This window comes from Dyella soli (genome assembly GCF_054482295.1).
On record NZ_JBTFFU010000002.1, the window covers coordinates 112,239 to 337,703 of the forward strand.

At 66.1% G+C, this 225,465-nt stretch carries 205 protein-coding genes, 1 tRNA gene, 1 other RNA gene and 2 pseudogenes (2 of these 209 running past the window's edge); 110 read left to right on the forward strand and 99 right to left on the reverse strand.

Features of this window, described 5'->3' with window-relative positions; genetic code table 11:
* On the reverse strand, positions 1-1,712 hold the 5' portion of the coding sequence (kdpA, locus tag ACXU4B_RS10905) for a potassium-transporting ATPase subunit KdpA (RefSeq protein WP_240734163.1). Its footprint begins 226 nt before the window's first position; the window shows 1,712 of its 1,938 coding nt (coding positions 1-1,712); it begins with the start codon at positions 1,710-1,712; its stop codon lies beyond the left edge, outside the window.
* Positions 1,713-2,075: 363 nt separating this feature from the next.
* On the opposite strand from kdpA, the gene ACXU4B_RS10910 reads away from it, so the two are divergent.
* Both ACXU4B_RS10910 and ACXU4B_RS10915 read left to right on the forward strand, forming a co-directional pair.
* The gene (locus ACXU4B_RS10910) at positions 2,076-2,651 is read left to right on the forward strand and encodes a hypothetical protein (RefSeq protein ID WP_165583237.1); all 576 of its coding nucleotides are present in this window, start codon (positions 2,076-2,078) and stop codon (positions 2,649-2,651) included.
* A 78-nt stretch (positions 2,652-2,729) separates the two neighbouring features.
* Positions 2,730-3,038: a hypothetical protein gene (locus ACXU4B_RS10915; protein WP_131412610.1), complete on the forward strand. Its 309-nt coding sequence runs from the start codon at positions 2,730-2,732 to the stop codon at positions 3,036-3,038.
* A gap of 265 nt (positions 3,039-3,303) precedes the next feature.
* Here the strand turns inward: ACXU4B_RS10915 and ACXU4B_RS10920 are convergent, their stop codons facing one another.
* The 3 genes from ACXU4B_RS10920 to ACXU4B_RS10930 all read right to left on the reverse strand — a co-directional run bounded on the left by ACXU4B_RS10920 (position 3,304) and on the right by ACXU4B_RS10930 (position 5,000).
* A complete protein-coding gene (locus ACXU4B_RS10920) occupies positions 3,304-3,576 on the reverse strand; it encodes a hypothetical protein (RefSeq protein ID WP_131412608.1) in 273 nt (90 codons plus the stop codon).
* A 143-nt stretch (positions 3,577-3,719) separates the two neighbouring features.
* Positions 3,720-4,226 carry a hypothetical protein gene (locus ACXU4B_RS10925; RefSeq protein ID WP_131412606.1) on the reverse strand — a complete coding sequence of 169 codons (507 nt, stop codon included), beginning with the start codon at positions 4,224-4,226 and terminating at the stop codon, positions 3,720-3,722.
* A gap of 129 nt (positions 4,227-4,355) precedes the next feature.
* Entirely contained in the window at positions 4,356-5,000 is a 645-nt protein-coding gene (locus tag ACXU4B_RS10930; RefSeq protein WP_131412604.1) for a hypothetical protein, read from the reverse strand.
* A gap of 721 nt (positions 5,001-5,721) precedes the next feature.
* Here ACXU4B_RS10930 and ACXU4B_RS10935 point away from each other — a divergent pair.
* The 4 genes from ACXU4B_RS10935 to ACXU4B_RS10950 all read left to right on the forward strand — a co-directional run bounded on the left by ACXU4B_RS10935 (position 5,722) and on the right by ACXU4B_RS10950 (position 9,646).
* Entirely contained in the window at positions 5,722-6,201 is a 480-nt protein-coding gene (locus ACXU4B_RS10935; RefSeq protein ID WP_458910878.1) for a DUF3251 domain-containing protein, read from the forward strand.
* 818 nt (positions 6,202-7,019) lie between these two features.
* Positions 7,020-7,490, forward strand: a complete 471-nt coding sequence (locus ACXU4B_RS10940) for a hypothetical protein (protein ID WP_131412600.1) — start codon at positions 7,020-7,022, stop codon at positions 7,488-7,490.
* 537 nt (positions 7,491-8,027) lie between these two features.
* On the forward strand, positions 8,028-8,447 hold the full coding sequence (locus ACXU4B_RS10945; RefSeq protein WP_131412598.1) for a hypothetical protein: 420 nt from the start codon (positions 8,028-8,030) through the stop codon (positions 8,445-8,447).
* Positions 8,448-8,689: 242 nt separating this feature from the next.
* Positions 8,690-9,646: a hypothetical protein gene (locus tag ACXU4B_RS10950; RefSeq protein ID WP_131412596.1), complete on the forward strand. Its 957-nt coding sequence runs from the start codon at positions 8,690-8,692 to the stop codon at positions 9,644-9,646.
* Positions 9,647-9,821: 175 nt separating this feature from the next.
* Here ACXU4B_RS10950 and ACXU4B_RS10955 read toward each other — a convergent pair whose 3' ends face one another.
* Positions 9,822-10,718 carry an AraC family transcriptional regulator gene (locus ACXU4B_RS10955; protein ID WP_131412594.1) on the reverse strand — a complete coding sequence of 299 codons (897 nt, stop codon included), beginning with the start codon at positions 10,716-10,718 and terminating at the stop codon, positions 9,822-9,824.
* 101 nt (positions 10,719-10,819) lie between these two features.
* On the opposite strand from ACXU4B_RS10955, the gene ACXU4B_RS10960 reads away from it, so the two are divergent.
* Entirely contained in the window at positions 10,820-11,611 is a 792-nt protein-coding gene (locus ACXU4B_RS10960) for an SDR family oxidoreductase (RefSeq protein ID WP_131412592.1), read from the forward strand.
* 112 nt (positions 11,612-11,723) lie between these two features.
* Here the strand turns inward: ACXU4B_RS10960 and ACXU4B_RS10965 are convergent, their stop codons facing one another.
* Positions 11,724-12,191: a nuclear transport factor 2 family protein gene (locus tag ACXU4B_RS10965; RefSeq protein ID WP_205746601.1), complete on the reverse strand. Its 468-nt coding sequence runs from the start codon at positions 12,189-12,191 to the stop codon at positions 11,724-11,726.
* Between the two features lie 114 nt (positions 12,192-12,305).
* Positions 12,306-13,343, reverse strand: coding sequence for an alpha/beta hydrolase (locus ACXU4B_RS10970; protein WP_131412590.1), 1,038 nt, complete (start codon positions 13,341-13,343; stop codon positions 12,306-12,308).
* A gap of 387 nt (positions 13,344-13,730) precedes the next feature.
* Between ACXU4B_RS10970 and ACXU4B_RS10975 the strand changes: the two genes are divergently transcribed.
* On the forward strand, positions 13,731-14,327 hold the full coding sequence (locus ACXU4B_RS10975; RefSeq protein WP_131412910.1) for a TetR/AcrR family transcriptional regulator: 597 nt from the start codon (positions 13,731-13,733) through the stop codon (positions 14,325-14,327).
* A gap of 446 nt (positions 14,328-14,773) precedes the next feature.
* The gene (locus ACXU4B_RS10980) at positions 14,774-15,268 is read left to right on the forward strand and encodes a hypothetical protein (protein WP_131412588.1); all 495 of its coding nucleotides are present in this window, start codon (positions 14,774-14,776) and stop codon (positions 15,266-15,268) included.
* A 182-nt stretch (positions 15,269-15,450) separates the two neighbouring features.
* On the opposite strand, the gene ACXU4B_RS10985 is transcribed toward ACXU4B_RS10980, so the two are convergent.
* Positions 15,451-16,224, reverse strand: coding sequence for an alpha/beta hydrolase (locus tag ACXU4B_RS10985; protein ID WP_205746599.1), 774 nt, complete (start codon positions 16,222-16,224; stop codon positions 15,451-15,453).
* A 160-nt stretch (positions 16,225-16,384) separates the two neighbouring features.
* Here ACXU4B_RS10985 and ACXU4B_RS10990 point away from each other — a divergent pair, with 160 nt between their 5' ends.
* Positions 16,385-17,875 carry an HD domain-containing phosphohydrolase gene (locus tag ACXU4B_RS10990; protein WP_131412586.1) on the forward strand — a complete coding sequence of 497 codons (1,491 nt, stop codon included), beginning with the start codon at positions 16,385-16,387 and terminating at the stop codon, positions 17,873-17,875.
* Positions 17,876-18,188: 313 nt separating this feature from the next.
* Here the strand turns inward: ACXU4B_RS10990 and ACXU4B_RS10995 are convergent, their stop codons facing one another.
* Together ACXU4B_RS10995 and ACXU4B_RS11000 are read right to left on the reverse strand one after the other, a co-directional pair.
* Entirely contained in the window at positions 18,189-18,515 is a 327-nt protein-coding gene (locus ACXU4B_RS10995) for an antibiotic biosynthesis monooxygenase family protein (RefSeq protein ID WP_131412584.1), read from the reverse strand.
* Between the two features lie 84 nt (positions 18,516-18,599).
* Positions 18,600-21,062 carry a TonB-dependent receptor gene (locus tag ACXU4B_RS11000; protein WP_131412582.1) on the reverse strand — a complete coding sequence of 821 codons (2,463 nt, stop codon included), beginning with the start codon at positions 21,060-21,062 and terminating at the stop codon, positions 18,600-18,602.
* A 267-nt stretch (positions 21,063-21,329) separates the two neighbouring features.
* Here ACXU4B_RS11000 and ACXU4B_RS11005 point away from each other — a divergent pair, with 267 nt between their 5' ends.
* From ACXU4B_RS11005 to ACXU4B_RS11030, 6 genes are all read left to right on the forward strand, one after another.
* Positions 21,330-22,127, forward strand: a complete 798-nt coding sequence (locus ACXU4B_RS11005; RefSeq protein ID WP_131412580.1) for a TOBE domain-containing protein — start codon at positions 21,330-21,332, stop codon at positions 22,125-22,127.
* Between the two features lie 37 nt (positions 22,128-22,164).
* Positions 22,165-23,082 (forward strand): alpha/beta fold hydrolase, encoded by a 918-nt coding sequence (locus ACXU4B_RS11010; RefSeq protein WP_131412578.1) that lies wholly within the window; start codon positions 22,165-22,167, stop codon positions 23,080-23,082.
* A 1,107-nt stretch (positions 23,083-24,189) separates the two neighbouring features.
* Positions 24,190-24,435: a hypothetical protein gene (locus tag ACXU4B_RS11015; RefSeq protein WP_131412576.1), complete on the forward strand. Its 246-nt coding sequence runs from the start codon at positions 24,190-24,192 to the stop codon at positions 24,433-24,435.
* Between the two features lie 672 nt (positions 24,436-25,107).
* Positions 25,108-25,473, forward strand: a complete 366-nt coding sequence (locus ACXU4B_RS11020) for a hypothetical protein (RefSeq protein ID WP_131412574.1) — start codon at positions 25,108-25,110, stop codon at positions 25,471-25,473.
* 203 nt (positions 25,474-25,676) lie between these two features.
* The gene (locus tag ACXU4B_RS11025) at positions 25,677-26,024 is read left to right on the forward strand and encodes a hypothetical protein (protein ID WP_131412572.1); all 348 of its coding nucleotides are present in this window, start codon (positions 25,677-25,679) and stop codon (positions 26,022-26,024) included.
* Positions 26,025-26,255: 231 nt separating this feature from the next.
* Positions 26,256-26,579, forward strand: a complete 324-nt coding sequence (locus ACXU4B_RS11030; protein ID WP_131412570.1) for a hypothetical protein — start codon at positions 26,256-26,258, stop codon at positions 26,577-26,579.
* 89 nt (positions 26,580-26,668) lie between these two features.
* Here ACXU4B_RS11030 and ACXU4B_RS11035 read toward each other — a convergent pair whose 3' ends face one another.
* Positions 26,669-27,070 (reverse strand): hypothetical protein, encoded by a 402-nt coding sequence (locus ACXU4B_RS11035; protein WP_131412568.1) that lies wholly within the window; start codon positions 27,068-27,070, stop codon positions 26,669-26,671.
* Positions 27,071-27,647: 577 nt separating this feature from the next.
* Here ACXU4B_RS11035 and ACXU4B_RS11040 point away from each other — a divergent pair.
* Positions 27,648-27,956, forward strand: a complete 309-nt coding sequence (locus ACXU4B_RS11040) for a hypothetical protein (protein WP_131412566.1) — start codon at positions 27,648-27,650, stop codon at positions 27,954-27,956.
* Positions 27,957-28,014: 58 nt separating this feature from the next.
* Positions 28,015-28,536 (forward strand): hypothetical protein, encoded by a 522-nt coding sequence (locus tag ACXU4B_RS11045; RefSeq protein WP_165583235.1) that lies wholly within the window; start codon positions 28,015-28,017, stop codon positions 28,534-28,536.
* Between the two features lie 214 nt (positions 28,537-28,750).
* On the opposite strand, the gene ACXU4B_RS11050 is transcribed toward ACXU4B_RS11045, so the two are convergent.
* On the reverse strand, positions 28,751-29,611 hold the full coding sequence (locus ACXU4B_RS11050; protein ID WP_131412562.1) for an SDR family NAD(P)-dependent oxidoreductase: 861 nt from the start codon (positions 29,609-29,611) through the stop codon (positions 28,751-28,753).
* A 57-nt stretch (positions 29,612-29,668) separates the two neighbouring features.
* A complete protein-coding gene (locus ACXU4B_RS11055; protein WP_131412560.1) occupies positions 29,669-30,232 on the reverse strand; it encodes a TetR/AcrR family transcriptional regulator in 564 nt (187 codons plus the stop codon).
* 622 nt (positions 30,233-30,854) lie between these two features.
* Here ACXU4B_RS11055 and ACXU4B_RS11060 point away from each other — a divergent pair.
* The 3 genes from ACXU4B_RS11060 (at position 30,855) to ACXU4B_RS11070 (ending at position 33,987) form a co-directional block, all read left to right on the forward strand.
* Complete coding sequence (locus ACXU4B_RS11060; protein ID WP_131412558.1) at positions 30,855-31,187, forward strand: hypothetical protein; 333 nt, start codon at positions 30,855-30,857, stop codon at positions 31,185-31,187.
* A 234-nt stretch (positions 31,188-31,421) separates the two neighbouring features.
* Positions 31,422-31,847 (forward strand): cell envelope integrity TolA family protein, encoded by a 426-nt coding sequence (locus ACXU4B_RS11065; RefSeq protein WP_165583234.1) that lies wholly within the window; start codon positions 31,422-31,424, stop codon positions 31,845-31,847.
* Positions 31,848-32,028: 181 nt separating this feature from the next.
* The gene (locus ACXU4B_RS11070; protein ID WP_131412554.1) at positions 32,029-33,987 is read left to right on the forward strand and encodes a M61 family metallopeptidase; all 1,959 of its coding nucleotides are present in this window, start codon (positions 32,029-32,031) and stop codon (positions 33,985-33,987) included.
* Positions 33,988-34,068: 81 nt separating this feature from the next.
* Here the strand turns inward: ACXU4B_RS11070 and ACXU4B_RS11075 are convergent, their stop codons facing one another.
* Positions 34,069-34,752: a hypothetical protein gene (locus ACXU4B_RS11075; protein ID WP_205746598.1), complete on the reverse strand. Its 684-nt coding sequence runs from the start codon at positions 34,750-34,752 to the stop codon at positions 34,069-34,071.
* A 404-nt stretch (positions 34,753-35,156) separates the two neighbouring features.
* On the opposite strand from ACXU4B_RS11075, the gene ACXU4B_RS11080 reads away from it, so the two are divergent.
* Complete coding sequence (locus tag ACXU4B_RS11080; protein WP_240734162.1) at positions 35,157-36,323, forward strand: alpha/beta fold hydrolase; 1,167 nt, start codon at positions 35,157-35,159, stop codon at positions 36,321-36,323.
* A 99-nt stretch (positions 36,324-36,422) separates the two neighbouring features.
* Here the strand turns inward: ACXU4B_RS11080 and ACXU4B_RS11085 are convergent, their stop codons facing one another.
* Positions 36,423-37,010 carry an outer membrane beta-barrel protein gene (locus tag ACXU4B_RS11085; RefSeq protein ID WP_165583233.1) on the reverse strand — a complete coding sequence of 196 codons (588 nt, stop codon included), beginning with the start codon at positions 37,008-37,010 and terminating at the stop codon, positions 36,423-36,425.
* A gap of 409 nt (positions 37,011-37,419) precedes the next feature.
* Here ACXU4B_RS11085 and ACXU4B_RS11090 point away from each other — a divergent pair, with 409 nt between their 5' ends.
* Positions 37,420-37,929, forward strand: a complete 510-nt coding sequence (locus tag ACXU4B_RS11090; RefSeq protein WP_131412550.1) for a molybdopterin-dependent oxidoreductase — start codon at positions 37,420-37,422, stop codon at positions 37,927-37,929.
* Positions 37,930-37,946: 17 nt separating this feature from the next.
* Here ACXU4B_RS11090 and ACXU4B_RS11095 read toward each other — a convergent pair whose 3' ends face one another.
* Together ACXU4B_RS11095 and ACXU4B_RS11100 are read right to left on the reverse strand one after the other, a co-directional pair.
* Complete coding sequence (locus tag ACXU4B_RS11095; protein ID WP_131412548.1) at positions 37,947-38,765, reverse strand: ribonuclease H-like domain-containing protein; 819 nt, start codon at positions 38,763-38,765, stop codon at positions 37,947-37,949.
* Positions 38,762-41,182, reverse strand: coding sequence for a DEAD/DEAH box helicase (locus ACXU4B_RS11100; RefSeq protein ID WP_131412546.1), 2,421 nt, complete (start codon positions 41,180-41,182; stop codon positions 38,762-38,764). The genes ACXU4B_RS11095 and ACXU4B_RS11100 overlap by 4 nt, the downstream gene beginning before the upstream one ends.
* A 237-nt stretch (positions 41,183-41,419) precedes the next feature.
* Here ACXU4B_RS11100 and ACXU4B_RS11105 point away from each other — a divergent pair, with 237 nt between their 5' ends.
* From ACXU4B_RS11105 to ACXU4B_RS11130, 6 genes are all read left to right on the forward strand, one after another.
* Positions 41,420-42,085, forward strand: a complete 666-nt coding sequence (locus ACXU4B_RS11105; protein ID WP_131412544.1) for a response regulator — start codon at positions 41,420-41,422, stop codon at positions 42,083-42,085.
* The gene (locus ACXU4B_RS11110; protein WP_131412542.1) at positions 42,082-43,497 is read left to right on the forward strand and encodes an ATP-binding protein; all 1,416 of its coding nucleotides are present in this window, start codon (positions 42,082-42,084) and stop codon (positions 43,495-43,497) included. The genes ACXU4B_RS11105 and ACXU4B_RS11110 overlap by 4 nt, the downstream gene beginning before the upstream one ends.
* A 168-nt stretch (positions 43,498-43,665) precedes the next feature.
* Positions 43,666-44,976 carry a TolC family protein gene (locus ACXU4B_RS11115; protein ID WP_165583232.1) on the forward strand — a complete coding sequence of 437 codons (1,311 nt, stop codon included), beginning with the start codon at positions 43,666-43,668 and terminating at the stop codon, positions 44,974-44,976.
* Positions 44,973-46,010, forward strand: a complete 1,038-nt coding sequence (locus tag ACXU4B_RS11120) for an efflux RND transporter periplasmic adaptor subunit (RefSeq protein ID WP_131412538.1) — start codon at positions 44,973-44,975, stop codon at positions 46,008-46,010. The genes ACXU4B_RS11115 and ACXU4B_RS11120 overlap by 4 nt, the downstream gene beginning before the upstream one ends.
* Positions 46,007-49,057 (forward strand): efflux RND transporter permease subunit, encoded by a 3,051-nt coding sequence (locus ACXU4B_RS11125; protein WP_131412536.1) that lies wholly within the window; start codon positions 46,007-46,009, stop codon positions 49,055-49,057. Before ACXU4B_RS11120 ends, ACXU4B_RS11125 begins: the two co-directional genes overlap by 4 nt.
* A gap of 65 nt (positions 49,058-49,122) precedes the next feature.
* The gene (locus ACXU4B_RS11130; protein WP_131412534.1) at positions 49,123-50,733 is read left to right on the forward strand and encodes an ArnT family glycosyltransferase; all 1,611 of its coding nucleotides are present in this window, start codon (positions 49,123-49,125) and stop codon (positions 50,731-50,733) included.
* On the opposite strand, the gene ACXU4B_RS11135 is transcribed toward ACXU4B_RS11130, so the two are convergent.
* From ACXU4B_RS11135 to ACXU4B_RS11145, 3 genes are all read right to left on the reverse strand, one after another.
* Entirely contained in the window at positions 50,730-52,499 is a 1,770-nt protein-coding gene (locus ACXU4B_RS11135; protein ID WP_131412532.1) for a GGDEF domain-containing protein, read from the reverse strand. The two genes, ACXU4B_RS11130 and ACXU4B_RS11135, sit on opposite strands and share 4 nt — an antisense overlap.
* A gap of 89 nt (positions 52,500-52,588) precedes the next feature.
* Positions 52,589-52,906, reverse strand: coding sequence for a hypothetical protein (locus ACXU4B_RS11140; protein WP_131412530.1), 318 nt, complete (start codon positions 52,904-52,906; stop codon positions 52,589-52,591).
* A 151-nt stretch (positions 52,907-53,057) separates the two neighbouring features.
* Positions 53,058-53,861 carry an SAM-dependent methyltransferase gene (locus ACXU4B_RS11145; protein WP_240734161.1) on the reverse strand — a complete coding sequence of 268 codons (804 nt, stop codon included), beginning with the start codon at positions 53,859-53,861 and terminating at the stop codon, positions 53,058-53,060.
* Positions 53,862-54,120: 259 nt separating this feature from the next.
* Between ACXU4B_RS11145 and ACXU4B_RS11150 the strand changes: the two genes are divergently transcribed.
* The gene (locus tag ACXU4B_RS11150; RefSeq protein WP_131412528.1) at positions 54,121-54,603 is read left to right on the forward strand and encodes a hypothetical protein; all 483 of its coding nucleotides are present in this window, start codon (positions 54,121-54,123) and stop codon (positions 54,601-54,603) included.
* Between the two features lie 98 nt (positions 54,604-54,701).
* Positions 54,702-55,559 carry a fumarylacetoacetate hydrolase family protein gene (locus tag ACXU4B_RS11155; RefSeq protein WP_131412526.1) on the forward strand — a complete coding sequence of 286 codons (858 nt, stop codon included), beginning with the start codon at positions 54,702-54,704 and terminating at the stop codon, positions 55,557-55,559.
* 44 nt (positions 55,560-55,603) lie between these two features.
* On the opposite strand, the gene ACXU4B_RS11160 is transcribed toward ACXU4B_RS11155, so the two are convergent.
* The gene (locus ACXU4B_RS11160; protein WP_131412524.1) at positions 55,604-57,175 is read right to left on the reverse strand and encodes a S53 family peptidase; all 1,572 of its coding nucleotides are present in this window, start codon (positions 57,173-57,175) and stop codon (positions 55,604-55,606) included.
* 167 nt (positions 57,176-57,342) lie between these two features.
* Here ACXU4B_RS11160 and hemB point away from each other — a divergent pair, with 167 nt between their 5' ends.
* Positions 57,343-58,335, forward strand: a complete 993-nt coding sequence (gene hemB / locus ACXU4B_RS11165; protein ID WP_131412522.1) for a porphobilinogen synthase — start codon at positions 57,343-57,345, stop codon at positions 58,333-58,335.
* A gap of 429 nt (positions 58,336-58,764) precedes the next feature.
* Here hemB and ACXU4B_RS11170 read toward each other — a convergent pair whose 3' ends face one another.
* On the reverse strand, positions 58,765-59,145 hold the full coding sequence (locus tag ACXU4B_RS11170; protein WP_131412520.1) for a tautomerase family protein: 381 nt from the start codon (positions 59,143-59,145) through the stop codon (positions 58,765-58,767).
* Positions 59,146-59,170: 25 nt separating this feature from the next.
* A complete protein-coding gene (locus ACXU4B_RS11175) occupies positions 59,171-59,734 on the reverse strand; it encodes a DUF4865 family protein (RefSeq protein ID WP_240734178.1) in 564 nt (187 codons plus the stop codon).
* Between the two features lie 119 nt (positions 59,735-59,853).
* Between ACXU4B_RS11175 and ACXU4B_RS11180 the strand changes: the two genes are divergently transcribed.
* Together ACXU4B_RS11180 and ACXU4B_RS11185 are read left to right on the forward strand one after the other, a co-directional pair.
* Positions 59,854-60,744, forward strand: a complete 891-nt coding sequence (locus ACXU4B_RS11180; RefSeq protein WP_131412516.1) for a LysR substrate-binding domain-containing protein — start codon at positions 59,854-59,856, stop codon at positions 60,742-60,744.
* Between the two features lie 102 nt (positions 60,745-60,846).
* Positions 60,847-62,688, forward strand: a complete 1,842-nt coding sequence (locus tag ACXU4B_RS11185) for a monovalent cation:proton antiporter-2 (CPA2) family protein (protein WP_131412514.1) — start codon at positions 60,847-60,849, stop codon at positions 62,686-62,688.
* Positions 62,689-62,764: 76 nt separating this feature from the next.
* On the opposite strand, the gene ACXU4B_RS11190 is transcribed toward ACXU4B_RS11185, so the two are convergent.
* The 3 genes and pseudogenes from ACXU4B_RS11190 to ACXU4B_RS11200 all read right to left on the reverse strand — a co-directional run bounded on the left by ACXU4B_RS11190 (position 62,765) and on the right by ACXU4B_RS11200 (position 66,600).
* Positions 62,765-64,957 carry an ankyrin repeat domain-containing protein gene (locus ACXU4B_RS11190; RefSeq protein ID WP_458910891.1) on the reverse strand — a complete coding sequence of 731 codons (2,193 nt, stop codon included), beginning with the start codon at positions 64,955-64,957 and terminating at the stop codon, positions 62,765-62,767.
* A pseudogene (locus tag ACXU4B_RS11195) lies at positions 64,940-65,473 on the reverse strand (ankyrin repeat domain-containing protein); the annotation flags it as partial. The pseudogene ACXU4B_RS11195 and the gene ACXU4B_RS11190, both read right to left, overlap by 18 nt.
* A gap of 830 nt (positions 65,474-66,303) precedes the next feature.
* Positions 66,304-66,600, reverse strand: a complete 297-nt coding sequence (locus ACXU4B_RS11200) for a YcgL domain-containing protein (RefSeq protein WP_131412510.1) — start codon at positions 66,598-66,600, stop codon at positions 66,304-66,306.
* A gap of 301 nt (positions 66,601-66,901) precedes the next feature.
* Between ACXU4B_RS11200 and ACXU4B_RS11205 the strand changes: the two genes are divergently transcribed.
* Complete coding sequence (locus ACXU4B_RS11205; protein ID WP_131412508.1) at positions 66,902-68,341, forward strand: OmpP1/FadL family transporter; 1,440 nt, start codon at positions 66,902-66,904, stop codon at positions 68,339-68,341.
* Between the two features lie 126 nt (positions 68,342-68,467).
* Here ACXU4B_RS11205 and ACXU4B_RS11210 read toward each other — a convergent pair whose 3' ends face one another.
* The 5 genes from ACXU4B_RS11210 to ACXU4B_RS11230 form a co-directional block, all read right to left on the reverse strand.
* Complete coding sequence (locus ACXU4B_RS11210) at positions 68,468-69,880, reverse strand: coniferyl aldehyde dehydrogenase (protein WP_131412506.1); 1,413 nt, start codon at positions 69,878-69,880, stop codon at positions 68,468-68,470.
* Positions 69,881-69,884: 4 nt separating this feature from the next.
* Positions 69,885-72,365 carry a TonB-dependent receptor gene (locus ACXU4B_RS11215; protein WP_131412504.1) on the reverse strand — a complete coding sequence of 827 codons (2,481 nt, stop codon included), beginning with the start codon at positions 72,363-72,365 and terminating at the stop codon, positions 69,885-69,887.
* 63 nt (positions 72,366-72,428) lie between these two features.
* Positions 72,429-73,571 carry an SO2930 family diheme c-type cytochrome gene (locus tag ACXU4B_RS11220; RefSeq protein ID WP_131412502.1) on the reverse strand — a complete coding sequence of 381 codons (1,143 nt, stop codon included), beginning with the start codon at positions 73,569-73,571 and terminating at the stop codon, positions 72,429-72,431.
* Between the two features lie 13 nt (positions 73,572-73,584).
* Positions 73,585-74,823: a parallel beta-helix domain-containing protein gene (locus tag ACXU4B_RS11225; RefSeq protein WP_131412500.1), complete on the reverse strand. Its 1,239-nt coding sequence runs from the start codon at positions 74,821-74,823 to the stop codon at positions 73,585-73,587.
* 143 nt (positions 74,824-74,966) lie between these two features.
* Positions 74,967-76,046, reverse strand: coding sequence for an AraC family transcriptional regulator (locus ACXU4B_RS11230; RefSeq protein ID WP_131412498.1), 1,080 nt, complete (start codon positions 76,044-76,046; stop codon positions 74,967-74,969).
* A gap of 167 nt (positions 76,047-76,213) precedes the next feature.
* Here ACXU4B_RS11230 and ACXU4B_RS11235 point away from each other — a divergent pair, with 167 nt between their 5' ends.
* A complete protein-coding gene (locus ACXU4B_RS11235) occupies positions 76,214-77,017 on the forward strand; it encodes a phosphatase PAP2 family protein (RefSeq protein WP_165583231.1) in 804 nt (267 codons plus the stop codon).
* Between the two features lie 33 nt (positions 77,018-77,050).
* Here ACXU4B_RS11235 and ACXU4B_RS11240 read toward each other — a convergent pair whose 3' ends face one another.
* Both ACXU4B_RS11240 and putA read right to left on the reverse strand, forming a co-directional pair.
* Positions 77,051-77,782, reverse strand: coding sequence for a TlpA family protein disulfide reductase (locus tag ACXU4B_RS11240; RefSeq protein ID WP_131412494.1), 732 nt, complete (start codon positions 77,780-77,782; stop codon positions 77,051-77,053).
* 55 nt (positions 77,783-77,837) lie between these two features.
* Positions 77,838-80,993, reverse strand: coding sequence for a bifunctional proline dehydrogenase/L-glutamate gamma-semialdehyde dehydrogenase PutA (gene putA / locus ACXU4B_RS11245; RefSeq protein ID WP_131412492.1), 3,156 nt, complete (start codon positions 80,991-80,993; stop codon positions 77,838-77,840).
* A 302-nt stretch (positions 80,994-81,295) separates the two neighbouring features.
* On the opposite strand from putA, the gene ACXU4B_RS11250 reads away from it, so the two are divergent.
* The 5 genes from ACXU4B_RS11250 to ACXU4B_RS11270 all read left to right on the forward strand — a co-directional run bounded on the left by ACXU4B_RS11250 (position 81,296) and on the right by ACXU4B_RS11270 (position 85,553).
* Positions 81,296-81,736: a DUF2244 domain-containing protein gene (locus ACXU4B_RS11250; RefSeq protein WP_131412900.1), complete on the forward strand. Its 441-nt coding sequence runs from the start codon at positions 81,296-81,298 to the stop codon at positions 81,734-81,736.
* A gap of 20 nt (positions 81,737-81,756) precedes the next feature.
* On the forward strand, positions 81,757-82,704 hold the full coding sequence (gene coxB, locus ACXU4B_RS11255; protein ID WP_131412490.1) for a cytochrome c oxidase subunit II: 948 nt from the start codon (positions 81,757-81,759) through the stop codon (positions 82,702-82,704).
* Positions 82,705-82,753: 49 nt separating this feature from the next.
* Positions 82,754-84,370 carry a cytochrome c oxidase subunit I gene (gene ctaD, locus ACXU4B_RS11260; RefSeq protein ID WP_131412488.1) on the forward strand — a complete coding sequence of 539 codons (1,617 nt, stop codon included), beginning with the start codon at positions 82,754-82,756 and terminating at the stop codon, positions 84,368-84,370.
* A 52-nt stretch (positions 84,371-84,422) separates the two neighbouring features.
* The gene (locus ACXU4B_RS11265) at positions 84,423-84,554 is read left to right on the forward strand and encodes a hypothetical protein (protein WP_276322580.1); all 132 of its coding nucleotides are present in this window, start codon (positions 84,423-84,425) and stop codon (positions 84,552-84,554) included.
* A gap of 111 nt (positions 84,555-84,665) precedes the next feature.
* Positions 84,666-85,553: a cytochrome c oxidase subunit 3 gene (locus tag ACXU4B_RS11270; protein ID WP_131412486.1), complete on the forward strand. Its 888-nt coding sequence runs from the start codon at positions 84,666-84,668 to the stop codon at positions 85,551-85,553.
* A 110-nt stretch (positions 85,554-85,663) separates the two neighbouring features.
* Here ACXU4B_RS11270 and ACXU4B_RS11275 read toward each other — a convergent pair whose 3' ends face one another.
* Positions 85,664-85,879: a twin transmembrane helix small protein gene (locus ACXU4B_RS11275; protein ID WP_131412485.1), complete on the reverse strand. Its 216-nt coding sequence runs from the start codon at positions 85,877-85,879 to the stop codon at positions 85,664-85,666.
* Positions 85,880-85,938: 59 nt separating this feature from the next.
* On the opposite strand from ACXU4B_RS11275, the gene ACXU4B_RS11280 reads away from it, so the two are divergent.
* From ACXU4B_RS11280 to mgtA, 6 genes are all read left to right on the forward strand, one after another.
* Entirely contained in the window at positions 85,939-86,688 is a 750-nt protein-coding gene (locus ACXU4B_RS11280; RefSeq protein WP_131412483.1) for an SURF1 family protein, read from the forward strand.
* Entirely contained in the window at positions 86,675-87,244 is a 570-nt protein-coding gene (locus ACXU4B_RS11285) for a hypothetical protein (protein ID WP_131412481.1), read from the forward strand. The genes ACXU4B_RS11280 and ACXU4B_RS11285 overlap by 14 nt, the downstream gene beginning before the upstream one ends.
* A complete protein-coding gene (locus tag ACXU4B_RS11290) occupies positions 87,244-88,410 on the forward strand; it encodes a COX15/CtaA family protein (RefSeq protein ID WP_131412479.1) in 1,167 nt (388 codons plus the stop codon). The genes ACXU4B_RS11285 and ACXU4B_RS11290 overlap by 1 nt, the downstream gene beginning before the upstream one ends.
* Positions 88,407-89,321 carry a heme o synthase gene (gene cyoE / locus ACXU4B_RS11295; RefSeq protein ID WP_425481440.1) on the forward strand — a complete coding sequence of 305 codons (915 nt, stop codon included), beginning with the start codon at positions 88,407-88,409 and terminating at the stop codon, positions 89,319-89,321. Before ACXU4B_RS11290 ends, cyoE begins: the two co-directional genes overlap by 4 nt.
* A gap of 1,620 nt (positions 89,322-90,941) precedes the next feature.
* A complete protein-coding gene (locus ACXU4B_RS11300) occupies positions 90,942-91,184 on the forward strand; it encodes a hypothetical protein (RefSeq protein ID WP_131412477.1) in 243 nt (80 codons plus the stop codon).
* A gap of 168 nt (positions 91,185-91,352) precedes the next feature.
* Positions 91,353-94,019 carry a magnesium-translocating P-type ATPase gene (gene mgtA / locus ACXU4B_RS11305; protein ID WP_131412475.1) on the forward strand — a complete coding sequence of 889 codons (2,667 nt, stop codon included), beginning with the start codon at positions 91,353-91,355 and terminating at the stop codon, positions 94,017-94,019.
* Between the two features lie 36 nt (positions 94,020-94,055).
* Here the strand turns inward: mgtA and ACXU4B_RS11310 are convergent, their stop codons facing one another.
* Together ACXU4B_RS11310 and dnaG are read right to left on the reverse strand one after the other, a co-directional pair.
* The gene (locus tag ACXU4B_RS11310) at positions 94,056-94,682 is read right to left on the reverse strand and encodes a DedA family protein (protein WP_131412473.1); all 627 of its coding nucleotides are present in this window, start codon (positions 94,680-94,682) and stop codon (positions 94,056-94,058) included.
* Between the two features lie 135 nt (positions 94,683-94,817).
* Positions 94,818-96,551: a DNA primase gene (gene dnaG, locus ACXU4B_RS11315; RefSeq protein ID WP_131412471.1), complete on the reverse strand. Its 1,734-nt coding sequence runs from the start codon at positions 96,549-96,551 to the stop codon at positions 94,818-94,820.
* Between the two features lie 138 nt (positions 96,552-96,689).
* On the opposite strand from dnaG, the gene ACXU4B_RS11320 reads away from it, so the two are divergent.
* Positions 96,690-97,346 (forward strand): GNAT family N-acetyltransferase, encoded by a 657-nt coding sequence (locus ACXU4B_RS11320; protein WP_131412469.1) that lies wholly within the window; start codon positions 96,690-96,692, stop codon positions 97,344-97,346.
* Positions 97,347-97,354: 8 nt separating this feature from the next.
* On the opposite strand, the gene ACXU4B_RS11325 is transcribed toward ACXU4B_RS11320, so the two are convergent.
* From ACXU4B_RS11325 to rpsU, 3 genes are all read right to left on the reverse strand, one after another.
* Positions 97,355-97,525, reverse strand: coding sequence for a DUF1328 domain-containing protein (locus tag ACXU4B_RS11325; protein ID WP_131412467.1), 171 nt, complete (start codon positions 97,523-97,525; stop codon positions 97,355-97,357).
* Between the two features lie 148 nt (positions 97,526-97,673).
* Entirely contained in the window at positions 97,674-98,120 is a 447-nt protein-coding gene (locus tag ACXU4B_RS11330) for a GatB/YqeY domain-containing protein (RefSeq protein ID WP_131412465.1), read from the reverse strand.
* Between the two features lie 165 nt (positions 98,121-98,285).
* On the reverse strand, positions 98,286-98,501 hold the full coding sequence (gene rpsU / locus ACXU4B_RS11335; protein ID WP_055999514.1) for a 30S ribosomal protein S21: 216 nt from the start codon (positions 98,499-98,501) through the stop codon (positions 98,286-98,288).
* Between the two features lie 70 nt (positions 98,502-98,571).
* Between rpsU and tsaD the strand changes: the two genes are divergently transcribed.
* The 4 genes from tsaD to ACXU4B_RS11355 all read left to right on the forward strand — a co-directional run bounded on the left by tsaD (position 98,572) and on the right by ACXU4B_RS11355 (position 101,475).
* Positions 98,572-99,639, forward strand: a complete 1,068-nt coding sequence (gene tsaD, locus ACXU4B_RS11340) for a tRNA (adenosine(37)-N6)-threonylcarbamoyltransferase complex transferase subunit TsaD (protein ID WP_131412463.1) — start codon at positions 98,572-98,574, stop codon at positions 99,637-99,639.
* Between the two features lie 43 nt (positions 99,640-99,682).
* A complete protein-coding gene (gene folB, locus ACXU4B_RS11345; protein WP_131412461.1) occupies positions 99,683-100,042 on the forward strand; it encodes a dihydroneopterin aldolase in 360 nt (119 codons plus the stop codon).
* Positions 100,043-100,044: 2 nt separating this feature from the next.
* Positions 100,045-100,527, forward strand: coding sequence for a 2-amino-4-hydroxy-6-hydroxymethyldihydropteridine diphosphokinase (gene folK / locus ACXU4B_RS11350; protein ID WP_131412459.1), 483 nt, complete (start codon positions 100,045-100,047; stop codon positions 100,525-100,527).
* Positions 100,528-100,617: 90 nt separating this feature from the next.
* Complete coding sequence (locus tag ACXU4B_RS11355) at positions 100,618-101,475, forward strand: DUF6159 family protein (RefSeq protein WP_131412457.1); 858 nt, start codon at positions 100,618-100,620, stop codon at positions 101,473-101,475.
* Positions 101,476-101,499: 24 nt separating this feature from the next.
* Here ACXU4B_RS11355 and ACXU4B_RS11360 read toward each other — a convergent pair whose 3' ends face one another.
* Together ACXU4B_RS11360 and ACXU4B_RS11365 are read right to left on the reverse strand one after the other, a co-directional pair.
* On the reverse strand, positions 101,500-102,246 hold the full coding sequence (locus ACXU4B_RS11360) for a pteridine reductase (RefSeq protein WP_131412455.1): 747 nt from the start codon (positions 102,244-102,246) through the stop codon (positions 101,500-101,502).
* 72 nt (positions 102,247-102,318) lie between these two features.
* A complete protein-coding gene (locus ACXU4B_RS11365) occupies positions 102,319-102,981 on the reverse strand; it encodes a hypothetical protein (protein ID WP_131412453.1) in 663 nt (220 codons plus the stop codon).
* A gap of 212 nt (positions 102,982-103,193) precedes the next feature.
* On the opposite strand from ACXU4B_RS11365, the gene ACXU4B_RS11370 reads away from it, so the two are divergent.
* Both ACXU4B_RS11370 and ACXU4B_RS11375 read left to right on the forward strand, forming a co-directional pair.
* Complete coding sequence (locus tag ACXU4B_RS11370; RefSeq protein WP_131412451.1) at positions 103,194-105,371, forward strand: TonB-dependent receptor; 2,178 nt, start codon at positions 103,194-103,196, stop codon at positions 105,369-105,371.
* Between the two features lie 88 nt (positions 105,372-105,459).
* A complete protein-coding gene (locus ACXU4B_RS11375; RefSeq protein ID WP_131412449.1) occupies positions 105,460-106,653 on the forward strand; it encodes a class I SAM-dependent methyltransferase in 1,194 nt (397 codons plus the stop codon).
* A 102-nt stretch (positions 106,654-106,755) separates the two neighbouring features.
* Here the strand turns inward: ACXU4B_RS11375 and ACXU4B_RS11380 are convergent, their stop codons facing one another.
* The 4 genes from ACXU4B_RS11380 to ACXU4B_RS11395 form a co-directional block, all read right to left on the reverse strand.
* Positions 106,756-108,756, reverse strand: coding sequence for an LTA synthase family protein (locus ACXU4B_RS11380; RefSeq protein ID WP_131412447.1), 2,001 nt, complete (start codon positions 108,754-108,756; stop codon positions 106,756-106,758).
* 164 nt (positions 108,757-108,920) lie between these two features.
* Complete coding sequence (locus ACXU4B_RS11385; RefSeq protein WP_131412445.1) at positions 108,921-110,150, reverse strand: multifunctional CCA addition/repair protein; 1,230 nt, start codon at positions 110,148-110,150, stop codon at positions 108,921-108,923.
* A gap of 69 nt (positions 110,151-110,219) precedes the next feature.
* On the reverse strand, positions 110,220-111,164 hold the full coding sequence (locus tag ACXU4B_RS11390; RefSeq protein ID WP_131412443.1) for a complex I NDUFA9 subunit family protein: 945 nt from the start codon (positions 111,162-111,164) through the stop codon (positions 110,220-110,222).
* A complete protein-coding gene (locus tag ACXU4B_RS11395) occupies positions 111,161-113,257 on the reverse strand; it encodes a transglycosylase SLT domain-containing protein (RefSeq protein ID WP_131412441.1) in 2,097 nt (698 codons plus the stop codon). Before ACXU4B_RS11395 ends, ACXU4B_RS11390 begins: the two co-directional genes overlap by 4 nt.
* Before the next feature lie 241 nt (positions 113,258-113,498).
* On the opposite strand from ACXU4B_RS11395, the gene ACXU4B_RS11400 reads away from it, so the two are divergent.
* Entirely contained in the window at positions 113,499-115,118 is a 1,620-nt protein-coding gene (locus ACXU4B_RS11400) for a glycoside hydrolase family 17 protein (protein ID WP_131412439.1), read from the forward strand.
* Here the strand turns inward: ACXU4B_RS11400 and ACXU4B_RS11405 are convergent.
* From ACXU4B_RS11405 to ACXU4B_RS11425, 5 genes are all read right to left on the reverse strand, one after another.
* Positions 115,017-115,451 (reverse strand): hypothetical protein, encoded by a 435-nt coding sequence (locus tag ACXU4B_RS11405; RefSeq protein ID WP_131412437.1) that lies wholly within the window; start codon positions 115,449-115,451, stop codon positions 115,017-115,019. The genes ACXU4B_RS11400 and ACXU4B_RS11405 overlap by 102 nt on opposite strands.
* The gene (locus tag ACXU4B_RS11410; RefSeq protein WP_131412896.1) at positions 115,448-116,257 is read right to left on the reverse strand and encodes an endonuclease/exonuclease/phosphatase family protein; all 810 of its coding nucleotides are present in this window, start codon (positions 116,255-116,257) and stop codon (positions 115,448-115,450) included. The genes ACXU4B_RS11405 and ACXU4B_RS11410 overlap by 4 nt, the downstream gene beginning before the upstream one ends.
* 119 nt (positions 116,258-116,376) lie before the next feature.
* On the reverse strand, positions 116,377-117,030 hold the full coding sequence (locus ACXU4B_RS11415; protein WP_131412435.1) for a thiol:disulfide interchange protein DsbA/DsbL: 654 nt from the start codon (positions 117,028-117,030) through the stop codon (positions 116,377-116,379).
* A 50-nt stretch (positions 117,031-117,080) separates the two neighbouring features.
* Entirely contained in the window at positions 117,081-117,935 is an 855-nt protein-coding gene (locus ACXU4B_RS11420; protein ID WP_131412433.1) for a thiol:disulfide interchange protein DsbA/DsbL, read from the reverse strand.
* A 67-nt stretch (positions 117,936-118,002) separates the two neighbouring features.
* Entirely contained in the window at positions 118,003-118,698 is a 696-nt protein-coding gene (locus ACXU4B_RS11425) for a c-type cytochrome (RefSeq protein WP_240734160.1), read from the reverse strand.
* A 198-nt stretch (positions 118,699-118,896) separates the two neighbouring features.
* Between ACXU4B_RS11425 and yihA the strand changes: the two genes are divergently transcribed.
* On the forward strand, positions 118,897-119,550 hold the full coding sequence (gene yihA, locus ACXU4B_RS11430; protein WP_131412429.1) for a ribosome biogenesis GTP-binding protein YihA/YsxC: 654 nt from the start codon (positions 118,897-118,899) through the stop codon (positions 119,548-119,550).
* Between the two features lie 3 nt (positions 119,551-119,553).
* Here yihA and ACXU4B_RS11435 read toward each other — a convergent pair whose 3' ends face one another.
* Entirely contained in the window at positions 119,554-120,045 is a 492-nt protein-coding gene (locus tag ACXU4B_RS11435; protein WP_131412894.1) for a GAF domain-containing protein, read from the reverse strand.
* Positions 120,046-120,148: 103 nt separating this feature from the next.
* On the opposite strand from ACXU4B_RS11435, the gene bioD reads away from it, so the two are divergent.
* The 3 genes from bioD to dcp all read left to right on the forward strand — a co-directional run bounded on the left by bioD (position 120,149) and on the right by dcp (position 123,524).
* The gene (gene bioD / locus ACXU4B_RS11440) at positions 120,149-120,820 is read left to right on the forward strand and encodes a dethiobiotin synthase (RefSeq protein WP_131412427.1); all 672 of its coding nucleotides are present in this window, start codon (positions 120,149-120,151) and stop codon (positions 120,818-120,820) included.
* Between the two features lie 55 nt (positions 120,821-120,875).
* On the forward strand, positions 120,876-121,226 hold the full coding sequence (locus tag ACXU4B_RS11445; RefSeq protein ID WP_131412425.1) for a hypothetical protein: 351 nt from the start codon (positions 120,876-120,878) through the stop codon (positions 121,224-121,226).
* A gap of 87 nt (positions 121,227-121,313) precedes the next feature.
* Positions 121,314-123,524 (forward strand): peptidyl-dipeptidase Dcp, encoded by a 2,211-nt coding sequence (gene dcp, locus ACXU4B_RS11450; RefSeq protein ID WP_131412423.1) that lies wholly within the window; start codon positions 121,314-121,316, stop codon positions 123,522-123,524.
* 97 nt (positions 123,525-123,621) lie between these two features.
* Here the strand turns inward: dcp and ACXU4B_RS11455 are convergent, their stop codons facing one another.
* From ACXU4B_RS11455 to ACXU4B_RS11485, 7 genes are all read right to left on the reverse strand, one after another.
* The gene (locus tag ACXU4B_RS11455) at positions 123,622-124,989 is read right to left on the reverse strand and encodes a glutamate--cysteine ligase (RefSeq protein WP_131412421.1); all 1,368 of its coding nucleotides are present in this window, start codon (positions 124,987-124,989) and stop codon (positions 123,622-123,624) included.
* Positions 124,990-125,070: 81 nt separating this feature from the next.
* A complete protein-coding gene (locus ACXU4B_RS11460) occupies positions 125,071-126,450 on the reverse strand; it encodes a sensor histidine kinase (RefSeq protein ID WP_240734176.1) in 1,380 nt (459 codons plus the stop codon).
* Entirely contained in the window at positions 126,443-127,108 is a 666-nt protein-coding gene (locus ACXU4B_RS11465; protein WP_131412417.1) for a response regulator, read from the reverse strand. Before ACXU4B_RS11465 ends, ACXU4B_RS11460 begins: the two co-directional genes overlap by 8 nt.
* Positions 127,109-127,272: 164 nt before the next feature.
* Positions 127,273-128,196 carry a Grx4 family monothiol glutaredoxin gene (gene grxD, locus ACXU4B_RS11470; RefSeq protein WP_131412415.1) on the reverse strand — a complete coding sequence of 308 codons (924 nt, stop codon included), beginning with the start codon at positions 128,194-128,196 and terminating at the stop codon, positions 127,273-127,275.
* Between the two features lie 62 nt (positions 128,197-128,258).
* Positions 128,259-129,116 carry a UDP-2,3-diacylglucosamine diphosphatase gene (locus ACXU4B_RS11475; RefSeq protein WP_131412413.1) on the reverse strand — a complete coding sequence of 286 codons (858 nt, stop codon included), beginning with the start codon at positions 129,114-129,116 and terminating at the stop codon, positions 128,259-128,261.
* 134 nt (positions 129,117-129,250) lie between these two features.
* Entirely contained in the window at positions 129,251-129,853 is a 603-nt protein-coding gene (locus tag ACXU4B_RS11480) for an SGNH/GDSL hydrolase family protein (protein WP_205746613.1), read from the reverse strand.
* Positions 129,854-129,864: 11 nt separating this feature from the next.
* Positions 129,865-131,109 carry an aminotransferase class I/II-fold pyridoxal phosphate-dependent enzyme gene (locus ACXU4B_RS11485; protein WP_131412409.1) on the reverse strand — a complete coding sequence of 415 codons (1,245 nt, stop codon included), beginning with the start codon at positions 131,107-131,109 and terminating at the stop codon, positions 129,865-129,867.
* Positions 131,110-131,259: 150 nt separating this feature from the next.
* Between ACXU4B_RS11485 and rsgA the strand changes: the two genes are divergently transcribed.
* The 5 genes from rsgA (at position 131,260) to aceE (ending at position 139,641) form a co-directional block, all read left to right on the forward strand.
* Positions 131,260-132,315: a ribosome small subunit-dependent GTPase A gene (gene rsgA, locus ACXU4B_RS11490; protein WP_131412407.1), complete on the forward strand. Its 1,056-nt coding sequence runs from the start codon at positions 131,260-131,262 to the stop codon at positions 132,313-132,315.
* A 73-nt stretch (positions 132,316-132,388) separates the two neighbouring features.
* Positions 132,389-132,868, forward strand: coding sequence for a hypothetical protein (locus tag ACXU4B_RS11495; RefSeq protein WP_131412405.1), 480 nt, complete (start codon positions 132,389-132,391; stop codon positions 132,866-132,868).
* Positions 132,865-134,139 carry a flavohemoglobin expression-modulating QEGLA motif protein gene (locus ACXU4B_RS11500; RefSeq protein ID WP_131412403.1) on the forward strand — a complete coding sequence of 425 codons (1,275 nt, stop codon included), beginning with the start codon at positions 132,865-132,867 and terminating at the stop codon, positions 134,137-134,139. The genes ACXU4B_RS11495 and ACXU4B_RS11500 overlap by 4 nt, the downstream gene beginning before the upstream one ends.
* A gap of 141 nt (positions 134,140-134,280) precedes the next feature.
* Positions 134,281-136,572 carry an NADP-dependent malic enzyme gene (locus ACXU4B_RS11505; RefSeq protein ID WP_131412401.1) on the forward strand — a complete coding sequence of 764 codons (2,292 nt, stop codon included), beginning with the start codon at positions 134,281-134,283 and terminating at the stop codon, positions 136,570-136,572.
* 375 nt (positions 136,573-136,947) lie between these two features.
* Positions 136,948-139,641 carry a pyruvate dehydrogenase (acetyl-transferring), homodimeric type gene (gene aceE / locus ACXU4B_RS11510; RefSeq protein WP_131412399.1) on the forward strand — a complete coding sequence of 898 codons (2,694 nt, stop codon included), beginning with the start codon at positions 136,948-136,950 and terminating at the stop codon, positions 139,639-139,641.
* 92 nt (positions 139,642-139,733) lie between these two features.
* Here the strand turns inward: aceE and ACXU4B_RS11515 are convergent, their stop codons facing one another.
* Together ACXU4B_RS11515 and ACXU4B_RS11520 are read right to left on the reverse strand one after the other, a co-directional pair.
* Positions 139,734-140,069 carry a hypothetical protein gene (locus ACXU4B_RS11515; protein WP_131412397.1) on the reverse strand — a complete coding sequence of 112 codons (336 nt, stop codon included), beginning with the start codon at positions 140,067-140,069 and terminating at the stop codon, positions 139,734-139,736.
* Between the two features lie 123 nt (positions 140,070-140,192).
* The gene (locus ACXU4B_RS11520) at positions 140,193-141,461 is read right to left on the reverse strand and encodes an MFS transporter (RefSeq protein WP_131412395.1); all 1,269 of its coding nucleotides are present in this window, start codon (positions 141,459-141,461) and stop codon (positions 140,193-140,195) included.
* A gap of 160 nt (positions 141,462-141,621) precedes the next feature.
* On the opposite strand from ACXU4B_RS11520, the gene ACXU4B_RS11525 reads away from it, so the two are divergent.
* The 3 genes from ACXU4B_RS11525 to ACXU4B_RS11535 all read left to right on the forward strand — a co-directional run bounded on the left by ACXU4B_RS11525 (position 141,622) and on the right by ACXU4B_RS11535 (position 143,862).
* Positions 141,622-142,509, forward strand: coding sequence for a LytTR family DNA-binding domain-containing protein (locus ACXU4B_RS11525; RefSeq protein WP_131412393.1), 888 nt, complete (start codon positions 141,622-141,624; stop codon positions 142,507-142,509).
* 117 nt (positions 142,510-142,626) lie between these two features.
* The gene (locus ACXU4B_RS11530; protein ID WP_131412391.1) at positions 142,627-143,355 is read left to right on the forward strand and encodes a hypothetical protein; all 729 of its coding nucleotides are present in this window, start codon (positions 142,627-142,629) and stop codon (positions 143,353-143,355) included.
* Positions 143,356-143,415: 60 nt separating this feature from the next.
* The gene (locus tag ACXU4B_RS11535; RefSeq protein WP_131412390.1) at positions 143,416-143,862 is read left to right on the forward strand and encodes a DUF6491 family protein; all 447 of its coding nucleotides are present in this window, start codon (positions 143,416-143,418) and stop codon (positions 143,860-143,862) included.
* Between the two features lie 51 nt (positions 143,863-143,913).
* Here the strand turns inward: ACXU4B_RS11535 and ACXU4B_RS11540 are convergent, their stop codons facing one another.
* From ACXU4B_RS11540 to ACXU4B_RS11550, 3 genes are all read right to left on the reverse strand, one after another.
* Positions 143,914-144,735 (reverse strand): ferritin-like domain-containing protein, encoded by an 822-nt coding sequence (locus ACXU4B_RS11540; protein ID WP_131412388.1) that lies wholly within the window; start codon positions 144,733-144,735, stop codon positions 143,914-143,916.
* Positions 144,736-144,895: 160 nt separating this feature from the next.
* Positions 144,896-145,312 (reverse strand): universal stress protein, encoded by a 417-nt coding sequence (locus ACXU4B_RS11545; RefSeq protein WP_131412386.1) that lies wholly within the window; start codon positions 145,310-145,312, stop codon positions 144,896-144,898.
* Positions 145,313-145,344: 32 nt separating this feature from the next.
* Positions 145,345-145,683 (reverse strand): glycine zipper 2TM domain-containing protein, encoded by a 339-nt coding sequence (locus tag ACXU4B_RS11550; RefSeq protein WP_131412384.1) that lies wholly within the window; start codon positions 145,681-145,683, stop codon positions 145,345-145,347.
* A gap of 198 nt (positions 145,684-145,881) precedes the next feature.
* Here ACXU4B_RS11550 and ACXU4B_RS11555 point away from each other — a divergent pair, with 198 nt between their 5' ends.
* The 9 genes from ACXU4B_RS11555 to ACXU4B_RS11595 all read left to right on the forward strand — a co-directional run bounded on the left by ACXU4B_RS11555 (position 145,882) and on the right by ACXU4B_RS11595 (position 151,555).
* The gene (locus ACXU4B_RS11555) at positions 145,882-146,340 is read left to right on the forward strand and encodes a hypothetical protein (protein ID WP_131412382.1); all 459 of its coding nucleotides are present in this window, start codon (positions 145,882-145,884) and stop codon (positions 146,338-146,340) included.
* A 93-nt stretch (positions 146,341-146,433) separates the two neighbouring features.
* Positions 146,434-146,976: a peroxiredoxin gene (locus tag ACXU4B_RS11560; RefSeq protein WP_131412380.1), complete on the forward strand. Its 543-nt coding sequence runs from the start codon at positions 146,434-146,436 to the stop codon at positions 146,974-146,976.
* Positions 146,976-147,536 carry a hypothetical protein gene (locus tag ACXU4B_RS11565; protein ID WP_131412378.1) on the forward strand — a complete coding sequence of 187 codons (561 nt, stop codon included), beginning with the start codon at positions 146,976-146,978 and terminating at the stop codon, positions 147,534-147,536. The genes ACXU4B_RS11560 and ACXU4B_RS11565 overlap by 1 nt, the downstream gene beginning before the upstream one ends.
* Before the next feature lie 64 nt (positions 147,537-147,600).
* Positions 147,601-148,350, forward strand: coding sequence for a DUF2884 family protein (locus tag ACXU4B_RS11570; protein WP_131412376.1), 750 nt, complete (start codon positions 147,601-147,603; stop codon positions 148,348-148,350).
* Positions 148,351-148,453: 103 nt separating this feature from the next.
* Complete coding sequence (locus ACXU4B_RS11575) at positions 148,454-148,894, forward strand: PA2169 family four-helix-bundle protein (RefSeq protein WP_131412374.1); 441 nt, start codon at positions 148,454-148,456, stop codon at positions 148,892-148,894.
* Between the two features lie 26 nt (positions 148,895-148,920).
* Positions 148,921-149,496, forward strand: a complete 576-nt coding sequence (locus tag ACXU4B_RS11580) for a DUF924 family protein (protein WP_131412372.1) — start codon at positions 148,921-148,923, stop codon at positions 149,494-149,496.
* A 49-nt stretch (positions 149,497-149,545) separates the two neighbouring features.
* Positions 149,546-149,794 carry a DUF2845 domain-containing protein gene (locus ACXU4B_RS11585; RefSeq protein WP_131412370.1) on the forward strand — a complete coding sequence of 83 codons (249 nt, stop codon included), beginning with the start codon at positions 149,546-149,548 and terminating at the stop codon, positions 149,792-149,794.
* Positions 149,795-149,988: 194 nt separating this feature from the next.
* Entirely contained in the window at positions 149,989-150,267 is a 279-nt protein-coding gene (locus tag ACXU4B_RS11590) for a DUF2845 domain-containing protein (protein WP_458910879.1), read from the forward strand.
* 67 nt (positions 150,268-150,334) lie between these two features.
* Positions 150,335-151,555: a low temperature requirement protein A gene (locus ACXU4B_RS11595; protein ID WP_131412366.1), complete on the forward strand. Its 1,221-nt coding sequence runs from the start codon at positions 150,335-150,337 to the stop codon at positions 151,553-151,555.
* Here ACXU4B_RS11595 and ACXU4B_RS11600 read toward each other — a convergent pair.
* Positions 151,549-152,568 carry a 2-dehydropantoate 2-reductase gene (locus ACXU4B_RS11600; protein WP_205746597.1) on the reverse strand — a complete coding sequence of 340 codons (1,020 nt, stop codon included), beginning with the start codon at positions 152,566-152,568 and terminating at the stop codon, positions 151,549-151,551. The genes ACXU4B_RS11595 and ACXU4B_RS11600 overlap by 7 nt on opposite strands.
* Positions 152,565-154,223, reverse strand: a complete 1,659-nt coding sequence (locus ACXU4B_RS11605; RefSeq protein WP_131412364.1) for an FAD-binding dehydrogenase — start codon at positions 154,221-154,223, stop codon at positions 152,565-152,567. The genes ACXU4B_RS11600 and ACXU4B_RS11605 overlap by 4 nt, the downstream gene beginning before the upstream one ends.
* A 202-nt stretch (positions 154,224-154,425) precedes the next feature.
* On the opposite strand from ACXU4B_RS11605, the gene ACXU4B_RS11610 reads away from it, so the two are divergent.
* From ACXU4B_RS11610 to lpdA, 4 genes are all read left to right on the forward strand, one after another.
* Entirely contained in the window at positions 154,426-155,244 is an 819-nt protein-coding gene (locus tag ACXU4B_RS11610) for a DUF2884 family protein (protein WP_165583229.1), read from the forward strand.
* Between the two features lie 94 nt (positions 155,245-155,338).
* The gene (locus tag ACXU4B_RS11615) at positions 155,339-156,172 is read left to right on the forward strand and encodes a mechanosensitive ion channel family protein (RefSeq protein ID WP_131412360.1); all 834 of its coding nucleotides are present in this window, start codon (positions 155,339-155,341) and stop codon (positions 156,170-156,172) included.
* A gap of 175 nt (positions 156,173-156,347) precedes the next feature.
* Complete coding sequence (gene aceF, locus ACXU4B_RS11620; protein ID WP_131412358.1) at positions 156,348-158,030, forward strand: dihydrolipoyllysine-residue acetyltransferase; 1,683 nt, start codon at positions 156,348-156,350, stop codon at positions 158,028-158,030.
* Between the two features lie 103 nt (positions 158,031-158,133).
* On the forward strand, positions 158,134-159,921 hold the full coding sequence (lpdA, locus tag ACXU4B_RS11625) for a dihydrolipoyl dehydrogenase (protein WP_131412356.1): 1,788 nt from the start codon (positions 158,134-158,136) through the stop codon (positions 159,919-159,921).
* A 41-nt stretch (positions 159,922-159,962) separates the two neighbouring features.
* Here the strand turns inward: lpdA and ACXU4B_RS11630 are convergent, their stop codons facing one another.
* The 5 genes from ACXU4B_RS11630 to ACXU4B_RS11650 all read right to left on the reverse strand — a co-directional run bounded on the left by ACXU4B_RS11630 (position 159,963) and on the right by ACXU4B_RS11650 (position 168,192).
* Positions 159,963-160,634, reverse strand: a complete 672-nt coding sequence (locus tag ACXU4B_RS11630) for a hypothetical protein (RefSeq protein ID WP_131412354.1) — start codon at positions 160,632-160,634, stop codon at positions 159,963-159,965.
* 58 nt (positions 160,635-160,692) lie between these two features.
* Complete coding sequence (locus ACXU4B_RS11635) at positions 160,693-162,543, reverse strand: tetratricopeptide repeat-containing sulfotransferase family protein (RefSeq protein ID WP_240734159.1); 1,851 nt, start codon at positions 162,541-162,543, stop codon at positions 160,693-160,695.
* A gap of 81 nt (positions 162,544-162,624) precedes the next feature.
* Entirely contained in the window at positions 162,625-165,312 is a 2,688-nt protein-coding gene (locus ACXU4B_RS11640; RefSeq protein WP_240734158.1) for a TonB-dependent receptor domain-containing protein, read from the reverse strand.
* A gap of 370 nt (positions 165,313-165,682) precedes the next feature.
* Complete coding sequence (dinB, locus tag ACXU4B_RS11645; protein ID WP_131412890.1) at positions 165,683-166,786, reverse strand: DNA polymerase IV; 1,104 nt, start codon at positions 166,784-166,786, stop codon at positions 165,683-165,685.
* An 80-nt stretch (positions 166,787-166,866) separates the two neighbouring features.
* Positions 166,867-168,192, reverse strand: a complete 1,326-nt coding sequence (locus ACXU4B_RS11650; protein ID WP_131412348.1) for a tyrosine/phenylalanine carboxypeptidase domain-containing protein — start codon at positions 168,190-168,192, stop codon at positions 166,867-166,869.
* Positions 168,193-168,414: 222 nt separating this feature from the next.
* On the opposite strand from ACXU4B_RS11650, the gene ACXU4B_RS11655 reads away from it, so the two are divergent.
* Positions 168,415-169,743, forward strand: a complete 1,329-nt coding sequence (locus tag ACXU4B_RS11655) for an APC family permease (protein WP_131412346.1) — start codon at positions 168,415-168,417, stop codon at positions 169,741-169,743.
* A 67-nt stretch (positions 169,744-169,810) separates the two neighbouring features.
* On the forward strand, positions 169,811-171,997 hold the full coding sequence (locus ACXU4B_RS11660) for an alpha-amylase family protein (protein ID WP_131412344.1): 2,187 nt from the start codon (positions 169,811-169,813) through the stop codon (positions 171,995-171,997).
* A gap of 42 nt (positions 171,998-172,039) precedes the next feature.
* Here the strand turns inward: ACXU4B_RS11660 and ACXU4B_RS11665 are convergent, their stop codons facing one another.
* The 3 genes from ACXU4B_RS11665 to ACXU4B_RS11675 all read right to left on the reverse strand — a co-directional run bounded on the left by ACXU4B_RS11665 (position 172,040) and on the right by ACXU4B_RS11675 (position 173,883).
* A complete protein-coding gene (locus ACXU4B_RS11665; RefSeq protein ID WP_131412342.1) occupies positions 172,040-172,450 on the reverse strand; it encodes a hypothetical protein in 411 nt (136 codons plus the stop codon).
* Positions 172,451-172,528: 78 nt separating this feature from the next.
* A complete protein-coding gene (locus tag ACXU4B_RS11670) occupies positions 172,529-172,987 on the reverse strand; it encodes an Mpo1 family 2-hydroxy fatty acid dioxygenase (protein ID WP_131412340.1) in 459 nt (152 codons plus the stop codon).
* Complete coding sequence (locus ACXU4B_RS11675) at positions 172,987-173,883, reverse strand: phosphoribosylaminoimidazolesuccinocarboxamide synthase (protein ID WP_165583228.1); 897 nt, start codon at positions 173,881-173,883, stop codon at positions 172,987-172,989. Before ACXU4B_RS11675 ends, ACXU4B_RS11670 begins: the two co-directional genes overlap by 1 nt.
* Positions 173,884-174,152: 269 nt before the next feature.
* Here ACXU4B_RS11675 and ACXU4B_RS11680 point away from each other — a divergent pair, with 269 nt between their 5' ends.
* The 3 genes from ACXU4B_RS11680 (at position 174,153) to rpe (ending at position 176,117) form a co-directional block, all read left to right on the forward strand.
* Positions 174,153-174,467, forward strand: a complete 315-nt coding sequence (locus ACXU4B_RS11680; protein WP_131412886.1) for a c-type cytochrome — start codon at positions 174,153-174,155, stop codon at positions 174,465-174,467.
* Positions 174,464-175,276: a co-chaperone DjlA gene (gene djlA / locus ACXU4B_RS11685; protein ID WP_131412338.1), complete on the forward strand. Its 813-nt coding sequence runs from the start codon at positions 174,464-174,466 to the stop codon at positions 175,274-175,276. Before ACXU4B_RS11680 ends, djlA begins: the two co-directional genes overlap by 4 nt.
* Positions 175,277-175,436: 160 nt before the next feature.
* On the forward strand, positions 175,437-176,117 hold the full coding sequence (rpe, locus tag ACXU4B_RS11690; RefSeq protein ID WP_131412336.1) for a ribulose-phosphate 3-epimerase: 681 nt from the start codon (positions 175,437-175,439) through the stop codon (positions 176,115-176,117).
* Between the two features lie 228 nt (positions 176,118-176,345).
* On the opposite strand, the gene ACXU4B_RS11695 is transcribed toward rpe, so the two are convergent.
* A complete protein-coding gene (locus ACXU4B_RS11695; protein WP_276322579.1) occupies positions 176,346-176,477 on the reverse strand; it encodes a hypothetical protein in 132 nt (43 codons plus the stop codon).
* Positions 176,478-176,858: 381 nt separating this feature from the next.
* Between ACXU4B_RS11695 and pdsR the strand changes: the two genes are divergently transcribed.
* The 3 genes from pdsR to ACXU4B_RS11710 are packed head-to-tail and all read left to right on the forward strand — an operon-like array spanning position 176,859 to position 180,179.
* Positions 176,859-177,548 carry a proteobacterial dedicated sortase system response regulator gene (gene pdsR / locus ACXU4B_RS11700; protein WP_131412334.1) on the forward strand — a complete coding sequence of 230 codons (690 nt, stop codon included), beginning with the start codon at positions 176,859-176,861 and terminating at the stop codon, positions 177,546-177,548.
* The gene (locus ACXU4B_RS11705) at positions 177,548-178,141 is read left to right on the forward strand and encodes a hypothetical protein (RefSeq protein ID WP_131412332.1); all 594 of its coding nucleotides are present in this window, start codon (positions 177,548-177,550) and stop codon (positions 178,139-178,141) included. The genes pdsR and ACXU4B_RS11705 overlap by 1 nt, the downstream gene beginning before the upstream one ends.
* 25 nt (positions 178,142-178,166) lie before the next feature.
* Positions 178,167-180,179, forward strand: coding sequence for an ATP-binding protein (locus ACXU4B_RS11710; RefSeq protein WP_131412330.1), 2,013 nt, complete (start codon positions 178,167-178,169; stop codon positions 180,177-180,179).
* A gap of 5 nt (positions 180,180-180,184) precedes the next feature.
* Here ACXU4B_RS11710 and ACXU4B_RS11715 read toward each other — a convergent pair whose 3' ends face one another.
* The gene (locus ACXU4B_RS11715; protein ID WP_131412328.1) at positions 180,185-181,345 is read right to left on the reverse strand and encodes a hypothetical protein; all 1,161 of its coding nucleotides are present in this window, start codon (positions 181,343-181,345) and stop codon (positions 180,185-180,187) included.
* A gap of 116 nt (positions 181,346-181,461) precedes the next feature.
* Between ACXU4B_RS11715 and trpE the strand changes: the two genes are divergently transcribed.
* The gene (trpE, locus tag ACXU4B_RS11720) at positions 181,462-182,970 is read left to right on the forward strand and encodes an anthranilate synthase component I (protein ID WP_425481428.1); all 1,509 of its coding nucleotides are present in this window, start codon (positions 181,462-181,464) and stop codon (positions 182,968-182,970) included.
* 38 nt (positions 182,971-183,008) lie between these two features.
* A complete protein-coding gene (locus tag ACXU4B_RS11725; protein WP_131412324.1) occupies positions 183,009-183,677 on the forward strand; it encodes a hypothetical protein in 669 nt (222 codons plus the stop codon).
* A gap of 49 nt (positions 183,678-183,726) precedes the next feature.
* Here the strand turns inward: ACXU4B_RS11725 and ACXU4B_RS11730 are convergent, their stop codons facing one another.
* Both ACXU4B_RS11730 and ACXU4B_RS11735 read right to left on the reverse strand, forming a co-directional pair.
* Positions 183,727-184,416 (reverse strand): M15 family metallopeptidase, encoded by a 690-nt coding sequence (locus ACXU4B_RS11730; protein WP_131412884.1) that lies wholly within the window; start codon positions 184,414-184,416, stop codon positions 183,727-183,729.
* A 129-nt stretch (positions 184,417-184,545) separates the two neighbouring features.
* The gene (locus ACXU4B_RS11735; RefSeq protein WP_131412322.1) at positions 184,546-185,784 is read right to left on the reverse strand and encodes a dipeptidase; all 1,239 of its coding nucleotides are present in this window, start codon (positions 185,782-185,784) and stop codon (positions 184,546-184,548) included.
* A 270-nt stretch (positions 185,785-186,054) separates the two neighbouring features.
* On the opposite strand from ACXU4B_RS11735, the gene ACXU4B_RS11740 reads away from it, so the two are divergent.
* From ACXU4B_RS11740 to ACXU4B_RS11755, 4 genes are read left to right on the forward strand one after another with little or no spacing between them, the layout of a single operon-like run.
* Positions 186,055-187,206: a DUF819 family protein gene (locus tag ACXU4B_RS11740; RefSeq protein ID WP_131412320.1), complete on the forward strand. Its 1,152-nt coding sequence runs from the start codon at positions 186,055-186,057 to the stop codon at positions 187,204-187,206.
* Between the two features lie 9 nt (positions 187,207-187,215).
* Entirely contained in the window at positions 187,216-188,628 is a 1,413-nt protein-coding gene (locus tag ACXU4B_RS11745; RefSeq protein ID WP_131412318.1) for a C40 family peptidase, read from the forward strand.
* Positions 188,629-188,668: 40 nt separating this feature from the next.
* Entirely contained in the window at positions 188,669-189,766 is a 1,098-nt protein-coding gene (locus tag ACXU4B_RS11750; protein WP_131412316.1) for a dipeptide epimerase, read from the forward strand.
* Between the two features lies 1 nt (position 189,767).
* Complete coding sequence (locus tag ACXU4B_RS11755; RefSeq protein WP_425481427.1) at positions 189,768-190,562, forward strand: L,D-transpeptidase family protein; 795 nt, start codon at positions 189,768-189,770, stop codon at positions 190,560-190,562.
* Between the two features lie 28 nt (positions 190,563-190,590).
* Here ACXU4B_RS11755 and ACXU4B_RS11760 read toward each other — a convergent pair whose 3' ends face one another.
* Entirely contained in the window at positions 190,591-191,178 is a 588-nt protein-coding gene (locus ACXU4B_RS11760; protein ID WP_131412314.1) for a hypothetical protein, read from the reverse strand.
* A gap of 242 nt (positions 191,179-191,420) precedes the next feature.
* Here ACXU4B_RS11760 and ACXU4B_RS11765 point away from each other — a divergent pair, with 242 nt between their 5' ends.
* The 5 genes from ACXU4B_RS11765 to ACXU4B_RS11785 all read left to right on the forward strand — a co-directional run bounded on the left by ACXU4B_RS11765 (position 191,421) and on the right by ACXU4B_RS11785 (position 195,711).
* Positions 191,421-192,017 carry an anthranilate synthase component II gene (locus ACXU4B_RS11765; protein WP_131412312.1) on the forward strand — a complete coding sequence of 199 codons (597 nt, stop codon included), beginning with the start codon at positions 191,421-191,423 and terminating at the stop codon, positions 192,015-192,017.
* Positions 192,014-193,090 (forward strand): anthranilate phosphoribosyltransferase, encoded by a 1,077-nt coding sequence (gene trpD, locus ACXU4B_RS11770; RefSeq protein WP_131412310.1) that lies wholly within the window; start codon positions 192,014-192,016, stop codon positions 193,088-193,090. Before ACXU4B_RS11765 ends, trpD begins: the two co-directional genes overlap by 4 nt.
* Positions 193,091-193,132: 42 nt before the next feature.
* Positions 193,133-193,927: an indole-3-glycerol phosphate synthase TrpC gene (trpC, locus tag ACXU4B_RS11775; RefSeq protein WP_131412308.1), complete on the forward strand. Its 795-nt coding sequence runs from the start codon at positions 193,133-193,135 to the stop codon at positions 193,925-193,927.
* Between the two features lie 3 nt (positions 193,928-193,930).
* A complete protein-coding gene (locus ACXU4B_RS11780) occupies positions 193,931-194,632 on the forward strand; it encodes an HAD family hydrolase (protein ID WP_131412306.1) in 702 nt (233 codons plus the stop codon).
* A gap of 83 nt (positions 194,633-194,715) precedes the next feature.
* Positions 194,716-195,711: a bifunctional helix-turn-helix transcriptional regulator/GNAT family N-acetyltransferase gene (locus ACXU4B_RS11785; RefSeq protein WP_131412304.1), complete on the forward strand. Its 996-nt coding sequence runs from the start codon at positions 194,716-194,718 to the stop codon at positions 195,709-195,711.
* Between the two features lie 60 nt (positions 195,712-195,771).
* Here the strand turns inward: ACXU4B_RS11785 and crp are convergent, their stop codons facing one another.
* On the reverse strand, positions 195,772-196,386 hold the full coding sequence (gene crp, locus ACXU4B_RS11790; protein ID WP_458910880.1) for a cAMP-activated global transcriptional regulator CRP: 615 nt from the start codon (positions 196,384-196,386) through the stop codon (positions 195,772-195,774).
* A gap of 360 nt (positions 196,387-196,746) precedes the next feature.
* Between crp and speD the strand changes: the two genes are divergently transcribed.
* On the forward strand, positions 196,747-197,532 hold the full coding sequence (gene speD / locus ACXU4B_RS11795) for an adenosylmethionine decarboxylase (protein ID WP_026633844.1): 786 nt from the start codon (positions 196,747-196,749) through the stop codon (positions 197,530-197,532).
* Positions 197,533-198,246: 714 nt separating this feature from the next.
* Here the strand turns inward: speD and coq7 are convergent.
* Together coq7 and ACXU4B_RS11805 are read right to left on the reverse strand one after the other, a co-directional pair.
* Entirely contained in the window at positions 198,247-198,888 is a 642-nt protein-coding gene (gene coq7, locus ACXU4B_RS11800) for a 2-polyprenyl-3-methyl-6-methoxy-1,4-benzoquinone monooxygenase (protein WP_131412300.1), read from the reverse strand.
* Positions 198,885-200,102, reverse strand: coding sequence for a (Fe-S)-binding protein (locus ACXU4B_RS11805; protein WP_131412298.1), 1,218 nt, complete (start codon positions 200,100-200,102; stop codon positions 198,885-198,887). Before ACXU4B_RS11805 ends, coq7 begins: the two co-directional genes overlap by 4 nt.
* 131 nt (positions 200,103-200,233) lie before the next feature.
* Between ACXU4B_RS11805 and rplM the strand changes: the two genes are divergently transcribed.
* The 5 genes and pseudogenes from rplM to ACXU4B_RS11830 all read left to right on the forward strand — a co-directional run bounded on the left by rplM (position 200,234) and on the right by ACXU4B_RS11830 (position 202,989).
* A complete protein-coding gene (gene rplM / locus ACXU4B_RS11810; RefSeq protein WP_130619814.1) occupies positions 200,234-200,662 on the forward strand; it encodes a 50S ribosomal protein L13 in 429 nt (142 codons plus the stop codon).
* A 9-nt stretch (positions 200,663-200,671) separates the two neighbouring features.
* Complete coding sequence (gene rpsI, locus ACXU4B_RS11815; protein WP_131412296.1) at positions 200,672-201,064, forward strand: 30S ribosomal protein S9; 393 nt, start codon at positions 200,672-200,674, stop codon at positions 201,062-201,064.
* A 66-nt stretch (positions 201,065-201,130) separates the two neighbouring features.
* A tRNA-Gln gene (locus tag ACXU4B_RS11820) sits at positions 201,131-201,204 on the forward strand.
* A 120-nt stretch (positions 201,205-201,324) separates the two neighbouring features.
* Positions 201,325-201,486: pseudogene (locus ACXU4B_RS11825) on the forward strand (DUF6538 domain-containing protein); the annotation flags it as partial.
* Positions 201,487-201,507: 21 nt separating this feature from the next.
* Positions 201,508-202,989, forward strand: a complete 1,482-nt coding sequence (locus tag ACXU4B_RS11830) for a site-specific integrase (RefSeq protein ID WP_165583227.1) — start codon at positions 201,508-201,510, stop codon at positions 202,987-202,989.
* A 109-nt stretch (positions 202,990-203,098) separates the two neighbouring features.
* Here the strand turns inward: ACXU4B_RS11830 and ACXU4B_RS11835 are convergent, their stop codons facing one another.
* Together ACXU4B_RS11835 and ACXU4B_RS11840 are read right to left on the reverse strand one after the other, a co-directional pair.
* Positions 203,099-203,578, reverse strand: a complete 480-nt coding sequence (locus ACXU4B_RS11835) for a DUF4411 family protein (RefSeq protein WP_131412292.1) — start codon at positions 203,576-203,578, stop codon at positions 203,099-203,101.
* The gene (locus ACXU4B_RS11840; RefSeq protein WP_131412290.1) at positions 203,565-204,710 is read right to left on the reverse strand and encodes an ImmA/IrrE family metallo-endopeptidase; all 1,146 of its coding nucleotides are present in this window, start codon (positions 204,708-204,710) and stop codon (positions 203,565-203,567) included. The genes ACXU4B_RS11835 and ACXU4B_RS11840 overlap by 14 nt, the downstream gene beginning before the upstream one ends.
* A gap of 341 nt (positions 204,711-205,051) precedes the next feature.
* Here ACXU4B_RS11840 and ACXU4B_RS11845 point away from each other — a divergent pair, with 341 nt between their 5' ends.
* Entirely contained in the window at positions 205,052-205,735 is a 684-nt protein-coding gene (locus ACXU4B_RS11845) for a recombinase family protein (RefSeq protein ID WP_131412288.1), read from the forward strand.
* 16 nt (positions 205,736-205,751) lie between these two features.
* On the opposite strand, the gene hsdR is transcribed toward ACXU4B_RS11845, so the two are convergent.
* The 3 genes from hsdR to ACXU4B_RS11860 all read right to left on the reverse strand — a co-directional run bounded on the left by hsdR (position 205,752) and on the right by ACXU4B_RS11860 (position 210,864).
* Entirely contained in the window at positions 205,752-208,088 is a 2,337-nt protein-coding gene (hsdR, locus tag ACXU4B_RS11850) for an EcoAI/FtnUII family type I restriction enzme subunit R (RefSeq protein WP_131412286.1), read from the reverse strand.
* 134 nt (positions 208,089-208,222) lie between these two features.
* Positions 208,223-209,413 carry a restriction endonuclease subunit S gene (locus ACXU4B_RS11855; protein ID WP_131412284.1) on the reverse strand — a complete coding sequence of 397 codons (1,191 nt, stop codon included), beginning with the start codon at positions 209,411-209,413 and terminating at the stop codon, positions 208,223-208,225.
* On the reverse strand, positions 209,410-210,864 hold the full coding sequence (locus tag ACXU4B_RS11860) for a class I SAM-dependent DNA methyltransferase (protein WP_131412282.1): 1,455 nt from the start codon (positions 210,862-210,864) through the stop codon (positions 209,410-209,412). The genes ACXU4B_RS11855 and ACXU4B_RS11860 overlap by 4 nt, the downstream gene beginning before the upstream one ends.
* Positions 210,865-211,078: 214 nt before the next feature.
* Between ACXU4B_RS11860 and ACXU4B_RS11865 the strand changes: the two genes are divergently transcribed.
* Both ACXU4B_RS11865 and ACXU4B_RS11870 read left to right on the forward strand, forming a co-directional pair.
* Positions 211,079-212,368 (forward strand): hypothetical protein, encoded by a 1,290-nt coding sequence (locus ACXU4B_RS11865; protein WP_131412280.1) that lies wholly within the window; start codon positions 211,079-211,081, stop codon positions 212,366-212,368.
* Positions 212,369-212,534: 166 nt separating this feature from the next.
* On the forward strand, positions 212,535-213,221 hold the full coding sequence (locus ACXU4B_RS11870) for a hypothetical protein (RefSeq protein ID WP_205746596.1): 687 nt from the start codon (positions 212,535-212,537) through the stop codon (positions 213,219-213,221).
* Positions 213,222-213,662: 441 nt separating this feature from the next.
* Here ACXU4B_RS11870 and rpiA read toward each other — a convergent pair whose 3' ends face one another.
* From rpiA to ACXU4B_RS11900, 6 genes are all read right to left on the reverse strand, one after another.
* On the reverse strand, positions 213,663-214,304 hold the full coding sequence (gene rpiA / locus ACXU4B_RS11875; protein WP_131412278.1) for a ribose-5-phosphate isomerase RpiA: 642 nt from the start codon (positions 214,302-214,304) through the stop codon (positions 213,663-213,665).
* Positions 214,305-214,331: 27 nt separating this feature from the next.
* The gene (locus ACXU4B_RS11880; protein WP_131412276.1) at positions 214,332-214,796 is read right to left on the reverse strand and encodes an EVE domain-containing protein; all 465 of its coding nucleotides are present in this window, start codon (positions 214,794-214,796) and stop codon (positions 214,332-214,334) included.
* Positions 214,793-215,413, reverse strand: a complete 621-nt coding sequence (locus tag ACXU4B_RS11885; protein ID WP_131412274.1) for a 5-formyltetrahydrofolate cyclo-ligase — start codon at positions 215,411-215,413, stop codon at positions 214,793-214,795. The genes ACXU4B_RS11880 and ACXU4B_RS11885 overlap by 4 nt, the downstream gene beginning before the upstream one ends.
* 95 nt (positions 215,414-215,508) lie before the next feature.
* A non-coding RNA gene (gene ssrS / locus ACXU4B_RS11890) (6S RNA) lies at positions 215,509-215,695 on the reverse strand.
* Positions 215,696-215,701: 6 nt separating this feature from the next.
* A complete protein-coding gene (locus ACXU4B_RS11895; protein ID WP_458910881.1) occupies positions 215,702-216,007 on the reverse strand; it encodes a cell division protein ZapA in 306 nt (101 codons plus the stop codon).
* Positions 216,008-216,014: 7 nt separating this feature from the next.
* Complete coding sequence (locus ACXU4B_RS11900; protein ID WP_131412270.1) at positions 216,015-216,254, reverse strand: TIGR02449 family protein; 240 nt, start codon at positions 216,252-216,254, stop codon at positions 216,015-216,017.
* A 102-nt stretch (positions 216,255-216,356) separates the two neighbouring features.
* Between ACXU4B_RS11900 and ACXU4B_RS11905 the strand changes: the two genes are divergently transcribed.
* Positions 216,357-216,917 (forward strand): UPF0149 family protein, encoded by a 561-nt coding sequence (locus ACXU4B_RS11905; protein ID WP_131412267.1) that lies wholly within the window; start codon positions 216,357-216,359, stop codon positions 216,915-216,917.
* Positions 216,875-218,224: an aminopeptidase P N-terminal domain-containing protein gene (locus tag ACXU4B_RS11910; RefSeq protein WP_131412266.1), complete on the forward strand. Its 1,350-nt coding sequence runs from the start codon at positions 216,875-216,877 to the stop codon at positions 218,222-218,224. Before ACXU4B_RS11905 ends, ACXU4B_RS11910 begins: the two co-directional genes overlap by 43 nt.
* A gap of 18 nt (positions 218,225-218,242) precedes the next feature.
* On the opposite strand, the gene cydX is transcribed toward ACXU4B_RS11910, so the two are convergent.
* The 7 genes from cydX to ACXU4B_RS11945 form a co-directional block, all read right to left on the reverse strand.
* Positions 218,243-218,380 carry a cytochrome bd-I oxidase subunit CydX gene (gene cydX / locus ACXU4B_RS11915; protein ID WP_131412264.1) on the reverse strand — a complete coding sequence of 46 codons (138 nt, stop codon included), beginning with the start codon at positions 218,378-218,380 and terminating at the stop codon, positions 218,243-218,245.
* A 15-nt stretch (positions 218,381-218,395) separates the two neighbouring features.
* Positions 218,396-219,526, reverse strand: coding sequence for a cytochrome d ubiquinol oxidase subunit II (gene cydB, locus ACXU4B_RS11920; RefSeq protein WP_131412262.1), 1,131 nt, complete (start codon positions 219,524-219,526; stop codon positions 218,396-218,398).
* Positions 219,527-219,536: 10 nt separating this feature from the next.
* A complete protein-coding gene (locus ACXU4B_RS11925) occupies positions 219,537-221,114 on the reverse strand; it encodes a cytochrome ubiquinol oxidase subunit I (protein WP_205746612.1) in 1,578 nt (525 codons plus the stop codon).
* Positions 221,114-221,356, reverse strand: a complete 243-nt coding sequence (locus ACXU4B_RS11930) for a hypothetical protein (RefSeq protein ID WP_240734154.1) — start codon at positions 221,354-221,356, stop codon at positions 221,114-221,116. The genes ACXU4B_RS11925 and ACXU4B_RS11930 overlap by 1 nt, the downstream gene beginning before the upstream one ends.
* Positions 221,357-221,540: 184 nt before the next feature.
* Positions 221,541-222,863, reverse strand: a complete 1,323-nt coding sequence (pepQ, locus tag ACXU4B_RS11935; RefSeq protein WP_131412258.1) for a Xaa-Pro dipeptidase — start codon at positions 222,861-222,863, stop codon at positions 221,541-221,543.
* Positions 222,864-223,003: 140 nt separating this feature from the next.
* Positions 223,004-223,363, reverse strand: coding sequence for a PilZ domain-containing protein (locus ACXU4B_RS11940; RefSeq protein ID WP_240734153.1), 360 nt, complete (start codon positions 223,361-223,363; stop codon positions 223,004-223,006).
* Positions 223,364-223,368: 5 nt separating this feature from the next.
* On the reverse strand, positions 223,369-225,465 hold the 3' portion of the coding sequence (locus ACXU4B_RS11945; protein WP_131412256.1) for a DUF1631 family protein. It continues 216 nt past the right edge of the window; only the last 2,097 of its 2,313 coding nucleotides appear in the window; its start codon lies beyond the right edge, outside the window — the gene reads right to left on this strand; it ends in the stop codon at positions 223,369-223,371.

Below are 225,465 nucleotides of genomic sequence, written 5' to 3' on the forward strand. Positions count from 1 at the left end.
CTCAGCATGACGTTCCAGAAGGGCGTGTTTGCTGACAAGCCGCCCAATGCGCTGCCGTTGTTGTTGGTGGCCGAGCTTACCGTGTAGAGGATCTCGCTGAAGCCGTGCGCACCGGGATTGCCGACAGTAGCCGTAGCAGCGGGCGTCATCACCGCAATAGCCGTGCAGACGACCGCGAGCGCCGAGGGAATAAGCACGGCAAGGCTGGCCATCTTCATCTCGTATGCTTCGATCTTCTTGCCGAGGTATTCCGGCGTGCGGCCCACCATCAGTCCGGCGATGAACACCGCCACGACCGCGAAGGCAAGCATGCCGTAAAGGCCCGAACCCACGCCGCCGAAGATGACTTCACCGAGTTGGATCAGCCACATCGGCACCAGGCCGCCCAGCGGAGTGAGCGAGTCCAGCTGGTTGTTCACTGCGCCGCAAGAGGTGGCGGTGCTGAGCGCGGTGAACAGGCTGCTGGCGGCGATGCCAAAGCGCGCCTCCTTGCCTTCCATATTGCCACCCGACTGCAGCCCAGAGGCGTGCTGGTCGATCGACAAGCTATGCAGCATCGGATTGCCGGCTTGCTCCGCCCCGGTTACGACCACGGTCAGCGGGATAAAGATCACCAGCATCGTGGCGAGAATGGCCCAGCCCTGGCGACGGTTGCCCACCATGTCGCCGAAGGTGATGCACAGGCCTGCGGGGATCATCAGGATCGCCAGCATCTCGAGGAAGTTTGAGAGTGGCGTGGGGTTCTCGTAGGGGTGAGCCGAGTTGGCGCCGAAGAAGCCACCACCATTGGTACCAAGCATCTTGATCGCGATCTGTGAGGCGGCGGGGCCCATCGGCAAGGTCTGCGTGGTCAGTGGCGTCGTCCTGGTTTCAGCGTTGCCCCCGGCATCCTTGACCGGATTCCCGGCCGCATCGGTCACCGGCTGGGCATACGAACTGGTCTGCACCACCGGTACTTCCACATACGGCTTGAAGTTTTGAATGACGCCTTGCGAAACCAGCAGCATCGCCAGGACGAACGAGATGGGGAGAAGCACGTAAAGCGTGGTGCGTGTCAGATCGACCCAGAAATTGCCGATGCCCTTGGTCGACTTGCGCGCAAAGCCGCGGACCACGGCGATCAGCACGGCAATGCTGGTCGATGCGGACAGGAAGTTCTGCACCGCCAACGCGGCCATCTGGGTCAGATAGCTCATCGTCGACTCGCCGGAATAAGCCTGCCAGTTGGTGGTGGTGACAAAGCTGATCGCCGTATTCATCGAGAGATCAGGGCTGAGCGCCGGAAAATGCTGGGGGTTCAACGGCAACCACTGTTGTGTGCGCTGGAAAATGTAGACAGCCAGCACGCCGCACAGATTGAACACCAGCAAGGTGATCGCATAGCGCCTCCAGCCCATGTCCTCATCGGACTTGATGCAGCAGGCACGATAAATGAACTTCTCAACGCCGCCACCAAGGCGAGTGATGCGGTTGGGCTCGTCGGCGTACACATGCGTCATGTAGCGGCCAAGCGGCTTGATGAGCAGCAGCATCACAACCAGATAGATGCCGATCTGGATAAAGTCGTTGGCAGTCATTTGCACCACTCCCGTTCCAACATCGCCACGCATAGATAAACCGACACCGAAGTCGCGGCGGCCAGTCCGCAAAGGAAGTTCATGGGGTGGGCTCCAATAGAAAGGCAAGTCGAACGTCGCCACGGCGACGCGCACGGTCGGTTGCGTCGCTCAAGGCGATCTCAAGGCAATAGGGGGCAAGCGTGGCCGCAGCCAGCACGGAATCGAAAACGCGGTCTATAACGTCGGCCAATCCACTCAATGCTGCAGAACTGCGCACTCTAGGCATTGGGGCATAAAAAGCGGATACCAAAAATGCACCGATGGCGTACACAACACGTAAAATCGGTGCCAGGCTATCCGTAAGGTCCGCTTTCGACCCATAGCGGACACTACGGAATTGGGGGGCTGATGCGGTTAGCTTTCTTTCTGGTTTTGTTGGCGCTTATGAGCCCATTACCCGGGCTTGTGGCGGCACAAAGTCTTCGCTGTGATCCCGATCGGGACGAAGCGCAATCCATGCGAGAGGCCCCGCGACGGGTTGTGCGGATCAATGGCCAACATACGCTTGTCGTCAACTACCGAGGAGGGGCAAAGCGATTTGTTGACGCGCCTCCCTATCACGAAGAGTTGAGCGGGCTTCATTGGTACTACTGCGGCTTTGTGCCAGGACTCAAGGCGCACTTGATTGGCATGTCGAAGGACGCTCTTTTTTCGGGCAAGCTTCTATTCGATGAAAGCGGGCGATTGATGGATGCCGGCCACTCCGTGTATCCATCGCCTCACGGAACGCAGTTTCTGGCGATCGAGCAAGAAGATGGTATGGACGGAGAGCTATGGGCCGTATACAACGCGGCCGGGAAAAAGCTTTGGTCGGGCTATGCCGGAACCTTGCGCATGGAGAAGCTCAACGCCGGCCCAGGCTCGAAGCCGTACGAGGCCGTTGAATCCACCTACGAATCACCGCATTGGACTGCGCAAGACCAGCTTCAAGCCACCCAGGTATGCGGGAGCGGATTGAACAAGGGCACCATCAATTTGGAGGCCAAGGGTGGACGTTGGCAGTGGGGACGCAGCTTGCAATGTGTCCATTGATGATTCCGGCAATGTCCGCTTTCGACTCGAAGCGGACCGTGATATGTAAGCGGAACTTCGCGGGGGAGAATTGCTGAGATGGAGTCTGCGGTGTTGGTGGCGCTATGGATCGGCGGTCTCGTTTCTTTGGTTGGCACTTGGGTCGCATGCACTGTGCTCATCGTCAAGCTGAGAGAGGGGCGTCCAGAGGTTTATGCCAAGGTCGGCTCGCCGAGCGCGTTGTCGCGCGGAGCGGAGCTCCTCTGGTCGCTAAAAGCCTATGAAGCTGACCTTGGGCCAGAGCTGCGCAAGTTGAGAAAGGTCAGCTTGATATTTCTCTTGTCGTTTGTGGCGTTTGGGCTGATTTTCGTTAGCATCATCATTAGAAGTGCCTTCACCGGAAACTGACAAAAGACCTACGATCTGACTGTCCGCTACCGACCCATAGCGGACATAAGAACTGGCTCCGGGTGGTAGAGCACATGAGGTAGGGGGATTGATGTACGCAGAGAGATGGCGGCGGTTACGAAACTGGACGTATGCATCTTGGGCAATGTTCATCGCAGGCATTCCTGTCTCGTTCCTGCTTTCGTTTCCCTCGTTCGGGAAGACGGACAACTACTTTCTGCCGTCTTGGTATGGTGCGTGGGTCATTTTGAGCGGCGTCGTCTCGTCATTTAGGTGTCCGCGATGTGACAAGCCGTTCTTCAAGCCCAATTTCCTCGCCATCAACCGAGGCGCGGAGAAATGTGTACATTGCGGATTGCCCAAGTGGGCAAATGACAATCATCGGCACGCAAGGACCTAGAGCATCTTTACGCGCTGGCTTCAATAGGTCCGCTTTCGACCCGAAGCGGACATTCGCAGCCAACATTCGATAGCTAACCACGGCATAGTCGAACCGGGGCATCGCTTGGGCTTCGGCCAGGTATTCATCGGTAGTCATGGCGGCGCTCTCTGAGTGATTGATGGCTCTACTGTCACTGTGAGAGGCAGGAATGCAGTTTGGGAGTCGTGGTACATGACGGTGCGCGCACCACAGGCCGCGCGGAGGGAGGCGCGGTCCAGGCCGGGTTACCATGGACTAGCCTAGGGAATCGGGTGCTTGAAGCCTAGATACACCCAGATACTGGCGACCATCGCAGCTAGCAAACCAGCCACCGGCACCAGCCACCTGACAAGAAATCGCTTTAGGTACTTCGCGTCGAGAGGCATTCCCTTTCCTCCTCGGAGGGCGCGATCACATGCCGCGGTGCTATTTCCTAGGGTTGCCACCACGCTGGCAAGTTGGTCGGCCCCTGCCTCGTCACCTGTCGCTGCTGCCTTGTATTGGGATCGCCGCACGCCGTAAATCGACGTCATCTTCCCGTCCTCGTCAACCCACTGCGAGCCCTTGGAAAAGTCATAAGGGTAAACTTCACGGTCTAATGCGGTTTTGACGCCCGGCCCATGATTGAGGCAGATCGTATTCAGATGTAGGTAAAAGGCCACTAAAGCCTGGTCGCGCTCGTTTGAGCGGTCTTTGAAGACTTGCCATCCACAGACGCCAGCCCAAATCCAGGTCAAGACCACGAATAGACGCCACATTCCGACCATGACACTCCCTCCGTACGTGCTGGCCAACTACCTGGCATCCAGCGTTGGCGAGAGCAAGGAAGAAACTCTGAGCGGCCTTCGGTTATGGTCGCCAATGCTGGTCGCGCCGCGACTCGGTATCAGGTATGGCTACTTTGATAAACGCCCCTTCGTATAAGGCTGATCGTGCATCTGGAAGCCTTTTTCGTTCAGCTCTACATAGATATGCCAGATTGCAATTTTGGGATAGGTATCGGCAGTTTTGGCGGATTGTGGCTTTACTGTTACTGCCGGGAAGTAACCTTTCAATCGCCTATTTATCGCATCACGCTGAGCGATTGTGATGGCTAGACGAGGGTCTTTGGTGGAATCAGGTGACTCAAATTCGCGTATCGCCATCACCGAGAGAAAGGCCACTTTTGAAATATTGCTCGAAGTCTGCTGGTAGGAAGTTGAAAGCTTGGCCATCCGAGTCGCCTTGTCGCCCGCCTTCTCATTGGTGAATTCGCCATTAAGTTCCGCAATAAAATATTGGCGAAACTTTCCGTTCAGCAGGAGCAATGTCTTGGCCGAAATCTGCAAAGTGTCTGCGGCGGCCTTGAATCCCTCATTGTGGCTACGGTCGTAACCTGTCATTGCCTCTGATGCACACCGCAATTGCTCGTCTGATAGGTCCAACGAACTAAGAAATTTCGGATGGGTACTTGCATCCTCCGGTTCCAGTGCATCCTCCGCTTCCAGCACAAAGTCATTGGCGATACCCAGGTCAATGACTGAGCTGACGACTGCGTTCATGAATTGCGCACTATCGTCTGGATTGCCCACTGAGGTGTTCGAGCAAGACGCCTTGGCTGCGATAGGGAGGCATAAGGCCAAGGCCAGAAGTGCGTTGCGTAATGGGCGCATGGCCGTCCTCCAATGTTCCGTTCCTCGCCGGCTGTATCTGCCTGACGCACGCAAGGGGGGCTATAACTGGCCGCACGGCGTCAGGAGACAAGTAAGATTTGCCGCTGCTTTCCCTTCGACCAACAGGCGTGATTCTCGTACCCGAGAACGTGAAGCCAACGTATCCCATGGCCAGTTGGCATAGAAAACCCCTTCGGTTGGCGGGGTCTTTTTCCTCCCAGTTTCCACCTGAGGAGCGCCTCTGATCGAAAAACGTGGGTAACTCATTGATTCGGTGCGGACGGTGCAGGGATGGAACCTGCTACACATGCCGTGTGAAAGGGTAACGCGCCGGCTGGCTGGCGGGCTTCGCGGGCATGGCAACGAAGGCTTGAGTCCGAGATCTATGCCGTTGAGAAGTTCGGCCTTTGACACCCTTCAATGGGCGCATTGACCCCCCTGCCATTTCAGCCGCAGACTGAATCCGGGATACCTCACTTAGGCACCAAGCGTACACGGGGGAATCATGAAAGCGTCCTTGCACCTTGCACCCTTCCTTGTAGTGGCCTGCGCTCTTGCTCTCTCCGGTTGCAATCCAGCACCCGCAGACAACGCGGCGATGGAGGCTCGAATGCAAGCTTTGGACAACAAGGTTGTCGCTATGCAATTGCAGATTGAAGCTCTTCAAAAAGACTTCACTGATGAGAAACAGCGAGTGAAGTTTGAGCAACTGTTGGCCAGCACCGACAAGATTGCGTATTTAACGCCTGGATCCGACGGGTATCAGGTAGTCCGTTACGACCTGGGATCACTGACAGTCCAGTTGGCAGACGTCGAACCCTACGCCAATGGATCACGCGTCATCCTCAAGTTCGGCAATACGATGGCCGCTACAGTTAATGGCCTGAAGTTGACTATTGACTGGGGTGCGGTCACAGATCAAGGGCCGGACAATCAGCACCAAAAATCGAAGGAAATGCAGTTTACGGAGCAGTTGCGTTCCGGGGCATGGACCTCGGTACCAATTGTGCTCGACGGCGTGCCACCGGCCCAGCTTGGCTTCGTCCGAATCCACGACGTCACGCACACGGGCATCCTTCTTTTTCGCTAACTGGCTTTGAAACGAAGGCTCCCTATTTGCTCAAGGTAGTCTGGAAGCCGACGGGACGCTAAGTTCGTTGTGTCCGCTCCCGACCCAAAGGGTGGCGCTCGCTTCAGGATCTGCTACTGCACGCATTGCGGCGCTCATCTGGATAAGAACGGTCTGTAGGCTAGGGTCCGCTTTCGACCCAAAGCGGACCTGACGATCGGAGCAAGAATCGCGCAATTTATGGCTCGTCTTCTCGGGGTACAAGGATGAAACTGTCTCACCATTTATTGTCAGTCGTAGCCATTGGGGCGGTATTCGTGAGTCACCAGGCCGTGGGCGGCGAAAAACCAAGCTGGAAAAGCTTGACTTACATGAGTGCCTGGGGCCCTTGCCCGCGAGATGAAAGCTGCGGATCCGTATGGCTTTTGGATCGGGCGGCGCAAAGCATCGAGCGGAAGGGCCTAAAGGCCGCTCCACCCCACAAGCTGTCGGGTGACGATTGGAGGCAACTGGAAGAGATGTTGAGACTGGTGACACAGCAGACCTCCACTTGCCCGGCTCCGCCCACTGACGTGTTCGAGACGTTGCAAATCGTCAATAGCGATGACACTCATCGCTCCTACGAGATAACCGGATGTGTATTCGATGACAGCCCCAGCCCGGCAAAGACGTTGGCCAGTTGGCTTCAAAAGCACTGATCAGGCGAGGAACTGTGGGGCCCGATCTGGCAAAGGCTAAGGTCCGCTTTCGACCCAAAGCGGACCTTTGTGTTGGTCATGACGGGTTCCTCCGAAATCGTGCCGATTCGTCACACAGCGGCAGAGGAAGCATAGGGAAGCATGCGCAGGCCAGTTTTCGACCCGGACGAGCTGTCATCCAATCCCGTCGCGTTTGTGGCGATGCTCGGCCTCATCTTCTGGAGTGGCCTGGTTGTTCTCATTTGCGCAAGCAGGATCGCAACCGTATTTTTTTCAGCCGAAGACTTTGTTGTCAGCTCGTCGCACCAGGTGTGCGAGCAGCCGCTAAATAATCGTTGTGAGACGCACTATTCGATCGTCAGGGCCGGCGGGAAGGTCGTTGATTTTGTTCCATTTGGCTATCAGTTCAATCATGGCCTGCTAGTCGAAGGAACTCACATCGCTAAAAGTGCCGAAAGTTTTGCCTACGTCATCGATGGTAGGACCGAGCAATGGCCATATCTTGGTAGTCATTTCCTTGCACTCTTCGGGGGCATCACCGGCGTACTGGCTTGGTTGTTCTTTATAAGGATGGGCATTCTGCCTCTGTGGTTCAGGACCAAGAGTGAGTAGCCTTGGCGCACTACTTATGTCCGCTTTCGACCCAAAGCGGACATGATCGAGTGCCAGTTCTTAGGAGTTAGTTTCTGAGCAACTACCCCAACGTCATTGTTCTGCAGCACCTAGAGCAGGCCCTTCGCAACTTGCTAGAGGGGCGCTGTTGCCTGACGGAAGGAGTCAGGAACGTGGTCCAATGGCGTCACTCAAACCATGGCCTGGAACGCGGACTCTTTATGATGTTCGTCGGCGTCGACTCGGAAACCGATAGATTTCCTATAGGGGCGGTGCGAGAGAAATGGGCTGAAAAGGCGCTTAAGGAGATCGACACTGAGCGCCTCGCGGCCGAGGAGCTCTTCCGGGATGATGTTTTGCGTAGCGGCCGAACTCTGCTTGAGGCCGTGGTAGCCATTCGTCCGCAAGCGGCATATACCGATCCACGCGCTGGTTAATGTCCGCTTTCGACCCACAGTGGACAGATTTTCGAGCTACCCGGGGCCCGGGGATCAAGTCAAGATTGATGAAGAGAGGGAGCCAGTGAGAAGCCTATGGTTGTTGCTTTACGCGCTGGTGTTCGCCATCAGCCTGCTGGTTGGTGCGGGTGTGTTTGGCAAGGAAGATCTCTCACATGCCAACATTGACTGGTACTTTGTTGCTATCTCCTTCGCGGGCTTCTTTGTATTTCCCTCTGCCGCCATGTGGCAGGCGCGTACAAGCCGACTAACGCCGGTTCTGAGCCCATCCTTTTTTCGCGGATTTCGTGGCGGGTGGTGGAGCGACCCTCTCCAGTGGCTCCGAATTTCCAGCTTGTCGATCGGCGCGGCGTTCATAGGTGCCCTAATCACCTCAAAAGGAGCCAATGGTCAAAGCGAGATGGCCATTTATTGGAAGGGATCTTTGGCCCTTGGCTATCTCTTGGGCGAAGTTTTAGCTCGCAAGGTGTTTCGGAAAGACATAGTGAACTGGTCGTAGGAGTGTCCGCTTTCGACCCGAAACGGACATTGCCGGGTGGCCCAGAGGCCGCTCTACGCAACTTCTATCGGGAGCGGCATGGTAAATCAGGGCTTCAACGCGGAAGACCTCTTGTCCGGCTCCGCCAGTCCCTTCAAATCGGTGCTCGTCGTAGTTCCACTGGTATGGTGTGGCTTTCTGGTGGCCATCGGCAGTCAGTAGATATTTCGTCGGCATACTCACCATTTCCTGCAGGGGGAAACGTGGCAGATTTTTCAATCAGCAAAGCGATCGGCTCGGGGTTTTCCCTCATCGCACGCCGACCGGGGTCGGTGATTGCCTGGAGCATGGCCTACCTGCTCGTTGCGGTCGTCCCGATGGCGTTGATGTTTGGCTATCTGCTGTCGGAGTTGCCATCGCTCTTCGCGAACCTCCGACACATGGACCCCAAAGTGGGGCTGTCGGCCGACGTGTTTCGCCTGCAAAGCAAGATGATGATGGCCAACCCGCTGGTGTTCGTGTCCAGCCTGGCCGGACGCGCACTTCTGGTAGGCGCCATCTATCGCAGCGTTCTGGAGCCCGGCAATCGCCGCTTCTTTGCCTTGCGCTTCAGCAAGCAAGAGCTCTGGCTGGCTCTGTCGTTGTTCGTCTACGGCCTGATCGTCGCGTTTGCGCTGTTGGGGGTGATGCTCGGCGGTGGGGTTCTGGGCGGCCTGGCATGGCTGGTCAGCAGCCTGATAACGGACCCGGTCGCGGCCACCCTCACCCGTGTCGTGCTCATCGGCGGCGTCGTCATCGCTGCTGTCGGCGTATGGGCCTGGGTGGCGATTCGGTTCTCTCTTGGCCCTGTGATGACGTTTGCCGAGCAGGAGTTCCGGTTGCCTGAGTCCTGGGCATTTACCAAGGGTCATGCCTGGAAACTGACCGGTCTGGGCGCCACACTGGCCATCATTGCCCTGGCCATCGGGTTGGCCGTGGAAGGCGTCATTCTTGCGATCGCCTATTCGCGACTTGGCGGCTTCGATCAGGCCCACCTGCAGGCGTTCTTCCCCCAGGGGCAAATTCCCAACGTCGTGCCCCTGTTGTTCACTCTGGCCCCGGCAATCGCGTTGGGCTTCGCGCTGGTTGGTCCCATGTCCGCCATCCTGGTGGCGCCGTTGGCGTCTGTGTATAGGGACCTGAAGGGGCAAGGAGTTGCTGACGGCGCAGGAAGGGCGTGAGAGCGCACCTTGCCTCGGGGTTCCGTTGCCAGGGCACGAACGGCTGGTGTCTGCTCCCGACCCGAAGCAGACATTACGTTCGGAGAGGGAGAAGGCGGGATGGCACGGAACTCGGCAAGCCCTTGGTGCCTGCTGGCCAGGCCGCGCAGGCTAGCGCCCGGTTCCGACAGCCTGGCTAAGCGGATCTCGCATATTTGCCGGGCGGCCGGCCGACGTGTCGGCTGAAAGCCACGCTGAAGGCGCTTGCTGAGGCGTAACCTACTCGCTCGGCAATCTCCGCCGACGTCAGTTCACTATCGCGGAGTAGTCTCTTGGCTATTTCCATGCGCCACGCGAGCAGGTATTCCATCGGTGCGGCTCCCACCATGCGGGTGAAACGTTCATAGAACGCGGAACGCGAAAGCGCCGCCGTCTTCGCCAGTTGTTCGACCGTCCACGAGTGATCGATGTGCGCGTGCATCTGTTTTAGTGCCGGTGCCAGTCGCTCGTCACTCAGTCCCAGCAGCAGTCCCCGAGGGGCACTTGCGGTCGAGACCGAGCGCATGGCCTCCACGAGCAACAGCTCGACAAGCCGGGAGAGCATGAAATCGGCGCCCGGTTTTTGATCAGCCACTTCTTCGCCGACCATTTGCACCAACTGCGACAGGCGTATCGAGCCTTGCACATGTACCACCCGTGGCAACAGCGAGACCAGCAGCGCCGGGTCGGCGTCGTCAAACATGAAGGAACCGCCCAGCGATCGCATGTCGGGGAGGCCCTGCTGTTCGCCGTAGCGAAGCTCGGAAACAGCACCCGCGACTTGTCGTGGATCCAGGTGCACCGGCGGTGCGGGCGTAAAACTCGAAAGGGTGAACGCTGGCGTGGTCGGCAGTAGCACGAAGTCGCCGGCGCTCAAGGTGACAGGTGCATGCCCGTCCACGGCCAGGAGGCAGCTGCCATCCAGCACGATGCAGAAACTCGGCTGGCCGAACTCGGCATAGCGGACGGCCCAATTCCCTTTGCCGGTAATGAGGTTGGCGAACACTGCGCGAGGGCGCAGCAGCCGCACTACTTCGGAAAGTGGATCACCCATGTCTGGACGATAACGAAAGAATAGCGGACGTACAATTATCGATCGTCCGGAGGTCTGGCCTTACTGTTCTCCCCGGGTCAACGGGATCCTCGGAGAAACTCATGAAAACCGCACTTATCACGGGCTGTTCTTCGGGCTACGGTCTCGAGACGGCACGCTACTTTCTGGCGCTGGGCTGGAAGGTCATTGCCACCATGCGCTTGCCTCGCGCGGATCTGCTTCCTGGCTCCGCCAACCTTCGCATCCTGCCTTTGGATGTGACCCGGCCCGACAGCGTGGCGCGTGCGATCGATGACGCAGGGCCGATTGACGTGCTTGTGAACAATGCGGGGATCGGGTTGTTCGGCGCGTTTGAAGCCACGCCAATGCAGACTGTTCGAGAGGTCTTCGAGACCAACACGTTTGGCGTCATGGCGATGTGCCAGGCGGTGATTCCACAGTTCCGCGGACGCAGAGCCGGCACCATCGTCAATGTCACCTCGAGTGCCACCCTGGCACCGTTCCCGCTGGTCGCCGCCTACACGGCCAGCAAGACAGCCATCGAGGGGTTCACGGCGTCTCTCGCGCACGAACTCAACGCCTTCGGCATTCGCGTCAAATTGGTGGAGCCCGGCTATGGTCCGTCGACCAGCTTCACCTCCAACGGCCAGAGCCGCATGCAAGGGCTGATCCCCGGGCCGTACGAGCCCTTCGCACAGAGCGTCATCTCGGGCTTTGGTGCGATCAAGGCGGTGACCCGAGAAACCGACGTGGCCCTTGAGGTATGGCGCGCAGCAAACGACCTGACTGGGCAACTTCACTTCCCAGCCGGGGCCGATGCCGTTGCTCTTACCCACGAGAAGAGGGCATGGGTTGAGAAGAATGCGCCGCACGCTCAAGTCATGGGCCAATGACGCACTTCCAGGTCATGCGCGTTGATGACAAGGAACTCCAGGTCAGATTCATCAGGAATCGGCGTCGACGCATGTGCTGACAACGAGGTGGCCAGCGTCGCCTGCGGCGCGCCTATAGCCCAAGCTCGCTCAGGCCGGGGTGGTTATCCGGCCGGCGACCGAGCGGCCAGTGGAACAGGCGCTCGCTCTCGGCAATGGGCTGGTCGTTGATGCTCGCGTGCCGCTTGATCATGAGGCCGTGTTCGTTGAATTCCCAGTTCTCGTTTCCGTGGCTGCGGTACCAGTTGCCGGAGTCGTCGCGGCACTCATAAACGAAACGTACGGCGATCCGGTTGCCGGTGAATGCCCATAGTTCCTTGATGAGGCGATAGTCCAACTCGCGGCTCCACTTGCGTTGAAGGAAGTCCCTTACCGCATCGCGGCCATCAACGAAGTCGGCGCGATTGCGCCAGTGGGTGGTGGGGGCATAGACCAGGGAAACTTTTTCGGGGTCGCGACTGTTCCAGGCATCTTCGGCCATGCGCACTTTCTGGATGGCGGTCTCGAGCACAAAGGGGGGCACGGGTTGGCGGGTTTCCATGGAGCACCTCAACATCTGTATGGGATCAGGTGCAGGTTCATTGTTCTCTGAACCTGCACCCGAGTGGCTACTGCTGCTTATTCAAAGGAAGGGAGTGCGTGTGGGCGCACCACTTCACCGCGACAGGTGTTCGCGAATGCCTTCGCTGGCCTGTTGGATGGCGGCTTCCGTCGACGGCACATGGCGCAGGGCATTGAGCAAGACGAAGTCGTGGATGGTTCCGTTGTAGCGAACGGCCGCCACGCTTACGCCGGCTTCCTTGAGCTTGCGGGCGTAGGCTTCACCTTCGTCCCGCAGCGGGTCATTCTCAGCCGTGATCACCAGCGCGGGCGGCAGGCCCTTGAGCTCCGATTCGCTGGCGCGCAGCGGCGATACATAAGGGTTGTTGCGCGTGGCTGCGTCCGGGGCGTAGAGATCCAATCCGTACTTCATGAAGTCGCGGCTCAGGAAGCGATCCTTGCCATAGGTGTGGTACGAGTCGGTGTCGACGCTGGCGTCGGTCGCGGGAATCAGCAGCACCTGGTAGCTGATCTTGGGGCCGTTGCGATCCTTGGCCATCAGCGTGAGCGCAGCGGTCATGTCGCCGCCCACGGAATTGCCGGCCACTGCGATGCGGCTGCCATCGGCCCCGATTTCATCGGCATGCTGCGAGACCCACTTCAGCGCGGCGTAGCTCTCGTCCAGCTGGGTCGGGAACTTGGCCTGCGGCAGCGGGCTGTATTCGACGAAGACACCGACCTGACCCGAGCCCACCACCAGGTCGCGCAGCAGGCGCTGATGGTTCTGGTAGTTGCCCACGATCCACACACCGCCGTGAATGAACAGCAGCACGCCCGGCTTGCCCTGCACGTGATCGGGCTTCATGACGTAGAGCTTCACCGTCTTGCCGTCCTGCGTGATGGTCTTCTCGGTGGTTGTCACGCCGGACATGTCGACTGGCGTCTGCGCCTGCAGGCCGGTCAGGATGTCTTGTGGCTTGGGCTGAGGAAGAGTCCAGAACGGACTGGCGTCCTTGTTGATCTGCAGCAGGAACGAGCGGACCTGGGGGTCGATGTTGGGATCGGTGGCGACTGGCGTTGCGGCGGCAGCGGCATGGCTCATGACAGAGGCGCCAAGGAGACAGGCGGCGGCAAGCAGGGAGTGGCGTTTCATGATGGAAGGCTCCAGAGAAGGGTGATTGACCCGAGGCCAGCTAAGTCGCTGTACCGGGTAGAGGTTTTCGAGAGTCGAGCGTGTGACGGCAGGCGAGTTTTCCAGCCACCCCGGCGCCGGAGGTGGGTAGACAGCTCTGTCTACAAAGCCAGATTAAATCATGTAGACAGACTTGTCTACATCGCCCAAGAAACGTTTATCTGGCGTTCATGTGTAGCCCGTTGGAAAAGGGCTACGTGCGCCCAGCCGACGCGCTGCGGTGATCTAGTGAAGCGGCTGGTCCGGTGTGGGCGGCGTGGCGCGCGAGGTTGCGCCCCGATCCGCGGCTTTGGGGCGTTCGAAGGTCGCCGGCTGGTGGATGTAGACAAATCTGTCTACAATCGACCCATGTCCAAGCCGTCCCTCCGCGAAGCACCAACGCCGCTACCTGCGCGTGAGCGCATCCTGCGAACCGCACACGACCTGTTCTATCAAGAGGGCATTCGCGCGACCGGCATCGATCGCGTCATCGCCGAGGCCGGCGTGACCAAGGTGACGTTCTATCGTCATTTCCCCAGCAAGAACGACCTCGTGCAGGCCTTCCTGGAATTTCGCCACGAGCGCTGGATGACCTGGTTCAGGAAGGCACTTGGGCGCCACGAGGACAAAGGCGTCGACGCGGTGGTCGAGGCAATGCGCGAGTGGTTCACGCAACCTGACTTTCGCGGCTGCGCCTTCATCAACACGGTCGTTGAGTTGGGCGGCACCGTGCCGGCTTTCGAAGAGACTTCGCGACACCACAAGGAAGAGATGACCGACGCTATCCGCGCACTGCTGCCGCCTGACCTGGACGGCGAATTGGATGCTTCGGCCATAGCGCTTGCCGTGGATGGCGCGATTGTCCGCATGCAGTACACGCACAACGCCGACGACGCGCTGAGGTTGCTGTCCCGCCTGCTTCACACGCTACAGGCGACAGCGGCCAGCCCGACAAGACAAGTCTGATGGCGGGGCGTGAGTGGTTTGAACTGCAGGGCGCCAGGCTTCCATTCCTGGATCCCAACGACAAGCTGGCGGTGTAAAGGGCGTCATGGGATTCGGAACTTCGCCCCGAAGCCCACTCGTTGGAAGTGCCCCTGAGCATTTCCCCACGGACATCGGAAATTCGGGCGAAGGCACTCGCGCTGAAGCAATTCCACGCCTTCACGGGTTTCGACATCTTCGGGAACGAAGGAACCTTCTCTATTGAAAAGGGGGGCGATGGCCTGGGAGTTGTAAGCCATCGCGGTTCATCCATCCGACGCATCAGGCTGTCGTCGGGCGCAGCCATGCGATGGCGTTCCGAGACCGGCTTTGCGATCACCAATGTGAGGTCCGGGAAAACTGCGTAGCAGGGTCCGCTTTCGACCCGAAGGGCACGTGCTGACCTGGTCTAGTCGGGATAAAGATCGATGAAGAAATGGTCACCTGCCTTGATGGTCGTTCTGGTCAGCAGTCTGTGCCACGGGGAGAGTTTTTGTGGCACGGCGCCGTATGTGCCCTTTGACCAGGTCGTGCAAGACAAAGCCCAGATGATTGGCCGGCGCGTCCGGACCCATGTGGTCGTTACGACTGACGCCAAGGAGTACACGCTCTACCGGGAGAACGAACGCTCGCTCTCTGGATTGCTGGAGACCACCGACGACGAAAGCCTCAGGTACGCCAGGGTCAACGCGCCATCGCAAAGCGCTGGTGTCAACGTGCGCGAGGATCTTCTTCGAAGGCTGCGAGAGGCGGAGGGAGACAACTTCAAGCCGGACCTGACGATGATCCGCTACTACAGGCAGGAAATGGTGCTGTGTGGTCGAGTGACAAAGGAAGACGGTGGGTTTCGGTTCGCGGTAGACGATGGGATTCTGGAGCGGACCTACCTTTTGCCCCTGCCGAAAAAACAGGCGGCTCGCTGATCCTTGCACAGGCGCTCGATCAATGTCCGCTTTCGATACGGAACTGCCGTCCAGCGTCGGGACGCATTAATCGACAGCGCCAACTGCAGGAGCACTGACGAGTGCTCCCACAGTCACCCGGCGCCCGACCGCAACGGCAAAAAGGAGCGGAGCGCACGGGGCGCCCCGCTCCACGGTCTCGATTACTTCTTACCCTGTGCCGCCTGCTCGATGATCTTGGCAACGACCTCGGGCTGCGAGACATAGATTGCATGGCTGCCAGGAACTTCGACTACCGTCGCGCCTGCGCGCTTGGCCATCATCTTCTGCGCCGGGGGCGGAATCATGTGGTCTTCGGTGGCGACCAGATACCAGCTCGGCTTCGACTTCCAGGCCGGGACCGTCACCTGGCCGCCCAACGCCTGGACACCCCACGGCACCTGCGAGTCCGCCATGAAGTTCGCTTCGTCGGCGGTGACGTCGCCCGCGAACGAGGCGGCGAACTTCGCGCGATCAAGAAAGAGGAAGCCATCCTGCGGCGGCAGGATCGGCGGCTGCGATGCACCCGGGGCCGGGTTGGCGATCAGCGACTGCACCGACTCGCCCTTGTCGGGCGCGAATGCGGCGATATACACCAGGCGCTGGACCTTGGGGTCGGTGCCGGCTTCGGAGACGACCACGCCGCCATACGAGTGGCCGACCAGGACGACGGGGCCCTGCTGACTGGCAATCGCCCGCCTGGTGACAGCGACGTCATCGGCGAGGGTGATCGTCGGATTCTGCACGATAGTGACGTTGTAGCCATCCTTCTTGAGGATGTTGTAGACCTTCTGCCAGCCGGAGCCATCGACGAAGCCGCCGTGCACGAGCACGACGTTCTTGATGGCTTCCTGGGCCTTGGGCGCCGCGGCGCTGGCAGTGGTGGAGGCAAGGGCGATGGCGGTGGCAGCGGCGATGCCTAGAGCTTTGATGTGCACGGGATTCTCCAGAGGTTAGTTGGCGAAGCGGAACGGGGACATTCATCGCGTGGGGGGCTTGCGATCGAGCTGTGACAAAGCTTGCCCGCCGCCGTCCACGCGTACCATCGGTCGAATGACCGAGGTTGGCGCGATGGCGGGGGCGCTAGACTTCCTGCCCATGAACGGCTCCCGCTCCTCCGTTGACCTTTCCCAGGTGGGCCTGCTCGACGTGATCCGGTCGATCGCGTTCGTGGGCGATCTCGCCATGGGGCAACCCATCGATCACTCCCCGCGCGTTGCCTGGATGGCGGGACAACTGGCCAGGGCATCGGGTGCGGATGACACCACCTGCACCGAGGCCACCGCCGTCGCGCTGCTGCGCTGGTCTGGCTGCACCGCCAATGCGCCGGAGTTCGCGCAGCTCTTCGGTGACGACGTGAGCGGCAGGAATGCCCTGCTTGCCATCCAGTCCTCCGGCAGCAGCTTTCAGTCCCACTCGGCCACCAGCGGCATCGGCTCGGCCTTCCTCTCGCTGTCGCGCATCCATTGCGAAGTATCCGGAGATATCGCCAAGGAGCTGGGCCTGGACGAGGCGACCCAGTTCGCGTTGCGTCACTTGTTTGAAAGCCACAATGGCAGCGGAGCGCCGGATGGCTTGCGGGGCGAACAGGTGCCGGCGTCGGTCTACATGGCATCGCTCGCCGGCGACCTCGATATCTTCCATCGCCTGTATGGCCTGGAGCAGGCGTGCCAACTGATTGGCCAGCGCGCCGACGTGCTGTACCCGCTCGGTCTGGCATCGCGGCTCATCGAAAACGCCTCGCACTGGCTGGCCGAGCTTGAAGTCGACCCGACACTGACCGGACAGTGCTCCATCGACATGGTGTTTGCCGGTCGCACGACCTCATTGGAAATCCTGGCCCACGTCATCGACCTGAAGCTGCCCTGGATGACCGGGCACTCGCGGCGGGTGGCGCAACTGGCCAGGAGCGCGGCGATCGCGCTTGGCCTGGACGCGGCTTCCCAGCAGAAGGTGTACCGCGCCGCCCTTATCCATGGCATGGGCCGCGCCTCGGTGCCGAACATGATCTGGGATACCCCGGGCAAACTCATGGAGTCGGCGTGGGAGCGCGTGCGCCTCGTTCCCTATTGGACGGCACGTGCCGCGCGTCAGATCGGCTCGCTCGCGGGCGAAGCGGAAGTCGCGTCATATGCCTATGAGCGGCCGGATGGATCCGGTTACTACCGCGAGGCCAGGGCCGGCAGCATACCCATCGAAGGACGCATCCTGGCGGCCGCCTCGGCGCTGGCAGCCCTGTGCGTCGCGCGTCCCTGGCGGGATGCACTGGATGAAAGTGCCGCAGGTTCGTTGATGATGGCCGAGGCCGCCGCCGGCCGCTATGACACCGACGTGGTCCGTGCACTCCTGAAAGTGCCGCGGGCGGGCAGGAGCAAGCCGGTCATGGTGCCGTTGAACGGTCTCCTCACGGCGCGCGAACGTGATGTGTTGCGCTGGATCAGCCTTGGTGCGAGCAACAAGGAAGTGGCGCAGAAGCTGTCCATCAGCCCAAGCACCGTGCGCACGCATGTCGAAAGCGTGTTCCGCAAACTGGATTGCTCCACGCGTGCGGCAGCCACCTTGAAAGCAACGCAACTGGGCTTGCTGTAAATGGCCCATGCCGGCGTCTGGCCGTTGATGGAAGCGCGGCCAGCACAGCCCATTGGCCATGACGGCAGGTCTGTCTTCGAACCGAAGCGAATATCTGTGGTGCGGATGCCTGGCCGGCGGAAAGCGATGAAGTGAGGTTCACTGAGGGAGCGGGGAGCCTTGGGATATGGCAAGGCGTGATATCGCCCATCCATCCGGATGGCCTGTGGTTCCATCGGCCACGTCGCACTCGCCGCAATACCTGATGTTGCCGTGGTCCGTCGGGCACGAGCCCGCGTACTAGCGAGAAGGCATTGCGCTTGCGTCTGTCCAGCTAGCCCGAGTTCGCGCCAGTCCCGGGCATTTCATCGAATCTCCCCAGGGGTGCTTCGGACGAGGCCAGACCTTCGAGCCGTCGGTCCAGCGCCTGGTATTCCTTCGCGAAATGGCTTTTGAAGTCCTCGAACGCCATGGCTGATTGCCACCGGTCGATGGTGAAGTAACGGCCCGAACGTTCGTGGCTACGCAGCAGCCTGACCTCGAGAAAGCCCGGTGCGCGTGCGAACAGCTGGGCCCAGAGGCCATGCGGTCCATAGGCTGCTTCAAAGTCTGTCCGGTGTGCCTCGGGCACCAGGAACTCCCAGACGATGGCGTAGCTCATGTCGTGCCTCTCGGTTTCGCGTTCAGGCCCGAAGCGGACTTTGCCCTGATTCGGATCCAGAGGCCAAGCTTTCCTCCATCCAGCTCAGAAACTGGCACGCAGCGTGACGCCCACCATCCTCGGATCACTGGGCTGGCCCAGGATCAGGCCGGAGTTGCCGGTCTGGATGGTGAGTGCGGTGATGTAGTCCCGGTCGAACAGGTTGCGCGCGAAGACATCGACCTCCCAACGCTCGTTGAAACGGTAACCGACGCTTGCGTTGGTCACGGCATAGCCTGCGATCGTCGTATAGATGGAATGGGTCGTATCGCTGTTGTAGCCGCTACGCCCACTCACGTCGGCATGGAAGAGGAAGGCGCCGCTACCGGCGGGCACTTCGTAGTCGAAGCCCAGTGAACCGGCCCACCGGGACAGGCCGGCGAGAGACAGCCCGGTGAGCACGTAAGCGCCGGGCACGTTCGGGTTGCCGCGCGGATTGGACGTCTTGTTGGCCAGCGAGGCCGGCGGCCTGAGCGGCTGGCAGCCTCCGGCGGCGTTCGGGTTCTGCCATTCGAGCGGGCAGGGGCCAAGCGGATAGTCGGCGTACTTGCCATCGGCATAGGCGAGCGATGCATGCACGACGAAGCCCTTGGACACCTGCGCTGCGAAGTCCGCCTCCAGGCCCTTGACGGTGACTTCGGGGATGTTGGCCGGATACGTGCGCAGCGCCGCTGTCTCGATGCTGGAAGTGATATTGGCCTGGTAGTTATTCACCACCGTCCGGTAAGCGGCGAGGTTCAGCGTCGCGCGGCCTCCCCACCACGCGGACTTCAGGCCCGCTTCCCAGGTCTTGTTGGTTTCGTCCTTGATCACGGCCGTGCCCAGCGCCGGATTGTTCGCCGCATCCAGCGGCAGGCCGGACATGTTGAGGCCGCCGGATTTGTAGCCGCGCGCGTAGCTCAGATAAGCCATCAGGGCGTCGGTGAACTGATAGGCCAGGTTGGTGCGCCCCGACACGTTGCCGCCGCTGTCCGCTGCCGAATAGCTCTGCGGGCGAAACAGCGAGAGCTTGGCGTTGTCCTGCAGCGTGCCCGGCGTGGTCGGCAAGCCGCCCGACACCGTGGTCGCATAGTCGCCGTTCTTGTCTTCATAGGTGTAACGCAGGCCCAGCGTGCCGGTCAGGCGATCGGTGATGCGGTAATTGGCTTCGCCAAAGGCCGCATAGCTCTTCACCTCGAAGTGCGAATGGCCGTACTGCCCATAGCCGTCCGCGAGGTTGTCCGGCATGCCCGGGAAACTCGTCGTGCTGACCAACCAGTACGTGGCAGCCGGACCGTAGACGCTGATCGGGCTGCCGTTGATCTCCTGCGTGAAGAAGTAGAGCCCGGCGACGTAACTGAAAGGTCCTTCGGTGTTCGAAGCTGCACGGAACTCCTGGCTGTACTGGTCCTGGCGCGAGGGTATGCGCTGGACCGTCTGGATCGGCACGCCGATGTAGTCGCGGTCGTTGGCGACATCCCAGGTCCAGTAGCGCCAGGCGGTGATCGAGGTCAGGGTGACGGCGCCCAGGTTCCAGTCCGCATTGAGTGACACGCCGCCATCCTGCGTATCGATGTGCAAGGGCGCATCGATGTCGGTGAGCCGGTCGTAGACGTTGCGGCTCGGCGGCACATAGGCCGGAAAGCCATGGGCAGGCAGGTTCGCGGAGAGCCCAGCGAACTGACGCGCCGCACTCTTCAGGCTCTTGCCGACACGCAGGTAGCCCTGCGTGCAGCAATCCGAATCCAGATTGGACACATCGGCGATCAGACGCACATCGAGATCGTCGCTCGGCTTGAACAGCAGCTGGCCGCGCAAGGCGTAGTTGTCGAGTGCGTTCTCATCCTTGCCGGTGGTCACGTTGTGCAGCACGCCGTCACGCTCGGTGAACTGCGCGGCGAAGCGGCCGGCAATCGTGTCGCTCAGGGGGCCGGAAACGTTCGCCTTGGCCTGCAGGTATCCGTTCTCTCCCACCGAAAGCTCACCATTCCCCTCCGGCGTGAACGTAGGAGCACGGCTGGTGATGTTGATCGCGCCCGCCGTGGTGTTCTTGCCGAACAGCGTGCCCTGCGGGCCGCGCAGCACTTCTATGCGTTCGATGTCGGTGAAGTCGAACGCCGCCGTCGCCGGGCGACCGTGATAGACCCCATCCACATAGAAACCCACGCCCGGCTCGATGCCATCGTTTGCCGCGCTTACCGACAAGGTGTTCGAACCCAGTCCGCGGATCGTATAAGCCGTGTTGCGCGGGTTGGCGGAGTTGTAATAGAGCGATGGCACCAGCAGGCTGAGCTGCTGCGTATTGACCGTGTAGGAGCGGTCGAGCCAGTCACCGCTCACCACCGATACGGCGACGGGAACCTTTTGCAGTTCCTCTTCGCGCTGGCGGGCGGTGACGGTGACCTTGTCGAGCGTGGTGACGTCGCTCTTGTCGGCGGCCGCCACTGGCGCGTCGGACGCCTGCACGGCGACAGGGCCAGTGGTGAAGCACGCAAGCATGACCGCAAACAACTGAAATGATCGACGCATGGGTTCCCCTCAGGTCCTTTGGTCGTCACGGCGATGTCTTGCGCGCGGATCGAGCAAGGGGTGACCTTGCCTCACCGCTATGTATCTAACTATATAGCGAAAGGCTGGCCTGCATCGTCCAATTGGGCCTGCCGGGGGCGATGCGAGCGGGCCGGGCCGGATGGGCTCCCGACCCCTGGCGCGCCAGATGTACGCTAGCCGCGTCGGGGCCCGGCGCCGGCGGCGTCAGGGGTGCATCTGCCAGGCGTGAACAAGGAGCCAAGCCGCATGCTAGCCATCAAGGGAACGCTCGGCCTGGAGGCCGACGGGCGCAACTTCGGCGGGGCCGAGCGCATTGCCTTGCTGATGAAGATCGGCGAATCGGGCTCCATCGCCGCCGCCGCTCGCGAAGTGGGCATGAGCTACAAGGGCGCCTGGGAGGCCGTCGACGCCATGAACAACCTGGCGGAAGAGCCGCTCGTGATCCGGGCGGTGGGTGGACGCGCCGGCGGCGGCGCCGTGTTGACCGCACGTGCGCGGCGACTCATCGACGTCTTCCAGCGCATGGAGGCGATCCACCAGCAGTTCCTCAGGCACCTTGGCACGATCGCAGACAACCCTCTTTCCGATATCGACCTGGTGAGGCGCTTCATGATGAAGACAAGTGCACGGAATCAGTTGGCGGGCACCGTTGCCGCCGTGGAGCCCGGCGCAGTCAACGACGTCATCCAGCTCGACATACAGGGTGGACAGCGCCTGGTTGCCACCGTCACGCAGGAGAGCACCCGCAGCCTCGGCCTTGCGCCGGGCAAGACGGCCTTCGTGTTGATCAAGGCATCCTCCGTGATCATCGGCCTGCCCGATGCATCGTCCCGGCTGTCCGCGCGCAATCAGTTGCAGGGGCAGGTGTCCTACGTCAAGCGCGGCGCCGTGAACGCCGAGGTCGGTGTCCAGCTGGATGGCGGCAATGCCATCGTCTCCGTCATTACCACGGCAAGCCTCGATGCCCTTGGCTTGCGCGAAGGCGTACCCGTCGTGGCGATCATCAAGGCATCGAGCATCATTGTCGGCACGTTCGACAACTAAGGCTTCGAGCAGAAGCCCGGACCGGGAGTCGCCAGTCATGCACGAAGCCTGCGCCGCTTCCTGTCATCGCGTGTCGCTGGGCGATTGGGCCAGGGCCGGGCGCACGATGGACTATCGGGGGCATGCCATCTTCGTGCGGGATGGCGGTGCCCCGGGGGCCGAGCCACTCCTGTTGATTCATGGCTTCCCCACCGCCTCGTGGGATTGGGAGGCGCTGTGGCCGGCGCTGGCCAGTCGCTTTCGGGTCTACACGCTGGACATGATCGGCTTCGGCCTCTCCGCCAAGCCCGTCGACTATGCGTACTCCGTAATGGATCAGGCCACGCTGCTCGAGTCGTTCCTGTCCAGCGAAGGCGTGGAGACCTACCACGTGCTGGCCCACGACTATGGCGACACCGTGGCGCAGGAACTGTTGGCGCGCCAGCAGGAGCCGGGCCCCCGGCCCCGGCTGCTCAGTGCGGCCTTCTTGAACGGGGGGTTGTTCCCCGAGACCCATCGGCCGGTGCCCGTCCAGAAACTGCTGCTTTCCCCGCTGGGCTCGCTGGTCGCGCGGCTGACCACGCGTGCCACGGTGGCCAAGAGCATGCGCAGGATCTTCGGGCCCGCGACCCAACCGGACCAGGCACTCCTGGATACCTTCTGGTGCCTGATGACACGCAACCACGGCCTCGCCGTTGCGCCCAGGCTGATTCGCTACATCACCGAGCGCCGCGAGCACCGCGAGCGCTGGGTCGGCGCCCTGCAGCATGCCCGCATGCCGCTCAAGCTCATCAACGGCACCGCGGATCCGGTGTCCGGCCGCCATATGGCGACTCGCTATGCGGAGTTGATTCCCCAGCCCGACATCACCCTATTGGAAAACATCGGGCACTACCCTCAAATCGAAGCACCCGACGCTGTGTTGGCTGCGTATATGGACTTCCGTCATCGCATGGCCGGCCATGCAGTCACCTGAGGTGGTGCGGGTTAGTGCGCGTGGTCATCAGGCGAACTCTCCGGGCCGTGGCTTTCCATAACTGCGCTGATGGGGCAGGCTAATCATTAGATTGCCGATGTGGAAAGGTCCGCTTTCGACCCATAGCGGACACTTTCAATGGAATGCCACGCAGGCGATAGGAGCGTTTATGCGGCGTGAAATCTTGATCGGGTTGTTCGCAGTCTTGGTCACGGGTTGCGGAAGGCATCCGGCGGACTCGGTGGCTATTGCGCGTGACCCCTATCCCGACGGTAAAGCATTCCTTAGTGGTATCAAGCACTACCCCTATGTGGCGTCAGCGGATCGCGTGGCACGCATTACTAACGGAGCTAAGGAACTTCATCGATGCATGACCAAGGATGAAGTTAGCGCTGTGCTTGGATCGCCTGACTATAGCGAAATCGAATATGGGCCAAAGGGACCAAACGAGCATTGGCTGGGGTCGTTTTGGATGTACTACGTTTCAATGCGAAGCGATATGAGCAACACGAAAGACCCTAGTATGGCGGTCTTTTTTGACACCACCGACAGAGCGCATTGGATAGTCCCCACTGGCATAGAGGGTGCCAATGAGATCGGCTCGGCAGGGAGCGTTTGCACCGAGATTAGGCTTACATCACCGCCCGCACGCGAAGAATAGTGTCTTCTTCCGACCCGAAGCGGACACAATTGGCAGCAAAGGGGATAGATAAGATGTCCGGGAGGCGTCGCTTCATCGTCTTGTTAGTCGTTGTCGTATCGACGGCGATCGTTCTCTCGTTGATATTCGCCGTTCCGTACATCTTTACCGTGACTGGGTTTGCCGGCTGGGCCTTTCTCGGCCACGTTGTGACCGCAGATGACGATGCTCCTGGCGGGTGGAGTAACCCAGATGGAGCACTTCCATTCCCCTGGGGAGAGCTAGCGTTGAAGACGGCCGTCTTCTTTGGGCTCTGTTGGGTCATAGCAGAATTCCCTTGGCTCAGGACCTTCGGCGGTGCAAGCTAAAAATGTCCGCTTCCGACCCAAAGCGGCCATAAAAATGCAAAGCCGGATTCAAAGTGCGTGAGCTAGGGCTTGGGTCGTCCAATGCAAGGGAATTGAGCGATGCGCGCGGATATATGCGACTCCGATGATGAAGCGGCAGTGAGCCGGTTCAAGAGCACGTTGAAAAAAATGGGGGCTAAGTCTCTCGGCAAGACGTGGGCCATCGGAGTTGATGTACTGGACTTGCAGATCGGCGATGAGACCCTAAGAGTCTTTTCAGATGCGTGGTCAGTTGATATCGAAGGGACCGATCAATTGGTTCGACAAGTACTTCGCGTATTCAATGAGGTTGGTTCGAAGAGTTGACGGCAATGTCCGTTTCCGACCCAGAGCGGACATGACCGAGGGGCGTAACAAGGGAGGGGGAATGTTCCGCAGGTCACTTGGATTTGTTTGGCTCGTTGCGCTTGGCCTTCACGCTTCGGCAGCCTTTGCGCAGTCCGCTTCCTCCAACGAGGTGACGCAGCCATGTGACAAGGCCTGCCAACAAGAAAGGCTGGACGCCCAGTTCAAGGCCATGGATGACGTGGAAGTTTCACGACACCCAAAGCCAAGCAATTCGGCAGACTGCGCTGCTTACGGTGGGCACGACCAACCTGACGTCCTATTAGACGTCTGCGCCAAACTCAAATACGTCCGTTCGCTGCCTATCGGGACAGATACCCACTTCGCATGTCCTGGTGACACCAGTCAGCTTGTGGGCCTGTCGGCTGAGCGAGTCCGTTCAATCTTGGGTGTGCCCGACTACGAAGAACGAGAGACATGGCACGATGAGTCAAGCCAAATTCTTAGATGGACATATTTCATCGGCAGCCCGAAGCCAAGAACCAAAGGTGGCGGATTCCCAGAGCTTTCACTTCATTTCAAGGGCATGTCAAAGGTCGACGGCGTGACTTGCGCTCTTTCAAAATAATGTCCGCTTACGACCCGAAGCGGACATTTCAATCTTGGTGAAGTTCGAGACCGTCGGGGGCGGCCATGTCAAAGATACTGTTAATTTCCTTCCTCGTGATAGGAATCGTCGGGCCTTGTGTCGCGGTGGTCGCCTTAGGTCGATGGTTTCAACGTCGGTTATCCAAGAAGTCTCCCGATTCCTTGTACGTGCGGAAGATGACGCCGACAGGAATCATCTTGAATATGGTTTTCGTGTTGTTTCTGGCTTCTGGTACAGCCATCGGAAAACTGGCTCCCCAGAGCAAGATCGGTGCATTTCTATCTACGCCAACGCATATGCTTCTAGCGCTATTCGCGCTGTGGCTGCTGTTTACGGTGACGGCTGCCGTCGCTTCCAAATTCGGTCATCCGATGGCGAAAAAAAAAGATCGGAATATGCCCAAACCCTAACGTCCGCTTCCGACCCAAAGCGGACACTTTCGTAGCGAGCCAAATCCACTCGCGGCAAACATCATCACGACGACAATGACGATTACCGATCAGGCGCAAAGATCACTTATCCAAGGGCCGTGGCCCATACGCTTCGGTCCGTCAGTTGAAACGCCGGTTACCTACTACGAAAAGTTGGTCGTTACGCCATGAGAGGAGCGCACATGTCGCCAAGTGTGAAAGGTGGATCAATTGCCATTTTTCTGATCGCGGTCGCGTTGGTTGTGGCAGTTCAATGTGCTTACACATTTGGTCAGCTCTATCACGTTGCGATCATGGTGTATAAGTCAGGAGGTTGGCAGCGTCGTCTGGTCAGCTTCGGCCAGTCCGGCGTTTATCTATATATTTCATTGGCGATTGTTATCGTTCTCGCAATGCTTTCCTTCATAAAGTCCGCAGGAGGCGTTAGTCGGGCAAAGGTAGCTACCGCCGTCCTAATAATCTCTCTGATTAATTCCGCTGTCTTCGCGGCGCTGGTCCTGCTCCCGGTCTCTGAAGTGGTCGTCAGGTAGTTGCGAAGCTCTTCCGAATCGTCCGCCCAGCCGGCAAGCTAGGAAGGTCCGCTTTCGACCCAAAGCGGACATTGCAAGATGGGATGAATGGGCGCGTCGCGGGAGACGGGAAGCCCCGCTGCTGGACCCAGGAGCCGATCCGGCAGGGCGCCCAGTGTCCTTGCCAGGCAGGCTGTCTACACACACGAATAGCTTTTGTAATCTCACTGCAGTGACAACAGGAGGGGATCCATGCTGCCGTTCCAGATCATCTATATATGGGGTCCGCAAATCATCGGATTTGGGTGCTTCCTTCTCATGTTCATGTTCATGCTCAGGGCATGGCGGAGAACGGGAAACATGGGATTTCTGATGCTGGCCATCATTGCCGCAATCAGCGAAATCCATTTCTTCACGCTGAAGTTTGGAGTCTGGTTGTTCCCGGCTCTCAGCACCACCATTCGCGCCGCGAACCATGCCTGGATTTCCTCGTTGCTCGGGCTTGCTGGCGTCGCAGCGTGGTGGTTGCTCAATAAACATCTAAGCGCGGAAAGAAACAATCAGGGCCTCGGCTAATAGGTCACAGTTGATCTCCGGTGTCCGCTTTCGACCCAAAGCGGACCTCGACCACGAAGGAGATATCTTCCTCAGGTTAGCGGTGAGCGTTAGGCCTTGCGCCTCACATGGCGGTACTTGCGCTCGATGAACAGGATGAGGCCGCCGAAGATGACGATGGTCGACATGATGAAATGGCCGTACCACATCAACCAAACAGGCACCGCGACAAAGGCCGCGATGGCTGCCGCCCATTTGGCCGTGATGGCCAGGGCTTTGGCGGTCCAGCGACAGGCGCGAATGATGCCTTGCTGAAGCGTGTGGGCCCATGTGAAGCGTTGGGCGAGCCATGCCAGAACGTGTACAGGGATCATGGCGATGGCTTTGATGGCTGCGGCCAAGCCCGTGATGAGGGCGGCGCAAAGCGTGACGATGGCTTCGAAGATGCTGCCCAAAAGAGCGAGCACAAAACCCGCGATGACAAGGAAAGCCAGGACGTTAAGAAAAAACATGAACATAGGTCGTGGTCAATTGGATGTTTAGCCGTTTTGAGCGGCTAGGTGGCCTGCGTGGTCGACGTCACTCGCGGCGCACTTACCCTTCAACAGATCATCCAGGGTGGCTTGAATCGTCAAAGGGGTGGTATGGGTCGCCAGTGCGCTCGACGTAGGTGCGTCGTCGCCACGGGCTTGGATCGGCACGCGGTGGGCGCGCTGTTCAAGCGGCGTACGTCGCCAACTCACCGCATGGGTGGTCCTTGCGCGGGCCTGGGAAGCGCATCAAGTGTGCCTTGGCGCTATCGAAGCTGTCGTACGGGTACGGGCCGGGATCGGAGGGCCATGGTAAAAGGGCACCGCCCACTCGCCGCCTTTCCGGGCCAGTTGGCATATCGGCGTTCGGCAAGACGTGGAGCGGAAGTAGTACACCTCGTCCGACTCCAAGAGGTTTCGCTCATAGATAATCATGTGGACGACCCTACGCCGCTCGCATCTCAATTCTTGCGATGCAAATGGGGGCGGCACTGGCAGGCTGGAAAGGTCCGCTTCCGACCCTGGGCAGTCACTAGCGAGCAACTGAGGGGAATGACCCGTGACGTTTAATCAAGCCACATGGATTCTCGTGTCTTGGGTATTCGCCTACTACATGTTGGCGCGCTCTGTGCTGGCCAAGATCAACAGAGATGATCCCGACAACTTCGACCTTGGTACAAATGGAAAGCTTCCATTTGGAATAGCCACATCGTTTGCCATATGGGACATGGTTTGGGACACGGATCTGCCTGGCACAGAGTTCGGCAATTTCGTGAGGCGCGGGCTTTATGCCGTCCGCGTCCTTGCAGGCCTTTACATTCCTGCAGCAATAACCCTGTTGTGTTGTGTAGATTGGGATGCAACCTAGCAGGCTAGTCCGGTAGCGAGGACTTAAAGGTCCGCTTTCGACCCGAAGCGGACCCAAGTTGAGCAAGACCAGAATCGCGGTAGTGCAGCCTGACCCCTTTCTCGGGATCAGTCATTTCAAATTGCCGTTTGGGGGGTACATGCGATTTCGAATGATCGTGATGGCAGCAACTCTGCTGGCAGCAGGCGCAGCGCAGGCAGGGCCGTACACTGATGACCTTTCGAAGTGCCTGGTAGGAAAGAGCACGATGGACGATCACCTTGTCCTCGTACAGTGGATCTATGCGGCCTTGTCGCGGAATCCTGCCGTGGCGTCGATGGGCACGGTTTCCGACTCCCAGGTCGATCAGGCCAACCAGCGTATGGCGGAGCTGTTCATGCGGTTGTTGACGGTGACGTGCAAGGATCAAGCGAAGCTGGCGCTGAAGTACGAGGGCGACTTCGCTATGCAACAAAGTTTTGAGCAACTGGGTAATGTCGCGGGAAGAGACATGTTTGCTAGTCCGGATGTCCAGAAGGGCATGTCGGGACTAGCAAAATACATCGACCCCACGATGATGATGGAATTGAAGAGCCCTTGACTGGATGGGTGGGCCGAAGTTGTGTCGCGGACGCACATTTTTGGAACGGGGTGATCCCGTGAGACTTGAGTGTCCGCTTTCGACCCGAAGCGGACCTGGCGAAAGTAGTCGACTGATGCAGCCATGTGTTGTCTCACTCAGAAAACCGTGCTCAGTGCAGAGAGGGCCACGCCACGCGGAATAGTCGGGCGAGGCGTGGCCGCCACAGTCAGCGTTAGGCGGCGGGAGCGAGCGGAATGGGGCCTGCGTTGAAGTCGGCCGAATCACTGATACCCCGCCAACGTTCGGCCTCGCTGGATCGATGGCTCTCGACCATGGTGTAGTACTCGCGAGCACTGGCGCCGATGAGGAGATGCGCGGGCACCTGCTCAGCCTCAACAAGGCGAAGCATGATTTGCGCGATGCGGGCGGGATCGATGGGTTCGTTACCCCACAGACCCTCCATGGACTTGATGGCTGCTCCGACAGACGGCTCATAGTCCGACATGATCGCGGGCCGCTGCTGTGTCGCGCGCGTGCCCCAATTTGTTCGAATGGCCGCGGGCTCCAGTGCAACCACTTTGACGCCGAAGGGTGCCGTCTCCTGCGCCAGACTCTCGGTGAACCCACTGACCGCCCACTTCGCCGCGTGATACGACGCCGAGCCGGCGGTGGCAAGGCGCCCACCCACGGAGGAGATCTGGATGATCGTTCCGCTACGTTGTGTGCGCATGATCGGCAACGCAGCGCGCGTCAGATTGACGACACCATAGAAGACGGTGTCGACCAAGGTCTTGAAATCCGCCGAACTGGTTTCCTCAAAGGGGCGAACGTCGCCGTAGCCGGCGTTGTTCACCAGAACATCAAGGCGCCCAAAGCGTGCAACTCCCAAGGCGACGGCTGCCTGCGCCTGGCCTTCATTCGTAACGTCGAGTTGCGTGGTGAGGATGTTGTCCCCGTATTGCTCGCACAACGCAGCGAGCGGGCCCGTGCTTCGAGCGGTGGCGAGAACCTTATGGCCGCTCGCGCAGGCCGCCTCGACGATGTCACGACCCAAGCCGCTTGCGCTTCCTGTTACCAACCAAACTTTAGACATGCAATACTCCACTACAGACTGACTAGGCAGTCATTAAATGATGTTTAAAAAAAGCCATTAGCTAATGGCTTTCCAGAGGGTCTCGAAGCCTGCTTCGCGATAGTGCGCCGCTTGTTTGGGCTCGCGAATCATGAAGTCCATTGTGGTGGCGGCCATGGCCTCGACGATGGCGCCAACGAAAGCCAAACTCCTACTTTTCAATACGCCTTGTTGTCGAACTTGATCGATCACCTCTAGCGTCGGCGCAGCAGCTTTTAGGGCGTGCTCACGCGACGCCGCGGAGATCTCATCGGAAACAGTCAGCTGTGCCAGGACCCGTCGCTTCTCTGGAAACGCGGCACCCCAATCGGTCCATCGCGTCCAGATGTGATGGAGCTGTTTTTTGGGATCTTTCTTGGGCAGCTGAGCCAACACCTCGGCAACCAGTTCCAGCTTCAATTCCCGGTAGAGCTGGTTGACCAGCTCGTTCTTGGTTTCGAAGTAAGTAAACACGGATCCACTGGGGACACCCGCTGCCTTGGCGATACTTGCCGTCGCCGCTCCGAGCCCCTCGCTGGCAATGAGCGTGGCAGCTGCCGACAGGATGGCCTGGCGCCGATCTTCGCTTTTCGTACGTGCCATGTCTGCTGGGGCTCGGTCGTTAAATGAGTGACTGATCAGTTATACGTCCAGCAACGTTCCTCGTCAATAGGGCCGTCGTCGCAGCGCGACCTATGCTCGCGGGACCTTTTACCGGCACCATTAGCGAACTGTCCGCTTCCCACCCAAAGCGGACATAATCCGGACCGCCAAGGGCGCCAATCGGAGTGACAACTGGGATTCGTCATAAGGGGCGATGACATGGAACGTCGGAATGCATATGTGCCTGCGGCTAGTGCAGCCCTGATCGCCGGGCTTGCGGGTTTCTACCTTGGCATGTCCCAGTGCGGAGGCTCCGTTTCTACCCGTAATCTTGCCTTCGCCATTGCAGGGCTGGCGATGCTGGTGCTCGGGGCAGTGCAGCTGCATGCGACGCGCTCAAAGGCCAGGGCCGCTCAGGCTGTCGGGGGAGGGATTCTCGGGTACTTCGTAGGTGGCTCACTGGGATGGGTCTACTACGTCGCACCCGCAACGCTGGCGGAGGCGTTGAGTGAATTCCTTCACGGTCTTGCGGGTGGCTGCTAGCCATGAGTCATCGTGGCAAGGTCCGCTTTGAACCCAAAGCCGACGCTCGCGAACGCAAGACCATGAGAGGTGTCCAGGCATGAAGATCGTCGAATGTCGCTCATTGCTCTTCGTGCTCACCTGTACGCTCTCGGGTGGCGCGTTAGCAGTCGATGCGCCCATCAAGAAGCTTTCGATACCGCAGACAGAGGCTGCGTGCGTGGCGCGGGGCGGGCAGTGGATTTTCGCAGGACCGCAAAACGTCACGAAGTACTGCCTGCTGCACACAACGGACGGCGGCAAGGTGTGCAAGAGTTCAAACGAGTGTCAAAGCGAGTGCGTGGAGACGGAGCAGGGCAATCAATGCGCTGGCACGTTCACCGGGTGCTTCGCGCCCACAGGGCGCGGTACGGTCACTGAATGCGTGAACTAGCGTTGGGTCTGGGCATGACCGCCAGTCAAGGTGACGATGTGCAGTGTGGTGCCTGACAACAGCTGGTTCCGAAGTGTCCGCTTCCGACCCGAAGCGGAGGTACGTTATGGGGGGAATATGTTCCGCAGGTGGTATGGCTGGATCTGGCTTGTCGCCTTTTGCCCGCAGGTTTCGTCTGCGCCGGGGCAGGCATCTTCTTCCGCAGCGGCGACTCAGCCCTGCGACAAGGCCTGCATGCAGCAGAAGCTGGATGCGCTGTCCAAAGCGATCGACGAGGCCGATAGTGCGCGGCGTTCGTCCGGCGCCAACCCGTCGCAGGCCGGGCAGGGCGCATCGGCGGGCGGGCCGGTGGCGCCTGGCCGTGTCGTGACCAAGCAGGATGATGACGCCATCGCGCGCTACCTCAAGGCCATCCAGGCGGTGGTCACTTCGCACTGGGTGCGGCCGCCTGGCCTTGCCAAGGCGCCCTGCCTTGTCCACATCACCCAGCTTCGAGGCGGTGACGTCATCAACGCCGAGGTTGATGCGAGCTGCCCCTACGACGCTCTGGGGCGCAAGGCAGCGGAAGAGGCCGTCATGCAGTCCAGCCCGCTGCCGTACAACACGTTCGAGAGTGTGTTCCAGCGAAGGATCGACTTCACCTTCCATGCGGACCCTTAGCCCGCGATCGACCGGGTCTCGCGGCGACCGGTCGGGATCGTGATGTCCGCCGCCGGCCCCGCGCGGCGCACGGTCGGATCAGCGGACGGCGGGCGGGGCAGGCTGTCGACACCACCCTGGCGCTGACCGGCCCGGGTGGTGTTAAGTTGCCGGATCATCCACCCGCTTGCCGGAGCCTCTCATGTCCCGTGTTCGTCACTTCGTTCCTGCAGTTGCCGCGCGTCGCAAGTTTTCGTGCCTGGCCATGGCCGTAGGGATGGCGCTGGCGGCGGGTCATGCCGGTGCGCAGCAGGCACATGCGGACGCCGTGCCGCCGCCGCAGGACACGAAGTACCCGGGCACGGTGACCATCCACGTCGATGCCAGCGACACGGCGCAGGGCATCTTCCGTGTCCGTGAATCGATTCCGGTGAAGGCGGGTGCATTGACCCTGCTGTACCCGCAGTGGATTCCCGGCGACCACTCGCCGACCGGCCCCATCGCCATGCTCGCCGGGCTCAAGCTCAGCGCGAATGGCAAGCCGGTGATGTGGAAGCGCGACAAGTACAACGTGTATGCGTTCCATCTCGACGTACCGGCGGGCGTGGCCACGCTCGATGCCGAGTTCCAGTACCTGTCGGGCCGCACCGACAGCGAGGGCTTCGACATCACCGATCGCATGATGGACATGGAGTGGAGCAAGGTCGCGCTCTATCCGGCCGGCTACTATTCGCGCGGCATCAACTTCGCACCCAGCGTGAAGCTGCCCCACGGCTGGCAGTTCGGCACCGCGCTGGAAACGGCTTCGCAGTCCGGCGACAGCGTCACCTTCAAGCCGGTGACGTTCAACAACCTGGTCGATTCGCCGATCTACGCGGGCCAGTACTTCAAGCGTGTCGACCTCAATCCGGGCGGCGACGCGCCGGTGCACCTGGACATCGTCGCCGACGCGCCCAAGTACCTGGAGATGACGCCCGAGCAGCTCACCGTGCATCGGGCGCTGGTGACGCAGGCGGTGAAGCTGTTCGGCTCGCACCACTACGACCATTATGACTTCCTGTTCTCGCTCTCGGATCAGCTGGGCGGCAACGGCACCGAGCACCACCAGTCGAGCGAGGACGGCCTGGGCACCGACTACTTCACCGGCTGGAGCGACGCCGCGCCTGACCGCGACCTGCTGGCGCACGAGTACGCGCATTCGTGGAACGGCAAGTTCCGTCGTCCGGCCGACCTGTGGACGCCCAACTTCAACGTGCCGATGGGTGATTCGCTGCTGTGGGTGTACGAGGGGCAGACGCAGTACTGGGGTTACGTGCTGACCGCACGCTCGGGCATGTGGACGCGGCAGCAGTTCCTCGACGCGATGGCCATGGTGGCTGCCAACTACGAGCGCAATCGCGTGGGCTTCCACTGGCGCACGCTCGAAGACACCACCAATGACCCGACCGCCGCCCGCCGCTCGGGCCTGCCGTACCGCAGCTGGCAGATGAGCGAGGACTACTACAGCGGCGGCCAGATGATGTGGCTGGAAGTGGATGCCAAGCTGCGCGCGCTCACGCACGACCAGAAATCGCTGGACGATTTCGCGCGCGCTTTCTTCGGCGTCGACAACGGCAGCTACGTGACCAAAACCTATGAATTCGACGACGTGGTGGCGGCCCTCAATGGCGTGGCCAGCTTCGACTGGGCCAGCTTCCTGCGTGCGCGCGTCGACACGCTCAACCCGCCGCTGCAGAACGGCATCGCGGCGACCGGCTGGAAGCTGGTCTATACCGACCAGGAAAGCGCGTTCGAGAAGCAGTACAACAGCCGCTCGGAGCCTGCGCGTCATCTGTACAACTTCGCCTGGTCGATCGGCCTGACCATGAATGACAAGGGGCAGGTCAATGACGTGCGCTGGAACGGGCCGGCTTTCAAGGCCGGCGTCAGCACCGGCGCCACGCTCGCTGGCGTGAACGGCCAGGACTATTCGGTCGATGCGCTGAAAAGCGCGATCGCGGCGGCCAAGGACAGCAAGGCGCCGATCCAGTTGCTGCTCAAGTACCAGGGCGTGTATCGCACGGTCGCGGTGGACTACCACGGTGGCCTGCAATACCCGCACCTCGTGCGCGTCGAAGGCACGCCCGATTACCTCAGCGAAATCATCGCGCCGCGCAACTGACGGTCGCGACGACACGCACTGGCGGCGGTTGCTTGCGCATGGCGGCTTCATCGGCCATGCGCAAGCAACCGCTGCTCCACGTCATCCGCCCAGGGCGATGATCGCCACGGTCAGGCCTACGCCAAGAACGATCATGCCGAGGCCGCCCTGCCAGGCGCCGAAGCCGGCGTACCGGCCCAACGCAAAGCCACCGCCAAACAGCATGGCCAGGGTCAGCAGGCGCGAGATCAGCAGCGCCCTGGCCACGTCGTCCAGAAACACGAACGGAAGCGCGACGGGAAACGTCGTCAGCACCACGATCAGGAACACGCGCAGCGCCCGCAGCAGGTCGATCCCGTGCAGCCGCGGGCGGTCCGGCAGGGTCGCGAGGTTGGCCAGGTTGAGCCGGAGCGGTTCCAGGTCGGCGTCCGCGGTGAGGGTCTTGATCAGTGGTGGCAGCGCGTCGCGCACGATGCGGATGCCGACGGCGGCGTCGGGCGCGTTCTTCACCGCAAGCGCGAGCGCCAGCCGGCTGCCGCGGCCCGACAGCGTGTGCACCAGATACATCAGGGCGTCGACCAGACCCCAGGCGAGGTTGCAGCCGAGGGCGGCCCGCAGCATGGTCGATCCGGCATCGGCTTCGGGCGCGCCGGTCGATACGGCACCCACGAACGAGAGCGCCATGAACAGGCCGAAGCACATCTCGGAGACGCGCTCGACCAGGTCCAGGCCCGACGCGTCGGCCATCGACGCGAGGGGATCGGCGGGGCTCATCGAGTGGCTCATGGCAGCTGTCCTCCGCGTGGAGTGGGTTTCCGTGGCGTCGGTCTTGCAGTCAGGGCGAGCGGATCGCCCGGTTCGCGTCCGCTGCATTTTGCACAGGCGTCCGTGGGCGCCGCGCAACGAACCCACGAGCGCCGGGCGGTGGCCACAGCCCCCGCCTTGAGCGTGTGTCCGCTGCCACGTGGCAGGCCGGACGTCCGTGATGCTGTCCGCGGACGCTGCCGCGGCGCGCCGGCCCGTCGGCAAGTGGTTGAAAAGTCGTGCTTCCAACGCTGGCACCGGACTTGCACTAGTCAGCAGCAACGACGCCGTGTTCGTGTGAGAGCACCGGTGGCGGTCACTTCCCATGGCCGCCGGGCTCACCAGGCCCGGCATGGGTTAACCGAAATGCGAACAGGAGAGTTCCCTTGAGCAAGTTCCGCATGTCCTTTCTTTTCACGCTGGCGCTGACTGCAGCCATGGCAGCGACGGGTGCCTCGGCCGACACCGCTGCGGCGCCGGCGCAGGGCCAGACGGCGATGATGTCGCGCGACGAGGTCACCCGCATCCTCGAGAGCAATCGCAAGATCGTCTCGCCCAATGGCATCGACGAGATGACCAAGGTGCGCATCGGTGGCATCGACCAGTGGCTGTCGATCCGCGGCAAGGACAAGCGCAATCCGATCCTGCTGTTCCTGCATGGCGGGCCGGCCTCGCCGGCGATGCCGGAGGCCTATACGTTCCAGACGCCGTGGGAGGACTACTTCACCGTCGTGCAGTGGGACCAGCGCGGTGCCGGCAAGACCTATGCGGCCAATACGGAGCAGGCCATGGCGCCGGGCATGAACGTCGACGGCATGACCGACGACGCCGCGCAGGTGGTGCAGTACCTGCAGCAGCGCTACGGCAAGCAGAAGATCTTCCTGATGGGGCATTCGTGGGGCAGCGTGCTGGGCGTGCAGCTCGCGCAGCGTCATCCCGAGTGGTTCTACGCGTACATCTCGGTGGGCCAGGTGGTGAACGGGCGCCGCAATGAGGAAGTGGGTTACGCCTTTGCCCTGCGCGAGGCCACGGCGCAAGGCAATCAGGAGGCCTTGCGCGAGTTGAAGGCAATGGCACCGTATCCCGGCCCCAAGCTGACGCTGGACAACATCGGCACGCGCGGCAAGTGGGAGATGTACTACGGCGGCCTTGCCTACGGTCGCCGGGACTATCAGTTTGAAGACGATGCGGAATCGCTGTCGCCCGACTACAGCAAGGCCGACCTGGCTGCGATCGGCAAGGGCAGCCTGTTCTCCCTCAACCATCTGCTGCAGCCGTTGCTGGCCGTGAACTTCGACAAGGTCACGCGGTTCGATTGCCCGGTGATCGTGTATGTGGGGCAGCACGACTACACGACGGCGCACGAACTGAGCGAAAAGTGGTTTGACGATATCCAGGCACCGTCGAAGCGGCTGGTGTCGTTTGCCGACTCCGCGCACATGATGATGCAGGAGCAGCCGGGGCGGTTCCTGACCCATCTAGTGAACGACGCCCTGCCGCTCGCCCAGAAGGCCGGCGATGCCGCGCCTGCGGAAGTAAGCCGCGACCACTGAGGTCGATGACCTGCGCTTCTGGGGGTAGGTGCAAAACGTTCGGGCCACGCCAGCGTGGCCCGAACGTCGTGAGGCTCGCTTGCCTACGCCGGAACGGCGTCAGAGCGGGAAGCGGTATTCCAGCGTGCCCGAGAGCAGGTACGGGTTATTGGTGCCCGTGAGGATGCCGTCGGCCTTGGCTTCGTAGCGATCGAAATTGATGCTGACGCCGAGGTTGCGCGTGATGTTGTAGCCAAGGCCCATGCCGACGTACAGGTTGGTGTCGTTGGCACTCACGTCGCCGGACATGCCGGAGACGGTGAGCTTGGAGGTGGAGAAGAACGCGCCGGCGCGGGCACTGACATACCAGTCCCGGGCGAACTTGAACTTGCCGTTGGCGCCCAGCGTCCAGCCCGTGACCTTGAGTGCAAGGTTGTAGGAGTAGCCGTTGATGAAGTAACCATTGGCCTTGGGCTTGCCGAGGTCGACGTAGCCCGCTTCCAGGCCCCAGGTGTCGTTCCAGCGATAGCCCGCATTGACGCTGTAGCCGGTGCTGTTCTGGTCCGTGAGGCCCTGGATGTCGGCGTGCGTGGAACCCACGCTGCCATTGACGAAGAAGTCGCCATTGCCGCCGGTCTGTGCGTGGCTTGCGAAAGACGCAGCCGCCAGCGCCGCGCCCAACGGCACGGAAAGAAGCAATTTACGCATTGTGTCCCCTGTCCCTATGTTGATTTTGCGCTCATGCGCGCCGCGCAATCTAACGGAGCGTCTTGTCGGCAGGCAATGCTTGCAAGTTCTTGCGACGATCAGTGTGTACGGCTTGTGACGCGTGGCAACGTTTCGCACATCCATGTCGTGGCTCGGCGCCCGGCAGGTTTGGACGGCCACGCGCCGGCAAGAACACGCTGTTCCACTTCGGTGCGTGGCGTAGCGAGGTCGCCTCGTGCAGGAGCGACGGCGGCTCGCTGTCACTCGTGGCCATGTCGCCGCACGCCTATGGTTTCGAGTTCGTGCTGGCCGGCAAGCCGGATCAGCGTAAGCTGGTGCAGCGCGATGGCCAGCACGAACAGGCCTGTGACGCAGTGAAATAACGCAGGCCCCGAAGGGACGTCAGCCCATGAGTCTTCGCTTCCTCGCCAGCTGTCTGTTGTGCTTCGCGTGCTCGGCCTTTGCGGCCGAACCCGCCCCGAATCCGCCCGCCTCGCCGTCGATCAAGCTGGTGCTCGATGGCAAGCCGGCCGATCGTCTCGACCGTGCAGCGCTGGCGCTGATGCCCAGGGCCACGGCGACCGCCGCCGCGCACGGCGAGCAACCGGCTACCTGGCAGGGCGTGGCGCTGCAGGACATCGTGCGCCGCACGTGCGTGGTGTCGGGTGACGCGCTGGTCGGGCGCGCCCTGGCCAGGCTGGTCCGCGTGACCGGGGCGGACGGCTACCAGGTTGTGTTCAGTGCGGCCGAGCTCGATGAAGACTTTGGCGGTGCGGTGGTGATCGTCGCCGACAGCAGGGACGGCAAGCCGTTGTCGCAGGACGGCCCGTTCCGCCTGGTCGTACCCAAGGACAAGCGCCCCGCCCGCTGGGTGCGCAACGTCACCACCATCGAGGTGGTGGATGCCTCGACGCCTTGACGGCGGATTGCAGGTGCCTACGGGTCGGCCGCGAAGTGCGCAAGGATGCCGCCCAGGCTGCGCAGGTCCTGGCTGTTGTGGCGTGCGACGCGATGCAGTGGTTCGGCCGAGCCGCCGCGCAGGAATCCCAGCCAGGCGGCGGGCGCATCAGAGCCGGGCAGGTCATCCTCGCGCACCACGCGCAACAACTGGCGTTCGACGGTAGCGAGGCGGCAGTTCTCCCACACGCCACGCCAGCGACGGCGAACAGGATGCAGTAGGTCGATATGGGCGAGGCCGGCCAATGGGCAGGCGCGTTGATGCAGGCGAAAGCGGGTCTTGAGCAGCGGCGAGTCGTAGGACTTGCCGTTGTAGCTGACCAGCACCGTATCCGGGTGCAGCCATGACGCGAAGCAGTCGAGCATGGACGACTCGGCGGCCAGCGTGGCGATCAGCAACTGGCGTTCGCGAAACTGCCCTTGGTGCCAGTCGGCCACGCCGATCATGAAGGCGCGGGTGCCGGTTCCTCCTGCCAGGCCGGTCGTTTCGGTGTCGAACAGCAGCAGTCGCTCGGGGTCGATCACTTCGTCCATTCGCGCAAAGCCGGCGTGGAACGCGGGAGGTGCAGGCGGCCATGGGCCGGTGGTCTCGCTCACGTGCAGGCCCGGTGCGATGCAGCGCCCGGGCAGGGGCATGGACTCGTCCGCGCGGCGGGGCGTGCCGCCGGCGCGCTGGCGCACGCCCAGCAGCTGGGTGAGTTGATGGCTGGCGGGCGGTGCCGGGCGACGCGGCGGCGCCGCGGCAGCAACACCTGCCTGGCGGCGCAGCCCGCGCAGCTTGTCGGCAAGCGTGTTCACAGGGCGGCGATCAGGTCGAGCACGCGCGTGGCGAGTGACTTCAGCGGCATCTCGCCCTGCTCGTCGACCGCCAGCACCGGGCCCACGCAGGCCGGGCAGCCGGCGCGACAGTCGCAACGCTGCACCAGTTCGCGCGCCAGTCGCACTAGGTTTTCGCGGCGCTCGTACAGCGGCGCGCTGAGGCCGACGCCACCGGGAAACGCATCATAGAGATAGAGCGTCGGCACGAAGGGTCCGAGCGTGGCCGCATCGCCCTCGCCGAAACTCGCACGCATCTGCGCACGCCCGTTGGCATCGGGCGTGGCGAACCACGCGCCGTCGCCACTGCCCACCGCCTTCTGCAGGTCGCGTGCCTCGGCCATCACGGCCACGGTGGCGACGATATGCAGCGCATGGGCGGCGGCGAGGAAACCATCCAGCGCCTGCTGGCGATGATCGAACGCCTGGTCCAGCGCGCGTTGTGGCAGCTGCCACCATACGGCGGTGGTGTGCAGTTCGAGGTCCGGCAGGTTGACCGGGCCGTAGCCGATGTTCTCGTGCGTGTAGTAGCGGATCTTCTTGTAGCCGGCGACGCGGCGCGCGACATGCACTTCGCCGTGATGGGCGCTGCCGGCACCGGCGGGCGAACCGTCGAACGCCTCGAGCACCTTGAGCTTGGTGTAGTCGATGGCGTCGGTGTAATAGTCGACGTGGGTGCGCGTGACATAGGCCTTGCGGCCGCTCCAGTCGAGGCGCTCCACCTGGTAGGGCACCGACTGGATCATGTGGATCGCGCCTTCGTACAGGGTGAGCGAGGCGGCGCTGAAGTCCACTTCGGCCACGATGGTCTGCCGCCCGTTGGTGCGATCGACCACCACGAAGTTGCCGTCCGCGACGGAGCGCAGCGACACCGCATTGGCCGGGTAGCTGTCGGCAATCCATTCGAAGCGCTCGCCCTCCTGGTGCAGCACGCCCTCCTCGGACAACACCTGCAGCCATGGCGTGGCGTCCTGCGCACCGAAGAGTTCGCCATGGACGAACGGCAGCTCGAACGCGGCGCAGCGGATATGGTCGAGCAGGATGAGCGGCTGGTCGGGCGCGATGCGCGCATGCTCGGGCGACGAGCCCTGGAAGAATTCCGGATGGCGCACCAGATACTGGTCGAGCGGATCGCTGCTGGCCACCAGTACGCCGAGCGAGGCCTGCTGCCGTCGGCCCGCGCGGCCGAAGCGCTGCCAGGTGGCGGCGACACTGCCGGGGTAGCCGTTGAGCACCACCACGTCGAGCGCGCCGATGTCCACGCCCAGCTCCAGCGCCGAGGTGCTGACGATGCCGTCGACCTGTCCGGCGCGCATCTCACGCTCGGCCGCGCGGCGCTCGGTGGGCAGGTAACCGCCGCGGTAGGCGCGGATGCGCGGCGGCTTGCGCGGGTCGCTGTCGAACACGTCCTTGAGGTACTTGGTCAGCACTTCGACCATCAGGCGTGACTGGGCGAACACCAGCGTTTTCAGGCCGGCGCGGATCGCCGTGCGCGCAATGCGGTTGGATTGCGAGCGGGCCGAGGCGCGCAGCCCGAGGTCGGGATTCACCACCGGCGGATTCCACAGCAGCACGTGCTTCTCGCCCACCGGGGCGCCACTTTCGGTAATGGCGGTGACCGGCTGCTCGATCAGCGCGCTGGCATGCTCGGCCGGGTTGCCGATGGTGGCCGAGCACAGGATGAATTGCGGCGACACCCCGTAGAACGCGCACACGCGCTGCAGGCGCCGCAGCACGTTGGCCACGTGCGAGCCGAACACGCCGCGATAGGTATGCACTTCATCGATCACCACATAGCGCAGGTTCTCGAAGAACTGCGCCCACTTGGTGTGGTGCGGAAGGATCGCCTGGTGCAGCATGTCCGGGTTGCTCACCACGATATCGCCGTGCAGGCGTATCGCCTGGCGCGCATCCCCCGGCGTATCGCCATCGAAGGTGAACGCCTTGACCCCCAGCGCGCCGGCATTGTTGAGCTCCAGCAGCTCGGCCACCTGGTCCTGCGCCAGCGCCTTGGTAGGAAACAGGAACAGTGCCTTGGCCTGCTGGCGCATGGCCGCGCTGATCACCGGCAGCGTGTAGCACAGCGACTTGCCCGAGGCCGTTGGCGTGGCGATCACCACGTGCTCGCCCGCGGCGGTGGCATTCCAGGCTTGCGCCTGATGCGCGTAGAGCTGCTCCACGCCGCGTGCGCGCAAGGCCTGCGCGAGCGCTGGCGGCATGTCGCCGGGCAACGGGGCGAACTGGCCCTCCTTGCCGGGCAGCACGAAGGCGCCGGTGATGCGGTCGCCGTAGCGTTTCGCCAGCCGCCGGGCCAGCTGCCCGCCACCGGCCACGGGGGCGCCGGGCTCGCCGTCCTGTCGCAAGGCGCGCTGGGCCAGTGGGTTGGGCAAGGCATTCATCGGCGTGCTCCGTCCGGGGGACGGGCATTGCAGCGGCAGCCTGTCTCAGAAACTGAGACAACCTGCCGGCGCAGGGGCCCCGCGGCCTGGTTCCTCCCCCCGCGCCAAGGGCGCTTGTTGCGGTCGCCGGGGCCTGCCGACCGGATTTAAGTGTTTCATAAGCCGGCTGACGGATAATCCCGGTGCGTATCCGCCATTGGCAGGCGGTCCAACCAGGGCGACGGGAGCCAGCGGTTCGTGCATATCCTTCTTGTCGAAGACGACGCACAGCTTGGGGTCGCCATCCAGCGCGCCCTCGAGCGGCTGAGCTACACCGTGTCGTGGCTGCGCGACGGGCGTACGGCCATCAGCGCGATCCGCGACCGCACGGCGGACCTGGTGCTGCTCGACCTTGGCCTGCCGGGCAAGGACGGCATCGACGTGCTGATGGAGGCACGGCGTGCGCACGTCGATACCCCGATCCTCGTGATGACCGCGCGCGACGGGCTTTCCTCGCGCGTCGACGGACTCGATGCCGGTGCCGACGATTACCTGATCAAGCCCTTCCACGTGGAGGAGCTGGCGGCACGCATTCGTTCGCTCAGCCGCCGCATGCGTGGCCTCACCGTCAACCGCATCGATGTGGGGGCGCTGAGCCTGGACCTGGGCACGTCGGAAGTGACATTTCGCGGTGAGCCGGTCGACCTCACCCGCCGCGAGTTCGCGCTGCTGCAGGCGTTGATGGAAAACGCCGGGCGGCTGGTGCGGCGCGAGAGCCTGGAGAATTCGCTCTATGGACTGGACCACGTGGTCGGCAACAACGCGCTCGAGGTGCTGGTGCATTCGCTGCGGCGCAAGCTCAGCTTCGACACGGTGCGCAATGTGCGCGGCTTCGGCTACATGATCACGCAGGACCCGCAGTGAGGGCCGGCAGTCTGCGGGAGCGCCTGCGCTGGCTGATCCTTGGCGTGCTTGCCGTGGTGCTGTTGCCGCTGGGTGCCTACAGTTTCCGGCGCACCGTGCAGGAAGTGGGCGAACTGTCCGACGGACGCCTGGCGCAATCGGCGCGCACGTTGCAGGTGCTGGTTGAGAAGATCGGCGTGGATGCGCTGAAATCGCAGGCCATGGGGCAGGGCGTGGTGGTGCCCATCGTGCCCAAGGCGACCCAGGAACTGGTGCTGCACGGGCACACCTACGAGTCGGAGGTCGGCTTCCAGGTCTACGACCGCTCGGGGCATGCGCTGCTGGTCACCGGCAACCTCGCCGCCCTGCCGCCACCGGTGCCGGGCAGCGTCGGCTTCCACGACGTGCAGCTGGATCACTATCACTGGCGCCTGTTTACCTTGCCGGTGACCGCACAGGGCATCGTCATCCGCTCGGCCGAACGCAACGACAGCCGCCGCGACATCACGCTGGCGCTGTGGCTCGAGCATGCACTGCCGCCGCTGATCGCACTTCCGGTACTGGCCTTGCTGGTGGGCTGGGCCGTGCGCCGCGGCCTGCGTCCGCTGGACGAACTGGCCGGCACCCTGGCACGACGCCAGCCCGGCAGCCACGACACGCTGGCGGTCGACGGCGCACCACGCGAGTTGGAACCGGTGCTGTCGGCGCTCAACGGGCAGTTCGCGCGCCTCGAGGATGCGCTCGAACGCGAACGCCGCTTCAGTGCGGACGTGGCCCACGAGCTGCGCACGCCGCTCGCCTCCACCATGATCAACCTCGAGAACGCCGAGGCCACGCGCGACACGCAGGATGCCGCCGAAGCGCTGGCCGGTGCGCGACAGAGCCTGGCGGCACTGGCACGACGGGTCGAGCAGCTCCTGTCGCTGGCGCGGCTGGAGAGCAGTTCGCGCTCGGACCAGCGCACCGATGTGGACGTGACCGCGGTGGCGGCGTCGGTCATCGAGGACATGTCGCTGGCGATTGCCGAAAGCAATGTCGAGCTGGATGTCAGCCTCGCCGATGGTCCGCTGACGATACGCGGCTATGAAGTGGCGCTGGCGACGCTGTTGCGCAACCTGCTGGAAAACGCGTTGCGGCATGTGCCGGACGGCGGCACGGTGCAGCTGGCCGTTGGCCGCGAGCCCGGCTACGCGGTGGTCGACGTGATCGACAGCGGCGAGGGCATTCCCCCCGAACGGCGCGCCGCCGTCTTTGCGCGCTTCCATCGCGAAGGCGCCAGTCGCGGCGACGGCTACGGGCTCGGGCTCTCCATCGTGCAACGCGCCGCGCAGTTGCATGACGCCTCGATTCAATTGCTAGACTCGCCGCATGGTCACGGGCTGCGGGTCTGCGTGCGATTTCCCTTGCGACAGCCGGAGGCTGGCGTGCTGTAGCCGCCGGTGCGGCGCGGCATCGCGGGGTTGCGGGCGGTCGCGCGGGCGGTGCAAAGCTGACGCTAAGGCAAGTCCGCTACCGTGTGCGTCTCTTCCATGCTCCCGGGCCCGTTGGTGTTGACGCCGAAACATTCCTGTCATCGAAGCGGCAGCGTCCGCGTGCGCTGCATGACGGCGGCCCTGCTGGGTGCGCTGCTCGGCGGTTGCGCGACCTATGCGCCAAAGCCACTGCCGGCACAGGCGGCCTCCGCCACCGAATTGTCGGCGCTGCACGGCTATGCACAGGCCACGCCGCCGCTGGACGCCGCCGCGGTGGAGCGCCTGGTCCTGCTCAACAACCCCGACCTGCTGGCCATGCATGCGCGTCACCAGGTGGCCCAGGCCCAGCGCCAACAGGACAGCCTGCTGCCCAATCCCACCGTGGGCGGCAGCATCGGCTACCTGCTGTCGGGGCCGGGCGACGCCACCGCGTGGACGGCATCGATCAGCGAGGACATCACCGCGCTGATCACCCTGCGCCCCCGCCGCGAAGCTGCACGGGCCGCGGCGGACGAGGTGGACGCTGGCCTGTTGTGGGAGCAGTGGCAGACGCTGGGCAAGGCGCGCCTGCTGGTGATCGACCTGGTCGAAGGCGAGCGCATGCTGCTGCTGCAGCGGCAGGCGCTGGAGTGGCTCGCGCAACGCGAATCGCGCATTGCCCATGAAGTCGACCGCAACAACCTGGAGCGACTGGCGGTGGCGCCCGATCTCGCCGCGGCCGCCGATGCGCGCGCCGCCCTGGCGGATCTGCAGCGTCGCCACCTCGACCAGCAACAACAGCTGGCCGCGCTGCTGGGCCTCAGGCCCGATGTGGGCGTGCCGTTGGCGTCGCCCCTGGCACCGCCCGCGCTCGATGCCGCGTCGATCCGCAGCGATGCCGACAGCATCAGCCGCCGCCGGCCCGACCTGGTGGCGCTGCAGCTCGGTTACCAGGCGCAGGAAGCGACCTTGCGCGCCGCCGTGCTCGCGCAGTTCCCGCCGCTGAGCCTTGGCTACGACGCCTCGCAGGACAATAGCCGGGTGCGCAACGGCGGTCCGTCCGTTTCGTTCGCGTTGCCGGTGTTCGACCATAACCAGGGCAACATTGCCATTGCGAGCGCCACGCGCGAACAGTTGCACCACGAATACAGCACGCGACTGGCCACTTCGCGCGACGAAGTCGACGCCTTGCTGGCGCAGTACGCGCAGGCGCGCGCGCAGTGGCTGGCGCTGGCGCCGGTGACCGCCGATGCCGTGCGCGCGGCCGCGCAGGCGAAGATCGCCTGGCAGGGCGGCCTGCTGGACATGCGCGGCTACGTGGATCTCGAAGTCGCGGCCATCAACCGGCAGCTGGCGATGCTCACGCTCGAGCAGACCCTGCTCGAGCAGCAGGCTGCGCTGGAGCTGCTGGTTGGACGCGGCATGCCAAGCTCACTGGACCAGGACGTATTCGCCCCATGATCCGCCGACTGCTCATCGCCACTTCCCTCGTGCTGGCCCTGGCGGCGTGCGCCGCGGACGAATCGGCCGACAAGGATGCCGTCAGCGCGGCGGTATCGACCGTGCCGCTGCAACAGGGCAGCCTGCCCGAGACGATCATGGCCTACGGCACGGCGGGGCCGGCGGCCGACGCCGCGCAAGTGCTGAGCATCCAGGCGGCGGGTCGGGTCACGCGCTGGGAGGTCACGCCGGGTGCGTCGGTGAAGCGCGGGCAGCACCTGCTGAGCTTCGCCCTGGCACCCGCGGCCGTCGCTGCCTACCAGCAGGCGCTGGGCGCACGAACGCTGGCCGAGGCGCAGCGCGCCCATACGGCGCAGTTGATGGCGCAGCAGCTTGCCACGCGCGACCAGCTCGACCAGGCCGACAAGGCGCTGCAGGACGCACAAAGCAATCTCGATGCACTCGTCGAGCAGCAGGGGCGTGCCCCGGTGATCGAACTCACGGCGCCGTTCGACGGCATCGTCGCCACGGTCGATGCCGCCCAGGGCGACGTGCTGCAGCCCGGCGCCGCGCTGCTGTCGCTGCAGCGCGGCGATGGCCTGGTCGTCACCGTGGGCGTCGAGCGCCAGTTGATGGCGCGTGTGCAGGCGGGCGCCCATGCCACGCTGTCACCGCTGGATGCGACGGCGCCGATGCACGGCGCCGTGCGTCGCGTGGCGCGCGCGCTGAATCCGCACACGCACCAGGTGGACGTGGAGGTGGTGCCGGACGGTGCGCTGGTGGCGGGCGAAGGGTTCCGTGCCGACATCGTCATCGGCCAGTGGCAGGGCTGGCTGCTGCCGCGCGATGCGGTGCAGGGCGGCGAGGCCGACCGCCACGTATTCCAGGTGGCGGACGGCAAGGCCGTGCGCGTACCGGTGCGTGTGCTGGGTGAGTCGGACAGCGTGAGCGTGGCCAGCGGCGCGCTCGACCCGCATCGTCCCCTGGTCACCGTGGGCGCCACCCAGCTCGACGACGGCATGGCGGTGCGCACCGCGGCGGGCGCCAGGCCATGAAAGGGCCGGCGTTCCTGGCCAGGCACGCGCGTGCCATCCTGATCGTGGCCTTTGCGCTGGCCATCGCCGGCCTGGCCAGTGCCTTGACCTTGCCGGTCGGCCTGTTTCCCCAGGTGTCGTTTCCGCGCGTGGTGGTGGATCTGGATGCCGGCGATCGCCCGGCCGACCAGACCTCGCTGCTGTTGACGCGCCCGGTGGAAGAAGCGATCCGCACCGTGCCAGGCGTGGAGGGGCTGCGTTCGGAAACCACGCGCGGCTCGGCGCAGATCTCGATCGACTTCGGCTGGGGTCGCGACATGATCGCGTCCACCCTGCAGGTGAACTCGGCAATTGCACGCGTCCTGCCCAGCCTGCCCGCGGGCGCCACGTACAACGTGCGGCGCATGGACCCGACGGTCTTCCCGATCATCTCCTATGCGCTGCAATCCGACACGCTGTCACCGGTCGCGCTGCGCGATCTGGCGGAGTACCAGATCACGCCGCTGCTGGCATCGGTGCAGGGGCTGGCACGCGTCGACGTGCAGGGCGGCGAGACGGCCGAGCTGCAGGTGGAGGCCGATCCGCGCAAGCTCGCGCAGTACGAGCTGAGCCTCGACGACCTGACCACGGCCATTGCCGGCGCAAACCAGTTGCAGGCCGTGGGGCGCGTGCAGGATCGCAACAAGCTCTACCTGGTCGTGGCCGACCACTCGCTGTCGCAGGTCGAGGCGGTCCGCCGCATCGTGGTGAAGCGCGACCCGCATGGCTGGGTCAGGCTGGCTGACGTCGCCACCGTGCGGGACGGCTACGTGCCGCAGTGGATCAAGGTGAGCGAAGACGGCCGGCCTGCCGTGCTGTTCAACGTGTTCGAACAGCCCGACGGCAATGCCGTGGAAGTGGCCACGCAGGTGCGTGAAAAGCTCGCCGCGTTCCGCCTCCCTGCCGGCGTCACGCTCAAGAGCTGGTATGACCAGAGTGAGCTGGTGGTGCAGTCGGCGAAGAGCGTGCGTGACGCGGTGCTGATCGGGCTGGTGCTCGCCGCGGTGGTGCTGCTGCTGTTCCTGCGCAACTCGCGCGTGACGCTGATCGCGATGCTGGTGGTTCCCGTCACGCTGTCGGTGACGGTGCTGCTGCTGCAGGTGCTGGGCATGAGCTTCAACATCATGACCCTCGGCGGCATCGCCGCCGCCGTGGGCCTGGTGATTGACGACGTCATCGTGATGGTGGAGCACGTCGCGCGCCGCGCCGGTGCACAACACCATGGCGGCACGGCGGCGGTGCTGCCGGCGGCGCGCGAATTCCTCGCGCCGCTCACCGGTTCGAGCCTGGCCACTTTGATCGTGTTCATCCCGCTCGGCCTGCTCAGTGGCGTGACCGGCGCGTTCTCCAAGGCGCTGTCGATCACCATGGCGAGCGCGCTGGCGGTGTCATGGATGGTGGCGGCGTGGGTCGTGCCGCCCTTGTTGCGCCGACTCGTCGATTTCAGGAAGTGGCAGGATCCGGGGCTGCACCAGGAGGGCTGGCTGGCGCGCACGCACGCCCACCTGTATGACCGCATCGCGCGGCGACCGGCGTGGATGCTGGCCGCCATCATGCCCCTGCTGGTGGTGGGCGCGGTGGCTTACACGCGCGTGACGACCGGATTCATGCCATCGGTCGACGAAAGCGGCTTCGTGATGGACTACTTCACCGCACCGGGCACGTCCTTGCCCGAGACGGATCGCCAGGTGGCGCAGGTCGAGGGCATCCTGCGCGCGATGCCGGAAGTGGCCACGTTCTCGCGCCGGCTCGGCACGGGGCTGGGCGGCGACCTCGGCCAGTCCTATCACGGCGACTTCTTCGTGCGGCTCAAGCCCGGGCATGCGCGCGCCACCGAAGAGGTGATGAGTGACGTGCGCAATCGCGTCGAGCACGAGATACCCGGCGTGCAGGTCGAGCTGGCGCAGTTGATGGAGGACCTCATCGGCGACCTTACGGCGGTGCCGCAGCCGATCGAGATCAAGCTGTACGCGGCCGACCCGCGCGAACTGGTGCCGCAGGCGGTGAAGGTCGCCAAGGCCATCGCCGGCATTCCCGGCGTGGTGGAAATCAAGGACGGCGTGCAACTGGCCGGTGATGCGCTCAATGTGCAGGTCGATGCCGACAAGGCCGGTTTCGAGGGCATGACCGTGCAGGCGGTGACCCAGGCCGTCGACAACGCGCTGGCGGGCGTGGTGGCCACGCAATTGCCACAGGCGATCAAGAGCGTGGGCGTGCGCGTGCGCATGCCCGGCGCCGACCAGTGGCGCATGCCGCAGCTCGCCGCGCTGCCGATCCGGGCGCCTGATGGCCATGTGTTTCCGCTCGGACGGGTGGCTACGCTCACCGCGGTGACCGGCCAGCCGCAGATCTCCCGTGAAGACCTGCAGCAGATGGTGGCGGTGACCGCACGCATCGAAGGCCGCGGCATGGGCGCCGCGGTCGCCGACGTGAAGAAGCTGCTCGCGCAGCCGGGCATGCTCGGCGCCGACGTGCGCTACGAACTGGGTGGGCTGTACCAGCAGCAACAGATCGCCTTCATCGGCCTGGGCAAGGTCTTCCTGGTCGCCCTGGTGGCGGAGTTCGTGCTGCTGCTGTTCCTGTACGGTCGCACCCGCATCGCCCTCATCGTTATGGGCTGCTCGCTGTTTTCGGCCTCGGCGGTGTTCATTGCCCTGTGGCTGTGTGGGGTCGACCTGAACATCACGGCGATGATGGGCATGACCATGATCATCGGTATGGGCACCGAGATGGCGATCTTCTACGTGTCCGAATACGTGGCGTTGTCAAAAGGCATGCCGCCGCGCGACGCATTGCGCGCCGCCAGCCGGGACCGCCTGCGTCCCATCACCATGACCACGCTGGCGGCGATCCTCACGCTGGTGCCGCTCGCGCTGGCGTTGGGGGCGGGTGCCGGCATCCAGCAGCCGCTGGCGATCGCCATCATCGCCGGGCTCACCCTGCAGTACCCGCTGGTCCTGCTGATCATGCCGGCGCTGATTGGTTTCACCTTGCCGAAGCCGGGGCAGCCCGCGGGCCAGCCCGGGTGAGCGCGGACACTTTGATGTAGTGTGAGCCTAAGAATTATGTAAGGCAGGCCCATCAAGATGCCTCCATGATTTCCTGGTCACGTGTCCGCGATGGACTAGGCGCCTCACCCGCGCTGGTCATGCTCCTGCTGCTGCCGCTGCTGGCAGTGCTGCCGCCCGTGCCCATCGATGAAACCCGCTACCTGAGCGTGGCCTGGGAAATGCGCCAGGGCGGTGACTGGGTCACGCTGCACCTCAATGGCCTGCCGTATTTCGACAAGCCGCCACTGCTGTTCTGGCTGCTGAATCTCTGCTGGAGCGTGCTCGGCGTGTCGCTGTGGTCGGCGCGGGCGCTGATGCTGCTGTGCGGGGCCGGTTGCGTCGCGCTATGCCAGCGCATCGAACGTCGCCTGTCACCCGAGGCGTCCGGCGAGGCGGCCTGGCTGCTGCTGGGCATCCTGTTCTTCACGCTGTTCAGCAGCGTGGTGATGTTCGACATCCTGCTGTGTCTGTGCGTGCTGCTTGGCTTCCTCGCCGTCGTCGAGTCCACGCAGACGGGTGGCCGCAGGGCGCTGCTCATGCTTTTCGTCGCCAGCGCCCTGGGCGTGCTGGCCAAGGGTCCCGTGATCTTCCTGCACCTGGCCGCGCCGATGCTCGCCGCACGCTGGTGGCATGGCGGTGTGCCGCCGCTGCCATGGCGAAGGGTCGGCGCGATGCTGCTGGTGGTGCTGCTCGGCGGGCTGCCCGCCTTGCTCTGGGCATGGGCTGCGGTGCACGACCTCAGTGCGCAGGACGCCTCCAACCTGCTGCTGCGCCAGACCACGGGGCGGGTGGTGGAGAGTTTTGCGCACAACCGCCCGTTCTGGTGGTACCTGCCCTGGCTGCCGGTACTCGTGCTGCCGTGGCCGGTGCTGGCGCGCTGGCGCCGGCTGGGCAGCGCGTTCGCGACCTGGCGCCAGTCGCGCGCGGTGCGCTTCGGCGCGACCGCGTCGATCCCGACCCTGGTCGCCTTCTGCCTGGTGAGCGGCAAGCAACTGCACTACCTGCTGCCCTTGCTTCCGGGCGTGGCCATCGTGTTCGGCGCCTGGGTGCGCCAAGATCCGGCGCTGCTGTCGATGCGGCGCTGGTGGGTGCTGGTCGTGTTGTGGCTGGGCCTGTTGCTGTGGGCGATGGTGGGCACCGAACCGGTGGGGCGCGGGCACATGCAGCACAGTGTGGCGACGTGGCTCTACCTGCTGTCGGGCGTGCTCATCGTCGCAGCCGTGCTGTACATGCTGCGCAGCCGCCAGCCGCGGGTGGAGCGGCGCACCGCGCTCGGCACGCTGCTGCTGGTGATGGCGCTGCTTCCCCTGATCCACCTGCAGGCGCTGGGCGCACTGGACCTGGCCGTCATCGCGCAGAAAGTGTCGGGCCTGCAGGTCCGCGGCGTGCCGGTGGCGCGCACCGGCAATGATCCGGGACTGGTGACGTTTCTGGCGCGGCTGCCTGAGCCGCTGACCGAGGTCGCCGATCCCGCGCAGTGGGCGCGGCAAAATCCCGATGGGGTATTGCTGGTCTATTCCGGCCGTGGCGTCGCCCCCGCGGGCGCGAGCGACACCGTGCGCCTGGCCAATGGCTGGGCCGGCCTGATGTCGTCGCAGGCCGTGCTGGCCGATCCCGGTGAAGACGCGCTGGTTCCGCGCCCGCGCCAACCCTAGCCGGTCGATTTGGAAAAGGGCGGCAGGTCCATGACATCCGCGGGTGGTACGTGTTCGCACACGCCGTCGCGGGACGCCGAGGCTGCGTCATCGCTGTCGCCGTACACCACGCGGTCGCGCCCGTCGCGCTTGGCGCAATAGAGCGCGTTGTCGGCATCGATCATCAGCTGGCGCAGTTCGTAGCCGCTGCGGTCGGTCGATGCCACGCCGAAGCTGGCACTGATCACCACGTTTCGCGTCTCGCCCCACAGCGGCGTGGCCGAAATCGCCTGGCGCAGCCGCTCGGCGCGTTCGCGCGCCTGCGCGGCGCTGCAATCGGGCATCAGGATGGCGAACTCCTCGCCGCCCAGGCGGCCAAACAGATCGCGTGGTCCAAGGTGCTGCTGGCATGCCGCCACCGCGCGCTTGAGCACGAGGTCGCCGGTGACGTGGCCGTAGGTATCGTTCACCTGCTTGAAGTGATCCAGGTCCATCAGGATCAGGCAGGCGCAGCGCGTGGTCCGGGCGGCGAGCCGCAAGGCCTGCTCGGTGGCGTCGACGAAATGCTGCCGGCTGCTGATGCCGGTGAGGCTGTCCTGCGTCGCCAGCCGCATGAAGCGCATCTGCGAGCGCTTGAGGCGAAGGAACAGCAAGGTGATCGACGCCAGCACCGTGAGCAGCAGGGCGATATACAGCCGGCTGGTTTCCACCGCCTTGAGGTCGAGTGCCCGCTGCAGTTGCAGGATCCGGTTCTGCTTGGCCAGCGTGTCCACCTGCATGCGGTTGGCCAGCAGCTGCTGCTTGACGGTCTGGTAGGCCAGCGCACCGGCGCCGATGTCGCTGAGGTGGGCCTTGTCGGCCGCCATGTATTTCTCGTGATAGTCGAGCGCGGCGCGTGCGTTGCCTTGCTGCGCTTCGAGCCGGTACAGCAACTCATAGGTCTGCCGCAGCGGCTCGCTGTATTCGTCCTTGATCGCGCTGGCGATGGTGGCAAGCGCGAACTTCCTCGCCCTGGCCACGTCGCCGAGCTTCAGGTAGCCCCTCGCCAGCAGGACGTTGAAATATTCCATCAGGGCCGGATAGCGGTATCCCTCGACTTCCGGGTAATGCTCTTCCAGCAGGCGCGTGGCGACGGCGGCGCGGCCTTCCTCGATGTCGAAGGTGGCCATGTCACTCAGCATGGCGTTGGCGATCAGTGATTCGCCGCCCTGCGTGCACAGGTCGATGGCCTGCTGGAACTGCGCGCGCGTCACCCGGCTCTTGCCGCTGTGGAACAGTGCGTGCAGCTTGAAATAGGACGGCCGGCAGGCCGTCTTGCCGGGCGGAATGTTCTGGAACATCTGCTCGGCGTATTCGCCCGCCAGCTCATACTGTCCGGCGATGACGAGGAACTGGGTGGCCTCGCTCATGGCATCGAAGCGGGCCTGCTTGTCGCTGGCCAGGGGCATCAGGTCGCCCATCCGGTTCAGCTGTACAAACGCTTCTTCGTAGCGATGGCCGAAGCCGAAGATATTGATCAGGGTCGCCGTCGCGCGCAGCCGGAGCGCGGCATCCGGCGCCTGCTCGGCGATGGTCTTGAGGGCCACGCCGGCGCGCGCGTAGTCGCCGTCGAATGCCTGCTGCCAGGCGTCGAGATAGCGCAACAGCCATTGCTGGTCGGCGGGCAGGTTGGCCGCGTCCTGGTCAAGCCGCCCGAGGATCTTCACGAATTCGGCGTGATTGGTCGTCTTGATGTCATCCGCGCGATCAAGCAGCTGCGCCGGATGATCGAGCGTGGGAACGGCCATGGCAGCCGTTCCCACGCAAAGACCCAGGAGAAGGAAGGCTCCTGTCAGACACCTGCGGCTTGAGTAGCCTTGCAGGAGCATGGCGTGGGTTAGTTCAGTGCGGTGCTGGTGCGATCGTCGGCACGAAGCGCCGCGTGGGCGCCTTTCCTTTGCGAAGGCTTTTCCTCTTCCTCGTCGCCTTCTTCCTCTTCTTCTTCCTCTTCCTTGCCCGGATTCGTCTGCACGTGGAACATCGGTCCCTGGTGCAGCAGCGCGTAAAGCTCGGCCGTGCTCCTGGCGATGATCGCGGCGCCAAGGGCGGCGTCGACCTGGGTGTCCGCCACGACCTGGGCGAGTTCTTCCGAGGTAGCGTGCCGCAGCTCGGCGTCCGCACCCATCCTTTCGAGCAATTCGATGACGTCCGACATGGCCTTACCCCCTGTATGGTCAATTGACGTGAAGTAGTTCCTTGACTTCCCGTTCTCCCCCTCCCCGGGGAGCGCCGGAAGGTCGGATCATATCGCCCTTCTTTGTCAGAAGTGTGCAGGCAGGTGCTAGGAACCTTTCGGGTCCCGCCGCTCAGGCCTCCAGGGCGAGATCCAGCGCGGCGAGGCGCGACTGCACCTCGGGATCTGGCTGCATGGAGCGGGCCGGCGGCACCACCAGGGTGTCGGACATGGTCAGCTCTGCCTGCGGCAGGGCCGCCAGCGGCAGGCGTTCGATGCGCGGCGACTGGATCGGCAGGGTCACCGCCCGGTAGACGATGACTTCGTGGTCCAGCGGGTAGTCGCGCGCCAGCACGTCGACCAGCACCTGCCGATAGGCCGCGCCGGTGGCAAAGCGCTTGCTGGTCTGTTCGCCGGCCAGCCCGACCTGCCACAGGATCAGGCAGGCGCTGGGGTCGATGCGGCGGCGGTAGAGCATGAACTGGGTAGTGTCGAAGTGCTGGCAGCCCACGCTGCCCGGATCGATGCCCAGGTCGGCGTACAGGCAGTCTTCCGACGAAATGCCCGGTTCCATGTGCGCCCGATAGCCTTCCTCGCGCGCCACCCGGATCGCCCGGTGCGGCGCCCAGGCGAACACGCCGGGGTGGCCGTAGAACACGCCGCAGACACGCCGGCCGGCACGCACCTCGGTCATGATGGCGTCGACCATCTGCCGATAGGTCTGCCGGCGAGACTTGCCCTCCGCATACAGGGGCTGGAGGCTGCGGACATCGGCATGCATCTGCTTGAGCCACAGTTCCACGACCCCGTCGGAGACGCCGGCGAACACCACCTCGGCACGTTCGATGTGGTTGCGCGCCAGCGGGCTGATGTGCGAGCCGAGGGTGATGCCAATGCCCACGCAGACGAGGCTGCCGGTCGACGAGGTCGTGCTCAATGGCTGGTGCTCCGTGATCGGAAGGGCGGCGGGCGAGGGCGGTTCCCTGCCGCCGGATCCAGCATACGGGGAACGCTTCGCCGCTCGCCAGCCTGCATCCCCGCCGTCGCATAAGCGGTTCGGGTCGCCGCAGCCGGCATCGCTACAGCAAGCACCGTCGCCGCGAGACTATGATTCGGGCAGGCCTCGCCGCGGCGTCGTCCGTCGCGCTCGCCCCGGCCATGACAGGACCCATCCCATGGAAGAGGAGTCATCGCTCATGAAGCTGTCTTTGTTGTTCTGGACCGGACTGGCCGTGGCAGCCTTGCCCGCATGGCCGGCCTGGGCGCAGCAGGCACCGTTGCGCACGCTTTCCTCGCCCGCCACACCCGGGCAGGCGCCATCGATCGACCCGGCGGCAGCACAGGACGGTCGAGTCGACAGCACTTACCGCGAGCCCCTTGCTGGCCATGTCGCCGCGGATGGCCGGCGACTCATTCCGGCGGCCAGCGGCAAGGCCTCGTTGCCGGTCTTCCCGGCGACCGCCTCGGCGACCGAAAACGTGTCGCGCGGTGCGCTCGCCTTCGCGGCGAAAGCCGCGTTCTCGCTGGCGGCGGCCCGCACCGGCACGGCAACACCGGTACCGGCGCCGTCCTATCCGGCCTATCGCCCCGGCATGCCCCAGCCGGAGCCCGCGGCCGAGGCCATTGGCTGCCAACCCAATGGTGCGATGACGACCCCGCAGGCCTGCGCCGGTCGCTGAGCGACGAGCCGGACCGGCGCCAACCGGCGTAGTAAGCTCGCACGGGTAGCGAGCAGGTTTCGGACGTCCAAAGGGCCTGCGACGCGCGGAGATCTGAAATGCGATTCTTGCGCTTCCGGCAGGGCGAACGCGTGGGCATGGCGGCGGATGCCGGCAGCGGATTCCGTGCGCTGTTCGAAGGCGAGGCCGGCTATCCGGGTGATGCCTCGGCGCTGGCCCGCATGGATGCGCGCCGCCGCGCCGATGCCGTGAAGGCGCTGGGCGCGGGCATCGCGATCGATCCCGCCGCAGTGGCGCTGCTGCCGCCCAGCGCGCATCCGGGCAAGATCATCTGCCTGGGCCTGAACTATCGCGACCACGCGCAGGAGTTTGCCTTCGAGCCGCCGGCCTATCCCACGCTGTTCGCGCGCTTTGCCTCCAGCCTGGTCGGGCATGGCCAGGCGCTGGTGCGTCCTCGCGTCTCCGACTGCTTCGACTACGAAGGCGAGCTGGCCGTGATCCTTGGACGGGGCGGCCGGCATGTCACGCCGGAGCAGGCGCTCGACCACGTATTCGGCTACACCGTCTTCAATGACGGCTCGATCCGCGACTACCAGTTGCGCACGCCGCAATGGACGGTGGGCAAGAACTTCGACGGCACCGGCGCTTTTGGCCCGTGGGTGGTGACGGCGGACGAACTGCCGCCGGGCGCCACCGGACTGATGCTGGAGACGCGGCTCAACGGCGCGGTCATGCAGCGGGCGTCGACCAGCGACATGATCTTCGGCGTGGCGCAGACCATCGCCATCCTCAGCGAGGCGATGACGCTCGATGCCGGCGACGTCATCGTGATGGGCACGCCCTCCGGCGTGGGTTATGCGCGCAAGCCGCCGCTGTACATGAAGGCCGGCGACGTGTGCGAGGTGGACATCGAGCGCATCGGCGTGCTGCGCAACCCGGTGGTCGACGAGGCCTGAGCGAGGCCCGCGCCGCCTGCCGACGCGGGCCTCGCGATGGACGCTTACGGCGGCGCGGTCGTCGCGGGGGCGCCGACGCTGCCGCTGGTCATCGAGGACAGGGCGTTGAGCAAGGCCTGGCCCTTCGGGCTGCCGCGCCCGGTGCAGGCGTCCCAGCCCTTGGCCGCCTTGAACAAACCATCGTTGCCCTTGGTGATGTCGTGGAACGCCGTGGCCGGGATGCTGTACAGCGCTTCATGGGGATCGCCCAGGCTGTGGCCCAGCGTCTGGCTGCAGCGCGCGAGCAACGCGGCCCACAACGGCGCCACGGCACTGGTGCCGCCAATCACCTGGTCCTGGCCGTCAACGCGCACCTGATAGCCGGTGGTGGGGTCGGCGTCGCCGGCCACGTCGGGCACGCCGCGTCCGGCGAAGCCCTTGGCACCCTTGGGCACCTTCGAGGATGACTGCCACGAGGGCCGGGCGAACTGCGCGCTGACGCCGCCGCCCGTGGCACCTTCGTTGCCGGCCAGCTCGTTCCACACGGTCTCGCTCTTGATCGCGCTGCCGTTCGTCGTGAGCTTGGTGCCGCCACAGGCGAGCACGTAGGGGCTGGACGCGGGAAAGTCGACATGCGGCTTGCCGTCACTTTCGCCGTCGGTGAAGCCGCTGTCGCCGCAGGCCACCGTCACGGTGACGCCCAGCGCGACCGCGTCTTCCAGCGCCGACTGCATGGCGGCCAGCGACGGTGCCGACCAGCTGTCCTCCGGTCCGCCCCAGCTGATCGAGATGATCGACGGATGATTCGTCGTGTCGTGCGCGGCCTGCGAAATGGCTTCGTAGAAGCCCTGGTCCGTATTGGGCGCGAAATACAGCGCGATGGCCGCGCCGGGCGCGAGCGCGCCGATGATCTCCACGTCCAGCATCACCTCGCCGTCGGCATCGCTGCCGGTCTGGCTCGTGCCGCCCGCCACCGACACCTGGGTAACCGTGGGCGGATGGTTGATGCCCAGGCCCTGGAGGTACTGGGTGAAATCGGCCTGCGTGAAACCGCCGCCGAGCTCGATCACCGCCAAGGTCTGGCCGCTGCCGTCCGTGTTGGCGGGAAAGTCGTAGAGCTGCCCGACCTGGATGGGCGTATAGCTCGTACTCGCCGCCGCCATCGCGCGACGGAAATGCGGGCGTGCCACCGGTCGCTTGTCCAGGCCGAGCACGGCGATGACTGCGGGCGCGACATCCGCGGGAAGCTGGGGCTTGCCGTGGCAGCCGAGCATCACCGGACCGCCAGCGGACACCTGGTAACGCCCCAGTTGCACGCCGAACGCCTGCTGCAGTGCCTGTGGCGCACCGCGCAGGTGCATCACGCGCCGGTGCAGTTCACAGCCGGTTTCCTGCAGCCCGTGCGTGCGCGCAAACCCGCGCACCGATTCTGCATCGGCCGCGTCGGCGCCCCAGTGGGTGCCGAAATCCTCGCGCCTCGCTGCCGGCGGATGTGGCCACGCCGCCGGCGCGGGGCGAATGCCCTTGCGACGCAACACGACCGTCACGTCGATCGGCGCGGTGTCGTCGTGTGGGCCGAGATACTGCGCGTCGGCGGCCAGCGGCCAGCGATGGGGGCGAGCGGCAGGGGTGTTCATGACCTGACTCCTGGTTGGGCGGGGGCGGGGAGAGCCTGCACCGGCGAACGTGTCAGCCAGGTATTCGCAGGATCCGGCGTTCATGCTGGGTGCGGTTTGCCGGTCCCGTCGGCCGCGCCTGGCGCAAGGCGCTAAAATGGCGCGATGCCTTTCGTGAGAACTTGCCCATGAGCTTTCCCGCCATCCGCATGCGCCGCATGCGCCGCGATGCCTTCTCCCGCGCACTGATGCGCGAGCACACGCTGTTGGCCAGCGACCTGATCATGGTCGCGTTCGTCATCGAGGGTGAAGGCCAGCGCGAGCCGGTGCCGTCGATGCCGGGCGTCGAGCGCCTGTCCATCGACCAGTTGCTCACGCTGGCGGGTGAGTGCGTGCGGCTGGGCATTCCTGCGCTGGCGTTGTTCCCGTCGCCGGGCGCCGCGGTGAAGACCGAGGACGCGCGCGAGGCATGGAATCCGATGGGCCTGATGCAGCGGGCCACGCGCGCATTCAAGGCGACCTATCCCGAGCTCGGCCTGATCGGTGACGTGGCGCTCGACCCTTACACCACGCATGGCCAGGACGGCCTGATCGATGCCGACGGCTACGTGATGAACGAACCGACCATCGAGGCGCTGATCAAGATGTCGCTGGCGCAGGCCGAGGCCGGCATGGATTTCGTGGCGCCGTCGGACATGATGGACGGCCGCATCGGCGCGATCCGCGATGCGCTGGAAGGCGCGGGCCACATCCACACTCGCATCCTCGCCTATTCGGCCAAATACGCGTCGGCGTTCTATGGCCCGTTCCGTGACGCGGTCGGTTCGGCAGCCAATCTCGGCAAGGGCAACAAGCACACCTACCAGATGGATGTCGGCAACAGCGACGAAGCCCTGCGCGAGATCGAACTGGACATCAGCGAAGGTGCCGATGCGGTGATGGTGAAGCCCGGCATGCCCTACCTCGATGTGCTGCGGCGCGTGAAGGACGCCTTCGGCATGCCCACCTTCGTCTACCAGGTGAGCGGCGAGTACGCGATGCTCAAGGCCGCCGCGCAGAACGGCTGGCTGGACGAAAAGGCCGTCGTGCTCGAGTCGCTCACCGCCTTCAAGCGCGCGGGCGCCGATGCCATCCTCACGTACTTCGCCGTGGATGCGGCGCGGTGGTTGCGGGGGGAGTAGGCCTCTTGGCCTTCGCCTTTCCTGGCCCCTCTCCCCTCGGGAGAGGGGTTGGGGTGAGGGTGCGGGGCTTGCGTGGCCTTTCCATCTCGCGCTCCGACCGAACCCTCATCCGCCTGCCGGCACCTTCTCTCCCACAGGGACTACCTTCGGGTCGCCGGAGGGAGAAGGATTCCTTCGATGGAGCCGGCCTTAAGCCCTCTCGGCTTCAGCGTCCTGCGGCATAGCCGTGATCCATGAGGTAGCACGCACCGAAGTGCGGCTGGCCCCAGTCGCCGGCGGTTGTATCCCACGCCGTGCTGCCAGCCTTTGAGGCCATTTCTTTGGGGTACTTTTCTATGGGCCAGCAAAGAAAAGTGACTCGGACCGCGGCAGCGGTTCGAAACGCCCGCCGCGCAGGCGGCACCCTGGCGACGAGGCTCAGCAAGAGGCCTACGCGTACTGCGCCACCCCATTCCCGAACGACCAGTTCTCCTTGGCCGTCTCCAGCAAATTGATGAACACATCCTGCGGCCGCAGTCCCGGTTCGACGCCCAGCAGTTCGGCGGTCCGTTGGTAGAACGCCTTCTTCTGCTCCAGCGTGCGCGTGTTGTTGCAGGCGACCTGGATGATCACCAGGTCATCGGTGCGCGCGATGTCCAGGTAGTTGGCGTCGTAGTCGAACTCCTCCGCGTCGTGTTGATGCACCACGATGAAGCGATCGTTCTGCGGCACGTTGAACGATTCGATCATGGCGCGGTAGATGCTGTTGCGGATGGCAGCGATGTGTTGCGGCGACTTGCCGCGACGAAGGGAGACGCGTACGAGTGGCATGGTGGATGCTCCGTGGGGATGGTGGTCAGCCGCGGGTGGGAGGCTGCGAGACGTGGCCGACGGCATACAGCCGGCGATGTGAAGCGGCGGTGGCGGCGGGTGGCTCGCGCCACAGTCGAAAGCGCACGCGCGTCCATGTGGTGGGCTCGAATGCATTGACCGCGGCCAAGGCACCGCGACCGATGTCGTGCTGCAGGGCGGACTGTTCGTCGCGACGCAGGGCATCGAGGTCGGTGTACGGTTCGATCGCGTGGATCTCTTGCGAGGCGAAGCGGGCGTCGCGCGCCTCGGGCGTCACCTGGGCATCCCACACGGGCCAGCAGCCGATCACCGGCCAGCCAAAGGCCTGCGCGACGCCGGCGAAACCCGGACTGCCCAGGAAGCGCTGCATCGCGGCGCTGTCGCGCCACAGGTAGAACGGCGCATACAGGTTCTCGTGCGCGTCGAAGGTGGGGTCGCCCCGCGTCGTGTGCAGGTAGGCCTTGAAGTGCAGGCCGTCGAAATCGTCGAGCATCGGCCCCTTGCTGGCGATGCGCTGGCGGACGATCGCCATGTCGTAGTCGGCGGGCAGGGTGAAGCTGTATTGCATGGCGATCACGGCCCGATCCTCCGGCCCGGTTATTGACGGGAGCAAGCTTAGGGTCGAGAGTAATGTCCTGAAAAGCAGAAAATAGTGAATCAATCATTCACTAAAGCAGGATGATTGCCATGCGACGGGTCACCTTTGATCTCGATGTCCTGCGCAGCTTCGTAACCGGTGTGGAGCTGGGCAGTTTTGCGCGCGCCGCCGAGCGGCTCGGCCGCTCCACCTCGGCGCTCAGCGCCCAGCTCAAGAAGCTGGAGGAACAGGCCGGCACGCCGGTCTTGCGCAAGGCGGGGCGCGGCATGGTGCTGACCGAGGCCGGCGAGACCATGCTGGCCTACGCGCGTCGCCTGCTGGAGCTCAACGATGAAGCGGCCAGCGCGCTGCGTGGCGCCCAACTCGAAGGCGGCGTGCGGCTGGGCCTGCAGGAGGATTTCGGCGAGAGTCTGTTGCCCGGGGTGCTCGGGCGCTTCGCACGGGCGCATCCCAGGGTCCGCGTCGAAGTGCGCATCGCGCGCAACGCGGAGCTGCTCGACCGGCTTGCCTCGGGGCGACTCGACCTTGCGCTGGCATGGGATGCCGGCGTGACCACGCCGTACGCGGAACACCTGGGTGACGTGCCGATGTGCTGGATCGGCGCCGGCGGCCTGGACCCGGCGCGCCTGCGCCCGCCTGGCGAAGCGTTGCCGCTGGTGATGCTGGAGGCGCCGTGCCTGATGCGCACCGCCGCGATCACCGCACTCGATCGCGCCAATATCCCCTGGCGCATTGCCTTTACCAGCGCGAGCCTTGCCGGCATCTGGGCCGCGGTGGCCGCCGGACTTGGCCTGTCGCTGCGCACGTCGTGCGGGCTGCCGCCGAGCGTGCGCGCGCTGGCGCCGCAGAGCGTCATGCTGCCGTCGCTCGGATCGCTGGGGCTGCGCCTGCATCGCGCCGAGGCCGATCCCGCGCCGGCGATCACGCAGCTGGCGAGCATCCTTGCGCGGCAATGGCAGGAGCTTCCACTCGCGGCGTGAATCGTGATGCGCGTGGCGCGCGTCACGGACCGGGTCGCGACGGACCGGGTCATCGATGGCGGCGCCGTGGAATAATGACCAACCCCTGGAAGGAGTGCGCGGGTGGATAGTCGCCATTTTCTGCAGACGGCGCTGGTGTTCCTGCTGGCGACGGTCATCGCGGTGCCGCTGACCAAACGCTTCAGGCTCGGCTCGGTGCTGGGCTACCTGCTCGCCGGCATCGCGATCGGGCCGCAGGAGCTCGGCCTGATCAGCGATACGGGCGGCGTGGCGACCATCTCCGAATTCGGCGTGGTGCTGATGCTGTTCGTCATCGGCCTGGAGCTGTCGCCGCAGCGACTGTGGGTGATGCGGCGGCAAGTGTTCGGCACCGGCCTGCTGCAGGTGCTGGGGACCAGCCTCGTGCTCGGCATCGCCGGCTTTTACCTGTTCGGACTCACCCTCAACGCCGCGGCCATCGTCGGCAGCAGCCTGGCCCTGTCCTCCACCGCCTTTGGCCTGCAGATACTGGCCGAGCGGAAGGAAGCCGGCACGCCTTACGGCCGGCAGGCCTTCGCCATCCTGCTGTTCCAGGACCTGGCGGCGATCCCGCTGATCGCCGTGGTGCCGCTGCTGGCCGCCGAATCGACCACGCACGGCTTCAACCCATGGATCGTGGCGCGCACGGTGGGCGTGATCATCGCGGTGGTCGTGGGTGGTCGCTATCTGTTGCGGCCGGTGTTCCGTTTCGTGGCCAAGACCGACGCGATCGAAGTGTCCACCGCCACGGCGCTGCTGGTGGTGATGGGGACGGCCTGGGTGATGGAACTGGTTGGCGTGTCGGCCACGCTCGGCGCGTTTCTCGCCGGCGTGCTGCTGGCCGATTCCGAATACCGGCACGACCTGGAATCGCATCTCGAACCATTCAAGGGCCTGCTGCTCGGCCTGTTCTTCATCAGCGTCGGCATGTCGATGGACGTGTCCCTGCTGTTCCAGCAGCCGCAGATGGTGGCCTTGCTGGTGATCGTGCTGGTGTCGCTCAAGGGTGCCCTGCTGTGGCCACTGGGCCGCCTGATCGGAGGCCTGGACCGGCGCGACTCGCTGCGGCTCGCGGTGCTGCTGGCCTGTGGCGGCGAATTCGCCTTCGTGGTGCTCAAGCTGGCGCGTGAGCAGGACCTCATCACGCCGACGCAACATGGCCTGCAGGTGTTGGCCATCACGCTGTCGATGGCCTTCACGCCGCTGCTGGTGGCGCTGCTGGGGCGCGTGCTCGGCAGCAAGCCGAGGAAGACGCGCGCGTACGACACCATCGTGGCCGATTCGCCGCGCGTGATCATCGCCGGCTACGGCCGCATGGGCCAGATCGTGGCCCGCGTGCTGCGCGCGCAGGGCATTTCGTTCGTGGCGCTGGATCATTCGGTGGAGCAGATCGACCTGGTCCAGCGCTTTGGCAACACCAGCAACATCTTCTATGGCGACCCGGCGCGTCCGGAATTGCTGCGCGCCGCGCAGATCGAACAGGCGGACGTGTTCGTGCTGGCCAGCGATGACCCCGAGGCCAGCCTGCGCACGGCGCGCGTGGTGCGGCGGCTGTATCCCGGCCTGAAGGTGGTCGCGCGCGCACGCAATCGCCAGCACGCATGGCGGCTGATGGACCTGGGCGTGGAACTGCCCGTGCGCGAGACGCTTTACTCCAGCCTCAAGATGACGCGCATGACGCTGGAAGCGCTGGGCATGTCCGCCGAGCTGGCGGCCGATCGCGTCGAGCGTTTCCGGCGCCACGACGCGGAGCTGCTCAAGCGGCAATACCTGGTGTACGACGACGATGCACGCATCCTGCAGACCACGCGCGAGGCGCTGGCCGACCTCGACCAGCTCTACCAGGCGGACGCCGAGCCGGAAGCCGAGCGCGAGCGGCTGAAGCCGACCCATGTCACACCGGACGACCAGGACGTGACGCGCTGACGCGCTTCGCTACTGCTGTCGCAACGAGACCACGGCAAGAAAAAGCCCGCCATCGGCGGGCTTTTTCTTGCCAGCTTCAGTCGGCCGGCTGGGCGGGCTGCCGCAGCATCTGCCGCACGCTGGGAATGGCACCATTGCTGCGCGCGGCCAGTTCGTGCGCGATGTCGACATAGCCGATGGCGCGGGCCACATCGGCCGCCGTGCGACCGAAGGCGTCGGCGGCCTGGCGATCCGCGCCGCGCGCCAGCAGCACGCGGGCCGGCGCCAGCAAGGCATGCATGGCGCAGGCGTGCAGGGCGGTGACGCCGCGCTGGTCGGCATGCTCGAGCGTGGCGCCCGCGTCCAATAGCACCGGCACCAGCGCACCGATGTGCGTGGCATCGCAGTCGCTGCCCGGGCGCAGGTGCGCGCCAAGCAACAGCAGCAACGCAGTCTTGCCTTCCTTGTCGGCGAGGCTGACGTCGGCGCTGCGCTTGAGCAGCGCGTCGAACAGGCGGCGCGCGCGCAGGCTGTCGTTGTGGTCGAAGCCGTACTGCGCGGCGGCATGCAGGGCCGCATGGCCGCGCGCATCGATGGCATTCACCTCGGCGCCCGCTTCAAGCAGCTGCTCGGCGATCTCCGGATAGCCCATGGCCGCGGCGATCATCAGTGCAGTGGCGTCGCCCGGCAGTCGCTGGTCCACCGCGACGCCGTGCTGCAGCAGCAAGGCAACCAGTGTTTCGCGGCGCGCGCCCACCGCCGCCGCAAGCGGCGTCATGCCGTTGGTGGCCGCCAGCGTGGCATCGGCGCCCTTGTCGAGCAGCAGGGCCGCCACTTCGCGCTGGCCGGCGCCGCACGCGTGCAGCAGCGACGTGGCGCCCTGGTGGTCGCGGGTATCGACGGCAAAGCCGAGCTCGAGCAGGCGCTCGACCGCGGCCAGCGCTCCGGCCGTGGCCGCCAGCGGCAGGTCGTCGGCGCGCAGCGGGCGGGCGGGACGGGTCCAGTCACCCCAGTTCAACCAGCGCTCGATGGCGCCATGTTCCAGCGAGAGGCCGAGCGGTGTTTCGCCATTGGCATCGATCGCTTCCGGGTCCGCGCCGTGCGCCACCAGGGCGCGCACCAGCGGCAGTGCGCGTTCGCCATGTTCCAGTGCGGCGAACAGCGGCGTGCGGCCGCTGCCGTCGCGCGTGTTGGGGTCGCAGCCGCGTGCCAGCAGCGCCTGCAGCAGGGCGGCATGGCCGAAGGTGGCGGCCAGGTGCACCGGCGTGCGCTCGCGCGCGTCGACGCCGAACGGATCGGCGCCGCGTTCGAGCAGGGCCATGGGCAGCGCCGCGCCCTGTGCGCTGTCTTCCAGCCGCACCAGGGCCTGCGCCAGCAGGCCGGTACCGGCCGGGCTCGCGCCGGCCTGCAGCAGGTCTTCCACCGCCTCGGTGGCAGCAGGCAATTGCGGCAGCAGGGCGTCGAACAGGCGGCGGCCCAGCGGCGGCAGCGGGGACTCGCCGCCCTCGGCGGTGTCGGCGTCGTCGACCAGCTGCGGCTGCAGGCGGGCCTCGGGGTTGAGCCCGTGGTCGAGCAACCAGCGGCGGGCGCCGCCCTGGCCGGGCGCGGCCAGTTCCAGGTAGAGCTGGGCGAGCTGCGACTGCGGCCATTCGCGCACGCGCGCGCTGAAGCTGGAGACGATGGCCCAGTGGCCGAAGCGCAGGGCGTCGAGCAGGTGCGCCGGGGTGTCGGCGCCTTCGGGCAGCGCCTCCATGCTCAGGCTGGCCGGGAGCGGAGTCTCCGGATCGAGCAGGGCCACCAGGTCCCAGCGGCCGGCGGCAGCGGCATGGTCAAGCGCGCTGCGGCCGTCGCTGCCAACGGTCTTCGCTTCGGCACCCAGGGCCAGCAGGGCGCGGATCATTTCGGCATGGGCCTGCGGCGACTGGCAGGCAAGGGTCAGGGCGTCGCGGCCATGGCTGTCGCGTGCGCGCGCATTGGGCTGGGCCTCGGCCAGCAATTTCACGATGCCCACGGCGCCGGCACGGGCCGCCTCCATCAGCGCGGTGCTGCCTCGGCGATCGCTCAGCGATGCATCGGCACCGGCGGCGCGCAGGGCGCGGGCGATCTGTTCGTGGCCTTCGGCGGCGGCGGCCATCAGCGCGCTGCGATGGCGCGCGTCCACGGCATTGACCGCGGCGCGATGCTTGAGCAACAGCTTCACGCCTTCCACGTCGTCGTCGGCTACTCCGGCAGCGGCGACCAGCGCGGGTTCGCCATCGGCAGGCGTCGGCTTGGCGCCGCGTTCCAGCAGGAACTTCGCCAGCGGCCAGTTGGCGGCGCGGCAGGCGACCGCGAGCGGGCTCAGCCCGGCCTTGTTGAGCGCGTTGACCGGCGCGGCGGCGTCCAGCAGCATCGCGGCCACGATGGGTTCACCGGTCAGCACGGCGCCATGCAGGGCCGTGTTGCCCTCGGCATCGGCGGCCAGCGGGTTGGCGCCATTGGCCAGCAGGGTCATCACGGCGTCGGCGCGGCCGTGCCAGCTGTCGCGGGTGGCGGCCAGCAGTGGGGTGAAGCCACCGCTGGCGCGGTTGACGTCGGCGCCCCTGGCAATCAGCGCGCGCAGCAGGCGCGTGTCCGGCAGCAGCGCGGCCAGCATCAGCACGGGACGCTGGTCGCGTTCGCCGGCGGCGGGGGCGGTATTGGGGTCCGCGCCGGCCTCCACCAGCGCCAGCGCGCGCTCGATGTCGCCGTCGCGCGTGGCGGCCAGCAGGGCCCGCGCCTGTTCGGGCGTGCCGGCAGTGCGTTCTTGCTCGCTGAGCTGCGGCGCCGGCCGAGGCGCCGGGGCGGCGGCCGCCGGCTCGACCACGCCGGCAGCAGGCTGGCGCAACGGGCGACGGCCTTCGCACAGCAGGGCGCGCAAGGTGCGGTTGGCGATCACCAGGCAGCCCAGCGGCACCAGCACCACGCCGTAGATCACCAGGGCGGCGACGCGCAGTTCCGATGGCAGTACGCCATAGAGCCCAGCGAGCACGATCGCGCCAAACGCCAGCAGCAGGAGCGACAGCGCCGCTGGCAGGAAATGGGTGAAGAAGCGCTCTTCGCGCGACAGGTGGCGACCGAAGGCGAGGCTGCGCGCGGTCGCGGTGAAGATCCACGAGCCGTCGCTCTGCGCCGGATAGGCGTCATCCCACACGAACACCAGGCCGAACGCCGGCCACAGGCGCCACAGCGAGGCCAGCGCCACCACCAGGGCGGCAGCCAGCATCAGCGCGGCGCCCAGGCTCGGTGCCTGGTTGAGCTTGAGCATCGGCCACGCGATCAGCACGAACACCAGCACGACGTAACCGGTGAACATCACCAGGTGCGCCGCGCCGCGCCGCAGCACGGTGCGGATGAAGCTCGGCTCGGGATCGAAGCCGATGGCGTGACAGACCGCCGCCATGGTCAGCGCATTGGCCGCCAGTAGGGGAATCAGCGCAAGCGGGTGTGCTCCAAGGGCGGCGATCGCTGTGGCGATCAGCCCCGGCACGAACCAGGTGAGTGCTTGCAGCAACGGAGGCGGACGACGTGTTTTTGAGTAGGCCATAAGCAGGGAGTATAGGAATCGTTACGCGGGCAGAAGGTAATCCCGTGTTAACGGTGACGAGGGGTATCGCTTCAGTGATCTTGCTTGCGATCCTGAGGCGCGCTCTTGTAGGCGGGGTGATTGGCGGCGGCCAGCGTTTCCTTCGGCGGCAGCTGCAGATGCCAGCCCTGGCCGCTCAGGTGTTCCATCACATGGTGGACGTCTTCGTGGGGCAACCGGCGCTGTTCGCTCAGCTGCAGTTCCAGCACGAAGCGCAGCTCGCCCAGCATCAGGGCCAGCGACTCGGGCATCACTGTGAAGTCGTCACGGCGGCTGAGCCACAGGTAGGTATCGGGTTTGCGCAGGCTGGCGTAGACGAAACAGTGCATGGCGACACCCGTCGGTTGATCTGAGGATGAGGGCGCACTTGCTGGGGTGCGGACAGCAAGCGTAACAGCCCGCTGGGCGTGCGTCCTGCTTTGCGGGACCGGGGATCTTCGCCCATCAGCGACGAACAACCTGAATGGGCTTCCATCGCCGGGGAACTTTGCTGCGAGTGCACTTGCAAGGCCTGCGGTGAGCCGGCACAGTGCCGCGCGGGGGTGTCAAACGCGCGTATGAAAACTAAGGCGGACGTCAGGCCCCTTGCTACTACCCGAGCCAGATCAAACATAAGCAGGAGCACTACTGATGCAGATGTCTTTCCGTCATTTTTCACGCGCGGGCCGTCCGCTCACGCTCGCTGCGCTGAGCCTGGCCATCCTTGGCTCGCTCGCCGCTCCGCAGCGTGCCGAAGCCAGCGCGTTCCAGTTGCATGAAGACAGCGCCAAGGCCATGGGCCGCGCCTACGCCGGCTCCGCCACCGCGGGCGGCGACGTTTCCGTCGTGGCCAACAACCCGGCCGCGATGACCGAGCTGAAGGGCACGTACTTCCAGGCAGACGTCACTGCCATCAACTTCGGCACCAAGTTCAGCGGCACCGCCCATGACGTGCTGGGTCGCCCGATCAGCGGCGGCAACGGCGGCGACGCCGGCACCACCATGCCGGTCCCGGCCCTGTTCTTCGCCACCCAGCTGTCCGACAAGTGGCACGTCGGCGGCGCCTTCACGGTGCCGTTCGGCTTCCAGACCGAGTACGAGCAGAACTGGATCGGCCGCTACAACGCCCTCAAGTCCAAGTTCACCTCGCTGGACGGCACCCTGTCGGTGTCTTACGACGTGAGCGACAACTTCGCCCTGGGCCTGAGCGGCATCGCCCAGAAGACCTCGGCCGAGCTGACCTCCGCCATCAACTACAACGCTGTCGGCCTGGGCCTGGTCAACCAGGCGGTGATGGCGGGCGCGCTGCCGCCGGCCATGGGCCAGGCGCTGGCACAGCAGGTCAACCTGATCGTGCCGCCGGGCTCCGACGGCATCGCCCGCATCAAGGGTGATGACTGGGCCTACGGCTGGCAGGTAGGCGCGTTCTGGAAGATCACCCCGAACGACAAGCTGGCCCTCGACTACCGCTCGAAGATCTCGCACACGATCCAGGGCACGGCCAACTTCTCCATGCCGGCCAACGTGGCCGCGCTGCTGTCCAGCCCGACCGTCGCTCCGCTGCTGGCCGGCGCCGGCGGCGTGCCGTTCACCCACACCGACGGCACCGCGCCGTTCACCACGCCGGCCGTGGCCACGGCCAGCTACTGGCACCAGGCCGAGAAGTTCGGCTTCGGCGCCGACGTGGCCTGGACCAAGTGGGACTCGTTCAAGAACCTGACCGTGTACTACTCGAACCCGGCGCAGCCGACCACGACCGAAGTGTTCAACTGGAAGAACAGCTGGTACGTGTCCATCGGTGGTGACTACTACCTCAACGACAAGGTGACCCTGCGTGCCGGCCTGGCGCTGGACACCACGCCGACCTCCACCGCGACCCGCGATCCGCGCGTTCCCGATGGCACCCGTCAGCTGGTCTCGTTCGGCGGCACCTACAAGGCCACCGAGCACTTCGAGTTGAACGCGTCGTACGCGCACATCTTCGTCAACAAGGCGCGCATGAACGCCGTCAGCTCGACCGGCGACGTGCTGTCCGGCAGCTCGGACGACTACGGCAACCTGCTGAGCCTGTCGGCCCAGTACAAGTTCTAACGCGCGGCTCGCCGCGAAGCGGAACGGCTCCACACGAAAACCTCCCCGCGCGAGCGGGGAGGTTTTTTTTCGTCTTGCCACCGGGAGTGGAGCGGCTCGTTGCAGGAACGAAGCAGCCCGTGGAGGTCAGCCCAGCCGCTTGAGCAGTTCGAGCATGCGACGAAAGCGCGGGCCGTATGGCGGATTGAGCATGCCGGCGCCGTTGACGCGCGACTGGTGGAATACCGACTTCACGTGCGAGAACGTGCGGAAGCCTGCCTCGCCGTGATAACCGCCAATGCCCGACGGGCCGACGCCGCCGAACGGCAGGCCGTGCTGGGCGATGTGGTAGAGCGTGTCATTGATAGTGACGCCGCCGGCGTGCGTGCGCGACAGCACGCGGTCGATGACCGCGCGGTCCTGCTCGAACAGGTACAGCGCCAGCGGCTGCGGATGCGCGGCCACGTAGCCGATGGCGTCGTCGATGCTGTCGTACGGCACCAGTGGCAGCAGCGGGCCGAAGATCTCGTCCTGCATCACCGCCATGCCATCGTTGACCCCGGTCAGCATGACCGGCGGCAGCAGGCGCTGCGTCGGTGACTCCGTGGCGTCGCTGAGCGGCTCACTGCGCGCGCCGGCGGCCACGGCATCGTCGCGCAGCTTCGCCAGTCGCTGGTACTGGCGATCGGACACGATGGTGGCGTACTGCCCTTGCGTGCCCAGCGACGGGTACAGGCGGGCGGCGGCCGCACGCGCGGCTGCCATGAACTCGGGCATGCGCTCGCGCGGCACCAGCACGTAGTCGGGTGCAATGCAGGTCTGTCCCGCGTTCACCAGCTTGCCGAACAGGATGCGCTCGGCGGCATTGTCCAGGCGCGCCGTCGGGCCGACGATGGCCGGCGACTTGCCGCCCAGCTCCAGCGTCACCGGCGTGAGGTTGGCGGCGGCGGCGCGCATCACGTGATGGCCCACGGCGGTGGAGCCGGTGAAAAGCAGGTGATCGAACGGCAGCGCCGAGAACGCCTGCGCCACGAAGGCATCGCCGGTCACCACCACCACTTCGTCCGGCTTGAAGTAACGCGCCACCTGCTCGGCGAACAGCGCCGAGAAGCGTGGCGTGTATTCGCTCATCTTCAGCATCACGCGGTTGCCCGCCGTGAGCGCGTCGATCAGCGGACCCACCGCCAGGTACAGCGGATAATTCCAGGGCGAAATGATGCCCACCACGCCCCGTGGCTGCGGCATCAGCGTGGTGCGGGCCGGCAGGAACACCAGGTTGGCGAAGCGGCGCCGGGGACGCATCCAGCGGCGTCCCTTGCGCAGCGAGTGCCGCAGGTTGGACACGCTGGGATAGATCTCCAGCAGTTCGGTCTCTTCCACCGGGCGATGGCCGAAGTCGGCGCTGATCGCCGCGGCGAAGTCCGCGCGTTGCTCCGCGAGCATCCTCTCCAGGGTGCGAAGCCGGGCGGCACGCGACGCCCAGGTGGGCATGGGGTCGCGTGCCTGCGCTTCGCGCAGTCGTTGCAGGATGTCGCGGAGTGACTGCTCGGTTTCGCTCATGACGTCAGAATTTCGCTCGCAGTTCCAGGCCCCACACGCGCGGCGGCGTGATGGTGGCGAAAGGCGTGCCGAACACCGTAGTGCTGATGTTGTTCACGCCGGTCACGTACCGCTTGTTGAAAATATTGGTGCCATACAGTGCCACACCCCAGCGATCGCCCGCCGCATGCCAGTCCAGCCTGGCGTCGGTCTCCTGCTGGCTGGTGCCGACGGAGAAGTTGGGGCTCACGTAGCACTGGCCCTGGAACTGCGAGTCGCTGTTGCAGCGCGTCTTGCCGCGATACGCATGCGCCAGGTCGAACTCCAGGTTGCCATTGGCCACGTCGTGCCAAGTGTAGGCCAGCGAGGCGGCGGCGGAGAACTTCGGCTCGCCGGTCGGCTGTCCGGTCAGGTCCACGCCGTCCGGCGCCACGCCCTTGCGGTAGGTGGAGTCGATGTAGGCACCGGTGAAGCCCAGGCGGAAGCTGTCCACGGGCTGCCACTGCGCCTCGAGCTCCAGGCCCTTCGCTTCCTGGTCGCTGCTGTTGACGATGTACTGGGGCACGCCCGAGCCGGCCGTGTTGGGGTCCAGCGTCAGCGACTGCCGGTTGTCGTAGCGGTAGTAATAGGTGGTCGCGTTGAGCAGCAGGTTGTGCTCCGGGAACACCGTCTTCACGCCCGCCTCGAAGTTGATGACCTTTTCCGGCGCGAAGCGGGAGCCCACTTCGACGCTGTCGTAGCCGCCCGCCTTGTAGCCCTTGGTGACCGAGGCATAACCCATCACGTCGGGGGTGAACTTGTAATCCACCACCACGCGCGGGCTGAGGTTGTTCCAGGTGTTGTTCGCCTTCACCGGAATGCCCACGGCGTTGGTGAAGATGATGTTGTTGCCGAAAGCCGCCAGCGCCCCCTGGGCCTCGGGCGGCAGCATGCCGACGATGCCCAGTTCCTGCAGGCCGGTGACGGTGGCGTCGAAGGCGGGCGCGCTGCGCGGCATGTTGTACCAGCTGAACTGCTTCTCGTCGCGCGTGTAGCGCAGGCCGGTGGTGATGTTGAGGCGATCGTTGATGTGCCAGATCACGTCGCCGAACGCCGCATACGCCTTGAAGTTGCCGTCGTTGCTGATCGCTTCGTGCCACGGATCGCCCAGCAGCGAGAAGGGCAGGCCGAACGAGGCCAGCGCGTTGCTGATGTCGGTCAGCGGCGTACCCACGCCCATCACGTTCTGCGCCAGCGTGTCGATGCTGTCGGTGTTGACGTTGGTCTGGCTCTGCTGGCGCGCCTGCTCATGGTAGTAGCTGACGCCGGCCACCCAGTCCACCAGGTCGTTGTTGCCTGAAAGCTTGAACTCCTGGTACCAGCTGTTGTTGTGCTCGATGTTGGTCGTGTCGAGGTAGGTGACGACATGGTTGGTGCCGTCGTAGTCACCGCGATTGAAAGTGTCAAAGCCGCGCCAGGCGGTCGTGGACACGAGGCTGCCCCAAGCAAAGGAGTGGTCGACCGACAGCGTGGCGCCGTCGAAGCGGCGCGTTTCCCTGCCGCCGATCGCATCGTTGTAGAGCGGCGCGTGCAGCGGGTTCAGGTAGGTGCTCGGATCGGCGGGGAACGGCGCGCGCTGGTTGGTGTCGCTGGACAGCGGGATGAGGCCGAATTCCGGCTGCGGCGGCTGGTTGAGCTTCTCGTGGTCCCACGACAGCAGCACGCGCGTGTTGTCGGTGATGTTCCAGCGATAGACCGCGCGCGTGCCCCAGTCGTTGTCTTCGCCATAACGCTTGCCGGTGGCGGCGTCCTTGACCCAGCCATCGCTTTGGTTGTCCAGCACGCTCAGGCGCAGGGCCATGTCCTTGTTGAGCGGGATGTTCAGCAGCGCGTCGGCGTAGCGGGCGCCATCGTTGCCGATGCGCACGCGCGCCTTGCCCTCGAAGGTGTCGGTCGGCTCGTTGGTGACGATCGAAATGGCGCCGGCTGCGGCGTTGCGGCCGAACAGCGTGCCCTGCGGGCCCTTCAGCACCTCGATGCGGGCGATGTCGTTGAACGCCAGCAAGGCACCGCCCGAGCGTGCGGCATAGACGCCGTTGATGTACACGCCCACGGCCGATTCGGTACCGACGCCGAAGTCGCTGGTACTGATGCCGCGCAGCTGGTAGTTGGGCTGCGTGGGCTGGCCGGCGCTGACCACCAGGCCAGGCACGAACAGGTCCATCTTGCTCAGGTCGGTGGCGGCCAGCGTGTCGATCTGCTTGGCCGTGACGATCTGCAGCGGGATCGGCACCGACTGCATTTCCTGGCTACGGCTCTGCGCCGTCACGGTGATGTTGCCGAGTTCCTTGGCCTTCGCCGGGTCGGCGGGCTTGGCGGCGGTGTCCGCGTTCGCGGTGTTTTGCGCCGATGCCTGCGCGTCGTCGACGGCAAAGGCCGCGACGGGCATGGCGCCAAGCAGCATGGCCGTGCCGCCGAACAGCAGATGGCGCAGGCAGACGGACAGCGGACGTGGTCGGATGATCATCACCAGTTTTCTCCCCTTGAAATGAAAGGCCGCGGCTCGTGGGCCGCGGCTTGCTGCATCTTTTTAATGAATGGCGACGCAGCCCCCCGACTGCGCCGCTATCCACGCCTTGATCAGTGCAACGCCCTCACGATGCACCGTACTGCGGCCCAACTCGGGCATCATCACGCCGGGTTCGGCGGACTCCATGCGGTAAGGCAGGATGGAGTCGCCGGGCGAACCGGGCACGATGTCAAACAGATGGTCACCGGTGCCGCGGCCGGCCGCGACCGGCGGCTTGCAGATGCCCAGGTGACGGTCCTCGGCGACGCTCACATCCAGCGTCAGCGCGGTGGTGTTGGCTGCGCCCTTCGGGTTGTGGCAATGGCCGCAGTTGATGTCCAGATAGGCGCGGGCACGCGCATCCAGCGAGGCGCGCGTATCCATCCAGTTCGCGTTGCGCGGCGCCTGCCCGGCCGCGGGTGCGCCGGTGAGGTAACCCACGCGCATCAGGTGCGCGAGCTGGTCTTCATCGCCGCCGGCGTAGTGGTAGTCGCGATTGAGGTGGCGTGCCTTGGGGCCGATCGGATGGATCTTGCGGGTGACCCAGTCCTGCGCGTGGCAGCTGGAGCACTGGCTCTCGTCGGGCACCACATAGTTGAAGTCCTCGCGCGCATCGCTGGCGTCGACCAGTGTCAGCGGGATCACCGCACCGGTGCGCGCCAGTTCGGCATCGCGCTGGTCGTCCTTCCACACGTACGGAATCGCGGCCCAGCCAGATTCGCGATGCACCAGGATGCGCGTCTCGATCAGGTGCACCTTGTCCAGGTCCAGCCCTTCGCCGGCGAAGTCGTGCGCGGTGTCGTACGTGCGCGCGACATCGCTGAACTTGCCGTCCGGGGTCTTCGGGTAATAGAAGGTCTTGCTGATGATGGTGCCGACGGGAAAGTCGAACGTGTCGTTGGGGTCGTACTTGGCCGACACGCCACTTGGCATCCAGATCGTGCGCAGCTTGTGCGCGTAATCGGTGAACAGGGGCGTGTTGAGGTCGTACGGCACCACGCCGTGGTTGAGCACGAGCTTGCCGTCCCGCACTTCGACCACGTGCCAGTCACTCAGGCGGGATGGACGTCCATCCGGCTGGAATGCCACCGGATCGAGGTCGCGGTGGCAGCCAGCCAGGAGCAACAGCATGCTTGACAGCAGGAAACAGAAACAGGACTTCATCAGCACGACTACCTCAGGCCTTCGGTTCCGGATCGAGTACCACCGGCGGCAACTTCGGCAGCGTGCACTGGTACGGCTTGGTATCCGTGCTGGGGTTCTTGTAGTCGTGCGGGCCGTCGGCATTGATCACGCCCACGTCGCCGTTCTGGATGCAGAAGCGGTCGCCGGCCGGCGGCAGCCCGTTGACCAGCGTCTTCTCGTCCATGTAGCCGTCCCACAGGATGTCCGGGAACTTGCCACTGAGGCCGTACACCGCGGTCTTGAGCGTCTTGAGCTTCAGGCCGTCGGGCGAATCACCGCCGCCCTTGAAGCGGTTGTCGTAGATGAAGATGCCCTTGGGATACGGGTTGTAGTCGGCCGCAACGCCCTTGGTGTTGTAGTAGTTGGTCGAGAAGTAGCTGGAGATGATGACGTTGGCGGTCTGGTGGTCGGCAATGTCGTTGTCGAAGATCTCCACCTTGTCGTTGGAGTTCACCACCACGCCGGCGCCGCGCGGCACGCTGGCCACGGCCGCGCCCTTGGCGGCGAAGTTGTCGGTGTTGTTGTCGAACACCTTGTTCTTGAACACGCGGGTGGCGTGCCCGGCCTGCGAGAGATTGGGCATGTTGAACACCAGGATGCCGCCGGTGTTGTGGGTGGCGGTGTTCTCGTACACGTCCGCGTTCACCGAATTCTCGATCTCGATGCCGGCCACGTTGTATTCGGCGCGGTTGCGGCGCACGACGATGTTGTTGGACTGGCCCACGTAGATGCCGGCATCGGACGCGCCGATCACCACCGAGTCTTCCACCAGCACGTTCTGCGTCTTCACCGGGTACAGGCCGTAGGCGCCGTTGGTGGTCTTGGGGCCGCCGGTCCATTCCACGCGCACGCCGCGGATGGTGATGTTCTTGCCCTGGTTGATCTTGAGCGCGTCGCCCTTGGTGTCTTCCAGCGCGAGGTTCTCGATGGTGAAGTCGTTGGCATTGACCAGCAGACCTTCGGGTCCGACCACCTGGCCCTTGAACGACAGCACGGTCTTGTCCATGCCGGCGCCCTTGATGGTCACGCCATCCGTGCGCAGGCTCATGCCGCGCTGCAGGTGATAGTGGCCGGCCGGAATCTCGATCACGCTGCCCGGCTTGGCATCCAGCAGCTGCTGCTGGAGCCTGGCCTCGAAGGAGGCGTCCGCGCTGTTCTGCGCCGGCGGCGCCTCGTGGCCGCAGGCGGCCAGCAGCAGCGGAATGATGATGCTCAGACTGATCTTGCGCATGGTGGCCTTACTCCCCGGGTTCGGCTGGCTGCTTGACGGTTCACTGTCATGGAATACAACGGCGCTGGGGAGGGGCGCAGCAGCGGGTAAGGGGGGTAAATCGGCCAGCATAGGGCCGATGCAGTATTCCCGCGGGGGGGGCTTCAGGCCGCCTGCTGGCGAGCGCTGCGCGGCGGCATGCCGGTCCAGCGCTTGAAGGCGCGGCGGAATTCGCGCGGGTCGTTGAAGCCGATTTCCAGGCCGATCTCGGCCACGCTGAGCGTGCCGCCGTGCAGCAGTTCCAGCGCCCGCTCGGCACGCACGCGGTCGTGGATTTCGCGGAAGATGCGGCCGCTTTCGGCCAGCCGGCGCCGCAGCGAGCGCTCGCTCATGTTCAGCATGCGGGCCACGTCCGGCAGGCGCGGTTGCTGGCGCATGTGGCTGCGCAGCAGTCGTTCCACCGAAGCGACCACCTCCTGCTGGGCGCCGCCGTCGTATTGCTGCATGCACAGGGCCAGCGCCTGCTGCGCGGTGAGCGGGTTGTGCGTCGGCAGCGGGTGGGCCAGCCACTGGGTGTCCAGCATGACGCGGTTGGCGCGCGCACCGAACACCAGTTCGCACTGGAAATAGTCGGCGTAGTCCTGCACATGGGGCGGCTGCGCGTAGGTCACCTCCAGCCGCGTGGGCCGGAAGTGCTCGCCGATCAGCTGGCGTGCGATCGCCAGCGCGCTGCCAAACAGTTCCTCGCACAGGAACGGCAGCAGCGGCGGATCGTTGAAGCGCGGCCACAAGGCCAGCGCGACTTCACGCGGGCCGGCCACCTCGAAACTGACATCGACCAGGCTGCCGCTGACCCGGTGGTGGGTGATGCCGACCGTCATGGCATCGCCGAAGGTGGCCGAGGTCATCATGGCCAGGCCCAGCAGGCCAAAGCTGCCCAGGGTCTCCATCCGGCCGGTCGCCAGCCCCAGCCCGCCTTCACCGGTGGCCTGCAGCGCACGGCGGATGACCGTGCGGGCCTGGCGATAGGAGACGCGCAGCGTGGGGTCGTTGAGCTGCTCGCGGGTCAGCCCTGAGCCGGTGAACCAGCCATCGCAGGGCAGGCCGCGCGCGATCGCCAGCTGGGTCAGGTGCACGAGGATGTTCGGCGGCGTTTCGGCGGCGGTGTAACGCGGATTGGCGCCATGGGGCGCCCGCGCGGTATCACTGGTTGCCTGGCCGGCCGAGGCGGCGACGGACGTCATCTGCTTGTTCCAACCCCCTGGAGCCGGAACAGCCCGGCGCCGCCATGATCTATATCATGCGTAGCGACCCAGCGGCTTCATGCAATGCACCACGCTGCGCCCTGAGGCATGCTGGCGAGGGCAGGTTGCCCGTTGCCGCCTGTGTCTGGTCCGGGGAGAAAACGCTCATGCATCACGCTCTTGTCCACGCCATGCGCGCTGCCGGGCTGGTTGCCCTGGGCATCGCCGCCGGTTGTGGTCCGGCCCAGCCGGCCCGACCGTCGACCAGCCAGGCCGCGGGGTCGGTCAGCCAGCTGCAGACCGCCGTGCTGCTGCCCGCCGCGCCCGCCGCCGGTTCACCCCGCTACGAGGCGGACCGGCAGGTTTTTCGCGCCACCCGAGCCCTGCAAGGCACGCCACGCTGGAGCCAGGCCCAGCATGACGTGGAGTACGCCACGCCAGTGCTGCTGGACGACTTCAGCTGCGCGATGGGCGTGAAGCTGGATGCGTCGCAGCTGCCGCAGCTGACGGCGCTGGTCGACCAGGCCAGCACGGCGGCCGATGCTTCGACGGCTCCTGCCAAGAAGGCCAACCAGCGCCAGCGCCCGTTCCTGATCGACCAGGGGGCCACCTGCCAGCCCACCGACCAGCTGGCGAAGAGCTTCGATTACCCGTCCGGCCACGCGACCCGCGGCTGGGCGGTGGGCCTGGTGCTCACCGAGCTGGCCCCGGACCGGGCGAGCGACCTGCTGCTGCGCTCACGCGCCTTCGCGGACAGCCGCGTGGTATGCGGCGTGCACAATCTCAGCGCGGTCGAGGCCGGTGCCGTCAACGGGGCGGCCGTGGTGGCCGCCCTGCATGCCGATGCTGCCTTCCAGCAGCAACTGGCGGCCGCGCGGCAGGAACTGGCCGCCTATCGCAAGACAGCGCCGTCCAATGCCGGGCCGCAGTGCAGTGCCGAGCACGCGCTGATCGCGCCGACACCTTATTGAGCGAGGCGGCTCCGGCTGCATGCGCAACCTGGCTTACCTGGCGCCGCCGCCCTTCCACAGTTCGATCCAGCGGCCGAGTTCGGCCTGGCGCTGACCGTCGTCCTGGCGCAGCGTCATGCCGACCGCGGTGCCGGCCAGGCGTCCCGCGGGGTCGACCAGCATCAGGGTGGGGTAGGTGTCCACGCCCAGTACGTCGATCAGGGCCTGGCCGTCGTGCAGGATGGGCCAGGCGAGGCCGCGCTCGGCCTGGAAGCGGCGGGCCGTGGCAGCGTCCTCATAGGTGATCGCCACGAAGTTCATGTCGCCGTGCGCACGCGCGTAGGCATTGAGCGCCGGCACCTCGGCGATGCACGGGCCGCATTCGGCGAAAAAGAAGCTGACCAGCGTATAGCGACCGCGCAGCGCGCTGAGTCGTTGCACGTCGCCGTGGAGGGAAGGCAGTTCGAAAGGTGGGAACGCGTCGCCGCGCCCGAACGCAAGGCGGATGCCGCGATGGCCCGGCGCCGCGCCGGCGATGCGCAAGACAGCCTGGCCGCTGCGGGTGTCGCGGGTGCCGTGGTAGGTCCTGCCTTCGCGCAACTGATGGGCGAAGGCGGCGTAGTCCAGCGTGCGTCCCGCGGCATCGAGGTAGCGCACGTCCGGCGCGGAGCCAAGCTGCAGCGACGCGATGAAGTGCGGCTCGTCATCGATCGCCTGCGCGGCATGCAGCGATCCCCAGCACAGGGTCGCGCACAGGATCGATGCGAGAAGCCAGGCACGCTGCACGAAACCTCCTGCCCGTCGGGCGGGCCGGCGAAACCTCGCCGGCCCGGGGCCGCGACTACTCGCCGATGGTCAGCAGCGAGGCATTGCCGCCGGCGGCGGTGGTGTTGATGGTGAGCGTACGCTCGCCGGCAAAGCGCAGCAGGTAGTGCGGGCCGCCGGCCTTCGGGCCGGTGCCCGACAGGCCTTCGCCGCCGAACGGCTGCACGCCGACCACCGCGCCGATCTGGTTGCGGTTGACGTAGCAGTTGCCCACGCGCGCACGGCTCTGGATGAACTCCACGGTGTCGTCGATGCGGCTGTGGATGCCCAGGGTGAGGCCGTAGCCGGTGGCATTGATCTCGTCGACCACCTTGCCGAGTTCGTCGCCCTTCCAGCGGATCACGTGCAGCACGGGGCCGAACACTTCGCGGGTCAGCACGGACAGCGAGGGGATTTCGTACGCGCGCGGCGCGAAGAACGTGCCGTGGCCGGTAGTGGCCGGGTCGAGCGCCACTTCGCCGATCTTCTTCGCTTCCTTGTCCATGCGCGCGGCGTGGTCGACCAGGATCTTCTTCGCATCCTCGTCGATCACCGGGCCCACGTCGGTGGACAGCTGGCCCGGATCGCCCACCTTCAGCTCGGCCATCGCGCCCGCAAGCATCGCGCACACCTTGTCGGCGATGTCTTCCTGCACGAACAGCACGCGCGCGGCCGAGCAACGCTGGCCGGCGGACTGGAAGGCGGAGGAGATCACGTCCTTGACGATCTGCTCGGGCAGCGCCGAGGAGTCGGCGATCATCGCGTTCTGGCCGCCGGTCTCGGCGATCAGCGCGGCGATCGGCGCGTTGCGTGCGGCGAGGGCGCGATTGATCGCCCAGGCGGTTTCGGTGGAACCGGTGAAGGCCACGCCGGCCACGCGCGGGTCGCGCGTCAGCGCGGCGCCGACGGTGGCGCCATCGCCCGGCAGGTACTGCAGCACGTCGGCCGGCACGCCGGCCTCGTGCAGCAGCTTCACGGCGGCGTAGCCGATCAGGCTGGTCTGCTCGGCGGGCTTGGCGATCACCGCATTGCCGGCGGCCAGCGCGGCGCTGACCTGGCCCAGGAAGATCGCCAGCGGGAAGTTCCACGGGCTGATGCAGACGAACACGCCGCGGCCATTGAGGAACAACTGGTTGCTTTCGCCGGTCGGGCCGGGCAGCTGTTCCGGATGACCGAACAGGCGGCGCGACATGGTGGCGTAGTAGCGCAGGAAGTCGGCGGCTTCGCGGATCTCGGCGATGGCGTCGGGCAGGCTCTTGCCGGCCTCGCGCACGCACAGCGCGATGAATTCGGCGCGACGCGCTTCCAGCTGCTCGGCGGCGTGCTCGAGGATGGCGGCGCGGCTGGCGGCCGGCAGGCGGTCCCAGCCGTGCTGGGCGGCGACGGCATTGGCCAGCGCCCGGTCGACGCTGGCGCTGTCGGCAGTGACGTAGCTGCCCACGACCTGGTTGCGGTTGGCCGGGTTGGTGACCTGCACGGACGCGCCGGTGCTGGTGGCACCCGGCACCAGCGGTGCGGCGCTCCACGGGCCGGACTTGTGCTGGATCGCCTCAGCGAGGGCCTTCAGTTCGTTGTCGTTGGAGAAGTTGACGCCCATGGAATTCTTCCGAAGTTCACCGTAGAGATTCACCGGCAGCGGAATGCGCGGGTGGGGGATCGAAGCAAAGGCGCGCACGGTCTCGCACGGATCGGCGACCAGTTCGCGCACCGGCAGCGTTTCGTCGACCACGCGGTTGACGAAGCTGGTGTTGGCGCCGTTCTCGAGCAGGCGGCGCACCAGGTACGGCAGCAGGTCTTCGTGCGTGCCCACCGGCGCGTACACGCGGCAGGGCACGTTGAGGTTCTGCGCGCCGATCACCTCGGCATAGAGATCAGTGCCCATGCCATGCAGGCGCTGGTATTCGAACGGGCGGCCCTGGGCGGCGTGGAACACCGCGGCAATGGTGTGCGCGTTGTGCGTGGCGAACTGCGGGTAGATCAGTTCCACGCCCGCGTCGAACAGCTTGCGGGCGCAGGCGAGGTAGGACACGTCGGTGTTGGGCTTGCGCGTATACACCGGGTAACCGGCCAGGCCGTTCTCCTGCGCGCGCTTGACCTCGGCATCCCAGTAGGCGCCTTTCACCAGGCGCACGTACCAGCGGCGGCCGCTGGCGCGCGCGGTTTCGATCAGCCAGTCGATCACGAACGGCGTGCGCTTGGCATAAGCCTGCACCACGATGCCCAGGCCGTTCCAGCCTTGCAGCGAGGGATGCGCGAACACGTCGCCGAGGATGTCCAGCGACAGCTCCAGGCGGTCGGCTTCTTCCGCGTCCACGGACAGCGCGATGCCGTTCTTCATGGCCAGCTGGGACAGCTCCAGCAGTTTGGCGGTGAGGTCGCGGCGGGCGATCTCGCGCTTGGCCACTTCATAGCGCGGATGCAGCGCCGACAGCTTGACCGAGATCGACGGCGCGTCGGTGTGGTTGGCGAACGGGCCGCGCGCACCGATGGCGGCGATCGCGTTGCGGTAGTCCTGCTGGTAGCGCTCGGCCGTTTCGCTGGTGAGCGCCGATTCGCCCAGCATGTCGTAGGAATAGCGATAGACCGCGTATTCCTTCTGCGCGCAGCGATCCAGCGCTTCGCCGATGGTGCGACCCATCACGAACTGGTGGCCCATGATGCGCATGGCCTGGCGCACGGCCAGGCGGATGGCCGGCTCGCCCGCGCGGCCGACCAGGCGGCGCAGCGCGCCGGTGAAGTCGTGGCGGGTCTCTTCCGACAGCGTCACCAGCTTGCCGGTGAGCATCAGGCCCCAGGTGGACACGTTGACGAACAGAGACTCGCTCTGGCCCAGGTGCTTCTTCCAGTTGGCGTCGCCGAGCTTGTCGCGGATCAGCTTGTCGGCGGTGCCCTTGTCGGGGATGCGCAGCAGCGCCTCGGCCACGCACATCAGCAGCACGCCTTCTTCCGACGACAGGTCGTACTGGCGCATGAAGGATTCGACCGCGCTCTGGTCCTTGGCGCGCAGGCGTACGCGCGACACCAGTTCGGCGGCCAGGTCGATCACGCGTTCGCGCTCGACCGGCGGCAGCGTGGCCTGGGCGAGCAGGTCGTTGACCGCTTCGGTTTCGTCACGCAGCCAGGCCGCGGTGATGCGGGCGCGGGCCGGCGCCATGCCGGTCGGGAGTTCGGGACTGAGAATGGGTTGGGTCACAGAGGCTTAGCCGAAAGAAATGGCGGGTGGGGAAGCGCGCGATTGTACGCGCGGGGGGATGCACGCGCATCCGTTATGTTGTGCGGAGAGCCGCGCCCGGCTGCGACGGCGAGGGTGGCCGGCGCAGGATCTGGCCGCGTGACGGCGAGCACGGATCGACCGATTCATGCCCGCTTCAAATCAAGTGGGTGCGTCATTCTTGCTCACTGGCACCGTCGCAGCCTATTATTCCCGCGTTCCAGGCACGCCGGGTCCCCATGATCGTGCTTCGACCAGCAGCGGCCGGCTTGCCGTGCGTGACGATGTGGCTCAAGCCCAATCGCGCGCTGAGCCGCCGTGACCTGCGTCGGCTGATAGGGGGACTGGCGGCGTTGGCGCTGACGACGGCCGGGCTGGGCGCGTGGCAGGGCAATGTATTTGCCCCGCTGTTTGCCCTGGTCGAATCTTCCGCGGTGGCTTTCGCCCTGGGCGTAGCCTGGCGGGCCGGCGACCGTAGCGAGCGCATCACCCTCGACGAATCGTCGCTGGAGGTGCAGTCCCTGCCAGGTCGGCGTCGTGCGCGTTTCCAGGCGTACTGGGTACGCGTGGAGTGGCGCGACGGTAACGGAAGGGGGCGTCTGCTGCTGACATCGCACGGGCGGGAACTGGAGATCGGGGCTTTCCTCGCCGAGGAGGAACGTGCCGAGCTGTCAAGGAAACTCAAGGTGCTGCTGGACGATATCCGTCGCCAGCCGCGCAGGTAGGTTCAACAAAGGTGCAAGACATGACATCTGGCGGTATCAAGCGAGCAGTCGCGGCATGCGCACTCATCGCTCTCGCAATGTTCGGCGGCGTGGCCCTGGCCAATCCGCAGCCAGGACAGTTGAACATGACCCGCGGCGCGGCCGAGTGGTCCTCCGAACCGTACTTCCTGAACAATGTCGCGCTGGGTGTCTGCGTGGTCATTGGCATCCTGGTGTTCGGCGCGATGTTCATCGCCATGTTCCGCTTCCGCAAGTCGCGTGGCGCGGTGGCGGAGAAGTGGTCGCACAACACCATGCTCGAAATCGTGTGGACCACCGTCCCGGTGATCATCCTGATCGTGCTGGCCTACCTGGCCACCGGCGGCCTGCGCACGTTCGCCGACACCACCGGCTCGGAAATGACCGTGAAGGTCACCGGCTACCAGTGGAAGTGGCGCTACGACTACGTCGACTACAAGGGCAAGGCGATCGAGAAGGTCGGCTTCGTGTCCAAGCTCGATCGCGAGAGCGACGAGACGCGCCAGCTGCAGTCGGGCCTTGACCCGAACGCGGTGAAGGTGGATGGCGAGAACACCTACCTGCTCAACGTGGACGAACCGCTGGTGGTGCCGGTCGGCACCAAGATCCGCTTCGTCATCACGGCCGGCGACGTGATCCACTCCTGGTGGGTGCCGGCGCTGGGCTGGAAGATGGACGCCATCCCGGGCATCGTCAACGCGGCCTGGACCAACATCAAGGAGCCTGGTGTGTACCGTGGCCAGTGCGCCGAGCTGTGCGGCCAGGACCACGGCTTCATGCCGATCGTGGTCAAGGCACTGCCGAAGGCCGAGTTCGAGCAGTGGCTGGCGCAGAAGCAAACGCAGGCCACGCTGCCCGCGCCAGCGGCACCCGCTGCCGCTTCGACCGCCGCTGCGCCTGCCACGGCACAGGCATCCGACGCACCTGTTTCGCAGGGCCATCAGGGCTGATCGCTCAGTCCGTCCAACCGTTTTCCGCATTTAGGTAGAGGTGCAAGGCATGGCCCACGCAGCCACCCACGATCACCACGATGATCATCACGGCGCGCCGAAGAACTTCTTCGTGCGCTGGTGCATGTCCACCAACCACAAGGACATCGGCACGCTGTACCTGGTCTTCTCGCTGCTGATGTTCTTCATCGGCGGCAGCTTCGCCATGGTGATCCGCGCCGAGCTGTTCAAGCCCGGCATGCAGCTGGTGCAGCCGTACTTCTTCAACGAAATGACCACGATGCATGCGCTGGTCATGATCTTCGGCGCCGTGATGCCGGCCTTCGTGGGCCTGGGCAACTGGATGATCCCGCTGATGATCGGTGCGCCGGACATGGCGTTGCCGCGCATGAACAACCTGTCGTTCTGGATCCTGCCGTTCGCGTTCGCGCTGCTGCTGTCCACCCTGTTCCTGCCGGGCGGTGGCCCCGCCGGCGGCTGGACCATGTACCCGCCGCTGTCGCTGCAGGGTGACTCGGTGGCCTACGTGGTGTTCGCCGTCCACCTGATGGGCATCAGCTCGATCATGGGCGCGATCAACATCATCGCCACCATCCTCAACATGCGCGCCCCCGGCATGGACCTGCTGAAGATGCCGGTGTTCGTGTGGAGCTGGCTGATCACGGCGTTCCTGCTGATCGCGGTGATGCCGGTGCTGGCGGGCGCGGTGACCATGCTGCTCACCGACAAGTACTTCGGTACCAGCTTCTTCAACGCCGCTGGCGGTGGCGACCCGGTGCTGTTCCAGCACATCTTCTGGTTCTTTGGCCACCCCGAGGTCTACATCATGATCCTGCCGGCCTTTGGCCTGGTGTCCGAGATCATCCCGACCTTCGCGCGCAAGCCGATCTTTGGTTACAAGGCGATGGTGTTCGCCATTGCCTCGATCGCTTTCCTGTCGTTCATCGTGTGGGCGCACCACATGTTCGCGGTGGGCCTGCCGCTGGGCGGCGAGATCTTCTTCATGTACGCCACCATGCTGATCGCGGTGCCGACGGGAGTGAAGGTGTTCAACTGGGTCAGCACCATGTGGGGCGGCTCGATGACCTTCGAGTCCCCGATGCTGTTCGCGATCGCCTTCGTGATCCTGTTCACCATCGGCGGCTTCTCCGGCCTGATGCTGGCGCTGGCTCCGGCCGACTTCCAGTACCACGACTCGTACTTCGTGGTGGCGCACTTCCACTACGTGCTGGTGACGGGTGCCATCTTCGCCATCATCGCCGCCACGTACTACTGGCTGCCGAAGTGGACCGGCCACATGTATTCGGAAACGTGGGGCAAGATCCACTTCTGGAACAGCGTGGTGTGGGTGAACGTGTTGTTCTTCCCGCAGCACTTCCTGGGCCTGGCCGGCATGCCGCGCCGCATCCCGGACTACAACGTCGCGTTCGCCAACTTCAACATGGTCAGCTCGATCGGCGGTTTCCTGTTCGGCGCCTCGCAGCTGATCTTCCTCGGCGTGATCATCCATGCCGTGTGGTTCTCCAAGAAGAAGGCGGCCGATCGCGTATGGGAAGGTGCCAAGGGCTTGGAGTGGACCGTCGCCTCGCCGGCGCCGTACCACACCTTTGAAGTGCCGCCGGTGATCCACGACGACGAGCTGGCGCACGGCCACGTCGAAGATTGATGCAAGCACGACCGCCCTGGCTTCTGGCCAGGGCGGGTGGAAAGCGAGTCAGATGAACCAGTCGTCGAAGTCAGTCATCGAGAATGCACGTGCAAAAGGCGTGCGGCGCACCGTGACGGTGTTCGGGTTGATCGCGCTGGCGATCTTCCTGCTCTCGCTGCTGCAGGGGCTGAAGTACTCCTGACGCGTCGCCGCAGTATTCCTCCGTTGCGCCGGTGAGGCGCTTCGGGTTGCAGTTCCCCGCGCGGTTCGGCGGGGGCGGAAGTAAACAAGAGAAATCCACGGGGATCTCACCATGGGTCAGCAGCAAGACGCTTATTTCGTACCGACCAAGAGCTATTGGCCGATCGTGGCTGCGGTCGTCATGTTCGTCACCGTATTCGGTGCCGCGCACTGGCTGAACGCCGCGCCGGGTGAGGCGAGTTTCGGCAAGACCCTGCTGACGGCAGGTTTCGTCGGCATCTTGCTGATGTTCTTCGGCTGGTTCCGCTCGGTGATCCGCGAATCGCTCGCGGGCAACTACAACAGCCAGGTGGACCGCTCGTTCCGCATGGGCATGATGTGGTTCATCTTCTCCGAGGTGATGTTCTTCGGTGCCTTCTTCGGCGCGCTGTTCTACGCCCGCATGTTCTCGGTGCCGTGGCTGGGCGGTGATGGCCACGGCGTGCTGACCCACCAGTTCCTGTGGAACGAGTACGCCGCCTCGTGGGGCGCCAGTGGCGGTGGTGGCCCGGGCCGCGTCGGCGGCGAGTTCCAGACGGTGGCGCCGTGGGGCCTGCCCCTGCTCAATACGCTGATCCTGCTCAGCTCCAGCGTCACCATCACCATCGCGCACCACGCGCTGAAGGTCGGCCACCGCGGCAAGATCCTGCTGTTCCTGGGCCTGACCGTGCTGCTGGGCGCCACCTTCCTGTACTTCCAGGCGAACGAGTACATCGAGGCCTACAAGGAGCTCAACCTGACCCTGCAGAGCGGCGTCTATGGTTCGACCTTCTTCATGCTCACCGGCTTCCACGGCATGCACGTGACGCTGGGCACCATCATGCTGGCGATCATCTGGCTGCGCGTGGCCAAGGGCCACTTCAGCAAGGACCACCACTTCGGTTTCGAGGCCGTGGCCTGGTACTGGCACTTCGTGGACGTGGTGTGGCTGGGCCTGTTCATGTTCGTCTACATCCTCTGAGGCGCCCAGGCGCCGCAACAAAAAGCCCGCCGAAAGGCGGGCTTTTTGTTTATGGATGCGGTCGAACGCGGTGTCGCAAGCGGAGCGCGGGCCCCGGCGGGACGCTACAATTACTGGCCCACGCCGTGCGGGTGCAGCCAGCCCATCCAGATACCGAGCACCACCATCAGGATGAGCAGCACCGACAGCCCGATGCGGCGGGTCAACGCCCACACCGTGCGCTTGCTGCCGTCCTTGTCGGTCATCATGAAATACAGCGCCTGACCGAGATTGAACAGCACCACCAGCAGCAGGATCACCAGCGCATATTTGTAGACGGTTTCCACGTGATTGGTCCAGACGTTTTAGACATCCGCAGTATAGCGGTCATCTGCGGTGCCGCCGCGTGAAGTGGCTGCGCCGCCCATCCTGGTTCGCGCTGCTGCTCACGCTGGCGGGCGCCTTGCTGTTCATGCGCTTGGGTGTGTGGCAGCTGCATCGCGCGAACGAAAAGGAAGCCATTCTGCGACGGTATGCCGCAGCGGAAAACGAGGTGCCGCGGGACTTTGCGGGCGTTGCCATGACGCCACCCGCCAACGCGTTCGCGCGGGTGCGCGTGCAGGGCGAGTACCTCGCCGACCGTGCCTACCTGCTGGACAACCCGAGGCATGACCAACTCGGCGGCGTGGAAGTCTATGCGCCTTTCCGTCCGCAGGGCAGCGACCGACTGCTGCTGGTGGACCTGGGATTCCTCCCGGGCAACGGCACCGACCAGGCACCGCAATTGCCGCCGTTGCCCACCGGTGAGCAGGCCCTGCAGGGCCTGTACCTGCCGCCTCCCGGCGTGGGTTTCGAGATGGGCGGCAACGCGCTGGCGCGCCAGGCGCACTGGCCAAAAACCACGGTCTATCTCGACCTGCCGCAGGTGGCCGGTGATCTCGGCAGCCTGCTCTATCCGCAGGTGCTGGCACTGGACGACGACCAGGCCGCCATCTACGTGCGGGCGCACGTCCTCGACTTCTCCGCGATGCCGCCCGCGCGGCACCGTGCCTATGCCTTCCAGTGGTTCACCTTTGCCGTGGCGGCCGTGGTGATCTTCCTCATGCTCCACCGCCGCCGACCATCCAAACGCCGGACTAGCCATGAACAAGCCTGACCCCGCCGCGCTGCGCGCGAGCCGCCTGAAACTGCTGCTGATCATGCTGGTGTTCGCCGCGCCGATCCTGGTGGCCGGCCTGCTCACGCTGACCGGCTGGCAGCCCAGCGGCAAGGCCAATGGCCAGCCGATCGAGCCGCAGCGCAACCTCGCCGACGAGCGGGTGCAGGTGACGCTTGCCAACGGCCAGCCGTGGGCCTGGCGGGCGGCCGAGCCGCAGCTCACCCTGGTGGCGCTGGCCGGCCCAGGCTGCGCGGCACATTGCCTGGACACGCTGACCAAGATGGCTGCCGCGCGCATCACCCTCAACCGCAATGCGCCGCGGTTGCGCCTGCTCTACGTCGGCGCGCCGCCGGCCAACGCGGCCGCGAACGGCATGGCCGATTACTGGCAGCTTGGCCAGGACAGCGGCGGGCAGCTCGAGTCGTTCCGTCCCGACGAGCCCGACAGCGTGGTCGCGCTGCTGGTGGAGTCCGACGGCACGGCGCTGTCGTTCTACCCGGCGGGCTTCGATCCTTCCGGCCTGCGCAAGGATCTGCAGAAGGTGATCCGTTGATGTCCGCCCGCTCCCTCAAGGCCCTGCGTGGCCTGGCCCTGCTCGCCGCGGTGTTTGCGTTTGGCGTGGTGATGTTCGGTGCGTTCGTTCGCCTGTCGAATGCGGGCCTGTCGTGTCCGGACTGGCCGACCTGCTACGGGCAGGTCAGCTGGCCGGAGCACCAGCATGAAATCGCGCAGGCGAACGAGGCGTTTCCGGATCGGCCGTTCGAGACGCACAAGGCCTGGCGCGAGCAGGTGCATCGCTTCCTCGCCGGCACGCTGGGCACGCTGGTATTCGCACTGGCCCTGCTCGCCAGCTGGCGTAACGCATGGGGGCGCCTTGCGGTGATCGCCGGGGCCATCTTCGCCGCCGTGGGCGTGAGCCTGTACATCCGCGGCGAACATCACTGGTCCCTGCTGCTGTCGATGCTGGCGATCGGCTTGCCGCTGCTGGCGGCGATCGGCCTGAAACGGCCGGGCGCGTGGCGCATCAGCGTGCTGGCGCTGGCGGTGGTGGTGTTCCAGGCGATGCTCGGCATGTGGACGGTGACGCTGCTGCTCAAGCCGATCGTGGTGATGGGACATCTGATGGGCGGCATCACCACCTTCGCCCTGCTTGCCTATGCGGCACTGCGTTTCGCCGGCATCAGCGCGCCGGACGACAGCTACGCCGGCCTGCGCAAGGCGGTGGTGCTGGGCATCGTGCTGCTGCTGGCGCAGATCGCGCTGGGCGGATGGACGTCCTCCAACTACGCAGCGCTCGCCTGCGGCACCGACTTTCCCAAGTGCCTGGGCCAATGGATGCCGCCCACCGATTTCCGTGAAGGCTTCGTGCTGTGGCGTGGCATCGGCGTGAACTACGAGGGCGGCGTGCTGGACATGGCCGCGCGCAGCGCCATCCAGATCGCCCATCGCCTCGGTGCGCTGGTGGTGTTCTGCTACCTGGGCTGGCTGTCGCACCGCGTCTCCCGCCGCGGCCTGCGCGCGCAGGGGCTGGCCATCGCCGTGGTGCTGGTCAGCCAGGTGCTGCTGGGCATCAGCAACGTGCATTTCGGCCTGCCGCTGCCCGTCGCCACGCTGCACAATGGCGCGGCGGCGTTGTTGCTGTTCACCTTGCTGGCCACGCTGGCGCGCACGCAGAGGCGCCATGATGACGCGATATTCCTTTCTTTCGGACACCCATGACGATGAGCAGCCGCTTCCACGAATACATGGAATTGACCAAGCCGCGCGTCGTTGCGCTGCTGGTGTTCTGCGCCGTCATCGGCATGTTCCTCGCCGTGCCGGGCATTCCGCCATGGCGCGCGCTGGTGTTCGGCACGCTGGGCATCTGGATGGCGTCGGCTTCGGCGGCGGCGTTCAATCACCTGATCGACCAGCGCATCGACAAGGTGATGGCGCGTACGGCGCATCGCCCGCTGGCGACGGGTCATCTCAAGCCCAGGCAGGTGCTGACGTTTGCGCTTGCGCTTGGCGTGGTGTCGATGCTGGTGCTGGTGCTGCTGGTCAACCCGCTCACGGCGCTGCTGACCTTTGGTGGCCTGATCGGCTATGCAGTGGTCTATACGGCTTACCTCAAGCGCGCCACGCCGCAGAACATCGTGATCGGCGGCCTCGCCGGCGCGATCCCGCCCGTGCTTGGCTGGACGTCCGTCACGGGTGCGCTGCATCCCTTCGCGCTGCAGCTGTGCCTGATCATTTTCGTGTGGACGCCACCGCATTTCTGGGCGCTGGCGATCTTCCGCCGCGACGACTACTCGCGTGCGCAGGTGCCGATGCTGCCGGTGACGCATGGCGTGGTGTTCACGCGCTGGCACGTGCTGTTCTACACGATCCTGCTCGTGCTGGTGACCCTGTTGCCGGCGCTGACCGGGTATAGCGGGATGGTCTACCTGGGTGGTGCGGTGGTGCTGGGCGCGGGCTTCCTTTACTACGCCGTCCGCCTGCTCAATCCGCCGGATGAGTTGTTCGCGATGAAGGTGTTCAACTATTCCATCGTGTACCTGATGGCGCTGTTCGCGTTCCTGCTGGTGGACCATTGGGTGATGGAGCCGCTGGTGCAGCAGGGGATGGCATTTCAGCGGTCGGCGGGTTGAGAGTTTGCTCTGAGGTTGCCGCCTGCGCAGCGGGCGTTTCGACTGCCTGCCGGCAGCCGAGTCACTTTTCTTTTGCTGGCCCACGCACGCGCAGGAGCGCGTGCGAACGGCAAAGCCGGCCCGAAGGGCGGAGGGCAGGATGCCCGCAGTCAAAGAAAAGTAGCCCAAAAAAATGGCCTCGAGAACTGGCAGCGATGCGTGGCATACAAGCGCCGAGGCCTGGAGCAAGCGGCGTGGCGTTACGTGCTACCTCAGGGACTGCGGCTACTCCGCGACGCGCCGATGTACTGAGGACTTAGAGCAACGCGTGGCGCCGCCGCACTTAGCCCCTCTCCCTCCGGCGACCCGAAGGTAGTCCCTGTGGGAGAGAGGGGTTGGGGTGAGGGTACGGGGCTTGCGCAGCCTTTCCATCTTGCGCTCCGCCCGAACCCTCATCCGCCTGCCGGCACCTTCTCCCAATGGGAGAAGGATTCCTTCGATGGAAGCCGCCTTGGCCCCTCTCCCCTCGGGAGAGGGGTTGGGGTGAGGGTACGGGGCTTGCGCAGCGTTTCTGTCTCGCGCGCTCCGCCCGAACCCTCATCCGCCTGCCGGCACCTTCTCTCCCACAGGGACTACCTTCGGGTCGCCGGAGGGAGAAGGATTCCTTCGATGGAGCCTGCTTTAGCCCCTCTCCCCTCGGGAGAGGGGTTGGGGTGAGGGTACGGGGCTTGCGCAGCATTCCAGGCTCGCGCTCCGCCCGAACCCTCATCCGCCTGCCGGCACCTTCTCCCAATGGGAGAAGGATTCCTTCGATGGAAGCCGCCTTAGCCCCTCTCCCCTCGGGAGAGGGGTTGGGGTGAGGGTGCGGGGCTTGCGCAGCATTCCAGGCTCGCGCTCCGCCCGAACCCTCATCCGCCTGCCGGCACCTTCTCTCCCACAGGGACTACCTTCGGGTCGCCGCAGGGAGAAGGGATCCTTCGATCGAAGTTGCCTTGAGCCCTCGCGGCACTGGCGACCCGCGGGGTAGCCGCTGTCGATGAGGTAGCACGTAACGCTACGCACCTTGCCCCAGTCGCCAGCGCTTGTATCCCACGCCGTGCTGCCAGCCTTTGATGCCATTTCTTTGGGTTACTTTTCTTGACTCCGGGCATCTTGCCCTCCGCCCTTTGGGCCGGCTTCGCCGCTCGCAGGCGCTCCTGCGCGCGCGTGGACCAGCAAAGAAAAGTGACCCGGACCGCGGCAGCGGTTCGGAACGCCCGCCGCGCAGGCGGCACCCTTGCGAAAACGCCAACAACCGCGAAATCCACGGAATACCCCACACCAAACGCAGCAAGCGCCAGACCGCAACAAATTTCGCACCCCGAATCCCCCTCACAGGGTTGACACTTGCGCACCGCAGCAAGACAATTCGCCCGCTACCGGGCGTCACGCGCCCTAAGTGGCCTCTGTCCTATCAACCCAAGGCATATGGACGTTTACCCTAGTCGCAACGTCGACATCCGCGAGCATCGGGTGCCGGCATTGCATAACAAGCTGATTAGCTGCGGCGACCGCCTGCGGTCGGCTGGCGCTTTCCTGGACTAGGGAAGACCGGCCCACCTCTGACGGCGCCGTTGGCGCCGTTAAAGAGGAGAAAGGGCCATGAAGCTCCTTCGCGATTTCTTTCGTCTGCGTACCGCAGTCCGCCCGCTGGCGGGTGGCCGTGCGGATGCACGCCGTGCCTGGACGATCACCGTGCCTGCGCCGCTCAACGAGACGCAGGCCCCCGTCGTGCTCGACATGCATTGGCACGCCGACAATTCGCGTGGCCGCCCGGCCGCGCGCTGGCACGAACATGCCGAACCGCAAGCGCATCGTCATCTGCAGCTGGTATCCAGTCACTGATGAAGCACTCGATCGCCAGGCTCGACCTGCCGCGCAAGGGCTGGCCTCCGCCAGTCCCGTGGCAACGATGGCGACGAAAGTCGTAGCGCAGGCGTTGGCGTCACGCGCGGGTTGATCCCGCCGGCTCGCTGGTCCGCCGCAGGTGTCACCGAATCACGGAAGCGAGTCATGTTCAAGCACTCCACCCAGACCGTCACCGGCAAGGCGGCCGGCAAGGGCGCCGCCGCGCCCGTGCGCGTGGTCGTGGCCCAGGAAGCGTTCCGCCACAACGAGGCCCTGTACGCAGCGCTGGATACCAGTGCCGCCGGCCTCAACGAGGAACAGATCGCCGAGCGCCTGGACCGCGACGGGCTCAACGAGGTATCGCACGAGAAGCCGCCGCACTGGTCGGCGCAGCTGCTGCGTGCGTTCAAGAACCCGTTCATCATCGTGCTGCTGGTGCTCGCTGCCGTGCAGCTGTTCACCGATGCCAGCGACCTCACCGGTCCGATCATCATCGCTGTGATGGTGGGCATCAGCGTGGTGCTGAGCTTTACGCAGGAATACCGTTCGTCGAAGGCCGCCGAGAAGCTCAAGGCCATGGTGCGCAACACCGCCACGGTGACGCGCCGCGCGTCGGACGGCCACAGCGAGCGCATCGAAGTGCCGGTGGGCGAGCTGGTCGCCGGCGACATCGTGCACCTGGCCGCGGGCGACATGGTGCCCGCCGACCTGCGCCTGGTTTCGGCCAAGGACCTGTTCATCAGCCAGGCGATCCTCACCGGCGAATCGCTGCCGGTGGAGAAGGCTGCCCCGGCGCATGCGCAGGTGGCCGTCGAACTGCAGGACAGCGCGCTGGACAATCCGCTCGACCTGCCGACCGTGTGCTACATGGGCACCAACGTGGTCAGCGGCAGCGCGACGGCCGTGGTGGTCGCCACCGGCTCGCGCACCTACCTGGGCTCGCTGGCGCGCACCATCGTCGGCCAGCGCGTGCAAACCAGCTTCGACCGCGGCGTGAACAGCGTCAGCTGGCTGCTGATCCGCTTCATGGCGGTGATGGTGCCGATCGTTTTCCTGATCAACGGACTGGACAAGCACGACTGGCTGCAGGCGTTCCTGTTCGCGCTGTCGGTGGCCGTGGGCCTGACGCCCGAAATGCTGCCGCTGATCGTCACCGCGAACCTCGCCAAGGGCGCGCTGGCGATGTCCAATCGCAAGGTGGTGGTGAAGCGGCTCAATGCGATCCAGAACTTCGGCGCGATGGACGTGCTGTGCACGGACAAGACTGGCACGCTCACGCTGGACAAGATCGTGCTGGAGCGCCACCTCGACCTGTACGGCGAGGAGTCCGACGAGGCGCTCGAATACGGCTATCTCAACAGCCGGTTCCAGACCGGCCTGAAGAACCTCATGGACAAGGCGGTGCTGTCGCACCGTGACCTGGAGGAGACGGCGGCCCACTTCCGCATCGTCGACGAGATCCCGTTCGACTTCCAGCGCCGGCGCATGTCGGTGGTGCTGGGCAACGGTGATGGCAACGAGTTGCTGGTATGCAAGGGTGCCGTGGAGGAAATGCTGTCGATCTGCGCATCGGCCAAGGTCGGCGATGACATCCTGCCGATGACGGACGAGATGCGCGCCGAGATCAAGGCGATGACGCGCGGCCTCAACGAGGATGGCCTGCGCGTGCTCGTGGTCGCCATCAAGCGCCAGCCACCGGCGGGCCGCGCCTATGGCGTGGCGGACGAAAGCAACCTCGTCGCGGTCGGCTGCCTGGCTTTCCTGGATCCGCCCAAGGACAGCGCGGCCACCGCCATCGCGGCGCTGCACCACCACGGCGTCGAAGTGAAGGTGATCACCGGCGACAACGAGGCGGTGACGCGCAAGATCTGCCGCGAAGTGGGCCTCGACGTCGAGCACTCGCTCCAGGGCAAGCACATCGAGCCGCTGGACGATGCCGAGCTGGATGCGCTGGTGAAGCGCACCACCGTGTTCGCCAAGATGTCGCCGCTGCAGAAGGCGCGGGTGGTCAAGTCGCTGCAGCGCCAGGGCCACACGGTGGGCTTCCTGGGCGACGGCATCAACGACGCGCCGGCCCTGCGCGAGGCCGACGTCGGCATCTCGGTGGATACCGCCACCGACATCGCCAAGGAGTCGGCCGACATCATCCTGCTCGAAAAGAACCTGATGGTGCTGGAAGAGGGTGTCATCGAAGGGCGCATCACCTTCGGCAACATCATCAAGTACATCAAGATGACCGCCAGCTCGAACTTCGGCAACATGTTCTCGGTGCTGATCGCGAGCGCGTTCCTGCCGTTCCTGCCGATGTTGCCGCTGCAGATCCTGGTGCTGAACCTGCTGTACGACATCTCGCAGCTGTCGATTCCGTTCGACCGCATGGACGATGAATACCTGCGCAAGCCGCGCAAGTGGGACGCCAGCGACATCGGTCGCTTCATGGTGTGGATCGGCCCGGTCAGCTCGATCTTCGACGTCACCACCTTCCTGCTGCTGTGGTACGTGTTCGGCGCGAACTCCAGCGAGCACCAGGCGTTCTTCCAGTCGGGCTGGTTCATCGAGAGCCTGCTCACGCAGACGCTGATCGTGCACATGATCCGCACGCGCAAGATCCCGTTCCTGCAGAGCGTGGCCGCGGCGCCGGTGCTGGCGCTGACCACCGCGATCATCATCATCGGCATGCTGGTGCCCTACATGGGCATCGGCGCGAAGATCGGCATGATGGCCTTGCCTGGCGTCTACTTCGGCTGGCTGGCGCTGACCGTGCTGACCTATTGCGTGCTGACCCAGCTGATGAAGCTGATCTATATCCGCCGCTACGGACGCTGGCTGTAAGGTACAACGCGTCGCCTCCCCGGGCGGGAGGCGACGCTAGTTGCCGGCGTCCTCGCAGCGCTGGCGGCGACGGTGCCGCCACCACAACACCAGCAGGATCAGCAGCAGCACGCCCGCCAGTGCCCACAGGCTGTGCTGGCCGCGACGTATCCACATCGCCAGCCATTCGTGGTTGTCGGCACCCAGGTAGCCCAGGTAGACCCAGATCGGCACGCTGATCAGCGCGGCCAGTCCGTCGAGCAGGAAGAAGCGCATGAACGAGACGCGATGCGTGGACCCGGCCGTGATGTACACGGCCGTGCGCATGCCGGGAAGGAAGCGCGCGAAGAACATCAGCCGGTTGCCGTAGCGCTCGAATTTCTCCTGCACCCTGGCGTAGCGTTCCGGCGTCAGCACGCGGGCGACCAGTCGCCATTGCAGGATGCGCGCGCCGAAATGATGGCCGAGCAGGAACATGCCGGCATCGCCGGCGAGCACGCCGACCATGGCCACGCCGAACATCACGTGCACGCTGCCGTAACCCAGGCCGGTGATGATGCCGCCGGCGACGAGGGTGATGTCTTCGGGCAAGGGCGCGCCCGCGCCGCACAGCAACAACGCGATGAACACCGCGAGGTAGCCGTTCTCGGCGAACACTGTCACCAATCGTTCAAGCAGTTCCATCTACATCCATGCCCGGGTGCGCTGCCCATGCCGTAGGGAGTGGTCGATGATCCCACACGAAGGCGTCACTGCGCTTGCGGCAGTGCAGGGCATACGCTGCGGGTGTTCACCGACAGGTGGCGGGCCGCGGGAGGCCTAGCCGGCCTTTGCCGGTGGCGTGGCGCGGGCGGCCAGCAACTGGCGCAGCTCGGCCTTCTCGGCCGCGTCCAGCGTGCCCTCGCGGCTCTTGCTGGTGAGCCACTCGCGGCGCTGGGTGATGGCCTGCTGCTCCATGCGCGCCAGTGCGTCGAAGAATTCGGCGCGTTGTGCCTCGGGCTCACCGACCACCATGGCGGCCATCAGCTTTTGCAGGGCGGCATATTCGGGCCGTTCGGCAAAGTGTTCCACCAGCATGGCCGGGTTGATGCCGGGGCGCGAGCGAGCGAGGTCGATCAGCTCGGCCAGCAGTTCCACGCCGGGCTTGTCCATGCGCAGGAAGCCATAGGGGCGTGCCACGTCGTCGGCCACGCCCGGTTGTGCCAGCAGCAGGGCGATGGCGCTGCGAACGAGCGAGCGCTGCACGGCCACGGGACGCTGCAGCGAGTGTCGCGCCGCGGGGTCGGCTTCGAGCACGGCGCGGGCGCCGGTGCGCTTCTCGAGTTCCTGCGCCATCAGGTCGCGGAAGGCACCGTCGGGCAGCTTCGCAACCAGCGGGCGTGCCCGCTCGGCCAGTCGTGCACGACCATCGAGGCTGGTGGTGTCCACGTCGTGCGCAAGTTCGCCGAAGAAATACTCCGACAGCGGCGTGGCGGCCTTGAGCCTTTTCTCGAAGCCGTCCTTGCCTTCCTTGCGGATCAGCGTATCCGGGTCCTCGCCATCGGGCAGGAACAGGAAGTACGCCTGGCGCCCGTCACGCAGGCGCGGCAGTGCCGCCTCCAGTGCCTTCCATGCGGCCGCGCGGCCGGCACGATCGCCATCGAAACAGAACACCACGTCGGGCGCGGCGCGGAACAGCACTTCGGTGTGCTCGGGCGTCGTGGCCGTGCCCAGCGTGGCCACCGCGATGGGCAGGCCGGCCTGATGCAGGGCGATCACGTCCATGTAGCCCTCGACCACCACGATGCGCGACAGGCTCGGGTTGGCCTGCTTCACCTGCCACATCGCGAACAGCTCGCGGCCCTTGTGGAACAGCGGCGTTTCCGGCGAGTTGAGGTATTTCGGGCCCTGGTCCGACTGCAACACTCTTCCGCCGAAAGCGATCACGCGGCCGCGCCGGTCGAGGATCGGGAACATCAGGCGTTCGCGAAAGCGGTCGTAGCGATGGCCGCGTTCGTTGCTCGCCACCATGCCCGCTTCGTTGAGCAACTGCATGCGCTTGTCGCTGCCGCCCAGCGCCTTGATCACGCCGTCGAAGCCCGCCGGCGCCCAGCCAAGGCGAAAGCGCTGGATGGTCTCCGTGTCCAGTCCGCGCTTGCGGCAATAGGCCTGCGCCTCGGCGCTGCGCGGCAGCTCCTGCTCGTACCAGCTGGCGGCCGCATTGAGCAGGGCGTAGAGGTCGGTCTTGTCCTCGCGCGGCGCGTCGTTGCCGCCTTCGCGCGGCACGGTCAGGCCCACCGATTGCGCCAGCTCCTCCACCGCATCCGGGAATTCGAGGCGCTCGTAATCCATCAGGAACTTCACCGCGCTGCCGTGCGCGCCGCAGCCGAAGCAATGGAAGAACTGCTTGGCGGGACTGACGTAGAACGAGGGCGAGCGCTCGTTGTGGAACGGGCAGCAGGCGGTCCATTCCCGACCGGCCTTCTTGAGCGGCACGCGCCGCTCGATCACGTCGACGATGTCGACGCGGGCCAGCAAGTCGTCAATGAAACTGTCAGGAATACGTCCGCGCATAAGCAGCTTAGTGTAGAGGGTGCAGCGCATGGCGGAGCGACGGGCGGGACGCTATTTGCATCGCCCGGAAGGCAGCGCACGACGCCTGGCTTGCCCTATGCTGCCGCCTGAGGAGCCGGGGGGCTTGGGGTGGCATCCATGGGGAATGTGCTGGGAACGGCAAGGCCAGGCCTGCAGGTGCAGTTTCGCCCTGCCGCGCCGGCCGACGCGACGGCGGCGGTGCCGCTGATCTACTGCTCGGGGCCGGCGGCCTTCGACTATGTGTTTGCCACGCGCGACGGTCACGATGCGCAGGCCTTCCTGCAGCGCTGCTTTGTCGACGGCGCGGGGGAATTCGGCTGGCGCAACCATTGGGTCGGCGTGGCCCAGGGGCGCGTGGTGGCGGTCGGCGCGGGCTACGGGGCCGATACCCAGTGGCCGTTCATGCTGGCCGCGGCGCGCCAGATCGTCGCGCACTACGGCTGGCGCCGTGCCATTCCGGTGATGCTGCGCGGGCTGCGCGTGGAATCGGTGATCCGCCCGCCCGACGGCGACATGCATTACCTGGCGCACCTCGCGGTGGCGCCGGAGCTGCGTGGCCGCGGCATCGGCCACGCGCTGATCGAGCAGTTGCTGGCCACGGCACGCCAGGCTGGGCGGCGCCGGCTGGTGCTGGATGTTGCGGCCAGCAACCCGCTGGCCGAGGCCTTGTATCGGCGGGCCGGTTTCCGGCTGACCGGCGAGCGACGATCACGCCTGGCCAATGCGCATGTCCGCGTGCCGGATCATCGGCGCATGGAGCGGGTGATCGACTGAGCCGCGGCCTAGACCGCGTGGATGATGCCGAACAGCGCCAGCAGCGCCAGCAGGAACAGGATCACGAAGATCGTGAACAACACCTTGGCGACCGTGCCGGCGACACCGGATACGGTGCCGAAGCCGAGCCAGCCGGCGATCAACGAGACGATGGCGAAAATAAGGGCCCACTTGAGCATGCGCTGCGCTCCTGCCGGGTCGGGCCGGCGTGGGAGCCGGCGTCGCTCCCGTTCTAGTGGGCTGGCCGTGAACGGGGTGCAGCGGGAACCGGGCGCGGGCCAGCCAGCCGCCTGGAAGGGCTGCTGGCTGTGCGTGAAAACCGCGTGATCAGCCCGCCAGGCGCGCCTTGATGCGGGCGGATGCCACGCCCATGTCCGCGCGTCCGGCGGCTTTTTCCTTGACGGCGGCGACGACCTTGCCCATATCCCGCGCCGAGGAAGCGCCGGTCTCGGCGATGGCTGCGGTAATCAGCGCGTCGATCTCGTCGTCGCTGAGCTTGGCCGGCAGATAGGCCTCGATCACCACCATCTCGCCGCGCTCGACCTCGGCCAGGTCTTCGCGGCTCGCGGCCACGTACTGGCTGACCGAGTCCTTGCGCTGCTTGAGCATCTTCTCCAGCACCGCCAGCACCTGGACATCATCCAGTTCGATGCGCTCGTCCACCTCGCGCTGCTTGATCGCGGCCAGGATCAGGCGCACCACGCCCAGGCGGTGCTTGTCGCCGCCGCGCATGGCCGTCTTCATGTCTTCGGTAAGCTGCTGCTTGAGGGTCATGGCCTATCCTCGGAAACACACAAAGCCAGCGTTGCCCAGGGCAACGCCGGCCAGTGTAGGGGTAAAGAACAGCGGCGGCGGGTCAACGCGCCAGCTGCCGGTTATCCCGGGTCGCGGCGCCGGAGCGCCAGCAACCGCTCGTCCGCACGGGGCGGACGATGGACCTCAATACATGCGGGTCTTGCGCGAAACGTCGCGCGAGAGGCGGCGCAGGTGGCGCTTCACCGCAGCAGCACGCTTGCGCTTACGCTCCTGGGTCGGCTTCTCGTAGAACTCACGCTTGCGGGTCTCGGCCAGGACGCCGGCCTTTTCGCAGGTGCGCTTGAAGCGGCGGAGGGCAAGCTCGAACGGCTCGTTCTCGCGGACTTTTACGCTGGGCATGGAAACTCCAAGTGTTAGACTGGCCCGCACTTTACGAGCCGATTGAATACGGTGAGCCGCGAAGTATAACGTGGAAACGACAGCATTTTCAAAGCCCCAGTCAACGAAGCCGGTTCTGGGCATCGAAACGTCCTGTGACGAGACCGGCGTGGCCCTGCTGCGCTGGGAACCGACCGCGCCCGGCAGCGGCCTGCTTTCACATACCCTCTACAGCCAGATCAAGCTGCACGCGGCCTATGGCGGCGTAGTGCCCGAGCTGGCCAGCCGCGACCACGTGCGCAAGCTGATGCCACTGGTGCGCGAGGCGCTGGCCGAGGCCGGCCTGACCCCGGCTGACCTGGGCGGCGTCGCCTACACCGCCGGCCCTGGCCTGGTAGGTGCCCTGCTGGTGGGTGCCTCCGCGGCCCGCGCCATGGCCTGGGCGCTGGGTGTGCCGGCCATCGGCGTGCACCACATGGAAGGCCACCTGCTGGCGCCCTTGCTGGAGGACAACCCGCCCGAGCCGCCGTTCGTGGCCCTGCTGGTGTCCGGCGGGCATTCCATGCTGGTCGAGGTGAAGGCCATCGGCCGCTACCGCATCCTGGGTGACACCCTGGACGACGCCGCCGGCGAAGCGTTCGACAAGACCGCCAAGCTGATGGGCCTGCCTTATCCGGGTGGCCCGGCGCTGGCGAAGCTGGCCGAACAGGGGCGGCCGGGGGCTTTCCGTTTCTCGCGCCCGATGACCGATCGCCCCGGCCTCGACTTCAGCTTTTCGGGCCTCAAGACCCAGGTGCTGCTGGCCTGGCAGCAGTCCGACCAGAGCGAGCAGACCCGCGCCGACATCGCCCGCGCGTTCGAGGAGGCGATCGTCGACACCATGATCATCAAGTGCCGCCGTGCGCTGCAGGCCAGCGGCGCGAAGCGGCTGGTGATTGCCGGCGGCGTGGGTGCCAACCGGCACCTGCGCGCGGAACTTGCCGCGGCGGGCGAGAAGGACGGCTTCAACGTGTATTTCCCGCGCCTGGCGTTCTGCACCGACAACGGCGCCATGATCGCGCTGGCCGGCGCCATCCGCCTCGCCCATGGGCAGCACCAGGACGAAACCGTGCAGGTGTTTCCGCGCTGGGACCTGGAGACCCTGCCACCCGCGCAATGACGGCGCTCTTGCATACGGGGCGTTTCTTGCCGACCCTATCGGCATGGATATCGTTTTTATCGAAGACCTGCGCATCGATGCCGTGATCGGCATCTACGACTGGGAGCGCCGCGTGCGCCAGACGCTGTCGCTCGATATCGAGATGGCGTTCGACAACAGCGTGCCGGCCGCCAGCGACGACATCGCGCACACGCTCAACTACAAGGACGTGTCCAAGCGGCTGATCGACTATGTGGGCGCGTCCAGCTTCGGTCTGGTGGAGACGCTGGCGGAGCGCTGCGCGGCGATCATCCGCGAGGAGTTCGGCGTGTCGTGGGTGCGCCTGAAGCTGTCCAAGCCGGGGGCGGTTCGCGGGGCGAAGGCCGTGGGCGTGCGCATCGAGCGCGGCACGCGTCCGCAGTAACGATGGCGCGCGCCTACCTGAGCCTGGGTTCCAATGTGGAGCCGGTGCGCCATCTCCGCGCTGCGCTGGACGAACTGCGCGCAACGTTCGGCGCGCTGGCCGTGTCGCCTGCCTACCGCAGCAAGTCGGTGGGTTTCGACGGCGCGGACTTCGTGAACCTCGCGGTGGGGCTGGACACCGGGCTTTCGCCCGAAGCGCTCAATGACTGGCTGCACGCGCTGGAAGATCGCCATGGCCGTCGCCGCGACGTGCCACGCTTTTCCGACCGCACGCTGGACGTCGACATCGTGCTGTTCGACGACCTGGTGCGCCAGGGCGAAGGGCACCTGGACATTCCGCGCAAGGAGCTGCGCCATGCCTTCGTGCTCAGGCCGATGGCCGACATCGCGCCATCGGTGGCGCATCCGCTCAGCGGACGCACCATGGCGGAGTTGTGGGCGGCGTTCCCGGCCGACAGCGAGCCGCTGGTGGTCGAGCCGCTCTGACGACGCGCTTGCACGTTGCCCGGGGCCGGCACTATCGCCGGGCGTCAGGCGAATGCTAGAAGGTGCCGGGTCATCACACGGGGGTAAGTCATGGCAGGTCGCTTTTCGCGCAGTTGGAGCCTGATGAAGGCCAGTGCGGCAGTGTTGCGTTCGGACAAGTCGCTGCTGATGTTTCCGCTGGTGTCCGGCATTTGTTGTGTGCTGGTGGCAGCGAGTTTCCTGATTCCCATCGGCATGGCCGTGGTGGCCATGGGCCACGAGGCGCAGGCGCACGAACGCGTGCTGTCCACCGGCGGTTACGTGGCGTTGTTCCTGTTCTATCTCGTGCAGTACTTCGTGATCATCTTCTTCAACACCGCCCTGGCCGGTGCCGCACTGATGCACCTGCGCGGCGAGCCTGCCAGTTTCTCGGCCGGCTTCGCACTGGCACGCGAGCGCGTGGTGAGCATCTTCGGCTACGCGCTGATCGCCGCCACGGTGGGCCTGTTGCTGCGCGCGCTGCAGGAGCGCCTTGGCCTGATCGGTCGCCTGGTGGCGGGCTTCCTTGGCCTGGCCTGGACGGTGGCCACTTTCCTCGTCGTGCCGGTACTGGCAAGCCAGGACGTGGGCCCGACCGAAGCGATCTCGCGCAGCGTCGAGCTGCTCAAGCGCACCTGGGGCGAAAACATCATCGGCAACGCCGGTATCGGCGTGGTGTTTGGCCTGCTGATGTTCCTGGCAGTGCTGGTGGCTGCCGTGCTGGTCGTCGGCGCCGTGGCCGCGCAGTCGATCGTGGCGATCGTGGTGGCGATCGCGGTGGCGGTGATCGGCCTGACCCTGCTCGGCCTGATCCAGGCCTCGCTGCAGGGCATTTATGCCGCGGCCCTGTATCGCTATGCCGAAGAGGGGCGGGTCGGCTACGGTTTTGACCAGGCGCTGCTGGAACAGGCGTTTCGCCCGAAGAAGTGAGCGTTGCGGTGGCGCACGCGTCGCTTACACCGACAGCGTGCGCCCACCGTCGATGCGCAGGATCTGCCCGGTCACGAACGGGGCATCGCGCAACAGCCACAGCACCGCGCCCGCCACGTCCTCGGGCGAGCCGGCGCGCTGCAGCGGCGTGCGCGCCAGCATGGCCTGCTGGTCGTCGTAGGGCTTGCCGTCGCTGGGCCACATGACCGCGCCGGGGGCCACGCCGTTGACGCGCACGTCCGGACCGAGGTCCAGCGCGAGCGAGCGCGTCATCGCGGCCAGCGCCGCTTTCGCCATGCAGTACAGCGGATGCTGCGCGAGCGGGCGCTCGGCATAGATGTCCACCAGGTTGACGATGGCGCCGCGTGCTTCGCGCAACGCGGGCAGGGCCGCCTGGCTGAGGAAGAACGGCGCCTGCGCATTGGAGGCGAACAGCTCGTTCCATTGCGCGGCCGTCGCCGAGCCCACCGGGGTCGGATAAAACGCCGACGCGTTGTTGACCAGCGCATCGAGGCGGCCGAATCGGCCCAGCACCTTCGCCAGCAGGTCGGGCAGGTGCTCGAGGTCGGCCAGTTCGCCCTGCACGGTGAAAGTGCTGTCCGCACGATGCTGATCGAGCGAGTGGGCCAGCAGCTCCGTATCGGCGGCCGCGTGCCGGTAGTGCAGGGCCAGGTCGTAACCGGCGGCGTGCAGCGTGCGCGCAATCACCGCGCCGACCCGTTTGCCCGCGCCGGTGATCAGGACGACGGGGCGCTCATGGCGTGGACTCATGCGTGGGCTCCTGCGTGGCGCGATAGGCGGCGAGCTTGACGCAAAGCGTGCGACGCGTCATCCCGTGGCGGTTCAGGCGATGGGCGAGGCGGCGTCCGTGGGTACTGGCGGTGCATCGGCGGACAGTTCCTCTTCCATCTCGAAGGGCGCGCTGAACATGGCGATGGCGGTCTGGGCGACCTGTCCGGTGTCGTAATACGCATAGGCGCCCACGCCCATCGCGCCGACCACCGGCAGCCAGCGCGACAAGCCCTTGCCCACCGCATGCTGCGAGACCTTGATGCCCACGGTCCTGGCAATGCGTTCGGCCACGCTGTAACTCACGCGGCGGAACAGCAGCCGGTCACCCACGCGCACGACCAGGTCGCGGAAGGCCTGCGCGGCGGTGTGGCGGAACAGGCACCACAGCATCTGCTCGCGCCCGAGCACCGAATGCTGGCCATAGACCGCCGCGATATCGCTGACCAGCTGCGCCTGGATCTTCCAGATGGCGATCAGCTCGGGCAGCACGGTGAGCCAGCCCAGCGGGCCGGGCGGCAGCGCCAGCGAGCCGGCGGTGAGCGCGGCGCGCCTGGCGGCACGACTGGCCAGGCGCCGGGCCTCGTCGGCCGGGGCCGAGCTGCCGGGCAGGCGGCTGTCCGGAATCTGGCTGACGAAGTCGAGGATGGCCTGGGTCACGCGGCCGGCATCGGCGCCGCCGACCACGGCAGGTAGCTGGGAGGAGGGCTTGGCCATGACGTCCTGCGCTCGGGTGGCGCGGCTCGCGCCGCAACGATGGGCCCAGTCTAGGCAATGCGGGTGAATGGCGGCGTGGCGGGCCAGGCCAGCCTGAATCCGACAGGTTCCGGTGAAATCCATGACTTCTGGGGCAGGCAGTGGGTCCGCTACCATGGCAATGTTATAACGTAACAACAATAATAATGACTGCCGCCCCCTCCGGACACCCGATGAAACGATCCCTGCTTGCCGTGAGTCTCTCTGTTGCGCTGGGCGCCGTACCGGCTGCCTTCGCCCAGACCGTGCCGAACACCGACGCCGCCGTGACCGCCGGTTCCGGTGATGCCGGCGCCGGCGACCGCAACAAGCCGGGCAATGTGAAGCAGCTCAGTGCGGTCGATGTCACGGGGGTGCTCGACCAATCGCGCAACGCGCTGTCGCCCGACACCGGCAGCAGCCAGTACGTGATCGACCAGAAGGCGATCCAGCAGTTGCCGCTGGGCGACTCCACGCCGCTCAACCAGGTGATCCTGCAGGCTCCGGGTGTCGTGCAGGATTCCTACGGTGGCCTGCATGTGCGCGGCGACCACGCCAACCTGCAGTACCGCATCAACGGGGTGATCATTCCCGAATCGATTTCCGGCTTCGGCCAGACGCTGGACGCGCGCACCATCCAGAGCGTGAAGCTGCTCGACGGCGCGCTGCCCGCGCAATACGGCCTGCGTACCGCCGCGGTGGTGGACATCGACACCAAGAGCGGCCACGAGCTCGGCAACGGCGGCAGCGTCGGCATCACCGGCGGCTCGTTCGGCACGCTCAATCCCAATGCCTCGTTGTGGGGCAGTGCGGACCGCTGGAGCTGGTTCGTCACCGCCAACTACCTGGAGAACGATGTCGGCATCGAGAACCCGACGCCGAGCCGCACGCCGATCCACGACCACACCAACCAGGTGAAGGGCTTTGGCGACATCTCCTATCTCATCAACGACAGCACGCGGCTGAGCTTCATGTTCGGCGCCACCAACAATCGCTTCGAGATTCCCAACAACCCCAACCAGACACCGCAGTTCGGCTATCTGGACCAGGTGGATTTCGATTCGGCCAAACTCAACGAACAGCAGCGCGAGAACACGCGCTTTGGCGTGCTGTCGCTGCAGGGCAAGTGGGGCAAGACCGACTACCAGGTGTCGCTGGGCCAGCGCTACAGCAGCCTCGACTTCACCCCCGACATGGTCGGCGACCTGATGTTCAACGGCGTCGCCTCGGCGGTGAACCGCACCAACCGGGCCAGCACGCTGCAGGCGGATTTCGCTACCCCGCTGGGCGACAGCAACACGCTGCGCTACGGCATCTACGGCAGCTTCGAGCACGCCGGCAGCGCCAACAATGCCTGGGTGTTCCCGGCTGACCCCGCGGGCAACCAGACCAGCACCACGCCGCTCAACATCGTCGACAACAGTCGCCTGGTCGCGAAGACCTGGTCCGCCTATGTGCAGGACGAGTGGAGCATCGGCGACAAGTGGACGGTGAACTACGGCCTGCGCGGCGACAAATACACGCTGGCACGCACCGAGAGCCAGCTCAGTCCCCGCCTTGGCGCGGTCTACCAGGCCAGCGACAGCACCACCGTGCATGCCGGCTACTCGCGCTACTTCACGCCGCCGGCGACGGAGATGATCACCACCTCCAACATCGCCAAGTTCGACGGCACCACCAACCAGGTTTCGAATCCCGGCAACGCCACTCCGCTGGCCGAGCGTTCGGACTATTTCGATGTCGGTGTGTCGCAGACGTTCGGCCCGTCGCTGACCATGGGCCTGGATGCCTACTACCGCGACGTGACGCGCCTGCAGGACGAAGGCCAGTTCGGTGCGGCCCTGGTCTACTCGACCTTCAATTACGCCCGCGGCCACATCGGCGGCGTCGAGTACACGGTCAACTACGCCTCGGGGCCGATCTCCGCCTACTTCAACTTCGCCTACAACAAGTCGATGGGCAAGAAGGTCATCACCAGCCAGTACAACTTCGCCGTGGATGACCTTGCCTACATCGCCGAGAACTACATCCACCTCGACCACGACCAGAAGTACACCTCGTCCGGCGGCATCAGCTACGCGATCAACGACGCCACCCGGGTGGGCGCCGACTACATCTTCGGTTCCGGGCTGCGCCGGGACGGCACGGTGCCCAACGGCGATTCGATGCCCGACTATTTCCAGCTCAACCTCAGCGTGTCGCACGACTTCAACTTCGCCAGAACCGGCAAGCTGCACACCCAGCTCGCGGTGATCAATGCGCTGGATCGTTCGTACGAACTGCGCGACGGCACCGGCGTCGGCGTGGGCGCGCCGCAATTCGGGCCGCGTCGTGGCGTCTACCTGAGCCTGCAGAAAGACTTCGACTTCTGAGCCGGCCGGCCCATGCCCTGTCGTGGTCCTCACGGGACCGCGGCGGGGCATGGGTTATCCTTGGCGCGTTTTTCCGCAGGCAACGCGCATGTCCTCCCGACTCCCCGATCCCGGCGCCGACGAGCGCGCCCATTCCGACCGTCTGCTGGCGCGCCTGCGCGAGGAAATCGCCGCGCACGGCCCGATGCCGTTTGCGCAGTACATGGAGCGCTGCCTGTACACGCCCGGGCTCGGCTACTACAGCGCCGGCAAGACCAAGTTCGGCGAAGCCGGCGACTTCATCACGGCGCCGGAACTGGGCGAGCTGTTCGCGCGCTGCGTGGTCAACACCACGTATCCGGTGCTCGACCTGCTGGGCGAACAGGCGGATTTCCTCGAGCTTGGCGGCGGCAGCGGCGCCTTCGCCGAGGCAGCGCTCAAGGCGTTCGCGGCCGTTGGCACAGTGCCCCGCCGCTACCTGATCCTCGAGCCGAGCGCCGACCTGCGCGAACGACAGCGCGAACGCCTGCTGCAGGCGTTGCCGCCGGAACTGTTCGCCCACGTGCTGTGGCTGGACCGTCCGCCCGAACAGGACTGGCGCGGCGTGCTGTTCGCCAACGAAGTCATCGACGCCTTGCCCACTACGCGCTTCACCATCCGCCATGGCGAGGTCTACGAGGAATACGTGACCCTCGACGGCGAGGGCCGCCTGATGCGCGTGGACCGGCCCGCCGATGCTCTCGTCTCGGGCGCCGTGCGGCACGTCGAGCGCGACATCGACGCGACCTTCTCCGACGGCTACCGCTCGGAGGTGCTGCCGCAGCTGCCCTACTGGATCCAGGCCATTGCCGGCTCGCTGGCCGCGGGCCTGATGCTGTTCGTCGATTACGGATACGTGCGCCGCGAGTTCTACCTGCCGGAGCGCAACGACGGCACGCTGATGGCGCACTACCGCCACCGCGCGCACAACGAACCGCTGCACCTGCCGGGCCTCAACGACCTCACCGCGTCGGTGGATTTCACCGCGCTGGCCGAGGCGGGCAACAGTGCCGGCTTTGGCGTCGCGGGCTACCTTTCGCAGGCGCAGTTCCTGATTGGCAGCGGCCTGCAGCAAGCATTCGAGGAAGCCTACGAGCAGGCTGCCGACGAGGCTGCGCGCTACCGCCTGGCCCAGGAAGTAAAGAAGTTGACCCTGCCGGACCAGATGGGCGAGCGCTTCCAGGCGATGCTGTTCGCGCGCGGCATGGACGTGGTGCCACTGCCGGAAGAACTGCTCGAGGGCGACCAGGGCGAGCGGCTCTGAGGCCTTCCGCGCCAGGCCGGGCGACCGGCTGACAGCCGATCCAGCCTGGTGCGGCCCAGCCTGCGCATGCCATGGCGGCATGCGCAGGCTGCTGCCTGGTGCTTACGGCGTGGCGGGTGCCGCGCTCGATGCTGCGGCAGCAGGCAGCGGCGTGACGGCCTTGCCGTCGTCCGGACGCTTCACCATCAGGCCGTGCTTGAACAGATACGCGGCGACCTGGTAATACGCCGTCGCATCGTCCACCTGGCGCTGGTCGACCGGCGTGTTGTTGACGGCGTCGCCGTTGTCGAAGTTGGGGCGCAGCTGTTCGAGCTTGCGCTGCGGTTCCAGCACGGTGAGCACGTCGCCATGCAGGTAACCGAGCTTCTCGTAGGTCGCGGGGAACGCACGTTCGCGGCCGGGCTCCAGCTGGAAAATATCGGCACCGAAGAAGCGGCTGCGATAACTGAAGTTCAGCAGGCCAAGCACCGTCGGGATGATGTCCACCTGCGACATCTGGCGCGTCACGCGTTGCGGCGTGATGTGCTTGGGCGCGTAGATCCACAGCGGAATGTGATAGCGGTTGATCGGCACGCTGGTACGGCCGGCGCTGGAGGCGCAATGGTCGGCCGTGATGACGAAGATGGTGTCGTCGAAATACGGCTTGCTGCGCGCGCGCTTGATGAAGTCCGCGATCGACCAGTCGGTGTACGCCACGGCGGCTTCGCGGGTGCCGTTCTTTTGCGGCACGCGGTTGGCGGGCACCGTGAACGGCCGGTGGTTCGAGGTGGTCATCACGTGCAGGAAGAACGGCTTGCCCTGCGCGTTGGCCTCGTCCATCTGCTTGAGCGCGAGGGTGTAGAGGTCTTCGTCGGCCACGCCCCAGACGTTCTCGTGGTGGATCGTTTCGCCCTTGGCGATGTCGTTGCGGTCCACCGCGCGATAGCCGTTGTGCGCGAAGTAGTAGTTCATGTTGTCGAAGTAGCCGTAGCCACCGTAGACAAAATCCGACTGGTAGCCGCGGTCGTTGAACACGTTGGCGACCGAGAACAGGTTCTCGTTGTTGTGCGCCTTCACCAGCGAGTCGCCCGGCGTGGGCGGCACCGACACCGACAGCGCCTCGAGCCCGCGCACCGTGCGCGTGCCATTGGCGTAGAGGTGGTCGAAGAACATGCTCTGGTCGATCAGGGCGTCGAGGTTGGGCATGATGCCGCGCTTGTCGCCGAACTCCTTGAGGAAGTCGGCGGACAGGCTCTCGACGCTGATCAGCACCACGTTGAGATGTTTCTCGGGGCCCTGGTGGCGGATCTCGCGCGTGATGTCCTTCGGATCGTCACTGACGAAGGTCGCTTCGGGCGTCTTGACCAGTTCACGCACGCGCGTGAATGCCTGCTCGTCCGGCAGCGTCCGGTAGAAGCGCGAGTAGTCGAGGTGGCTGCTGCGGAACGCGGCGAAGAACTCGTAGATGCCGTTGCCGGAGAGTTCGTTGACATACGCGTTGTCGGTGCGGTCCTTGAACGTGCCCTTGAGCGCGACGGCGGTGACCACGGTGAGCAGCAGCCACACCAGCGCCACGCGGGTGCGCTGCCACCAGCGCGTGCCGCTGTCGGCGACGCGCAGGCCGCTGCGGCTCAGCCACACGATCACCAGCGTGGCCAGGGCCAGCAGGCCGAGCCAGGTGCCGATGGGATACGACTCGCGGATGTTGCCGATCACTTCCTGGGTGTAGACGAGGTAGTCCACGGCGATGAAGTTGAAGCGGGTGCCGAACTCGGCCCAGAACACCAGTTCGGATGCGCCGACGAACATCAGCCAGTAGAGCAGCACCGCGGCGCCGCCATACATCAGCCACTGGCCCAGGCGGGACACGTAGATCCGCTGCGGCACCAGCCACAGGTAGAGCATCAGCGGCCATGCCACGTAGAGGAAGGTGACCAGGTCGTAGGCAAGGCCCACGCCGAACCCGTAGGCCCAGTAAAGCGGGTTGTGCGGCACGCCGCTGCCCGCCATGAACAGCAGGGCGATGCGGGTGGCGGCGCCGATCAGCACATAGCTGATGGCCAGCCACCAGAGGGGCCGGAAACGCTGGCGCAGCGGCGAGATCGGGTTGGGTGCGGTCGACACGGACGGCTCCGAAGCAATGGAAATGAACGCCCGGCTTCACCCGAAGGCGGCAGGCGACCTGTCTTTATACACGGGCGGAGCATGCGCGGGGAGCGCGAGCGCCTCGGGCGATCAGCCGGCCAGTATGGCGGGAACGGCTTCCGCCGGGCTTTCCCCGCGACCGTTCAGGCAATGGATTGGCGCAGGTGGGCGATGGCAGCCACCCGCGCCGCCGCCATCGCCTCGCCAATGGCGGGCCCCTGCAGGCCCTGCGCGGCGAATGGTGCGGAACTGACCGCGGCGGCCGCATCCCTGGCGCGCAACAGGTAGGCAGCCTGGGGATAGTCGTCGTCTCCATGCCCCAGCCGGCCGCGCTTGTCGGCCTCGCAGGCGGCGAGGAACAGTCCCAGCCGCTCCGGCCGGCGCAGCGCATCCAGCGAAGACAGCAGGCGCAGCACGGTGGACGCTTTCAGTTCCAGGGCGCGATGCACGTTGAGATGTTCCCGGCACACGAGTTCGGCCAGTGCGGCGTGCTCGGTCGGCACTTTCAGCCGCGCCACCAGTCCCTGCAGGGGTTTGACGCCGGCGTGCTCGTGGCCGACGTGGCGGGGCAGCGCGTCGGCGGGGGTGAGGGCCTTGCCGAGGTCATGCGTCAGCGCGCAGAAGCCGACCACGTCATTGCCGGGCGCGATGCGCGCCGCCATGTCCAGCACCATCTCCACGTGCACGCCGGTGTCGACTTCCGGATGGAATTCCGCGCGCTGCGGCACGCCGTACAGCGCATCCACCTCGGGAAACAGCACGGCCAGTGCACCGGCTTCGCGCAGCACGCGCAGGAAGGCCGAGGGCTGCGCCTCGGCGAGCGCCTTGCGGGTTTCCTGCCATACGCGCTCGGGCACGAGGTGGTCGATCTCGCCCTGGCGCACCATCAGCTGCATCAGTGCCATCGTTTCCGGCGCCACGGTGAAACCCAGCGGCGCGAAGCGGGCGGCGAAGCGCGCCACGCGCAGCAGCCGCACGGGATCTTCCACGAAGGCCGGCGAGACGTGCCGAAGCAGGCGACGGGCAAGATCACCCGTGCCGTCGAACGGATCGACCAGCGTGCCGTCCTGCGCCTGCGCGATCGCGTTGATGGTGAGGTCGCGGCGCGCCAGGTCCTGTTCCAGCGTCACCGTCGGGTCGGCGTGGAAGGCGAAGCCGTGGTAGCCGTGCCCGGTCTTGCGCTCGGTGCGCGCCAGCGCGTACTCCTCGCCGCTTTGCGGATGCAGGAAGACGGGGAAGTCCTTGCCCACCGGGCGGTAGCCCTCGGCCAGCAACTCGTCGGGACGCGCGCCCACCACGACATGGTCATGGTCGACGACGGGCCTGCCGAGCAATGTGTCGCGGACGGCGCCGCCGACCAGATAGATGCGCATGGCGGGATTCTGCCACGGTCCGCGCGGATAGCTGCGCGAACCGGGGTAGGCGGGCCGGCGACGGCTGCCCTAGCGTGGCTGCGAACGCGCCGCGGCGAGCCGGCGCATTCGCGCGGGCGCCCCCAGCAAGACCGGGAGCCATGCGGAGAAGGGCTGCGGCACGATGCCCAGCGCGGCATAGCCATCCACCTTGCCCACCGAATCGGTGCGCAGGCTGCGGAAATTGTCCAGCGAGAACGGCTTGCCCGGCAGCAGTTCCGCGAACTGCGCCTGCAGGCGCCCCAGGCCGTCGGGCAGCGGCATGATGGGCGTGCGCAGGCCCGCCGTGTCGCGGATCTTGTGCACGATCTCGCCCAGCGTGAACACTTCGGGCCCGTACAGCTCGAAGCTGCGATCGAGGCCGAGGCGTTCGTCGGCCACGCAGCGCGCGATGGCCTCGGCGACGTCGCCCACCCAGGTCGGCGCGAAGCGCGCGGGTGCGCGCGCCAGCGGCAGCAGCGGCAGCTGGCGCAACAGGCTGGCGAAGCGGCCCACCAGGCCGTCGCCGTCGCCGAACATGACGCTGGGTTGATAAATGGTCCAGTCGATCGACGAGTTGCGCACCAGCGTCTCGGCTTCGCCCTTGGTCTTCAGATACTGCGACAGGCCCTGGCCCGCCTTGAGCGCGCTCATCTGGTGCAGGCGGGGCACGTCGGCGGCCAGGCAGGCTGCGACCACGCGCTGGGCCAGCTCCACATGGGCCTGGCGGAAGCCGTTGCGGCCCGGCGGATTGAGCACGCCGACCAGGTTGATCACCGCATCGGCGCCTTCGAACTCCCGTCGCAGCACATTGCCGTCGTACACGTCGGCACTGCGGATGCGCACGCTGGGCAGCACGCCCATCTCGCGTCGCAGTTCGCGATTGCGTGAAAGCAGCAGGATGCGATGACCATCGGCGGCCAGCCGCGGCAGCAGGTGCGAGCCGACGAAGCCCGTACCGCCAAGCACTACCAGTCGTTGCGCTTTCGTGGTCACCCGTGTCCTCCGTTCTGGCGTGCGCCGCTGCCACTGGATGCCGGTGCGCCGGTGCTGCCGGCGGGCGCGGCGACCGTCCCCGCCTCGGCCGGTGCGGGCGCCACGATGGCGGGGCAGGACACCAGCTTACGCTCGCTGCGGCCGTCCGGCAGCCGGTAGGTCTGGCCAATCGGCGTCATGCGTTCGCCCAGGGTCACGGCGTTGCCGTGCTGGCGCCAGTCGTAGATCACGCTGAAGGACATCACCCGGGCGACGTACTCGCGGGTTTCCTTGAAGGGAATGGTGGCGACGAACAGGTCTGGCGCCAGCGAGCCGCGTGCCGTCAGCCACTGGTCGACCTTGCCGGGCCCCGCGTTGTAGGCCGCGCTGGCCAGCCACGGCGCGCCGTTGAAGCGCTCCGCCATCTGGGCCAGGTAGCGCGTGCCCAGGATGATGTTGGTGGTGGGGTCGTACAGCGTATCGCCGCCGCCCCAGCTGATGCCGTTGCGCTTGGCCACCAGCGCGGCGGTGGACGGAAGCAGTTGCATCAGCCCGCGCGCGTCGGCACCGGAGCGCGCGTCGCTCATCCAGGCGCTCTCCGCGCGCAGGATGGCGTAAGCCCACGAGGGGTCGATGCCCGCCTGCTGCGCTTGCGGCACGACGCCATCCTGGCTGGCCAGCGGGAAGCGCTGCTCGTAATAGCGCAGGGCATCGCCGGTATTGAAGGTGAACACGGCGCGGTCGTACCAGCCGCGACGATAGGCCAGGTCGACGGCGCGCTTCAGCGTGTCCGGGTCGGCGCCGTCCAGTGCCTGCGTCCATTCGCGCCGCGCCAGCTTGGGCAGGCCGACCGCATACAATTCGAAGGCGCGCAGCAGGCCGCGGTTGGCCAGCAGGGCCTGGTCGCGTTGCGGATCGGCACCCAGGGGGGTCTGGCAAATGCCGTAGGGAGCGTTCAGGCGATCCGCCGCGAGGAAGCCAAAGAAAGTCGGCTCCTGCGCGAGCGTGGCCAGGATCGTACGCGCCTCGGCATCGCGGCCCAGTGCGGTCAGCGCGCGTGCACGGAACCAGCGCCATTCGCCATCCTGCGCCTGCGCGGGCGGCATGGCGCCGATGGCCGCGAGCACCGCGTTCCAGTCCTGCAACGCCAGCGCCGCGCGCACGCGCCACTCGCGACTGACGTCGGTCTGTGCTGCAGGCGGCAGGGCGATCAGGCGCGCGATCGCGCCGGCGTCGTAATCGGTGGCATGAAACAGTGCCAGTGCGTAGAGCACGCGATCGCGCTGCTCGGGCGCGAAGCTGAAATGCTCCTGCAATTTCTGCCAGCCGGCGTCGGCGGTGGCCGATTGCCGGCGCGCGAGTCGCTCCAGTGCGATCGTGGCCGCCTGGCGATTACGCGGGGTGTCGGGCCATTGCGCGGCGACGGCCACCGCGCCTGCCGGATCGCGCAGCGCCAGCGCGATGCGTTGCGCCGATTCCACGTCAGCGGACGGAAGCCAGTCGGCGATCGCAGTAATCGTGCCGGGCTGGTTGGCATCGGCGGCGCGATCGATGCGTGCCCAGATGCGCGGGGCGGTGAGCAGGCCCTGCTCATGGGCGGCGCTCATCACCGGGTCACATGCGCCGGGCAGCTTCGGCTTGGCCCATAGGGCGGCAAGGTCGCGATCGAAGTCGAGCGGCGTGCCCTTGGCCAGCTGCGCCTGCAGCGCATTGCAGGTGAGCGCGTCGCCGAGGCCTGGCTGGTACAGCGCGTTGAAGTTGTCCCAGTCCTGCCGGCGGGCAAGCTCGGCGAGGAAGGCACTGCGCAGGTCACTGGCCGGAATCAGCCCGGGATTGCGCTTGAGGTAATTGTCGACCCGGGCGCGGTCCACCTGCGCCAGGTCGTGGCTCAGCGCCGCGGCTTCGAGGTAGGGGTAAAGCGGATAGTCCTCCAGGCCCCTGGCAAGACTGCGCCAGTTGTCGCCACCTTGCTGGGCCGCAGCGTAGGCCTGCCTGAAGGCGCTGCGTTGCGCATCGGTGGGCTCGGCTGCGCACGCGGCGCCAGCCATGAGCAGGCCGGCGCAGGCGATGAGCAGACGTCGAGCGACACGCCGAGGTGCTGCATGGAAGGACATGTCAGGCTCCTTTGCCGATCCCGGCGCAGTGTACTTCGCGATCTCCGCACGGACGGCGCGCTGCGTGGGCCGGGCAGGATGGCCAATGGCCGCTGAGCGTGGCGTGAAAACCACGCGTCGATGCACGCGCAGGCAGCCGGCCGCCGGCCGGGGAGCGTCGGGGCGCACATGGTCGCGCGGGTCGGCCTGATAGAATGCCCAGCCCACGCGGCGCCGCATCCGGCGCATTCACAGGAAGCGCATGTCGCCAACGTCCTCGCCCTCGTCCCGAGCAGCAACGCTTGCCTGGCTGATGCTTGTCGCCGCCGCGCTGGCCGGCGGGCTCTGGTGGTGGCAGGTCGGCCGACCGGTGGCCTTGCCGGAGGCGCCCAGTTCGCGCATCGCCTGCGTGTCCTATGCACCGTTCCGCATGCCGGGCGAGACGCCGCTCGATATCCATGCCTACGTCAGCCCCGAACGCATCGACGCCGACCTGCGCGCGCTGTCGCAGCGCTTCGACTGCGTGCGCACGTACTCGCAGGGGTTCGGCCTCAGTGCCGTGCCGGAAATCGCCGAGCGCTACGGCATGAAGGTGCTGATGGGCATCTGGCTCGGTCGCGATCCAGTGGCGAACGAGCGCGAAGTGCAGCTTGGCATTGCCACCGCGCACCGGCATCCCGGCACGCTGCGTGGCGTGATCGTCGGCAACGAAGTACTGCTGCGCGGCGAGCTGCCGCAGAAAGCGCTGGCCACGTATGTGCAGCGCGTGCGCGACGCCATCCACGACACGCACGTGCCGGTGACGTATGCCGACGTGTGGGAATTCTGGCTGCGCTATCCGCAGATGGCCGACGCGGTGGACTACATCACCATCCACATCCTGCCTTACTGGGAAGACGAGCCGGTTGATCCGAAGGACGCACTCCAGCATGTCGCCGATGTCTATGCGCACATGAAGGGGCAGTTTCCCGGGCGTGCGGTGATGATCGGCGAAACCGGCTGGCCCAGCTCCGGCCGGCAGCGCCGCGGCGCCAGCGCCAGCCTGGTCAACGAGGCGCGCTACCTGCGCGAATTCCTGCGTTACGCTGGCACCGTCGACATGCCCTACAACGTCATCGAGGCGTTCGACCAGCCGTGGAAGCGCGAGCAGGAAGGCACCGTCGGCGGCTACTGGGGCATCTTCGACGTCGACGCGCGACCGAAGTTTTCCATGCAGGGCCCGGTGACCGAGGAGCCGCGCTGGCTGCTGGGCTGGTGGGCCGGCGCGGCGGGTGCCGTGCTGTTCGTGCTGACCGGCTTGTGGCGGCGTGCATGGCGCCGGCCGTCGGGTCGGCTTGCGCTGGCGCTGGCGGGTTTTGGCAGTGGCAGCGCGCTGGCCTGGCAATTCAGGCAGATGTGGTTTGCCTGCCGCAATCCGGCGGAGTGGCTGCTCACCGGCGCGCTCTGCGTAGTCGCGTTGGCCACGGCGATCAGCCTGGCGCGGTGGGTCGCGGCACAGCTTGCCGGTGCACCGTCACCGCGCACGCCCAGTCGGCGCCTGCAATTTGCCTGGATGTTCGGCGGGGCCTTCTATGGCCTGCTGCTGGTGTTCGACGGCCGCTACCGCGATTTCCCGCTCGGCCTGTTCTGGCTGCCCGCACTCGGCTATCTGCTCGCATCCCTGCTGCACGAGGGCGAGGCGCAACTGCCTTCGGTGGAGGAGCGCCTGCTCGCCTGCGCGATGCCGCTGCTGGCCGCCGTGGTGGTGGCGCAGGAGTTCGGGCAGAACCCGGCGACCTGGTTATGGCTGGGCGTGAATCTCGCGCTGGGCGCCGCCGTGATGATCGACTGGCGACGTGCCGGCCGCCTGCACGCGCACCATGCGCAAACTGCCGATCAGTAGCGCGAGCGCGCCGGGCACAAAACAGTAGAGCACCACCGCGAACAGCCCGGCGGCGGTGGCCAGCCACGCGGTGGCCAGCCGGATCCGCCACAGCACGAGCAGCGTGGCGATGATGGCCACCCAGCCAAACACGCCGATCTGCCAGCCGAACACATTGCCGGTGATGAAGCCCATCACGGCCAGATGCCGGACCTTGCAGGCAAACAGGGGGCTGGCTTCGCACACGCGGGCCACGTCGGTTGATTCGACCAGGCCATGGCGCAGCATGACGGCCGCGGCGCCGACGACGAGCGCGAGCAGCCAGGGCAGCAAGAGGGTGATGGTTCGCTTCATCGGCGTAGTCGGTGGGTGCGTGGAGCGACGTGGCTGGGCAAGCGTATCTCGGCCGCCAGCGGAAGATGATCGGAAAACGCCTGCGGCAGCGCCCACACCTTGTCGAGCTGGATCGCTTCGGAGGCAAGGATATGATCCAGCGCCTTGCGCGGCCGCCAGCTGGGAAAGGTCGGCGTGGCCTGCGCCGGCGGCACCAGGCCGCAGCGCGCGAACAGGTGTTTCATCTCGGCGCTGCGCACATCGGTATTGAGGTCGCCCATCAGCACCGCGTGCGGATAGTCCTGCAGCAACTCGGCGATGAAGGCGAGCTGCCTGGCGCGCGCCGGTGCGCTCAGCGACAGGTGGGCAATCATCACGGCCAGCGCTTCGGGGCCTTCGCCGAAGCGGGCCAGCAGCGCGCCGCGACCGGGAATGCGGCTGGGCAGCGGATAGTCCAGCACGCTGGTCGGCTCGAGGCGGCTGATCAGGCCATTGGCCGAATGCGCGAGCCGTGCCATCGGCCGGTTCGGCTGGTGGCTCCAGAACGGCATGCCCGCCGCTTCGGCGAGATAGCGCGTCTGGTTGAGGAAACCCGAGCGCAGGCTGCCGGCGTCGGCTTCCTGCAGGCCGATCACGTCGAACTGCGGCAACACTTCGGCGAGGCGGTCGAGATTGTCGAGCTTGCTGCGCCCCGGCAACACCGCCTTGATGCTGCGGGTGAGGTATTCGCTGTAGCGCTGGACGCTTGCGCCGGCCAGGATGTTGCAGCTGAGCAGGCGCAGGCGGCGCTCCGGAGCTGCGGGGGGATGGGATTCGGCACGGGTCATCGGGCGGGCAGGGTAGTCGTATTGGGTGACGACCGCCATCGCGGCGGCGGTCAGACCCGCAAGCATGCCCGCGCGGGTGTGAACGCGGGGGAAGTTCCGCTGAACCTCCCCCGCGGGACTTATTTGCCGGCGAGCTCGCGCTTGGCCAGCCACTGGGTCAGGGCGGACAGCTGGTCCAGCGTCTTGATGCTGGCGCTGCGGTACTTGCCGTTGACGATGATGGTCGGCGTGCCGTCCACCTGCCACTGCTGCACCAGGGCGGCGTCCTTGCGGATCTGCGCGGTGACCTCATCGGAGCTGGCAACGCGCATGAAGTCATCGCGCTTCACGCCGTGGCTGGCATAGAAGTCGGCCAGCTCGTCCAGCGTCGACAGCGGGTAGTGCTGGTTGAACTTGGCGTCGAAGATCGCCAGGTGCGTCTGCTCGAGCACGCCCAGCTTCCTGGCGGCGTAGAACGCGCGTGCAAACGGCACCCACTGGTCATTGAACGCGGCGGGCACCAGCTTGAACACCACGCCGGGCGGCAGCTGCTTGCGCATCTGCTCGGCGATCGGCGCGAAGTGCGCGCAGTGGATGCAGCCGTAGGAGAACACCTCGACCACTTCCACCTTGCCCTCGTCGCTGTAGCGATGAGCCGGCGCTGGAATGGTCACGTATTCGGTGCCTTCGGTGTACGGCGCCGGTTCGTTGGAACTGGTCGCCGTGCAGGCGGTGGCGAGCAGCAGGCCGGCCAGCAGGCTGAACCCACGCAGGGTGGCAAAACGCTTGAACATGGATCGCTCTCTTTGGCTGTGAGGTGGTGTGTCGCCGGGCGGCGCGACGCTTACTTGCCTGCCGCTTCCTTGGACACCAGCCACTTCACCAGTTCGATCAGCTGCTCGTCGCCGCCGGCGGTACCGCGGTCGAGGCGATACTTGCCATTGACGATGAGGGTCGGCGTGCCTTCCACGCCATAGGCCTTCACCAGTTCGTCGGCGCGCTTCACCTTGGTGTTGATGGTGAAGGAATTGGCCACTGCCACGAATTCCTTCGGATCGGCGCCGAACTTCGCGTAGACCTTGGCGGCTTCGTCAAGCGTGGGCAAGGCGGAAGCCGGCTTCAGGCCGCGGCCGGAGGGCGACATGGCGCTGAGCTCGTTGCTCTTCCACACGGCGTCGTACATGGCATCGTTGGCCTTGTCGGCCACGCCCAGCGCCTGCGCGGTGAGGTAGGCGCGCTGCAGCATCGGCCAGTTCTCCTGCGGCATGAACGAGGCCGGCAGGTAGGCCACCACCGCGTCGGCGGGCAGCTCCTGCACCAGCTTGTTCATCACCGGATGGAACTGGTTGCACGCGGGGCAGCCGTACGAGAACACCTCGACCACTTCGACCTTGTCGGTATTGGTGAGCTTGGGCTGGGCCGGCTCGATGCGAACGTAATTCTTGCCATCGACCCACTTGCCGTCATCGACGAACGGCGTGGCGGGCGCCGGAGCAGGCGTGGGCGCCTGTGCCGTGGTGCTGGCGGCGGCGGGCGTGGCAGGCGCGGCGGCCGTGGCAGCGGCCGGCGGCTGTGCGGCCGGTGCCGTGGCAGCGGGTGCCGGAGCCGGCTGCGGCGCCGTGCTGGCGTTGTCGTTGTTGTTGCTGCAGGCGGCGAGCGCGAGCAGGGCGGCACACAGGAACGACAAACGCTTCAGCATGGGGATCCTCGGACAAAGTCAGGGCTTGGAACGAACACGCCGGCCAGTGGCCGGCGTGTCAGGTCGATCACTTCGCGGCGGCGGCCTGGCCACCGGCGCCTTCGGCGGCGTGGAGGCCTTCAATGTAGCTCGCCAGCGCGGCAATGTCCTTGGCATCCAGTTTCTTGGCGATGCCCGGCATGATCTGCGCGTGGGCATCGTCGCCCCAGCTGCTGCCATCGTGCCAGGCCTTCAGCGTCGCTTCGATGTACTGCGCATGCTGGCTGGTGAGCTGCGGATACATCGCGCCCGGGTTGCCGCGGCCGTCGATGCTGTGGCAGGCCATGCAGGCCGGGATGCCGCGCGTGGTGTCGCCTTCGCGGTAGAGCTTCTGGCCCTGCTCGACCAGCGCGGCGTCGGCGACGCCCGGCAGCGAGGACTTGCTGGCGAAATAGGCACCGATGTCGCGCATGTCCTGCTCGGACAGCGGCGAGGCCATGCCGAGCATGATCGGGTTCTGGCGCTTGCTGCTCTTGAAGCTGGTCAGCTGGCGGACGATGTACGACTCATGCTGGCCGGCCAGCTTCGGGTACTGCGGATCGCTGGAATTGCCATCCATGCCGTGGCAGGCACCGCACACGGCGGCCTTGCCGGCACCGGCGGTGGCGTCGCCGGGCTTGGCGGCGGTGGCTTCAGAAGGCTTGGCGGCCTGTTCGGCGCCGGCGGCAGCGGCGGGCTGGGCGGCGGTGGCCGCCGGGGCCGGAGCCTTGGCTTCCTGGGCCATGACCACGCTCGAAGACAGCGCGAACACGAGGGCTACGGCATAACCAACAATAGCGGGCCGAAAACCGGCGGGCCGAAAACTCATACACTTGTCTCCCGAAAAACTGCTATGGCTGCACGGTTCGCGCTTTTGCGCGCCCGTAACTGGCAGAAACCTCCGAATTATCCCCGCGCCACCTTAGCCGGTCAAACCATTCCCATGTCCAATCCGTTGCAGGGCGCCCAGTTCGTGCTGGCCGCTCATCGAATCGCACAATTGCCAGCCGACCACGGCGCCGAAGTGGCGTTTGCCGGGCGTTCCAATGCCGGCAAGTCCAGCGCCCTCAATGCGCTGACCGGGCATCGCGGCCTTGCCCGCACCTCCAAGACGCCGGGCCGCACCCAGCAGATGGTGGCCTTTTCGCTGCCGCCGCTGGCCCAGGGCGAGGGCCAGCCACCGCTGGACGTGCGCCTGATCGACCTGCCGGGCTATGGCTATGCCAAGGTGCCGCCGGAGTTGCGCGACCACTGGAAGCAGGAGATCGATGCCTACCTGCACCGGCGCCGCAGCCTGCGCGGCATCGTGCTGATCACCGATATCCGTCATCCGATGAAGGAATTCGACCGGATGATGCTGGAGTTCTGCTTCGTCACCCACCTGCCGTGCCACGTGCTGCTGACCAAGGCTGACAAGCTGTCGCGCAACCAGGCGGCGCAGGCGCTGGCGGCCCTGCGCAAGGAACTGGTCGCAGGCGGCACGCAGGCCACGGCGCAAGTGTTTTCGTCGTCCGCGCCCACCGGCGTCGACGAGGCGCGCGCGGTGGTGATGAACCTGCTCGGTACGCCGCGCGACGGCATCGCGCACGGGGACTGAGCCTCAGCGGTTCACGCTGGCCATGAACACCGCGCAGAGTGCCTCCATGCCGGCGCGGTCTTCGTCGTCGAAACGTGCGATTTCCGGGCTGTCGACGTCCCATACGCCGAAGAGGCTGCCGTCGGCGCGCACCAGCGGCACCACGATCTCCGATTGCGAGGCAGCGTCGCAGGCGATGTGACCGTCGAACGCGTTGACGTCGCGCACCAGCTGGGTCTGCCGCGTCTGCGCGGCCGTGCCGCAGACGCCACGACCCAGCGCGATGCGGATGCAGGCCGGCTTGCCCTGGAACGGCCCGACCACCAGCTCGGTGCCGTCAAAGAGGTAGAAGCCGCTCCAGTTCAGGTCGGGCAGGCTGTGGTAGACCAGCGCGGAGAAGTTCGCGGCATTGGCGATGGTGTCGGGTTCGCCCTCGAGCAGGCCGCGCGCCTGGGCACAAAGATCCTCATAGTGTTCGCGCTTGCTGGCGTACGCCTGCGTCTTCACTTCGTACATGGGCATGGGCCTCGGCGGCAAAGCACGTATTATGCGCCGGCACGGTGCACCGGGGCAGAACAGGGCCGCGCACCGCCTTTTCGCCGTCACCAGGGGCAGGCGCATGTCGACGTTCTTCATCGCGGGTACCGATACCGGCGTTGGCAAGACCCACGCCACCTGCGCGCTGCTGCATGCCTTGCGTGCCACCGGGCTCAACGCCTGCGGCATGAAGCCCGTGGCCAGCGGCTGCGTCGAGACGGCCGAGGGACTGCGCAACGACGACGCGCTGGCGCTGCAGGCAGCCAGCAGCGCCCCGATGCCGTATGAGTGGATCAATCCGCTGGCCCTGCGCGACCCGCTGTCGCCGCACCTGGCGGCAGCGCACGAAGGCGTCGAGATCCGGCTGGCGCCGCTGAGCGAGGCGTTCGGGCGCCTGATCGACATCCACGACGCGGTGCTGGTGGAAGGTGTCGGCGGCTGGCTGGTGCCGCTCTCGCGCGGCCTGATGGCCTCGGACATCGCGCGGCAGTGGCAGTTGCCGGTGATCCTGGTGGTGGGGATGCGGCTGGGCTGCCTCAATCACGCACTGCTCAGCGCGCGGGCGATCGCCACCGACGGCTGCCGCCTGGTCGGATGGATCGGCAATCGCATCGATCCGGCCATGGCCGCCGTCGACGAAAACCTGGCCACGCTGCGCCAGCTGCTGCCGGCGCCGTGCCTGGGCGTGCTGCCCTACGGCACGCCACCCCAGCTGGCGGCAGCGCAGCTCGATCTTTCCGCGATCTTGGAATGAGCTTCACGCGGCGCGTGCTTCGATGCGCCCGATCCTCATGCTGGAGACCGGCATCATGGCGACACGCAGTCACTACTACCTTTCCGTCGACGACCTGGCGCGCGCACGCGGCCCGGTGCCGGCCTTGAGTTTCGATGGCGCCGGCCCGGACGATCTTGCGATCGCCGTGCAGGACGCCATGCGCACGCCGGCGCTGTTCGAGCGCTGGCGCGCCCTGCAGGACGAGCCGGACGAGGTGGATCCCGGCCTGGCGGTGACCGATCCGGCCGCCACCGTGAGCGCCCGCGTCGACGACCTGCGCATCGCCGTGGACCTCGTCACCGACCTGCCCATGAGCATCGTGCGGCACCGGCTGAACCTGCTGATCGGCCCTGCCTGGCAGCTGCGCGACCTGCGCCAGGCGTGAGGAGGCCTGACTTCCAGCCCTTGGCACCCGTGCCGGGCTGTGGTTAGGCTCGGGGTTTGTCTTTTACCGCCCACCAGGGGAGCCCCGATGCTTCGTCTTCGCACGCTTGTGATTGCCACCTCCATTGCGCTTGGCGCCTGCTCGCAGCAGTCCAACGACCAGGCCAAGTCCGCCGCGCAGCCCGCGCCGGCGAGCACGGCACCGGCCAAGGCCGCCAGCGCCGCCCCGACCGCCGAGGTCAGCGCCGTGAACCCGTTCTATGCGCCCAGCACGCTGCCGTTCCAGGCGCCGCCGTTCGACAAGATCAAGGACGGCGACTACCAGCCGGCCTTCGAGGAAGGCATGAAGCAGCACCTGGTCGAGATCGCCAAGATCGCCGACAACCCGGAGCCGCCGACGTTCGAGAACACCTTCGTCCCGATGGAGAAGTCGGGCCAGCTGATGATGCGCGTGATGCAGGCGTTCAATGCCGTCAGCAGCGCCAACACCAACGAGACGATCCAGAAGGTGCAGGAAGAAGAGGCGCCGAGGCTGGCCGAGCACCAGGACGCTATCGTGATGAACGACAAGCTGTTCAAGCGCATCGAGACGGTCTACCAGCAGCGTGATTCGCTCAAGCTCGACCCCGAATCCAGGCGCCTGGTGGAAGTGGTCTACAAGAACTTCGTGCGCGGCGGTGCCAAGCTGTCCGACGCCGACAAGGCCAAGCTGAAGGAACTCAACAAGGAAGAGTCGGGCCTGAGCGCCCAGTTCACCAACAAGCTGCTCGCCGCCACCAAGGCCGGTGCGCTGGTGGTGGACGACAAGGCCAAGCTCGACGGCCTGCCCGAGGGCGACATCGCCTCCGCCGCGCAGGCGGCACAGGGCCGCAAGCTCGACGGCAAGTGGCTGGTCCCGCTGCAGAACACCACGCAGCAGCCGGCCCTGCAGAACCTCAACGACCGCGCCGTCCGCGAAGAGCTGTTCAAGGCTTCGTGGAACCGCGCCGAGAAGGGCGACGCCAACGACACGCGTGAGCTGATCTCGCGCATCGCGCAGATCCGCGCCGAGCAGGCCAAGCTGCTCGGCTTCGCGAACTACGGCGCCTGGAAGCTGGAAGACCAGATGGCCAAGACGCCCGAAGCGGCGCTGAAGTTCATGGACAACCTGGTGCCGGCCGCGACCGCGCGCGCCGAGCGCGAGGCCAAGGACATCCAGGACGTCATCGACCAGCAGAAGGGTGGCTTCAAGGTCGAGGCGTGGGACTGGAACCACTACTCCGAGCAGGTGCGCAAGGCCAAGTACGATCTGGATGAATCGCAGATCAAGCCGTACTTCGAGCTCGACAACGTGCTGCAGAACGGCGTGTTCTATGCCGCCAACCAGCTCTACGGCCTGAGCTTCAAGGAGCGCAAGGACATCCCGGTGTGGCAGCCGGACGTGCGCGTGTTCGAAGTGTTCGACAAGGACGGCACCTCGATGGCGCTGTTCTACTGCGACTACTTCAAGCGCGACAACAAGAACGGCGGCGCGTGGATGAGCAACCTGGTCGACCAGTCCAGGCTGATGGGCACCAAGCCGGTGATCTTCAACGTCACCAACTTCACCAAGCCTGCGCCGGGCCAGCCGGCCCTGCTGTCGTTCGACGACGTGATCACCATGTTCCACGAGTTCGGCCATGGCCTGCACGGCATCTTCGCCAACTCGCAGTACCCGTCGCTGTCGGGCACCTCGACCGCGCGCGACTTCGTGGAATTCCCCTCGCAGTTCAACGAGCACTGGGCGACCGACCCGAAGATCTTCGCCAACTTCGCGAAGAACTATAAGACCGGCGAACCGATGCCGCAGGCGCTGGTCGACAAGATCAAGAAGTCCAAGACCTTCAACAAGGGCTACGACATGACCGAGCTGGTCTCGGCCGCCCTGCTCGACATGAGCTGGCACAGCCTGAGTGCCGACGCGGCGAAGCAGGATCCGGACAAGTTCGAGGCGGACGCGTTGGCCAAGGCCAAGATCAACCTCAGCTACGTGCCGCCGCGCTACCGTTCCAGCTACTTCCAGCACATCTGGGGCAATGGCTACGCAGCCGGCTACTACGCCTACCTGTGGACCGAAATGCTGGCCGACGACGCCTTCCAGGGTTTCGTCGAGCACGGTGGCATGACCCGCGAGAACGGTGATCGCTTCCGCGCGATGATCCTGTCACAGGGCAACACGGTGGAGCTGGGCAAGCTGTACCACGACTGGCGCGGCAAGGATCCGAGCATCGAGCCGATGCTGCTCAACCGCGGCCTGAAGGAAGCGCCGCAGAAGAAGTAATCCTTCTTGCGGAGAACGGAAAAGGCCGGCATTGCCGGCCTTTTCTTTTGCTGGCGCAGCGCCAGGATCGGGGCGCCGGCTCAGCGCCGCGAGCGGATCAATAGGCAAACTCGCGGAACACCGGGTCGACGCTGCCGTTCCAGAGGCCGTGGAACAACTCCAGCTTGCGCTCCGCCGGGGTCTGGTTCGCTTCGACGATCTCGATCATCGGCTCGAGGAAGATGCTTTCGTCGGCGCCGCTCTTGTTGAGGCGGGCGCGGCGCTTGAGGCCGTGCGAGGCAATCTTCAGCGTTTCGGCCGCCAGCTCGCGGACGCTGTGCGAACGGAACGGCAGCTTCAGCGCGTGGCGTGGCACGCCGTCGCGCAGGGCGTGGCGTTCTTCGCGGGTGAAGTCCTTCACCAGGTCCCACGCCGCATTGAGTGCGTCATCGTCATACAGCAGGCCGACCCAGAACGCGGGCAGGGCGCACAGGCGATTCCACGGGCCGCCATCGGCGCCGCGCATTTCCAGATACTGCTTGAGGCGCACTTCCGGGAAGGCGGTGGTGAGATGGTCGGCCCAGTCCTTCATGGTGGCGCGCACGCCCGGCAGCGCCGGCAGTTCGCCGGCCATGAAGCGCTTGAAGTCCTGGCCGGACAGGTCGATGTACTGGCCGTTCTGGTAGCTGAAGTACATCGGCACGTCGAGCATGTAGTCGACGTAGCGCTCGTAGCCGAAGCCGTCCTGGAACACGAAGTCGAGCATGCCGGTGCGGTTCGGGTCGGTGTCTTCCCACACGTGGGAGCGATACGACAGGTAGCCGTTTGGACGGCCATCCGTGAACGGCGAGTCGGCGAACAGCGCGGTCGCGATCGGTTGCAGGGCCAGGCTGGTGCGGAACTTGCGCACCATGTCCGCCTCGCTGGAGAAGTCCAGGTTGACCTGCACGGTGCAGGTGCGCGTCATCATGTCCAGGCCGAGGTTGCCGACCTTGGGCATGTACTCGCGCATGATCTTGTAGCGGCCCTTGGGCATCCACGGCATCTCCTCGCGGCGCCACTTGGGCTGGAAGCCCATGCCGAGGAAGCCGATGCCCAGGCCTTCCGCGATGGAGCGCACTTCCGACAGGTGCGAGTTCACTTCGCGGCAGGTGTCGTGGATGGACTCCAGCGGCGCTCCCGAAAGCTCCAGCTGGCCGGCCGGCTCCAGCGTGATCGAGGCCTTGTCGCGCGACAGCGCGACGGGATTGTCGCCTTCGCGCGCGACCTCCCAGCCATAGCGCGTGGCCAGCGTTTCCAGCAGCACGCGGATGCCGCGGTCACCGTCGAAGGTGGGTGGGCGCAGGCTGTCGGTCAGGAAGCCGAACTTTTCATGTTCGGTGCCGATGCGCCAGGCATCGCGCGGTTTCTCTCCCGCGGCCAGGTAGTCGGTCAGCTGCTGGCGGCTGCCGATGGGCGTGCTCTTGACGGCACTGGGTATGGACACGGGGGACTCCTGTCAAAGGCTGCCAACACTTTGGGGGTGATATGGGGAAATTCAAAGTGCCGACCTGTGGCACTTGCCCGGTCAGCTGGCCGCCGGAAAATCGATGCGCATGCGCGTGCCTTGGCCGGTGCCGCCATCCAGGATGCTCAGTTGCGCCCCATGCACCCGCGCGACCTCGTCGACGATGGCCAGGCCCAGGCCGCAGCCGGTGGCGTTACTGCCTGCGCCGCGATAGAAGCGTTCGCGCACCTTCGCGCGTTCTTGCGGCGGGATGCCGCTGCCGCTGTCGTCGACCTCCAGGAAGGGTCGGCCGGCCGCGACGCCGCTACGGATGGTGATGGTGCCCCCGGCGGGCGTGTGGCGTATGGCGTTGTCGATCAGGTTGATCAGCAGCTCGTGCAGCAGCCAGTACACGCCCGTAACGTGGGTCGGCTGGCTTTCCGCGCCCAGGTCGATGCCGTGGGCCAGCGCGCGATCGAGCGAACCGTCGATGACCTCGCCGGTCAGCCGGGCCAGGTCAACGGCGCCGAAATGACTGTCGCGATGCGCGGACGGCTCGGCGCGGGCCAGGGTGAGCAGCTGGTTGGCGGTATGCGCCAGCCGGTCCACGCCCCCCTGCAGCAAGGCAATGCGCTCTTCCAGCGGCGTGCCGGCGGTTTCGCGGCTGAGCACTTCAAGCTGGGCCTTCAGGCCGGTCAGCGGCGTGCGCAACTGGTGCGCCGCATTGGCCATGAAATGCTGCTGGGAAAGCACCGAGTCACGCACCCGTCCAAGCACCGTATTGAGGGACTCGACCACCGGCAGCACTTCGGTGGGCACCTGCGCGGTGGAAAGTGGCGTCAGCGCCTGTGGCGGACGGTTGGCCAGCTGCCGGCTGAGCCGCCCCAGCGGGCGCAGTGCGATGCGGATGCCGATCAGGGCGACGATCAGCACGCCGGCCATCTGCACGGTGTCGTTGATGCCGAAGGCGACATCCAGCCGATGGACCGCGCGGTCGCGGCGTACCGGCACCTCCGCCACGGTCACGACCAGCGGCTCGCCGGTTTCCGCCGTGCGGTACGTGGCCAGCCGGTACGACTGCCCGTGGTAGTCGACATTGGCAAAGCTGAAGCCGTCGGCGGAACGACTGTCGGGTGCCAGCGGCAGGTCGGCGGTGCCGGCCACCGTGGTGCCGTCGGGCAGGCTCACGCGGTAGAAGAACTGCTCACCCTCCATCGCGCGCAGCGGCGGCGGCGGATGCTGGGGCAGGGCGACCTGGGGATGTCCGTTGGTGCCCGGGTGGATGCGCGCAACGATGGCCAGCGCCGAACGGGACAAGGAATGATCGAAGGCGCTGTGGATGGGGCTGACGATCACGTGGTGATCGACCGCCACGCCAGTCACCAGCAGCAGGAACAGCGGCGCCAGCAGATAGCTCAGCAGGCGTCCGTAGACGCTGGCCGGACGCTTGCGCCTAGGCATCTTCAAGGCGATAGCCAAGCCCGCGGATGCCGCGCACGGTGGCCGAACTGCCGAGCTTGCTGCGCAGGCGCGAGACATGCACTTCGATGGCGTTGCCGGAGATGTCCTCGCTCCAGCCCGTGATGGCCTGGGTCAGGCGCTCCTTGCTCACCACGCGACCGCTGTGATGGGCCAGGCACTCGAGGATGGACCACTCGCGGCGGGTCAGTTCCAGCGCGTCGCCGTCGGCGTTGGTGGCGCGCCGGCCGGCCAGGTCGATGCGCAGTCCGCCGATCACGATTTCGTTGGCGGTGGCGGCAGTGGCGCGACGGATCAGGGCGCGGCAGCGCGCGGCCAGCTCCGGCAGCGCAAACGGCTTGACCAGGTAATCGTCCGCGCCCAGGTCGAGCGCATTGATGCGGTCGTCCAGCCCGTCGCGTGCGGTCACGATCAGCAGGGGCAGCGAGCTGCCGCTGCGGCGCAGGCGTCGCACCAGCGACAGTCCGTCTTCACCGGGCAGGCCCAGGTCGACGATGGCCAGGTCGTAATGGCTGTTTTCCAGTCGCCCGGATACCGATTCCGCGTCGCCAACGACGTCGACCACGTAGCCGGACGCGACCAGGCCGCGGGAAATGGCATCGGATACCAGGGAGTCGTCTTCGACAAGCAGAATTCGCATGGGACGCACGGATCAGGAAGATTTCGAATGCTAGCAGCTGGGCGGCGGGGCAGCCACGCGGGCGCCAGCCTTGCGCGGGACCGTCGGCGAGCGGCGGGACAGAAAAGGAAAACGCCCGCAAGGCGGGCGCTTTCCGGGTCGACAGGAGCGGCCAGGCCGTCCGATCAGTACTGCGGCACCGACGGGTCGATCTCACGGGCCCATGCGTCCATGCCGCCCTCGACGTTGTAGACCTTGGTAAAGCCATGCGCGGCGAAACGCTGGGCCACGCCGCGGCTGGAAACGCCGTGGTGGCAGATGAAGGCGATCGGCGTGTCCTTGGGCAGGCCGGCGAGCGCGTCGTAGCCCTCGTCCTCGAGCACGCGGGCCTGGGCCAGCGGTGCCGCCTGGGCGCGACCGTGGGCCGGGCGCACGTCGACCAGGGTGATGTCGCCGGCGACCAGGCGCGCCTGCAGCTCCTGCACGCTCAGCGAGCCGATTTCCTGCGCGCCGGGGAACTTCAGGCTGAGGCCTTCGCCCTGCACGGTGGAGACCCAGTCGATCACGATGCCGTTGGCGCGCTGCGCGCTGCCGGGATCGAAATGCACTTCGATGCCGTTGGCGCTGACCACGATGTCGTGGTCGCCGGCCGGCGCGAGCTGGAAGCCGGCGCTGTGGTCGGGGCCGATTTCCAGGTGCAGGGCCAGGCCCTGCGCGTTGGCGGTGCCCTGGCGGATGGCCTCGGCAGCCTGGTCGGTGATCGTGATCTCAGGCGGCGTGCGATCCGGCGCTTCGGCGCCGAACAGCTGGTGCAGCTCGCCGCTGGCGTACATCTGGCGAATGATGTCGGCACCGCCCACCAGCTCGCCGCCCACGTAGAGCTGCGGGATGGTCGGCCAGTCGCCGTAAGCCTTGATGCCTTCGCGGATTTCCGGGTCTTCCAGCACGTTGACCGTGTGGTAGTCGGGCAGCAGCTCGTTGAGCGTGTTGGTGGCCGCGGCGGAGAAGCCGCACATCGGCTGTTGGCGGGTGCCCTTCATGAACAGCACCACGCGGTGGTCGTGCAGCAGGGATTCGATACGTTCGCGGGTGGCGCTGTCGAGAGACATGGGGAACTCCGGCAAAGAGGGCGGATTGTACGCCCCCGATATGCCGCCGGCACCCACGACCTTCAAGCGGCGGGGCGCAAATGCGCCAGGTCCAGCCGGCTTCGCGTCAGCGGGGCCAGCGCCAGGGCCGCGCCGGGCGAGGGCAGCACCAGCTCGCGGCTGGCGCGTCCCAGCGGGGCGAACTGCTCGCTCCAGTGGATCAGTTCCATGGCGCCGGTATGGTCTTCCACCAGCACGGTGCAGTGCTCGACCCAGTCGCCGTCGTTGAGATAGAGCACGCCGTCCATCTCGCGCACGTGGCCGAAGTGGATGTGCCCGCAGATATGCCCGTCGAGGCCGCGCGTGCGCGCGTCGTCGGCCACGCGTTCCTCGTAGGCGCGGATATACGCCAACGCCTTGCCGACGTGGGATTTCACGATGATCGAGAGCGGCAGGTAGGGCAGTTCCATTCGGCGGCGCAGCGCATGCACGCGGCGGTTGGTCCAGCAGATGAGGCGATGCATCACCTCCCCCAGGTGCACCATCCATGTGCGCCCGACGTGCTCCGGATCGAATTCGTCGCCATGGCTGACGCGGTAGCGGCGGCCGTCGGCGCCTTCATGCAGCGCGTCCAGCGCGATCTTCACGCCGCCAAGGCTCTGGCCGGCCAGGCCGCGCATCGGCGCGTCGTGGTTGCCAGGGATGTAGGTGACGTCGACGCCTCGCCTGGCCAGGTCCAGCACCTCGGCAATCACCGCACCGTGGTCGGCGTGCCACCAGTGGCGGCGTGCCAGCGCTTCCATGTCGATGATGTCGCCGACCAGGTAGAGCTTTTCGCACCGCAGCCGGCGCAGGAAATCGAGCAGATAGCCCGCCTTGCAGTCGGGCGTGCCCAGGTGCACGTCGGAGATGAAGGCGCTGCGGCAGTGGAAGGTCGCCATGGCTGTCTCTCCCGGTGGTTACCGGGACGCCAGAATGCCCATGCCACGTCACCGCACGATGGCGGAATGGTTGCAATGTGGTTGCGGTGCCCTTCCTCCACGCCGTCCGGGCAGCGCGGGCAGGGCGTCAGCGCTCAGCGCGCAAGCATGGACCGGGCCACCGGCAAGGCGGCCTGCGTCCACCGTGCGTACTGTGCCGCCGAAGGGTGCAGCCCGTCATCGGCGAGCAGGTCGGGGTTGCCGCGCGAGATGCCGGTGATGTCGACCCAGTGCGCGCGTACCCGCAGGGTCTCGTCGCGGGCAATCGCGTTGTAGACGTCCAGCTCCGCGCCGATGCGTGCCGTATCGCGGCCACTGCCGCGGGCGAACGAGGTGACGCCCCAGTCGGGAATCGACAGCACCAGCACGCGCGCCGCGCGCTGGCCGGCCAGGGCGACCGCGCGATCGAGCATGCGGCGAAACTCATGGCGATACTCGCCCGCACTACGGCCGCGGTACTGGTTGTTGACGCCGATCAGCAGGCTGACCAGGTCGTAGGGCGCCGCCAGCGCCGTGCGCGCCATGGCGGCCGCCAGCTCGTCCGTGGTCCAGCCGGTGGTGGCGATGATCTGAGGGTCGCCCAGCCGCATGCCTTCGCGGCGCAGCCTGGCCGCCAGCTGCACGGGCCAGCGGCCACTGGCGGGCACGCCCTCGCCGATGGAATACGAATCGCCGAGGGCGAGGTAGCGCAACACGATGGCGTCCAGGTTCAGGCGACGGCGGCGGTACGGGGTTTCTGCGTCGCGGCCATGCCGGTGAGCACGCGCTCGATGCGCACGAACACCTCGCGGATCTGTTCCGATGGCGGCAGCAAAGTCAGGCGCAGGTGCCGGCTGTGCGGCACGTTGAAGCTGCTGCCCGGCACCACCAGCACCGATTCCTCTTCCAGCAGGCGCAGCGCGAAGGCGTTGTCGTCGAAATCGGCCAGGCGATCGGCGCGCACGCGCGGGAAGGCATACAGCGCGCCCGATGGCGACACCACGTCGAGGAACTGGCTGGCGGCCACGCCATCGAGCACGGCCTGGCGGGCTTCGTGCAGTCGACCACCGGGCGAGGTCAGCGCGCCGATGGTCGGCGCACTCTGCAACGCAGGCCGCACGGCCCACTGTGCCGTGACGTTGGGACACAGGCGCAGCGCGGCAAGCAGCTGCAGCGCGTCGCGGTAATCGGCGGTGCGCGACGGATCACCCGAAAGACTCATCCAGCCGACGCGGTAACCGCAGGCGCGATGCACCTTGCTCAGGCCGCCGAAGCTGACGCAGGGAAGCTCGCCCGCCACCGCGGCCAGCGGCTGGAACGGCGTGCCGTCGTACAGGATCTCGTCGTAGATCTCGTCGCTGAGCAGCAACAGGCGGTGCTTGGCGGCAATGGCGACGAGGCGTTCCAGCAGCGCGCGCGGATAGATCGCACCGGTGGGATTGTTTGGATTGATCAGCACCAGCGCCCGCGTGCGCGGTGTCACCAGCGATTCGATTTCGTCCGGATCGGGCAGGTGACCGTTTTCGGCCAGGCAGCGGTAGTAACGGGGCTTGCCGCCATTGAGGATGGTGGTGGCGCTCCACAGCGGATAGTCGGGGCTGGGCAGCAGCACTTCGTCGCCCGACTGCAGCAGGGCTCGCAGGCTCAGGTCGATCAATTCGCTCACGCCGTTGCCGATGAAGACGCGTTCGGCCTCCACGCCCTGCGCACCGCGATGGCGTTGCTGCGCCACGATGGCCTCGCGCGCCTCTTCCAGGCCTTGCTCGTGGCCGTAGGCTTCGCTGTCCTGCAGGTGCCTGCCGATGGCCTCGCGCAGGTGCGCCGGTGTCTCGAAGCCGTAGCGGCCCGGGTTGCCGATATTGAGCTTGATGATGGGCAGGCCGGCAGCCTCCAGCTCGCGCGATCGACGCGCGAGTGCGCCACGGATTTCGTAGCGCACGTCCGCCAGGTGCGCACTGGGTTTGATCGAGGCCAACGCAAGCGTCCTTTGTTCTTCGCGGTCGCCGGCGCCGTACGCCGGGGTACCCCTGCATGCTAGCAGCGCAGGGTCGCCGGATGACAGTCAAAAAGGGCCAAAAAAGGGCGTTCTGACGGGCTTCGCGCGGGCAGGGCATAATCCCCGCCCATGACGGAAGCCGACACCATCGAGCGATTGCGCCACATTGGCTGGCGCGGTGACACCCTCCCGGCCGACGGACGACGCCTGGCACGCGTGGTGGCGCAGCACCGCGCCGGCTATGAACTGCACGATGGCGAGACCCTGTTCGGGGCGCAGCCGGCGGGACATTTCCTCAAGCGCAGCCTCGATCCGGCCGAGCGCCCGGCGGTGGGCGACTTCGTCGAGCTGGAGGCCGGCAAGCCGCCGCATATCGTGAAAGTGCTGCCCAGGCGCACCGTGCTGTCGCGGGCGGCGGCCGGCGAGCGCTACGAGCGCCAGATCATCGCCACCAACATCGACTACGTGCTGGTGCTGACCGGCCTCGATGGCGACTTCAACCCGGCCCGCATCGAGCGCTACCTGTCGCTCACCGAGGGTTCCGGCGCCCAGCCGGTGGTGTTGCTGAGCAAGCTCGATACCCGCGACGACGCCGACGAGCTGCTCGCCGCGCTGCGCGCGCGCCTGCCGGAAGGCACGCCGATCCATGCCATCAACGGCAAGGATCCGGCCACGGCAGCGGTGCTGACGGCGTATCTGCAGCCGGGCGACAGCGCCGTGCTGGTGGGGTCATCGGGCGCCGGCAAGTCCACCCTCACCAACACCCTGCTGGGCAGCGAGCGGATGGCGACCAAGGCCGTGCGCAGCCACGACAGCCGCGGCCGCCACACCACCACCCATCGCGCCCTGCTGCAGCTGCCGAGCGGCGGATGCCTGATCGATACGCCAGGCATGCGCGAGCTCAAGCTCACCGGCGAGGAACACCTCGACCTCTTCGCCGATATCGACGAACTGGCCGCGCAGTGCCGCTTTGCCGATTGCGGGCACGGCAGCGAGCCCGGTTGCTCGGTGCAGGCTGCGCTCGACAGCGGCGACTTGTCGGCCGAGCGCTGGCGCAATTATCTGAAGCTGCGCGACGAGCGCGAAGAGCAGGCCACGACGCTGGAAGCCAAGCTGCGACGGCAGCGCGGCGGTCGTCCGGTGGTCCGTCCGCACGGGCACCGCGGCCGAGGCGAGCGCGAATAGGCGCGGCGCTCCGGCTTGCGGCGGGGACCCCGGAAGGCACTACTATCGGGGGATCGCGACCGGGGGTACGGGCATGCAGCGACTTTCGTCGCCTTCCACGTTTTTCTACAAGCGGGTTTTTCCGGTGTTCTGGTTTGGCTTCCTCGCAGTGTTCCTGGCCACCTGGATCGGTTCCGGCGCGGCACTGCGCCGGCCCGAGATGTGGCCGTCCGCGTTCATCCCGCTACTCATGGCGGTCATTGGATTGGCGGTATTCCGGCGACTCCTGTTCGATCTCGTCGATGAAGTCTGGCTGGACGGCGAAAGCCTGGTGGTGAAAAACCGGGGCGAGCAGGCCCGCCTCGCCCTGGGCGAGGTCATCAACGTCAATGCCTCGACCATGACCAACCCGCCGCGGATCACGCTGATGCTGCGCACGGAATCCTCGCGTTTCGGCAAGGCCGTGAGCTTCATACCTGCCGGCCCCCGCGGCTTCCTCGGGGCGTTCAGGCCCAATCCGGTCGCCACCGACCTGATCCACCGCATCGACGCCTTGCGCCGGAGGCCGGCATGAGCGTGAACGCTGCCAGCCTGGGACCCGAGCTGCGCCGTTACGCCGAACTCGATCAGCGCCTGTTGTCGGCGGTGAAGGGCATGCGCATCCTGTCCACGGTGGCGTGGCCGGCGTCGCTGGAAGACCGCATGATCGAGGCTTACAGCAAGGGCAGGTTTGCGCTGCCGGAAGTGAGCTACCAGGCGCCCAATCTCGCCGCCGAACGCGCCGAGCTCGCCACCATCGAGCGCGAGGCCGGTTATGACGACCCGATCGGCGAGTACCTGAGCCGCACGGCCGAGTCCTGGCGCATCGCGGCGGAAATGCTCGAGGCCGTCGGCACCGCGGGTGTCACCGCGCCGTCGATCGTGCTCTACGGCCGCCCCGGCGACGCCATTCCCGGCAGTGACCGCAGCAATCTCGACGCCGCGCGCTATTTCGTGGAACTGTCGGACGAACTGGGTTCGGACCTGCTCGCCGATGACGTCAGCGTGAGTATTCCCGCCGACGAGCTGCGCGACGACCTCCGCCGCACGCTGGACGCGTTCTTTGGCGCCGGCCAGATCGCGGTCGAAGTGGACCCCGAACTCACCGCCAAGGCGGCGGCAGGCGCCACGCGCATCCGCCTGCGCGGCGGCACCTGTTTCAGCGAGTACGACCGGCACCAGTTGCTTGCCCACGAAGCCTTCGTGCACTCGCTGACCGCGCTCAATGGCCGCGCGCAGCCCGTGCTGGCGTCGCTGGGGCGCACGTCGCCGCGGGTGACGGCCACCCAGGAAGGGCTGGCGGTATTCGCGGAGCTGATGTCGGGCGCGATCGACATCTCGCGCCTCAAGCGCATCAGCCTGCGCATCCTGGCCATCGACATGGCGCTCAACGGCGCGGACTTCGTCGAGGTCTACCGCTTCTTCAGCGAGTGCGGGCAGAGCGTCGCCGACAGCTTCCATTCGACCCAGCGGGTCTTCCGCGGCGTACCGCTCACGGGTGGTTCGGCGTTCGCCAAGGACAACGTGTACCTGTCCGGCCTGCTCGCCGTGCACACCTTCTTCCGCTGGGCCCTCAAGCAGCGGCGCATGGACATGTTGCGCCACCTGTTCGCGGGCAAGCTGGCGCTGCACGACGTGATCAGCCTGCAGCCGCATTTCGAGTCCGGCGCCATCGCCCCGGCGCGCTGGCTGCCGCCGTGGATGCAGCATGTTCACGGGCTGGCCGGCAAGCTGGCGTTCTCGCTGTTCGTCAACCGGATCCACATGGGCAGGGTGCAGGCGGAAACGCTTTCGCTGAGCCTCTAGGCACCCGTGGCCGGACGCGCCCGGTGAACGTTGCCCCTGCCATGCGCGCCCGCATCGTCGGGTCGCCGCGTCCGCCGGTGTTACCATTCGGCGATGCCGCATGGCGGCACCGTCTCCCCATCACATCAGTCCACGCATCCCATGGCCCTCCCTGAAGAACTGCGTATCGCTGCGCTCGAGTACCACCGCCTTCCGACCCCGGGCAAGATCAAGGTCTCCGCGACCAAGCCGATGGTGACCCAGCGCGACCTCGCGCTGGCCTATTCGCCGGGCGTGGCCTATGCCTGCGAGGCCATCGTCGAGGATCCCAACGTCGCCAGCGAAGTGACCGCGCGCGGCAACCTGGTGGCGGTGATCACCAACGGCACCGCCGTGCTGGGCCTGGGCGACATCGGCCCGCTCGCCGGCAAGCCGGTGATGGAGGGCAAGGGCGTGCTGTTCCAGAAGTTCGCCGGCATCGACGTGTTCGACATCGAGATCAACGAGCGCGACCCGGACAAGCTGGTCGACATCATCGCTTCGCTGGAGCCGACTTTCGGCGGCATCAACCTGGAAGACATCAAGGCGCCGGAGTGCTTCATCGTGGAGCGCAAGCTGCGCGAGCGCATGAAGATCCCGGTGTTCCACGACGACCAGCACGGCACCGCGATCATCGTGGGCGCCGCCGTGCTCAACGCACTGGAAGTCGTCGGCAAGAAGATCGAGGACGTGAAGCTGGCCACCACCGGCGTCGGCGCGGCCGGAATCGCCTGCCTGGACATGCTGGTGGCGCTGGGCGTGAAGCCCGAGCACATCCTGGCCTATGACCGCGAAGGCGTGCTGTACACGGGGCGCGACCACATGGACCCGGACAAGCAGCGCTACGCACGCGACACCGCCAAGCGCACGCTGGCCGAGATCGTCGACGGCGCGGACATCTTCCTGGGCCTGTCGGCGGGCGGCATCCTCAAGCCGGACATGGTCGCCAGCATGGCGGAGCGCCCGATCATCCTGGCGCTGGCCAACCCCAACCCGGAAATCTCGCCGGAAGACGCCAAGCGCGTGCGTCCGGACTGCATCATCGCGACGGGCCGTTCGGATTACCCGAACCAGGTCAACAACGCGCTGTGCTTCCCCTACATCTTCCGCGGCGCGCTCGACGTCGGCGCCACCGGCATCAACGAGGCGATGAAGCTGGCCTGCGTGCGCGCCATTGCCGCGCTGGCACGCATGGAAGCCGGCGACCTCGCCAGCGCCTACGGCGGTGACGTGCCGACCTTCGGCCCGGACTACCTGATCCCGCGGCCGTTCGATCCGCGCCTGCTGGTGATGCTGGCCCCGGCCGTGGCCAGGGCGGCGATGGAATCGGGCGTGGCCACGCGTCCCATCGTGGACATGGAGGCCTACCTCGAGAAGCTCGGCCAGTTCATCTATCGCACCGGCCTGCTGATGAAGCCCGTGTACGAGCGCGCGCGTTCGGACCTCAAGCGCGTGGTCTACGCCGAGGGCGAGGAAGAGACCGTGCTGCGCGCGGTGCAGACGGTGATCGACGAGCGCCTGGCCTTCCCGATCCTGATCGGCCGCCCGGACGTGATCGACACGCGCATCCAGCGCCTTGGCCTGCGCATGCGCGAGGGCGCGGACTACGAGATCACCAACATCAACGACGATCCCCGCTTCAACGACTACTGGCAGCAATACCACGCGCTGACCGAGCGTCGTGGCGTGAGTCCGGCGGCAGCGAAGAACCTGATGCGCTCACGCCCCACGCTGATCGCCTCGCTGATGGTCGAGCGCGGCGAAGCGGATGCGATGATCTGCGGCCTGGTCGGGCGCTTCCACAAGAAGCTTGGCTACATGCGCAGCATCTTCGGGCTCGACCCGGGCGTGTCGTGCACCTCGGCCATGACCGGCGTGATCAACGACCAGGGCGCGTGGTTCTTCCTCGACACGCACGTGCAGTGCGACCCCACGGCCGAGCAGATCGCCGAAGCCACGCTGCAGGCAACCTATCGCCTGAAGCTGTTCGGCATCGAGCCGAAGGTGGCGCTGCTGTCGCATTCCAACTACGGCAGCCACGACAATCCGAGCGCGGCGAAGATGCGCAAGGTGTGGCAGATCCTCAAGCAGCGCGTGCCGAAGCTCGACATGGACGGCGAGATGCAGGCCGACACCGCCTGGGACGAGGGGCTGCGCCACCGCATCTTCCCCAACACCACGCTCACCGGCCGCGCCAACCTGTTCGTGATGCCGAACCTCGACGCCGCCAACATCACCTACAACATGGTGCGGGTGATGACTGATGGCGTGGCGATCGGCCCGATCCTGATGGGCGTGAACCGCCCGGCCCACATCCTGACCCCGGCGGCGACACCACGCCGCGTGGTCAACATGACGGCGATTGCGGCCGTGGATGCGCAGATTCGCCAGATGCAGGGCGAAAAGCGCAGCTGAGGTCGCGGGGCTGCGACGGAGTGCGAGCGGGGCCTGCGGGCCCCGTTCTTTTTTGGGCAGCGTTACCGCCAGCGTGCTGCCTGCGCGGCGGGCGTTTCGACCGTCTGCCGACGACGCGAAGCTAGTCCCCATCGGACCGCGGCAGCGGTTCGAAACGCCCGCCGCGCAGGCGGCACCCTTGCGGCAGCTCAGCCACCAGGCGCGCGCCCACCGTCTCCCAATCAACAGCTTGCACCCCCGTGCGCCCCCGTACTGCCACGATCCAATTGGCGAAAAACCCCACCGGAGCTAAACTCGAAGGGTTCCCCGCCTCTCACGCAGAGGCAATCCACCTATAGCCGCGCCAACCCCCGGCGCCGCGGAGAGAAGCTCCCCATGGATCAGCTCGACGACATCCTTCACCAGGACCTGGACCCCACCGAGACCCAGGAGTGGCTCGAATCGCTCAATGCCGTCATCAATCACGATGGCACCGAGCGAGCCCATTTCCTGCTGGAGAAGATGGTCGATTCGACGCGCCGTTCGGGTGGCTACCTGCCGTTCAATCCGACCACCGAATACGTCAACACCATTTCGCCCGCCCACGAAGCGAAGATGAGCGGCGATGCGGCGATGGAATGGCGCATCCGCACCCTGATCCGCTGGAACGCCATGGCCATGGTCGTGCGCGCCAACCGCAAGCCGGGCGAACTGGGCGGCCATATCGCCAGCTTTGCGTCGTCGGCCACGCTGTACGACGTTGGCTTCAACCATTTCTGGCGCGCACCGAGCGCTGACCACCCGGGCGACCTGGTGTTCCATCAGGGCCACTCCAGCCCGGGTGTGTACGCACGTTCGTTCCTCGAAGGCCGCATCAGCGAGGAACAGCTCAACCTGTTCCGCATGGAAGTGGCCGGCAAGGGCCAGGGCCTGTCTTCGTATCCGCATCCCTGGCTGATGCCGGACTACTGGCAGGTGCCGACGGTGTCGATGGGCCTGGGTCCGATCCAGGCGATCTACCAGGCGCAGTTCTGGAAGTACCTGGAACACCGCGGCCTGATGCCCAAGACCGACCGCAAGATCTGGTGCTTCCTGGGCGACGGCGAAACCGACGAGCCCGAGTCGCTCGGTGCGATCTCGCTGGCCGGGCGCGAAGGCCTGGACAACCTGGTGTTCGTGATCAACTGCAACCTGCAGCGCCTGGACGGCCCGGTGCGCGGCAACGGCAAGATCATCCAGGAACTGGAAGGCGTGTTCCGCGGCGCCGGCTGGAACGCCATCAAGGTGATCTGGGGCAGCTACTGGGATCCGCTCCTGGCGCGCGATACCACCGGCACGCTGCGCAAGCTGATGATGGAAACCGTCGACGGCGAGTACCAGGCGTGCAAGGCCTTCGGCGGCGCGTATACGCGCGAGCATTTCTTCAACAAGTATCCGGAAACCGCGCAGCTGGTCGCCAACCTGTCCGACGACGACATCTGGCGCCTCAACCGCGGCGGCCATGATCCGCACAAGGTCTATGCGGCCTACCACCAGGCCGTGAACACCAAGGGCATGCCCACCGTGATCCTGGCCAAGACGGTGAAGGGTTACGGCATGGGCGCGGCCGGCGAGTCGCAGAACCCGACGCACCAGCAGAAGAAGCTGGATGCCGAAGCCGTGCGCCACTTCCGCGACCGCTTCAACATCCCGGTGCCTGACGACAAGCTGGACGACGTGCCGTACTACCACCCGGGCAAGGACTCGCCGGAAGTGCAGTACATGCTGGAGCGTCGTCGCGCGCTGGGCGGTGCGCTGCCGCAGCGTCGCCGCAAGGCCGACATCAAGATCAAGGCGCCGGAGCTGGCCGCGTTCGAGCAGATCACCAAGGGCACCGGCGAGCGCGAGATCAGCACCACCATGGCGCTGGTGCGCGGCATGAACCTGCTGCTGCGCGACAAGCAGATCGGCGAGCGCATCGTGCCGATCGTGGCCGACGAGGCGCGCACGTTCGGCATGGAGGGCATGTTCCGCCAGATCGGCATCTACGCGCCCTTCGGCCAGAAGTACCGCCCGCAGGATGCCGACCAGCTGCTGTACTACCGCGAAGACCAGAAGGGCCAGGTGCTGCAGGAAGGCATCTCCGAGGCCGGCGGCATGGCCGCCTGGATGGCTGCGGCCACCAGCTACAGCATCAGCAACCAGCCGATGCTGCCGTTCTTCGTGTACTACTCGATGTTCGGCTTCCAGCGCATCGGTGACCTGGCCTGGGCCGCCGGCGACATGCGCGCGCGCGGCTTCCTGATCGGCGGCACCGCCGGCCGCACCACCATCAACGGCGAGGGCCTGCAGCACGAGGACGGCCATTCGCACCTGCTGGCCGGTGCGATCCCGAACGTGAAGTCGTATGACCCGACCTTCTCCTACGAGATCGCGGTGATCATGCAGGACGGCACGCGCCGCATGCTGCAGGAGCAGGAGGATGTGTACTACTACCTCACGGTGATGAACGAGAACTACAGCCATCCGGACCTGCCGCAGGGCGCCGAGGAAGGCATCATCAAGGGCATGTACCTGTTCAAGGACGCCGGCAAGCCGAAGAAGGGCGAGCCGCGCGTGCAGCTGCTGGGTTCGGGCACCATCCTGCGCGAGGCCATCGCCGCCGCCGAGTTGCTGGAAAAGGACTTCGGCGTTACTGCCGACATCTGGTCCTGCCCGAGCTTCAGCGAGCTGCGTCGCGATGGCTTCGACGCCGAGCGCTGGAATCGCCTGCATCCGGAAGCCGAGCAGCGCGTGCCTTACGTGACCAGCCTGTTGCAGGGTCGCCAGGGCCCGGCCGTGGCCGCCACCGACTACGTTCGAGAGTACGCCGACCAGATCCGCGCCTTCATGCCCGATGGCATGCACTACACCGTGCTCGGCACCGATGGCTACGGCCGTTCGGACACGCGTGCACACCTGCGCGGCTTCTTCGAAGTGGACCGCTACTGGATCGCGCACGCCGCACTGGCCGCGCTGGCGAAGGACGGCAAGGTCAACGCGAAGGATGTCGCGCGCGCCATCAAGACCTACAAGCTCGACCCGGACAAGCCCAATCCGCTGACGGTCTGATGCCGGCCCGCGGTGCCTCCCGCGGGAGGTACCGCAACACAAAAAGCCCGCCTTTCGGCGGGCTTTTTTTTCAGGTGCCGCGCAGGCGGGGATCAGTCCTCGTCGCGGCTGCGCAACAGGTGACGCAACAGGAAGAACGCGCCCACGGTGCCCGCGACGATCGCCGTGGTGGCCACCGGGTGGCGCGATACATGGCGGCGCAGGCGGCGGTACTGGTAGTTCGCCTCATCGGCGAAGTCTTCCGCGGCGTGACCGAGTCGACGCGCGTAGGCGTTGTGGCTGCGACCGAAGCGGCGGCGCACGTCACGCCCGCGCTCGATCAGGTCATCGGCCCGATCGGCGGCCTCTCCGGCATAGTGACGTACTCGTTCGCTAACTCGTTCGCGGACGCCGTTGATATTGCCTTCGATGTCGTACGGGCGGCCCATGGGCGTCCTCCTGGGAGTCAGAGTCTCCACGGTGCCAGCGGCGGCGTGAGCGATGCGTAAACATTCGCCAGCCGGTCCGGCGCAAGCTTCGGGACGCCGACCGCCATCAACGGTCCGGCAGCCTCAGAGCGTGTCGGTCGCCGGTTGCGACAGCTCGCCGGGCTCGGCGTGCAGCCGCTGGCGTCGCCGCAAGGTGGGGAACATGGCCATCCACAGCGCCACCACGATCAGCGTGCCGATGCCGCCGACCAGGGTGGCGTTCACCGCGCCCACCCATGCGGCCAGCAGGCCGGACTCGAATTCGCCGAGCTGGTTGGAGGTGTTGATGAAGATGGCATTCACCGCGCTGACGCGACCGCGCATGTCGTCAGGCGTATCAAGCTGCACCAGCGCGCCGCGAATGACCATGCTCACCATGTCGAACGCGCCCAGCGCGAACAGCGCGGCGAGCGACAACCAGAGCGTGGTGGACAGTGCGAACGCCAGCGTCGCCAGGCCGAAGCCGGCGACGGAAGCAAACATGATCGAGCCCACGCGTCGCTCCATGTGATGCCGCGTCAGCCACAGCGACATCAGCAACGCGCCCATGGCGGGCGCGGCGCGCAGCAGGCCCAGGCCCCAGGCGCCGGTGTGCAGGATGTCCTTCGCGAAGATGGGCAGCAGCGCCGTGGCGCCGCCCAGCAAGACCGCAAACAGGTCCAGCGAGATGACGCCCAGCACGTCCGGTCGCCGGCGGATGAAATGCACGCCGGCGAACAAGGTCTTCAGCGTGGCCGGCTCGCGCCGCGGCGGCGCCTGCTCGTAGCGAAGGCGCGCCATCAGCCAGGCCGATGCGAGGTAGAGCAGGCCGCAGACCACATACACCGTGCCGGGACCGGCGACATACAGGAAACCGCCAACCGCCGGTCCCATGATCATGGCCGCCTGACCCGCCGAGCCGCTGGCGGCCATGGCGCGCGGCAGGATCGCCGGCGGCACCAGTGCGGGCAGCATCGATTGCAGTGCGGGAAACTCGAACGCCTTGGCGACGCCGAGCAGGAACACCAGCGCAAGGATGCCTGCCTCGTGCGCCAGATGCGCGAGGCTGAGCGCCGCGAGCACCGCGATGGCCACCAACTCGACGATCTGCCCCAGCAGCACGATGCGGCGGCGCTCGAACTGATCGGCCACGTGGCCGGCCGGCAACGCAAGCATTACCGAAGGGAAGAACTGCACCAGCCCGATCAGGCCCAGATCCAGCGCGCGGCCGCTGATCGCATAGATCTGCCAGCCCACCGCCACCGACAGCATCTGGAAGCCGAAGCCGGAGGCGATGCGCGCGAACCAGAACTGGACGAAGGCCGGGTGCGAACGCAGCGAGTCCGCCGGCGTCGAGGCGATGGAGGAGGGCATCGGGGAAGCGTCCTGGCCTGAGCCCACGCATTATGGATGGCCATCGCAAGCGGGCAAAGCGCCGTGCTTCGCACCCACGGTCCACCGCCTCCATGGCTGCGTGCCGTACGGTGGCCCGCCACTGGCGCCAGGCGCCGGCGACCCACGTAGAATCGCCGGCATGGCCAAGCAGGCGGGTTTCGACTACGGCAAGTTCCAGCGCTGGCGGCGGCCTTTCGAGGTGGGCTTCTGGCTGCTGCTCTGCGCCGTCAATACCGTGTTCAACGGCACGGTGTCGTGGTACGACAACGTGCGTCGCAGCCAGCGCGCATCGAGCTTCGAGCCGTGGGTGTGGGAGACCAGCAGCAGCCTGATGTTGCTGGCGCTGGTGCCGCTGGTCGTGCTGGCGACGCGACGTTGGCCGTTCCGGCTCGATAGCTGGCGCCATAGCCTGGTCGTGCACCTGTTGCTGAGCGTGCCCTTCAGCCTGGTCCACGTGGCCGGCATGGTGGCGCTGCGCCAGCTCGCCTACGCGGTGGCTGGCGCCCACTACGACTTCGGCCACTGGATCGTGCAGCTGGGCTATGAATACCTGAAGGATCTGCGCACCTATTTCCTGTTCGTCGGCACCATGTCCTTCTATGGCTTTGTGCTGCGCCGGCTGCAAGGCGAGGCGCGCCTGCTGGCCGAGCCCGACGAGGGTCCGCCGGTGGAGCCGATCGACCGGCCCGAGCGCTTCCTGGTGCGCAAGCTTGGGCGCGAGTTCCTGGTCGCCGCGCGCGAAATCGAATGGGCGCAGGCGTCGGGCAATTACGTGAACCTGCATGTGCGCGGCCGCGATTACCCGCTGCGCGCCACCATGAGCGGCATCGAGGAGCGGCTCGATCCCCAGCGCTTCGTCCGCGTGCATCGCAGCTATCTGGTCAACCTCGATTACCTCGCCGAGATCGAGCCGCTGGAAACCGGCGATGCGCGCCTGGTCATGCGCGATGGCGCCACGGTACCGTGCAGTCGCCGCTTTCGTGCGCAATTGCGTGAGCGCTTCGGCGACACACCGGTCCATGCCTGATGGGCCATGGAGGTTCCATGCCCATGCATGCGGTCGGCGCCGGGCGCGCAGGGAGTGGTTGCGTCACCCCTCCGCGCGTTTCACTCTAGGCACTTTCCCGACACCCGGAATCAGCCCATGAAATTCCCGCGCCTTCGCCTTGCCGTCACCGCCACCGGCCTCGCGCTCGCCCTTGCCGGATGCTCCCCGTCGGGTGACCAGGCGGCGGCGCCGCAGGCAGCCCAGGCGCCGGACGACGGTTCCGCGCGCAAGCTCGATACCTATCGCCAGCTGGTGCGCATCGGCAACGACGGCATGGCAACAACCATGGGCAAGGAGATCGTCAGCCGCTACCCGAACAGCGACGCCGCCAGGGAAGTGCAGCAAAGCCTGCCGGCGATCGAGCAGCGCTACCTCGAGACCAGCGAGAAGAACCGTTTGCAGGGGTTGTGGTTGTACCAGGTGTCGCCGATGGAGGGTGGCACGCAGTCGACGGCCAGCATCTACAACAGCCAGCCCTCAGGCGGGAACCGCGTGCGGCTGGTGCTGCGGCGCCACACCGAATGGGGCCAGAACGCGTTCCTGTTCAGCGACGGCCACGGCTTTGTCTGCCGCGCCACCTGCACCCTCAACGCCACCTTCGACGGCAAGCCGTCCGGCATCAAGGCGTTTGCGCCGCCCACGGGCGAGCCCGCGCTGATGGTCCGCGACGACAGCGCCTTCATCGCCCAACTGGAAAAGGCGAAGAAGGTCACCCTCGACGTGACCATGCAGGATGGCGAAAAGAAACTCACGCTGGTTTACGAAGTGGCCGGTTTTGATCCGGCCAAGTGGCAGCCGCTGCCCAAGGCGGCCAAGAAAAAGTAGGTTCGTCCACCCGCGCGCGACTCGCGCGTTCTGATGACCGTCCCCCAAGGAGATCAGCCCATGGATGTCAAACACGTTTTGCTCGTTGGCGCCTCGGCCCTGCTGCTGGCCGCTTGCGCGCGCGTCGGCAAGGAGTACACCGAGCGCCTCAACGCCCGCCAGCAGGCCTATGCGGCGGTAGCGGGTGCGCCGGTCAACAAGTTCCACTACTTCAGCCTGTGGTCGTGGGAGCCGCTGAGCGATGACCAGCTCGCGGTGTACACGCGTTCCAACGAAGCGTGGCTGCTCGACCTGGACGGCAAGTGCCGCAACCTGCAGTTCACCAACCATATCGCGCTGACTTCCAGTGTCAGCGAGGTGTCGGTGAAGTTCGACCGCGTGCTCACCGGTCCGCCCGATCCGCCGTGCTTCATCAAGCAGATCCGCCCGGTCGACGTGGCCAGGCTGCAGTCGCCGCAGCAGGGCAAGCCACGCGAAGTGGAAGAGGCGCCCCGTCCGGCGAAGTAAACCTGCGGCTGCCCCGGTCCACGGCCGCGGCCGGGGCGTCCCACCAGCGGTTCAGTGCAGGAACAGTCTCTCGGCCAGCTTCGCCAGCGGCTTCTCCAGCGCATCCTGCCAGCGCCCGGGGAGATCCAGCGGCTTGAGCAGCATCTTCACCGTCATCGCGGCGGGAATGTTCCGGCGCAGCAGGCCCTGCGCGCGCCCGGTGACGCGGCGGAACTCCTGCTCGTTGCCGCGGAGCTGCGGGTAGCACTGGTTGAATACGTGCCGCAGCGCGATGTCGCCGTCCTCGCTCTTGATCTCGTTGACCCGGCGCAGGATCGCGCGGAACACCTTGTAGCGGCCGAAGCCCTCGCGTTCGCGATAGAGGCGGAAGTGCTGGTAGAAGTGCTTGTAGTGGCGCACTTCATCGCTCTTGATATGGCCGGTGAGCTGCTTGAGCACGGGCTCGTCGGTGATGTCGTTGAGCGCGCGGTAGAGGCAGGCCGTGCCTGTTTCCACCACGCAGCGCGCAGCCAGCTCCAGGCCGCGGCTCGGCTCCAGCTGCTCGGCGGTGCACACCGCGCCGTATTCCGCCCAGAACGAGGCGAAGCCGCGCTCCCAGTCGAACTCCGGCCACACCGCCTTGACGTATGCGGCCAGTGCGCGGCCGTGCTGCAGCTCTTCGTGTTCCCAGTGCTGGCTGAGCCAGGTCTGCAGTTCCTGGTCGCCCGCGAAATGATCGACCAGGTTTTGCGTGTACAGGTCAGAACCGCTTTCCACGAACGATGCGCTGCACAGCAGGAAGAACAGGTCTTCGTCGTGGCGCACGCGCCGGATGTCGATGCGGCTGAAGTCGATGCTGTCCAGCGTCCAGGGCAACGATGCGGCGTAGCTCACGCGGGCCTTCCTGTGGGGCGGCGGCCGACCCGCGTGCGGGGCTGGCGATGGATCCGGTATGACGGAATGGTGACAACAGCATACGACGTGATCGTCGTCGCGGATTAATCGTTGCCCACCCGCGTGGCCGCAGGCGTGGCCACCATTCAGTGGAGGTGGCTCAGCGCACCACCGTCACCGGCACATGGCAGCGTTCGAGCACCTCGCCCGAGACGGAGCCGAGCAGCCAGCGCGCCAGGGCACCTCGCTCGGTGTGGCCGATCACCACATGATCGATGCTGTGCCGCTTCACCTGATCCAGCAGGACGTCGCCCGGGCTGCCGCGCACGACTTCGCTGTCGATCAGCTGGTCGGCGCCGGGCGCGAGTTCCTTCAGCTCCTGCAGCAGGCGGCTGCACTGGCTGGTGCCAGGGTCGCTCATCATCAGCGTGCAGGTGTCGGCACTGCCTTCGGTGACCTGCAGCACCGAGATCACCCGAACGCGACCGCCGCTCGCGCGGGCCAGGTCGACGGCGAAGCGGACGGCCCGCTGTGAAGAGGGCGAGCCGTCATAACCAACCAGCGAATACTTGAGCATGAAGTTCCTCTCGGCAGGGCGCAGCGGTGTCGTCAGTTGCTGACCTCACGGCAGCGCCGTTCGACATGGGTGTTTTTCGCCTGCTGGTTTTCCTGGACCTTCTTGCCAGCGTACGCGCCACCGGCCGCTCCCGCCACGGTGGCCAGCGTGCGACCCTTGCCGCCGCCGATCTGGTTGCCGAGCAGGCCGCCGGCGACACCGCCGATCGCCATGCCGGCGATCTGGTGCGAATCCTTGGGGTTGTCCTGCACGGTCACGTCTTCGCACACCGTGCGGGTCTTGGGTGCGGACGTGGAGGACTGGGCGACCAGCGGCCCGCTGCACGTCATCGCCAGTGCCGCGATGACCAGGACGGACGCTCCGGTTTTCATGGCTGGACCCTCGCTTTTCGTGGGATACCAGTGTGCGCGCGGCACCGTTAGTGAAGCATCAAGCGAGGAAATATCCACGCGGCGTTCACCTGCAAAGCCGAGGATGAACGGATGCTGGCGCGTATCCCGGACCGTTCAGGATCGTGGGTCACAATGGTTACCGCTACCAGTCGTTCCACTCACTGCAAGGAGACCATGATGATCAAGCGTACGTTTGGTATGGCGGCCCTGGTGCTGGCCTGCGCGGGTGCAATGACGGCGCTGCCGGTGACGCAGGCGCGGGCGGCGGAAGCGGAGGTGAAATGCGACCTGTCCTTCAGCCTCGCCGGCTGGTCGGTGATCTACAAGCATGCGGAGGGCGAGGGCACCGTGGTCTGCAGCAATGGCCAGCGCGCCAATGTGAAGATCACCGTCAATGGCGGCGGCCTGACCGCCGGCAAGTACCGCATCGATAACGGCAAGGGCGACATCACCCATGTCCGCAGCATCGACGATGTCTTCGGCGACTACGCGCAGGCCGGTGCCGAAGCGGGCGTGGGCAAGAGTGGCGAGGCGCAGGTCCTGACCAAGGGCACGACCTCGCTGGCGCTGCATGGCAGCGGCGAAGGCATCAACCTCGGTGTCTCGATCGGTGCGTTCTCCATCACCAAGCGCTGATCGCGAACAACACGACCGTGCAAAGGGCGCCCGCTGGCGCCCTTTGCTTTAGCGCGTACACTTTCCCCGGTTTCCCGCCCCTGGAGTGTCGCCATGCGTCGCCTTTCGCTGCTGTTGATGTTGACCCTGTTGCTGGGCTGGGTGCTTCCCGCCTGCGCCGACGAACCCGCTGCGCTGCCGCAGGTGGGCCAGCAGGCGCCGGACTTCCGCCTGCAGGACCAGAACGGCAAGTGGCACACGCCTGCCGACCATCATGGCCACTGGCTGGTGATGTATTTCTACCCGAAGGATTTCACTCCCGGCTGCACCACCGAGGTATGCACGTTCCGCGACGACATCGCCAAGCTGCGCCAGGCTGGTGCGGACGTCGTGGGGGTGAGCCTCGATGACGTGAAGTCGCATGCGGATTTCGCAGCCAAGTACCACGTGCCGTTCCCGCTGCTGTCCGATGCCGACCGCAAGGCGGCGCAGTCCTATGGTGTGCTGGCGTCCATGGCCGGCATGAAGTACGCGCGCCGCACCACCTTCCTGATCGACCCGCAGGGCAAGATCGCCAAGGTGTATCAGGACGTGGATCCGGAGAAGAGCTCCGCCCAGGTCCTGGCTGACCTGAAAACGCTGAAGGCCTCGTCCTGATGCCGTTGCATGTCCGGCGCGATGCCGCGCACCCGTCCGCCGGCTTCGCTGCATGGCGCATCGTGGCCTGGCTGATCCTGTTGCTGGCCGCCTACGGTTGCCTGCAATACCTGGCGCATGCGCGCCAACTGTGGAGCGCGCTGCAGGAGCACGCGGCGATCAATCCCGAGGGTACGTACGAGTTGCATCGCATGCTGGCCTGGGACGTGGGCTACTTCGTGGCGGCGTTCGCCCTCATCGTGATCTGCGCGGGGGCGATCCTCCGGCAGGCCTGGGCCCGCCCGAGCCTGCAGGTCGCCGCCGTCGTGCTGGCGGTGGGGTGGGGGCTGGTGGGCGGGCTGATCCTGCTGTCCCAGTGGAAGGAGTTCAGCGACGGGGTTGCCCTGACCAATGCCCAGGCCGGCCTGAACGACGCCGCCCAGGCCGCGCTGGCCCACGTCCATCGCAGCTTCCAGGTGGCCCTGGCGACCAAGGCCATCGCCGTGCCGGTGTTGCTGTGGCTGGCCTGGCGGCTCGGCCGACCGGCGGTCCGCGCACAGTTCCACGCCCTGAAGCGCTGATATTCAGCAACGGTTGCCACGGCGCGGGTTATCGCTGCGGCACCGTTTCCCACCAGGCCACGCCATGCTTCGCCGTCTTTCCGTCGTGCTGTCCCTTGCGCTTGCCAGTGTGTCGCTCCACGCGCAGGACATGGCGACCACCTGCCATGCCAGCAGCAGCTACGACGTGACCGTCGCCTCGGGCAGCCTGTTGTTCGACCGGCCGCAGCCGGCGCCATTGCGGGTCGAGTTGCGCGACGGCACGCTGCGCACCGACGGCGCGTCGGTGGCCTTGCGTGCCGAGGACCAGGACCGCCTCGCCCTGTTCGAACGCGAGCTGCGCGCGCTGATGCCGAGGGCCAAGGTGGTCGCCGGCCATGGCGTGGACATGCTCGCCAGCGCCATGCATGACGAAGGCTCGCGCCTCTCGCTGGGCGCCGATACGCGCGCCGAACTGGACCGCCGTGTCGCCGCGCGCGCCGCCGAGCTGAAGCAGCGCATCGCCGCCAGCAACAGTACGCACGACTGGCAGGGCAATATCGCCGACCAGTACGCCGATCAGCTGGCCAACGATCTGCTCCCGGTGCTGGCCAACGACCTCGGCCAGCAGGCCATCAATGCCGCCATGAGTGGCGACCTGCAGGCGGCGGCAGGATTGCGCGACAGCGCCACCGACCTGGCGACCCAGCTGCGGCCGCGGCTGGAGCAGCGCATGCAGGCGCTGACGCCGCAGATCCAGGCGCTGTGCCCGGCAGTCCGGCGACTGGCCGAATTGCAGCAGGGCATCCGCGCCGGCAACGGCCAGCCGCTCAACCTGCTGCAGGTGGGGCAATAAGACGCGGGATAAAAGCGGTTGCAGGTAACGCGCGTTAACCTTCCGCTAAGTGGCGAGGGACGAGGATAGCCACAGCAGCTATCGGGTGTCAGGAGGCGACCTCGTGTCGCACGCAGGAAAACCGCACTACAACGTACTCATCCGACGCGGCATCGATGATCGCGAACTCTATCGCCGCGCCCTGGTGCAGGTACGCGAGCCGGGCCTGCAGGCCTTGCTGACCGAAAACGTGCATACGCTCGACCTGTTGATCGGCGAATTGCAGGCGCAGGTGCATGCCGGCGGCGGCACGCCGGCGCGGCATGGCACGCTTTCCGGTGCGGTACGCAGTGCCCTGGCCGAACTGGTCAACGGCTTTTCCTCGAACCGGGATACGGCCTGGGTGCAGCAGTTGGCGCGCAGCGAATGCGCCTTGCTGCATTGCTTCGAACAGCAGGCGGCGCACGCCACGGATGAATCGGCGCGCGTGCTTGCCGTGCAGTTGTCCCGGCTGCATGGCATGCATCGGGACATGCACTGCCTCGCCGGCACCACGCACGGCTGACCTTGCTCCAAAACCCGGTACACACGATGTCGACCAAGCCCAAGGACGTGCTGGATTTCTGGTTTGCCGCGAGCAGCGAGCCGCTGTGGTTTGCCCGCGACGAGGCCTTCGATGCTGCCGTGCGCGAGCGGTTTGGCGCAGCACTGGACGCCGCCTCGCGTGGTGAACTCGACGGGTGGTGTGACACACCCGAAGGCTGGCTGGCCCTGCTGATCGTGCTGGACCAGTTCAGCCGCAATATCCATCGCAACGATCCGCGCACCTGGGCCGCCGATGCGCAGGCGCAGGCGCTGGCCCTGGCGGGCATCACGCGCGGGGATCACCTGCGCCTGACGCCCATGCAGCGGACATTCGCCTACCTGCCGCTGGAACACGCCGAGGACCTGTCCCTGCAGCAGCGGTGCGTGGATTTGTTCGAGCAACTGCTGGCCGCGCAGCCGCCCGGACCACGCGCGCCATTCGAGGACTACGCCAGCTACGCACGTCGCCATCGCGACGTGATCCGGCGCTTCGGGCGCTTTCCCCATCGCAATGCCGTGCTTGGCCGTGCCAATACACCGGCCGAGGACGATTACCTGGCCCAACCGGGTTCCGGCTTCTGAGCGCCGCCGTTGAACGGCAAGGAGGGCATCATGGCGTCGCCACCTCGTCGTGCTGCTGTTGTCGTTGAGCCTGGCGACGCATGCCGGCAATACACTGCGGGTCGGCGGCGAAGTGCCGACCGTGGGTGACAGCGTGGTGCGCGTGATGCAGTTGCGGGGCAAGCCTGATTTCAAGGAGCCGGTGGAGAGCGACTTCGGCGGCTACCAGGGCAAGCGCTGGCAGTACCAGCGGGACGACGGGCGCATCGTCACCATCATCAGCTGCAAGGTCGCCGATATCCAGGACCGCACGCACTAGGCCGTTTCCAGGTGCGCACGGTCGCTGCGCGGTGCGGCACGAGACGGCCGCCTACAACAACGGACGGCTCGCGAGGCGTGCTTTCCGCGCGGCCCGCATGGCTTAGTTCGCCCTGACGCGGCACCGCGTGTGCGACAGGGGACAGGGACGTGATCATGCGCCGATATCTGTGTTTGGCATGCCTGCTACTGGCTGTGGCAGCGCACGCAGGCAGCGGTACGCTGCGCGTGGGCAGCCAGGTGCTGGTCGTGGGCGACAGCGCCGCGCGGGTGCTGGAACTGCTGGGCAAACCCGCCTACAAGGCGCACGGCCGGGCGACGTCCGGCAGCCGCAAGGGCGGGCGCTCGAGCGGCCATGCGGCGCGTATGTCCGCGCCGCCCGGCGAGCACTGGCAATACCGCAGCGGCGGTCGCGTCATCACGGTAATCGTGGTCGACGGCCGGGTCAGTGCGATCAGGGATGATGGCCGTTAGCGGGCGGGCCATGGCGTCGGCGCTAGCGGGCATGCGATAACGGCGGCGACCGCAGGGAGTCCGCACCATGTCCGAAGCAGATCAGCCGGAAAGGACCGGCGCGCCCAGCCTGTTGCGTCCGCGCCAGGCCGGCGTGCACGGCAAGGTCACCAACATCGAGCTGTTCTTCGACCTGGTGTTCGTCTACGCGATCACCCAGCTGTCCCACACCTTGTTGCGCGACCTGAGCGGCGGCGGGGTGCTGCATGTGCTGGTGCTGTTCCTGGCGGTATGGTGGGTCTGGATCTTCACCGGCTGGATCACCAACTGGCTCGACCCCGACCGCCTTGCGGTGCGCCTGCTGTTGCTGGTGCTGATGTTCGCGGGGCTGCTGCTGTCGACGGCACTGCCGCAGGCCTTCGATGCCCGCGGCCTGACTTTCGCGGGCGCGTACACGTTCATGCAGGTGGGCCGCTCGTGTTTCATGCTGTGGGCATTGCGACGATCGCCGCTGCCGGCCCGGCGCAACTTCCACCGCATCACGCTGTGGCTGGCGGTTTCCGGCGTGTGGTGGATCGCTGGCGGCTGGCTCGATGGCCAGGTACGCCTGGCCTGCTGGATGGTGGCGCTGGCGATCGAGTACACCGGCCCCGCGGCGTTCTTCTACGTGCCGGGCCTGGGGCGTTCAAGCACCGCCGAATGGGATGTCGAGGGCGGCCACATGGCCGAGCGCTGCAGCCTGTTCGTGATCATCGCGCTCGGCGAGTCGGTGGTGGTCACGGGCAGCAGCTTCGCGCAGGGCGCGCGCACCGCCGATACCTGGATCGCCTTCGTGGCCGCGTTCGTCGGCTGCGTGGCGATGTGGTGGATCTATTTCGACATCGGCGCCGAGCGCGGCAGCCGCTCGATCCGCGAATCCGCCGATCCGGGGCGCACCGCGCGGCTTGGCTATACCTACCTGCATCTGCTGATCGTGGCGGGCATCGTGGTCAGTGCCGTCGGCGACGAGCTGAGCCTTGAGCATCCGCAGGCGGTGGGCAACCTGCCGCAGGTGGCCGTGCTGCTGGGTGGCCCGATGCTCTACCTGCTCGGCAATGCGTGGTTCAAGCAGACCGTGAATCACACCAGGCTTCCGCTCTCGCACCTGGCGGGGCTGGGCGTGCTGCTGCTGATGTCGTTGCTGGCGTCGAGGGTATCCGTCCTGTGGTTGTCGGTGCTGGTGGCGGCGGTGCTGGTGATGGTGGCGACGTGGGAGGCGCTGTCGCTGGGCCAGCTGCGCCGCGAACTCTACGGGTCGGCGGATCACTGAGCGGTGCGCAGGGCCTGAAGCAGTCCGGCGCCGGTCCATGGGCACCGTTCGCGTTCCGCCGCGCGGATCAGCGCGACGAGACAGGCGTTGACCGGCGCGCGCAGGCCATGCACGCCGGCGAGGCGCACGATTTCCCCGTTGATCACGTCGACCTCGGTAGGCCGGCCGGCTTCGAGGTCTTCCCACATGGACGAGCGGGCGAGCGGATCGATCGCCAGCAGGCGCGCCGCCAGCCGGCGGAACCACGCATCCGGCAGCTCAAGCACGCGCGGCAACCACGCTGGCGGCAGCGGTGACAGGCGTGTCGGGCGGATGCCAGCGACGGCAAAAGTCGCCAGCGCTTCGCGTTGCGCCAGCGCCAGGCAGCGCCGCCACTCGCGTAGGGACAGCTCCTGCTTCAGCGGCAGCCCGGACAGCGCGTTGATGGCATTGTTGAGATTGAACAGCAGTTTGGCCGCCTGCACGGCCGGCATGTCGTCGCGCTGGATCAGGCGCAGGCCGGCGGCAGCGAACACCGGCAGAAACGGTGACAACGCCGTATCCGCCTCCACCATCAGCTCGCCATCGGTGCCCTGGTGGAACACCCCCGGCTCACGCTGCACCACGTTGAAGGGCACCATGCCGGCGCACACGCGATGCGCGGCGAGCAGCTTGCGCAGGTGCTCCGCGTTGTGCAGGCCGTTCTGGAAGCTGATCACCGGCACGCCGGGAGCGGCAACCCTGGCCAGTTCGCGCGCCACCGTTTCGGTGGCCGACGACTTGACGGTGACGAGGACCAGATCGGCATCGGCGGCGCCTTCGGGATCACTGCGAAGGTCGAGCGCGGCGGCCGCGACATGCCCGTGCCGACCATGCAGGTCGCTCCAGCCGAGTCCGCGCGAGCGCAAGATGTCGATGACGCGCGGACGGCCAATGAAGGTCACGCGGGCGTGTCCCGCGAGCCGTCCGCCGAGGTAGCAGCCGACGCTGCCGGCACCGTAGATGGCGATGCGCGGCAGCGTGTGCCCGTTCATGCCAGCGCTGCCGCTGCCGCGCGGCCCGCCACGCGGCCCGAGAACAGGCAGCCGCCGAGGAAGCTGCCTTCCAGCGCGCGGTAGCCATGCAGGCCGCCGCCACCAAAGCCGGCCGCTTCGCCCACGGCGTACAGGCCCGGGAGCGGCGCGCCATCGGGGCCGAGCACGCGCGCCTGCAGGTCGGTCTCGAGGCCGCCAAGCGTCTTGCGCGTGAGGATGTTGAGCCGCACGGCGATGAGCGGACCGTTCGCCGGATCGAGCAGGCGGTGCGGCTTGGCCACGCGCACGAGCTTGTCCCCGCGATAGCGGCGCGCGTTATGGATAGCCATGACCTGGCTGTCCTTGGTGAACGGATTGTCCCATTGCCGGTCGCGCGCCTCGATTTCCTGCCGCAGCTGCACGACGTCGAGCAACTGGTTGCCGGCCAGCGCATTCATGCCCTCGACCAGTTCCTCCAGCGTGTTGCGCACGATGAAGTCGCGGCCATGCTGCTTGAAGGCTTCCACCGGCGCCGGCGCCGCCTTGCCGATGGCGCGCCTGGCCACCTGCCGCCAGCTCTTGCCGGTGAGGTCGGGATTCTGTTCCGAACCCGACAGCGCGAACTCGCGACGGATGATCTGCTGGTCGAGCACGAACCAGCTGTAGTCATGGCCGGTGCCGCGAAGATGCTCCAGCGTGCCGAGGGTATCGAAGCCCGGCCAGAGCGGGCCGGGCAGGCGGCGCCCGGTCGCGTCGAACCAGAACGACGAAGGCCCCGGCAGGATGCGGATGGCATGCATGGGCCAGATCGGATTCCAGTTCTCGATGCCCTCGACGTAGTGCCACATGCGGTCGCGATTGATCAGCCGCGCGCCGGCGGCCTCGCTGATGCCGAGCATGCGACCGTCCACGTGCGCCGGCACGCCGCACAGCATGTGGGCAGGCGGCGGGCCCAGCCGTTCGGGCCAGTTCTTGCGCACCAGCGCGTGATTGCCGCCGATGCCGCCGGAGGCCACGATCACCGACTGCGCGCGCTGTTCGAACGGCTGCACCACGTCGCGTGAACTCGGCTTGCCGCGTTCCATGCCATCGGCGGCGAGCACGCTGCCGCGCACGCCGACCACGCAGCCGCCCTCGACGATCAAGTCGTCGACGCGATGGCGGAAGCCGAACTGCAGCAGGCCACTGGCCTGGGCCTCGCGCGCACGGCGCACGAAGGGCTCGATCACGCCGGGCCCGGTGCCCCAGGTGACATGGAAGCGCGGCACGGAATTGCCGTGGCCGATGGAACCATGTCCGCCGCGTTCGGCCCAGCCCACCACCGGAAACCAGCGCATGCCCATGGCGTGCAGCCAGCTGCGTTTTTCGCCGGCAGCAAAGTCGACATAGGCCTCGGCCCAGCGGCGGGGCCAGTGATCCTCGGGGCGATCGAAGGCGGCGGTGCCCATCCAGTCGGCCAGCGCGAGCGCGTGCGAATCGCGCACGCCCATGCGGCGTTGTTCGGGCGAGTCCACGAAGAACAGGCCGCCGAACGACCAGAATGCCTGGCCCCCGAGGCTCTGTTCCGGTTCCTGCTCCAGCACCAGTACCCGCTTGCCGGCATCGGCCAGTTCAGTGGCCGCTACCAGGCCGGCCAGACCCGCACCCACCACGATCACATCGCATGCGTCCCGCATTCCGCGCCCCCTCTTGGCGATCAGTCCGGCGAACTTAGCGCGCGGCGATGCCGTTTGCCTATGCACGCTGCGCCATGGTCGCCAAATGGACGGCCATGACCGATGGCAGGGCATGACGGCTGGCCCATGCCCGGGCACGCGCGGGCGCGCACTGTTGGAAGGGAGTCGCGCAGCATGCGCCACGTTTCGGGAGGCATCGGACATGCGTTTTAAACTCATGGGCTGTGTCATGGCCGCGACGCTCGCCTTCGCTGGCGGGGCATGCGCGGGCGATGTCCACTTCGGCGACGGCAACTGTGGCTACACGTCCGACTACGATGTCCACGCCAGCCAGGACGGCGTCGATTTCCGCCGCGACAGCGGCCGCCCCACCCAGGTCTTCATGCACGACGGGCGCCTGTGGGTCGACGGCCGCGACGTGGCCGTTTCCGCGGACGACGCCACGCGCTTGCGTGCCTACGAAAGCCAGCTGCGCGGCCTGTTGCCGGAGATCGCCAGCATCGCGCGGCAAGGCGTCGACATGGGCTTTGCGGCGATGCGCACGGTGTTGCTGACCTTCGCCGACAACGACGACGAGCGTCGCGGGATGCTGCGCCGGCTGGACGACAACCACCGCCAGGCGCTGGCGCGCATCGACGCCAGCCTGGGCCAGGGCGTGTGGCAGCGGCACGCGATGGACGACATGGTGGCCGACAGCGTCCAGGCCTCCGTGTCCGACCTGGCCGGCAAGGTGGCCGGATCGGCAGTCAAGGCCGCCCTCAGTGGCGACGAAAGCAAGGTCGCCGCGCTGCAGGCGCGCGCCGAATCGCTCGACCAGTCCATGGACCGGGAAATGAGCCGGCAGGCCGAGCAGCTCGACAAACGCGCCGAAGCGTTGTGCCCGCGCCTGGTTGCACTGGATCACTTGCAGCAGCAGCTGCAGGTCCGGCTGCAGGACGGCGCACGGCTGCAATTGCTCTCGCATGACGCCGACCATGCAAGGAAGCTGACCACCGCGCAGGCGCGCGCGCACGCCGAGTAGGGCGCCGCGCCGCGGCGCGCACGTGGCGTGCCGACGGAACCTTGATCGGCGGCCTGCTACGCTTTCGCGCTTTGCGAAGCACGAGACCTTGCCGATGCATCACCTGCTGGCGCGCCTGCCGCTCTCCGAAGGCAGCATCAACACCATCATCAACGTCACCATCGCGCTGCTGATCCTGCTGGTGGGCCTGTGGCTCGCGGCACGTGCGGCGAACTTCGCCCGGCGCGCCATGCGGCGTGCGAACGTCGACGAAACACTGAGCGGATTCCTGCGCAACGTCATCAACGGCGTCCTGGTCGCCCTGTTGATCGTGATGGCGCTGCAACAGGCCGGCGTGCCCTCGGCGCCGCTGGTCGCCGCGCTCGGCGCAGGCGGGCTCGCCATCGGCCTGGCCTTGCAGGGCTCGCTGAGCAACCTGGCGTGGGGCGTGTTGCTGATCATGTTCCGGCCGTTTCGCGTCGGCGACTTCATCCAGGCCGGTGGCATCGAAGGCACGGTCGAGAGCGTCAGCCTGATGCATACGCTGCTGGTGCTGCCGGACAACCGCGAGGCGGTGGTGCCCAACGCGAAGATCGGATCCGACGCGATCATCAACTTCAACCGCCGTGGCACGCGCCGCTTCGAACTGAAGGTGGGCATCGGTTACACCGATGACCTCGGCGAGGCGATGGACGTGGTGCAGCAGCTGTATGCGGCCGATGCGCGCATCCTGCGCGATCCCGAGCCCGGCGTATGGACGGAAAGCCTGGGCGAGAACGGCGTGGTGCTGGTGCTGCGTGCCTACACCCGCAGTGCCGACGTGTGGGGCGCCCAGACCGACCTGGTGCGCACCCTGAAGGAGCGTTTTGGCGCCGCGGGCATCCGCATGGCGGTCCCCCAGCGCGAGTTGACCGTCGTGCGGGGCCGCCTGCCGGAGCGGGCGGCGTAAGTGGCCTGGCTGCCCACCGAGGGCTGGAGGCCGGGCCGGATCGCCTGCATACGTATGCGAATGGTGCCTTCAACCGATCCAAATGCGTCCGGAGAGGGGTCTCGTTCGCTATGATTAAAGCCTTACGCGGCCGTCATCCCCGCACGGCACGCCATCGCCATCCGTAGGAGAAACCATGGCCGACCTCAAAGAAGCACGCGTTCCCGATATCGGCAGCGAGAACGTGCCGGTGATCGAAGTGCTGGTGAAACCCGGCGACAAGGTGGCCAAGGAGCAGGGCCTGGTCACGCTGGAGTCGGACAAGGCGACCATGGAAGTGCCGGCGCCCTTTGCGGGGACCATCAAGGAAATCAAGCTCAAGGTCGGTGACGAGGCCTCCGAAGGCACCCTGATCGCGATCATCGAGGTCGACGGCGAGGCGTCCGCGGCGGCCCCCGCGCCGGCGGCGGCAGCGCCGGCCAAGGTCGAGGCGCCCGCCAAGGCCGCTCCCGCTCCGGCACCTGCGCCTGCCGCGGCGCCTGCCGCCAGCGGCGGCGTGCGCGAAGTGCTCGTGCCGGACATCGGCAGCAGCGGCGTGCCGGTGATCGAGATCCTGGTGAAGGTGGGCGACACCATCGCCAAGGACCAGGGCCTGATCACGCTCGAATCGGACAAGGCGACGATGGAAGTACCGGCGCCGTTCGCGGGCGTGGTGAAGGAACTCAAGGTCAAGGTGGGCGATGAGTTGTCCGAAGGCAGCCTGATCGCCCTGGTCGAGGCCGCCGGTGGCGCTCCCGCCGCCGCGCCCGCACCGCCGGCGCCGGCCGCCGCGGTGGCAGCGCCCAAGGTCGAGGAAAAGCCGGCCCCGATCGGTGGTCGCAGCGTGTTGCCCGGCAACGCGCCCGAAGGCGACGTGCCGCCCAGCGTGCGCCCGCCGTTCGATTCGCGCATCGTCATGCCTGGCGACGCACCGTATGCCAGCCCGGCCATCCGCGCCTTCGCGCGCGAGCTGGGCGTGGACATCCAGCAGGTCAAGGGCAGCGGCCGTGGCGGCCGCATCCAGCGCGAGGACGTCAGTGCCTACGTGAAGCACGCGCTCGCTTCCGGCGCGCGTCCCAGCGGTGCGCCGGTGGCCACCGGTGGCGGCCTCAACCTGCTGCCGTGGCCCAAGGTCGACTTCAGCAAGTTCGGCGAGATCGAAGAAAAGCCGCTGTCGCGCATCCAGAAGATCTCCGGCGCCAACCTCGCGCGCAACTGGGCGATGATCCCGCACGTCACCCAGCACGAAGACGCCGACATCACCGAGCTGGAAGCCTTCCGCAAGAAGCTCGGCGAAGAGAACAAGGATCTGAAGGTCACCCCGCTGGTGTTCCAGATCAAGGCGGTGGTGGCGGCACTGAAGAAATTCCCGCAGTTCAACGCCTCGCTCGACGAGAGCGGCGAGAAGCTGATCCTCAAGAAGTACTTCCACATCGGCATTGCGGTGGACACGCCCGACGGCCTGGTGGTGCCGGTGATCCGCGACTGCGACAAGAAGGGCCTGCTCGACCTTGCGGTCGAACTGGGCGAGATCTCCAGGAAGGCGCGCGACAAGAAACTCGGTCCCGCCGAGATGTCCGGCGGCTGCTTCTCGATCTCGTCGCTGGGTGGCATTGGCGGCACGGCATTCACGCCGATCGTCAATGCGCCGGAGGTGGCGATCCTCGGTGTATCCAAGGCAGCGATGAAGCCGGTGTGGAACGGCAAGGAATTCGCGCCCCGCCTGATGCTGCCGCTGTCGCTCAGCTACGACCATCGCGTGATCGACGGCGCGCTGGCCGCGCGCTTCGCCGCCTTCCTCGCGCAGCAGCTGGGCGATATCCGCCGCCTGCTGCTCTGACGCCTCGCCGTTGCTCCCTCTCCCCTGCCGGGAGAGGGTTGGGGTGAGGGGCCAATCTTGCGTCGCCCTCACTGCGTAGCGAAAAGAAATCCAAGGATTCCCCATGGCAAGCACCATCGAAATCAAGGTTCCCGACATCGGCGGTCACGGCGACGTGCCGGTGATCGAGGTGCTGGTGAAGGTCGGCGACACGGTCGCCAAGGAACAGAGCCTGATCACGCTCGAATCGGACAAGGCGACGATGGAAATCCCGTCGAGCGCCGCCGGCGTGATCAAGGAACTGAAGGTGAAGGTGGGCGACGAAGTCTCCGAGGGTGCGGTGATTGCCGTGCTGGAAGCTGCGGACGCTGGCACCGCCAAGTCCGCGGACGCCCCGAAGGCGGCGGCTCCCGCGCCGGCGCCGGCCGCTGCGGCTCCCGCGCCCGGTCTGGTCGTCGCAGCGGCACCGAAGGCTGCTGGCGCCTCGGGCCGCACGCCTGACATCGAATGCAAGCTGGTCGTGCTGGGCTCGGGCCCGGGCGGCTACACCGCCGCGTTCCGCGCCGCCGACCTAGACGTCGACACCGTGCTGGTCGAGCGCTACGCCACGCTCGGCGGCGTCTGCCTCAACGTCGGCTGCATTCCGTCCAAGGCGCTGCTGCATGCAGCTGCCGTGATCGACGAGGCCGAGGCGATGGCTGCACACGGCGTCAGCTTCGGCGCGCCGAAGATCGACCTCGACAAGCTGCGCGACTTCAAGACCAAGGTGGTCGGCAAGCTCACCGGCGGCCTCACCAGCATGGCCAAACAGCGCAAGGTGCGCACGGTGCAGGGCGTGGGCAGCTTCGTCTCGCCCAATGAACTGGAAGTCCAGACGGCCGAAGGCAGCAAGCTGATCCGCTTCGAGCACGCCATCATTGCCGCCGGGTCGCAGTCGGTGAAGCTGCCGGCGTTCCCGTGGGACGACGACCGCATCGTCGACTCCACCGGTGCGCTGGAACTGAAGGACATACCTAAGAAGCTGCTGGTGGTCGGCGGCGGCATCATCGGCCTGGAGATGGCCACGGTGTACTCGGCGCTCGGCAGCGAAGTGACCGTGGTCGAGTTCATGGACCAGATCATTCCCGGCGCCGACGCCGACCTGGTCAAGCCGCTGGCGCAGCGCCTGGCCAGGAAGCTCAAGGGTGTCCACCTCAAGACCAAGGTGGTCGAGGCCAAGGCCACCAAGAAGGGCATCGAGGTCAGCTACGAAGGCGAGAGCATCCCCGAGACGAACTTGTTCGACCGCGTGCTGGTGTCGGTGGGCCGTTCGCCCAACGGCGGCAAGATCGGCGCCGACAAGGCCGGCGTGGCGGTGACCGAGCGCGGCTTCATCAACGTCGACACGCAGATGCGCACTAACGTGCCGCACATCTTTGCCATCGGCGACCTGGTCGGCCAGCCGATGCTGGCACACAAGGCCACGCACGAAGCCCGCGTCGCGGCGGAAGTGGTGTCGGGCATGAAGAGTCACTTCGACGCGCGCGTGATCCCGTCGGTGGCCTTCACCGATCCGGAAATCGCCTGGGTGGGCGTGACCGAGCGCGAGGCGAAGGAAAAGGGCCTGAAGATCGGCGTCGGCAAGTTCCCGTGGGCCGCCAGCGGCCGCGCCATCGGCATCGACCGCACCGAGGGCTTCACCAAGCTGCTGTTCGACGAGGAGACCCATCGCGTGGTGGGCGGTGCCATCGTCGGCCCGCATGCGGGCGACCTCATCAGCGAGGTCGCGCTGGCGATCGAGATGGGCTCGGAAGCGGCCGATATCGGCATGACCATCCACCCGCATCCGACCCTGAGCGAGTCGGTGGGCATGGCCGCCGAGGCCTACGAAGGCACCATCACCGACCTGTACATGCCGAAGAAGAAAAAGTAAGTCGGCGCAATCAAAAAAGCCCGGGCATGCCCGGGCTTTTTTTATGGCTTCTGCTCGCCTTGCAGCGCAGCCTGCACCGGCCTGGCGGTCTCCTCGAGGTGCGAGATGGTTTCCGCCGAGCTGTTGATCATCTGCTGCAGCACGCCGAGCAGTTCCAGCGGGTCGACCTCCTTGCCCAGTCTGATCCGCGTGCGCAGTTCGACCATGCGTGGCGCGTCGAGCGCGAGCGTGCTCTTGTAGGCCATCCAGTTGGCCGCCTCGCGCTGGATGGCGTAGGCACCGGCGTACTTGTGCAGCTTTTCCGTCGCGATCCAGGTGGCGGACTGGTTGGCCACGGCCACGTCCCAGGCCTGGCTGGGGAAGGTCGGCCAGTTGATGCTGAGGAGGAACTTGTCCTTCATCGCCTGGATGTGGCGGTTGATCTCCTGGTCCGGCACGCCGTTGCGCACGTCGGCCGTGATGGCCTCGTTGAGTGCCCTCAGGGGAGCGAGCTTCTGCGTGTTGGCATCCATCGACTTGTGGATGTCGTCCAGCGTGCCGCGCAGCTCCGCGTCGATCTGCATGCTGGCGTTTTCGGCGGCGTGCCGGTGGTGCACGCTCTCGATCCATTGCTCCAGGCCCAGCGCGGTGAGGATGCTGAGCACGATCATCAGATAGTGCTGCGCGAACTCGCGGAACGTATGCATCCTGATCTTGGGCACTTCGAAATGCATGGCGACTCCTGTCGGCGTAGGGGGAGGGCGCAGGGTATCCGAACCGCCGGCGGCCGGGCTATTCGCGGTAGCCAAGCCGCTGCATCAGCGGACGCAGCGTGGGCAGCACCGGCGCGAACATGTCGCGATAGGCATGCCAGCGATTCACCGCCTTGCCGTGAATGCCCTGGGTCACCTGCGCGTAGCTCGGCGTGCTGATGTAGCCCTTGTTGCGCGCGTGCTCGGCGAAGCGCGCCATGGGCGAGGCATCGTCGACCTCGAGGAAGCGACCCAGCCACGCGACGTGTTCGTCGAAACCCTGCACGACGGCTTCATACCGCCACTCCAGCACGCGCGGGGCGAACACTTCGACATGCCCGAGCCACTGCTCGAAGGCGTTCACATAGCCCTCCGCCAGCCGCTGCAGTGACGAGCACATCACCATGAAGGCCGGCGAGCGGAACGACTGCATGAAGCAGCTCAGCAGCACGTCGCAGGGGTGGCGCAGGCACAGGATGATGCGGGCCTCGGGAAACAGCCGCATGATCATCGGCAGGCACAGCATGTTGAGCGGGTTCTTGTCGACCAGCTGGCGCCCGCCAAGATCCGGCACGACCCGGGCCGCCAGGCCCGCATAGATGGCGCGCAGCTGGTTGGCCTCGAGCTGGGTCATCGCGGTCAGGCCAGCGGGATAAGCCTGGCCGGCGAGGTTCATGCGCTCGGTCAGTTCGTAGACAAAGGCACGCTCGTCCATCGAGCGGAAATCGGGATGCGCGTCGATCATCTGTTCGAGCAGGGTGGTGCCCGAGCGGGGGAAACCGACGACGAAGACGGGACTTTCCCGGCCGCCGGGGGCAGACAGCGAGGTCCAGCGCGCATGTTCGGCAGGGCCGACGCGGTGGCCTGCCATCGCGAGCGGCTGGCTGCCGTCGGCCAGCAGTTCGGGCACGATGTCCCTGGCGATTTCCCATTGCGCGGCATGCGCCGCCAGCGCAGCTTGCCACGCCTCGTCGCGCCGGCCCTGCTTGTCGAGTGCGGCGGCCAGGCCGAAGGCGGCGTTCGCGCGCACGTCGGCTTCGCCGGCGTGGTCGAGTACGCGCTGATAAAGCATGGTGGCGCCGGCCAGGTCGCCCAGGCGAGCGGCGACCGCGGCGTGCGCGCTCCAGCCTTCGCTGCGCAGGCCCTGCTGGTCGGCCGCTAGCGCGTCCAGTGCGGACGGGGGCAGGGCGGCCAGTTCGCCTTGCGCTTCGGCGGTCCGGTTGTTGCGCTCGTGCAGGGCGGCGCGCCTTGCGGCGATGCGCAAGCGAGCGATGCGGGCGTCGTCACCCGCAGGCAGGATCGCCTTGTCCAGGACATCAAACGCCGCCGCCAGTGCGCCCTGCGTGGCAAGCATGGTGGCGAGTTTCAGGGCTTGCTCGGCCGGTTGCGGCGGCCAGTGACCGGCGCCGTCCAGCATCGCTTCTTCGGCGCTGTTGTCGCCGCAGACATGACAGGCGTGGGCGGCCTGCAAGCGCGCATCGATGAACCCCGGCGCCAGGTGCACCGCCTCGAGCAGCGCTTCGCGCGCCAGCAGCCAGCGTTGCTGCTCGGCGTACAACAGGCCGAGGTTGTAGTGGATCTCCGCTTCGTGCGGCGCCAGCGCGACGGCGCGTCGCAAGGCCTGCTCGGCGGTGTCGCCATCGCCCAGTCCACGGGCCACGACGGCGAGATTGTTCCAGTATTCCGGCACGTCGGGGCGTCGTCGCACCAGGCGGCCAAACGTGGCCAGGGCGTCGTCGAGTCGGGCGAGGGATTGCTGCGCGGCACCCAGCAGCAACAGCATGGTGTCGTCGGCGTCGGCTGCGTGTTCGCCGAGGGCGAGAACCGTGGCCATGTCGCCGCCCTGGTAGGCCGCGAGCATGCGTGCGGAGAGGTCGGCGGAGGATGGCAAGGGACGATCCGTCATCCGGTCATGCTACCAGCGAGATGGCCGCGGCAGGTTCGCCGCGGCCATCTGCATGGGTCGATCAGATCAGAACTTCACCGTCACGCGAGCCCAGTAGTAGCGGCCGATGGTGTCGTACGTCGCGGTGTCCACGTTGTAGTTGTTGCCGTTCTGGTAGACCAGCGGCGGCACCTTGTCGCTCAGGTTGTCGATACCCACGTCGAAGCGGGTATGGATCGACGCCCACTCGTAACCCGCCTGGATGGCGTGGTAGGTGACGCTGCCCATCTGCGCGCTGGCGCCGGTGGTGAAGTCCGCGTTGAGGTTGGTCAGGTGATGGATGTAGCGCGACTGCCATTGCGCACTCCAGTTGCCCAGGTTCCAGTTCAACTGGACGGTACCGCGCCAGCGGGCGATGTTGCCGAACTGCTGCGTGTACGTGCCGGCGTAGTTGATCGACTTCGCGCCCGGCTGGCCCGGCGTGGCGTCGTTCTTGTACGTCGAGGTGTACGTGGTGTTGAGGCCCGCCTTGAAGTTGCCGGGATCCACGCTGCCGATGTCAAAGTGCGGCACGACGTAATTCATCGTGAAGTCGACGCCCGTGGTGCTGAGGCTGCCGAGGTTCACGACCGGCGTATTGATGTAATTGACCGCACCGGCCAGCTGGCTGGTGTTGTCGTAGCGGTTGATGTACGAGCAGTACGGGCTGTTGTTGTTGGCGTAGCAGGCGTTCACCACCGTCTGCGCGGTGATCGGCGTCAGCATGTCGTTGAGGTTGATGTGCCAGAAGTCGAGCGAACTCGACAGGCCAGTCATCCAGCTCGGCGAATAGACGAAGCCGATGTCGACCGAGTTGCCCTTCTCCGGCTTGAGCGTGCTGCCGATCGCGGCCGCGCCCGAGTAGTAGGCGGTGACCTGGCCCAGCGGGTTGCCACCCCACTGCGGCGGCACGAACTGGCAGGCGGCCGTGTGCTGCGCGAGCTCCGCCGCGGTGAGGCCGACGCAGGGGTCGGTCAGCACCGGGCCGGCGACCGTGCGGCCGTCATACAGCTCGTCGAGGTTGGGCGCGCGGAACACGCCCGAAATGGTGCCGCGGACCAGCAGGTCGGAAATCGGCCGCCACTCGATCGCACCCTTCCAGTTGGTGGTGGAGCCGGACGTGTTGTAGTCCGAATGGCGCACGCCGAGGTCGAGGTTCAACGCATAGGCCCACGGATGCTCGGAGATCAGCGGGAGCAGCGTTTCGGCGTAGAGTTCCTTCACGTTGATGGAGCCGCCGCCCGGCGAGCCGCAAGCCTCGGCCAGCACCGTACAGGTACCGGTGGCCGGATCGAGGATCGCGTCGCTGGTGACGTTGTAGTCCATCGAGGTCTTGCGATACAGGCCGCCGGTGGACACCTGCATCGGGCCGCCCGGGAGATCCCACACTTCGCCAGACGCGTTGAACTGCCCCTGCTTCATGGTGTTGGTCATGGTGTACATCGGCGCGTCCACGCCGTTCTTCAGCCGCGCCGTCACCGCCGGATCGGCCTGGTTGAAGATGTTCGCACCAGCGTCGATGGCCGCCTGGAAGGCCGGCACGTTCACTTCGTTGAAGTTGGTCTGGACGCGGCGCGAATGACCGTAGTCGACGCTGGCGTCCCAGATCCAGGTGCTCTGGCCGAAGTCACCGCGCAAGCCGGCATTGACCTGCTGGTTGTCGGTGGTGAACGTATGCAGGCGCGTGCCAAGACCGGTCAGGCGGGTGCCGAAGGCATAACCGCTGGGGGCGTTGGGGGCGTTGGGATCAACCAGCGCACCCGAGCTGAAGGTCACGCCGAACGGATTGTTCGGGTTGCTCGCCAGCACATGCCAGCCGTCGTTGACGTTGGTCGGCGCCGGCGCGTCCTGGCCGCTGGAGTGGGTGTGGTTGTAGAACGCGTCGCCGAAGAACGTCACATGGTCGTTGAACTTGTAGTTGCCAACGACAAAGAAGTTGGTGCGTTCCTGGCCCGTCTGGATGTAGTTGTAGGCGTTGTAGTTGAACGTGTCGCCCGCGCCGCCGTAGCAGCGGTAGTTGCTCAGGGCATTGCCGCTGCCGTTGGCGAGGGTGACGTAGGTGTTGGTGGTGCCCGCGCGGGGCGCGCATCCGGGAGACTGCGACACCGGCACCAGCAAGCGACCCGTCGGAATGGTGCCCGAGCCGGCGGCCGTGACCACGCCGCTCGACAGGTACAGCTGGTGCGACGAGAAGCTGCGGCGGGTTGCCAGCACCGGGCTGTACTTGTTGTAGTCGACGCCGGCAACGACGTTGCCCTTGTCACCACTGGCGCCCACCGTGAACTGGCCGCCGTGGCGCTGTGCATCACCGTGGCTGGAAATGCCGTCGTTGAGGCTCAGCTCGGCGCCCTGGTAGTCCTTGCGCAGGATGAAGTTCACCACGCCGCCGATGGCATCGGAGCCGTAGACCGTGGAGGCGCCTTCCGCCAGCACGTCCACGCGCTCGACCATGTTCTGCGGAATCATGTTGATGTCGGCGTTGGCCAGGCGCTGGCCGTCGACCAGTACCAGCGTGCGGTTGGTGCCCAGGCCGCGCAGCGAGACGCGTGCCGCGCCGTCGCCGCCTTCCAGCGTCGGGCTCGCGCCGCCGCCGCCGTTACTGTTGTTCTGGGTGTTGGTGGCGTTGCCCGAGATGCTCGGAAGCGCCTGCAGCACGTTGCCCAGCGTGGGGCTGCCGTTGTTGGTGATGGCACTGCGGTCGAGCGTGACGACCGGGCTGGCCGTCTCGGCGTCCACGCGTCGAATCAACGAGCCGGTAACCGAAACCGCGGTAAGGGTCTTGGCGTTGGCCGGCTTGGCCTGATCGGTGGTGGCCTGAGGGCCAGACGTCGATGAGGAATCTTTCCCGCTTGCATCCTGAGCCTGTGCCACTGCTGCCGTCGAAACGATACCGACGGAAAGGGCCAAACGTACCGCTATTGATAGGCGATTGTAGTTGGACTGCATGGTGTCTCCCCGATTAATAGGCAAAGGAACCCCGCTATAGGCGCATAGACGTCTATAGGTGCCGTGTTGCCGTGGTTTCCCCCGCTCCAACTGTTTCAGGAAAATGATGTCGAGTAAAGGGGTTCTTAACACCAGCTTCTGGGCTACGTCACATCTGACTTCAGCCTGGCGCAAGGCTTCCGAACAAGTCCTGCTGGGCGGCGAAGCTGTCGGCCTCGACAAAACCGGCCAGGCCCACGCCTACCAGCCGGTAGCGGGCGTCGGCCGGGCGGTCGATGCGGTCACGCAGCGCGCAGGCAATATCGGCCAGCTCGGCGGCCGAGCCGGGGCGGGTCGCCGGCGTCACGCTGCGGGTCAGGGTGTGGAAGTCGGCCGTCTTGAGCTTGAGCACCACGGTGCGGGCCAGGCGGCCATGCTCGCCCTGCGCCTCGCGCTCGTGGGCGGCCCAGGTCTTTTCGGCCAGGCGGCGGATATGGGGCTCGAGCTCGGCCAGCTTCAGGTCGGTGGCAAAGGTGTCCTCGGCCGAAACCTGCAGGGTCGGCCGGTCCGGTTGCACCGGGTGCTCGTCGATGCCCAGTGACAGTTCGTGCAGGCGGCGGCCCCAGCGTCCGAAGCGTTGTTCCAGCTCATGCTCGGGCCGCAGGCGCAGGTCGCCCACGGTGGCGATGCCCAGTTCGGTGAGGCGCGCTTCCATCACCTTGCCCACCCCGGGCAGTCGTCCCACCGGCAGCGGCGCCAGGAACGCCTCGACCTGGGCCGGCCGGATCACGAACAGGCCGTCGGGCTTGCGCCAGTCCGAGGCGATCTTGGCGAGGAACTTGTTGGGTGCCACGCCGGCCGAGGCGGTCAGCCCGGTCTCTTCGCGGATGGCGGCACGGATGGCCTCGGCCGTGGCGGTCGCCGACGGCAGGCCGGTGCGGAGCGTGCTGACGTCGAGATAGGCCTCGTCCAGCGACAGGGGTTCGATCAGGTCGGTGTGCCGCGCGAAGATCTCGCGCACCTGCCGCGACACCGCCTTGTAGCGGACGAAATCCGGTGGCACGAACACCGCCTGCGGACACAGCCGCTCCGCCCGCACCGCCGGCATGGCCGAGCGCACGCCGAAGGTGCGCGCCTCGTAGCTGGCCGCGCACACCACCGAACGGGCGCCGCGCCATGCCACCACCACCGGCTTGCCACGCAGCGACGGGTCGTCGCGTTGCTCCACCGACGCGTAGAAGGCATCCATGTCCACGTGGATAATCTTGCGGGGCAACGATGGCACGGCGGGCGACGACGGGTGGGCGGGGCGCACAGTCAAGCACGAAACCCGCCCCTGCGCTCGGTCGCCTCACGCGGCCCGCTTCATTGCCAGGGCGTCTGCAGGCTCTCGTCGATGAGTTCGTCTTCGTAGGCGACGAAACGCTCCAGTGCCACCGTGTCCAGCCGGAACCGCTGCGCCGCCGTAAAGAAGGTCATCAGCGACAGCACGCGTTGCGTGTTGCGTGCCCACGGCGGCACGTAGACGGCACGCGCGATCAGGCCGCTCTGCATGTACGGGGCGAGCGTGATCACGTCCGCGGTGGTGACCCGCCCGGCGAACAGCATCGGCAGCATGTCCGCCTGGCCGACCTGCAACACCTTGCGGATGAACATGTAGACGATCATCACGCCTTCGAGATAGGCCCCGTCCTTGGTGAAGCAGATGCGTCCCCGCACGTCGCCGCCACGGAAGATGCGCGCGGCGCTCTGGTAGCTCTCGGTCGGCGTCTGGCCAGCCTCCAGGAAACCGCGGAACACTTCGATGAAGTCCGCGCCGTCGAGCGCGCGTGCCAGCATCACCACGCGCAGGGCAATGCGGCGCAGGCGGTTCAGGTCGATCGCCCCGGTGATGATTTCCGAAAAGGTGGCCAGGCCTTCCTGGATGCGCGTGGTGCGCGGCGCCCCCAGTCCCAGCGCCTTGAAATAGGGCTGGTGCTTGCCGTTGAGCAGGGTGGCGGTATGCACGAAGGCCTCGTGCTCGGTGAGCTGCTCGAGGTCGAGCGCCGAGAACAGCGCCGTCGAGCGCAGGTTGATGCTCTTGCTGCCCGCGGTGGCCTTGGAGGGCATCTCCGGGTTGAGCACCACGTCCACCTTGTCCTTGTCGAAGAACGGCCCGAGCCGCTCGCGCAGGCGCTGGGCGAATTCTTCGGCCGGAATGTCGGCCGGCACCGGCGGCACGCCTTCGCGCCCGACCAGGTCGTCGCTGATGGCGAGCAGGTCGTTCGCCGCGTCCACCGCGTTGGAGGTCTGGCTGGGGTAGATGGTGTCCGGGCGTCCGTACAGCGCCGTGGAGCAGCGGGTGAAGGTTTCCGTGCCCGTGCCCATCAGCATCTGCGCCGCGGTGAGATAGCTCCACGTGGTCTTGAACAGCCAGTTGCCGATCGGGTGGCCACGGTCGAGCCTGGCCATGATCGCCTTGAGCGTCTCCATTTCCTGGCTGAGGTCCGGTTGCCTCTGCGGTGGCTGGGGCAACACCGGGTTGCCGCGCTCGTAGCCGGCCAGGAAGGTGGCTTCCATGTCCGCCGGCCAGCCGATGGTCTTCAATACGCAGATCTTCTTGCTTGCTGCGATCAGTGCGCGATCACATTCCAGCAGCGGTCCGAGAACCTTGTCGTCTTCGGGCCGGACAGCGTTTGCGGCGGTGCTCATGACGCCTCCTTCCAGGTCGCCGGCCCCGTGCGGGCCGGCATGCAGCGGTGGGGAGGATGGAACTGTGCGCCCGGGCAGCGGGGCGGCGCTAGCGAAGAACTACTGAGTCGGACCCAAAAGTCTCGCCCGCGCCGCAATGTTGCAGGCGCATGTCGATGTGGGTGGCGCACTCGCGCTATCGTCCGTCCTTCGTACCTGTGCCCAAGGATTCCGTTGCGCGCCATGACTGACGAGACATCACCCGCCTACCTGCGTCGCCTGGGCACCTGGGACGCAGCCGCCATCGTGATCGGGGGCGTCATCGGCGCCGGCATCTTCCGCAGTGCTTCCACCGTGGCCGAACGCACGTCCTCAGGGGCCCAGTTGCTGGCGCTGTGGGCGGTGGGCGGCCTGCTCACGCTGGCAGGCGTGCTCTGCTATGCCGAGCTGGGCGCGCGTCGGCCACAGGCGGGCGGTGTCTACATCTACCTGCGCGAGGCGTTCGGGCAATTGCCGGCGTTCCTGTTCGGCTGGACCATGGCGCTGATCAATTACCCGGGCAGCGTGGCGGCGGTGGCGACCACGTTTGCGGATTATTTCTGCGCGGCCATCGGCCTGCCGCTGCTGTGGGTGAAGCCGGTGGCGGCCGGCGCCATCGCCTTCATCGTCGGCGTGAATTTCTTCGGCATCAAGGCCGGCGCGCGCATGCAGAACCTGTTCACCCTGCTCAAGCTCACTGCGATCACCTTGCTGGTGATCACCGGCGTGGTGCTGGCGCACGGGCACATGGGCAGTGTGCTGGCGCCGGACGCGGCGCACCCGGTGCCGCCGGGGGCGTTCCTCGGTGCCTTGCTGCCGGTGCTGTTCACCTACGGCGGCTTCCATTACCTCAATGACCTGGCCGGCGAAGTGCGCGAGCCGCAGCAGACCTTGCCGCGCGCGCTGGGGCTTGGCCTCGGTGGCGTAGTGGTGTGCTACGTGCTGGTCAACTTCGCCTACCTGGCCGGCCTCGGGCACGCCGGGCTGGCGGCCAGCCAGGCCCCCGCCGCCGACCTGATGCGCCGGCTGTTCGGCGAGCATGGCGCCACCCTGATCGCGGTGGGCATCGCCTGTTCGACCTTCGGCTATTGCAGCATCGCCATTGCCGGCGGCGCGCGCGTGCTGCAGACCATGGGCGCGGACGGCATGTTCTTCCGTGGCGTGGCCCGCATCGATGCGCGTTCGCGCGCGCCGCAGGCCGCACTGGCCGTGCTCGGCGCGTGGGCCATCGTGCTGGTAGTGTCGGGTAGCTTTGGCCAACTGCTCAACTACACCACGGTGGGCGAGTGGCTGTCGCATGCGTTCGGCATCGCCACGCTGTTCTGGTATCGCAGCCGTTTCCGCAACGAGCCCTCGCCGTATCGCGTGCCGTTCTATCCGTTGCTGCCGCTGCTGTTCGTGTGCACGGTGCTGTGCGTGATCGTTGCCACCACCATCCATTCGCCGCGCGATGCCGGCATCAGCCTGCTGCTGATCGTGATGGGCGTGCCGGTGTATTACGGCTGGCGCGCGTGGCAGCGGAGGGCAGCATGATTTTGCGGCAAGGCAAGCTTCAGACGAGGCAGGCATACTGCCGCCACTTCCCCGTGCCGAGCCGCTGATGAATCGGATCGCTCCCCTCGCGTTGTCCTGCCTGTTCACCCTCACCGCCTGCCACAAGGGCAAGGACACCGACCAGGCCGACCTCAGTCGCGCGGCGCCCGCGCCGGCGCGCACGACAGCGGTCGCCGCGGCTGCCAGGCCCGCCACGCAGACCACGCTCGATCAGGTGGAACGCGAAGGCGCTCCGGTCACCGTGACCGGCCTGGCGCTGCAGCGCTACGTGTTCCAGCCTTCGCCGCAGCCGCAACTGGTGGTGTCGCTGAGCCAGGGCGAATGGGACTGGTCGAAGGAAGGCGCGCTGCATGTCGACATGCAGAACGCGATGGCGTGGGCGGTGACGCTGACGGTGGACGTCGACGGCGCCGCTGACGGCCAGCACCTGCACGCCACGGTCCCGGTGCCGGCCGGTGCGCCGGCGACGCTGGTGGTGCCCCTGCACGCCACTTCGCCCCGGGCGATGGGCATGCAGGCCGGCCCGCCCATGCCCTATGTGCAGGCCGGCAAACGCATCCTGCTGGCGACCATGGTGGAGGGCTCGATCGACCTGGCCCATGTCAAGGCGGTGCGCCTGGGCACGCCCGCGCCGACCGCGCCGCAGACCCTGCTGTTTGGCAAGCTCGACACTTCCAAGGGCGATCACGACCTGCGCGATGCCTATACCGGCATCGTCGATGCCTGGGGCCAGTACACGCGCGGCCAGTGGCCGGGCAAGGTCGATTCCGACGAATCGCTGCGCGGCGGCAAGCGCAAGCCCGGCCAGACTGTCGTGGCGGCACCGCTGGCGCGCAAGGGTTTTGACCGCTACGGCGGCCGCACCGACCTGCCGCCGTTCAAGGCCAGCGGATGGTTCCGCACCGAAAATCGCGACGGGCACTGGCATCTGGTGACCCCTGAAGGCCACGCCTTCTTCTCGCTGGGCGTGAACGTGGTCGACGACGACGGTGGCCGCACCTACATCGAAGGCCGCGAGTTCATGTTCAAGGACCTGCCGCGCGACAACGGGCGCTGGGCGCCGTTCTACGGCGTCGACAACAAGCCTGCCGGCGAGCAGGCAGCGTCGGCCGGCATCGGCTACCACCGCGGCCGCTGGTTCGACTACTACTCGGCCAACCTGTTCCTGGCCGATGGACGCCACTGGCGCCAGGCGTGGCGCGCACGCACGCTCGAGCGGCTGGAGGACTGGGGCTTCAACTCGCTGGGCAACTGGAGCGACGAGGCGCTGACCCAGACGCACCACCTCGCGTACACCCGCTCGATCAACATCAGCGGCGTGTTCGGCAATGTCTCCAGCGGCTACGACTACTGGGGGCGCATGCCCGATCCGTTCGATCCGCGCTTCGCGCAGGCAGCCGATGCCGCCGTCGCCCAGGCGAGCAAGGACGTGCACGACGACCCGTGGCTGCTCGGCTACTTCGCCGACAACGAACTGGCCTGGGCCGGGCAGGGGCCGGCGGGGCGCTGGGGCCTTGCCCAGGGCAGCTTGCGCGGCGAGGCACGCAGCCCGGCCAAGCAGGCGTTCATCGCCGTGCTGAAGAAGAAGTACGGCACGCCCGCGAAACTCGCCGCGGCCTGGAGCATCGCGCTGGACTCGTGGGACGCGCTGGACGCCACCAATTTCGCCGCGCCCGTTCCGGACGAGGCGCATCCGGCCATCGCCGACGACTACAGCGCATGGTTGCGCGCGTACGCCGACCAGTACTTCCGCACCGTGGCGCAGGCGATCCACAAGCACGACCCGCATCACCTGTTCCTGGGCGGCCGCTTTGCGGTGCACACGCCGGAAGCGGTGGCCGCCTGCGCGCAGTATTGCGACGTGCTGAGTTTCAACGCCTATGCGGACGTGCCGGGCCATGCCTTCGACACGGCCGCCGTGGCCAAGATGGACAAGCCGGCGCTGATCACCGAATTCCATTTCGGTTCGGACGATCGCGGCCCGTTCGGCAAGGGCGTGGTGCCGGTGTGGACCGAGCAGCAGCGTGGCGAGGCGTATGCGCGCTATATCGAGGCGGCGGCGGCTGATCCTTCGATCGTGGGCGTGCACTGGTTCCAGTACGTGGACCAGCCGGTAACCGGCCGCCTGCTCGATGGCGAGAACGCGCACATCGGCCTGGTGGCGATCACCGACCGGCCGTTCGTGAATTTCATCGACGCGGTACGCAAGGCCAATCGCAAGACCGGCTATTGAGCTGCCGCCTCCCTTGCCCCGGTGGTGAGGGAGGCCCGGGCGTCAGCCGGCCAGGCTGGTGGCGATGCCGAAGCCGATCGCCATCATCACCGCCACCGCCATGCAGGCGCTGGTGGGGCGGATGCGGTGTGCATCGATGCGCGGAATCAGCCGCCACAGCACCAGCACGCCGATCAGCATGTCTACCACCAGCGCGCCGCGCAGCAGGGCAGAACCCAGCAGCGGCGCGAACGGCGGCTGCAGGTGGCCTTCGTGCATGGCCACGGCGGTCACGATCGCCAGCCCGATCAGGTTCCACACCAGGCAGGCGAGGTAGGTGCGGTTGAACACCACCGGGCAACGCTCGATCCAGCGCAACACCGTCCAGGCGATGATCGCGAAGAACAGCGCGCCGATGCTGCTGTAGAGCACCCACCAGAGCAGGGTGCTTAGAACGGTAAGCAGGGTGGTCACGGGAAATCCTGTCGGAGGCTAACGGGTTCGCTGGCGTGGCGGCCGCCGGTGTGGGCCGGGAAGGGCAGCTCGGCGGGGTTACACGCCCACGCGGCGCAGCAGCTTGTCCAGCAGCCAGGCCGGGCCCACCAGCAGGTAGGTGAGGTCGGTGAGGAAGCTCGGCCGCCGCCCTTCGATGGCATGGCCGACGAACTGGCCGATCCACGCCACCACGAACACGCCGGCCGCCAGCAGCCGCAGAGAGCCCGGGCCAAGCTGCCGGTAGGCCAGCTCGGTGATCAGGGCCAGCGCCGCCAGCGCGATCAGCAGTGCGCCACCCAGTCGATGCGAATGTTTCCAGTACCAGGCAAACACCAGCACCAGCACGCCGACGGCCCAGAAGCCGGGACGACCGATCGCCGGCGGCACCGGAATGGTCCACATCAGCGCGATCGCGCACCACAGGATCAGCGGCACGCAGATCCAGTGCAGCAGGCGATTGGTCGGATGCTGGTGATCCGCGCTATAGCTGTCCAGCCGATCCTGCAGGTCGCTCATCAGTCGAGCCTGATGCCGGCCAGGCGCTGCAGCGCCTCGGCGTACTTGGCCGAGGTGCCGGCGATCACGTCGGCCGGCACGTGCGGGCCGGGCGCCTGCTTGTTCCAGTCCAGCGTTTCCAGGTAGTCGCGCACGAACTGCTTGTCATAGCTCGGCGGGCTGATGCCCACGCGATATTCGTCGGCCGGCCAGAAGCGCGAGGAGTCGGGCGTGAGCATTTCATCCATCACGTAGAGCTTGCCGTTCTCGTCGGTGCCGAATTCGAACTTCGTGTCGGCGATGATGATGCCGCGCTCGGCCGCATAGGCCGCGGCCCACTTGTAGATGGACAGCGTGGCCTCGCGCACCTGTTCGGCCAGGTCGGCGCCCACGGCAGCGACCACGGCGTCGAAGCTCACGTTCTCATCGTGGTCGCCCACGGCGGCCTTGGTCGACGGCGTGAAGATGGGTTCGGGCAATTGCTGCGCCTGCTGCAGGCCGGCCGGCAGGCGGATGCCGCACAGCGAGCCGGTGGCCTGGTAGTCCTTCCAGCCCGAGCCGATCAAATAGCCGCGCGCAATCGCCTCCACCGGCACCGGCTTCAGGCGGCGGGTGACCACGGCACGCTTCTCGTACAGCTTCAGGTCGGTACCGGCAGGCAGCACCTCGTCCAGCGGCGTGTGCAGCAGATGGTTGGGTACCAGGTGCGCGGTCTTGCCGAACCAGAAGTTGGAGATCTGGGTGAGCATCTCGCCCTTGCCCGGAATCGGGTCGGGCAGCACCACGTCGAACGCCGACAGGCGGTCGCTGGCCACGATCAGCAGCCTGTTGCCGGGCAGGGCGTGGACGTCGCGCACTTTGCCGCGATGGATCAGCTCCAGGCCGGGCAGGTTCGATTGCAGCAGGGTGGTGGGCACGTTCAACGCTCCTGGCTGGCCGGCCTGGCGATCCAGGACGGAAACAATGCGTGCCGGCTCGGACCGAAAGCCGGCGATCAAGCCGGTCATTGTAGCCGCTGACGCCTGTGCCGGCGGCGGCGCTGTGACGCGCTGCCCCGGGCCGCAAGTCGAACGGCTGCTAGAATCGGCGCCCTTTGAGCCCCGGGTTCGCCCACATGGTCCAGCCGCCACGCATCGATGCCGCACCGCACCCTTGGAATAGGGTGTTGCGTGCCCATCTGCTTTCGATGCGCATCGTTCTTGCCACCACGCTTGCCGTGGCCTTTGCCGTGCCCGCCGTTGCCGCCGCGCCAGCCAGGCCGGCGCGGCTGGGCTTGTGCGCGGCCTGCCACGGCGAAACCGGCATGGCGCAGATCCCGGGGGCGCCGAACCTGGCCGGGCAGCAACTCGATTACCTGCGCGAAGCCCTCCGGCAGTACCGCGACGGCCGCCGCAACGTGCCGCTGATGCGTGCCGCCATCGGACCGGTCAGCGAGGCCGACCTGGACGCGCTGGCCCGCTGGTACAGCGCGCAGATGCCGCAAACACAAGGCACCCCATGACCTTTACCTGGACGCTCTGGTTCGCCCTGTTCGGGCTGATTTTCGGCCACGGCCTGCCCGGTGCCGTGGTCGGCGGCATCACCGGTTTCATCATCGACAGCCTGCGCCAGGGCCAGCGCCGCCGCGTCACCCCCGAGGCCGGCGGCTATGTCAGCCCGCTGTTTGCCCTGCTGGGCGCGGTGGCCAAGTCCGATGGACGCGTGTCCGAGGCGGAAATCGCCGTCGCCGAGCGCCTGATGCAGCGCATGGGCCTGGAGCCGGAGCAGCGCAAGCAGGCCATCATCAGTTTCAACGCCGGCAAGCAGGTGGAGTTCGACGTCACGCCCGCCATCGAGGACTTGCGCCGCTGGGTGGGCTTGCGCCGCGACCATGCGTTCCCCGTGCTGGACGTGGTGATCGAGACGGTGCTGGCCGAAGGCAATCCGCCGCCCGAGAAAATGGCCATCCTGCGCCAGCTGGCGTTTGCGCTGCGCGTGAGCGACATGGAACTGATGGCGCTGATGGCCATGAAGGGCTATGCGTGGAACGCCACCGGCGGCTCGCGCGGACGCGGCTATGCCAACTACGGCAATGGCGGTTACGTGCCGCCCCAGCGCACGACCCAGGGCCCCGACCCCTACACGGTGCTGGGCATCGCGCGCAGCGTGGACGACCGCGCCGTCAAGCGCGCCTATCGCAAGCTGATCTCCGAGCATCACCCGGACCGCCTCGGTGACCTGCCCGAGGCGATGCGCAAGCAGGCCGAATCACGCGCCAGCGAGATCAATGCGGCCTACGAGCGGATCAAGGCCGAGCGCGGCTTCAAATAGGGACCGCGCCGGACGGCCAGGGCCTGCCGGCCCGTCGTCGTGGCAAAATGCCGCGATCGCCACGGAGCCTTCCGGCTGCGGCGCCCGCCGCATCCGTGCGGCGTGCGGCCAACCGGCGCCGTCGCCGTCCGTTTCCCATTCCTTTCTCCGGGCCCATCCCATGAGCAAGCAAGCCAACGTCATCGCCCCCTCGATCCTTTCCGCCGATTTCGCCCGGCTGGGCGAGGACACCGCCAGGGCGCTGGCCGCCGGCGCGGACTGGGTGCACTTCGACGTGATGGACAACCACTACGTGCCCAACCTCACGATGGGCCCGATGGTGCTCAAGGCGTTGCGCGACTACGGCGTCACTGCGCCGATCGACGTGCACCTGATGGTCAGGCCGGTGGACCGCATCGTGCCGGACTTCGCCAAGGCGGGCGCCAGCCTGATCAGCTTCCATCCGGAGGCAAGCGAGCACGTGGACCGCACCATCGGCCTGATCAAGGATTCCGGCTGCCAGGCAGGCCTGGTGTTCAACCCGGCCACGCCGCTGAGCTGGCTGGACTACGTGATGGACAAGCTCGACCTGATCCTGCTGATGTCGGTCAATCCGGGCTTTGGCGGGCAGAAGTTCATCCCCTCGGCGCTGGACAAGCTGCGCGAGGTGCGGCGCCGCATCGACGAGAGCGGCCGCGCCATCCGGCTGGAGATCGATGGCGGCGTCACCGCGGCCAATATCGGCGAGATCGCGGCGGCGGGCGCCGATACCTTCGTGGCCGGCTCGGCCATCTTCAATGCGCCCGACTACCGGGCCGTGATCGAGGCGATGCGCCAGAACCTGGCGTCGGCCGGCGGCTGAAAAGAAAAATCCCGGCGCAACCCGCGCCGGGACAAGTTTCGTCGGAACGACGTGTGAGGAGACCACACAGTAACCACGGATCCACGGCAAGAACCCGCCGTTACCGCAAGGTGTGACCGGCGCTGGCGGATTTGGTTCCCAGTTTTTGCGAATTACTTTGCCGCGCCCAAAAAAAATCCCCGCCAGAGGCGGGGAAGGAACGTACCCACAGGGTTGGACGAGGGCTGTTTAAAAGGGTTGCCAGTCTGGATCGGGCTCATCAGCCCCGGCGGCTGGCGCGCTTCCGTGCGCACCGGCCGCCTCCAAGCCTTCCACGGCAGGTGATAGGAACGGGTCGTTCAGGTTGGCGTCTTCGTTCATGCGGGGCCTCCTCAGTGCAGGCTCATGACCAGGCCAAGCAGGAGCGCGCCCAGCGCCAGCACCACGCGCAGCGGCTCAAAGCCGTGCAGTTCGGCATTCGGGTCGACGGGCGGCTGGCCGGTGGGGTGCATGGTGCGGACTCCTGTGTAGACGACCCCATTCGGCTACCGGCGAGAGCATGCCTGCGGGCCCGAATGTGGCGATTTGCGGGCAAGATCGGGCGGCACGCGGGCAGCGGCGCAGGGTGCCTGCCGCGCCGCGCAGGCACTTCATGGCGGGGCGCCGGCCGCAGGTGGCGAAATGCGGGCAGTGGCGCCGACCAGCTTGCGTGCCCGGCCCACACACTGCACGCTGCGCGCCATCGTCAACCTGGAGTGACCCATGGGCCGCAGCATCGCCATCGTCGAAGACGAACCGCTGATCCGCGCCAACTACGTCGAGGCGCTGAACCGCTTCGGCTACGAGACGCGTGGCTACGGTTCGCGGCAGGAGGCCTCCGGTGCGTTCGCGATGCGCCTGCCCGAACTGGTCATCATCGACATCGGGCTGGGCGACGAGCCCGAGGGCGGCTTCGACCTGTGCCGCGAGCTGCGCGCCAAGTCGGCCACGCTGCCGATCATCTTCCTCACGGCGCGCGATTCGGACTTCGACGTGATCTCCGGCCTGCGCCTTGGCGCCGACGACTACCTCAGCAAGGACACCAGCCTGCACCAGCTGGCGGCGCGCATCGCGGCGCTGTTCCGCCGCATCGAGTCGCTGAAGGTGCCGGCGTCCAGCGAGACCGTGATCGCGCACGGCCCGCTCAAGCTGGAATCGGAGCGCATGCGCATCACCTGGGACGGCGAGGAGATCCCGCTGACGGTCACCGAGTTCTGGATGGTGCACACGCTGGTGCGTTTCCCCGGGCATGTGAAGAACCGCGACCAGCTGATGCGTGAAGCCGAGCTGGTGGTGGACGACGCGACCATCACCTCGCACATCAAGCGCATCCGCAAGAAGTTCATCGCGGTGGCACCGGAGTTCGACGCCATCGAGACGGTGCACGGCGTGGGCTATCGATGGAAGCCGTGATGAAGCGTGGGTGCTGGTTGGTGGTCGGGTTGCTGCTTTCCTTCGCGGTACACGCCGCCGCTGCGGCCAGTGACAAGGCTGTGCGGGTCTCCGGCAAGGCCGATCGCGACGTGCCGGGCTGGACCATCCAGACCGGCTTGCCCGATGGCTGGACGCAGGATTGCTGCGTCTATGCCCAGGCCATCGGCGTCAACGAGGTGCTCTACCAGGGCGAGTGGACCGGCGAGCCGGAGCGCGTGATCGTGCTCAATGTGTGGCCTTCGAAGCTGTCCTCGCTCGAAGCCGAGGTGCAGGACGACCGCCATCACTACCTGGATCGCGATCCGGGCGGCAAGGCAGGCGTGTTCGCGCTCGACAACAAGGCCGTGGACTGTCGCGGCGTGCTGTACCAGGGCAGCGACCACAAGGACGACGTGGTGGTGTTCTGCGATCCGGGCCTGGCCTCCGGCATCCGCTTCAGCTGGTCGATGACGCTTGCGCATGACGACCGGCGCAAGGACGAGCTGCTGGCGCTGTTCCGGCAGGTCGTGCAGCAGTCGCGCTACCTGGCTGACCGCGCCGCCCCGGCGGCCACCGCCCGAACGCAGCACTGAGCGTCGTTTTCGGTATCGTCCCGCCATGACCCTGCGCCGCAAGCTGCTGCTCGTCGCCCTGTGCACGCTGGCCCTGCCGGTGGCCGGCTGGCTCTACGTGCGACAGATGGAAACCCTGCTGCGCGAAGGCCAGGCCCAGGCGTTGACGGCGTCCGCGCGCGCGATGGCGCGCAGCCTGGTGGTCACCGACGCGCCGCTGCCGCCGGCCGGTCCCGGCTGGTATGTGCAGCAAACGCCGAACCCGATCACCATCGATGGCTACGGCGACGACTGGGCGCCGCTCACGCCGTGGAGCCAGCCGCTCGACAAGCGCGGCAAGCTGCTGCTGGCCGAGGACGCCGACTGGCTTTATCTCTACGCGGACGTGCGCAGCACGCACCGCACGCGTGCCGATGCCGGCGATCCCAACGCCCTGCTGGCCGATCACCTGGTACTGAGCCTCGGCAAGGGGGAGCAGTCGCGCCGCTATCTGCTCGCGAGCGCGGCGCCCGGGGCGCTCACCGCGCAGCCGCTCGATCCGGCGGTGGACGGACTGCCCGCGCTGGTCACCGCGCAATGGCAGGAGGACGGCAGCGGCTATCACGTCGAGCTGCGCCTGCCACGGCGGCTCGCGCTGGATTCGCTGGGGCTGTCGGTCTACGACGCGGCCACCGGCGGCGATCCGCAGGCGGTCGAGCGCCTGCCGCTGCTGACGTATTCGCCCTCGCTCTCGCGGGAGTTGGGCCAGCTGGCGCTCGATGGCGTGCAGGCGCGCGTGCTCGCGCCGCGCGGCTGGCTGCTGGCGCAAACCGGTCGCCTCGCCACGCCGGCGACGGCGCCCGGCGATCAGCCTGGCTGGTTCGCCGCGCTGGTCTACCGTTCGCTGTTGGCCGATCAGGTCGAGGATGCCGAGCCGTGGACGCAGGACGTGCCGCGCATCGACGTGGCCGAGGTGCGCGAGGCAGGCGCAGGCCGGCCCGCCACGCTGTGGCGACAGGGCGAGGCGCGCGGCAGCGTGATCCTCGCGGCGGCGGTGCCGATCGAAAGCGATGGACAAGTGCGCGGCGTGCTGTTGCTGGAGCAGGCGAGCCGGGCGGTGCCGCTGCTGGCCAATCGCGCCTTGCTCGGCTTGCTGCTCACCAGTTTTGGCGTACTGCTGGTGGCCGGCGCGATCCTGCTGATTTTCGCCACGCGCCTGAGCCTGCGCCTGGGTCGCTTGCGCGACGCGGCCGAACGCGCGCAACTCAACGATGGACGTCTGGACGGCCCATTCCCGATGACGGCTGCCGAGGACGAAATCGGCGACCTGGCGCGCAGCTTCGAGCGGCTGTTTGAGGTCGTGGGCGGTTATACCGACTACCTGCGTACGCTGGCCTCGAAGCTGTCGCATGAATTGAACACGCCGCTGGCCATCGTGAAATCTTCGCTGGACAACCTCGAGCACGCCCTGCAGGCGCAGCAGGCGATGCCGCCCGATGCCCAGCCTTACCTGCTGCGCGCGCGCGATGGCGTGGCACGCCTCGGTGCGCTGGTACGCGCCATGAGCGAGGCCAGCCGCATGGAGCGCGCCATCGCGGCCGCCGAGCCCGAGGACGTGGACCTGGTGGAAGTGGTGCGCGGCTGCAGCGAAGCCTATCGCCCTCTGGCGGGCACGCGACGGCTGGAAACCGTGCTGCCGGAGGCGCCCCTGCACCTGCATTGCGCGCCGGAGTTGATTGCCCAGGCGCTGGACAAGCTGTTCGACAACGCGCTGTCGTTCACGCCCGATGGCGGCTGGCTGCGCCTCACGCTGCGCGCGATGGGCGACGGTGCCGAGATCGAACTGGCCAACCAGGGCCAGCCCTTGCCCGCTGCCATGCAGGGGCGACTGTTCGATTCACTGGTGAGCCTGCGCGACAAGGCCACCCCCGGCGATGCGCCGCACCTGGGCCTTGGCCTTTACGTGGTGCGCCTGGTGGCCGAACGCCACGGCGGCGTGGCGCTGGCGCGCAACCTTGAGGATGGCAGCGGCGTGGCCTTCACCCTGCAGCTGCATGGCATGCCCCGCCAGCGCCTGTAGCGGCGTTACTTCACCTCGCCCAGCGTCCACCCGCCGCCGCCCGGCAGCACGGCAAACTGTTTCACCGTGGTGGCTGCGCAGTCGCCCGGCTTGTCGGTGCATTGCGCCAGCGTGACGCGCAGGTGCTGGTCATCGATGAGGTCAAAGTCGGTGAGGCGCGTGCCGGCGAGGCTGGCGGCGGTTTCCAGCGCGGTGCCGATGAATACGCCGTGGCGGAAGACGTACAGCTGCAGGGCGCCGGGATGGCACTGATCGTCGACCGACACGGCAGCCTCGGCGACGTAGGTGTCGCCCTTGCGCTGGGCCCTGCCGGTCAGCAGGCGCTGGCCGGTGAGCAGGAAGCGGTCCTCGTCGTTCTTTGGCGCCGCAGCCTTGGCGGCGCAGGCCACGGCAGTTGGCGCCACGGCCGGCGCCTGCGCCGCGAGCGGCTGCAGCGGGCGCGGCACATAGGGCTGCGCCACGCGGGTCGGGGCGGGGTGTGCCATCCACAGGACGAAGGCCATGGCGGCGAGCGCCAGCGCCACCGCCGCATGAGGCCTGCCGCGCAACGAGGGCCGGCGGTACAGGTAGGCCAGGGTGAGCAGCGCCAGCAGCACGGCAACGGGTGCCAGCGGATACCACAGCAAGGCCAGCACGCCGAACAGGATCGCCACGATGGCTGCACTGGACAGCGGTGTCTTTGCCGTCGGCGCCTGGACGGGCGTCGAGGCCGGCAGCGGCGGGGGCAGGTCATGCGGCTGGGCGGTCCATGGCGGTGCCTCGCTGGCGGGCAGCGGCGGTGGAACAATCGCCCCCTCGCTGGCCGGCTGCCAGGCAAACCAGGTCTGGCCGCCGTCGTCACACCACTGGTCGCCGGACCGCGCGTAGTGGTCGAGGGCCTGCTTCGGCAGCGGTCCGCGGATCTGCTGGTCGCGCCGCAGCCAGACCAGCGTGTCGCTGTCGGGCAGCACGTCGGCCTCCACGCCCAGGCCGCGGAGCTGGGTAGCCTGGGCGTCGGCCGTGGCGGCATCCAGACCGCGGCGGATGATCAGCGGGGCGCGCTCGAACACGCGCTCGCGGAAGCCTCCCAGCTCCATGCCGAACGCGGCCGCCAGGCGCGCGTGGACGGTGGCGGGGTCCTGGCCGTCTAGCAGGCGACCGGAAAGTACCAGGCAACGGTAGTCCATACCCTTCGATTCCCCTGCGAGTGCCGCGTCGTGCACCGATGGGGCAAGCGTAGGCGCGTGGGGTCGGGCGAACAAGCGGTGCACGGATTTCGGTTCGCCGCCGCGCAGCCCCTACAATGCCCCTCCCGTTTGCTCATCCGGATCCCCACGTGATCTCCCGAGACGAATTCGACGCCCTGGCCGCGAACGGTCATACCCGCATACCGCTGGTGCGCGAGGTGTTTTCCGACCTCGATACGCCGCTGTCGGTGTACCTGAAGCTGGCCGACGGGCCGTATACCTTCCTGTTCGAATCGGTCGAAGGCGGGGCAACGTGGGGGCGCTATTCCATCATTGGCCTGCCGGCCCGGCGGATCTACCGGTTGCGCGGCCACGAGCTGGAAGTCGAGGACGCCGGTGAAGTGACCGATCGCCGCCACGTGGACGATCCACTGGGCGAGATCGAGCTGCTGCGCAAGCAGTACGACGTGCCGCGCCTGCCGCAACTGCCGGCCTTCAGCGGCGGCCTGGTCGGTTACTTCGGCTTCGAGACGATCGGCTACATCGAGCCGCGCCTGGCGCAATGGGACCGCGCCGACGAACTGGGCACGCCCGACGTGCTGCTCATGCTCGCCGAGGAAGTGGCCGTATTCGACAACCTCAAGGGGCGCCTATACCTGATCGTGCACGCCGACCCCTCGCAGCCGCACGCCTATGCCGAGGCGCAGCGCCGGCTCGACGCGCTGGTCTATCGACTGCGCCAGGGCGGGGCGTCGTATCCGCAGCTCAACCAGTCCACCGCCCTGGACGAAAGCGACTTCAAGTCCTCCTTCACCAGAGAGGAATTCGAGGCGATGGTGGAGCGCGCGAAGGAATACATCCGCGCCGGCGACATTTTCCAGGTGGTGCCGTCGCAGCGCCTGAGCGTGGGCTTCAATGCGCGTCCGGTCGACGTGTACCGCGCGCTGCGTGCGCTCAATCCGTCGCCCTACATGTACTTCGTCGACCTGGGCGGCACGCAGATCGTGGGCTCGTCGCCGGAGATCCTGGCGCGCTTGAAGGACGGCAAGGTGCTGGTGCGTCCGCTCGCCGGCACGCGCAAGCGCGGCGCCACCGACGAGGAGGACCGCGCGCTCGAAGCAGAGCTGCTGGCCGATCCGAAGGAGCGCGCCGAACACGTCATGCTGATCGACCTTGGCCGCAACGACATCGGCCGCATCAGCGAGACAGGTACGGTGGAAGTGAGCGAATCGTTTGCAGTCGAGCGCTATTCGCACGTGATGCACATCGTGTCGCAGGTACAGGGCGACGTACGGCCCGACGTGGGCTACATGGACGTGCTGAAGGCGACCTTCCCGGCGGGCACGCTCAGCGGCGCGCCGAAGATCCGCGCGCTGGAGATCATCCAGGAGCTGGAGCCGTACAAGCGCAACATCTACGCCGGCGCGATCGGCTGGATCGGCTGGTGGGGCGATGCGGACACCGCCATCGCCATCCGCACCGCCGTGATCCAGGACGGCCGCCTGCACGTGCAGGCCGGTGCCGGCATCGTCTACGACTCCGACCCTGCGGCCGAGTGGGAAGAGACCATGAACAAGGGCCGTGCGCTGTTCCGCGCCGTGGCGCAGGCGGCGCGGGGGCTCTGAGCATGAGCCGCGGGCGCCGTGTCGCGATGCGGTCATGCATGCTGGGCATGACCGGCAGCCTGCTGCTGACGCCGGTGCTGGCGCGCGAGCCGGCACCGCCCGCATGGCGCGACGATGCCATGTCGCGGGTGGAAGTGCTGGCGCTACTGGAATCGCTCAACGCCGACCTGCTCAGTCACCCGAGCGCCACGCTTACGCTCGAGCGCTGGTGCGACGCGCATCACCTGGCCGCCGACGCCAGGGTCGTGGCCGAACGCGTGCGCGGCGCGGACAAGCCGCTGCCGGATGACGCGCGAGCCCTGCTCGGTATCGGGCCGGACGAGCCGGTGCGCTATCGCCGCGTGCGGCTCGCCTGCGGCGGCCACGTGCTGTCCGATGCGGACAACTGGTACGTGCCCTCGCGCCTGAGCGAGGCCATGAACCATGAACTCGACACGACCGATGCGCCGTTCGGCAAGGTCGTGCAGCCGTTGCACTTCCGTCGCCAGACGCTGGCGGCCGACCTGCTGTGGTCGCCGTTGCCGGCGGGTTGGGAGAGCGGTGCGCCCTGGCCCGTGGCCGCGAGCAGCGCGCTGGTGTTCCCGCAGCACCTGCTGCAACACCGCGCGGTGTTGTACGACCAGGACAACCGACCCTTCAGCCTGGTAGTCGAAAGCTATACGGCCGACGTGCTGGCGTTTCCGCCGCCGGCGCCACGAAGCCCCTGAACCAGGCCACAAGTGGCGGCGGCCCTGGTCCGGGGGAATCCGTGCCGGCTCATTGCACCGGCACGTTGTAGACCACGCCGGGCGTGGGCTCGGGCGAGAGCGAGTAGTGCCACCATTCCATGGCGTAATTGCGGAACCCTTCGCGCTCCATGGCCTCGCGCAACAGCGCGCGGTTGGCATGCTGCGCAGGGGTGGCCAAGGGCGAGTCGGTATTGGCCCGGGTGCCGAAGAAGTCGAAGATCGTGCCCATGTCCAGGGGCGCGCAGCGCTCGTCGTTCTCATTGCATTGAATGATCGTGAGGTCGACCGTGGCACCGCGGCTGTGGCCCGACAACGGGGCGATGTAGTCGCCCATCAGGTCGCGCTTGTCGATGTCGGGGTAGTGCGCGGCCTTGGTGTGCTGGTCTGCCGGATCCGCGGCCCAGCGCACGAAGTGCCTGGAGGCACGCGCCGGTCGGTAGCAGTCGAACAGCTGCAGGCGCCGGTGCAGCGGGCGCAGGTCGCGTTCCACCCGCGCCAGCGCTTCGGCGGCCGGCCGCAGCAGGAAACACTTCGGCGCCAGGTAGCCGTCCACCGGCGCGCCCACGAAATTGTCGCTGCCGGCGTACTTGATGTCTTCCATGATGTCCGGCACGAGTTGCCGGATGTCGACCAGCCTCGCCTCGGCGATCGTCGTTGCCGGCGACATGGTGATGATCGACTCTGCCGCCACGCCACCGGCGCACGCCAGCGCCGCCATGCACAACCACCTGCCAAGCTGCTTGTTCACAGGCATGCCCCCCCTGAGTAAGACAGCACCCGCGTCGTCGCCATCAGCGGCACGCGGATCGATCCTGCCGACGACCGCCAGACGGTGGCCGCTACGCTATCAGCCGGTGCCGTGTCGTGCATCGGCGCGCCGGGTGACCTCGTCCCAGACGCGCATGAGGTTGCCGCCCCAGAGCTTGGCGATGTCGTCGTCGCTGAAGCCATGCTGGCGCAGCGCGGCGGTGACGTTGCGGGTCTGGGTGGCATCCGTCCAGCCGGCGATGCCGCCACCGCCGTTGAAATCCGAGGCGATGCCGACATGGTCGATGCCCGCCACCTCCACCAGGTGGCGGATATGCACCACATAGTCGTCGAGCGTCGCCGGCGGGAAGGCCGCGTCGATGCGGCGCATGCCGTCGACATAGGCCGGCAGGTAGGCGTGCCTTTCGCTGTCGAAGGCGGCGTCTCCAGCCTGCTTCGCCACCTGTGCCTGCAGGGCTTTTTCGGCCAGGTCACGACCCGGATCCAGCTTCAGGAAGCCCTTCAGCGCCACGGCCTGGATGACGCCGCCCTTGGCGGCGACGGCACGCAGCAGGTCGTCGGGCAGGTTGCGCGGATGGTTGAGCAGGGCGCGTGAGGACGAATGCGAGGCGATCACCGGCGCGCTGGAAATGGACAGCACCTCGCGCACGCAGGCGTCGGACGAATGCGAGATGTCGACCATGATGCCGAGCTGGTTGGCGCGCTTCACCACGCTGCGGCCGAAATCGCTGATGCCGGCATCGCTGAGCGGCGGGTCGCCTAGCTCGGCCATCGGCGTCGAGCTGGTGCACAGGTCGTTGTGGCCCATGTGGGCGAGGCCCACATAGCGTGCGCCGCGGGCATAGGCGGCATCGAGGTTGTTCAGGTCATGGCCCAGCGAATAGCCGTTCTCGATGCCGATCATGGCCGAGAGCTTGCCGGCCGCGCGGTTGGCGCGCAGCTGGCCCGGCGTGGTGGCCAGGCGGATGCGATCCGGATAGGTGCGCAACATCAGCGCGATGTCGTCGTACTTCTGCTGCGCCTGCGCCACCGCATGAGCGTAACCGGCGGGCGTCAATGGACCCTGCTCGACGTAGATGATGAAGAACGCGGCATTGAGGCCGCCGCGCTCCATCTTGTCCAGGTCCACCTGCAGCACGCTGGGCTTGCCGGCGTCGAAGCGGGCCTCGCGCATGTAGCCGAACGGGATGTCCACATGCGTGTCGAGCGTGACCGGTGGATCCTTCGGTGTTGCTGCCGCTGCCGCTGCCGCTGCCGCTGCGCTGGCGACTGCGAGCGCCAGTGCGACGGTAGTGCCGAGTGTGCCCAACGCCTTCATGCATGCTCCCCCTGTGCGGCCGGTGCTTCGCCGGCCAGTGCTCAGCCTTGCCCGTCGCCGCCAGGCGGCCGCGCGGGGTGCCCATTGGCGTGCCGCATGCAACCGCGGCGACGCCATGCCGAGCATCCTACCGTCTTGGCCGGCGCAAGTGGTTCCCCCGCGTGCGCCCGGTCTCGCTTGCCATCTGCGTGGATTCGGCCATGCTTCGGCAAAGCCCGCCGCCCCGGGTTGGCGCGGGGCAGGCTGGGGCGCGAACGCCACGGGAAACGCATGATCCACACGGTATGGCCCTATCTCGCTGTGATGCTGCTGGTGGCAGGCCTGTTTCCCGCCCTCGAGCGACGGTTCCGCTGGCGCGTGTTCGAGGTATTGCCGCCCATCGTGCTGACCTACCTGCTGGTGACGGCGCTGGCAGTCGCCGGGCTGTGGCAGGTGAACGACGGCATCCGGGCAGCGCAGGGCATGCTGATCGAGCATCTGGTGCCGGCCCTGCTGTTCCTGCTGATGATCAACGGCGACCTGCGGGCGATCTTCCGGCTCGGACCGCGCGTGCTCGCGGTGTTCTTCTCGACGACGGTGGTGCTGTTCATCGCCTTCATCGCCACCTTCCTGGTGTTCCGTCCCTGGCTGACCGGCAATGCCTGGCAGCCGCTGGCCGCGCTGTCGGGCAGCTGGGTGGGTGGCACGGCCAACATGGTGGCCGTGAAGCAGGCCATCGGCATGCCCGATCGCCTGCTGGCCATGTCCCTGCTGACCGACGCGCTGTGCTACTCGATGTGGGTGGTGGTGCTGTTCTCGCTGGCCCGGCTCGCGCCCGCCTTCAATCGCTGGACCCGGGCGCGCTCCAGTGCCGAGATGGTGGTGGAGGAGATTCGCAGCCATGGCCCGACCACGCCGGAGAACGTGCTGATCTGGCTGGGCATCGCCTTGCTGGTGACGGCCTTGTCGGACTGGCTGGCGGGGCACTTGCCGGTGTCCAGCATGGTGTCACCGACCACCTGGACCATCATGCTCGCCACCGGCTTCGGCCTGCTGGCCGCGCACACGCCACTGGCGCGCTTTGCCGGTGCCAGCACGATCTCCAGCGCCATGCTGATCAGCGTCGTTGCGGTGCTCGCCTCGCAGAGCAATTTCGAGGGAATGGCGGCGGCGCCGCTGTACCTGATGTGCGGCGTGACCATCATCGCGATCCATGCGGCGCTGCTGGCGCTGGTGGCACGCCTGTTCCACTTTGACCTCTACCTGTGCGGCATATCCTCGCTGGCGTGCATCGGCGGCGTGGCGGCAACGCCGGTGCTGGCGGCAAGCTATGCGCGCTCGCTGGTGCCGGTAGGCATTCTGCTGGCCCTGTTGGGCTATATCCTCGGTACCGGATTTGGCCTGTTGGTGGCGTCGGTGATGTCATCGCTGGCGCTGACGTAAGGAGTCATCATGCGATTGTTCCGCTGCGCCGCGTTCTGTCTCGCCTCGGCCTGCGCCCTGGTCGTGGCGCCTGCACGGGCCGGCAACCCGACTGACGCGCTGGCGGTGCCGCCGTCGGGCGTGATTGGCCTCGACAACGACGCCATGCTCACGCCGGCGTTCTGGATCGGCCAGTTGCCGCAGCCCGACCAGGTGCTGCTGGACAGTGCGGCGATTACCGCGCAGAACGCCAGGCTGCTGCAGCTCGATCCCTCGATGCATGACCTGCGGACGCTGCCCTCGACGTTGACGCGTGCGCAAGTGCAGGGCTGGATCAACCAGGTCTCGCAGCTGCCGCAGCGACCGCTGTATGACGAGAACGGCGCGCGCGTGCCGGCTTCGGTGACCGCGCTGGCCACCGACCAGCTGGCGCTCGATCGCGTGGCGGAAACGCAAGGCACGCGCTATGGCCTGGTCGTGCGCCGCGCCCCGTTCCGCAGTTTTCCGACCGACGCGCGCGTGTTCACTTCCGACGACGATGCCGACATCGACCGTTTCCAGGAGACGGCCGAATTCCCCGGTACGCCGGTAGCCATCGTCCATGCGAGCCGCGATGGCCAGTGGCTGTTCGTCCTCAGCGCACGCTACGCAGCATGGACCCGCAAGGAGAACGTGGGTGAGGGCAGCGTGCAGCAGGTCTTCGCCTATGCCGGAAGGTTGCCCCAGCGCGTGGTCACCGGCGCCGTGGTCGAGACCGTCCATACCCGCGAGCGACCGGCCGTGTCGCAACTGCGCCTGGACATGGGCACGGCGGTGCCGGTGCTGCCCGATCACCCGGCCGACCAGCCGGTCAACGGGCAGTCGCCGTATGCCGCGTACGTGATCGACCTGCCGCTGCGCACGGCGAGCGGCGCGCTTGGCTTCACGCCGGCGCTGGTGCGGCGCCAGGCCGACACCAGTGAGAGCTACCTGCCGCTCACCGAAGGCAACATCATCCGCCAGGCCTTCAAGTTCCTTGGTGAACGCTATGGCTGGGGCCACGACTATGACGGGCGCGACTGCAGCGGCTTCGTCTCGGATGTCTATCGCAGCATGGGCGTGCAGATGCCGCGCGATACGGGCCGGCAGGCCGGCAGTCCCGTGCTGGCGCACCGCTCCTTCTCCGCCAGGGACAGCCACGATGCGCGCATGCAGGCGGTGCGCGAGCTCAAGGTAGGCGAACTGGTCTACATTCCCGGTCACGTGATGATGGTGATCGGGCGGGTGAACGGCGAACCCTATGTGATCCACGACACCACCGGCATCAGCTATCGCGACGGCAGCGGCGGGACGCGCCAGGTGAAGCTCAATGCCGTGTCGGTGACGCCGCTGCTGCCGCTGATGCTCGACGGCGGGCATTCCTACGTGGATCGCATGACGAGCATCGTGCATATCCGTTCCTGACTTCCCCGATCGCGTCGCCGACTGGAAATGCCTGCGCCTCATGAAGATCACCGACATCCAGCTCGGCATGCTGCGAGTGCCGCTGAAGACGCCGTTCAGGACGGCGCTGCGTACCGTCCACCAGGTCGAAGACATCGTGGTGCAGGTGCATACCGATACCGGGCATGTGGGTCATGGCGAAGCGCCGCCGACGGCGGTGATCACCGGTGACACGCACGGCTCGATCGTCGATGCGATTCGCCACTACATCGCGCCGGCCCTGATCGGACAGGAGGTCGCCGAGCTTGACCGGCTGACGCGGGTGATCCAGGGCGCGCTGGAAAAAAACACCAGTGCCAAGGCCGCGGTGGAGATCGCCGTCTACGACCTGTGGGGGCAGCTACACCAGGCGCCGCTGTATGCCTTGCTGGGCGGCGGCCTGCCGCGGGTCACCACCGATCTGACCATCAGCGTGGATGGCATCGACAAGATGGTGGCCGATGCCATCGACGCCGTCGGGCGTGGTTACACCGCGCTCAAGGTCAAGGTGGGCAAGGACAGCGCCGTCGACATCGAGCGCGTCAAGGCGATCCACGAGGCGGTGAAGGGGCGCGCATCGCTGCGCCTGGACGCCAACCAGGGCTGGACGGCCAGGCAGGCGGTGCGGGCGCTGCATGCGATCGAAGATGCCGGCGTGTCGCTGGAACTGGTCGAGCAGCCGGTCAAGGCGCATGACCTCGAAGGCATGCGCTACGTCACCGAGCGCGTGCACGTACCGGTGATGGCTGACGAGAGCGTGTTCGGCCCGAAGGAACTGATCGAGCTGATCCGCCTGCGTGCGGCGGACATCGTCAACATCAAGCTGATGAAATGCGGCGGCATCGCCAACGCCATCCGCATCGCCGACCTCGCCGGCCTGCATGGCATCGAATGCATGATGGGCTGCATGCTGGAGACCGGCATCAGCGTGGCGGCCGCCGTGCACGTGGCGGTGGCGAGGTCGGCGGTGATCACGAAGATCGACCTGGACGGCCCGTCCCTGTGCCAGTACAACCCGGTCGATGGCGGCGTGACCTTCAACGAGTCGCAGATCTCGGTGAGCGACGCGCCGGGCCTCGGCATCCGTGGCATCCGAGAACTGGAGAGGTTGGCTGACTGACATGACTGACCTGCAAAAAGCTCCCTGGTTGCGCCACTGGCTGGTCGCCGGCCTGGCCTCCGTCGCCTGCATGGCGGCACCGGCGGCCGCTGCCGCGGAAGACGATGCGGCGTGGAAGGCTTCGCGCCAGCTGGTGCTGGTGATCACGCCCGACTGGAACGCCGACCATGGCGTGCTGCGGGCCTACGAACGTCGCGATGGTGCGTGGCGAGCGACGGTGGCGGCGCAGGCCGTGACGGTGGGACGCGCAGGCGTGGCCTGGGGGCTGGGCCTCAACCAGCCGCAGTCGGATGGTCCGCAGAAGCACGAAGGCGACGGGCGTGCGGCAGCGGGCGTGTTTCGCATCGGCGAGGCCTTTGGCTATGCGGCGAAGGCCGATACGCACCTGCCTTATCGCGCGCTGCAGGCCACCGACTACTGCATGGACGTGAACGGCTCGCCGTACTACAACCGCATCGTGGATGCCCGCGAAGTGGGCGAACAGGCGGTGGCCGGCTCCAGCGAACCGATGCGTCGCGACATTCATCTCGACGGCGACCCGCTCTACAAGGTCGGCTTCGTCATCGAACACAACGCGCAGGCACGCGCGGGGGCCGGCAGCTGCATCTTTGCGCACGTGTGGCGGTCGCCGACCGACGCCACCGCCGGCTGTACCGCGATGCCCGAGCCGGCCATGCGCCAGTTGCTGGCCTGGCTGAAGCCGCAGGACCAGCCGGTGTTCGTGCTGTTGCCGCAGCAGGAGTACGCGCGCCTGCAGGCATCGTGGCACTTGCCCGCGCCGGGCAGCTCGCCCTGAGCCAGGCCCCTCGGTAGGTGCGCGCGGCTCAGTGCAGGCGCGCACCGAAGACGACCAGCGCGGCCATGGCAGCGTGCTTCTGATCCACGCCCCACGGCGGCCCGGCCCATTTGCCCAGCGCGGCGATGTCGGCCGCCCAGGGGCATGCCCGCGGCACCAGGGCATCGAGCGCCTTCTCCGGGATCAGGCCCAGCGGCAGGCCGCAGTCGGTGATGGCCGCGGCCAGTGCGTCGGGAAACATCAGTCCCTCGGCCTGGTGCATGCGGATGTGCACGGCCAGAATCTGCTCCGTCGTCCACGCCGGCATCGGTGAGCCGGTCAGCACCGCGCCACCGGCAATGTCGTGGCCGGCTTCCTGCAACTCCTGCAGCAGGGGCCGGAGGGTTTGCGCCGCCACCACCCGCGCCGCCGCGATGCCTTCCCGCACCAGCGCCTCCGCCTTGTCCGGCGGCAGGCCTTCGGCGGCGTGATAAGGGTGGCTGGCCCAGCCCGAATTGCATGCGTCGACCAGCGACAGGCGGCGTCGGTCGACCAGCTGCGGGTGCTCGTCGGTCAGCCCGATGGCCACCATCGCGGCCCAGCCCGAGTGCGCCTTGAACCCGATGGCGACTTTCATGGCCGCGCTCCTTCCATCAACGCCAGCATCGGCGGGGACGGTTTCCGGTATAGCACGGCGGGGGCGCGGCGGCCGGCTCCCGACGCGGTTCGCGGCGGCGGATGCTGCAGCGCGGCGCCGCTTTGAGCACAATGCACTCCCCGGCACAGCGTTCCCCGGGCCGGCGAGCCCGGCGGAGCGAGCGGCGACCCGGTCCGGCGTGTGCCATCCTTTCATCGTGCAACCCACTCCCTGGCATCCCCATGCTCCTGATGATCGACAACTACGACAGCTTCACCTTCAACCTCGTGCAGTACCTGGGCGAGTTGGGGCAGGAGGTGAAGGTGGTGCGCAACGATGCGCTGGACGTGACCGGTATCCGGGCGCTGCGGCCTTCGCACATCATGATTTCGCCGGGTCCGGGCACGCCGGACGATGCCGGCGTATCGCTGGACGTGCTGCGCGAGCTGTCGGCTGATATTCCGGTGTTCGGCGTGTGCCTGGGCCATCAGGCGATCGGCCAGGTATTCGGCGGCAAGGTGATCCGGGCCAAGCAGATCATGCACGGCAAGACCTCGCCGGTGCGCCACCGTGGCAAGGGCGTGTTCGCCGGGCTGCCCGATCCGTTCGAGGCCACCCGCTACCACTCGCTGGTGGTGGAGCAGGGCTCATTGCCTGATTGCCTGGAAGTGACCGCGTGGACCGAGAACGCCGATGGCTCGATCGACGAGATCATGGGCCTGCGCCACAAGACGCTGAACGTGGAGGGCGTGCAGTTCCACCCCGAATCGATCCTCACCCAGCACGGGCATGACCTGCTGCGCAATTTCCTCGGCCTGCCGCTGCAGCTCGCCGCATGAACGGCCCCTCCGGCAACCCGCCCGTGGGCCGTCGCGTCGCGATCACCCCGCAGGAGGCCCTGCAGCGCACCATCGAGCACCGCGAGATCTTCCACGACGAGATGATCGAGCTGATGGGCCAGATCATGCGCGGCGAAGTGAGCCCGCTGATGACGGCGGCCATCATCACCGGCCTGCGCGTGAAGAAGGAAACCGTGGGCGAGATCACCGGCGCCGCACGCGTGATGCGCGAACTGTCGTCCAAGGTCGAGGTGCCCGCGTACGAGCACTTCGTCGATATCGTGGGCACCGGTGGCGACGGCGCGTCGAGCTTCAATATTTCCACCGCATCGATGTTCGTGGCGGCCGCTGCGGGTGCGCGCATCGCCAAGCACGGCGGGCGCAGCGTCTCGTCCAAGTCCGGCAGCGCCGACGTGCTGGAGGCGCTGGGCGCGGTGATCGACCTGGCGCCCGCGCAGGTGGCGCAATGCATGCATGAGACCGGTATCGGCTTCATGTTTGCGCCCAACCATCATCCGGCGATGAAGGTGGTGGCGCCGGTGCGCAAGGAGATGGGCGTGCGCACGCTGTTCAACATCCTCGGGCCGCTGACCAATCCGGCCGGCGCGCCGAACATCCTGATGGGCGTGTTCCACCCCGACCTCGTCGGCATCCAGGTGCGCGTGCTGCAGGCCCTGGGCGCGAAACATGCATTGGTCGTGTGGGGCCGCGATGGCATGGACGAAATCTCGCTGGGCGCGGCGACGCTGGTGGGCGAGCTGCGTGACGGGCAAGTGCGTGAATACGAGGTGGAGCCGGAGGATTTCGGCCTTGCCATGGCGTCCAGCCGCAACCTGCGCGTGGAAAATGCCGAGGAATCGCGCGCCATGCTCATCGAGGCGCTGGAAGGAACGCGCGGCGTGCCGCACGATATCGTTTGCCTCAACGCGGGCGCGGCGTTGTATGCGGCCAATGTGGTGGGCTCGATCGGTGCCGGCATCGAATTGGCCCGCACGACCATCGCCAGCGGCGCCGCACGTGCGAAAATGGATGCCTTCGTGGCGACCACGCGGCGTCTGGCAGGGAAGGCCTGACGCTCACGCCACCTTCATGCCACGACCAAGCAAGCTGCCGTCATGACCGATATTCTCCAACGCATCCTCACCCGCAAGACCGAAGAGGTCGCCGAGCGCAGCGCCAGGCTGCCGCTCGTCGAGCTGTCCTCGCGCGTCGCGGATCTTGCTGAAACGCGCGGTTTCGCCGCCGCCATCGAGGCCAAGATCGAAGCCGGCCTGCCGGCGGTGATCGCCGAAGTGAAGCGCGCCAGCCCGAGCAAGGGCGTGATTCGCCCTGACTTCGATCCCGCCTCGATCGCGCGCAGCTATGAGGCGGCCGGTGCGGCCTGCCTCTCCGTGTTGACCGATCGCGATTTTTTCCAGGGCAGCGAGGACTTCCTGCAGCAGGCGCGCGCCGCGTGCTCGCTGCCGGTGCTGCGCAAGGATTTCGTGATCGATCCGTACCAGGTGTACGAGGCGCGTGTGATCGGCGCCGACTGCATCCTGCTGATCGTCGCCGCACTCGGTGACGCGGCCCTGCTCGAACTGTCGCTGCTGGCAGCGGAGCTCGACCTCGATGTGCTGTGCGAAGTGCACGACGCCGAGGAGCTGGAGCGCGCGCTGGCCTTGCCGGTGCCGCTGATCGGCGTGAACAACCGCAGCCTGCGCACCTTCCACACTGCGCTGGATACGACGCTGGAACTGCAGCAGCTGATGGAATACGACCGCATCCTGGTCAGCGAGTCGGGCATCCACACGCCCGATGACGTGACCATGCTGCGCGACGCGGGGGTCAACGCCTTCCTCGTCGGCGAGGCATTCATGCGCGCGGACGATCCGGGCCGCGAGCTCAAGCGACTTTTCGACGGCAAGTAAGCCATGTCATCAGGGGAAACCAGTTTGATGCCGGAAGCGGCGCAGGCCGCCGTGCCCGTCGCGCGCACGGTGCTGTTTGATTTCGACGGCGTGCTGATCCACGGCGACGCGTTCTATCTGTTCATGCGCGAGCGCTACCAGCGCTCGCTCCTGCGCAAGCTGGCGGTAGTGCTGGCCTTGCCGTGGATGGCCGTGGTGGCGCCGTTCTCGCGCAAGCTGGCGTTGCGCTCGCTGGTGCACATCGGCCTGCTGGGCCTGAACGAGGGTCGCTACAAGGCCGTGGCGCATGCATTCGCCGCCACTCTCGCGCGGCGGCCGCGCCAGTTCAGCCGCGATGGCCTGCAGGCATTGCGGCGCCACCAGGCGGCGGGCGATCGCGTCATCGTGGTGACCGGCTGCGAGCAGGTGCTGGTCACCCACGTGCTCGAGCAGCTTGGGCTGGCGGGCGTGGAGATACTTGCCTCGCAACTGCGTCCCGGCCTGCTGGGCATGCGCGTGAAGCTGCACAACATCGGCCGCCGCAAGCCGGCGCAGCTGGCGGCGCTCGGGGTGAAGGAGTGGCAGGTGGTCTACAGCGACTCGCTGGTCGACGTGCCCATGCTCAAGCCAGCCGCCGAGCCGGTGCTGGTCAACGGCACGCCCAAGCTGTGCAAGAAGATGGAAAAAGCGCTGGGCCGCACCATCACCCGGGTGGACTGGTTTTAGGCCGGGTCGGCCATGCGGCGGGCTTGCCAGGCGGCCCCGAGGGAATTACGTTAGCGCTAACGTAATTCCCTGGAGACGAGCCCGTGTATCTCTCTTCCCTGGGCGAGCTGGCCCTCGGCAGCCGGCTCAAGGCCCTCAGCGACCACTTCTACGGGGCGGCCGACGAGGTCTACCGCACCTGTGGCGCCCCGATCGAATCGCGCTGGTTCCCGGTGTTGCGCTACCTGTGGGAAAACGGCGCGACCACCGTCAGCGACGTGGCCACGGCCATCGGCCAGACCCATTCCGCCGTGAGCCAGCTGGCCGACAAGCTGGTGCGCGCCGGCATCGTGAAGCGCCGCAGGGACGCGGGCGACGGGCGCCGCAGCCTGCTCGACCTGACGCCGAAGGGACGCCACGCGCTGGCTTCGCTGGGGCCGGTTTGGGTGGCAGTCCGCCGTGGCGCCATGGCCTCGCTGGGCGAGGATGGCGCCGCGCTGCTGGCAGCACTCGCGGCCTGCGAGCAGGCGCTGCAGCAGCGTCCCATCGTGGATGCGATCCTGGCCGAACATGCCGCCCTGAAGGCGGCCGTATTGGAGATCGTGCCCTACGAGCCCGCGCTGAAGGCGCATTTCCACCGCCTCAACGCGGCCTGGCTCGAACGGTACTTCCGCATCGAGGACATCGATCACGCCGTGCTCGGCGACCCGCAGCGCTACGTGCTCGGGCCCGGCGGCGCGATCTTCTTTGCCCGCCTGGGCGGCGAGGTCATCGGTACCTGCGCGCTGTTGCATGAGTCGCCCGGGGTCTACGAACTGTCCAAGATGGGCGTGGACGAAACCTTTCGCGGCCTCGGGGCGGGGCGCAGGTTGCTGGATGCGGCGATCGCCGAATTCCACCGGCGCAAGGGCCGGGAGCTGTTCCTGGAGTCCAACAGCCGCCTGAAGACGGCGCTGCGCATGTACGAGCAGGCGGGTTTCGTGATGCAGCCGTCGACGCGGCCCGGCTCGCACTACGAGCGGGCAGACGTCTACATGGTCTATCAGCCGGCCGCCTCGAAGCGGGCGCCGGCGGCGCGCAAGGCCCCGAAACCGGGGTGAGCCGGGCGGCTCACGGCCGTCATCCGGGCGAATGCCGGAATGACGGCCGTCGGCGTGGACTCAACGGGTGCCGCGCACCACGATGGTCTTGCCGGCCACGTCGATCATGCGCTGCTCCTCGAGCTGCTTGAGCACGCGGCCCACCATTTCGCGGGAGCAACCCACGATACGGCTCACTTCCTGGCGCGAGATGCGGATCTGCGTGCCCTCCGGATGGGTCATGGCGTCCGGTTCCTGGCACAGGTCGAGCAGGGTGCGCGAAATACGGTTGGTGACGTCCATGAAGGCCATGCGGCTGACCTGGCGCGAGGTGCGCAGCAGGCGGTTGGTCAGCTGGGCGCCGATGGCGAAGAGGATCTTCGGGCATTCCTCGCGCAGCGGGCCTTCCATCAGCTGGAACAGGCGCTCGTAGCTGATCTCGGCCATCTCACAGGCCGTGCGCGTGCGCACCATCGACTCGCGCTGGGCCTGTTCCACGAACAGCCCCATCTCGCCGATGAACTGGCCGCGGCTCAGGTAGGCCAGGATGAGCTCGCGCCCCTGCTCGTCCTCGGTGCACACGGCCAGCGAGCCGTCCACGATGTAATACAGCGTGTTGGCGGGGTCGCCAGGGCGGATGATGGCCGTCTTGCCCGGATAGCGGCGCCGGTGGCAAAGCGCCAGGAAGCGCTCCATCGACGCAGGGTCCGGGGCAAAGTTGGCTGGCGCCTGGGAACGTTCAAAAGCTTGCTGTAGCTGATATTTAAGTTGCGCCACGATGTGTCCCGTAGATTCAAGACGGGGCCCGCGAACGGCCCCCGTGTGTCCAATCCTTCCCCCCTCCGGGCATTATGGCAAAGTAACATGACCTGCCGAAGGTTCAGTTTTCCCTTTTTTTGCCGCATACTTCACGGTCTTTCGGACGCGATCCCCTTGTCGCGGTCCGGTCACAAGGGTCGCGGAAGCTTATGCCTTCGCGTCATTTTTTCCAGCGGGGACCCTTGTCGCTAACCCGCCTCCACTGCTGGCCGTGCATCCCGGCCATGGAGAGTCGTTGTGGTCAAACCACTTCCCCGCCTGCGCCTGCAGGGTTTCAACAACCTGACCAAAGCGTTGAGCTTCAACATCTACGACATCTGCTATGCGGTGTCCGAAGAACAGCGTCAGCGCTACATCGAGTACATCGATGAGCAGTATGACGCCGATCGTCTCACCCAGATCCTGACGGATGTGGCCGAGATCATCGGTGCCAACATCCTGAACATTGCACGCCAGGACTACGATCCGCAAGGCGCCTCCGTCACGATCCTCATTTCCGAGGAGCCGGTGGTGGAGAAGCTGGGCCGCGACACCATCTCCGGTGCCGTGGTGGCGCACATGGACAAGAGCCACATCACCGTCCATACCTACCCGGAAACGCACCCGCACAACGGCATTGCGACCTTCCGCGCGGACATCGACGTGGCCACCTGCGGCGTGATCTCCCCGCTGAAGGCCCTGAACTACCTGATCGACAGCTTCGAGTCGGATATCGTCATCGCCGACTACCGCGTGCGTGGCTTCACCCGCGACGTGAAGGGCAAGAAGCACTTCATCGACCACAAGATCAACTCGGTGCAGGACTATCTGGCCAAGCATATCCGCCAGAAGTACGAGATGTTCGACGTGAACGTGTATCAGGAGAACATGTTCCACACCAAGATGCACATCAAGGACTTCGACCTTGATACGTATCTGTTCGAGGCACATGCCGACGATCTCTCGTTCAAGGAGCGCCAGCGCATCGAGTCGCTGCTGCGACGCGAGATCGAGGAACTGTTCCACGGTCGCAACCTGATGTGACGAAAAGCCCGCCGAAAGGCGGGTTTTTTTTGGGCAGCGCCTTCGTGGTGTTGCAGCTATTGCTCGTCGTACTGGCGGCTCGCAGGCGCCGGGGCGCTGGTCGTCCGGTGACTTTCGCTCACTGCCGGCGTGATCGCCACGCTTGCCGCCTGCGCGGCGGGCGTTTCGATCGCCTGCCGGCGACGCGAAGCTAGTCCCCGTAGGGCGCTCGAGTCACTTTTCTTTTGCTGGCCCACGCACGCGCAGGAGCGCGTGCGAACGGCGAAGCCGGCCCGAAGGGCGGAGGGCAGGATGCCCGGAGTCAAAGAAAAGTAACCCAAAGAAAATGGCCTTGAGAGCTGCCAGCGGGACGCGGGCTACAAGCTTTGGGATCAGGCGCAAGCCGGCCAAGTGACGTGCTTCCTCAGGGGTCGCCGCTACACCGCGACGCGTCGACGTGCTGAGGACTTAAAGCGGCGCCTGCGTTCCCTCAACTCCTAGCCCCTCTCCCCTCGGGAGAGGGGTTGGGGTGAGGGTGCGGGGCCTGCGCGGCCTTTCCATCTCGCGCTCCGCCCGAACCCTCATCTGCCTGCCGGCACCTTCTCCCGAAGGGAGAAGGGTTGCTTCGATGGATGTTGCCTTAGTCCCTCTCCCCGCGGCGACCCGAAGGTAGTCCGTGTGGGAGAGAGGGGGTGGGGTGAGAGTGGGGGGGCTTGCTCAGCCTTCCGGCCTCGCTCAAACCCGATACGCCACCGCCTTCATCACCATCGAGCTCAGGTGCATCAGACCCGGGATCGGAAACGGCAGGTCGATGCCGCCGCGCATGCGGGCCTCATGGGCATGGCGCACCTCGTCGGCCTGCATCTGCGACAACACGGCGCGCGAGCGCTCATCCTGCGGCGGCAGCCGGTCCAGGTGCTCCTCCAGGTGCGCTTCCACCTGGCGTTCGGTTTCCACCACGAAGCCCAGGCTCACCGGGTCGCCGGCCAGGGCGGCGATGGCGCCGATGGCGTAGCTGCCGGCGTACCACAGCGGATTGAGCAGGCTGGGGCGGCTGTCGAGTTCCTTCAGGCGCTCGGCGCACCAGGCCAGGTGGTCGGTCTCCTCGGCGGCGGCGTGCAGCAGGTGCTCGCGGTTTTCGTCGTTGCGGGCCAGCGCAGCCTGGCCGTCGTAGAGCGCCTGCGCGCACACTTCGCCGGTGTGGTTGATGCGCATCAGGCCGGCGGCGTGGCGGCGGTCGGCGTCGTCCATGTCGGCTTCGTCGAAGGCCGCGGCGGGCGAGGGGCGGCCGGCTTCCGGCGCGCCGGCCACGGTTTCCAGGGCGCGCTCGATGCCGGCCAGCAGGCGGTCGAGCGGGGAAAGCGTGCGTGCGTTCATGGCGAATTCTCCAGTTGCTGCGCCAGCAGGGTCAGCGGGTGCCTATGCGGCCAGCTCCGGCCGGCGCCATCCATGCCTGCAGCCAGGTGCAGGCGACAGCCGATATTGGACGACAACCATTGCTCGGGTGCCAGACTCGCGATCTGTCCGAGCACGCCTTCACGCAGGCGCGCGGCGCGTTCGGGAAATTCCAGCATGTGCGAACCGGCCGCGCCGCAACAGTGCGGTGGACGTGGTACGACGGCGAGGTCCAGCTCCGGTACCTGGCGCAGCAGACCCTGCAGCGCCGCTTCGCTGCGCGCCACGTTGAGCTGCGTGCACGGCAGATGCAGCGCGACCCGGCGCGCCAGCGGGCGAAAGCGCAGGCGCTCGGCGCGCGCCGCCAGCAGCATGACGGGATCGGAGACGGTGATTCCGGGCATGGCCCGCCGCAGCGTGCCCAGGCAGCCCGGCGTGATGGTGACCAGCTGCTCGGCACCCGAAGCCTGCCAGGCATCGCGCACGCGTTCGGCCAGTCGATCGGCCGTGGCCATCTCGCCGCCGTGCAGATCGATGGCGCCGCAGCAGAAGGCGGGCAGGCGGGTCACCCGGTAACCCGCCGCTTCCAGCAGGATCACGGCGGCGCGTTCGGCCGTGGCGTCTTCCACGCTGGCCACGCAGCCGGGAAACAGGGCAACCACGGGCTGCCTGGTCGAGACGGCTTCCTGCGAGGCCGGCAGTGTCTCGCTCGTGTCGGCCGGGAACGTTTCGAGCGCGGCACGCCAGGCGGAGCCGGCGGGCAGGCGGCTGGCCAGACGGGCTTTCCATCGCGCCAGGCCGGTGGCGCTTCCCGTGCTTGCCGCCAGCCGCAGCAGGGTCGGCTGCTTCAGCAGGGCCAGCAATTCCCGGGGGCGCCGTGGCGACGGGCCTGTCAGCGCGCGCGTTTCCACCAGCAGCTCGCCGTATTTGACGTTGGCCGGGCAGACGCTTTCGCAGTTCAGGCAGCCCAGGCAATGATCCAGGTGCTCGCGCAGCGCCGCCACCGGCTCGGCATCGCCCCGCGCCAGGGCGGCGGCGATGGCGATGCGGCCGCGCGGCGACTCCGCCTCATTGCCGTCAAGCGCATAGGTGGGACACACCGGCAGGCACAATCCGCACTGCACGCACTGGTCGGCAAGCGCAGCAATATGTTGTTCGCGAGTGTGGGGGGGCTTTTCAAGCGCCATACCGATCATGCTATCATCGCCAGCTCGCAGCCCGCCGGTCGGTGGGCTTGCGCGATTGATGAAAACTCCGTTATCATCTCGCGCCTTTGTTCCACCGATTACGTGTACCGCCCATGTGGCGGCAGACTAGGTATTCTGAAATGAAAACGTTCAGCGCCAAGCCGGAAAGCGTCAAGCGCGATTGGTTCGTGATTGATGCAACGGATAAGACGCTCGGTCGTCTGTCGACCGAGATCGCCCGCCGTCTGCGTGGCAAGCACAAGCCGGAGTTCACCCCGCACGTCGACACCGGCGATTACATCGTCGTGGTCAACGCCGAAAAGGTGGCCGTCACGGGCGCCAAGCTGGACGACAAGATGTACCACCGCTTCACCGGTTACGTCGGCAACCTGAAGACCACCAGTCTGAAGGACCTGCTCGCCACGCATCCGGAGCGCGTCATCGAAATCGCCGTCAAGGGCATGCTGCCGAAGAATCCGCTCGGCCGCGCGATGTACCGCAAGCTCAAGGTGTATGGCGGTGCCGAGCACCCGCATACCGCACAGCAGCCGCAGGCGCTGGAAATCTAAGGAACCATCATGGCTATCCAGCAGAATTACGGCACCGGCCGCCGCAAGACCTCCGCCGCTCGCGTGTTCCTGCGCAAGGGCAAGGGCGAGATCATCGTCAACGGCAAGAGCCTCGAGCAGTTCTTTGGTCGCGAGACCTCGCGCATGATCGTGCGCCAGCCGCTCGAGCTGATCGAAGCCGCCGACAAGTTCGACATCAAGGTGACGGTCGCCGGTGGCGGCATCACCGGTCAGGCAGGTGCGATCCGTCTCGGTATCGCGCGCGCCCTGATCGAGTACGACGAATCGCTGAAGTCGCCGCTCCGCAAGGCCGGCTTCGTGACCCGCGACGCCCGTGAGGTCGAGCGCAAGAAGGTCGGTCTGCATAAGGCCCGCCGCGCTACCCAGTTCTCGAAGCGCTAATTCTCCTGGGAGAGTTGCTTCGACGGTTCGGTGCACCAAGTCAGAGCGCACCGCTCCGCAGGGTTTTGGGAGATCGTCTAACGGTAGGACAACGGACTCTGACTCCGTTTATCTAGGTTCGAATCCTAGTCTCCCAGCCACATCAAGGCTCCGCTTCGGCGGGGCCTTTTTGTTTTTGGCTTGGCACAAGGGTTTCAAGGCATACGGGACTCGTCCCGAGACCGGCGGGCAGCCGGTCGAACGACGAAGACGCTCCCACCATGCTCCCACTTTGCTCCCACCTGACCCTCAAGCGCGGCATCTTCTATTACCGCCGCAAACTACCTCTGCCTCACATTGGGGAGGTCGCGGTCTCTCTGCGTACTAGCCACTATCGCGAGGCACAGCATCTCGCTAGAGTCGCCGACCTCGCGTTTCGCAGCTTCTTTCGGTCGGTACCTTCCATGGCAGACGTACAAGCCATTCTTCGTCAGCACCTTGTCGATGCGTTGGAGGAGGATCGTGCGCGGCACCTCTCGACACCTCATGGGCGCCCTGTGTATGTCCAAGGTGGTCAGCTAGATGATCACGACTGCCCAGTCGATGCAGATCTAGAACTGATCGGCACATTGCTATCAGACGCGCGCGAGGCGCTCGCCACTCGAAACGTGAAGCGCGTGGCCCGCTTGGTCCAGACCTACATGACTCTCCACGACCTCGGAGAGTCGCAGCGTCACGCGTTGGCGATGGGGCTGCTGAAAGCGGACGTGCAGGCGCTAGAGATTTCAGAGCGACGGCTAGTGGATGGAGTTGTCGATGAGATCCAGTTGCTGCCTGCATCGTCATCCAGCGGCGAGCGGGGAACAGTCGCCCCAGCGAGTGGCCCTCTTCTTTCTGAAGTCTTGCCACGCTTCATGGACCTTATGTCGACCGAAGGTGGTTGGCGTGCTCAGACCCTGATGCAGAACAAGAAGACGTATAAGATCTTCCTGGAAGTTTGTGGAGATCTCCCGATTGGCGCCTACAAACGCCCGGAGCTTGCGAAGACGCTTGATCTACTTCGCGCGCTGCCTGACGACTACGGCAAGGCCAAGCGCTGGCGAGGACTTCCGCTGCGTGAGATCGCGGAAGGCTCCAAAGGTTCGGAGTCACGGCTCGCAGTGAAAACGTTGAAGCGTCACTTCGCTGCTCTCGGAAGCCTGTTCAAGCATCTGATCGAACGCGGAGAGTATGAAGGCGCTAACCCGGCCCACGGGTTTAGCTTCCCGGAGAAGATGCGGCCGAAGATGAAGCGGCAACAGTGGGACGGCGAGCGCCTGACCAAGCTGTTCAAATCGCCCGTCTGGACTGGCTGCAAGTCCAAGAGTTCTAGGGGCAAGCCGGGTGTGCTGGTCATGAAGGATGAGAAGTACTGGCTACCACTGTTGGGGCTGTATCACGGTAACCGGCTCGAAGAGTTTGCCCAGCTGGTCCGGTCCGACCTACGTCGCGAGGACAGCATCTGGTACTTCGACATCAACGACGACGGCGACAAGCAGGTAAAGAACGAACAGTCCAAGCGACGTGTGCCGGTTCATCCGCAGCTACTGGCGCTAGGCCTCATCGAGTACATCGAAGACATCGCTCCCTCGTTGTCCGATCCCCTGTTCCCTCAGTTGAAGCCCGGTGGCGCGGACGGGAAGCGAGGGCATGCCTTTACGAAATGGTGGACTCGCTACCGGAAAGAGGTCGGACTGTACGAGCCTGGCCTCGACTATCACTCGTTCCGACATGGCGTGACAACAAAGTTGTTTGCTTCTGGGGTGTCGGAGGTGTTTGTGGATGAACTGACCGGCCATGAGGGCAAGGGCACTAGTCGTGCTGTCTACACCAAGGAGATGCCGCTCCGAAAGCTGTATGAGGCCATTTGCCAGGTCGAGTGGCCGGAAGTGTCAATCACACCGTAGCGGGCAGACAGTGCCCTAGGGGACGGACACAGCCACGACACTTGGGGTTCTCGCAGATCGCCGACGGGTGGCTTGGCTCGCGCGGACCGTCGCCATTGGCGCTGAACCGTCAGAACACTGCGTTGGAAGCTTTGAGGTAACCAAGGAAGTTCGCGCAGGGGACCATCACTCCTGGCTGCTTACAAACAGCCGGGATTTTGTATCGCTTCTTGTTTTGGGGCAGGACTGGCTGATCCTTTTCGTCCGACACAAGCTCGTGCCCATGGACGCGTGCGCAAGCAATGACCAGCAAATCGTTCTCATCGACACCGTCGGCGTGGTAAGCATCCGCTTGCACTCCGAGCATGTCCTTGATGGCCGACGCCGCCTGTAGAGTGGCTTCTGTAATGTCGATGACTTGGACGTGAGCTGCTTTGAGCCAAGCGTGGCAGTCCGGGGACATGTGGCCCACCTCGTCGTAGGCAACCTCCGGAATTCCTACCCGTCCCGCCGCGATCTCGTCCTCCAGCCAGAGCCAGAGCCGCGGAAACATTTGGATCGGGTAGTTATCCCACCCGTAAATTATCGACGAGGCATCAAATACGCGCATAGAAGCGCTCAAGTTGATGCAGATCGGAAATCTTGAGGTTGTCGAGGTACGTACTGGCCCGAGCCAACGTTATGCGCTTGCCGCTCAACGAGTCGAGCACGGTGCGAACGTAGCCGTCTCCAAAGATGTGGACCGGTTCGCGATGCCTGTACTGTCGATTCCCTTGGCCGTCCTCTGCGTACACCTGGCGATCGCGCCAGGCCCGATATTCGTTGTACTTGTCAGCTGTCAGTCGACCGGAGTCGAGAAGGCGCCGGAGAATAACTTCCGTGCTTACCGTCCACTTCTCCGACTGCGGCCGAAGCCACCCATCGTATTCTTCGACACCTCTGGGCCGCCGCTGGTCATTTATCTCCAGCAGGAACTCGGCCGGGACCAATAGATGTCCGGCAAACATGTTGGCTTCTCGCTCATGACCTTCATTCGAATGAAAGTCTGCGGCGTCATCGATCGAGCTAGCCCGGTGCAGAACGAGGTGACCCAGTTCGTGCATCAAGGTAAACGACTGGCGAGTCTCGAATCGCTCCTTGCGGACAACGATCACAGGGCAGCGGTCGTCGTAAAGGGCAAAACCAAGGACCGGGCTGTCCTTTGGGATTTGCCACTTCCCGTTATAGCCGTTGCTCCGGAAGACCAATATGCCTTTGGCCTGAAGCGCGGCGCGATAGCTTGTGAAATCATTTTCCGGCCCTAGCCCCAGCCATCTTCTAATGGCTGCTGCAGCACGGACCACGTCGCGGGGAAGCTGCGGGGGCGCAAACCGGGGCGCAGCATCCTCTTGGAGGTCTTCCTGGAGCGTCAGGTAAATCTCTCTCGACTTCTCGACGCGTTCAATCAACGACTTGAGCTTTGGCGATAGACCGATCTTCTGATTCGCCAAAGTCCGGAACTGCGGCGTGTGGACCAATTCGGCAGTGGCCGGGCCTTGCTCCAGAAAGAAGAGAACACCCCTTCCAAAGTATTCGGCGATTCGTCGGAGCTGGCCAAAGGTGACCCCTGGCTCGCCTGCCATCGTCTTCTCAAGGGTCGGCAGGGCAATGTTGGTGTCCGCAGCCAAGTCTGCCAGCGAGACGTCTCTGTCTTCGCAGCACCATTCAATGCGCTCTGGATTGACGGACTGGAGCCGTTCCATAAGTTTGCAGTTTGCCGTCAGATGGAGTGACGCGATAGAGGGCCAAGGAAGCGAGCGAAGCGTGTCGGTGGCGAGGATCACCCGCTGCGACAGCGTGAGGGGTGGTGAAATATTCGGCAGAAATCTCCGGCACGGTATCTAAACGGCGGTGACGGTGCGATTCCCCCCCTGGGCCTCTGCGCCCCGTTGAATGGCCCTGTTTCGAATTCGTGGGGATTACGGGGCGGCGAGCAGCTGAGGGCACCCGGCGCCATCTGGCGACTCGAGCGGTTGCCAAGTGTACGTCATGGGTACAGAATGGACTAACGAGCGTTAGGGCATTTTGTACCCTTGGAAATCTTATGAAGATCGTCAGCTACCTTCGTGTGTCCACTCGCCGCCAAGGCGTCAGCGGCTTAGGTTTAGAGGCCCAGCGCGCAGCCATCGAAAACTTCGCCCAGATGTCGCACGCGAAAGTCGTCGACACCTTCACCGAGATCGAGAGCGGTAAATTCAACGCTCGGCCGGAACTGGCCAAGGCGTTGCATCTCGCCAAGATCACTGGGGCCATTCTGGTAATTGCCAAGCTTGACCGGCTCTCGCGCAACGCGGCCTTTCTGCTAACCCTGAGGGACAGTGGGGTGAAGTTCATTGCAGCCGACATGCCTGACGCCAACGACCTCACTGTAGGCATCATGGCGCTGGTCGCGCAGCAGGAGCGCGAAGCTATCTCCAAGCGCACTAAGGAGGCTCTTCTGGCTGCCAGGGCGCGAGGCGTGAGGCTAGGTAACCCAAACGGAGCCGCGGCACTACGGCGAGCAGGTAGCGGTAATGCAGCCAGCGTGCAGGCCATCCGCCATGCTGCAGACACTCACGCGCGCAATCTCAAGCCTGTGCTCGATGCGCTGGCGGCAGATGGAGTGGTCAGCTTGGGCGCCGTAGCTGCTGCGTTGAATGAGCGTGGAATGCTTACTCCGCGCGGCGCACAGTGGCACAAGAGCAGCGTACGCAACCTGTTCGCGCGCATTGCCGCCCAGGACCGCTGAGAACCGAAATGCAGACTCAGCGCGAAGTGCTGTAGAGGTACTTCTGGAAACCCACAAACACTCCGCGGATCTGCTCTGGCGTGCCCAGTTCTGCAGCGGCATCTGCAATGGCATGGTATTTCAGGCGCAACAGCGGCGTGAGCTTGTCGAGATCAAGCTCATCCACCCCGGCCTCGACGTAGTGACTTAACACGAAGTCGAGGAAATCCAGCTGACGATTGCTGCCGTAGCTCGTGTTGATACCCTGCTTGGCAAGCACGGCGCGCTCGCTGCGAGTCAGTGGTGCTCGGGTGTAGGCCACATAGGCCAGCACGTCAAACAAGTCGCTGTTCTCCGCCTCGATGATCTTCTGCATCTCGGCCAGTTGAGCACGCCCGAAGCCCTTCTCGGTCAAGCCCTGGAGCAGCGTTTTGCGGGTGGTCGGGTCGCTCCAGATAGCGCGTAGCTCATCCTCATCCTTAAAGAAATCGGGTAGGGCGCCGAACAGGCTCTCAACGAACTGCGCGGCGGACATCGGCTTACCATCGACACCCAAGTAGCTGGTCGAAGACATGTGCTGGAACTTGCGTGCTTTGCCGTCAGCCAGCCGGATGACGGTCTTGCGCAGCGGCCCATCCTGCTCCTCTTCCGTAGTAGCCGTAATGCCATCTTCACCCTCGACTCGGGCATTCGCGGTGCGCGCGCCGGTTGTTGGTTCTAGTGGCTCGCCATCCCACTCAGGATCTTCGAAGTGCTCGTACGCCTTCACGAAATCGAAGATCGTGAAATAGTCCTTGCCGTCCAGCAGGCGGGTGCCACGGCCAACGATCTGCTTGAACTCGATCATCGACCCCACGGGCCGCATCAGCACAATGTTCCGCACGCCGCGTGCGTCCACTCCGGTGGACAGCTTCTGCGAAGTGGTCAGGACGGTGGGAATAATCTTCTCGTTGTCCTGGAAGGCCAACAGAAATCCTTCGCCAGCCGCACCGTCTGCCGCCGTCACGCGCACGCAGTAATCGGGATGTGCGACCGTCTTGCGCTGGTTGATCAGGTCTCGCACTAGTGCGGCGTGCTCTTGCGTGGCGCAAAACACCAGCGTCTTCTCTTTGGCTCCGATCTCGGCCATGAACAAGTCCACGCGGTACGCCTCGCGCTCGGGAATCACAATCACCCGATTAATTTCGCCCTCTGTATAGCGTTTGCCAGGGACCACTTCGCCATCCATTACGGCATCGTCCGGTGTGTAGGTGTAGTCGTCGATCGTGGTCGCAAACTGGCGCAGCTTGAACGGCGTAAGGAAGCCGTCTGCGATGCCTTCCTTCAATGAGTAGCTGTACAGCGGTTCGCCGAAATACGAGTAGGTGTCCGCATTGGCGCGCCGCTTGGGCGTAGCGGTGAGGCCAAGCTGCACAGCTGGCGCGAAGTAGTCGAGGATGCCGCGCCAGTTGCTCTCATCGTTAGCGCCGCCGCGGTGGCACTCGTCGATGATGATGAAGTCGAAGAAGTCCGCCGGATAGTCACCAAAGTACGGGGAGTTGCCCGGACCGCTCATGAAGGTCTGAAAGATGGTGAAGAACACATTGCCGTTCGTAGGCACGGCACCCTTCTTGCGAATCTCGGCTGGCGAAATCCGCACCAGCGCATCCTCGGCAAATGCCGCAAACGCGGAGAAGTCGTTGTAGGCCTGGTTGGCCAACGTGTTGCGGTCCGCCAGGAAAAGGATGCGCGGGCGCCGACCGGGTTCGCTGCCGCTCTTCCGATCCTTGAGGTTCCAGCGAGCCTGGAACAGCTTCCACGCGATCTGAAATGCGATGGACGTCTTGCCGGTACCCGTGGCCAGGGTTAGCAGCATGCGCTCACGCCCGCTTGCCACAGCCTCCAGCGCGCGTGTCACGGCAATGTCCTGGTAGTAGCGCAGCTGCCAGCTGCCGCCCTTGTCCGGAGTGGGCACTTGGGAGAAGCGGTCACCCCATGCGTTCGCCTCGGCCGCCGCGTCATGCCAAAGCTCGTCGGGGGTTGGCCAAGCATCTACCAGGCCTTCCGCGCCGGTTTGCATGTCCACCCGGTAGATGCCGTGGCCGTTGGTCGCGTAGGCGAAGCGCAGCTGCAGCTTGTTGGCGTAGCGTTTGGCCTGCGCTAGTCCTTCGGTGACACCGCTGTCGCGTCGCTTGGCCTCGATTACGGCCAGTTTGCGGCCGCGGAACATCAAAACGTAGTCAGCAATATCCGCCTTGCCGCGCTGACCCGCACCCTGTAGCCGGCCCAGTGTGATGTGCTCTTCCCGGCGTACCCGACTGGCCTCCACCACGCCCCAGCCGACCGCGGCTAGGGCCGGGTCAATCAGTTCCGCACGTGTCTCTGCCTCGTTCACAAGCAGTGGTCCCTATGGCCTGAGGCCGATGGTAGCGAGAAGCGCTTCGGGCTGGAAACGGCGCAGGGCGTGGAGGTGGGATGCCAGTGCAAAACCGGTTACGGGTGGCTGGAAAAGGTATGTCACCAGAGCGCTTATAGCTTGCCAGCAAAGGCCTCGGTAAGCAGGGACTGCTTGAGGGCGTCGAGAGCGGTGAGCTTGCTAGATTGCGCCTCGATAAAGAGATTGATGCCTTCTCGTAGTGCACGGAAGTTGTCTACGACAGCTTGTTGTACTTCAACCGGGGGCAGGAGCAGAGGCAGATCAATAATAAGACCCATGTTCAGTCCATCCATGACTGAGCCTTTTGCCTGTTGCTGCAGGTACTCTCTTGCCGAAGGGTCATAGAGGAAATAGGTGTGAAGGAAGCTTGGCAAGCATTTGTTGTTATCCAAGCTGATACAGCACAAGTGCTTCGTGTTGATCGCAACCGGGATGTTGTCTGGAACAACGGCACAGCGTCCGCAAGTTCCCATGATGGTGATCAGAACATCACCAGGGTAAACCCGATAGCGGGCCAGTTGCTCGAACTTCGCCGGGGTGACGTACCGCCTCTTGCCCCATTGGAATTCGTTATTAACTGCATTGTCGATGCCAAGGACGGCTATGCCGGCATCGACAAACTCACTATGGAGCAGCTGGCTCCCGAAGGGGCCGGTGCGAATGGAGCCTTTTTTCGCAGCCGCGACGTCGGCAACTCGTAGGCGCTCCCAGTGGCGGCGGCCTTGCCCTTCCGCAATATGCCGATAGCCTTGATTTATCAGTTCGCCAGCAAGCTTCAAATTCCTCTCAGCATTGGCTTTAGCAGTCGCGATGCCGGCAAACGCCTTGTCGAGAGCGGCCACGATGCGTCGCTGTTCGGCGACAGGCGGTAGGTGAAAGTCAAAGTCGAGAACTTCCTCCATATCCGCGCGCGGCATCCTCGCCCCTGTACACGTCGCGTTGATGTCCAAAGTTGTCTTGTCGCTAAGAAGCCAATACGCCAAATACTCCCTTACGAGCCTTTCACTTGGGAGAATAGGAAATATCTCGGTAGAACAACGGCCCGCGCCCGAAGGCAATGCCACTTTCTTAAGGTACGGTCGCAGTCGCCCATAGAGCACATGTTTGGCGGAGAAACTAAACGTTGCGCTCTTAGCATCCAGTTGTTCGGACTGCGAAAGGATGCGTCCTGTGCCGCTTTCAATGTTCTCAAGCCCAACGTACTTCAGCCCATCGTGCGTGCCTTGGTTCTTGTCATATCGACAAATTTCTCGTAACCGAACGCGCTCCCAGTTCGCCCTCACAGCAACCCCCGAATCTCTTCCAGGAGCGCCGCACTCTGTGCGTCCAGCGCCCCGATCTCATCAAGAATGGCTTTTGGGCTGCGCAGCGCAACTGCCTCCCCTCCGTTGGGACTCTTCACGGACAGGTCCAGTGTTACCGGGTCGATGTTCGCGATGTCCACCGACCACGACTGCACAGTGTCGGCAAAGGTTTTCTGCCGTTCCAAGAAGTCGGCAAGGTCCGCATCGTTGAGCGGGTTGGTCTTGCCCAGGTTGCGGCCGGGTGTGAGCTGGTAGTACCAGACCTTGCTCGTCGGTGCCCCTTTGTCAAAGAACAGCACTACGGTCTTCACGCCTGCGCCCTGGAAGGTGCCGCTTGGTAAGTCGAGTACAGTGTGCAGATCGCACTCCTGTAGAAGCTGCTTACGCAGGGCTACGCTAGCGTTGTCGGTGTTGGAGAGGAAGGTGCTCTTGATAACGATGCCGCCGCGGCCGCCTGCCTTGAGGCTGCGGATGAAGTGCTGCAGGAACAGGTAAGCGGTTTCGCCGGTCTTGATCGGGAAGTTCTGTTGAACCTCGGCGCGCTCCTTACCGCCAAAAGGCGGGTTGGCCAAGATTACCTCGTAGCGGTCGCGCTCCTGGATATCGCTAAGGTTCTCGGCCAGCGTGTTGGTGTGGATGATGTTGGGTGCCTCGATGCCGTGCAGGATCATGTTCATGATCGCGATGACGTAGGCAAGGCTCTTCTTCTCCTTGCCGAAGAACGTACGCTTTTGCAGGGTATCGAGGTCGCGCGTGCCGAGGTTCGGCTTGGCGCGCAGGAAGTCGTAGGCCTCGCATAGGAAGCCCGCGCTGCCGGCAGCGCCATCGTAGACGCGCTCGCCGATAGTTGGTTTCACCACCTTGACGATGGCGCGGATCAGCGGACGTGGCGTGTAGTACTCACCGCCATTACGCCCTGCATTGCCCATGTTGCGGATCTTGGCCTCGTACAGATGCGACAGCTCGTGCTTCTCGGTCTGCGTGCCAAAGCGCAGACCATCCACCAGCTCGATCACCTCGCGTAGGTTGTAACCGGACTGGATTTTGTTCTTGATCTCGCCAAAGATCTCGCCGACCTTGTATTCGATGGTGTCCGCGCTGCGAGCTTTTCCCTTGAAGGCATGCAAGTAGGGGATCAACCGCTGGTTAACGAAATCGCGCAGGTCGTCACCGACCAATGCCGCGTGGTGGTCGATACGGCCATCCTCGGTCTTGGGCACGGCCCAGTTGTCCCAGCGGTAGTCGGCGTCGAGGATGTAGCGATACTTCTTGCCTTCCAACTGAGCTTCCAGCGCCTTTTCCTGCTCCAGTGCGTCGAGGTACTTCAGGAACAGTAGCCAGGAGCTTTGCTCGGTGTAATCCAGTTCGCTGGTACAGCCGGCGTCCTTGTGAAGGATGTCGTCGATGTTCTTGAAGGCCTGCTCAAACACGCGGGTGAATCTCCTAAGCGACTAGCGCCATCTCACTTGGGCCGAGGCGCACGCTCGATGGGCGTCGTTCTCTCAGCGCGCAAGAACTTGCGATATTATGGGCCAAGGGGATGTGCACCCGACCCCTTAGATGCGCCTGAGGCGCTCCCCATTGTCTACGTTTGCCCCTGTTCCCGCGACGGTTGGAGGGGTGTCGAGTTTTGATTAGAGCCGTATGACCCTAGCAGTAGACAAGAGCAAGGCAAGGCACAAGCGATTCGATGCATCTCGGGTGCCCTCAACACCACAAGCGCTGGCGCTGGTCGAGCAGGTCCGCAAAGAGCTGCTCAACTACGAAGCCAAGTGCCATCCGCGGCGCCGTGCTCGGAAGGTAGTAGACCAGGTGCGGTTTGACCGGATCGTCAGCGCTATCGTGTGTGATCTCATGCACGGTGCCCTGACTGACCCAGTGGCCTGGCGACACATCTCGCTGTCCAAACGCAGCCACGGGAAAGACTCAGTAGGGGTGCCCTTCATGACGGAGGAGCGCATCAAGATCATCGAGTGGATGAGCAAGCCAGAAATGGACTGGCTGGAGCTTTCCAAGGCCGCCCAAGTCCGTAATCCCTTTGGGGGCCAGCAGTCCACCATACGGTCCTCAGGGCGTCTGCGCCGGCACATGGATGAACGCGGTATCCGGTTCGCGGACATTGGACGCGATGGCGCGCTAATGGGCGACCCCATCGTGCTCCGTGGCAAGAAGGTGCGGGGGAAGGCTAGCAGTCTTCCCGTTCCATCAGGCGAGCCTGCAGACACCTACCGGGCCGAGATGCTCCGGATCAACGCGTGGCTGGCGGCGGCAGACATCGAATGCGATTGTGATGACAAAGGCAATGAACGGGACTCTGGCGACCGCTGGGTGAGTCGGATCTTCAATAACGGTCGCTTGGAAGAGGGTGGGCGTCCGACCGGCGGCTTCTGGGCACAGTTGTCGGGCAAGAGCCGCCAGCGCGATGTACGCATCAATGGCGAACCCGTAGTGAGCCTGGATTATGGGCAGTGTGGCATCCGAATCGCGTACGGCCTATTGGGTGTCGAGCCACCTGCGGGAGACCTGTACTGTGTTCCGGGGCTTGAGAGTTACCGCGAGGGTGTCAAGAAGGTGTTCATCGCGCAGTTCTTCAGCCCCAGGGAACTCGCAAGGAAACCCCAGGGGTCTGCCAAGCATTTGCCCAGGCATTCCACCGTGCGTGAAGTCGAGGAGCTGATCCTGCGGCATCACCGGCCGCTGCGTTCCATGTTCTATTCCGGTGCGGGCATGGAGATCCAGTCCAAGGAGGGCCACATCTTGATTCGCTGCTTGTTGGAACTGATAGAGCGGCGAATCGTGGCGCTGCCCGTATACGACTGCCTTGTAGTCCCTCGCTCAGCTATCGAAGAGACACGTCAAGTGATGCTCGATTGCTTCAGGCAGATCGCTGGCGTGAGTGGCCATGTGGAAATCAAGGAGGGAGTGGGTAAGTGACGGTCATGCATGACACCCTCAGCCTACGACCCCTTCTAGTCTCTCACTCCCTCGCTAAGCTCTTTGGTAGAGCTAAAAGAAGGGGTAAGAAGAGCATATCTATAGGTATCTTTGTTCTCCCCATAAGAGGGGGACGTAAGGCAGATCAACAAGGAGTACTCGCATCATGACAGGCGCCCACCAGCGCCAGCGTCGGCTGGACAATCTGCGCAGACGCATCGCAGGGCCGCAGGATGCCTACGAGCGCTGCAGGATGTACCCCTGCACCAACCGCACGACGGCTGATAGCGGGTCGGGGCTGAACCGCCTCTACTGCCGTAAGCACATCGAGTTCTATCGCCGCCACGGTAGCTATGTGAAGACGAGCTACGGTGCGGGAGAACTCCGACCTTACCGAGCACAGGCGCTGGCATGGCTTGACCTCAATGAGCGCGAAATGGCGGTTCAAGCTGCGATAGACGGCGTGCGCCGTCTCTATCGCACCGCTGGCGCCGCTGTGGCGGCTAATAGGTTGGCTGGCCGCCCCCCTGCTGAGCGAGCGAAGGCAACCTGGGCGCAGCTTCGCCAGAGAGAGGTCGACCCGCTAGAAGTACTTGCCGCCTGGCTCGCCGTCGACTTGCGAATGCGCGACGACCCTCAGCCGGATCGACATGAGGAATATCGCTGGGTGCAGGTGGCCAAGCTCATTCATCGTATGGCGGGCGGAACACACAAGCGCTGGGAGACGGAACGAGCGGATGGAAGGGTACAGGTCACTGAACTCCACAAGCACCCGGTCAGCCGGGGGCGTGTCTTGCGAGTCCTTGGAGAGGAGCTTGCAGCGACCTGCAACGGGTTGATCATGGCTTCATAAGGTTCGGGTCTAGCACTGGCTGGGAAATCCCACTTGTCATGCTCCCACCAAGCTCCCACAATGCTCCCACTTCGAAGCCCATGGGTTCCGTAAGTCCTTGATTCTTGGTGACTGGCTTCGAACCTTTCGAATCCTAGTCTCCCAGCCAAAACAAATGACCCGCCCTCGTGGCGGGTTTTTTGTTTTGGTTCGGGATACAGGAAGCTAAGCACCTTAAATTCGTCTGGAACGCATTTGGACAGCGCGCCGCGCTGGCCCCGTAGCGCGCAGCGCGAAGGGGTGGGCCCCATGGATGGGGCGCTATCCCGGCCCTCTGTTGCCGCACATGACCCTGGCGGCGACGTGGCAGTGCCCTTTTGCCGCGCCGTTCGACACAAGGCCTCGGGTACGGGCAAAAAAACGCCGCCCGAAGGCGGCGTCCTTTGCGCGAGGCGCGAGCGCTTACACCACCCGGTCACCCACCAGCACCACGTCGGCGGCGCGACGCGCGAACAGGCCGACCGAAACGATGCCCGGGAGCTGGTTGAGGTCTGCTTCCAGCGCCACCGGATCGACGATCTGCCAGCCATGCACGTCGATGATCCAGTTGCCGTTGTCGGTGACCACGCCGTCGCGCCACACCGGGTTGCCACCGCGCTTGACGATTTCGCGGCCGATGAGGCTGCGCGCCATCGGGATCACTTCGATCGGCAGCGGGAACTTGCCGAGCACCGGCACCAGCTTGCTCGAGTCGATGATGCAGATGAACTTCTCGCTGGCCTCGGCCACGATCTTCTCGCGCGTCAGCGCGGCGCCGCCGCCCTTGATCAGGCGCTTGTGCGCATCGCATTCGTCGGCGCCGTCCACGTAGAGCGTGAGCGGGCCGGTCGCATTGAGGTCGAGCACGGGAATGCCCAGGCGCTTGAGGTGTGCGGTGGATTGCTCCGAGCTGGACACTGCGCCCTGGATGCGCTCCTTCAGGTCAGCCAGCGCGTCGATGAAATAAGCCACCGTGGAACCGGTTCCGACGCCGATGATGGCGCCGTCCTCGACATAGCGGATGGCGGCTTCGCCGGCCTGGCGTTTTTCGTTGGCGGTGCTCATGGGTGTGTTCCAGTAAGGAGAGGGCCGTTATTCCATGGCCAGGATATGGCGCCACTCGGCCGAGCCCACCGGCATCACGGAAAGCCGGTTGCCCCTGCGCACGAGCGCCATGTCTGACAGCGCCGGATCGCCCTGAAGCTCCTTCAGCGCGATGGTGCGGCTGAGCTTCTTGACGAACTTCACGTCCACCAGCACCCAGCGCGGGTTGTCGCGCGAGCTGGCCGCGTCGAAGTACTTGCTCTTGGGGTCGAACTGGCTCGGATCCGGGTACGCATCGGTGGCGACCTCGGCGACGCCGACGATGCCGGGCTCGGCGCAGTTGGAGTGGTAGAAGAAGATGCGGTCGCCCACGCGCATGCCGTCGCGCATGAAATTGCGCGCCTGGTAGTTGCGCACGCCGTCCCAGGCTTCCTGGCCCTTGTGCTGCAGGTCGTCGATCGAGAACGCGTCTGGCTCGGACTTCATCAGCCAGTACTGGGTTGCCTTGGTCATGCGCGGGCTTCTCCGTCTTCGCCGCTGGCGTGGCAGTCGATCAACTCGCGATCGGTGGCGATGAAATCGAGCGGAACATCCCAGGGCTCCTCGTCGACCTGCGGCAACTCCTGGAAGGCATAGCCGATGCCTACCAGCAGCGGTTCGGTGGGGCGCACCTGCTCGTTGAGAAAGGCGAAGCCGCGATCGTAATAGCCGCCGCCCGTGCCCAGGCGGTTGCCGCGGCGGTCGAACGCCAGCAGCGGCACCAGCACCAGGTCAAGCTGAAACGGTTCGAGCAGTTCGACCGGCGCGACCGGTTCGGGGATGCCGTAACGGTTGGGCTGCACGTCCTGGCCGGCTTGCCACGGCGCAAAGCGCAGCCGGTGGTTCGGGCCGATGACGGGCAGCAGGAACTGCTGGCCGCGCGTGGCCAGTGGCGGAATCACGAGGTTGAGCGGCAACTCGCCGTCGCAGGCCCAGTAACCGGCCACGCGGGCGTCGGCGAGGTATTCAGGCAGCTGTTCCAGGCTGCGTCGCAGTCCCTGTGCGGCGGCGATGCGCTGCGGCGGCGTGAGCGCGCGTCGCTGCCCGGCCAGTTGCCGGCGTAGTTCGAGTCGCTGGGCGGTGGCGTCCACGTTCGCGTCTCCTGCAAAGCGGGCCCGCGGACGTGCTGCGAGCGGCCCTGAACCGTACGGCGCCGGGTGGGCGCCGTACGGAGGGGTATGAGGTGGCGTTAACCGCGATGCCGCTGCCCACCGAACGACCTTGATCCACGATGGATCAGGTGGGAGAGCTACATGGTCTCAAGGCTTTCCGCACGCGGCGGACATGCACAACAACCGATGAAAAGCCGACCCGGGGCCGTATTTAGGAACAAGGCAAATGTAAGAGTGTGCTGGCGCACACCGCAGAAAACGCCGTGGCTATTTTACGTGCGCGTCGAGTGCCGCTTCAAGCTTGCGTCGCAGCGAAGCCAGACCTTCGGTCACGCCCTGGTCACTGCCAGTGTGCTGCTTGCGCAAGGCGAGGAATTCGTGCGTCACGCTGATCGCCGCCAGCACGGCCAGGCGATCGAAGCCCGGTGCCTTGGCGTTGGCACGCAATTCGCGCATCTTGCGATCGAGGTAGGCTGCCGATTCCAGCAGGCCCTCGCGCTCTTCCGGCGCGCAGGCGATCAGGAACTCGCGGTCGATCAATCGCAGCGCGACCGGTTCGTTGGGAGTGCTCACGTTGCTCTCAGCCATTGTTCTCGAGCGCCTTCAGTCGCTGAATCATCGCCTCGACACGGCTGCGTGCCTGCTCATTGCGTGCCATCAGGCCGGCACGCTCGTGCGCCAGTTGCTCCTGGCTATGACGCAGGCTGCGGTTTTCCTCGGTGAGCCTGCGCACGATTTCAAGCAGTCGATCAAGCTGCTCGCCGAGGGCGGCAATCTCTTGCTTGACGGGGTCTGGCTTGACGGTTTCGGGCGCGCTCATGGGCCGGAACTATAGCAGGAGGCCTGCCGAAAACAGCAGGCTCGGCGGCGTTTCGTGAGGCCCTGCATTAAACTTCCCGCCTGACCTGAAAGGAGTACCGCCATGACGAGCGAGCTGATCGGCTACGACGAACTGGACGACGCCGTCGCCCGTCTGCAGCTGGGCGTCCAGGCCAGCGACCTGCATGGCTCGCTGTGCGGGTTTCTGGCAGGTGGCGGGCGGGTCGGCAGGCAATCGCTGATCGAGACGCTGCACCTGGACGCCGAACTGGCCACCCCCTCCGCGCCCGACCAGGCCGTGCTCGACCGGCTGGTACGGCAGAGCGGGGCGGAGCTCGACGACCCCGAGCTGGGGTTCGAACCGCTGCTGCCGGCCGATGACCGGCCCTTGCAGGAGCGTGCCGAGGCGCTGGTCGACTGGTGCCGCGGTTTCCTGGGCGGGTTCGGCCTGGCAGGTGCCGAGGCGCACGCCAAGCTGTCGGACGAGGCGCAGGAGATCCTGCGTGACCTGGGCACCATCGCGGCCTCGTCGTTCGACTTTGGCGACGAGGGCGAGGACGAGGACGCCCTGATCGAAGTGCATGAGTTCGTGCGCATGGGCGCCATGCTGCTGTTCGCCGAATGCGCTGGTCGCAACAAGCCCGACAGCGATACCGTGCATTGAGCATTTCGGCCGAAGAATACGCACGCCGCCGGCGCCAGCTGATGCGCATGGCAGGCGAGGACGCGGTGCTGCTGGTCGCGGCCGCGCCCGAGCGCGTGCGCAACGCCGACGCCAACTGGCCGTATCGGCAGGATTCGGACCTGCACTATCTCTCCGGCTTCCCCGAGCCGGCCGCCGTGCTGGCCTTGCTGCCGGGTCGCAAGCACGGCGAGGCCGTGCTGTTCTGCCGCGAGCGCGACGAGGAGCACGAGCGCTGGCATGGTGAATCCATCGGCACGGACCGCGCCGTCAGCGCGCACGGCATGGACGACGCCTTTCCCATCGACGATATCGACGACATCCTCCCCGGCATGATCGAGGGCAGGGCGCGGGTCTATTGCCACTTCGGCCGTGAGCCGGAGTTCGACGCGCAACTACTCGGCTGGATGCGTCGCCTGCGCCAGCTGCGTGGCGGCGGCGTGGTGCCCAAGGAATTCGTCGCCCTCGGCCACTTGCTGCACGACCTGCGCCTGTACAAGTCGCGCGGCGAGCTGAAGCTGATGCGCGCGTCGGCATCGATTGCCGCCGAGGCGCACCTGGCGGCCATGCGCGCGGCGGTGGCCGGTCGCCACGAATACGAAGTGGAAGCGGAGATCCTGCACGTGATGCGCCGGCGCGGCGCGGTGCCGGCTTTCCCGCCCATCGTGGCCGGTGGCGCCAACGCCTGTGTCATGCACTACACGTCCAACCGCGCGATGCTGCGTGATGGCGAGCTGCTGCTGGTGGATGCCGGCGCGGAAATGGATTGCTATGCGTCCGACATCACGCGCACCTTTCCGGTCAACGGGCGCTACAGCCGCGAGCAGCGGGCGCTCTACGAAGTGGTGCACGCGGCGCAGCTGGCAGCCATCGACGAGGTGTTGCCGGGTCGCGCCTTCAATGCCGCGCACGAGGCCGCCGTGCGGGTCATTGCCGAAGGCCTGTGTGCCCTGGGCCTGCTCAAGGGCGATGCCGACAGCGCGATTGCCGAAGGCAGCTACAAGCGCTTCTTCCCCGCCAAGACCGGGCACTGGCTCGGCCTGGACGTGCACGACGTGGGCGACTATCGCGTCGACGGCGAGCCGCGCCTGCTCGAGCCAGGCATGGTGGTGACGGTGGAGCCCGGCATCTACGTGGCGCCGGGCGATCTGGGCGTGCCCGAGCGCTGGCGCGGGATTGGCATCCGCATCGAGGACGACGTCGCCATCACCCGCGACGGCAACGAAGTGCTCACAGCCGGCGTGCCGAAGGACGCCGAAGCGATCGAGGCCCTGCTCGCCGGACGCTGAGCCGGGCGGGTCACGGGATCAGTGGCCCGCACCCGGCGGGCCGGCATCCTTGCGGTCATGCGCCTCATCCGTGGCCTGCACCTCGTACCACATCGCATTGAGGATGCCGAAGGCGGCGGCGAGGCCGAGGCCGAGGATCCACGAGAAATACCACATGGGCTTGCTTCCTTCTCAGTAGGTGTGGCCGGAGGCACGCACGTGTTCCAGCGTCACGCGACCGCGCAGCACGCGATACACCCAGCTGGTGTAGATGATGATGATCGGCAAGAGGACCGCCGTGGCGCCGAGCATCAGTGCCAGCGTGCCACGGCTGGACGAGGCGTCCCACACGGTCAGGCTCGAGCGTGGATCGATGCTGGACGGCAGCAGGAACGGGAACAGCGCGAAGCCCGCCGACAGGATGGTGCCGGCCACCATCAGGCTGCTGCACAGGAAGCCGCCAAGCCCGCGCCTGGCGACGGTGAGCTGCACGCCGATCGCGCCGGCGACGCCCAGCACGGGCGCGAGCCAGAACCAGGGGTGTTGCATGTAGCTGGCAAACCAGCTGCTGCCCCGGGCGACATCCTTGAACAGCGGGTTGGAGGGGCCGTCGGTGACGACCGGCCCGGCAACCGCATAACCGGCCACGCCATAGGCCAGCCAGATGCCGGCGATCACGTAGCACGCCACGTAGGCGAGGGTGGTCCAGCGCGCCAGGCGCACGGCCCGCTCGGCCACCACGTGGTCGGCCTTGAGCGCGGCCCAGCAGGCGCCATGCGCCAACAGCATGGTCAGGGATACGAGGCCGGCGACCAGCGCGAACGGGTGCAGCAGGTCGAAGAAGCTGCCATGCCAGGTCATGCGCAGGTTGCCGTCGAACTGGAAGGGCACTCCAAGGAACAGGTTGCCGAAGGCCACACCGGAAATCAGCATGACCACGACGCCCGAAGCGGTCAGTACCCAGTCCCACAGGTTGCGCCAGCGCGGGTCGTGGACTTTCCCGCGGAAATTGAAGCCCACCGGTCGCACGATGAAGGCGAGCAGCACCAGGAAGATCGCCAGGTACATGCCGGAGAACGACACCGCGTACAGCATCGGCCACGCGGCAAAGGCCGCGCCGCCGCCGAGGATGAACCACACCTGGTTGCCTTCCCAGGTGGGCTCGATGGTTTCCAGCAGCACGCGGCGTTCGTCCTCGCTGCGTCCGAGCACGCGAAGCAGGGCGGCGATGCCGAAGTCGAAGCCATCCATGATGGCGAAGCCGATCAGCAGGGTGCCGAGCAAGGCCCACCAGATCACGCGCAGGGATTCATAGTCGAACATGGCGCTCTCCTCAGGCCTGGGCCGGAATGACGGTGGCGGCGGGCGCAGGCTTGGCCGGTGGCCACAGGCCCAGTCCGTCCGGACCCTTGCGGGCGAACTTCACCATCAGCACCGCATCGATGATCGCCAGGGCGCTGTAGAACAGCACGAAGCCGCCCAGCGAGGTCCACACCTGCGCGCTGGTGACGCTGGACACGCCCAGTGCCGTCGGCAGCACGCCTTCGATAGCCCAGGGCTGGCGGCCGTACTCGGCTACGATCCAGCCCAGCTCCGCCGCGATCCACGGCAGCGGCAGGCTGCACAGCGCCAGCCTCAGGTACCAGCGGTGCTTGTCCAGCTGTCGCTTGCTCGCCTTCCAGAACGAGAAGGCGAACAGCGCGATGAAATAGAAGCCGCAGGCAACCATCAGGCGGAACGCCCAGAACAACACGGGCACGTTGGGAATGGTGCTGTTGGCCGCCTTCTGGATGTCCTCCGGCGTGGCCTTGCGCGGGTCGTCGACGAAGTGCTTGAGCAGCAGCGCGTAGCCGAGGTCCTTGTCGTGCTGGGCGAGGATCGCCCTGGCCTGCGCGTTGCTGCGGTCGTCGCGCAGCATCAGCATCGCGTCGTAGGCAAGGATGCCGTTGTCGATCTTGCCCTTGGCTTCTTCCACCAGGTTGGCGATGCCGGGTATTGGCTTGTCGATCGAGCGCGTGCCGATCAGCCCCATCACCCACGGGATGCGCAGCGCATAGTGCGTGGTGTGCTTCTCGACGTCGGGAATGCCGAACAGGGTGAACGATGCGGGCGCCGGTTCGGTCTCCCACATGGCCTCGATCGCGGCCATCTTCATCTTCTGGTTTTCCGAGACGGCGTAGCCCGACTCGTCGCCCAGCACCACGACCGACAGCGCTGCCGCCAGGCCGAAGCTCGCCGCCACCGTCATCGAGCGCTTGGCAAAATCCACGTTGCGTCCCTGCAGCAGGTACCAGGCGCTGATCGACAGCACGAACATCGAGCCGAGCACGTAGCCGGCGCTCACCGTGTGCACGAACTTGGCCTGCGCCACCGGGTTGAAGAACACCTCTGCGAAGGAAGTGACTTCCATGCGCATCGTCTCGGCGTTGAAGGCCGAGCCGACCGGGTTCTGCATCCAGCCGTTGGCCACCAGGATCCACAGCGCCGAAAGACTCGTCGCCAGCGCGAGGAACCATGTCACCAGCAGGTGCACGACGCGCGAGACCCGGTTCCAGCCCATGAAGAACAGGCCTACCAGCGTGCCTTCGAGGAAGAAGGCCATCAGCCCCTCGATGGCCAGCGGCGTGCCGAACACGTCGCCCACGTAGTGCGCGTAGTAGGCCCAGTTCATGCCGAACTGGAATTCCATGGTGACGCCGGTGGCCACGCCCATGGCGAAGTTGATGCCGAACAGCACGCCCCAGAACTGCGTCATGCGCTTCCATACCTCGCGGCCGCTCATGACGTAGACGCTCTCCATGATGGCGAGCATCCACACCAGGCCCAGCGTCAGCGGCACGAACAGGAAGTGGTAGAGCGCAGTCAGTGCGAACTGCATGCGCGAAAGCGATACGACTTCAGCGTCGATGATCATGGGTGGTCCGCGTGCGGGATTGAAGAAGCGGGAGCCGGTGCGAGCAGGTGCTCGATGGCCGCCGGGCGGGTGTCCGGGCGCGGATAGGGCGCCGTCGCCACCCACCAGATGAGGGTGAGCACAACAAGCTTGGCGAGCACCAGCAGGATCAGTTTTCCTGCCAGTCGGCGCAGCGGTGGTCGCGCCGGCATGGCCGTGGCCGGATCGGGAGCTACCGAAGCGGCGGACTGCGTGGACATGCGGAAAGCCCCTTGCCGTATCTGGGGCGAGCATACGCAATGCATGTGAAGCTGTCGTGCGCAGGGTTGCCGCAGCGGCAGATGGCCGCAGGCCCGCGATGCATCGATGGTGGCGGCGTGGATGCACGCCGCCGTGCAAGGTGTGATGTCACCCCGGTGGGGCCGGGGTGACGGCAAGCCACTTTCAGGCTTGCGCGAACGCGTCGCGCGTGAGGTTTTCCGGTGCATCGGGCGTGCACACGACATCGTCCTCGATGCGGATGCCACCGTAAGGACGGAAGCGCGCGATCCTCGCCCAGTCGATGTCGCCTGCCACCGGCTTGCTGCGCAATTCCTCCAGCAGCATGTCGATGAAGTACAGGCCCGGCTCGATCGTGACCACCATGCCCGGTTCCAGCATGCGCGTCATGCGCAGATACGGATGGCCGTCCGGACGCGCAATCGTGCCGCCGCGTTCGCTCTGCTGGAAGCCCGCCACGTCATGCACCTGCAGGCCGATCGGATGGCCCAGGCCATGCGGGAAGAACGCGGAGGTCACGCCCGACGACACGGCGCACTCGGTGCTCATGCGGATGAAGCCATGCTCGCGAAGGACGCCCGCCAGCGTGTGATGCGCGTGGATGTGCAGTTCGGGATAGCTCTGGCCGGCGCGCACCCTGGCGACGAAATCCCGCTGCGCCGCATCCATGCTGTCGATCAGCGCCTGGAATTCGTCGTGGCCCGTGGCCGCATACGTGCGCGTGATGTCGCTGGCGTAGCCAGCCGCGCTGGCGCCGGCGTCGATGAGGAACGAGCGGCTCTGCGCGGGCGCGGCACGGTCGAAGTTCGTGTAGTGCAGCACGGCGCCGTGTTCGTTCAGGCCGACGATGCTCGCGTAGGGGAGCTCAGCGTCAGTCTGTTGCGCCGCGCCGAGGTAGGCCATGTGGATGCCCAGCTCGCTGGCGCCGGACCGGAACGCCTGCTCGGCGGCGCGGTGCGCGCGCGCGCCGATGCGGCTGGCCTCGCGCATCAGTTCCAGTTCGTACGGCGTCTTGTACGAGCGATGCCAGTGCAGGTAATCCAGCACCGCCTGCGGGTTGTTCGCCTCGGCGCCGGGTACCGTGGGACATTCCGGGCCGATGATGGCGCGGCGCGTGCCGGCGGCCGGCAGCTGCGCCACGGCATCGACCGCGTTGCGCACGACCACGATGTCGAAGTGTTCCACCCAGTAGCCGCTGGGCGCGTCGGGCACCACATGCCAGTAGTCGCGCGGCTGCAGGAACACCAATTTGGGCTTGTGTCCCGGCGTGTAGACGATCCAGCTGCCCGGCGCGGCGGTCAGCGGCAGCCAGTGGCGGAAATGCGGGCTGGCGACGAAGGGGTAGTCCTGGTCGTCGAGGAACTTGCGCAGCGGAGTGCTCGCCGCCACCACCAGGTGGTCGAACCCGCCCAGCGCAAGCGCCTTGTCCGCGCGTTCGCGCAGCGTGGCCAGGTGTTGAGGATAGAGCGGGGCGAGACGGTCGTGCATGGCGACTCCGGGTGGATCCTGCGGCGCAGGCGGGTGGGGAAGCGCTACATGATGGCGCGCAGCCGTGCCCGCTGCCAGTCGGGTGCCGTTTCCGCCACAACCGCAGGGTGACCGCCGGAGCGCTTGCGCCGGGGCCGGGCTCAGCCGTGCCCGGGTTGCTCCAGCCACGCATCCAGCAGGGCGGCGTCGGCTTCGCCGATGGCGACGATGCGATAACCCGACCACACCTGGCCCGGGCTCGCTGCCGCCTCGTGCCATTGTTCCTGGATGCCCACCTCGATGCTCTGCGGCGAACTGCCCAGGCCGGGCAAGGACAGGCTCACCTGGTAGATCGCCTCGCTGCGCGGCGCGTGTGCGCTGATCAGCAGCATGCCGTTGGCCGACAGGTTGCCGAGATGGCCGATCGGCTGGCCACTGATGACGTCGGTGACCACCGCGGTGAAATTGGCGCGCTTGCGCTGGGCGCGACGCTGGTCGATGGAAGAGATGTTCTCGCTCACGTCGGTCACACTCCACCCCGCGGCGCCGCCGCGAGCGGTTTGGTCACCTGGCGCAGGTGGCTGGTAAGCGCCTGCCATGCGCGATCGAGCAGGTTTTCGCGCGCGGTCGCCATTTCACGCACGCGACCGCAGGCCATCTCGTGCGCCAGGTGTTCAAGCGTCATTTCCTCGCCGCGCAGGCCGCGGCGCGTCACGAACAGGCTGTTGCCCGAGACCGGCGAGTACCAGGCCAGCTTGCGCTGGGTGACCCGACCGGTGGACGGTTCGATGAATTCGAACCAGGTGCCGAACGGCAGCTGGCGCAGGCGATGGTGGATGCGTTGCTCCGGCGCCTCCTTCGGTGGCGCCGGGTGCGCGGCCTCGGGCGCGGCCGCTGCAACCGCGGGGGCTGCCGCTGGCGCTGCCGTTGCCGGGGTCTCCGATACGGCATGTTCGCCCAGGCGCTGGTGCTGTTTCAGCTTCAGCGCCAGCTCGGTCACCGTGGCGGTGTCGTTGGCGGCGGGCGCGCTGTTGGGGATGCCCAGCAGGCGCTGGGCTACCTGGATCGCCTCCTCGGTGTGCATGCCGATCTGCTGCAGGCCGGCTTCCACCTCGGACTGCAGCAGCGCGCGGTCGGTCACCGGTTGCTGGCCAAGCAGCTGGTCGGTGATGCGCAGCCGCATGCTGAAGGCTTCGCTGTCTTCGCCGTGGCGCAGCAGGGTGAGGGCCAGCACGTCGGACCAGGCGCGTTCGAGCAGCGTGCGCAGCAAGCCGCGCGGGTTGCAGCGCTCGAAGCGTTCGGCCATCAGCTCCGCCGCGCGATGGCGCGCCTGCTCGAGGCGCTCGCGCCCCTGCATGGCTTCCACCTGGCGGCGCTCGGCGATCTGCGCCTTGCGGTTGAGCAGGCCGAGGTGGTGCTCGATATCGGCCATAAGGCTGGTATACAGGCCGGTGCTCGGTGGTTCGCGCCGGGCGCGCTCCACCAGCTGGTTGAGCTTGGCCGCCAGCGAGCGGTCGGAGTCGCTCTCGGGGCCATCCAGCCAGTCGTTGGCGGCCTCGGTGACCATGTTCAGCCACTTGCGCGCGGGATGCTCGCGCTGGTTGAAGAAACCCTTGTCGGCCACCGCCATGCGCAGCAGCGGCAGCTGCAGGTCACCCAGCAGCGAATGCGCGTTGCCGTTCCTCTGCAGCTGTTGCCCCAGTTGCTCGAACAGCATGGAGACCAGCTCCACCGTATCGCCCTGTTCGTCGCTCAGGTGGGTCTGGCCCATGCCGACCGGCTTGCCGGCATTGAGCTGGGACAGCAATTCGTCTCGCAACGCCTGGGCGCTGCGCAGCTCGCGGCTGGCGTGGTCGGTGACGTCGGTGACGTGGAGCTGCAGGGCGTCCAGCGCCAGCTGCAATTCTTCCGGCGAGGCGGCGCGGCCGCCGTTGGGGTAGCTCAGCGAGCCCTGGCCGGCGCGATGCTGGGCGAGCATCTCGCGCAGGTTGTCCAGCACGGCGATGCTGTCACTGCGTGGCGCGCTGGCGGGTGCTGCCGGCGCGGCCTGGCCCTGGCGCGCGAGGGCGCCCGGCGCGCCTTCGGCAGCGCCGCCGCGCGGTTGCCGTTCGACCAGTACGCGAGGCGGCGTCGGAAAGGCGCGCAGCTGGGGCAGGATGCCGTCGGCGCGCAGATGCTCGTTGACGGTTTCGTAGAGGGTGGACAGCGCGTGCACCACCGCCGTGTCGAAGCTGGCCAGCATCAGCAGGCGGTGCTCGACCAGCAGGTCCAGCGTGGTGCTGGCGTCGCGGAACGCAACCGCCAGCGCCTGCGGTCCCAGCGGCAGGCTCTCGCCTTCCAGCGGTGGCTGGCCAACCAGCACGGCGAAGCGGTAGCCCAGTTCGAACAGCAACGTGCCGTGGCGTGCATCGCCGCGCGCCACGAGCTTTTCCAGCGCGACGGTCTGTTCGTGTTCGGTCTGGTCCAGCAGTTCCAGCGGGCGCCGCGGCGCGTCGGGTTCCTCCACCACGATCACCGGCGCGGCGCCGAGGCGGCTGAACTGGCGGCGCACGCCTTCGAGGAAGCGTTGCTCCAGGATCATGCGGTGCTGTTGCACAAGCTGGCGGCTGAACAGGCTTTGCTG

What these genes read in the sequence shown, in the direction of transcription:
- ACXU4B_RS10995 (WP_131412584.1), bottom strand. Translation starts at nt 18,515, where the DNA reads ATGAGCTACGCCATCGTCTGGGAGTTCCTGGTGCCCGAGGCACACCGG.
- ACXU4B_RS11290 (WP_131412479.1), top strand. Translation starts at nt 87,244, where the DNA reads ATGTCCGCCCGCTCCCTCAAGGCCCTGCGTGGCCTGGCCCTGCTCGCC.
- coq7 (WP_131412300.1), bottom strand. Translation starts at nt 198,888, where the DNA reads ATGAACGCACGCACGCTTTCCCCGCTCGACCGCCTGCTGGCCGGCATC.
- ACXU4B_RS10990 (WP_131412586.1), top strand. Translation starts at nt 16,385, where the DNA reads ATGAACGGCTCCCGCTCCTCCGTTGACCTTTCCCAGGTGGGCCTGCTC.
- ACXU4B_RS11210 (WP_131412506.1), bottom strand. Translation starts at nt 69,880, where the DNA reads ATGAGCGAAACCGAGCAGTCACTCCGCGACATCCTGCAACGACTGCGC.
- ACXU4B_RS11010 (WP_131412578.1), top strand. Translation starts at nt 22,165, where the DNA reads ATGCACGAAGCCTGCGCCGCTTCCTGTCATCGCGTGTCGCTGGGCGAT.
- ACXU4B_RS11910 (WP_131412266.1), top strand. Translation starts at nt 216,875, where the DNA reads ATGCGCTGGTCGCAACAAGCCCGACAGCGATACCGTGCATTGAGCATT.
- ACXU4B_RS11125 (WP_131412536.1), top strand. Translation starts at nt 46,007, where the DNA reads ATGAAAGGGCCGGCGTTCCTGGCCAGGCACGCGCGTGCCATCCTGATC.
- ACXU4B_RS11425 (WP_240734160.1), bottom strand. Translation starts at nt 118,698, where the DNA reads ATGGCCCAGGAAGCCAAGGCTCCGGCCCCGGCGGCCACCGCCGCCCAG.
- ACXU4B_RS11560 (WP_131412380.1), top strand. Translation starts at nt 146,434, where the DNA reads ATGCGTCGCCTTTCGCTGCTGTTGATGTTGACCCTGTTGCTGGGCTGG.
- ACXU4B_RS11835 (WP_131412292.1), bottom strand. Translation starts at nt 203,578, where the DNA reads ATGCGCGTATTTGATGCCTCGTCGATAATTTACGGGTGGGATAACTAC.
- ACXU4B_RS11745 (WP_131412318.1), top strand. Translation starts at nt 187,216, where the DNA reads ATGCGATTGTTCCGCTGCGCCGCGTTCTGTCTCGCCTCGGCCTGCGCC.
- ACXU4B_RS11135 (WP_131412532.1), bottom strand. Translation starts at nt 52,499, where the DNA reads ATGGCCGTTCCCACGCTCGATCATCCGGCGCAGCTGCTTGATCGCGCG.
- ACXU4B_RS11680 (WP_131412886.1), top strand. Translation starts at nt 174,153, where the DNA reads ATGCGCATCGTTCTTGCCACCACGCTTGCCGTGGCCTTTGCCGTGCCC.
- ACXU4B_RS11055 (WP_131412560.1), bottom strand. Translation starts at nt 30,232, where the DNA reads ATGGCACGTACGAAAAGCGAAGATCGGCGCCAGGCCATCCTGTCGGCA.
- ACXU4B_RS11020 (WP_131412574.1), top strand. Translation starts at nt 25,108, where the DNA reads ATGTCAAAGATACTGTTAATTTCCTTCCTCGTGATAGGAATCGTCGGG.
- ACXU4B_RS11535 (WP_131412390.1), top strand. Translation starts at nt 143,416, where the DNA reads ATGGATGTCAAACACGTTTTGCTCGTTGGCGCCTCGGCCCTGCTGCTG.
- trpE (WP_425481428.1), top strand. Translation starts at nt 181,462, where the DNA reads ATGCCCCTCCCGTTTGCTCATCCGGATCCCCACGTGATCTCCCGAGAC.
- crp (WP_458910880.1), bottom strand. Translation starts at nt 196,386, where the DNA reads ATGGAGCGCTTCCTGGCGCTTTGCCACCGGCGCCGCTATCCGGGCAAG.
- ACXU4B_RS11205 (WP_131412508.1), top strand. Translation starts at nt 66,902, where the DNA reads ATGCAGATGTCTTTCCGTCATTTTTCACGCGCGGGCCGTCCGCTCACG.
- ACXU4B_RS11655 (WP_131412346.1), top strand. Translation starts at nt 168,415, where the DNA reads ATGACTGACGAGACATCACCCGCCTACCTGCGTCGCCTGGGCACCTGG.
- ACXU4B_RS11270 (WP_131412486.1), top strand. Translation starts at nt 84,666, where the DNA reads ATGGGTCAGCAGCAAGACGCTTATTTCGTACCGACCAAGAGCTATTGG.
- ACXU4B_RS10940 (WP_131412600.1), top strand. Translation starts at nt 7,020, where the DNA reads ATGCGCAGGCCAGTTTTCGACCCGGACGAGCTGTCATCCAATCCCGTC.
- ACXU4B_RS11880 (WP_131412276.1), bottom strand. Translation starts at nt 214,796, where the DNA reads ATGACCAAGGCAACCCAGTACTGGCTGATGAAGTCCGAGCCAGACGCG.
- ACXU4B_RS11090 (WP_131412550.1), top strand. Translation starts at nt 37,420, where the DNA reads ATGAGTCTTCGCTTCCTCGCCAGCTGTCTGTTGTGCTTCGCGTGCTCG.
- ACXU4B_RS11710 (WP_131412330.1), top strand. Translation starts at nt 178,167, where the DNA reads ATGACCCTGCGCCGCAAGCTGCTGCTCGTCGCCCTGTGCACGCTGGCC.
- ACXU4B_RS11420 (WP_131412433.1), bottom strand. Translation starts at nt 117,935, where the DNA reads ATGCTGAAGCGTTTGTCGTTCCTGTGTGCCGCCCTGCTCGCGCTCGCC.
- rpe (WP_131412336.1), top strand. Translation starts at nt 175,437, where the DNA reads ATGAGCAAGCAAGCCAACGTCATCGCCCCCTCGATCCTTTCCGCCGAT.
- ACXU4B_RS11475 (WP_131412413.1), bottom strand. Translation starts at nt 129,116, where the DNA reads ATGGCGACCTTCCACTGCCGCAGCGCCTTCATCTCCGACGTGCACCTG.
- rsgA (WP_131412407.1), top strand. Translation starts at nt 131,260, where the DNA reads ATGACGGAAGCCGACACCATCGAGCGATTGCGCCACATTGGCTGGCGC.
- ACXU4B_RS11595 (WP_131412366.1), top strand. Translation starts at nt 150,335, where the DNA reads ATGTCCGAAGCAGATCAGCCGGAAAGGACCGGCGCGCCCAGCCTGTTG.
- rpiA (WP_131412278.1), bottom strand. Translation starts at nt 214,304, where the DNA reads ATGAGCACCGCCAACGAAAAACGCCAGGCCGGCGAAGCCGCCATCCGC.
- ACXU4B_RS11500 (WP_131412403.1), top strand. Translation starts at nt 132,865, where the DNA reads ATGAGCGTGAACGCTGCCAGCCTGGGACCCGAGCTGCGCCGTTACGCC.
- ACXU4B_RS11000 (WP_131412582.1), bottom strand. Translation starts at nt 21,062, where the DNA reads ATGCGTCGATCATTTCAGTTGTTTGCGGTCATGCTTGCGTGCTTCACC.
- ACXU4B_RS11405 (WP_131412437.1), bottom strand. Translation starts at nt 115,451, where the DNA reads ATGAAGCGAACCATCACCCTCTTGCTGCCCTGGCTGCTCGCGCTCGTC.
- trpC (WP_131412308.1), top strand. Translation starts at nt 193,133, where the DNA reads ATGACCGATATTCTCCAACGCATCCTCACCCGCAAGACCGAAGAGGTC.
- ACXU4B_RS11670 (WP_131412340.1), bottom strand. Translation starts at nt 172,987, where the DNA reads ATGAGCGACCTGCAGGATCGGCTGGACAGCTATAGCGCGGATCACCAG.
- ACXU4B_RS11505 (WP_131412401.1), top strand. Translation starts at nt 134,281, where the DNA reads ATGGCCCTCCCTGAAGAACTGCGTATCGCTGCGCTCGAGTACCACCGC.
- ACXU4B_RS11525 (WP_131412393.1), top strand. Translation starts at nt 141,622, where the DNA reads ATGGCCAAGCAGGCGGGTTTCGACTACGGCAAGTTCCAGCGCTGGCGG.
- ACXU4B_RS11695 (WP_276322579.1), bottom strand. Translation starts at nt 176,477, where the DNA reads ATGAACGAAGACGCCAACCTGAACGACCCGTTCCTATCACCTGCCGTG.
- ACXU4B_RS11385 (WP_131412445.1), bottom strand. Translation starts at nt 110,150, where the DNA reads ATGCGCATCTATCTGGTCGGCGGCGCCGTCCGCGACACATTGCTCGGC.
- ACXU4B_RS11765 (WP_131412312.1), top strand. Translation starts at nt 191,421, where the DNA reads ATGCTCCTGATGATCGACAACTACGACAGCTTCACCTTCAACCTCGTG.
- ACXU4B_RS11065 (WP_165583234.1), top strand. Translation starts at nt 31,422, where the DNA reads ATGCAGCAGAAGCTGGATGCGCTGTCCAAAGCGATCGACGAGGCCGAT.
- ACXU4B_RS11360 (WP_131412455.1), bottom strand. Translation starts at nt 102,246, where the DNA reads ATGAGTCCACGCCATGAGCGCCCCGTCGTCCTGATCACCGGCGCGGGC.
- ACXU4B_RS11400 (WP_131412439.1), top strand. Translation starts at nt 113,499, where the DNA reads ATGTCGCCAACGTCCTCGCCCTCGTCCCGAGCAGCAACGCTTGCCTGG.
- ACXU4B_RS11220 (WP_131412502.1), bottom strand. Translation starts at nt 73,571, where the DNA reads ATGAAGTCCTGTTTCTGTTTCCTGCTGTCAAGCATGCTGTTGCTCCTG.
- bioD (WP_131412427.1), top strand. Translation starts at nt 120,149, where the DNA reads ATGTCGACGTTCTTCATCGCGGGTACCGATACCGGCGTTGGCAAGACC.
- ACXU4B_RS11330 (WP_131412465.1), bottom strand. Translation starts at nt 98,120, where the DNA reads ATGACCCTCAAGCAGCAGCTTACCGAAGACATGAAGACGGCCATGCGC.
- ACXU4B_RS11150 (WP_131412528.1), top strand. Translation starts at nt 54,121, where the DNA reads ATGAAGCTGTCTTTGTTGTTCTGGACCGGACTGGCCGTGGCAGCCTTG.
- ACXU4B_RS11375 (WP_131412449.1), top strand. Translation starts at nt 105,460, where the DNA reads ATGTCCTCCCGACTCCCCGATCCCGGCGCCGACGAGCGCGCCCATTCC.
- ACXU4B_RS10960 (WP_131412592.1), top strand. Translation starts at nt 10,820, where the DNA reads ATGAAAACCGCACTTATCACGGGCTGTTCTTCGGGCTACGGTCTCGAG.
- rplM (WP_130619814.1), top strand. Translation starts at nt 200,234, where the DNA reads ATGAAAACGTTCAGCGCCAAGCCGGAAAGCGTCAAGCGCGATTGGTTC.
- ACXU4B_RS10970 (WP_131412590.1), bottom strand. Translation starts at nt 13,343, where the DNA reads ATGAAACGCCACTCCCTGCTTGCCGCCGCCTGTCTCCTTGGCGCCTCT.
- ACXU4B_RS11050 (WP_131412562.1), bottom strand. Translation starts at nt 29,611, where the DNA reads ATGTCTAAAGTTTGGTTGGTAACAGGAAGCGCAAGCGGCTTGGGTCGT.
- ACXU4B_RS11830 (WP_165583227.1), top strand. Translation starts at nt 201,508, where the DNA reads ATGGCAGACGTACAAGCCATTCTTCGTCAGCACCTTGTCGATGCGTTG.
- ACXU4B_RS11805 (WP_131412298.1), bottom strand. Translation starts at nt 200,102, where the DNA reads ATGATCGGTATGGCGCTTGAAAAGCCCCCCCACACTCGCGAACAACAT.
- ACXU4B_RS11780 (WP_131412306.1), top strand. Translation starts at nt 193,931, where the DNA reads ATGTCATCAGGGGAAACCAGTTTGATGCCGGAAGCGGCGCAGGCCGCC.
- ACXU4B_RS11300 (WP_131412477.1), top strand. Translation starts at nt 90,942, where the DNA reads ATGAAGCTCCTTCGCGATTTCTTTCGTCTGCGTACCGCAGTCCGCCCG.
- ACXU4B_RS11030 (WP_131412570.1), top strand. Translation starts at nt 26,256, where the DNA reads ATGCTGCCGTTCCAGATCATCTATATATGGGGTCCGCAAATCATCGGA.
- pepQ (WP_131412258.1), bottom strand. Translation starts at nt 222,863, where the DNA reads ATGCACGACCGTCTCGCCCCGCTCTATCCTCAACACCTGGCCACGCTG.
- yihA (WP_131412429.1), top strand. Translation starts at nt 118,897, where the DNA reads ATGTCCAATCCGTTGCAGGGCGCCCAGTTCGTGCTGGCCGCTCATCGA.
- ACXU4B_RS11175 (WP_240734178.1), bottom strand. Translation starts at nt 59,734, where the DNA reads ATGCAATACAGCTTCACCCTGCCCGCCGACTACGACATGGCGATCGTC.
- ACXU4B_RS11495 (WP_131412405.1), top strand. Translation starts at nt 132,389, where the DNA reads ATGCAGCGACTTTCGTCGCCTTCCACGTTTTTCTACAAGCGGGTTTTT.
- ACXU4B_RS11265 (WP_276322580.1), top strand. Translation starts at nt 84,423, where the DNA reads ATGAACCAGTCGTCGAAGTCAGTCATCGAGAATGCACGTGCAAAAGGC.
- ACXU4B_RS10930 (WP_131412604.1), bottom strand. Translation starts at nt 5,000, where the DNA reads ATGAACGCAGTCGTCAGCTCAGTCATTGACCTGGGTATCGCCAATGAC.
- ACXU4B_RS11545 (WP_131412386.1), bottom strand. Translation starts at nt 145,312, where the DNA reads ATGCTCAAGTATTCGCTGGTTGGTTATGACGGCTCGCCCTCTTCACAG.
- ACXU4B_RS10915 (WP_131412610.1), top strand. Translation starts at nt 2,730, where the DNA reads ATGGAGTCTGCGGTGTTGGTGGCGCTATGGATCGGCGGTCTCGTTTCT.
- djlA (WP_131412338.1), top strand. Translation starts at nt 174,464, where the DNA reads ATGACCTTTACCTGGACGCTCTGGTTCGCCCTGTTCGGGCTGATTTTC.
- ACXU4B_RS11320 (WP_131412469.1), top strand. Translation starts at nt 96,690, where the DNA reads ATGGGGAATGTGCTGGGAACGGCAAGGCCAGGCCTGCAGGTGCAGTTT.
- ACXU4B_RS11060 (WP_131412558.1), top strand. Translation starts at nt 30,855, where the DNA reads ATGAAGATCGTCGAATGTCGCTCATTGCTCTTCGTGCTCACCTGTACG.
- cyoE (WP_425481440.1), top strand. Translation starts at nt 88,407, where the DNA reads ATGACGATGAGCAGCCGCTTCCACGAATACATGGAATTGACCAAGCCG.
- ACXU4B_RS11130 (WP_131412534.1), top strand. Translation starts at nt 49,123, where the DNA reads ATGATTTCCTGGTCACGTGTCCGCGATGGACTAGGCGCCTCACCCGCG.
- ACXU4B_RS11750 (WP_131412316.1), top strand. Translation starts at nt 188,669, where the DNA reads ATGAAGATCACCGACATCCAGCTCGGCATGCTGCGAGTGCCGCTGAAG.
- ACXU4B_RS11180 (WP_131412516.1), top strand. Translation starts at nt 59,854, where the DNA reads ATGCGACGGGTCACCTTTGATCTCGATGTCCTGCGCAGCTTCGTAACC.
- ACXU4B_RS11530 (WP_131412391.1), top strand. Translation starts at nt 142,627, where the DNA reads ATGAAATTCCCGCGCCTTCGCCTTGCCGTCACCGCCACCGGCCTCGCG.
- ACXU4B_RS10980 (WP_131412588.1), top strand. Translation starts at nt 14,774, where the DNA reads ATGAAGAAATGGTCACCTGCCTTGATGGTCGTTCTGGTCAGCAGTCTG.
- pdsR (WP_131412334.1), top strand. Translation starts at nt 176,859, where the DNA reads ATGGGCCGCAGCATCGCCATCGTCGAAGACGAACCGCTGATCCGCGCC.
- ACXU4B_RS11415 (WP_131412435.1), bottom strand. Translation starts at nt 117,030, where the DNA reads ATGTTCAAGCGTTTTGCCACCCTGCGTGGGTTCAGCCTGCTGGCCGGC.
- ACXU4B_RS11660 (WP_131412344.1), top strand. Translation starts at nt 169,811, where the DNA reads ATGAATCGGATCGCTCCCCTCGCGTTGTCCTGCCTGTTCACCCTCACC.
- ACXU4B_RS11035 (WP_131412568.1), bottom strand. Translation starts at nt 27,070, where the DNA reads ATGTTTTTTCTTAACGTCCTGGCTTTCCTTGTCATCGCGGGTTTTGTG.
- ACXU4B_RS11580 (WP_131412372.1), top strand. Translation starts at nt 148,921, where the DNA reads ATGTCGACCAAGCCCAAGGACGTGCTGGATTTCTGGTTTGCCGCGAGC.
- ACXU4B_RS11520 (WP_131412395.1), bottom strand. Translation starts at nt 141,461, where the DNA reads ATGCCCTCCTCCATCGCCTCGACGCCGGCGGACTCGCTGCGTTCGCAC.
- ACXU4B_RS11100 (WP_131412546.1), bottom strand. Translation starts at nt 41,182, where the DNA reads ATGAATGCCTTGCCCAACCCACTGGCCCAGCGCGCCTTGCGACAGGAC.
- ACXU4B_RS11115 (WP_165583232.1), top strand. Translation starts at nt 43,666, where the DNA reads ATGACGGCGGCCCTGCTGGGTGCGCTGCTCGGCGGTTGCGCGACCTAT.
- trpD (WP_131412310.1), top strand. Translation starts at nt 192,014, where the DNA reads ATGAACGGCCCCTCCGGCAACCCGCCCGTGGGCCGTCGCGTCGCGATC.
- ACXU4B_RS11650 (WP_131412348.1), bottom strand. Translation starts at nt 168,192, where the DNA reads ATGAGCACCGCCGCAAACGCTGTCCGGCCCGAAGACGACAAGGTTCTC.
- ACXU4B_RS11325 (WP_131412467.1), bottom strand. Translation starts at nt 97,525, where the DNA reads ATGCTCAAGTGGGCCCTTATTTTCGCCATCGTCTCGTTGATCGCCGGC.
- ACXU4B_RS11755 (WP_425481427.1), top strand. Translation starts at nt 189,768, where the DNA reads ATGACTGACCTGCAAAAAGCTCCCTGGTTGCGCCACTGGCTGGTCGCC.
- ACXU4B_RS11730 (WP_131412884.1), bottom strand. Translation starts at nt 184,416, where the DNA reads ATGGCGGCGCTGGCGTGCGCCGGTGGCGTGGCGGCAGAGTCGATCATC.
- ACXU4B_RS11565 (WP_131412378.1), top strand. Translation starts at nt 146,976, where the DNA reads ATGCCGTTGCATGTCCGGCGCGATGCCGCGCACCCGTCCGCCGGCTTC.
- ctaD (WP_131412488.1), top strand. Translation starts at nt 82,754, where the DNA reads ATGGCCCACGCAGCCACCCACGATCACCACGATGATCATCACGGCGCG.
- ACXU4B_RS11865 (WP_131412280.1), top strand. Translation starts at nt 211,079, where the DNA reads ATGACCCTAGCAGTAGACAAGAGCAAGGCAAGGCACAAGCGATTCGAT.
- ACXU4B_RS11355 (WP_131412457.1), top strand. Translation starts at nt 100,618, where the DNA reads ATGGCAGGTCGCTTTTCGCGCAGTTGGAGCCTGATGAAGGCCAGTGCG.
- ACXU4B_RS11310 (WP_131412473.1), bottom strand. Translation starts at nt 94,682, where the DNA reads ATGGAACTGCTTGAACGATTGGTGACAGTGTTCGCCGAGAACGGCTAC.
- ACXU4B_RS11410 (WP_131412896.1), bottom strand. Translation starts at nt 116,257, where the DNA reads ATGACCCGTGCCGAATCCCATCCCCCCGCAGCTCCGGAGCGCCGCCTG.
- ACXU4B_RS11230 (WP_131412498.1), bottom strand. Translation starts at nt 76,046, where the DNA reads ATGACGTCCGTCGCCGCCTCGGCCGGCCAGGCAACCAGTGATACCGCG.
- ACXU4B_RS11705 (WP_131412332.1), top strand. Translation starts at nt 177,548, where the DNA reads ATGAAGCGTGGGTGCTGGTTGGTGGTCGGGTTGCTGCTTTCCTTCGCG.
- ACXU4B_RS11760 (WP_131412314.1), bottom strand. Translation starts at nt 191,178, where the DNA reads ATGAAAGTCGCCATCGGGTTCAAGGCGCACTCGGGCTGGGCCGCGATG.
- hemB (WP_131412522.1), top strand. Translation starts at nt 57,343, where the DNA reads ATGAGCTTTCCCGCCATCCGCATGCGCCGCATGCGCCGCGATGCCTTC.
- ACXU4B_RS11005 (WP_131412580.1), top strand. Translation starts at nt 21,330, where the DNA reads ATGCTAGCCATCAAGGGAACGCTCGGCCTGGAGGCCGACGGGCGCAAC.
- ACXU4B_RS11225 (WP_131412500.1), bottom strand. Translation starts at nt 74,823, where the DNA reads ATGCGCAAGATCAGTCTGAGCATCATCATTCCGCTGCTGCTGGCCGCC.
- ACXU4B_RS11930 (WP_240734154.1), bottom strand. Translation starts at nt 221,356, where the DNA reads ATGTCCACGCAGTCCGCCGCTTCGGTAGCTCCCGATCCGGCCACGGCC.
- ACXU4B_RS11900 (WP_131412270.1), bottom strand. Translation starts at nt 216,254, where the DNA reads ATGAGCGCGCCCGAAACCGTCAAGCCAGACCCCGTCAAGCAAGAGATT.
- ACXU4B_RS11610 (WP_165583229.1), top strand. Translation starts at nt 154,426, where the DNA reads ATGCGTTTTAAACTCATGGGCTGTGTCATGGCCGCGACGCTCGCCTTC.
- rpsU (WP_055999514.1), bottom strand. Translation starts at nt 98,501, where the DNA reads ATGCCCAGCGTAAAAGTCCGCGAGAACGAGCCGTTCGAGCTTGCCCTC.
- ACXU4B_RS11445 (WP_131412425.1), top strand. Translation starts at nt 120,876, where the DNA reads ATGGCGACACGCAGTCACTACTACCTTTCCGTCGACGACCTGGCGCGC.
- aceF (WP_131412358.1), top strand. Translation starts at nt 156,348, where the DNA reads ATGGCCGACCTCAAAGAAGCACGCGTTCCCGATATCGGCAGCGAGAAC.
- ACXU4B_RS11870 (WP_205746596.1), top strand. Translation starts at nt 212,535, where the DNA reads ATGACAGGCGCCCACCAGCGCCAGCGTCGGCTGGACAATCTGCGCAGA.
- ACXU4B_RS10965 (WP_205746601.1), bottom strand. Translation starts at nt 12,191, where the DNA reads ATGGAAACCCGCCAACCCGTGCCCCCCTTTGTGCTCGAGACCGCCATC.
- ACXU4B_RS11075 (WP_205746598.1), bottom strand. Translation starts at nt 34,752, where the DNA reads ATGAGCCACTCGATGAGCCCCGCCGATCCCCTCGCGTCGATGGCCGAC.
- ACXU4B_RS11025 (WP_131412572.1), top strand. Translation starts at nt 25,677, where the DNA reads ATGTCGCCAAGTGTGAAAGGTGGATCAATTGCCATTTTTCTGATCGCG.
- ACXU4B_RS10920 (WP_131412608.1), bottom strand. Translation starts at nt 3,576, where the DNA reads ATGACTACCGATGAATACCTGGCCGAAGCCCAAGCGATGCCCCGGTTC.
- ACXU4B_RS10925 (WP_131412606.1), bottom strand. Translation starts at nt 4,226, where the DNA reads ATGGTCGGAATGTGGCGTCTATTCGTGGTCTTGACCTGGATTTGGGCT.
- ACXU4B_RS11235 (WP_165583231.1), top strand. Translation starts at nt 76,214, where the DNA reads ATGCATCACGCTCTTGTCCACGCCATGCGCGCTGCCGGGCTGGTTGCC.
- ACXU4B_RS11215 (WP_131412504.1), bottom strand. Translation starts at nt 72,365, where the DNA reads ATGATCATCCGACCACGTCCGCTGTCCGTCTGCCTGCGCCATCTGCTG.
- ACXU4B_RS11155 (WP_131412526.1), top strand. Translation starts at nt 54,702, where the DNA reads ATGCGATTCTTGCGCTTCCGGCAGGGCGAACGCGTGGGCATGGCGGCG.
- ACXU4B_RS11370 (WP_131412451.1), top strand. Translation starts at nt 103,194, where the DNA reads ATGAAACGATCCCTGCTTGCCGTGAGTCTCTCTGTTGCGCTGGGCGCC.
- ACXU4B_RS11085 (WP_165583233.1), bottom strand. Translation starts at nt 37,010, where the DNA reads ATGCGTAAATTGCTTCTTTCCGTGCCGTTGGGCGCGGCGCTGGCGGCT.
- mgtA (WP_131412475.1), top strand. Translation starts at nt 91,353, where the DNA reads ATGTTCAAGCACTCCACCCAGACCGTCACCGGCAAGGCGGCCGGCAAG.
- ACXU4B_RS11365 (WP_131412453.1), bottom strand. Translation starts at nt 102,981, where the DNA reads ATGGCCAAGCCCTCCTCCCAGCTACCTGCCGTGGTCGGCGGCGCCGAT.
- ACXU4B_RS11015 (WP_131412576.1), top strand. Translation starts at nt 24,190, where the DNA reads ATGCGCGCGGATATATGCGACTCCGATGATGAAGCGGCAGTGAGCCGG.
- grxD (WP_131412415.1), bottom strand. Translation starts at nt 128,196, where the DNA reads ATGTCTCTCGACAGCGCCACCCGCGAACGTATCGAATCCCTGCTGCAC.
- ACXU4B_RS10955 (WP_131412594.1), bottom strand. Translation starts at nt 10,718, where the DNA reads ATGGGTGATCCACTTTCCGAAGTAGTGCGGCTGCTGCGCCCTCGCGCA.
- ACXU4B_RS11285 (WP_131412481.1), top strand. Translation starts at nt 86,675, where the DNA reads ATGAACAAGCCTGACCCCGCCGCGCTGCGCGCGAGCCGCCTGAAACTG.
- ACXU4B_RS11725 (WP_131412324.1), top strand. Translation starts at nt 183,009, where the DNA reads ATGCTGGGCATGACCGGCAGCCTGCTGCTGACGCCGGTGCTGGCGCGC.
- ACXU4B_RS11140 (WP_131412530.1), bottom strand. Translation starts at nt 52,906, where the DNA reads ATGTCGGACGTCATCGAATTGCTCGAAAGGATGGGTGCGGACGCCGAG.
- ACXU4B_RS11170 (WP_131412520.1), bottom strand. Translation starts at nt 59,145, where the DNA reads ATGCCACTCGTACGCGTCTCCCTTCGTCGCGGCAAGTCGCCGCAACAC.
- ACXU4B_RS11160 (WP_131412524.1), bottom strand. Translation starts at nt 57,175, where the DNA reads ATGAACACCCCTGCCGCTCGCCCCCATCGCTGGCCGCTGGCCGCCGAC.
- lpdA (WP_131412356.1), top strand. Translation starts at nt 158,134, where the DNA reads ATGGCAAGCACCATCGAAATCAAGGTTCCCGACATCGGCGGTCACGGC.
- cydB (WP_131412262.1), bottom strand. Translation starts at nt 219,526, where the DNA reads ATGTTCGACTATGAATCCCTGCGCGTGATCTGGTGGGCCTTGCTCGGC.
- ACXU4B_RS11845 (WP_131412288.1), top strand. Translation starts at nt 205,052, where the DNA reads ATGAAGATCGTCAGCTACCTTCGTGTGTCCACTCGCCGCCAAGGCGTC.
- ACXU4B_RS11905 (WP_131412267.1), top strand. Translation starts at nt 216,357, where the DNA reads ATGACGAGCGAGCTGATCGGCTACGACGAACTGGACGACGCCGTCGCC.
- ACXU4B_RS11600 (WP_205746597.1), bottom strand. Translation starts at nt 152,568, where the DNA reads ATGAACGGGCACACGCTGCCGCGCATCGCCATCTACGGTGCCGGCAGC.
- coxB (WP_131412490.1), top strand. Translation starts at nt 81,757, where the DNA reads ATGACATCTGGCGGTATCAAGCGAGCAGTCGCGGCATGCGCACTCATC.
- ACXU4B_RS10975 (WP_131412910.1), top strand. Translation starts at nt 13,731, where the DNA reads ATGTCCAAGCCGTCCCTCCGCGAAGCACCAACGCCGCTACCTGCGCGT.
- ACXU4B_RS11555 (WP_131412382.1), top strand. Translation starts at nt 145,882, where the DNA reads ATGATCAAGCGTACGTTTGGTATGGCGGCCCTGGTGCTGGCCTGCGCG.
- ACXU4B_RS11735 (WP_131412322.1), bottom strand. Translation starts at nt 185,784, where the DNA reads ATGAAGGCGTTGGGCACACTCGGCACTACCGTCGCACTGGCGCTCGCA.
- ACXU4B_RS11200 (WP_131412510.1), bottom strand. Translation starts at nt 66,600, where the DNA reads ATGCACTGTTTCGTCTACGCCAGCCTGCGCAAACCCGATACCTACCTG.
- ACXU4B_RS11250 (WP_131412900.1), top strand. Translation starts at nt 81,296, where the DNA reads ATGTGGCTCAAGCCCAATCGCGCGCTGAGCCGCCGTGACCTGCGTCGG.
- folB (WP_131412461.1), top strand. Translation starts at nt 99,683, where the DNA reads ATGGATATCGTTTTTATCGAAGACCTGCGCATCGATGCCGTGATCGGC.
- ACXU4B_RS11740 (WP_131412320.1), top strand. Translation starts at nt 186,055, where the DNA reads ATGATCCACACGGTATGGCCCTATCTCGCTGTGATGCTGCTGGTGGCA.
- ACXU4B_RS10910 (WP_165583237.1), top strand. Translation starts at nt 2,076, where the DNA reads ATGCGAGAGGCCCCGCGACGGGTTGTGCGGATCAATGGCCAACATACG.
- aceE (WP_131412399.1), top strand. Translation starts at nt 136,948, where the DNA reads ATGGATCAGCTCGACGACATCCTTCACCAGGACCTGGACCCCACCGAG.
- ACXU4B_RS11715 (WP_131412328.1), bottom strand. Translation starts at nt 181,345, where the DNA reads ATGGACTACCGTTGCCTGGTACTTTCCGGTCGCCTGCTAGACGGCCAG.
- ACXU4B_RS11465 (WP_131412417.1), bottom strand. Translation starts at nt 127,108, where the DNA reads ATGCGAATTCTGCTTGTCGAAGACGACTCCCTGGTATCCGATGCCATT.
- ACXU4B_RS11460 (WP_240734176.1), bottom strand. Translation starts at nt 126,450, where the DNA reads ATGCCTAGGCGCAAGCGTCCGGCCAGCGTCTACGGACGCCTGCTGAGC.
- ACXU4B_RS11395 (WP_131412441.1), bottom strand. Translation starts at nt 113,257, where the DNA reads ATGTCCTTCCATGCAGCACCTCGGCGTGTCGCTCGACGTCTGCTCATC.
- ACXU4B_RS11435 (WP_131412894.1), bottom strand. Translation starts at nt 120,045, where the DNA reads ATGTACGAAGTGAAGACGCAGGCGTACGCCAGCAAGCGCGAACACTAT.
- ACXU4B_RS11515 (WP_131412397.1), bottom strand. Translation starts at nt 140,069, where the DNA reads ATGGGCCGCCCGTACGACATCGAAGGCAATATCAACGGCGTCCGCGAA.
- ACXU4B_RS11840 (WP_131412290.1), bottom strand. Translation starts at nt 204,710, where the DNA reads ATGGAACGGCTCCAGTCCGTCAATCCAGAGCGCATTGAATGGTGCTGC.
- ACXU4B_RS10935 (WP_458910878.1), top strand. Translation starts at nt 5,722, where the DNA reads ATGCAAGCTTTGGACAACAAGGTTGTCGCTATGCAATTGCAGATTGAA.
- dcp (WP_131412423.1), top strand. Translation starts at nt 121,314, where the DNA reads ATGCTTCGTCTTCGCACGCTTGTGATTGCCACCTCCATTGCGCTTGGC.
- ACXU4B_RS11070 (WP_131412554.1), top strand. Translation starts at nt 32,029, where the DNA reads ATGTCCCGTGTTCGTCACTTCGTTCCTGCAGTTGCCGCGCGTCGCAAG.
- ACXU4B_RS11615 (WP_131412360.1), top strand. Translation starts at nt 155,339, where the DNA reads ATGCATCACCTGCTGGCGCGCCTGCCGCTCTCCGAAGGCAGCATCAAC.
- ACXU4B_RS11120 (WP_131412538.1), top strand. Translation starts at nt 44,973, where the DNA reads ATGATCCGCCGACTGCTCATCGCCACTTCCCTCGTGCTGGCCCTGGCG.
- ACXU4B_RS11630 (WP_131412354.1), bottom strand. Translation starts at nt 160,634, where the DNA reads ATGCATTTCGAAGTGCCCAAGATCAGGATGCATACGTTCCGCGAGTTC.
- ACXU4B_RS11550 (WP_131412384.1), bottom strand. Translation starts at nt 145,683, where the DNA reads ATGAAAACCGGAGCGTCCGTCCTGGTCATCGCGGCACTGGCGATGACG.
- ACXU4B_RS11570 (WP_131412376.1), top strand. Translation starts at nt 147,601, where the DNA reads ATGCTTCGCCGTCTTTCCGTCGTGCTGTCCCTTGCGCTTGCCAGTGTG.
- dnaG (WP_131412471.1), bottom strand. Translation starts at nt 96,551, where the DNA reads ATGCGCGGACGTATTCCTGACAGTTTCATTGACGACTTGCTGGCCCGC.
- folK (WP_131412459.1), top strand. Translation starts at nt 100,045, where the DNA reads ATGGCGCGCGCCTACCTGAGCCTGGGTTCCAATGTGGAGCCGGTGCGC.
- ACXU4B_RS11605 (WP_131412364.1), bottom strand. Translation starts at nt 154,223, where the DNA reads ATGCGGGACGCATGCGATGTGATCGTGGTGGGTGCGGGTCTGGCCGGC.
- cydX (WP_131412264.1), bottom strand. Translation starts at nt 218,380, where the DNA reads ATGTGGTATTTCTCGTGGATCCTCGGCCTCGGCCTCGCCGCCGCCTTC.
- rpsI (WP_131412296.1), top strand. Translation starts at nt 200,672, where the DNA reads ATGGCTATCCAGCAGAATTACGGCACCGGCCGCCGCAAGACCTCCGCC.